Source organism: Williamsia sp. Y853, from assembly GCF_056786495.1.
The window spans coordinates 852068-1078344 of sequence record NZ_JBXCJC010000001.1; the positions used below are offsets into that span (position 1 = coordinate 852068).

At 63.8% G+C, this 226277-nt stretch carries 219 protein-coding genes and 1 pseudogene (1 of these 220 cut by a window edge); 97 read left to right on the plus strand and 123 right to left on the minus strand.

What is annotated here, in order from left to right:
- A protein-coding gene (locus AC1TPF_RS04190; protein WP_482136367.1) for an FUSC family protein crosses the window boundary here: on the minus strand, positions 1–20 show its start. 2152 nt of this gene lie to the left of the window's left edge; only the first 20 of its 2172 coding nucleotides appear in the window; the start codon lies at positions 18–20; its stop codon lies off the left edge, out of view.
- A 159-nt stretch (positions 21–179) separates the two neighbouring features.
- On the opposite strand from AC1TPF_RS04190, the gene AC1TPF_RS04195 reads away from it, so the two are divergent.
- A complete protein-coding gene (locus AC1TPF_RS04195) occupies positions 180–389 on the plus strand; it encodes a dodecin (RefSeq protein WP_482137285.1) in 210 nt (69 codons plus the stop codon).
- Between the two features lie 23 nt (positions 390–412).
- Here AC1TPF_RS04195 and AC1TPF_RS04200 read toward each other — a convergent pair whose 3' ends face one another.
- The 3 genes from AC1TPF_RS04200 to AC1TPF_RS04210 all read right to left on the minus strand — a co-directional run bounded on the left by AC1TPF_RS04200 (position 413) and on the right by AC1TPF_RS04210 (position 4663).
- On the minus strand, positions 413–1933 hold the full coding sequence (locus tag AC1TPF_RS04200; protein ID WP_482142760.1) for a SulP family inorganic anion transporter: 1521 nt from the start codon (positions 1931–1933) through the stop codon (positions 413–415).
- Between the two features lie 181 nt (positions 1934–2114).
- Positions 2115–3635, minus strand: a complete 1521-nt coding sequence (locus AC1TPF_RS04205) for an amidohydrolase (protein ID WP_482142762.1) — start codon at positions 3633–3635, stop codon at positions 2115–2117.
- A gap of 59 nt (positions 3636–3694) precedes the next feature.
- Positions 3695–4663 carry a helix-turn-helix transcriptional regulator gene (locus AC1TPF_RS04210; RefSeq protein WP_482142764.1) on the minus strand — a complete coding sequence of 323 codons (969 nt, stop codon included), beginning with the start codon at positions 4661–4663 and terminating at the stop codon, positions 3695–3697.
- 97 nt (positions 4664–4760) lie between these two features.
- On the opposite strand from AC1TPF_RS04210, the gene AC1TPF_RS04215 reads away from it, so the two are divergent.
- The 3 genes from AC1TPF_RS04215 to AC1TPF_RS04225 all read left to right on the plus strand — a co-directional run bounded on the left by AC1TPF_RS04215 (position 4761) and on the right by AC1TPF_RS04225 (position 7361).
- Positions 4761–5189 (plus strand): VOC family protein, encoded by a 429-nt coding sequence (locus AC1TPF_RS04215; protein WP_482142765.1) that lies wholly within the window; start codon positions 4761–4763, stop codon positions 5187–5189.
- Positions 5190–5231: 42 nt separating this feature from the next.
- The gene (locus tag AC1TPF_RS04220) at positions 5232–6755 is read left to right on the plus strand and encodes an acyl-CoA synthetase (RefSeq protein ID WP_482142766.1); all 1524 of its coding nucleotides are present in this window, start codon (positions 5232–5234) and stop codon (positions 6753–6755) included.
- 120 nt (positions 6756–6875) lie between these two features.
- Positions 6876–7361 (plus strand): PPOX class F420-dependent oxidoreductase, encoded by a 486-nt coding sequence (locus tag AC1TPF_RS04225; protein ID WP_482136361.1) that lies wholly within the window; start codon positions 6876–6878, stop codon positions 7359–7361.
- On the opposite strand, the gene AC1TPF_RS04230 is transcribed toward AC1TPF_RS04225, so the two are convergent.
- The 3 genes from AC1TPF_RS04230 to AC1TPF_RS04240 all read right to left on the minus strand — a co-directional run bounded on the left by AC1TPF_RS04230 (position 7349) and on the right by AC1TPF_RS04240 (position 9817).
- Complete coding sequence (locus tag AC1TPF_RS04230) at positions 7349–8101, minus strand: DUF429 domain-containing protein (protein ID WP_482142768.1); 753 nt, start codon at positions 8099–8101, stop codon at positions 7349–7351. The genes AC1TPF_RS04225 and AC1TPF_RS04230 overlap by 13 nt on opposite strands.
- Positions 8102–8108: 7 nt before the next feature.
- Positions 8109–8498, minus strand: a complete 390-nt coding sequence (locus AC1TPF_RS04235; RefSeq protein ID WP_482136359.1) for a carboxymuconolactone decarboxylase family protein — start codon at positions 8496–8498, stop codon at positions 8109–8111.
- Positions 8499–8572: 74 nt separating this feature from the next.
- Positions 8573–9817: a citrate synthase gene (locus AC1TPF_RS04240; protein WP_482142769.1), complete on the minus strand. Its 1245-nt coding sequence runs from the start codon at positions 9815–9817 to the stop codon at positions 8573–8575.
- Between the two features lie 100 nt (positions 9818–9917).
- On the opposite strand from AC1TPF_RS04240, the gene AC1TPF_RS04245 reads away from it, so the two are divergent.
- A complete protein-coding gene (locus AC1TPF_RS04245) occupies positions 9918–11042 on the plus strand; it encodes a citrate/2-methylcitrate synthase (RefSeq protein ID WP_482142770.1) in 1125 nt (374 codons plus the stop codon).
- Here the strand turns inward: AC1TPF_RS04245 and AC1TPF_RS04250 are convergent.
- Together AC1TPF_RS04250 and AC1TPF_RS04255 are read right to left on the minus strand one after the other, a co-directional pair.
- A complete protein-coding gene (locus tag AC1TPF_RS04250; RefSeq protein WP_482142771.1) occupies positions 10999–11475 on the minus strand; it encodes a DoxX family protein in 477 nt (158 codons plus the stop codon). The two genes, AC1TPF_RS04245 and AC1TPF_RS04250, sit on opposite strands and share 44 nt — an antisense overlap.
- A gap of 110 nt (positions 11476–11585) precedes the next feature.
- Entirely contained in the window at positions 11586–12545 is a 960-nt protein-coding gene (locus AC1TPF_RS04255; protein ID WP_482142773.1) for an esterase/lipase family protein, read from the minus strand.
- A gap of 182 nt (positions 12546–12727) precedes the next feature.
- On the opposite strand from AC1TPF_RS04255, the gene AC1TPF_RS04260 reads away from it, so the two are divergent.
- Together AC1TPF_RS04260 and AC1TPF_RS04265 are read left to right on the plus strand one after the other, a co-directional pair.
- Positions 12728–13588, plus strand: a complete 861-nt coding sequence (locus AC1TPF_RS04260) for an SDR family oxidoreductase (RefSeq protein ID WP_482142774.1) — start codon at positions 12728–12730, stop codon at positions 13586–13588.
- An 82-nt stretch (positions 13589–13670) separates the two neighbouring features.
- Positions 13671–14318: a dihydrofolate reductase family protein gene (locus AC1TPF_RS04265; RefSeq protein ID WP_482142775.1), complete on the plus strand. Its 648-nt coding sequence runs from the start codon at positions 13671–13673 to the stop codon at positions 14316–14318.
- 28 nt (positions 14319–14346) lie between these two features.
- Here AC1TPF_RS04265 and AC1TPF_RS04270 read toward each other — a convergent pair whose 3' ends face one another.
- Genes AC1TPF_RS04270 through AC1TPF_RS04280 form a run of 3 tightly spaced genes read right to left on the minus strand, consistent with a single transcriptional unit; the run spans position 14347 to position 18425 of the window.
- Positions 14347–15093 (minus strand): SWIM zinc finger family protein, encoded by a 747-nt coding sequence (locus tag AC1TPF_RS04270; RefSeq protein ID WP_482142776.1) that lies wholly within the window; start codon positions 15091–15093, stop codon positions 14347–14349.
- The gene (locus AC1TPF_RS04275) at positions 15090–17990 is read right to left on the minus strand and encodes a DEAD/DEAH box helicase (protein ID WP_482142777.1); all 2901 of its coding nucleotides are present in this window, start codon (positions 17988–17990) and stop codon (positions 15090–15092) included. The genes AC1TPF_RS04270 and AC1TPF_RS04275 overlap by 4 nt, the downstream gene beginning before the upstream one ends.
- 57 nt (positions 17991–18047) lie before the next feature.
- Positions 18048–18425, minus strand: a complete 378-nt coding sequence (locus AC1TPF_RS04280; RefSeq protein ID WP_482142778.1) for a VOC family protein — start codon at positions 18423–18425, stop codon at positions 18048–18050.
- A 96-nt stretch (positions 18426–18521) separates the two neighbouring features.
- On the opposite strand from AC1TPF_RS04280, the gene AC1TPF_RS04285 reads away from it, so the two are divergent.
- Positions 18522–19274 (plus strand): isocitrate lyase/PEP mutase family protein, encoded by a 753-nt coding sequence (locus AC1TPF_RS04285; RefSeq protein WP_482136350.1) that lies wholly within the window; start codon positions 18522–18524, stop codon positions 19272–19274.
- Between the two features lie 106 nt (positions 19275–19380).
- On the plus strand, positions 19381–21099 hold the full coding sequence (locus tag AC1TPF_RS04290; protein ID WP_482136349.1) for a cation:proton antiporter: 1719 nt from the start codon (positions 19381–19383) through the stop codon (positions 21097–21099).
- A gap of 21 nt (positions 21100–21120) precedes the next feature.
- On the opposite strand, the gene AC1TPF_RS04295 is transcribed toward AC1TPF_RS04290, so the two are convergent.
- The 3 genes from AC1TPF_RS04295 to rnhA are packed head-to-tail and all read right to left on the minus strand — an operon-like array spanning position 21121 to position 23602.
- Positions 21121–22194 carry a PQQ-dependent sugar dehydrogenase gene (locus AC1TPF_RS04295; protein WP_482144024.1) on the minus strand — a complete coding sequence of 358 codons (1074 nt, stop codon included), beginning with the start codon at positions 22192–22194 and terminating at the stop codon, positions 21121–21123.
- A 41-nt stretch (positions 22195–22235) separates the two neighbouring features.
- Complete coding sequence (locus AC1TPF_RS04300) at positions 22236–23159, minus strand: D-isomer specific 2-hydroxyacid dehydrogenase family protein (RefSeq protein ID WP_482142779.1); 924 nt, start codon at positions 23157–23159, stop codon at positions 22236–22238.
- Positions 23159–23602 (minus strand): ribonuclease HI, encoded by a 444-nt coding sequence (gene rnhA, locus AC1TPF_RS04305; RefSeq protein ID WP_482136346.1) that lies wholly within the window; start codon positions 23600–23602, stop codon positions 23159–23161. Before rnhA ends, AC1TPF_RS04300 begins: the two co-directional genes overlap by 1 nt.
- Positions 23603–23672: 70 nt before the next feature.
- On the opposite strand from rnhA, the gene AC1TPF_RS04310 reads away from it, so the two are divergent.
- A complete protein-coding gene (locus tag AC1TPF_RS04310) occupies positions 23673–24692 on the plus strand; it encodes a nitronate monooxygenase (RefSeq protein WP_482142780.1) in 1020 nt (339 codons plus the stop codon).
- On the opposite strand, the gene AC1TPF_RS04315 is transcribed toward AC1TPF_RS04310, so the two are convergent.
- From AC1TPF_RS04315 to AC1TPF_RS04335, 5 genes are all read right to left on the minus strand, one after another.
- Positions 24693–24842 carry a hypothetical protein gene (locus AC1TPF_RS04315; RefSeq protein ID WP_482136344.1) on the minus strand — a complete coding sequence of 50 codons (150 nt, stop codon included), beginning with the start codon at positions 24840–24842 and terminating at the stop codon, positions 24693–24695.
- A 103-nt stretch (positions 24843–24945) separates the two neighbouring features.
- Positions 24946–25371, minus strand: a complete 426-nt coding sequence (locus tag AC1TPF_RS04320; RefSeq protein WP_482142781.1) for a hypothetical protein — start codon at positions 25369–25371, stop codon at positions 24946–24948.
- Positions 25372–25512: 141 nt separating this feature from the next.
- Entirely contained in the window at positions 25513–26226 is a 714-nt protein-coding gene (locus AC1TPF_RS04325) for a YwaF family protein (RefSeq protein WP_482142782.1), read from the minus strand.
- Between the two features lie 54 nt (positions 26227–26280).
- Complete coding sequence (locus AC1TPF_RS04330; protein ID WP_482142784.1) at positions 26281–26823, minus strand: HutD family protein; 543 nt, start codon at positions 26821–26823, stop codon at positions 26281–26283.
- A gap of 71 nt (positions 26824–26894) precedes the next feature.
- Complete coding sequence (locus tag AC1TPF_RS04335; protein WP_482136340.1) at positions 26895–27605, minus strand: NUDIX hydrolase; 711 nt, start codon at positions 27603–27605, stop codon at positions 26895–26897.
- A gap of 105 nt (positions 27606–27710) precedes the next feature.
- On the opposite strand from AC1TPF_RS04335, the gene AC1TPF_RS04340 reads away from it, so the two are divergent.
- Together AC1TPF_RS04340 and AC1TPF_RS04345 are read left to right on the plus strand one after the other, a co-directional pair.
- Positions 27711–28712, plus strand: a complete 1002-nt coding sequence (locus AC1TPF_RS04340) for an SPFH domain-containing protein (RefSeq protein WP_482142785.1) — start codon at positions 27711–27713, stop codon at positions 28710–28712.
- Between the two features lie 30 nt (positions 28713–28742).
- Positions 28743–29627: a diacylglycerol kinase catalytic domain-containing protein gene (locus tag AC1TPF_RS04345; protein WP_482142787.1), complete on the plus strand. Its 885-nt coding sequence runs from the start codon at positions 28743–28745 to the stop codon at positions 29625–29627.
- Positions 29628–29726: 99 nt separating this feature from the next.
- On the opposite strand, the gene AC1TPF_RS04350 is transcribed toward AC1TPF_RS04345, so the two are convergent.
- From AC1TPF_RS04350 to AC1TPF_RS04370, 5 genes are all read right to left on the minus strand, one after another.
- Positions 29727–30095 carry a DUF1622 domain-containing protein gene (locus AC1TPF_RS04350; RefSeq protein ID WP_482142788.1) on the minus strand — a complete coding sequence of 123 codons (369 nt, stop codon included), beginning with the start codon at positions 30093–30095 and terminating at the stop codon, positions 29727–29729.
- A 55-nt stretch (positions 30096–30150) separates the two neighbouring features.
- Positions 30151–30405 (minus strand): hexameric tyrosine-coordinated heme protein, encoded by a 255-nt coding sequence (locus AC1TPF_RS04355; protein WP_482142790.1) that lies wholly within the window; start codon positions 30403–30405, stop codon positions 30151–30153.
- 288 nt (positions 30406–30693) lie between these two features.
- Positions 30694–31503 carry an alpha/beta hydrolase gene (locus AC1TPF_RS04360; protein WP_482142791.1) on the minus strand — a complete coding sequence of 270 codons (810 nt, stop codon included), beginning with the start codon at positions 31501–31503 and terminating at the stop codon, positions 30694–30696.
- A 150-nt stretch (positions 31504–31653) separates the two neighbouring features.
- Positions 31654–32586 (minus strand): NADP-dependent oxidoreductase, encoded by a 933-nt coding sequence (locus tag AC1TPF_RS04365; RefSeq protein ID WP_482144026.1) that lies wholly within the window; start codon positions 32584–32586, stop codon positions 31654–31656.
- A 19-nt stretch (positions 32587–32605) separates the two neighbouring features.
- On the minus strand, positions 32606–33424 hold the full coding sequence (locus AC1TPF_RS04370; protein WP_482142793.1) for an alpha/beta hydrolase: 819 nt from the start codon (positions 33422–33424) through the stop codon (positions 32606–32608).
- Between the two features lie 225 nt (positions 33425–33649).
- Here AC1TPF_RS04370 and AC1TPF_RS04375 point away from each other — a divergent pair, with 225 nt between their 5' ends.
- On the plus strand, positions 33650–36322 hold the full coding sequence (locus AC1TPF_RS04375; RefSeq protein ID WP_482142794.1) for a helix-turn-helix transcriptional regulator: 2673 nt from the start codon (positions 33650–33652) through the stop codon (positions 36320–36322).
- 85 nt (positions 36323–36407) lie between these two features.
- Here AC1TPF_RS04375 and AC1TPF_RS04380 read toward each other — a convergent pair whose 3' ends face one another.
- The gene (locus AC1TPF_RS04380; RefSeq protein ID WP_482142795.1) at positions 36408–39314 is read right to left on the minus strand and encodes an ATP-binding protein; all 2907 of its coding nucleotides are present in this window, start codon (positions 39312–39314) and stop codon (positions 36408–36410) included.
- A 373-nt stretch (positions 39315–39687) separates the two neighbouring features.
- Entirely contained in the window at positions 39688–40668 is a 981-nt protein-coding gene (locus AC1TPF_RS04385) for a bile acid:sodium symporter (protein ID WP_482142796.1), read from the minus strand.
- Between the two features lie 230 nt (positions 40669–40898).
- Here AC1TPF_RS04385 and AC1TPF_RS04390 point away from each other — a divergent pair, with 230 nt between their 5' ends.
- A complete protein-coding gene (locus AC1TPF_RS04390) occupies positions 40899–41141 on the plus strand; it encodes a DUF3263 domain-containing protein (protein ID WP_482142797.1) in 243 nt (80 codons plus the stop codon).
- A gap of 34 nt (positions 41142–41175) precedes the next feature.
- Here the strand turns inward: AC1TPF_RS04390 and AC1TPF_RS04395 are convergent, their stop codons facing one another.
- A complete protein-coding gene (locus tag AC1TPF_RS04395; RefSeq protein WP_482136335.1) occupies positions 41176–42324 on the minus strand; it encodes an acyl-CoA dehydrogenase family protein in 1149 nt (382 codons plus the stop codon).
- A 192-nt stretch (positions 42325–42516) separates the two neighbouring features.
- On the opposite strand from AC1TPF_RS04395, the gene AC1TPF_RS04400 reads away from it, so the two are divergent.
- A complete protein-coding gene (locus AC1TPF_RS04400; RefSeq protein WP_482142798.1) occupies positions 42517–43398 on the plus strand; it encodes a sulfurtransferase in 882 nt (293 codons plus the stop codon).
- Positions 43399–43430: 32 nt separating this feature from the next.
- Here AC1TPF_RS04400 and AC1TPF_RS04405 read toward each other — a convergent pair whose 3' ends face one another.
- The gene (locus AC1TPF_RS04405) at positions 43431–44327 is read right to left on the minus strand and encodes a universal stress protein (RefSeq protein WP_482142800.1); all 897 of its coding nucleotides are present in this window, start codon (positions 44325–44327) and stop codon (positions 43431–43433) included.
- Positions 44328–44513: 186 nt separating this feature from the next.
- Here AC1TPF_RS04405 and AC1TPF_RS04410 point away from each other — a divergent pair, with 186 nt between their 5' ends.
- The 3 genes from AC1TPF_RS04410 (at position 44514) to AC1TPF_RS04420 (ending at position 47955) form a co-directional block, all read left to right on the plus strand.
- Positions 44514–45368, plus strand: coding sequence for a helix-turn-helix transcriptional regulator (locus AC1TPF_RS04410; protein ID WP_482142801.1), 855 nt, complete (start codon positions 44514–44516; stop codon positions 45366–45368).
- A 126-nt stretch (positions 45369–45494) separates the two neighbouring features.
- Positions 45495–46217, plus strand: a complete 723-nt coding sequence (locus AC1TPF_RS04415; protein ID WP_482142803.1) for an SDR family oxidoreductase — start codon at positions 45495–45497, stop codon at positions 46215–46217.
- A 166-nt stretch (positions 46218–46383) separates the two neighbouring features.
- Positions 46384–47955: an HNH endonuclease signature motif containing protein gene (locus AC1TPF_RS04420; protein WP_482142805.1), complete on the plus strand. Its 1572-nt coding sequence runs from the start codon at positions 46384–46386 to the stop codon at positions 47953–47955.
- Positions 47956–48038: 83 nt separating this feature from the next.
- Here AC1TPF_RS04420 and AC1TPF_RS04425 read toward each other — a convergent pair whose 3' ends face one another.
- The 5 genes from AC1TPF_RS04425 to AC1TPF_RS04445 form a co-directional block, all read right to left on the minus strand.
- Positions 48039–49631 (minus strand): SulP family inorganic anion transporter, encoded by a 1593-nt coding sequence (locus AC1TPF_RS04425; RefSeq protein ID WP_482142806.1) that lies wholly within the window; start codon positions 49629–49631, stop codon positions 48039–48041.
- A 14-nt stretch (positions 49632–49645) separates the two neighbouring features.
- Positions 49646–50359: a cysteine hydrolase family protein gene (locus AC1TPF_RS04430; protein WP_482142808.1), complete on the minus strand. Its 714-nt coding sequence runs from the start codon at positions 50357–50359 to the stop codon at positions 49646–49648.
- Positions 50356–51789 carry an allophanate hydrolase gene (locus tag AC1TPF_RS04435; protein ID WP_482142809.1) on the minus strand — a complete coding sequence of 478 codons (1434 nt, stop codon included), beginning with the start codon at positions 51787–51789 and terminating at the stop codon, positions 50356–50358. Before AC1TPF_RS04435 ends, AC1TPF_RS04430 begins: the two co-directional genes overlap by 4 nt.
- A gap of 56 nt (positions 51790–51845) precedes the next feature.
- Entirely contained in the window at positions 51846–52526 is a 681-nt protein-coding gene (locus AC1TPF_RS04440; RefSeq protein WP_482142810.1) for a GntR family transcriptional regulator, read from the minus strand.
- Positions 52527–52633: 107 nt separating this feature from the next.
- Positions 52634–52783 (minus strand): hypothetical protein, encoded by a 150-nt coding sequence (locus tag AC1TPF_RS04445; protein WP_482142812.1) that lies wholly within the window; start codon positions 52781–52783, stop codon positions 52634–52636.
- A gap of 135 nt (positions 52784–52918) precedes the next feature.
- Here AC1TPF_RS04445 and AC1TPF_RS04450 point away from each other — a divergent pair, with 135 nt between their 5' ends.
- Entirely contained in the window at positions 52919–53317 is a 399-nt protein-coding gene (locus AC1TPF_RS04450; protein ID WP_482142814.1) for a nuclear transport factor 2 family protein, read from the plus strand.
- Positions 53318–53322: 5 nt separating this feature from the next.
- On the opposite strand, the gene AC1TPF_RS04455 is transcribed toward AC1TPF_RS04450, so the two are convergent.
- Positions 53323–54084: an SDR family NAD(P)-dependent oxidoreductase gene (locus AC1TPF_RS04455; RefSeq protein WP_482142816.1), complete on the minus strand. Its 762-nt coding sequence runs from the start codon at positions 54082–54084 to the stop codon at positions 53323–53325.
- A 103-nt stretch (positions 54085–54187) separates the two neighbouring features.
- Here AC1TPF_RS04455 and AC1TPF_RS04460 point away from each other — a divergent pair, with 103 nt between their 5' ends.
- Positions 54188–54973 carry a helix-turn-helix domain-containing protein gene (locus AC1TPF_RS04460; RefSeq protein ID WP_482142818.1) on the plus strand — a complete coding sequence of 262 codons (786 nt, stop codon included), beginning with the start codon at positions 54188–54190 and terminating at the stop codon, positions 54971–54973.
- Positions 54974–55051: 78 nt separating this feature from the next.
- Complete coding sequence (locus AC1TPF_RS04465) at positions 55052–55420, plus strand: DUF427 domain-containing protein (RefSeq protein WP_482136320.1); 369 nt, start codon at positions 55052–55054, stop codon at positions 55418–55420.
- A 99-nt stretch (positions 55421–55519) separates the two neighbouring features.
- Here the strand turns inward: AC1TPF_RS04465 and AC1TPF_RS04470 are convergent, their stop codons facing one another.
- The 9 genes from AC1TPF_RS04470 to AC1TPF_RS04510 all read right to left on the minus strand — a co-directional run bounded on the left by AC1TPF_RS04470 (position 55520) and on the right by AC1TPF_RS04510 (position 65219).
- Entirely contained in the window at positions 55520–56479 is a 960-nt protein-coding gene (locus AC1TPF_RS04470; protein WP_482142819.1) for an alpha/beta hydrolase, read from the minus strand.
- Positions 56480–56674: 195 nt separating this feature from the next.
- Positions 56675–57766, minus strand: coding sequence for a DNA alkylation repair protein (locus tag AC1TPF_RS04475; protein ID WP_482142821.1), 1092 nt, complete (start codon positions 57764–57766; stop codon positions 56675–56677).
- 90 nt (positions 57767–57856) lie between these two features.
- Complete coding sequence (locus AC1TPF_RS04480; protein ID WP_482142822.1) at positions 57857–59455, minus strand: MDR family MFS transporter; 1599 nt, start codon at positions 59453–59455, stop codon at positions 57857–57859.
- A complete protein-coding gene (locus tag AC1TPF_RS04485) occupies positions 59456–60094 on the minus strand; it encodes a TetR/AcrR family transcriptional regulator (RefSeq protein ID WP_482136316.1) in 639 nt (212 codons plus the stop codon).
- A 127-nt stretch (positions 60095–60221) separates the two neighbouring features.
- Positions 60222–62099, minus strand: coding sequence for a propionyl-CoA synthetase (locus tag AC1TPF_RS04490; RefSeq protein ID WP_482142824.1), 1878 nt, complete (start codon positions 62097–62099; stop codon positions 60222–60224).
- Between the two features lie 20 nt (positions 62100–62119).
- Entirely contained in the window at positions 62120–62998 is an 879-nt protein-coding gene (locus AC1TPF_RS04495) for a metal ABC transporter permease (protein ID WP_482136314.1), read from the minus strand.
- Positions 62995–63804 (minus strand): metal ABC transporter ATP-binding protein, encoded by an 810-nt coding sequence (locus tag AC1TPF_RS04500; protein ID WP_482142826.1) that lies wholly within the window; start codon positions 63802–63804, stop codon positions 62995–62997. Before AC1TPF_RS04500 ends, AC1TPF_RS04495 begins: the two co-directional genes overlap by 4 nt.
- Entirely contained in the window at positions 63801–64730 is a 930-nt protein-coding gene (locus tag AC1TPF_RS04505; protein ID WP_482142827.1) for a metal ABC transporter substrate-binding protein, read from the minus strand. The genes AC1TPF_RS04500 and AC1TPF_RS04505 overlap by 4 nt, the downstream gene beginning before the upstream one ends.
- Before the next feature lie 72 nt (positions 64731–64802).
- Positions 64803–65219, minus strand: coding sequence for a hypothetical protein (locus AC1TPF_RS04510; RefSeq protein WP_482142828.1), 417 nt, complete (start codon positions 65217–65219; stop codon positions 64803–64805).
- A 91-nt stretch (positions 65220–65310) separates the two neighbouring features.
- Between AC1TPF_RS04510 and AC1TPF_RS04515 the strand changes: the two genes are divergently transcribed.
- On the plus strand, positions 65311–65736 hold the full coding sequence (locus AC1TPF_RS04515; protein ID WP_482142830.1) for a MarR family winged helix-turn-helix transcriptional regulator: 426 nt from the start codon (positions 65311–65313) through the stop codon (positions 65734–65736).
- A gap of 59 nt (positions 65737–65795) precedes the next feature.
- Here the strand turns inward: AC1TPF_RS04515 and AC1TPF_RS04520 are convergent, their stop codons facing one another.
- Both AC1TPF_RS04520 and AC1TPF_RS04525 read right to left on the minus strand, forming a co-directional pair.
- On the minus strand, positions 65796–66593 hold the full coding sequence (locus tag AC1TPF_RS04520; RefSeq protein WP_482142831.1) for an alpha/beta fold hydrolase: 798 nt from the start codon (positions 66591–66593) through the stop codon (positions 65796–65798).
- Positions 66583–67518, minus strand: coding sequence for a LysR family transcriptional regulator (locus AC1TPF_RS04525; RefSeq protein WP_482142833.1), 936 nt, complete (start codon positions 67516–67518; stop codon positions 66583–66585). Before AC1TPF_RS04525 ends, AC1TPF_RS04520 begins: the two co-directional genes overlap by 11 nt.
- A gap of 83 nt (positions 67519–67601) precedes the next feature.
- Here AC1TPF_RS04525 and AC1TPF_RS04530 point away from each other — a divergent pair, with 83 nt between their 5' ends.
- On the plus strand, positions 67602–68717 hold the full coding sequence (locus tag AC1TPF_RS04530) for a TDT family transporter (protein WP_482142834.1): 1116 nt from the start codon (positions 67602–67604) through the stop codon (positions 68715–68717).
- Here AC1TPF_RS04530 and nadB read toward each other — a convergent pair.
- From nadB to AC1TPF_RS04545, 3 genes are all read right to left on the minus strand, one after another.
- Positions 68690–70207 carry an L-aspartate oxidase gene (gene nadB, locus AC1TPF_RS04535; protein WP_482142836.1) on the minus strand — a complete coding sequence of 506 codons (1518 nt, stop codon included), beginning with the start codon at positions 70205–70207 and terminating at the stop codon, positions 68690–68692. The two genes, AC1TPF_RS04530 and nadB, sit on opposite strands and share 28 nt — an antisense overlap.
- 38 nt (positions 70208–70245) lie before the next feature.
- Positions 70246–70722: a winged helix-turn-helix transcriptional regulator gene (locus AC1TPF_RS04540; RefSeq protein WP_482136305.1), complete on the minus strand. Its 477-nt coding sequence runs from the start codon at positions 70720–70722 to the stop codon at positions 70246–70248.
- A 65-nt stretch (positions 70723–70787) separates the two neighbouring features.
- Positions 70788–71147, minus strand: a complete 360-nt coding sequence (locus tag AC1TPF_RS04545; protein ID WP_482142837.1) for a VOC family protein — start codon at positions 71145–71147, stop codon at positions 70788–70790.
- A gap of 61 nt (positions 71148–71208) precedes the next feature.
- Between AC1TPF_RS04545 and AC1TPF_RS04550 the strand changes: the two genes are divergently transcribed.
- The 4 genes from AC1TPF_RS04550 (at position 71209) to AC1TPF_RS04565 (ending at position 74764) form a co-directional block, all read left to right on the plus strand.
- A complete protein-coding gene (locus AC1TPF_RS04550; protein ID WP_482142838.1) occupies positions 71209–71922 on the plus strand; it encodes a hypothetical protein in 714 nt (237 codons plus the stop codon).
- Positions 71923–72019: 97 nt separating this feature from the next.
- On the plus strand, positions 72020–72316 hold the full coding sequence (locus tag AC1TPF_RS04555; protein ID WP_482136302.1) for a metal-sensitive transcriptional regulator: 297 nt from the start codon (positions 72020–72022) through the stop codon (positions 72314–72316).
- 14 nt (positions 72317–72330) lie between these two features.
- Complete coding sequence (locus AC1TPF_RS04560; protein WP_482142839.1) at positions 72331–72534, plus strand: heavy-metal-associated domain-containing protein; 204 nt, start codon at positions 72331–72333, stop codon at positions 72532–72534.
- Positions 72535–72538: 4 nt separating this feature from the next.
- A complete protein-coding gene (locus AC1TPF_RS04565) occupies positions 72539–74764 on the plus strand; it encodes a heavy metal translocating P-type ATPase (RefSeq protein WP_482142840.1) in 2226 nt (741 codons plus the stop codon).
- Between the two features lie 39 nt (positions 74765–74803).
- Here the strand turns inward: AC1TPF_RS04565 and aqpZ are convergent, their stop codons facing one another.
- Positions 74804–75586: an aquaporin Z gene (gene aqpZ, locus AC1TPF_RS04570; protein ID WP_482136299.1), complete on the minus strand. Its 783-nt coding sequence runs from the start codon at positions 75584–75586 to the stop codon at positions 74804–74806.
- A 212-nt stretch (positions 75587–75798) separates the two neighbouring features.
- Here aqpZ and AC1TPF_RS04575 point away from each other — a divergent pair, with 212 nt between their 5' ends.
- Entirely contained in the window at positions 75799–76773 is a 975-nt protein-coding gene (locus tag AC1TPF_RS04575; RefSeq protein ID WP_482136298.1) for a pirin family protein, read from the plus strand.
- 38 nt (positions 76774–76811) lie between these two features.
- Positions 76812–77180 (plus strand): GNAT family N-acetyltransferase, encoded by a 369-nt coding sequence (locus AC1TPF_RS04580; RefSeq protein ID WP_482136297.1) that lies wholly within the window; start codon positions 76812–76814, stop codon positions 77178–77180.
- Positions 77181–77186: 6 nt separating this feature from the next.
- Here the strand turns inward: AC1TPF_RS04580 and AC1TPF_RS04585 are convergent, their stop codons facing one another.
- Positions 77187–77513: an AzlD domain-containing protein gene (locus AC1TPF_RS04585; protein WP_482142842.1), complete on the minus strand. Its 327-nt coding sequence runs from the start codon at positions 77511–77513 to the stop codon at positions 77187–77189.
- Positions 77510–78202 (minus strand): AzlC family ABC transporter permease, encoded by a 693-nt coding sequence (locus tag AC1TPF_RS04590; RefSeq protein WP_482142844.1) that lies wholly within the window; start codon positions 78200–78202, stop codon positions 77510–77512. The genes AC1TPF_RS04585 and AC1TPF_RS04590 overlap by 4 nt, the downstream gene beginning before the upstream one ends.
- 108 nt (positions 78203–78310) lie before the next feature.
- Here AC1TPF_RS04590 and AC1TPF_RS04595 point away from each other — a divergent pair, with 108 nt between their 5' ends.
- Both AC1TPF_RS04595 and AC1TPF_RS04600 read left to right on the plus strand, forming a co-directional pair.
- Positions 78311–78862, plus strand: coding sequence for a helix-turn-helix domain-containing protein (locus AC1TPF_RS04595; protein WP_482136294.1), 552 nt, complete (start codon positions 78311–78313; stop codon positions 78860–78862).
- A gap of 120 nt (positions 78863–78982) precedes the next feature.
- Positions 78983–80434: an FAD-binding protein gene (locus AC1TPF_RS04600; RefSeq protein WP_482142846.1), complete on the plus strand. Its 1452-nt coding sequence runs from the start codon at positions 78983–78985 to the stop codon at positions 80432–80434.
- Positions 80435–80510: 76 nt separating this feature from the next.
- Here the strand turns inward: AC1TPF_RS04600 and AC1TPF_RS04605 are convergent, their stop codons facing one another.
- The gene (locus tag AC1TPF_RS04605; protein WP_482136292.1) at positions 80511–81023 is read right to left on the minus strand and encodes a GtrA family protein; all 513 of its coding nucleotides are present in this window, start codon (positions 81021–81023) and stop codon (positions 80511–80513) included.
- Between the two features lie 180 nt (positions 81024–81203).
- Entirely contained in the window at positions 81204–81887 is a 684-nt protein-coding gene (locus AC1TPF_RS04610; RefSeq protein WP_482136291.1) for a fasciclin domain-containing protein, read from the minus strand.
- A gap of 242 nt (positions 81888–82129) precedes the next feature.
- On the opposite strand from AC1TPF_RS04610, the gene AC1TPF_RS04615 reads away from it, so the two are divergent.
- The 6 genes from AC1TPF_RS04615 (at position 82130) to AC1TPF_RS04640 (ending at position 88216) form a co-directional block, all read left to right on the plus strand.
- Positions 82130–83704, plus strand: coding sequence for a molybdopterin-dependent oxidoreductase (locus AC1TPF_RS04615; protein WP_482142848.1), 1575 nt, complete (start codon positions 82130–82132; stop codon positions 83702–83704).
- Between the two features lie 26 nt (positions 83705–83730).
- Positions 83731–84312 (plus strand): ECF RNA polymerase sigma factor SigK, encoded by a 582-nt coding sequence (gene sigK, locus AC1TPF_RS04620; RefSeq protein WP_482137284.1) that lies wholly within the window; start codon positions 83731–83733, stop codon positions 84310–84312.
- Positions 84305–85087, plus strand: a complete 783-nt coding sequence (locus tag AC1TPF_RS04625) for an anti-sigma factor (RefSeq protein WP_482142849.1) — start codon at positions 84305–84307, stop codon at positions 85085–85087. Before sigK ends, AC1TPF_RS04625 begins: the two co-directional genes overlap by 8 nt.
- Before the next feature lie 255 nt (positions 85088–85342).
- Positions 85343–86431: a Re/Si-specific NAD(P)(+) transhydrogenase subunit alpha gene (locus AC1TPF_RS04630; protein WP_482142851.1), complete on the plus strand. Its 1089-nt coding sequence runs from the start codon at positions 85343–85345 to the stop codon at positions 86429–86431.
- Position 86432: 1 nt separating this feature from the next.
- Positions 86433–86777, plus strand: a complete 345-nt coding sequence (locus AC1TPF_RS04635) for an NAD(P) transhydrogenase subunit alpha part 2 (RefSeq protein WP_482136287.1) — start codon at positions 86433–86435, stop codon at positions 86775–86777.
- Positions 86774–88216, plus strand: a complete 1443-nt coding sequence (locus AC1TPF_RS04640) for an NAD(P)(+) transhydrogenase (Re/Si-specific) subunit beta (protein ID WP_482136286.1) — start codon at positions 86774–86776, stop codon at positions 88214–88216. The genes AC1TPF_RS04635 and AC1TPF_RS04640 overlap by 4 nt, the downstream gene beginning before the upstream one ends.
- A gap of 104 nt (positions 88217–88320) precedes the next feature.
- On the opposite strand, the gene AC1TPF_RS04645 is transcribed toward AC1TPF_RS04640, so the two are convergent.
- Genes AC1TPF_RS04645 through AC1TPF_RS04660 form a run of 4 tightly spaced genes read right to left on the minus strand, consistent with a single transcriptional unit; the run spans position 88321 to position 91571 of the window.
- Positions 88321–90096: an acyl-CoA dehydrogenase gene (locus AC1TPF_RS04645; RefSeq protein WP_482142853.1), complete on the minus strand. Its 1776-nt coding sequence runs from the start codon at positions 90094–90096 to the stop codon at positions 88321–88323.
- A gap of 37 nt (positions 90097–90133) precedes the next feature.
- On the minus strand, positions 90134–90691 hold the full coding sequence (locus AC1TPF_RS04650) for a hypothetical protein (protein ID WP_482136284.1): 558 nt from the start codon (positions 90689–90691) through the stop codon (positions 90134–90136).
- 49 nt (positions 90692–90740) lie between these two features.
- Positions 90741–91226: a GreA/GreB family elongation factor gene (locus AC1TPF_RS04655; protein WP_482136283.1), complete on the minus strand. Its 486-nt coding sequence runs from the start codon at positions 91224–91226 to the stop codon at positions 90741–90743.
- 12 nt (positions 91227–91238) lie between these two features.
- Positions 91239–91571 (minus strand): hypothetical protein, encoded by a 333-nt coding sequence (locus AC1TPF_RS04660; protein ID WP_482142855.1) that lies wholly within the window; start codon positions 91569–91571, stop codon positions 91239–91241.
- A 528-nt stretch (positions 91572–92099) separates the two neighbouring features.
- Here AC1TPF_RS04660 and AC1TPF_RS04665 point away from each other — a divergent pair.
- The gene (locus AC1TPF_RS04665) at positions 92100–92480 is read left to right on the plus strand and encodes a hypothetical protein (protein WP_482142857.1); all 381 of its coding nucleotides are present in this window, start codon (positions 92100–92102) and stop codon (positions 92478–92480) included.
- A 4-nt stretch (positions 92481–92484) separates the two neighbouring features.
- Here AC1TPF_RS04665 and AC1TPF_RS04670 read toward each other — a convergent pair whose 3' ends face one another.
- On the minus strand, positions 92485–92997 hold the full coding sequence (locus AC1TPF_RS04670; protein ID WP_482142858.1) for an LURP-one-related/scramblase family protein: 513 nt from the start codon (positions 92995–92997) through the stop codon (positions 92485–92487).
- 155 nt (positions 92998–93152) lie between these two features.
- On the opposite strand from AC1TPF_RS04670, the gene AC1TPF_RS04675 reads away from it, so the two are divergent.
- Entirely contained in the window at positions 93153–94079 is a 927-nt protein-coding gene (locus AC1TPF_RS04675; protein WP_482142859.1) for a YdcF family protein, read from the plus strand.
- 10 nt (positions 94080–94089) lie between these two features.
- Here the strand turns inward: AC1TPF_RS04675 and AC1TPF_RS04680 are convergent, their stop codons facing one another.
- Together AC1TPF_RS04680 and AC1TPF_RS04685 are read right to left on the minus strand one after the other, a co-directional pair.
- Positions 94090–94848, minus strand: a complete 759-nt coding sequence (locus AC1TPF_RS04680; RefSeq protein WP_482142861.1) for a metallophosphoesterase — start codon at positions 94846–94848, stop codon at positions 94090–94092.
- Positions 94849–94968: 120 nt separating this feature from the next.
- The gene (locus AC1TPF_RS04685; protein WP_482142862.1) at positions 94969–97317 is read right to left on the minus strand and encodes an ATP-dependent DNA ligase; all 2349 of its coding nucleotides are present in this window, start codon (positions 97315–97317) and stop codon (positions 94969–94971) included.
- 62 nt (positions 97318–97379) lie between these two features.
- Here AC1TPF_RS04685 and ku point away from each other — a divergent pair, with 62 nt between their 5' ends.
- The 4 genes from ku to AC1TPF_RS04705 all read left to right on the plus strand — a co-directional run bounded on the left by ku (position 97380) and on the right by AC1TPF_RS04705 (position 104448).
- Complete coding sequence (gene ku / locus AC1TPF_RS04690) at positions 97380–98309, plus strand: non-homologous end joining protein Ku (RefSeq protein ID WP_482136276.1); 930 nt, start codon at positions 97380–97382, stop codon at positions 98307–98309.
- An 88-nt stretch (positions 98310–98397) separates the two neighbouring features.
- The gene (locus AC1TPF_RS04695; protein WP_482142863.1) at positions 98398–101196 is read left to right on the plus strand and encodes a DUF2232 domain-containing protein; all 2799 of its coding nucleotides are present in this window, start codon (positions 98398–98400) and stop codon (positions 101194–101196) included.
- Between the two features lie 62 nt (positions 101197–101258).
- On the plus strand, positions 101259–102764 hold the full coding sequence (locus AC1TPF_RS04700) for a flavin-containing monooxygenase (protein WP_482142865.1): 1506 nt from the start codon (positions 101259–101261) through the stop codon (positions 102762–102764).
- A 76-nt stretch (positions 102765–102840) separates the two neighbouring features.
- Positions 102841–104448, plus strand: coding sequence for an FMN-binding glutamate synthase family protein (locus tag AC1TPF_RS04705; RefSeq protein WP_482142866.1), 1608 nt, complete (start codon positions 102841–102843; stop codon positions 104446–104448).
- A gap of 27 nt (positions 104449–104475) precedes the next feature.
- Here AC1TPF_RS04705 and AC1TPF_RS04710 read toward each other — a convergent pair whose 3' ends face one another.
- Positions 104476–105477, minus strand: coding sequence for an enoyl-CoA hydratase/isomerase family protein (locus AC1TPF_RS04710; protein WP_482142868.1), 1002 nt, complete (start codon positions 105475–105477; stop codon positions 104476–104478).
- Between the two features lie 159 nt (positions 105478–105636).
- Here AC1TPF_RS04710 and AC1TPF_RS04715 point away from each other — a divergent pair, with 159 nt between their 5' ends.
- Complete coding sequence (locus tag AC1TPF_RS04715) at positions 105637–106716, plus strand: ferritin-like domain-containing protein (RefSeq protein WP_482136272.1); 1080 nt, start codon at positions 105637–105639, stop codon at positions 106714–106716.
- A 125-nt stretch (positions 106717–106841) separates the two neighbouring features.
- Positions 106842–108218, plus strand: a complete 1377-nt coding sequence (locus AC1TPF_RS04720) for an MFS transporter (protein WP_482142870.1) — start codon at positions 106842–106844, stop codon at positions 108216–108218.
- On the opposite strand, the gene AC1TPF_RS04725 is transcribed toward AC1TPF_RS04720, so the two are convergent.
- Positions 108156–109064: a LysR family transcriptional regulator ArgP gene (locus tag AC1TPF_RS04725; protein WP_482142871.1), complete on the minus strand. Its 909-nt coding sequence runs from the start codon at positions 109062–109064 to the stop codon at positions 108156–108158. The two genes, AC1TPF_RS04720 and AC1TPF_RS04725, sit on opposite strands and share 63 nt — an antisense overlap.
- 68 nt (positions 109065–109132) lie before the next feature.
- On the opposite strand from AC1TPF_RS04725, the gene AC1TPF_RS04730 reads away from it, so the two are divergent.
- The 3 genes from AC1TPF_RS04730 to AC1TPF_RS04740 all read left to right on the plus strand — a co-directional run bounded on the left by AC1TPF_RS04730 (position 109133) and on the right by AC1TPF_RS04740 (position 111428).
- The gene (locus AC1TPF_RS04730; RefSeq protein ID WP_482144028.1) at positions 109133–109756 is read left to right on the plus strand and encodes a LysE/ArgO family amino acid transporter; all 624 of its coding nucleotides are present in this window, start codon (positions 109133–109135) and stop codon (positions 109754–109756) included.
- Between the two features lie 104 nt (positions 109757–109860).
- Positions 109861–110328 carry a DUF4334 domain-containing protein gene (locus tag AC1TPF_RS04735; RefSeq protein WP_482137281.1) on the plus strand — a complete coding sequence of 156 codons (468 nt, stop codon included), beginning with the start codon at positions 109861–109863 and terminating at the stop codon, positions 110326–110328.
- Entirely contained in the window at positions 110325–111428 is a 1104-nt protein-coding gene (locus AC1TPF_RS04740; protein WP_482142873.1) for an NAD(P)-dependent alcohol dehydrogenase, read from the plus strand. Before AC1TPF_RS04735 ends, AC1TPF_RS04740 begins: the two co-directional genes overlap by 4 nt.
- Before the next feature lie 116 nt (positions 111429–111544).
- Here AC1TPF_RS04740 and AC1TPF_RS04745 read toward each other — a convergent pair whose 3' ends face one another.
- On the minus strand, positions 111545–112402 hold the full coding sequence (locus AC1TPF_RS04745) for a helix-turn-helix transcriptional regulator (RefSeq protein ID WP_482136268.1): 858 nt from the start codon (positions 112400–112402) through the stop codon (positions 111545–111547).
- A 115-nt stretch (positions 112403–112517) separates the two neighbouring features.
- Between AC1TPF_RS04745 and AC1TPF_RS04750 the strand changes: the two genes are divergently transcribed.
- Genes AC1TPF_RS04750 through AC1TPF_RS04770 form a run of 5 tightly spaced genes read left to right on the plus strand, consistent with a single transcriptional unit; the run spans position 112518 to position 117326 of the window.
- On the plus strand, positions 112518–113543 hold the full coding sequence (locus AC1TPF_RS04750) for an ABC transporter substrate-binding protein (protein WP_482136267.1): 1026 nt from the start codon (positions 112518–112520) through the stop codon (positions 113541–113543).
- Positions 113540–114424 carry a siderophore-interacting protein gene (locus AC1TPF_RS04755; RefSeq protein WP_482136266.1) on the plus strand — a complete coding sequence of 295 codons (885 nt, stop codon included), beginning with the start codon at positions 113540–113542 and terminating at the stop codon, positions 114422–114424. Before AC1TPF_RS04750 ends, AC1TPF_RS04755 begins: the two co-directional genes overlap by 4 nt.
- Positions 114425–114457: 33 nt before the next feature.
- Positions 114458–115474: a FecCD family ABC transporter permease gene (locus tag AC1TPF_RS04760; protein WP_482142874.1), complete on the plus strand. Its 1017-nt coding sequence runs from the start codon at positions 114458–114460 to the stop codon at positions 115472–115474.
- Complete coding sequence (locus tag AC1TPF_RS04765; protein WP_482142875.1) at positions 115471–116508, plus strand: FecCD family ABC transporter permease; 1038 nt, start codon at positions 115471–115473, stop codon at positions 116506–116508. Before AC1TPF_RS04760 ends, AC1TPF_RS04765 begins: the two co-directional genes overlap by 4 nt.
- Positions 116505–117326 (plus strand): ABC transporter ATP-binding protein, encoded by an 822-nt coding sequence (locus AC1TPF_RS04770; RefSeq protein WP_482136263.1) that lies wholly within the window; start codon positions 116505–116507, stop codon positions 117324–117326. Before AC1TPF_RS04765 ends, AC1TPF_RS04770 begins: the two co-directional genes overlap by 4 nt.
- A 129-nt stretch (positions 117327–117455) precedes the next feature.
- Here the strand turns inward: AC1TPF_RS04770 and AC1TPF_RS04775 are convergent, their stop codons facing one another.
- Positions 117456–118475, minus strand: coding sequence for an NADP-dependent oxidoreductase (locus AC1TPF_RS04775; protein ID WP_482136262.1), 1020 nt, complete (start codon positions 118473–118475; stop codon positions 117456–117458).
- Between the two features lie 116 nt (positions 118476–118591).
- On the opposite strand from AC1TPF_RS04775, the gene AC1TPF_RS04780 reads away from it, so the two are divergent.
- Together AC1TPF_RS04780 and AC1TPF_RS04785 are read left to right on the plus strand one after the other, a co-directional pair.
- The gene (locus tag AC1TPF_RS04780; protein WP_482136261.1) at positions 118592–119908 is read left to right on the plus strand and encodes an alpha-hydroxy-acid oxidizing protein; all 1317 of its coding nucleotides are present in this window, start codon (positions 118592–118594) and stop codon (positions 119906–119908) included.
- Positions 119909–119996: 88 nt separating this feature from the next.
- Positions 119997–120695: an SDR family oxidoreductase gene (locus AC1TPF_RS04785; protein ID WP_482136260.1), complete on the plus strand. Its 699-nt coding sequence runs from the start codon at positions 119997–119999 to the stop codon at positions 120693–120695.
- Positions 120696–120705: 10 nt separating this feature from the next.
- Here the strand turns inward: AC1TPF_RS04785 and AC1TPF_RS04790 are convergent, their stop codons facing one another.
- Positions 120706–121587 carry an oxygenase MpaB family protein gene (locus AC1TPF_RS04790; RefSeq protein ID WP_482136259.1) on the minus strand — a complete coding sequence of 294 codons (882 nt, stop codon included), beginning with the start codon at positions 121585–121587 and terminating at the stop codon, positions 120706–120708.
- Positions 121588–121698: 111 nt separating this feature from the next.
- On the opposite strand from AC1TPF_RS04790, the gene AC1TPF_RS04795 reads away from it, so the two are divergent.
- A complete protein-coding gene (locus AC1TPF_RS04795) occupies positions 121699–122331 on the plus strand; it encodes a TetR/AcrR family transcriptional regulator (protein WP_482142877.1) in 633 nt (210 codons plus the stop codon).
- On the opposite strand, the gene AC1TPF_RS04800 is transcribed toward AC1TPF_RS04795, so the two are convergent.
- Complete coding sequence (locus tag AC1TPF_RS04800) at positions 122270–123541, minus strand: MFS transporter (protein WP_482142879.1); 1272 nt, start codon at positions 123539–123541, stop codon at positions 122270–122272. The genes AC1TPF_RS04795 and AC1TPF_RS04800 overlap by 62 nt on opposite strands.
- Positions 123542–123640: 99 nt before the next feature.
- Here AC1TPF_RS04800 and AC1TPF_RS04805 point away from each other — a divergent pair, with 99 nt between their 5' ends.
- The 4 genes from AC1TPF_RS04805 (at position 123641) to AC1TPF_RS04820 (ending at position 127403) form a co-directional block, all read left to right on the plus strand.
- The gene (locus AC1TPF_RS04805) at positions 123641–124303 is read left to right on the plus strand and encodes a TetR/AcrR family transcriptional regulator (RefSeq protein ID WP_482142880.1); all 663 of its coding nucleotides are present in this window, start codon (positions 123641–123643) and stop codon (positions 124301–124303) included.
- A 115-nt stretch (positions 124304–124418) separates the two neighbouring features.
- Complete coding sequence (locus AC1TPF_RS04810) at positions 124419–125633, plus strand: acyl-CoA dehydrogenase family protein (protein WP_482142881.1); 1215 nt, start codon at positions 124419–124421, stop codon at positions 125631–125633.
- The gene (locus AC1TPF_RS04815) at positions 125630–126652 is read left to right on the plus strand and encodes a phosphotransferase family protein (protein WP_482136254.1); all 1023 of its coding nucleotides are present in this window, start codon (positions 125630–125632) and stop codon (positions 126650–126652) included. Before AC1TPF_RS04810 ends, AC1TPF_RS04815 begins: the two co-directional genes overlap by 4 nt.
- 7 nt (positions 126653–126659) lie before the next feature.
- Complete coding sequence (locus AC1TPF_RS04820; protein WP_482136253.1) at positions 126660–127403, plus strand: SDR family NAD(P)-dependent oxidoreductase; 744 nt, start codon at positions 126660–126662, stop codon at positions 127401–127403.
- A gap of 19 nt (positions 127404–127422) precedes the next feature.
- Here the strand turns inward: AC1TPF_RS04820 and AC1TPF_RS04825 are convergent, their stop codons facing one another.
- The 6 genes from AC1TPF_RS04825 to AC1TPF_RS04850 form a co-directional block, all read right to left on the minus strand.
- Complete coding sequence (locus AC1TPF_RS04825; RefSeq protein WP_482136252.1) at positions 127423–128535, minus strand: FAD-dependent monooxygenase; 1113 nt, start codon at positions 128533–128535, stop codon at positions 127423–127425.
- A gap of 44 nt (positions 128536–128579) precedes the next feature.
- Positions 128580–129758, minus strand: a complete 1179-nt coding sequence (locus AC1TPF_RS04830) for an acyl-CoA dehydrogenase family protein (RefSeq protein WP_482142882.1) — start codon at positions 129756–129758, stop codon at positions 128580–128582.
- A complete protein-coding gene (locus tag AC1TPF_RS04835) occupies positions 129758–130189 on the minus strand; it encodes an ester cyclase (RefSeq protein ID WP_482142884.1) in 432 nt (143 codons plus the stop codon). The genes AC1TPF_RS04830 and AC1TPF_RS04835 overlap by 1 nt, the downstream gene beginning before the upstream one ends.
- A gap of 138 nt (positions 130190–130327) precedes the next feature.
- Positions 130328–131950, minus strand: coding sequence for a LuxR C-terminal-related transcriptional regulator (locus AC1TPF_RS04840; protein ID WP_482142885.1), 1623 nt, complete (start codon positions 131948–131950; stop codon positions 130328–130330).
- Between the two features lie 56 nt (positions 131951–132006).
- A complete protein-coding gene (locus AC1TPF_RS04845; RefSeq protein ID WP_482142886.1) occupies positions 132007–133392 on the minus strand; it encodes a DUF2867 domain-containing protein in 1386 nt (461 codons plus the stop codon).
- A gap of 61 nt (positions 133393–133453) precedes the next feature.
- Complete coding sequence (locus AC1TPF_RS04850; RefSeq protein WP_482136247.1) at positions 133454–134131, minus strand: histidine phosphatase family protein; 678 nt, start codon at positions 134129–134131, stop codon at positions 133454–133456.
- A gap of 222 nt (positions 134132–134353) precedes the next feature.
- On the opposite strand from AC1TPF_RS04850, the gene AC1TPF_RS04855 reads away from it, so the two are divergent.
- Both AC1TPF_RS04855 and AC1TPF_RS04860 read left to right on the plus strand, forming a co-directional pair.
- Positions 134354–137038, plus strand: coding sequence for an HAD family hydrolase (locus AC1TPF_RS04855; protein ID WP_482142888.1), 2685 nt, complete (start codon positions 134354–134356; stop codon positions 137036–137038).
- The gene (locus tag AC1TPF_RS04860; RefSeq protein ID WP_482142890.1) at positions 137025–138080 is read left to right on the plus strand and encodes a class I SAM-dependent methyltransferase; all 1056 of its coding nucleotides are present in this window, start codon (positions 137025–137027) and stop codon (positions 138078–138080) included. The genes AC1TPF_RS04855 and AC1TPF_RS04860 overlap by 14 nt, the downstream gene beginning before the upstream one ends.
- A gap of 265 nt (positions 138081–138345) precedes the next feature.
- Here AC1TPF_RS04860 and AC1TPF_RS04865 read toward each other — a convergent pair whose 3' ends face one another.
- Entirely contained in the window at positions 138346–139626 is a 1281-nt protein-coding gene (locus tag AC1TPF_RS04865) for an HNH endonuclease signature motif containing protein (RefSeq protein WP_482142892.1), read from the minus strand.
- Positions 139627–139753: 127 nt separating this feature from the next.
- A complete protein-coding gene (locus AC1TPF_RS04870; protein WP_482144029.1) occupies positions 139754–140470 on the minus strand; it encodes a phosphotransferase in 717 nt (238 codons plus the stop codon).
- A 138-nt stretch (positions 140471–140608) separates the two neighbouring features.
- Between AC1TPF_RS04870 and AC1TPF_RS04875 the strand changes: the two genes are divergently transcribed.
- Positions 140609–141463, plus strand: a complete 855-nt coding sequence (locus AC1TPF_RS04875; protein ID WP_482142894.1) for a TIGR03621 family F420-dependent LLM class oxidoreductase — start codon at positions 140609–140611, stop codon at positions 141461–141463.
- A 10-nt stretch (positions 141464–141473) separates the two neighbouring features.
- Here AC1TPF_RS04875 and atzF read toward each other — a convergent pair whose 3' ends face one another.
- Genes atzF through AC1TPF_RS04900 form a run of 5 tightly spaced genes read right to left on the minus strand, consistent with a single transcriptional unit; the run spans position 141474 to position 148291 of the window.
- Complete coding sequence (gene atzF, locus AC1TPF_RS04880) at positions 141474–143135, minus strand: allophanate hydrolase (protein WP_482142896.1); 1662 nt, start codon at positions 143133–143135, stop codon at positions 141474–141476.
- A complete protein-coding gene (locus AC1TPF_RS04885) occupies positions 143132–145135 on the minus strand; it encodes a 5-oxoprolinase/urea amidolyase family protein (protein WP_482142898.1) in 2004 nt (667 codons plus the stop codon). Before AC1TPF_RS04885 ends, atzF begins: the two co-directional genes overlap by 4 nt.
- A 4-nt stretch (positions 145136–145139) precedes the next feature.
- Positions 145140–145829, minus strand: a complete 690-nt coding sequence (locus AC1TPF_RS04890; protein ID WP_482142899.1) for an urea amidolyase associated protein UAAP2 — start codon at positions 145827–145829, stop codon at positions 145140–145142.
- Positions 145829–146689: an urea amidolyase associated protein UAAP1 gene (locus AC1TPF_RS04895; RefSeq protein ID WP_482142901.1), complete on the minus strand. Its 861-nt coding sequence runs from the start codon at positions 146687–146689 to the stop codon at positions 145829–145831. The genes AC1TPF_RS04890 and AC1TPF_RS04895 overlap by 1 nt, the downstream gene beginning before the upstream one ends.
- Before the next feature lie 39 nt (positions 146690–146728).
- Positions 146729–148291, minus strand: coding sequence for an amino acid permease (locus AC1TPF_RS04900; RefSeq protein ID WP_482136238.1), 1563 nt, complete (start codon positions 148289–148291; stop codon positions 146729–146731).
- 214 nt (positions 148292–148505) lie between these two features.
- Here AC1TPF_RS04900 and AC1TPF_RS04905 point away from each other — a divergent pair, with 214 nt between their 5' ends.
- Positions 148506–149120, plus strand: coding sequence for a TetR/AcrR family transcriptional regulator (locus AC1TPF_RS04905; RefSeq protein ID WP_482136237.1), 615 nt, complete (start codon positions 148506–148508; stop codon positions 149118–149120).
- 86 nt (positions 149121–149206) lie between these two features.
- Here AC1TPF_RS04905 and AC1TPF_RS04910 read toward each other — a convergent pair whose 3' ends face one another.
- The 3 genes from AC1TPF_RS04910 to AC1TPF_RS04920 all read right to left on the minus strand — a co-directional run bounded on the left by AC1TPF_RS04910 (position 149207) and on the right by AC1TPF_RS04920 (position 151877).
- A complete protein-coding gene (locus AC1TPF_RS04910; RefSeq protein ID WP_482136236.1) occupies positions 149207–149866 on the minus strand; it encodes an NADPH-dependent F420 reductase in 660 nt (219 codons plus the stop codon).
- An 80-nt stretch (positions 149867–149946) separates the two neighbouring features.
- Positions 149947–150621 (minus strand): response regulator, encoded by a 675-nt coding sequence (locus AC1TPF_RS04915; RefSeq protein ID WP_482136235.1) that lies wholly within the window; start codon positions 150619–150621, stop codon positions 149947–149949.
- The gene (locus tag AC1TPF_RS04920; protein ID WP_482142903.1) at positions 150618–151877 is read right to left on the minus strand and encodes a sensor histidine kinase; all 1260 of its coding nucleotides are present in this window, start codon (positions 151875–151877) and stop codon (positions 150618–150620) included. The genes AC1TPF_RS04915 and AC1TPF_RS04920 overlap by 4 nt, the downstream gene beginning before the upstream one ends.
- A gap of 149 nt (positions 151878–152026) precedes the next feature.
- Between AC1TPF_RS04920 and AC1TPF_RS04925 the strand changes: the two genes are divergently transcribed.
- The gene (locus AC1TPF_RS04925) at positions 152027–152431 is read left to right on the plus strand and encodes a VOC family protein (protein WP_482136233.1); all 405 of its coding nucleotides are present in this window, start codon (positions 152027–152029) and stop codon (positions 152429–152431) included.
- Here the strand turns inward: AC1TPF_RS04925 and AC1TPF_RS04930 are convergent.
- On the minus strand, positions 152410–153447 hold the full coding sequence (locus AC1TPF_RS04930) for a sigma-70 family RNA polymerase sigma factor (protein WP_482136232.1): 1038 nt from the start codon (positions 153445–153447) through the stop codon (positions 152410–152412). The genes AC1TPF_RS04925 and AC1TPF_RS04930 overlap by 22 nt on opposite strands.
- 56 nt (positions 153448–153503) lie before the next feature.
- The gene (locus AC1TPF_RS04935; protein WP_482142905.1) at positions 153504–153980 is read right to left on the minus strand and encodes a nucleoside deaminase; all 477 of its coding nucleotides are present in this window, start codon (positions 153978–153980) and stop codon (positions 153504–153506) included.
- A 45-nt stretch (positions 153981–154025) separates the two neighbouring features.
- On the opposite strand from AC1TPF_RS04935, the gene AC1TPF_RS04940 reads away from it, so the two are divergent.
- From AC1TPF_RS04940 to AC1TPF_RS04950, 3 genes are all read left to right on the plus strand, one after another.
- On the plus strand, positions 154026–154829 hold the full coding sequence (locus AC1TPF_RS04940; RefSeq protein ID WP_482142907.1) for a DUF72 domain-containing protein: 804 nt from the start codon (positions 154026–154028) through the stop codon (positions 154827–154829).
- Between the two features lie 88 nt (positions 154830–154917).
- A complete protein-coding gene (locus AC1TPF_RS04945) occupies positions 154918–155901 on the plus strand; it encodes a YihY/virulence factor BrkB family protein (protein WP_482136229.1) in 984 nt (327 codons plus the stop codon).
- 98 nt (positions 155902–155999) lie between these two features.
- Positions 156000–156701: a hypothetical protein gene (locus AC1TPF_RS04950; protein WP_482142909.1), complete on the plus strand. Its 702-nt coding sequence runs from the start codon at positions 156000–156002 to the stop codon at positions 156699–156701.
- Between the two features lie 82 nt (positions 156702–156783).
- Here the strand turns inward: AC1TPF_RS04950 and AC1TPF_RS04955 are convergent, their stop codons facing one another.
- The 3 genes from AC1TPF_RS04955 to AC1TPF_RS04965 are packed head-to-tail and all read right to left on the minus strand — an operon-like array spanning position 156784 to position 160336.
- Positions 156784–158010, minus strand: coding sequence for an SfnB family sulfur acquisition oxidoreductase (locus AC1TPF_RS04955; RefSeq protein WP_482136227.1), 1227 nt, complete (start codon positions 158008–158010; stop codon positions 156784–156786).
- The gene (gene sfnG / locus AC1TPF_RS04960) at positions 158007–159125 is read right to left on the minus strand and encodes a dimethylsulfone monooxygenase SfnG (protein WP_482142911.1); all 1119 of its coding nucleotides are present in this window, start codon (positions 159123–159125) and stop codon (positions 158007–158009) included. The genes AC1TPF_RS04955 and sfnG overlap by 4 nt, the downstream gene beginning before the upstream one ends.
- A gap of 32 nt (positions 159126–159157) precedes the next feature.
- Entirely contained in the window at positions 159158–160336 is a 1179-nt protein-coding gene (locus tag AC1TPF_RS04965) for an LLM class flavin-dependent oxidoreductase (RefSeq protein ID WP_482136225.1), read from the minus strand.
- A gap of 442 nt (positions 160337–160778) precedes the next feature.
- On the opposite strand from AC1TPF_RS04965, the gene AC1TPF_RS04970 reads away from it, so the two are divergent.
- Positions 160779–162137: an ROK family protein gene (locus tag AC1TPF_RS04970; protein ID WP_482136224.1), complete on the plus strand. Its 1359-nt coding sequence runs from the start codon at positions 160779–160781 to the stop codon at positions 162135–162137.
- Between the two features lie 99 nt (positions 162138–162236).
- Here AC1TPF_RS04970 and AC1TPF_RS04975 read toward each other — a convergent pair whose 3' ends face one another.
- The 3 genes from AC1TPF_RS04975 to AC1TPF_RS04985 form a co-directional block, all read right to left on the minus strand.
- On the minus strand, positions 162237–163091 hold the full coding sequence (locus AC1TPF_RS04975; protein WP_482136223.1) for an ABC transporter permease: 855 nt from the start codon (positions 163089–163091) through the stop codon (positions 162237–162239).
- On the minus strand, positions 163091–164071 hold the full coding sequence (locus tag AC1TPF_RS04980) for an ATP-binding cassette domain-containing protein (protein WP_482136222.1): 981 nt from the start codon (positions 164069–164071) through the stop codon (positions 163091–163093). The genes AC1TPF_RS04975 and AC1TPF_RS04980 overlap by 1 nt, the downstream gene beginning before the upstream one ends.
- A gap of 218 nt (positions 164072–164289) precedes the next feature.
- Entirely contained in the window at positions 164290–165111 is an 822-nt protein-coding gene (locus tag AC1TPF_RS04985; RefSeq protein WP_482142913.1) for a VOC family protein, read from the minus strand.
- A 145-nt stretch (positions 165112–165256) separates the two neighbouring features.
- On the opposite strand from AC1TPF_RS04985, the gene AC1TPF_RS04990 reads away from it, so the two are divergent.
- From AC1TPF_RS04990 to AC1TPF_RS05010, 5 genes are all read left to right on the plus strand, one after another.
- Entirely contained in the window at positions 165257–165661 is a 405-nt protein-coding gene (locus tag AC1TPF_RS04990) for a TOBE domain-containing protein (protein WP_482136220.1), read from the plus strand.
- Positions 165658–166446, plus strand: coding sequence for a molybdate ABC transporter substrate-binding protein (gene modA / locus AC1TPF_RS04995; protein ID WP_482142914.1), 789 nt, complete (start codon positions 165658–165660; stop codon positions 166444–166446). Before AC1TPF_RS04990 ends, modA begins: the two co-directional genes overlap by 4 nt.
- A complete protein-coding gene (locus AC1TPF_RS05000) occupies positions 166443–167243 on the plus strand; it encodes an ABC transporter permease (protein WP_482136218.1) in 801 nt (266 codons plus the stop codon). The genes modA and AC1TPF_RS05000 overlap by 4 nt, the downstream gene beginning before the upstream one ends.
- The gene (locus AC1TPF_RS05005) at positions 167240–168301 is read left to right on the plus strand and encodes a sulfate/molybdate ABC transporter ATP-binding protein (RefSeq protein WP_482142916.1); all 1062 of its coding nucleotides are present in this window, start codon (positions 167240–167242) and stop codon (positions 168299–168301) included. Before AC1TPF_RS05000 ends, AC1TPF_RS05005 begins: the two co-directional genes overlap by 4 nt.
- Positions 168302–168478: 177 nt before the next feature.
- Positions 168479–169519 carry an ABC transporter substrate-binding protein gene (locus AC1TPF_RS05010; RefSeq protein WP_482144031.1) on the plus strand — a complete coding sequence of 347 codons (1041 nt, stop codon included), beginning with the start codon at positions 168479–168481 and terminating at the stop codon, positions 169517–169519.
- Positions 169520–169544: 25 nt separating this feature from the next.
- On the opposite strand, the gene AC1TPF_RS05015 is transcribed toward AC1TPF_RS05010, so the two are convergent.
- On the minus strand, positions 169545–170672 hold the full coding sequence (locus AC1TPF_RS05015; RefSeq protein ID WP_482142917.1) for an NADP-dependent oxidoreductase: 1128 nt from the start codon (positions 170670–170672) through the stop codon (positions 169545–169547).
- A 41-nt stretch (positions 170673–170713) separates the two neighbouring features.
- Here AC1TPF_RS05015 and AC1TPF_RS05020 point away from each other — a divergent pair, with 41 nt between their 5' ends.
- Positions 170714–172297, plus strand: coding sequence for an MFS transporter (locus AC1TPF_RS05020; RefSeq protein ID WP_482142919.1), 1584 nt, complete (start codon positions 170714–170716; stop codon positions 172295–172297).
- Between the two features lie 33 nt (positions 172298–172330).
- Here the strand turns inward: AC1TPF_RS05020 and AC1TPF_RS05025 are convergent, their stop codons facing one another.
- The gene (locus tag AC1TPF_RS05025; RefSeq protein WP_482136215.1) at positions 172331–173119 is read right to left on the minus strand and encodes an SDR family NAD(P)-dependent oxidoreductase; all 789 of its coding nucleotides are present in this window, start codon (positions 173117–173119) and stop codon (positions 172331–172333) included.
- A gap of 99 nt (positions 173120–173218) precedes the next feature.
- Positions 173219–174253 (minus strand): ABC transporter substrate-binding protein, encoded by a 1035-nt coding sequence (locus AC1TPF_RS05030; protein WP_482136214.1) that lies wholly within the window; start codon positions 174251–174253, stop codon positions 173219–173221.
- Between the two features lie 251 nt (positions 174254–174504).
- On the opposite strand from AC1TPF_RS05030, the gene AC1TPF_RS05035 reads away from it, so the two are divergent.
- From AC1TPF_RS05035 to AC1TPF_RS05060, 6 genes are all read left to right on the plus strand, one after another.
- Positions 174505–175830, plus strand: coding sequence for an FAD-dependent oxidoreductase (locus tag AC1TPF_RS05035; protein ID WP_482136213.1), 1326 nt, complete (start codon positions 174505–174507; stop codon positions 175828–175830).
- A gap of 222 nt (positions 175831–176052) precedes the next feature.
- Positions 176053–177093, plus strand: a complete 1041-nt coding sequence (locus AC1TPF_RS05040) for an ABC transporter substrate-binding protein (RefSeq protein ID WP_482142921.1) — start codon at positions 176053–176055, stop codon at positions 177091–177093.
- A 35-nt stretch (positions 177094–177128) separates the two neighbouring features.
- Positions 177129–177917, plus strand: a complete 789-nt coding sequence (locus AC1TPF_RS05045; RefSeq protein WP_482142923.1) for an SDR family NAD(P)-dependent oxidoreductase — start codon at positions 177129–177131, stop codon at positions 177915–177917.
- Positions 177914–179080 (plus strand): ABC transporter ATP-binding protein, encoded by a 1167-nt coding sequence (locus tag AC1TPF_RS05050; protein ID WP_482142924.1) that lies wholly within the window; start codon positions 177914–177916, stop codon positions 179078–179080. The genes AC1TPF_RS05045 and AC1TPF_RS05050 overlap by 4 nt, the downstream gene beginning before the upstream one ends.
- Positions 179077–180777, plus strand: a complete 1701-nt coding sequence (locus tag AC1TPF_RS05055) for an ABC transporter permease (protein WP_482142926.1) — start codon at positions 179077–179079, stop codon at positions 180775–180777. Before AC1TPF_RS05050 ends, AC1TPF_RS05055 begins: the two co-directional genes overlap by 4 nt.
- Positions 180778–180825: 48 nt before the next feature.
- Positions 180826–181581 carry an SDR family NAD(P)-dependent oxidoreductase gene (locus AC1TPF_RS05060; protein ID WP_482142927.1) on the plus strand — a complete coding sequence of 252 codons (756 nt, stop codon included), beginning with the start codon at positions 180826–180828 and terminating at the stop codon, positions 181579–181581.
- Positions 181582–181590: 9 nt separating this feature from the next.
- On the opposite strand, the gene AC1TPF_RS05065 is transcribed toward AC1TPF_RS05060, so the two are convergent.
- From AC1TPF_RS05065 to AC1TPF_RS05150, 18 genes and pseudogenes are all read right to left on the minus strand, one after another.
- A complete protein-coding gene (locus tag AC1TPF_RS05065; RefSeq protein WP_482144099.1) occupies positions 181591–181737 on the minus strand; it encodes a hypothetical protein in 147 nt (48 codons plus the stop codon).
- Between the two features lie 134 nt (positions 181738–181871).
- A pseudogene (locus tag AC1TPF_RS05070) lies at positions 181872–182263 on the minus strand (DUF222 domain-containing protein); the annotation flags it as partial.
- 7 nt (positions 182264–182270) lie between these two features.
- Entirely contained in the window at positions 182271–182513 is a 243-nt protein-coding gene (locus AC1TPF_RS05075) for a DUF222 domain-containing protein (RefSeq protein WP_482142929.1), read from the minus strand.
- Positions 182446–182613 (minus strand): hypothetical protein, encoded by a 168-nt coding sequence (locus AC1TPF_RS05080; protein WP_482144101.1) that lies wholly within the window; start codon positions 182611–182613, stop codon positions 182446–182448. The genes AC1TPF_RS05075 and AC1TPF_RS05080 overlap by 68 nt, the downstream gene beginning before the upstream one ends.
- A 97-nt stretch (positions 182614–182710) precedes the next feature.
- Positions 182711–183727 (minus strand): MBL fold metallo-hydrolase, encoded by a 1017-nt coding sequence (locus AC1TPF_RS05085; RefSeq protein WP_482142931.1) that lies wholly within the window; start codon positions 183725–183727, stop codon positions 182711–182713.
- Positions 183728–183737: 10 nt separating this feature from the next.
- Positions 183738–184073 carry an EthD family reductase gene (locus tag AC1TPF_RS05090; RefSeq protein WP_482142932.1) on the minus strand — a complete coding sequence of 112 codons (336 nt, stop codon included), beginning with the start codon at positions 184071–184073 and terminating at the stop codon, positions 183738–183740.
- 72 nt (positions 184074–184145) lie between these two features.
- Entirely contained in the window at positions 184146–184769 is a 624-nt protein-coding gene (locus AC1TPF_RS05095) for a TetR/AcrR family transcriptional regulator (RefSeq protein WP_482136205.1), read from the minus strand.
- Positions 184770–184817: 48 nt separating this feature from the next.
- The gene (locus AC1TPF_RS05100; protein ID WP_482142933.1) at positions 184818–186329 is read right to left on the minus strand and encodes a class I adenylate-forming enzyme family protein; all 1512 of its coding nucleotides are present in this window, start codon (positions 186327–186329) and stop codon (positions 184818–184820) included.
- A gap of 47 nt (positions 186330–186376) precedes the next feature.
- Positions 186377–187426, minus strand: a complete 1050-nt coding sequence (locus AC1TPF_RS05105; protein WP_482142934.1) for an alcohol dehydrogenase catalytic domain-containing protein — start codon at positions 187424–187426, stop codon at positions 186377–186379.
- Entirely contained in the window at positions 187426–188214 is a 789-nt protein-coding gene (locus tag AC1TPF_RS05110) for an SDR family NAD(P)-dependent oxidoreductase (protein WP_482142935.1), read from the minus strand. Before AC1TPF_RS05110 ends, AC1TPF_RS05105 begins: the two co-directional genes overlap by 1 nt.
- 34 nt (positions 188215–188248) lie before the next feature.
- A complete protein-coding gene (locus AC1TPF_RS05115; RefSeq protein WP_482142936.1) occupies positions 188249–189007 on the minus strand; it encodes an SDR family NAD(P)-dependent oxidoreductase in 759 nt (252 codons plus the stop codon).
- Complete coding sequence (locus AC1TPF_RS05120; RefSeq protein WP_482136200.1) at positions 189004–190206, minus strand: acyl-CoA dehydrogenase family protein; 1203 nt, start codon at positions 190204–190206, stop codon at positions 189004–189006. The genes AC1TPF_RS05115 and AC1TPF_RS05120 overlap by 4 nt, the downstream gene beginning before the upstream one ends.
- A gap of 29 nt (positions 190207–190235) precedes the next feature.
- Positions 190236–191195, minus strand: coding sequence for a phosphotransferase family protein (locus tag AC1TPF_RS05125; protein WP_482142937.1), 960 nt, complete (start codon positions 191193–191195; stop codon positions 190236–190238).
- Positions 191192–192400 (minus strand): acyl-CoA dehydrogenase family protein, encoded by a 1209-nt coding sequence (locus AC1TPF_RS05130; RefSeq protein WP_482136198.1) that lies wholly within the window; start codon positions 192398–192400, stop codon positions 191192–191194. The genes AC1TPF_RS05125 and AC1TPF_RS05130 overlap by 4 nt, the downstream gene beginning before the upstream one ends.
- A 28-nt stretch (positions 192401–192428) precedes the next feature.
- Positions 192429–193580, minus strand: coding sequence for a thiolase family protein (locus AC1TPF_RS05135; protein WP_482136197.1), 1152 nt, complete (start codon positions 193578–193580; stop codon positions 192429–192431).
- Complete coding sequence (locus AC1TPF_RS05140; protein WP_482136196.1) at positions 193577–193981, minus strand: Zn-ribbon domain-containing OB-fold protein; 405 nt, start codon at positions 193979–193981, stop codon at positions 193577–193579. The genes AC1TPF_RS05135 and AC1TPF_RS05140 overlap by 4 nt, the downstream gene beginning before the upstream one ends.
- A gap of 28 nt (positions 193982–194009) precedes the next feature.
- Positions 194010–194798, minus strand: a complete 789-nt coding sequence (locus AC1TPF_RS05145; protein WP_482136195.1) for an enoyl-CoA hydratase/isomerase family protein — start codon at positions 194796–194798, stop codon at positions 194010–194012.
- A 94-nt stretch (positions 194799–194892) separates the two neighbouring features.
- Positions 194893–196035 carry an acyl-CoA dehydrogenase family protein gene (locus AC1TPF_RS05150; RefSeq protein ID WP_482142938.1) on the minus strand — a complete coding sequence of 381 codons (1143 nt, stop codon included), beginning with the start codon at positions 196033–196035 and terminating at the stop codon, positions 194893–194895.
- Between the two features lie 94 nt (positions 196036–196129).
- Between AC1TPF_RS05150 and AC1TPF_RS05155 the strand changes: the two genes are divergently transcribed.
- Genes AC1TPF_RS05155 through AC1TPF_RS05165 form a run of 3 tightly spaced genes read left to right on the plus strand, consistent with a single transcriptional unit; the run spans position 196130 to position 198881 of the window.
- Positions 196130–196507 (plus strand): nuclear transport factor 2 family protein, encoded by a 378-nt coding sequence (locus tag AC1TPF_RS05155; protein WP_482142939.1) that lies wholly within the window; start codon positions 196130–196132, stop codon positions 196505–196507.
- Between the two features lie 3 nt (positions 196508–196510).
- Positions 196511–196888: a hypothetical protein gene (locus AC1TPF_RS05160; protein WP_482136192.1), complete on the plus strand. Its 378-nt coding sequence runs from the start codon at positions 196511–196513 to the stop codon at positions 196886–196888.
- Positions 196889–196946: 58 nt separating this feature from the next.
- Entirely contained in the window at positions 196947–198881 is a 1935-nt protein-coding gene (locus AC1TPF_RS05165) for an oxidoreductase (RefSeq protein WP_482142940.1), read from the plus strand.
- A 50-nt stretch (positions 198882–198931) separates the two neighbouring features.
- Here the strand turns inward: AC1TPF_RS05165 and AC1TPF_RS05170 are convergent, their stop codons facing one another.
- Both AC1TPF_RS05170 and AC1TPF_RS05175 read right to left on the minus strand, forming a co-directional pair.
- Positions 198932–199912 carry an adenylate/guanylate cyclase domain-containing protein gene (locus AC1TPF_RS05170; protein WP_482136190.1) on the minus strand — a complete coding sequence of 327 codons (981 nt, stop codon included), beginning with the start codon at positions 199910–199912 and terminating at the stop codon, positions 198932–198934.
- Entirely contained in the window at positions 199909–201147 is a 1239-nt protein-coding gene (locus AC1TPF_RS05175; RefSeq protein ID WP_482136189.1) for a TetR/AcrR family transcriptional regulator, read from the minus strand. The genes AC1TPF_RS05170 and AC1TPF_RS05175 overlap by 4 nt, the downstream gene beginning before the upstream one ends.
- A 142-nt stretch (positions 201148–201289) precedes the next feature.
- Here AC1TPF_RS05175 and AC1TPF_RS05180 point away from each other — a divergent pair, with 142 nt between their 5' ends.
- Together AC1TPF_RS05180 and AC1TPF_RS05185 are read left to right on the plus strand one after the other, a co-directional pair.
- Positions 201290–202498, plus strand: coding sequence for an acetyl-CoA C-acetyltransferase (locus AC1TPF_RS05180; protein ID WP_482142942.1), 1209 nt, complete (start codon positions 201290–201292; stop codon positions 202496–202498).
- A gap of 58 nt (positions 202499–202556) precedes the next feature.
- Positions 202557–204734, plus strand: coding sequence for a 3-hydroxyacyl-CoA dehydrogenase NAD-binding domain-containing protein (locus tag AC1TPF_RS05185; RefSeq protein WP_482142943.1), 2178 nt, complete (start codon positions 202557–202559; stop codon positions 204732–204734).
- A 78-nt stretch (positions 204735–204812) separates the two neighbouring features.
- On the opposite strand, the gene AC1TPF_RS05190 is transcribed toward AC1TPF_RS05185, so the two are convergent.
- A complete protein-coding gene (locus AC1TPF_RS05190; RefSeq protein WP_482142945.1) occupies positions 204813–205589 on the minus strand; it encodes an SGNH/GDSL hydrolase family protein in 777 nt (258 codons plus the stop codon).
- Positions 205590–205723: 134 nt separating this feature from the next.
- On the opposite strand from AC1TPF_RS05190, the gene AC1TPF_RS05195 reads away from it, so the two are divergent.
- The 4 genes from AC1TPF_RS05195 (at position 205724) to AC1TPF_RS05210 (ending at position 209836) form a co-directional block, all read left to right on the plus strand.
- Positions 205724–206863, plus strand: coding sequence for an acid phosphatase (locus AC1TPF_RS05195; protein WP_482142947.1), 1140 nt, complete (start codon positions 205724–205726; stop codon positions 206861–206863).
- A 55-nt stretch (positions 206864–206918) separates the two neighbouring features.
- Entirely contained in the window at positions 206919–208130 is a 1212-nt protein-coding gene (locus AC1TPF_RS05200; protein WP_482142949.1) for a sensor histidine kinase, read from the plus strand.
- A complete protein-coding gene (locus AC1TPF_RS05205) occupies positions 208130–208789 on the plus strand; it encodes a response regulator (RefSeq protein ID WP_482142951.1) in 660 nt (219 codons plus the stop codon). Before AC1TPF_RS05200 ends, AC1TPF_RS05205 begins: the two co-directional genes overlap by 1 nt.
- A gap of 156 nt (positions 208790–208945) precedes the next feature.
- Positions 208946–209836, plus strand: coding sequence for a CPBP family intramembrane glutamic endopeptidase (locus AC1TPF_RS05210; protein ID WP_482142953.1), 891 nt, complete (start codon positions 208946–208948; stop codon positions 209834–209836).
- 82 nt (positions 209837–209918) lie between these two features.
- Here the strand turns inward: AC1TPF_RS05210 and AC1TPF_RS05215 are convergent, their stop codons facing one another.
- From AC1TPF_RS05215 to AC1TPF_RS05225, 3 genes are read right to left on the minus strand one after another with little or no spacing between them, the layout of a single operon-like run.
- Positions 209919–210971: a hypothetical protein gene (locus AC1TPF_RS05215; RefSeq protein ID WP_482142955.1), complete on the minus strand. Its 1053-nt coding sequence runs from the start codon at positions 210969–210971 to the stop codon at positions 209919–209921.
- Complete coding sequence (locus tag AC1TPF_RS05220; protein ID WP_482136180.1) at positions 210968–212170, minus strand: sensor histidine kinase; 1203 nt, start codon at positions 212168–212170, stop codon at positions 210968–210970. Before AC1TPF_RS05220 ends, AC1TPF_RS05215 begins: the two co-directional genes overlap by 4 nt.
- Positions 212167–212811, minus strand: a complete 645-nt coding sequence (locus tag AC1TPF_RS05225) for a helix-turn-helix transcriptional regulator (protein WP_482136179.1) — start codon at positions 212809–212811, stop codon at positions 212167–212169. Before AC1TPF_RS05225 ends, AC1TPF_RS05220 begins: the two co-directional genes overlap by 4 nt.
- Before the next feature lie 561 nt (positions 212812–213372).
- Between AC1TPF_RS05225 and AC1TPF_RS05230 the strand changes: the two genes are divergently transcribed.
- The 5 genes from AC1TPF_RS05230 to AC1TPF_RS05250 all read left to right on the plus strand — a co-directional run bounded on the left by AC1TPF_RS05230 (position 213373) and on the right by AC1TPF_RS05250 (position 219125).
- Positions 213373–214635, plus strand: a complete 1263-nt coding sequence (locus tag AC1TPF_RS05230; RefSeq protein ID WP_482136178.1) for an ABC transporter substrate-binding protein — start codon at positions 213373–213375, stop codon at positions 214633–214635.
- A gap of 190 nt (positions 214636–214825) precedes the next feature.
- Positions 214826–216844: an ABC transporter permease gene (locus tag AC1TPF_RS05235; protein WP_482142956.1), complete on the plus strand. Its 2019-nt coding sequence runs from the start codon at positions 214826–214828 to the stop codon at positions 216842–216844.
- Positions 216834–217658, plus strand: coding sequence for an ABC transporter ATP-binding protein (locus AC1TPF_RS05240; RefSeq protein ID WP_482136176.1), 825 nt, complete (start codon positions 216834–216836; stop codon positions 217656–217658). Before AC1TPF_RS05235 ends, AC1TPF_RS05240 begins: the two co-directional genes overlap by 11 nt.
- The gene (locus AC1TPF_RS05245; protein WP_482142958.1) at positions 217655–218410 is read left to right on the plus strand and encodes an ABC transporter ATP-binding protein; all 756 of its coding nucleotides are present in this window, start codon (positions 217655–217657) and stop codon (positions 218408–218410) included. The genes AC1TPF_RS05240 and AC1TPF_RS05245 overlap by 4 nt, the downstream gene beginning before the upstream one ends.
- Before the next feature lie 34 nt (positions 218411–218444).
- Positions 218445–219125 (plus strand): TetR/AcrR family transcriptional regulator, encoded by a 681-nt coding sequence (locus tag AC1TPF_RS05250; protein ID WP_482136174.1) that lies wholly within the window; start codon positions 218445–218447, stop codon positions 219123–219125.
- A gap of 116 nt (positions 219126–219241) precedes the next feature.
- Here the strand turns inward: AC1TPF_RS05250 and AC1TPF_RS05255 are convergent, their stop codons facing one another.
- Genes AC1TPF_RS05255 through AC1TPF_RS05270 form a run of 4 tightly spaced genes read right to left on the minus strand, consistent with a single transcriptional unit; the run spans position 219242 to position 223240 of the window.
- Positions 219242–219982 (minus strand): glycerophosphodiester phosphodiesterase, encoded by a 741-nt coding sequence (locus tag AC1TPF_RS05255; protein ID WP_482142960.1) that lies wholly within the window; start codon positions 219980–219982, stop codon positions 219242–219244.
- Positions 219979–221355 (minus strand): ABC transporter substrate-binding protein, encoded by a 1377-nt coding sequence (locus tag AC1TPF_RS05260; protein WP_482136172.1) that lies wholly within the window; start codon positions 221353–221355, stop codon positions 219979–219981. The genes AC1TPF_RS05255 and AC1TPF_RS05260 overlap by 4 nt, the downstream gene beginning before the upstream one ends.
- Before the next feature lie 47 nt (positions 221356–221402).
- The gene (locus tag AC1TPF_RS05265; protein WP_482142962.1) at positions 221403–222284 is read right to left on the minus strand and encodes a carbohydrate ABC transporter permease; all 882 of its coding nucleotides are present in this window, start codon (positions 222282–222284) and stop codon (positions 221403–221405) included.
- Positions 222284–223240, minus strand: coding sequence for a carbohydrate ABC transporter permease (locus AC1TPF_RS05270; protein WP_482136170.1), 957 nt, complete (start codon positions 223238–223240; stop codon positions 222284–222286). Before AC1TPF_RS05270 ends, AC1TPF_RS05265 begins: the two co-directional genes overlap by 1 nt.
- A gap of 323 nt (positions 223241–223563) precedes the next feature.
- On the opposite strand from AC1TPF_RS05270, the gene AC1TPF_RS05275 reads away from it, so the two are divergent.
- Together AC1TPF_RS05275 and AC1TPF_RS05280 are read left to right on the plus strand one after the other, a co-directional pair.
- Positions 223564–224373, plus strand: a complete 810-nt coding sequence (locus AC1TPF_RS05275; protein ID WP_482142963.1) for a DeoR/GlpR family DNA-binding transcription regulator — start codon at positions 223564–223566, stop codon at positions 224371–224373.
- Entirely contained in the window at positions 224373–225056 is a 684-nt protein-coding gene (locus AC1TPF_RS05280) for an HAD family hydrolase (protein ID WP_482142964.1), read from the plus strand. Before AC1TPF_RS05275 ends, AC1TPF_RS05280 begins: the two co-directional genes overlap by 1 nt.
- A gap of 68 nt (positions 225057–225124) precedes the next feature.
- Here AC1TPF_RS05280 and AC1TPF_RS05285 read toward each other — a convergent pair whose 3' ends face one another.
- A complete protein-coding gene (locus AC1TPF_RS05285; protein ID WP_482136167.1) occupies positions 225125–226246 on the minus strand; it encodes an ABC transporter ATP-binding protein in 1122 nt (373 codons plus the stop codon).
- Positions 226247–226277 lie beyond the last annotated feature (31 nt).

Here is a 226277-nt window from a genome sequence, read left to right on the forward strand (position 1 = left end):
TGGCGGACGGGCATGCCCATTTTTGAATCCTAGTCGGATGCACCGGCCCCCGCGGGGAACTGATTGTGGCCGATGTTTTCGTGAACGCCTCCACGGCTGCACCTGATCAGTACCGTTGGCAGTGCGAGGGATTGACGCCATCGAACGATTTCCGTTCAACGAAGAATCGAGGATCGCCAATGAGCGAGAACGTCTATCGAGTCACAGAGATCGTGGGAACATCACTGTCGAGTTCCGACGACGCGATCAAAAAAGCCATCGCGAGGGCAAATAAATCGCTGCGCAATATTGATTGGTTCGAGGTGATCGAGACCCGTGGGCACGTCGAGAACGGTGAGGTCGCCCATTTTCAAGTGACTTTGAAGGTCGGGTTCAAGATCGAGGACTGATCCTGGGTCGAGATCGCCAGACGTCAGTGTCCGGCTCCGAGGTTTCCGGAGAGACGTTCGAGTCGCTCCAGACTCGGACCGGTGAGTCCGACGATGGTGGCTTCCTTGCCGCGATCACGGTACTTCCGCAAGATGGCATCGAGGGCGGCGACCGTCGAGGCGTCCCAGATGTCGGCTGCGGTGAGATCGATGACGACGGAGTCGGGATCGCCTGCGTAATCGAACCGGTAGACAAGATCGTTGCTCGACGCGAAGAACAGCTGCCCGGTGACGCGATAGCGCCGGACCTCCACGCCGTCGGTGGTCTCCGTCGTCGCCTCGACGCCGGTCAGGTGGGCCACCCGGCGGGCGAACAGAACCATCGCCGTCAGCACTCCCAGGACCACGCCGATCGCCAGGTTGCTTGTCGCCACGGTGGCCACCACCGTCACCAGCATCACGAGCGTTTCCGGGAACGGCATCAACCGCAATGTGCGGGGGCGGACGCTGTGCCAGTCGAACGTGCCGACCGACACCATGATCATCACGGCCACCAGGGCGGCCATCGGGATGACACCGACGATGTCGCCGAGCACCACCACCAGGATCAACAGGAAGATTCCGGCCAAGAACGTCGACAGCCGCGTGCGGGCGCCCGACTGTTTGACGTTGATCATCGTCTGGCCGATCATCGCGCAACCACCCATGCCGCCGAAGAATCCGGTGACGATGTTCGCCACACCCTGACCCCAGCTCTCACGGGTCTTGTTCGAGTGGGTGTCGGTGATGTCGTCGACGAGTTTGGCGGTCATCAACGACTCCATCAACCCGACCAGGGCCATGGCCAGCGCGTACGGCGCGATGACCGACAACGTATGCCAGGTCCACGGCACGTCGGGCAGAAGGAGTGACGGCAACGAATCGGGCAGGGCGCCTTCGTCTTCGACAGTCGGGACGTCCCAGCCGACTGACGTCACGAGCACCGTGAGCACCACGATCGCAACGAGGGGTGACGGGACAACCGAGGTCAGGCGCGGCAGGAAGACGATGATCGCCAGACCCGCCGCCACCAGTGGATAGACGAGCCAGGGGATGTCGTCGCCGAACAACTGTGGCAGCTGCGCACTGAAGATCAGGATGGCCAGCGCGTTGACGAAGCCGGTCATCACGCTGCGCGGGATGAACCGCATCAATTTGGCGATGCCGGCCAGGCTGAGCACGATCTGCAGCAGCCCGGCGAGAAGGACCGTTGCCAGGAGGTAGTCGAGACCGTATTCCTCGACGACTGGTGCCACCACCAACGCCACTGCGCCGGTCGCCGCCGAGATCATCGCCGGACGTCCACCGACGATCGAGATGGTGACGGCCATCGTGAACGAGGCGAAGAGGCCAACCCGCGGATCGACCCCGGCGATGATCGAGAACGAGATCGCCTCGGGGATCAACGCGAGTGCGACCACCAGACCGGCCAGGATTTCTTTGCGCAGCTGCACCGGATTGCGGAGCAGCGAGCGGACCGTTGCCGGTGGCGTCTGCGAATGGGCGGTCTTCACTGCGCTGGGCACGGGGAGTTCACTTTCTGGTCTTACGGCCTGGTCTTACGGGCTGGTCTTACGGCGGGGGGGATTGCACGGCGCGACTGGTCGACCCCGCGATTGTTACCCGAGGTCAGCGCCGTCGGACTGTAGGAACCTACCGATCTGACCGCTTTGCTGCCAACTCAGACAACGCTTGACCTGACGTACGTCACATTGCCAGATGGGTGATGCGGCCTGCGGTGACCGTTGCCGCGACGCCGAGGTTACGCAACACCTGCGCCGCCTGCGCGGTGGTCTCGGCCGGTTGCAGCGGGTCCTCGTCGAGCAGCACCACATCACCCCGGTTGCCTGCGGTGATGGTCGGCTGCCCGCCGGTACTGGCCGCCAAGGCCTCTGCGGGTGTCAGTGATTCGGCCGGATTCCACGGGTCGTCGCCGTCGCGGCCGCGATGTACAGCCGCCGCCATCGCCAACCGGGGATCGAGGATCGAGACCGGGGCGTCGGATCCCAGGACGAGCCGAACACCACCGTCGAGCATCGACCGCAGGGCAAAGCAGCGCTCGCCGCGGTCGGGCCAGCATCGGAAGGCGACATCGCGGTCGTCGAGAAGGTGTGCCGGCTGCACACTCGCCCGGATGCCCAGCGCCTTCATCCTGGGGATGTCGGCGAAGCGGATCAGCTGCGCGTGCTCGATGCCGCCGCGAGCGCCGGTGGCCTCAAAAGCGCTCAGCGCCTGATCCACTGCGGCGTCGCCGATGGCGTGCAACGCGATGTGGAGTCCACCGGCAGTGCCGCGGGCCAACAGCTCGATCATCGTCTCGCGATCGTAGATCTGTTGTCCTCGTGGATATTCGAGCTCGTCGGCGTCGGCGTAGGGCTGGCAGCAGTGCGCGGTCCTGGTGTTGAGGGAACCGTCGGAGAAGATCTTCAGCGGGCCCATGGTCAGCAGGTCCGAGCTCTCCATCAGCCGATCTCCGGTCCGTAGCCCGGCGGCGAGCACCTCGTCGAGCGTGGTGGCGTACGTGACGGGCGCGACCCGTAGCTGATCGATCCCGGCCGCGAAACGCTCCGGCCATTCACGATGTCCAGCCGCCATCTCGAAGTCGACGATGCCCACCACGCCGCGTCCCGCAGCCTCGTCGACCGCTGCGCGGACAAGCGAATCGACATCGTTCGAGGCCGCCGACAACTGCGCGAGTGCCGGTTGCACGTCGAACCACTCGGATTCAACCAGCTGTGTATCGCGTGGTGGAATACCCAGTAGTGCAAGCGCTTTGCTGTTGAGCCAGCCGGTGTGCACGTCGCCACTGGACAGGATGACCGGGTGATGTCCGCTCACGGCGTCGAGCTCGGCGACGGTGGGCTGGGTGGGCCACAGTGCGGTCCGGAAGCCGAAGCCGAGGAGAGCGCGGCCCTGCCACGGCCGCGGTAGTGCCGCGACATGGTCAGCGATGATCCGGGTTACGTCGGCAGCGCAGGTGGCAGCGGAGACGTCGATTCGCGCCCTGGTCTGAGCCCACATCGACATGTGCACGTGCTGATCCCACAGTCCCGGAATCGCCCATCGGCCGTCGGCGTCGAGCACCACGTCGTCGGATCCGGGGCGCAATTCGGGTGCGACCTCGGTGACCACCCCATCGGTGATCCGGATGTCCACGGGTGAGGCGGTCGCCGCAGGCGTGCGGACCGGCACCAATCGTGCGCGCCGGATGAAAGTCGAAGAGGCCACGAGACATCACTTTCCAGTAGGGGGATCCGCGGCGCAATGTGGGGTGGGACTCCGTGCCGTCATTCTGCGGCGTCTGCGTACCGGCGTGCCAGGCGCACGCAGGCTTCCGCGAGCTCGGGCGGGCCGACAACCTCGAAATCGGCGTCGAACCGACCGATCCCGGCAGCCAATGCGGTCCACGACCACGAGCCGATCAAGAGGCGACAACGAGCTGAGCCGAGATCTTCGACGGTCCCGTCCTCCACAAACGGCGACACCGTTCTTGCCGGGAGATCGAGGAGTACCTCGCCTTGGCATGGCCAGGAATTCGCACCGCGCGAACCCTTGAAACGGGCAGCCACGAACGCGCCCACATCGCCTCCGGGAATCTCCCGTCGGCCAAACCGCGGGCCGGTCGGAATCCGTGGTGTCATCCGGTCGATGCGGAAGGTCCGCCAGGCCTCACGGTCGAGATCCCACGCGACGAGATACCACCGGCCGTCGTGGCTGACGACGTGATGGGGCTCGGCTCGTCGCGGTGGCACGACGTCGACGTCCGGCCTCTGATCGGTTCGGTAGTCGAATCGCAGGACCTCGCAGGCACTCACCGCGGCGCTGACCGCAAGAAGGATGTCTGTATCGAGCGGTGCGGCCGGACCGGTGGTCGTGCGCGGGACGGCGGTCACCTGGAGCGTGTCGATACGCCCGCGTAGGCGTGCCGGCATGACCTGTCGGACGGTGGCGAGGGCCCGCGCTGCCGCTTTCTCGATGCCAGGCGTGGTGGCGGACTGCAGCGTGACGGCGATGGCCACGGCCTGCTCGTCGTCGAACAGCAGCGGCGGGAGTTCGGATCCGGCGCCCAGTTGATAACCGCCTGCGGGACCTTTGATCGCGTCGATGCGGTAGCCCATCTCCCGCAGGTTCTCGATGTCTCGGCGCATCGTACGACTGCTGACCTGCAGTCGTTCGGTGAGCTGCGGGCCCGCCCACACCCGCCGGGTCTGGAGCAGCGACAGCAACGCCAGGAGTCGAGCCGAGGTTTCAGCCATGGCGTCATCTTGCCGGAAGTAGTGGCCATCATGTGTCCACTACTGGTGTGACCCTGGTGTTTGTCAATCACAGAGCGCACCAATCAAGGAGCAAACAATGTCGATCACGGTCACCAACCATCTGAACTTCCGCGGCGATGCCAAGGCGGCACTGGAGTTCTATCAAGGCGCATTCGGCGGAGAACTCACCGCAATCAGCTACTCGGATGCCCACAACGTCCAGGAACCGGCTGAGGCCGACCAGATCATGTGGGGTCAGGTCCAGGCGCCGAACGGTTTTCATGTCATGGCCTACGACGTGCCGTCCGCCATGCCCTACGCCGCCGGGCGCAACGCGCACTTCGTATCGGTGCGCGGCCGGGACGCCGAGGAGGTCACCGCCTACTGGAAGGAACTCTCCGCGGGGGCGCACACTGTCGTCGATCTCGGTCCGGCCGCCTGGGCTCCGCTGTACGGGATGCTCGTGGACAAGTTCGGTGTCACCTGGGTTCTCGACGTCGAGATCGACTATCCGGCAGGGCAGTGAATCTGCTGCCGTCAATACTTGGACGTCCTATAAAGTCGGGGCATGATCGCCAACCCCCGTTTCAGTACCGTTGATGGAGTTCTGCGCCGGACCGCAGCGCGGTTTCCCGACCGGACCGCGCTGCGATTCGCCGACCGCGCCTGGACCTATGCCGAGCTTGACGGTGCGGTGACCAGGGCTGCGGGTTACCTGCGGTCACTCGGCCTGAACTCCGGCGATCGGGTGGCGGCCTACGGCACCAACTCAGACGCCTACGTCATCGCCTTCCTGGCCTGCGCCCGCGGCGGACTGGTCCACGTGCCGGTGAACTACGCGCTCAAAGAAGGCGAGTTGTCGTACCTGATCGGCCAATCGGGCAGCCGCGCAGTCCTGGTGGACCCGGCGTTGCGTCAGAACCTGACGCCTGTCGCCGATGCCCTCGACATCGGGCAGGTCATCACCCTGCGCGACGAGGATGGATCACTCCTCGACCGCAGCGCGGCCGGGGATGTCCCGGCGATCGACTGGGACGTGGCCGACACCGACCTCGTGCAGCTTCTCTACACCTCGGGCACGACGTCAAAGCCCAAGGGCGCGATGATGACCCACGGCGCGATGGTCCACGAGTACGTGTCATCGGTGATCGCACTCGAGTTCGATCAGGATGACAATCCGCTGATCGCGATGCCGCTGTACCACTCGGCGGGTATGCACGTCTTCATGATCCCGTCGCTGTCGGTCGGTGCGACGGTGAGTCTCATGGAGACACCGGACATTCCGGAGATCCTGCGCCGCGTCGAAGCGGAGAAGATCGGATCGCTGTTCCTCGCGCCCACCGTATGGGTACCGCTTGCCGGTCATCCCGATCTCGACACCCGCGACCTCTCGTCCCTGCGCAAGGCCCAGTACGGGGCGTCGATCATGCCGGTCACCGTGCTGAACCGTTTGCGTGGGCGATACCCGGACATCAAGTTTTACAACTGCTTTGGGCAGTCCGAGATCGGTCCGCTGGCTGCTGTCCTCGGACCGGACGACCATGCTGACCGGCCCGCGTCCTGCGGCAAGGCGGTCTTCTTCGTGGAGACGCGCGTTGTCGACGCCGAGGGCAACGATGTTCCCGACGGTACGGCAGGTGAGGTCCTCTACCGTTCACCTCAACTGTGCCAAGGCTATTGGGAGAACCCCGAAGCCACCGAAGAGGCATTCCGCGGCGGCTGGTTCCACTCCGGCGACCTCGTCACCCGTGACGAACAGGGTTTCCTCACCGTGGTCGACCGCATCAAGGACGTCATCAACACCGGCGGGATCCTGGTGGCCTCACGGGAAGTCGAAGACGTCATCTACACACATCCCGGCGTCGCCGAGGTCGCCGTGATCGGCACCCCCGACGAGAAGTGGATCGAGGCGATCACCGCGGTGGTCGTGCTGCGGCCCGATGCCGGCGACGTTGCACCGGAGGTCCTGATCGCTCATGTGAAGGAACGGATCGCGCCATTCAAGGTTCCGAAACGTGTTGTCATCGTCGAAGAATTGCCACGTAACCAAAGTGGCAAACTCCTCAAACGCGAATTGCGGGCGGGCCTGTAGGTCGGCCGCGACACACATCGAACAGATGCACACGCTTCAGTCATAAGCACACGTTGCAACGTGTGCTCATGACTGAAGCGTGTGCTTTTCTCGTCAGACCGTAGTCCGTAGGCTGGATGCATGGCCAGAACCATTGCAACAAACAATCATGTGGAACTTGCTGAACTGCTCGACTTCGTTCGTCCGAGACACAAGATGCTGCTCAGCGCGGTCCGGGCCGACGGAACGCCGCAGTTGTCACCGGTCAGTGGTGGTGTCGATCCGCAGGGTCGCATCGTGATCGCCACCTATCCGGGACGGGCGAAGACGATCAACATCAAGCGGAATCCTGCTGTCAGCGTCTGTGTGTTGTCGGATGAATGGAACGCGGCGTGGGTTCAGGTGGACGGCACGGCCGAGGTGTTGGACATGCCGGAGGCCGAGGACGCGCTGGTCGACTACTTCCGCAGTATCGCCGGTGAACACTCGGACTGGGATGAGTATCGCGCAGCGATGAGGCTCCAGAACAAGTCGCTCATCCGCATCACGCCAACCCGTTGGGGTCCCTTGGCCACCGGCGGATTCCCCGCTGACGTCGCCGAGAAGCTGGACGCTCAGGACAGCTGAGGGGCCAGAGCGTCGAGAGGCGCGCTCGGGACGTGGATCCAACCCTCACGCTGGGCGATGGCTGCGTGCTCGGCATCGGGCAATACGGTCAGACCGAGGGCGGCGGCCCGCGCGATGAGAGCGGTGATCACTGCGTCAAAAGCATCATCGCTGGTCGTGCACAGCGTTCGGTGGGGTCCGAGGTTCAGCCATGGAGCCTGGACCTCTAGTTCGTCGACCAGGGCGGCCAGCGACACCAGATGCGGTCCGCCCTTGTATCGGTTGTGACGAAGTTGCCAGGTCTTCAATGCTGCAGCGGGGTAGGCCTCGACCGCGGTTCCGTTGATCCGGCTCGCATCGAAGTCTGGGCTTTCGAGATGTGCCAGCAACCGAACCGCGCGCAATGCCACGTAGGCAATGCGATCGGCGGAGACGCTCAGTGGGATCAAACCTGTTGTCGCGCGTACCCATTCATCGGTACGGCGGGCCACAAACCGGGTCACACCGGGATCTGCGAACAGCGCTTGTTGTCGAGGGACATCACCGACGTGCTGGGCGAACACCACATCGACAAACGCATCGGGCCAGCCGAACGGAGCATCGATACCGACCTTGTCGGCCCCGGGTACGGCCGCCAGGATGTCCGCGTCGGTGACAATCGTCTGCACGGCAGTAACTGACGCACCGGCACCGGACCACTCGATCGTCGCCATCGCCGTCCGATTCGGTTGGGACGCAAGGTCGATCCCGAGAGTCCGCATCGCCGGGTCAGTCGGTCGGGGTGGCGTCGAAAACTTCTTGGACCACCGCCATGGCCGACAATGCGGCGGGTGCGCCGCAGTATCCGCTGCAATGGATGACGGCCTCGGTGATCTCAGTGCGGGACAGGCCGTTCTTCAATGCGCCGCGGACGTGGCCGGCAAGCTCGCCGTGGGCTCGCAATGCGGTGAGCAGTCCGATGTTCAGGAGGCTGCGGTCGCGGCGCTCGAGTCCTGGCCGCGACCAGATACCGCCCCAGACGAGGTCGGTGACCGCGCTCTGGATGGCCTCGGACTCGGTGCCCTCGGTACGGGCCAGGGCGCGGTCGACGAACTCGTCACCCATCACTTCCCGGCGGATCTGCATACCTGGTTCGAATCGGGAGTTCTCGGTGGTCATGGGTGCTCCTTGCCGGGTCGAACGTTCAGGGGTCGAACGGGATGTCGCGCAGCCAATCCTGCCATGCGGACCCGTCATGGCCGGATGCCCACGTACACACCTTCCGGGCGGAATCGAAGTCGCGGCTCGTTGTACTCCTCGATGGCGTGCGCCACCCACCCGGCGATCCGCGACAGGGCAAAGATGGTCTCGGCGGCGTCCGGGGCCATGTCGTAACGCAGGGCCAACGCGGCAAGTGCCATGTCGGAGTTCATGAATCCGGCGCCCGACTCGGCGAGCAACGGTCGAAGATCGGCAATGGTCGGCATGACCTTGCGGTTGCCACCGGAGGCGGACGCGAGCGCGGTCAACAGGGTCTCGGCGCGTGGATCCTGGTGGCTGTAGACCACGTGGCCGCAGCCGGGAACACCGCCCGATGCCTTGAGTTCCGTCGCCAAGGCAGCTGCCGGGTCTGACGTGGCCTCACGCAGGAACCGGTAGGCGAGGGTGGCGGCACCGCCGTGCAGCGATCCGTCGAGTGCTCCGAGACCGGAGGTGATCACCGAATAGATGCTGCCACGGGAACTGGCCGCAACCCGGGCGGCCACGGTGCCCGCGGAGAGGTCGTGATCGGCGAGCAACACCATCGCCATGTTCAGTAGCCGGATCCGCTGCCGGGTGGCCGTGACGGTGCTCAGTCGAGGCCAGAGCCGCGCTGCCAGGGAGTTGTCGAGGGGAGGCTTGTCGGTCAGTGGCGGGAGGACGGCGACACTGTTGGCCAGTATGCCTGCGGCCCGTGCGCAGACCGCGGCAGGGGAGATCTGATGGCGCAGCGCATCCCGTGATCCCAGGACGTCGACGACCATCTTGATACTGTCCACACCGCGGCCGGTGGTCGGCTGCAATGCGGAGATCTGACGGAAGACTTTGGCAGGCAATAGGTTCACATCCCAGTCCGTGGTGTGGTCCCAGAGCAATTCGGCGACGGTTTCGAATCGGGTGGCATCTGCCAGGACAGCCGCGTCGCGGCCCCGGTAGTACAGCCGATCGTTGTCGAGAAGGGTTATCTGCGTGCGTATTCGCTCGACGACCCCGGCGGGTGGACGGGTTGACGATCGTCGGGCGACCGCGTCCACCTCGTCAACGGCGAACACGCTCCCACCGACACCGTCGATGCGGGCGCTGGTCAATGTGCCACGACTGGCGTAGGCATAGACCGTCTGCGTCTTGACTCCGAGGATGCGGGCGACCTGCGCGGTGGTCAGGTAGTCCCGGCCGTCGTGACGCAATGGGGTGGGCCAGCGTCGTCGATGTCCGGTGCGCCGGGATTCAACTGTCATCGTCGGGACCTCCATGTTGATTCGATCAACATTGACACAGATCAATATCGAGCCGAATGTTGCTGTACCAGAAGAACACAAAACAAGATCGGAGGCATCAATGTCCGTCATTGTTGCGCCACCCGGATTGAGCAACGTCGTCGTGACCGATACCCGCGTCGGTGACGTCCGCGGTGACGAGGGCTTCTACCAGTATCGGCAATACTCGGCCATCGAGCTCGCTCGCACGAAATCGTTCGAGGAGGTCTGGTACCTGTTCGTATACGGTCGGCTTCCAGATTCTTCCGAACTCGCGGAGTTCGTGACCCTCACCCGATCACTTCGGGCGATACCGGACGAGTTGGGATCGCTGCTGCGGACCGTTGCCCTTGCCGGCACCGAGCGGCAACTGCTGGCCGGACTCCGGACGGTCCTCTCGGCGTTTGCGGCGACACACCAGATCGCGCCGATGTGGGATAGCAGTCCGGAGCAGCGCATCGCCGATTCGCTGGTGGTCACGTCGATCACTCCGACGATTCTGGCTGCCCTCTACCGGATTCGCGCCGGTGAGGACCCGGTCGAACCCCGTGATGACCTCTCGGTGGCGCAGAACTGGTTGTACAGCCTGACCGGCGTCGATCCGACGCCCGGTGCTGCCCGGGCGGTGGAGCAGTACATGATCGCGACCATCGATCACGGCTTCAATGCGTCGACCTTCACCGGCCGGGTGATCGCCTCCACCGGCGCAGATGTGGTCTCGGCCGTGTGCGGCGCGATCGGTGCGTTCTCCGGCCCGCTCCACGGTGGGGCACCTGACCGTGCACTTGATGCGCTGGACGAGATCCGCGGGATGGGGGACGCAACCGCCTGGGCCCGAGAGCAACTCGCGCACCGCAGTCGCATCATGGGCTTCGGGCACGCCGTCTATCGGACGGTCGACCCGCGGTCAGAGATGTTGCGCGACATCGCATTGTCGCTTGGTGGTCCGCTGGTCGACTTCGCGGTCCAGGTCGAGAAGGACGTGGTTGCGGTTCTGGCCGATGCCTACCCCGACCGCAACCTCTACGCCAACGTGGAGTTCTATGCCGGGGTGGTGATGGACCGCTGCGGTGTGCCGCGGGAGATGTTCACCCCCACCTTTGCTGTCAGCCGGGTGGTCGGCTGGTGCGCGAATATCCTTGAGCAGGCCGAGGATCGAAAGATCATCCGTCCCATCGCCCGCTACGTCGGACCGCCCGTGGTGTGATTAATCGTGGGCTCAACGGCATGATCGAACGCACGGTGGTGCTGCGCAACCAGAGGCCTGCCCAGATGATCACTCCGACAACAATGGGAAAGAAGGCCCCTGCGGCAAACCCTTCCTCGGACACCATCAATGCGGTGACAGCACCACCGAGGTAGCCGGTCAGGAGTACTGCACCGAGGATCGAGGTTCGTGGAAAAAGGTATAGCGCCACGCATCCGAGTAAGACGAGACCCATGGCGGTGGCGTCTCCATCGGTGAAACCGAGATCGTACGTCGCATCCTTGACGCTCTGGGGCATTGCCAGGTGCGACACGGCGTCCACGAGTAGGAGAGCGGAGACAATTCCGGTGATCACCCAACCGGCGATCCGAGCCGGGCGGCCGAGCGAGGGGGTGTTGGACGCTGGGGAACTGGGACGTGTGGTGGTGGTCATCGGTACTCCTGGCTTGGTGGGATGTTGTGTAGTGAGACCACCTACGTCGGAGAAAGTAATCGAAAGACAGGGAATTGCCTGCTCAGCGGGCAGATTCGGTGCGGTGGGCGCTAGGAGGCGCCGGTGAACGGTGCGGCGAACCAGCAGCCGACGGGTTGCTGGTTCGCCGGGTCGAGCGCGTTGAGGACAAAGGTTGCCGCACGACGTGATCCGGCGATTCCGGTGTGTTCGGAGAAGTCCTGCGAGCAACCGTCCTGGACAACGATGTTGGTCGAGTTGGCGGCAACCAGACTGCCGCTTGTGTACGGCACGACCAGTTCGTCGTAGCGGGTCATGATGTTGGTATAGGTCACGTCGGGGTCGAGGATGCCGCCGGCCTGGAGTGTGCGCAGCAGGTCTGAGCCGGTGACCATCTGCAGGCAGGCGCCGCACAGCGCGCCGACGGTGATCTCCTGAAACCATCCGAGCCCAAGCATTTCGGTGTACATGTTCAATTCACGCGCGGCCGCGACGGTGGTTCCGTTCCAGAGCGGGGCCAACGACACATACTTGTCGACCTTGCCGGCTCCGCCGAGGAACTTGATCCAGTACGTCGGCATCAGGGTGCCCTGAGAGTGCCCGACGATGTCGATCTTCTCGGCACCGGTCGCCGACAGCACGCGATCGACAAAGGTGGCCAGCTCGGCGGCGCTGTCCTGGATCCGGTCCAACCCGCCGATCGCGCTGAGCGGCCACGGCACCACCGGTAGGTTTCCGTAGGTCAGCGCGAAGACGCAGTAGCCGTTGTTGGCGAGCAGCGGTGCGTACGTGCCCCAGTTCGTCTGGGCTCCGCCGCCGGTGCCGTGGACCAGCACAACCGGCCGGGGATGTTCGGGCGAGGGTTTGCAGTTCCAGTCGTTACTGCCGGGCAGCGATCCCCCGGGGTTTGCGAACTCGTTGGGGATACCGGAGAAGAAGTTGTATGTGACCGGAAGCGGATCCTGTGCGCCGGCCGGCCCCGCTCCCAGTCCGGTGAACAGGGCGAGTATCGCAGCGAAGAGAACCACTCCGACCTTGCGTACGTTCTGCATCCCGACCCCCGCCGGTCATCGCAACCGAACCAGTTGTTGGATGAAAAAATAGTCGTCGGTCGAGCATCGGGGAGGCGTTTTCAACTCTGATCACAAGCCGTGACCAGATCGAATCAATTCAGTCCGGGTCGGCCGTCCCTACTGTGGGGAGAGTACGGAATCGCCGACGAGATGGAGCAGATATGACCACAGCAGTGACCGGAGCAACGGGGCATCTGGGAGCCCACGTCATCGCCGAACTCCTCGGGCGCGGTGTCGCACCGGCCGAGATCGTGGCTGTTGTCCGCAACGCGGACAAGGCGGCAGACCTGCAGGCCAAGGGCGTGCAGGTACGGGTTGCTGATTACTCCGACCTGGCCGCACTTCGGGCCGCGCTGGAAGGCGTGGACAAGCTGCTGCTGATTTCCGGGTCAGAGATCGGACAGCGGATCGCGCAGCACACCAACGTGATCGAGGCGGCCGAACTCACCGGCGTACAGCTGATCGCCTATACGAGCATCCTCAAGGCCGATACCAGCGGAACCGCGATGGCACCCGAACACCTGGCCACCGAACAGCGGTTGACCGCATCGTCGGTGCCGTCTGTCTTCCTGCGTAACGGCTGGTACTGGGAGAATTACTTTGCCGCGATTCCACAGGCCATCGAGTTCGGCAAGCTCTTCGGTGCAGCAGGAGAAGGCCGGGTCGCAGCCGCCACGCGCGCCGACTACGCCGCCGCCGCCGCTGCGGTGCTGACCTCAGACGATGATCAGGGTGCCAAGATCTACGAATTGGGCGGCAACGACCGCCTCACCTACGCAGAGTTCGCCGAGGTGATCAGCGATGTGTCGGGTAGGCCCGTCGAATACCAGGACCTTCCTGAGGCCGATTACGCCGCCCTGCTGGCCGGTGCCGGTATGCCCGAGCAGTACGCAGCAATGCTCGCCGGCTCGGACGCGGCCATCGCACGCGGTGAACTCGACACCGATTCCGGTGATCTGCAGTCGCTGATCGGTCGTCCGTCCACTCCGGTCGCGGACGCGATCAGGCCTGTCCTCGGTTAGGCTCCCGGGACCGATGAGTTCGGTCTCCGTTCGCAGTCTGTCTTGCAAGCGGTACTCACAGACAGACGAAAGGTCGACGAAAATGTCGCAGCTGGTCCGGGTTCAGAATTTTGGTGTGTCTTTGGACGGCGTCGGCGCAGGTGAGAACCAAAGCATCGATCAGCCGTTCGGAGACGGTGTCGATCCTCGGGATCTGCACGCGTGGGGCATGGCCACCGCCGGTTTTCCGGGTCGCACCGGCCCCGGGGGTACTCGTGGCCTCGACGACTACCTGATCCGTGACTTCGAACGCAATATTGGCGCCGAGATCATGGGGCGCAACAAGTTCGGGCCGGAGCGTGGGCCGTGGCAGAACCACGAATGGCAAGGATGGTGGGGCGATACGCCGCCCTTTCACACCCCGGTATTCGTTCTGACCCACCACGAGCGTCCGTCGTTCACGCTGGCCGACACCACCTTTCACTTCATCGATGCGTCGCCGGCCGAAGCGCTGGCTGAGGCCAAGGCGGCTGCGGACGGCAAGGACGTCCGTATCGGGGGCGGGGTGAGCACCGTCCGTGAGTTCCTCGACGCAGATCTCATCGACTCGATGCACGTCGCGGTCGCACCGATCACGCTGGGGAATGGCCTGCGTCTGTGGGACACCCCGCAAGAGCTCGAAGACCGGTTCTTCCTCGAAACCGTACCCAGCGCAAGCGGAGTGACCCATCATCTGTTCTGGCGCCGATAGTCCCATCTGTTCTGGCGCCGCTCGGCGATCAGCGCACGATGCGTGCGTACAACTCGGCGAGTTCGTCGACGGCCTGGGCCACATCCATTGCTGCGGCACCTGACCGGCGCAGTGCAGCCGACAACTCGGTGGTGTCGAGTTCGGACATCACATCGAGCTGGGGTGGATGGGGTAACGCGGGCATCTGCCTGCCGTCGCCGTAGAAGTCGACCTCGGTCATGACCGCCGGCGGGGGCGCTGTCTCGGTCTCCGCGTCGGCGGGAGCATCACGCAAGTGTGCGAGCAGAAGGGCCAGGTCGGTGCCCATCACGGTGAGCAGCGTGGATGGTTCCTTGTCGATGGCGGCGGCCAGTTCGTAGCTGACGGCGAGCAAGTGGATGCAGCGGTCGGCTGTATCCGGGCAATTGCAGTCGACGCGAATGTCGGATGCCTCGGTGGGGATCACCAGCGATCCGAGGGTTTCGGGTTGCCGACCACGCGTGACCGCGACCAGGTCATCGGTCTTGCCCTGTTGGCGTAGCAGCGACAGGACGGTGGCGGGATCTGCCGGGCCGGTGGTGATCGTCACCTCGAACGGATCGAGCTGGCTACCCTGGACCAATGCCTTCACCTGGCCGGACCGCACCACCAGATCGATGACCACGCGGTCACGAAAGTAGGTGCGGGCCTTGGTGATCTTGCGTGCCTCGGCAGTTGATTCGACGGCCAGTAGGAAGGCCTTGGACCACGGTGTCAGACCATAGCCGCGCTGAGGCGCCTTGGGTGTGCGGCTCATTCGCCCACCGCCTCGTCGCTCAGGCGCATCAGGTCGTAGAGTTCGTCGTCCGCGGTGTTCGCGAGCCAACTCTCGCCAGTGGAGACGGTCAGCTCGGACAACTCCCGCTTGTCGGCGATGAGCTGGTCGATGCGTTCTTCCAGGGTGCCCACACACACGAACTTGCGCACCTCCACCCGACGCTGTTGCCCGATCCGGTAGACGCGATCGGTGGCCTGGTTCTCGACGGCGGGGTTCCACCAACGATCCAGATGCACAACATGATTGGCCGAGGTGAGATTCAGTCCGGTGCCGCCTGCCTTCAACGACGCCAGCATGATCGCGGGCCCATCGGGGTCGGAGAACTCCGCGACCATGGTGTCACGCGCGGTGCGGCTCAAGCCGCCGTGCAGGAACGAGAACTCTTGGCCGATCCGATCGGAGAGCCACGGCTGCAACATCGTCCCGAATGCGGTGAATTGCGTGAACACCAGCGCTCGCTCGCCGTCGGCGACGATGTTCTCGAGGATGTCCGCCAGCAATTCGATCTTGCCGGAACGATGTTCGTTGCGCCGCATGATCGGCGAACCGTCGCCGAGATAGTGGGCCGGATGATTGCAGATCTGCTTGAGTCGCGTCAGCGCCGCGAAAACTGTTCTGCGACGCTCACTCCCGGCCTCCTTGGTCTCACCCCTGCCCAGGGCCTCCATCAGATCATCGATGACCGCGCGATACAGGCCCGCCTGCTCGATGGTGAGGTTGGCGCGGACCGTCAGTTCTGCCTTCTCGGGCAGGTCGGAGATCACTGTCGGATCTGATTTGACCCGTCGCAGGATGAACGGGGAGGTGACCGCGTTCAGGCGCTGTACCGCTCGCGGATCACGCTCTCGTTCAATGGCTTCGGCGTACCGAGACTTGAAGGTCGAGGCCGTGCCGAGGAGGCCGGGATTAACCAGATCGATTACCGACCGCAGATCCTCGAGACGATTCTCGACGGGGGTGCCGGTCATCGCGATGCGGTGTCGGGCCTGAATCGATCGGACCGCCTTTGATTGTGCGGTGGCGACATTCTTGATGTGCTGCGCCTCGTCGACCACCAGTCGGTCCCAGGTGTTGGCACTCAACAACTTCCGATCGCGGGACGCGATGGCGAACGTGGTGATCACGATGTCGACGCCCGCTGCGGCAGTGGTGAACGGTTGCCCGGCCAGCCGTCCAGGGCCGTGATGGATCAGCACCGACAACTGCGGGGCGAACCGGGCTATCTCCCGCTCCCAGTTGCCGACCACCGACATCGGGCAGATCAGCAGCGTTGTAGTCGGTTGATCTGGCTGGGCGTCAGGGGTTTCACGCTCGCCACAGATCAACGCCAGGACCTGAATTGTCTTGCCCAGACCCATGTCATCGGCGAGCACCGCACCGATACCCAATGAGCTCAGATGCCGTAGCCACTCCATGCCGCGCTGTTGATAGGGCCGCAGTTCGGCACGCAATGATTCCGGCGCTGCGAGGACGGGTGGTGCCATGCGCCCACGGCGTTTGATCTCGTCGAGCCACGACAGACCCTCGACGCGGCTGACCGGGACCGGAAGCTTGTCATCACCGTCGGTCACCAGGGCGAACAGTTCGCCCATGTCGGCGGGCTGACCGGATTCGGCCAGCGCTTTCTGTGCCTGGATGAACGCCGCCGTGCGAGACAATGCGGCGTTGTCGGCCCGCACCCATTTGCCCCGGACCTTCACCAGGTCGCCCTTCTGGCGGGCCAGCGCGTCCAACTCGGCGGCGTTGAGAACGTCCTCGCCGAGCGCCAATTGCCATTGGAAGTTGCGGATCTCGTCGAATCCGACCACCACCGACCGCTGCGGTGTGCCGCCCTCCTGCTTGCCACGCAACGTCAGCGTCGGGCGGACATGTGCGATCGAGCGAGGCAGCAGCACTTCGTATCCGGCCTCGGCAAGTGCCGCGACCCCGGTGTCGAGAAGTTCGAGCACGACGTCGGTGGTGAGCAGAAAATCGAGCGAATAGTGGTCGTGGCGAGCGGCTTTGAGTGTGGGAAAGGCCCGGACCGCGCCCGCGACCTCGGTGGTGACCTGATCGATCTCGTGGGCGTCGAGTCGCCGTAGCTCCACGGGTTCGTCGGGGCGATCGACGGTCCGGCGGCAGACCTGTAGGCGCCACCTGGTCGGATCGCCTTCGGTGTCCTCATCGCCCTCGTCTGGTTCGTTCAGACGCAACACCAGAGCGGATTCACCGAGCCGCAGACCGTCGGCCCACTGAGACCAGGCCGACGCGGCGGACGTCGCCTTGTCCGCGGACATCGGTGGTGCATCGACGTCGGGAAGCAGAGTCCGGACAAATGCGGATCGGACGGCATCGGGTTTGATGTCGCGGCAACTGGTTCGGCAGAGATGGTCGGTCATCTCACCGCAGAAGTCCATGATCGCGTCGGTGTCGCCGTTGGCGAGGACCACGGGCGGGGCCGCCGCAATCGCCGTCGACAACCAGGTGCGCCAGGTGGTGGTGGCCAAGGGTGCCCATCGGACAGCCCACTCGCCTGCGACCCGGTTGACAGCGGGTGTGACTGAACCTGATCGGACGAATCGCTCGGTCGAATCCAGCAGATAGCGGTAGTAGCGCAGTTCGCCGCCGACGACGTCGTCGGGTTTGATGGCCTCGAGAAGTTCACATGCTGCCGCCGGTCCGAGCGTCACCGAGGCGATGTCGCGCCGGTCATCGGCGCCGGGCCCGGAGACCGTGATGGTGCGCCGCAGCGACCGACCACCGACAACGGTGTCCAGTGCCGGCGGCAAGCCGTCGGGTACGTGCTCGGTGCACGGCTGCCCATCGGCGTCGGTGAACCACAGGGACAGACCGACCCCACCGCGCCATAACGCGTGGGCCGCCGCTGTCTGAGTCACCCGTTCATGGTGGCACGCGGATCTGACAGCCCCGGCATCGCGCGACGCCGGACCGGGCTACTGCCGGGGACAACTGACACAGAACAGATTGCCTTCGGGATCGGACATCGTTGTCCATTCCACCCAGGGGACCTCGTCGAGTACGTCCCACTGGCGAGTGGCGCCCAGACCGAGAAGCCGGTTTACCTCTTCTTCACGGTGCCCGGGGGCGGTGCTGAGGTCGAGATGGATACGGCCCTGCGCCGGCGGGAGATCGTCGACCTTGTGGAAGAACAGCGGAACTCCACCCGTGGGTGCCGAGACGTAGACGTAGTCGGGGGTTTCACCGGCGATCTCGCCACCCATCACCGCGATCCAGAACGCGGCGAGAGCCGCAGGGTCGGTGGCGGCGAAATTGACGCTGCCGATGGTCAGGGTGGTGGATTCGTCGGACATGGGGCGAGCGTACGACAGGCCTGTGACATCGACTGACGCGTACATATCTGCGGACTTCGCGGAATGTTGACGACAACCGGCGTAGTTGTAGAGGGCATGACGGGACTCTCAAGCAAGGCCGCAACTCTGCTCGAACTCCATCAGCCCGGAAACCCGGTGATCCTGCCGACTGTGTGGGACGCGTGGTCGGCCAACCTGGCCGTCTCCGCGGGATTCACCGCACTGACCGTGGGCAGTCATCCGGTGTCGGATTCGATCGGCAAATCCGACAACGAGGGCATCACCTTCACCGAACTGACCACCCGCATCAAACAGATCACCGACGCGGTCGACGTGCCGATCTCCGTCGACATCGAAGCCGGATATGGCGAAGACCCCAAACGGCTGATCGACGGACTGATCGCTGCAGGCGCGGTGGGACTCAACATCGAGGACACCGTCCACAGCGAGGGCGGCCGTCTGCGGGAAGCGCAGGAACACGCCGACTTCGTGGGTGCCCTGCGCGCGGCGTCCGACGCCACCGACGTACATGTGGTGATCAACGCCCGGACCGACCTGTTCGTCAAACAGGTCGGCGACGAGGGCGACCGGGTCGATCGGGCCATTGCCCGCCTGAAACTGGCTGCGCAGGCCGGTGCCGACGTGCTCTACCCGGTGGGCTTCCACGAGGATGCGGTACAGAAACGGCTCGTTGAGGAGTTGCCACTGCCGGTCAACGCCATCGGGCATCCGGTGAACAACAACAAGGCCGCCTTCGCTGCGCTCGGGGTCGCCCGCGTCAGTTTCGGTCCGCTGTTCCAGATGGTCCTGGCCGTGCGGGCCGACGAAGTCCTCGCGCCCTGGAAGTAGGGCCACTCCGTTGACCGCGCCGAACCAACCGTCGACCGGGCCGAAGTTGCACAACCAAGGCAGCTCGGCTGCCGGTGATTCGTGACAGCGGTGGCAAGGTGTGGGTGTGGAACTGACACTGGTCTTCGTCCTGGCAGTCATCGCAATCGTGGGCGTAGCGGTGTTTTCGGGCCGGCTGGGTGTCGCGGCACCGTTGTTGCTGGTGATCGTCGGGGTCGGCCTGAGTTTTCTGCCCGGGGTTCCGGACGTCGAGATTTCACCAGAACTCATTTTGGCGGGTGTGCTGCCGCCGTTGCTGTACGCGGCAGCGGTCAACATGCCTGCCCAGGATTTCCGGCGCAACTTCAAACCGATCACGGCGCTCGCGGTCCTGCTGGTCGTCGTCACCACGCTGGGGACGGGTTGGTTTTTCCACGCCCTGATCCCTGACCTGGGATGGCCCGCGGCCTTTGCTCTTGGCGCGGTGATCAGCCCGACCGACGCGGTCGCGGCAACCTCGATCGGTAAGAAGTTGGGGCTGCCCTCGCGAGTGGTGGCGGTCCTCGAAGGTGAGGGATTGGTCAACGACGCCTCGGCGCTGGTGTTGCTGCGATCCGCGGTGGCAGCGCTCGGCGGCACGGTGACGCTCTGGGGTGTGGCCGGCGATTTCGTGTTGGCCGTGGTGATCGCCGTGGCGATCGGGGTGGTTGTCGGCTACGTCAATGTCCGCGTCCGCGGTCTGCTCGACGACCCGATCCTGACCACCGCCATCTCGTTGGTCGTGCCGTTCATCGCCTACCTACCCGCCGAAGAGGCCGGGGCCTCGGGCGTGTTGGCCGTCGTAGTCGCAGGTTTGGTCACGGGCCATCAGGCATCGCAGCATCTGGGTGCACAGGACCGGCTCACGGAGGCGGTCAACTGGCGCACGCTCGCCTTCCTGCTGGAGGGCGCGGTGTTCCTGCTGATGGGGCTCGAGCTCAAGAAATCGATCGAAGATGTCCAGGAGAGCTCGTTCAGCACCTGGCACGCGGTCGGCCTCGGCCTGCTCGCCGCGGTCATCGTGATCCTGCTGCGGATCGCCTTCGTGGCACCGATGGTCGCGCTGTTGCGCCGCGACACCAAGCGCGCTCACGAGTCGATCCCGCGCCTGGATAAAATGCAGGCCAGGCTCGACGCCCGCGAACCCGACGACGTGCTCACCGAACGACGGCTGCGCCACATGCAGACCCGGATGACGCGGGTCTCGGCCGATGTCGCCTTCAAACTCAACGAGACACTCGGCTGGCGCGGCGGTGTGGTGCTCGGCTGGGCGGGGATGCGCGGCGCCATCACCGTTGCCGCCGCACAGACGCTGCCGTCGGACACCCCGCACCGGCCGCAGCTGATCCTGATCGCGTTTGTGGTTGCCGGGACAACGCTTCTGCTGCAAGGCTTCACACTGCCGACGGTGATCCGGATGGCGCAGGTCGCACCCGACGATCAGGACCGGCTGCGCGGTGAATACGAGCAGCTGGTCGGCGAGCTGAGGGAGGCCGCCGCCGATGCACTGCGTGATCCGGCAGTGATCGGCACCGGTGAAGACAGGGTGTCAGACGCAGTCATCGACATGGTTCGCAACGACAGCATCATCGGTCGGGGGCGCGTCCAGAGTGACACCGAGGTCGAACAACGCGGCCGTGACGAGTACTTTCGGGTTCGCATGGCGGTGCTCGTCGCCGAACGAAAGACGCTGCTCCGCGTCCGCAAATTGGGGTTGTGCAGCTCGCAGGCACTGTCCCACGCGCAGCATCTGCTCGACCTCGAAGAAGCACGGCTCGAACAACTGAACATCGATGAGTCCGACTGACCTCGGCCAATCGCGGTCAGCTCAACCGATCACGACACGTTTGATCCGATCATCGCCCGGTTGCGGGTTGCCGCGGCCGTCGGTGTTGTTGGTGAGAAACCATAGGGAACCATCGGGCGCCACGGTCACATCGCGGAGCCGGCCGAACTCGTCGACGTACAACTCTTCGGCGGTGGACGGATCTGCAACCGGAATCGCGCGCAGCCGTTCACCTTTCAAATTGGCGACGTAGATTGTGTCGTCGGCGATGGTCATGCCACTGGGGCTGGCCTCGTCGGGGCGCCACTGTTGAACAGGATCGATGTAGGCGCTGTCGCCGACCGCCTCTCCGATGCCCTCGACCTGCGGCCAGCCGTAGTTGCCGCCGGGCCGGATGATGTTGAGTTCGTCCCAGGCGTCTTGGCCGTACTCGACCGAGAACATGGTGCCATCGTCAGACCAGGCCAGCCCCTGCACATTTCGATGTCCGAGTGACCAGACCGGACTCCCTGCGGTCGGGTTGTCAGCAGGCACCGTGCCCTCGGGTGTCAAGCGCAGGATCTTGCCCGCCAAGCTCGATGGAACCTGCGCACTGGACCGTTCCTGCGCATCGCCGGTGGTGATGTAGAGCATGCCGTCCGGGCCGAACGCGATGCGTCCGCCGTTGTGGGTACGTCCACCCGGGATCCCGACCAGGATGTCCTTGGGTTCACCGAGCCCGAGACCGCCTGCGGATCCGGTCAGGGAGTACTTCACCACGCGGTTGTCGCCGTCGCTGCCGGTGAAATAGACGTACAGGTCGCCGTCGTGGGCCGCCAGCCCGAGCAGACCGCCTTCACCGGCAGGTGCGACATCGCGGACGGTCCCGACCACGCGGGTGCCGTCGCCGACGATCTCGAGGATGTCGCCGGTGTCGCGTTCGCTGATCAGGGCAGCACCCTGGGTGAACACGATCGACCACGGTGCATCGAGGTCGGTCACGACGTCTGCCGGCGTACTCGGGTATTGGATCTGGGTTGACGTCTGGGCCGACGTCGGCGGCGATGGATTCGTGGGCGCGGTGTTTCCGCTCTCGCCGCTGCACGACGCGATCACACTCGCCCCGGCGAGGGACATGAGTACTCGGACGCTCGTGCGCACGACGACCTCCCGGAAGATCAGTAGCTGGCGTTCGGATCGACCAGCGCGAGCATGTCGTCGCCCCCGGCAGCGAACCGGCGCAGGTTTTCTGCCACCCAGGGTGCCAGGGTTCGGGTCAGGCCCGACGACGGGTTCGCCACGTGCGGCGTGATGATCACATTCGGTAGATCCCACAGCGGATGGTCGACGGCGGGCGGTTCCGGATCGGTGACGTCCAGGGCCGCGCCTGCGATCTCGCCGGTGGTCAAAGCGGTGTACAGCGCAGTCTCGTCGACGAGAGGTCCGCGCGCGACGTTGACGATCCAGGCGTGTGACGGCAACGCGGCGAGGGTGGTCGCGTTGATCATGTGCCGGGTCTCGTCGGTCGATGGCGCGGCCAGGACCACGTGATCGCACCGCGACCACACCTCGTCGAGTCGGCTCGACGGCAGCGTGTCGATCGCCCCGTCGACCGGTCGGCCGGAGTGGTTGACGGCCAGCACATCTGCGCCGCAGGCCCGCAGGCGCGGGATCAGCGAGCGGGCGATCCCACCGGCACCGACGATGGCCACGGTGGAACCGTGCAGCGAACGGACCGCGGTGTCGATCGCGTCTTTGTCCCAATGTCGCTGCACCGCAACATTGATCTGCCGGAGCCCGGCCAACAGCAATGCCAGGGCGTGTTCGGCGACGTTCTCGGCATAAAAGCCCGAGGCATTGGTCCAGATGCGCTTGTCGTCGAGAAGGCCTGCGTTCAGGAATGATTCGATCCCCGCAAGTCGCAGTTGCACCCATTCGATGTGGTCGGGCAGGGGTGAGGGAAAGCCATCGACATTGCCGGTCCACACCAGAGCGCGGGCATCGGCGAGGTCGACGAGCTCACCGCCTGCCGACGTGATCGCCTGCGCCAGATACCGATCGTCGTCGGGGATCAGGGCAACCGGAACAGGTACGGTACTCATCATCCTTCTTTCAGTTTGCGGGCAGCGCTGGTGGCGAGTTCATCGGCGATCTCGTTGTAGTGGTCGCCGGAATGGCCTTTGACCCACCTCCACTCGACCTCGTGCCTGTCACATTGTGCGATCAGTTCACGCCACAATTCACTGTTCTTCACCGGCTTCTTGTCTTTGGTCAGCCAGCCGTTGGACTGCCATCCCGACGCCCACTTCATGATTCCGTTGCGGACGTAAGTGCTGTCGGTATACAGAATCACCGTCGACGGCTTCTTCACAGCCTCGAGCCCCTTGATGGCTGCGGTCAGCTCCATCTTGTTGTTGGTGGTGTCGGGCTCGGAGCCGGAGATCTGCTTCTCGTGTTCCTTGTAGCGCAGGACGGCACCCCATCCGCCCGGTCCCGGATTGCCCAGGCAGGCGCCGTCAGTCGAGATCTCGACGGGAGTTGTCATTGTGTGATCGTCTCCGACATGGCAGAAAGGCTACCGTCGGCGTAGCACTACTCAACGCAGGAGGTTGGCCGTGGCAGTGTTCGACGTTCGTGCTCTCGAGGTACCCATCGTGGGGGCTCCGATGGCAGGTGGCCCCAGTACTCCGCAGCTGGCGGCAGCGGTCACCGAGGCCGGTGGGCTCGGCTTTCTCGCCGGAGCGTTGCTGACAGCGGACAAGCTCGCCGACGACATCGCAGTGGCGCGCTCGCTGACATCCGGACCTCTCGCGGTGAACCTCTTCGTGCCACAGCCGGACGTCGGGAAGCCCGCGGACATCGCTGCCTACGCGGAGGAACTCGGGGCGTTGGCCCGGCACTTCGGCGTCGACCTCGGGGAGCCCAAATACACCGATGACGACTACGCACAGAAGGTCGAGGTGCTCCTCGACCTGCGTCCCGAGGTGGTGTCATTCACGTTCGGATGTGCCGACGCCGACGACATCAAACGATTTGCGGACGCCGGGGTGGCCACCCTCGGGACGGTGACAACGCAGGCCGAGGCGCAAGAGGCCGTCGCCCGAGGTGTCGACGGTCTGGTGGCGCAAGGTCCGGGGGCAGGCGGTCATCGCGGCACCTTTGATCCGTTGGCGCGGCCGTCAACCGATTCGCTGGAAACATTGGTGGTCGCGGCCGGTGCGATCAGCGATGTGGTGGTCGCGGCCGGTGGTATCAGCACGCCGGAGGCCGCCGCGGTGATGCTCGGGCTCGGTGCGGTCGCGTCGCAGGTGGGCACGGCATTGCTGCTCAGCGATGAAGCCGGGACCAACCCGGTTTCACGGGCCGCGCTCACCGATCCGCAGTTCACCGCAACCGCCGTGACCCGCGCATTCTCTGGGCGATACGCGCGCGGACTACGCAACCGGTTCATGCAGAATCACGATCAGACCGCGCCCCTGGCGTATCCCCAGATCCATTACCTGACCGGACCTCTGCGTAAGGCGGCGGTGGCGGCCGGCGATCCGCACGCGACAAATCATTGGGCGGGTACCGGTTTTCGGGACACCCGCCCGGGTTCGGCCGCCGACATCGTTGCAGCTTTTGCTGGTCGTTGACTATTGCCCGTCGATCGAGCCCGCGGTTCCGCCGAGGGCATGACCACGGTTGATCTCGTGGCCGTGCTCGCCGGCTTCGTAGACCGCGGCCTGTTTACGCAGTTCCTCGGTCTCGCCGATGGGTTCTGCGTCTTCGAAGGGGAACGTCATCAAGACCTCGCTACGATTGGAGTGCTGCCTCCACGCTAGTCGCGGAACCGTTTGATCGCATGGAGGTACCGGATTGCCCGTCGGTGTGCCGATACCGCGCAGGTCAACGCTCTTGAACAGCTTGCCGTCGCATTCCCACCCCGCGCGACACCGCAAACGACGCGCACAGGATCAGGACCACCTCGACCACTACGACGATCCACGTCGAGGTGACGGTGGAGAAACCCAACCACCACGCGCTGAACACCCCGGCCGCTGTCGCGAGAATCGCACCGACAGGGAGCACGACTGCCGTCGCGTGCGTCGTCGGCTTCGTACCCGGAGCACCGACAGCCCCTAACGAGAAGTGCACGGCAGCGAGCGCGAGGGCATACGCGAACATTCCGGTGACCGCGTAGAGCTCTAGGGGTGAGAGACCACCGGGTGGGTCAGTTCCGGTCGTCAAAGGGATGAGCGCGGGCAGTAGGCCGACGGTGCATCCGAATAGCCCCGCCGCCACGGTGAGGCCGACGCGAGTACCCGCTACCACCGCCCGGACTCGACAACCCCTGGTACAGCGCCGCCCCCAGTAACGCGACCAGACCACCCACGACCGTCAGTGCAAAACACAGTCTCCCCATGGGCCATATCCTGTCACTGGTCATTCGAACCAACGCTGCACAGTGAGCGATCAGGTCCGGGAAGGACTTTCGTCCTGGACGCGGTGGGTCCGCACCCACGGATAGGTCATCAGGGCCCACACGATGAGGATCAGGATGGTCGCGGTCAGCACATACAGCGGCCATGGCCCCAGCACGTCCAGCAGGGTCGCCGTGTCGGGTTTCCGGTTGAGGAATCCGTAGTTGGTGCCTGCGATGCGGTTGAAGGTGAACGTGGTCACCGCCCAGATCGCTGTGACCAGGACCGCGATCCGGTAGCTGCGCCACTGCGGCCGCATCCGCCGACCCCAGGTGAGGTAGATCGCGGCCCAGACGACGAGCAGGTGGATCCCCCAGAACGTGAGGAACTCGTAGCTGGGGAAGTCCGGGCCGGTCAGGACCGGTGAGATCAACGCCTGCGCACTCAGCACCAAACCCCAGTAGTAGGTGAGCGCGAAAGCCCAATGTGCCTGCGACCACAGGGCGTACGCCGCCGCCGCCGTCGCGAGATCGGTCAGACGCAGCGGCACAGACCCGTCGATGCTGGGCGGGAACAGCGAATAGATCAGTGCTGCACCGTAGATCGCGGCGGTCGTAACGGCCAGGGTGCGGCTCAGGCGCCGCGCCTGAGTCTCGCTCTGCCGTCGCCCGAGCCAGACCAGCAGCGCGGCGACCGTGACGAACAGCAAGATGACCGCCCAGTACGACGGCCCGTACGCCGTGAACTCCCTTTGTGCGGTGAACATCTATCACCTCCGCCGTTGCCGTCCTCCGACCCCGCACCGGCTTCCGCCACCCATTCAGTGCGGAGTGATCTCGATCAGTATCGCGGTACCGTCCGCAGATAGTGTCTGTTCACTGTGATGGATGAGGAGGCAGTCGTCCGGGTGTGCGACGAGATCGCCCGCCGAGATGCTTCCGGAGATCACGAACATTCCGGTGATCACGGCGGGATCGGTGGTGAAAGGCCGGCGACCGTGACCGGGCAGTGGCGACACGGCGATGTCGGTGGAGTCATGTTGCGCCATCACGTTGAGTGCCCGGGTGTGTCCACGCGGATGGCACTGAGGCGCACTGTCGTCGGCGAACCGATAGGGGGTGAGCGGATCGACCGGGACGGCCGACCCCGAAAAGTCCAGCACCACACCGTGGTCGCCGATGACGGTGAAGATGCGGTCGAATCCTTCGAACTCCGAGAACGTGGACGCCGCGCCGGGCAGATCGGCGACGCTGATGCGCCAGATCGGTGTACCCGAGGCATCGGCCAGAAGCGCGATCTCCTCTGTGATTCCGGCCCCGTTCTTCCAGGGCACCTGGACGCGATCGGTTGATTGAACGAGCATGATTGCCATTGGGTCACACCGGCTTTCTGATTCTCGAGTTGTTGGCGTGCATGAGTGTCGGACTCGCCGCGTCAGGTGGGACGCAGCAGTGGCGGGTGAAGCAAGGCGGCGCCGCCGACGGTGTAGAGCGCGGCGGGGCGACCGCCGTCACGGCCGGTCATGGCTCCGGTCGGCCGGACGAAATCCGGGGCGCCGGTTACCTTGCGATGGAAATTGCGGGGATCGAGCGTTCGACCCCAGACGGTCTCGTACACCCGGCGCAGTTCGGCGACGGTGAACTCGGGCTCGCAGAATGTCGTGGCCAGCGGCGTGTACTCCAGCTTCGACCGGGCGCGTTCGACACCGTCGGCCAGGATCTCGTTGTGGTCGAAGGCCAATGATGTTGTGCTGCCGGATGGTGTGTCACCGAGAATTGTCTCGACCGGATGCAGGGCTGCGGTGGCAGCGTCGGATCCGGCCACCGGTGCCGGGGCCTGCGGCGTCAGCGCCAGGTATGCGGTGCTGATGACCCGGCCCCGGGGGTCACGGCCCGGGCGACCGTAAGTGGCAAGTTGTTCGAGGTGGACGCTGTCGCGGCCCACTCCGGTTTCTTCGCCGAGTTCCCGGTAGGCGGCGTCGCGCAGGTCTTCGTCGTCGTGGATGAATCCGCCGGGCAACGCCCACTCTCCGATGTGCGGCTCGATGCCGCGGCGGACCAGCAACGCGCACAGCCGGCCATCGTGGATGGTCAGGACCACAAGGTCGACGCTGGCCGCAGCGTTGAACCAGAACTCGGAAGCCATGCGCTCATACTAATCGTCATCTTGACGATTAGCGACGATTGTGGTTATCGTCAATCTGACGACAACAACGGATCGTCGAGACGGGCAACAGAGGAAGGCCGGGTCATGGCTGACATCAAACGAGCAATGTTCCTGCGTCACATGCGGTGCGCGCCGAACATGTACATCGAGCACACGGCAAAGGCGAAGCTGGTGCACTCGGGGCTGGCCCAGGCGTTCTGGTTCCGGCCACTGAATGCGTCGGTCAGTGAGGTCCCGGTCGATGACCAGCAACTCCCGCTGTTGTTCCACGCCCGCACAGTGGACTTCCAGGACCTGACCGTCCAGGCCACCGTCACCTATCGGATCGTGGACCCGCACACCGCTGCCGGTCGTATCGACTTCGGTATCGATCCCGACGAGGGGGTGTGGCGGGCCAGGCCACTGGACCAGCTGGCCGGCCTGCTCACCGAATCGGCCCAACAGCACGCACTGGACCTGCTGGCAGGCACTCCGCTGCGACAGGCCCTGGCCGACGGTGTGGCGCCGGTGCGCGAACGCGTCGCGGCCGGGTTGCTGGCCGACCGGAGACTGGCCGAGACCGGTCTGGAGGTCGTCGATGTCCGGGTGGTCGCCCTGCGGTCGGAGGCGGAGATGGAACGGGCGCTGCAGACTCCGCTGCGGGAACAGGTGCAGCAGGAAGCCGACCGGGCCACCTATGAACGACGTGCGGTGGCGGTGGAACGGGAGCGGACGATCACGGAGAACGAGCTGCAGAGCCAGATCGAACTCGCTCGCCGCGAGGAACAGTTGGTGGACCAACAGGGACGCAATGCGCGGAAGCGGTCAACGGAAGAGGTTGCCGCAGAGAAGATCCGCACGGAGGCCGATGCGCAACGTCAGGAGTTGCTGGCGCAGACCCAAGCGGAGGCCACCCGCGTGGTCGGCATGGCGCAGGCCGAGGTGGATGCGGCAGCGCTGATGCCGTATCGCGATCTGGATCAAGCCATCGTCCTGGGGCTGGCGCTGAAGGAACTGGCTGCCAACCTGCCGGAGATCGGGACGTTGAACCTGACGCCCGATGTGCTGACACAGATCCTCGGTCGGTTTGCCGCCGAACGCAATTGACAACGCACCTACCCGCGGAAGGGGAGAATCATGGCACTGGCACCACGGGCGGTGGTTGTATATCGCCGCACCGAACTCGACGAACTGCTCGCCAAGCACGGCACCCGTGGCCAGGCCGCGTTCTTCCTGAAGTCCCGCGGACGCAACATCACCGGAGTGCAGGCTCGCCACGATGCGGTCCAACTGGCCCGCACCCGGGTCGACGCGGCGATACCGGTGGACTGGCGCCGCGGGATGGTCGAACGAACCGACCTGAGCCGCTTCGTCTTCGGTGAAGAAGATGTTGTTGTGGTGGTCGGTCAGGACGGGCTGGTGGCCAACGTTGCGAAGTACCTAGACGGTCAGCCGGTGATCGGGGTGAATGCCGAACCGGCCATGAATCCCGGTGTGCTGGTGAATCATCGGAGTCAGGATGTCGCGGAATTGCTGCGCCGGCCGGAGGCGCTCGAGCGCGTTACGCGGTGCACCATGGTCGAGGCCGAACTCGACGATGGTCAGGTGTTGCGGGCGCTGAACGAGATCTACATCGGACACCCGTCCCACCAATCGGCCCGCTACCGCATCGAACTCGGCACGGCGCGCGAACGGCAGTCATCTTCCGGGGTGCTGGTGGGCACCGGGACCGGGGCCACGGGGTGGTGCCAATCGGTGTGGCTCGAACGTCGCAGCAGGTTGGTTCTGCCGACACGGCCTGCGCTGGACCTGTGCTGGTTCGTCCGCGAGGCCTGGCCGTCACCGGCCACCGGCACCGACCTCACCCAGGGGTTGCTCGACGACGGTGAGGAACTCGGGATCGTTGCCGAATCCGATCTGGTGGTGTTCGGCGACGGCATCGAATCCGATGCTCTGACGGTCTCTTGGGGCCAGCGGGTCACCGTGCGTCGGGCGCGGACGTCGCTGCGACTGGTGAATTGATCGGTGACGTCGCGTGCGATCTACGGACAGCGAAGCCAAGGATGCGCACGGCGACTCTTAACATCGTGGGTGGGCAGCAGTGTCCACTTCTGTTGTGTTCTAACTTCTGCGTACTTGCGGGGTGCCTTGAGTTTCTTGTTTCTGCCAGGGCCAGCGGCCGGTGATCTCCAGTTCCAGAGAGAAACTCAAGAATGTCCGTATCAGCACGATGCCGGCGAGGACGGCAACGCTTCCCATCGTCGGTTTAGTCGCTACGGTGCGGATGATGTCCGCTGCAACGAGGAACTCGAGGCCGAGCAGGATTGATCGTCCTAGCCATTGTCGGAACACGGTGTAGACGTTGGTCTCATGGTGTCGAAATCGGTTTGCTGCGACCGCAAGGGCGACGAGTGCGCCTATGACGATCGCAGCGACACCGATCCCGTCGATAGCTTGGCCTGTGCGGGTGACGAACTCATCAAAGTTCATGTCGTCTACCTAGGGGCTGGGACGGTTCGGGATCAGATGGTGATGAGCTTTTGGTTCACGGCCGCCAATAGTTGTTGGCCGCAGCGATGATCTGGAATTCGAGGGCAACGACCTGGCCGGCGGCGATGAGGCTGTCCGGGGATGTGGAGTAGACAGGGCGTCCGGCGACAAGGACATCGAGGTCGGGCTGGATGTTGTGGATGGTGTGTCGGGCGATGGCGAACGCTAACGCCCGTCCGGCCTCGGGTGTGTCCGTGATGAGGGTGCCACCCGGGATCATGGTCAATTCGGAGTCTGGAACTCGGTTCATTTTTTCTTCTCCTGGTACGGGGCCTGTGGTGCTGATGGGCTGTGCTGGTGGGCTTTGTTTTCGGTCACATCTCGAAATCTATGATCTGTCCAGGTGTGTGGACTAGAGCCATGCGACTGCTTTCCGTTTCTTGGTCAATCCTCCTGTCTGTCCGAGTTTTTGGATGGGTACCGCTGGGCTGCCGGATGTTTTCTGGGTTGCCGGCGCGGTGTCCTCATCCACCGCCGTGGAAGCGGTCCTCAACCCCGGCTGTATCGGTGGCGGTTGTTCGGTCAATCGGCCCCTCGGTCAGCTTCCTGCGGCGGCTGCGGCTATCAGGTCTGCCACTGCGTGCGGTTGCGACACGAGGACTGCGTGCGAGCCGGGAACCGAGGTGATGTGTGCCGAGGCCCGTTGTGCCATGGCGAGTTCCGATGATCGGGGGATCACCCTGTCGTTATAGGGAACCAGCGCCCAGCTCGGTGTTGTCTTCCACAGGGGGACGCCGGTGGGCTCGAGGTTGGCGCTCAGTGCTTGCGACTTCTGGTGGGCGAACATGGTTGCTGCGGTCGCGTTGGAGACATCCTGGGCGAACACGCTGTGGAAGGATTCGGGGGAGATGTACGCGTCCACGTTCTTGCCGAATGGCCCGGTCGGATCGTCGACGGCCTTGACTTGCAATGCTGGTGGCAGAAGTTGTGATCCGGGGTATTGGATCGGGTTGAGCGCGAGCATCGCGGGTTCACCCTGGGCCGGGATGAACGCTGCGACGTAGACCAGTGCTTCCACGTTGGATGCGTGGACGTTGGTGGCAACTACTCCGCCGTATGAATGGCCCACCAAGATGACGGGTCCAGGAATTGCTGAAATGACCCGGTCGACGCCACGGGCGTCGTAGGACGGTCCGCGCAGGGCGATATCGGGCACTACGACGGTGTATCCGCGGCCCCGTAGATCCCGAGCGACGCCGTCCCAGCTGGTTGCATCAGCGAAGGCGCCGTGTACCAGCACAACCGTCGGTAGCGGGTCAGTAGCTGCTGCCGCGCCTGCCCCGACCGAAAGTGCCGAGATGGTTACCAGGGCGGCGGCCGCGATCGAACGAAAGCGATTCAGCTTCATAGCATTCTCCTTGTGTGAGGACTAGCGGGGCGATGGATGGTGGCGGTTGCCGTCAGTGTTGGCAGTTGCGGAGACGGAGTGTTCGCACCTTCATTCCTTCTCGGTTGTGTGCATGTTGTTTGGGTGTGACCTTTGGAGCATTCGTTGTGATCAGTCCCGGACGATCAGAACGGTCTTGCCCGGTGCGCGTTGCGGGCGCCGGCCGCTCTCGAAGGCGGCTCGGCCGTCGGCCAGGGCAAATGTGGCCGCGATGGTGGCGTGTAGACGGCCGGCATCGACCAGCCCGGCAAGACGCGATAATTGGGCCGGATCCGGCGTCACGATGAAGAACGTCGCGTCCACCTCGTAGGCGTCCGCCATGCCCACCGGCGGGGCAGCGGACAACGTGATCAATCGTCCACCCGGGCGCAGCACCGTGAACGAGCGCTCGAGCGTTTGACCGCCCACCGTGTCGATGACCACGTCATAGGTGGCGTCGACTGTGTCGAACTCGACGGTCCGGGTATCGATGGCGCGTGATGCGCCAAGTCTTTTCGCGAGATCACGTCCCTCATCGCTGCGCACAGTGGCGGTGACATCGGCCCCGAGGCTGCAGGCCAATTCAACTGTGAGGGCACCGACGCCACCGGCACCTCCGTGGACCAGCACCCGCTCCCCTGGCTGTACCCGTGCGTGCTCGACGAGTGCTTGCCAGGCCGTGAGCCCGGCCAAGGGCAACGCCGCCGACTCGACGTGCGAGACCGTGGTGGGCCGGGCCGCCAGGCCTACCGCCGGCACCGTTACGTACTCGGCCGCAGCGCCGTCGCGGTCGAATGCAATTAACCCGTAGACCTCGTCACCGACGGCGAATCCGCTGGACTCTCCCGCGGCGGCTATCACGCCGGACACTTCGTGCGAAGGGATGATGGGTGTGCGATCAACGTTGTCTCGCATCCATGTCTCTGGCCACGTCAGCTCGTCGAACGTGATCGCAGCGGCGTGTACGGAGATCAAGACTTCTCCGGGAGCTGGCGCGGGCATTGGCGCTTGTTCGACGGTCAGGACCTCGGGTCCGCCGCGTCGGTGAGCACGTAGGGCGGTCATGTTGGTCATCGCAGATCTCTCAGAATCCCTTGGTCGCGAGCCAGCCCAGGGTCACGTCGGCGACATCGCGCCATCCGTTGTCCATGGTCAGGGAGTGACCGCGGCCCTCGAATTCGTGGAGAGAGGTATCGGACTGTCCTTTGGCATACATGGCGTACACCTCTTTGGTGACCTTCAGCGGAACGGTGTGGTCTTCTGTGCCTGATGTCAGCAGCAGAGGCCCTCGCTTGGCCAGGTGGGTGTCGACCTGCGCAGGCGAGTGCGTCGAGAAGTTGGCAGCCGCATCCTCGAACAGTGGCCGTCCGGGGCCTGGGATGGTCCAGCGGTCGTGGAGGTTGTCTGATTCTTCGTCGGTCAGGGTGTTACCGAATGCGTAGCGGAATTGCTTGGCATTCAACGACACTGTGCGTTTGCGGTTACCGGGGTTACCGAGTACCGGAAAGGCTGAGCGAAGTTGTGCCAGTGGCAGTGCTTTGACGCCCTTGATGGGCGCGGGGTCGATCGCGACCGCCGCCGCCGCGAGACCGGCCGCGAGAAGTTCCTGCGCGATCAGCCCGCCGAACGAGTGGCCGACGATGATTGGCTTTGCCTCGGTGTTGGCGGCCGCGATGTGCTCGGCGTAGTGGGCAACGATCTGTTCGATGCCCACATCGTTGAGGGCGTCGGCGTTCTCCCTGGTCGCAGCGACGGTGTCGCTATCGCCTGGCCAGCCCGGTGCTGAGACGGCGTAACCATGCTCGGAGAACAACTTGATCCAGGGCTCCCAAGCACTCGAATGGATCCACAGACCGTGGATGAAGATCACGGGGTTGGTCTTGGCGGGCGAGGGTGTGGTCATGTCTCGGTTCCTTTCATAGTGGTGCGTTCCTGGAGAGATCAGATAGTCCAGCTCGCCGTTGGTGTCGATGACGGGTGACCGAGCGAACGACCGCTCCTCTAGGTTGCGCCGCAGGTCATGGCCGAGACATCGGTCAAGTGACTGCACGGCTACTGCAACTGCGTTACGTCACCTACGTGCAGGCGCGCGGTGTTGTACAACATGAGGGTGCGGGCAGGAATCAAAATGGTCGGGCGGGAAGACGAGCTGGGCGAGCTCGACCGATTCTTTTACGGCTCTGGCAGGGCGGCACTGGCGGTCCGCGGTGAAGCGGGCGTCGGCAAGACCGCGTTGACCAGCGATTTGATCGATCGTCTGGCTCTGCGCGAGGACTGGCGGGTGCTGCGCGCGATCGGCGTCGAGAGCGAGCAATCATTCACCCTCGGCGGAGTGAACCAGATGGTGTTCGGCCTGCGTGAGATGGTGGCGGGCCTCGACGCGCATGACCGCGAAGTCCTGGCCCCGGCATTGGGTGCCGAACCGGTGCAGGCGCCGTCGCCGATGCCGTTGGCGATGTCGCTGCTCAACTTGCTCGGAGCGGCCGCCCGCGAGCAACCCGTGCTGTTGGTAGTCGACGACGTCCACTGGCTCGACGAAATGAGTGCAGCCGTTCTGAGCGCGGCCGGCCGGCGCACGTCAGACCCCCGACTGCGTATCGTTGCCGCCCTTCGACCACAGCATGGTGTCGAGTTCTCCACCGCGGGATGGATGGAACTGAACCTCAGGCCCCTCGAAACAGCAGACGCGATCAAGATTGTCGACGGGATGGCATTGTCGCTCAACGCGACCACCCGGGGGACAATCCTCGACTTCGCTGAAGGTAACCCGCTGGCCCTCGAAGAGCTGGCGCGCTGCGCCGACCAGATCGATACCTGGACCGTCTCGCTGCCCTTGACCGACCGGCTCGTCTCCGTATTCGGCGGTCGTCTGCGCCAACTCGACTCGCGGGTGCGCACCGAACTACTCCGAGCGGCCCTGGACGGCGCCCGGGCCAACACATCCGCGGACGCGCGGTCGCGCTACACCATGGTTGACGTCGAGCTCGCCATCGAACAAGACCTATTGATGATCAGCACCGTCGGCGACATCGTTTTCCGGCATCCGCTGGTGCGCGCAGCGGTGATCCATCAAGCAAGTGCGGCCGAACGGCGCGACGCACACGCACATCTGGCGCAGCTGTACGACGACGTTCTCGTTCGTCGCGCCACACACCTCAGTGCGGCCACAGCGGCGCCCGACCAGTCGGTAGCCGACCTCCTGGAACAAGCTGCGCGGCTGTCGATCCGGCGCGGCGGGGCGACAGTCGCAGTCGATTGGCTCAGCCGCGCATCCGAGCTGAGTACCGATCGATCACGACGCGACGCGCTACGCGCTGAGGCCGCATTCGTCGCCTCCCAATCCAGCCGATTCGACGACGCACAAGCGTTGGCCGACAACGACGATTCGATCACCGCTGTGATCACTGGCTCCTATTTGGCGTTATACCGCGACGGCGAGGTGTACAGAACCCACCACCGCCTCCTCAACGCACTCGCGCAAGCCGATCTTCTCGACGACGCGACCACAGTTCGGGTGACCAAGCTTCTGTTGGCTATTTCTTTGTACAGCGGCGACAACGACCTTTGGACACTGACAGACGACAGCGTCGACCGTCTTGCCGAGCGAATGGATGCTGACGCGCTGCTTTTTCGCGACTCGTGGGGCGACGTCGCGCGGCGCGGACACAGCGTGCGGGCCCGGCTGACCGGACTTCACGACGACAGACACAGCACCGGCGAACCCTGGGACGTGACGCGCATAGCCGTCAGCGCCTACTACGTCGACGGGCTCGCAGACTATCGAGCAACGTTGACACGTCTTTTCGAACGCGATCACGACCGGGGCGCGGTGACCAACGCGTTGACGATGTTGCACCTGCTGGTCCTCGATCAGATCAATTCCGGTGAGTGGGCCACAGCCGAGCAGTCTGTCCAGACAGGACTGGAATTGTCGACAGCACACAACGTCGAACTGTTTCGCTATCAGTTCATCGCCTACGACGGCATGCGTGCCGCCTGTGCCGGTGACGTCGACAAGGCACGATGGTGCGCCGCGCAGATCGAAGCATGGGCAGGACAGCGACGATTGGGACTCTTACTCGGTTTCGCGTATCGCATTCCGGTCCTGACCGCGCTCGCCGAAGCCGATCACGAAAGGGCCTACGCCGCGGCGCTGCGGATCTGCGCACCCGGGGAGTTCCCCCGGTATTCGCACCACTCGATCGACGCACTCCTCGACTTCGTGGAGGCCGCTGTCCGTGCCGGTCACCACGACGCTGCGCTCGCACACGTGCGCGAGGCGATACGGCTCCGGCTCGGCGAGATCTCCCCGCGCCTCGACGCACTGACGACTGCCGTCCAGGCCATCACAGCATCTGACGATGACGCAGACGCGCTCTATCGGACCGCCCTTGCGCATCAAGGACTGTTCAATTTCCCCTTCGAACGCAACAGAATTCGTCTCGCTTACGGTATGTGGCTCCGACGGCGCCGGCGAACCTCCGAGTCCCGCGACATGCTGACCCTGGCCACCGACGGTTTCGAGAGACTCGGCGCACCAGCGTGGATTGAGCACGCCCGTACAGAGCTGCGCGCCGCCGGCGCGACAGTCAAACGTTCCGACACCGCGACAGCGCTCACCGCCCAGGAACACAAGATCGCCGCACTGGCAGCAGCCGGTCAAACGAACAAACAAATCGCCGCAGCGCTCTACCTGTCACCCCGCACAGTCGGGGCCCATCTGTACCGAATATTCCCCAAACTAGGGGTAACCAGTCGAGCCGGTCTCGCGCAAGCACTACAAGACTTGCCCACCGAATAACGCTCACGACGACGGCCCACTTCAGCCCAGCGGCCCCGCTGTTGGGTTGCTACCACCTCAGCTCGATCCATTCGCTGGGGCACCCTCAATCGTCGTAGGTCTTTTCCTGCGCCCATCGTGTCCGTTCGAGTGCCGACCGCAATTGGCCACGGGAGGACACCCCCAATTTCGGAAAGAGCCGGTATAGATGCGATCCGACAGTTCGATGAGACAAATACAACTGCTGTCCGATCTGTCGATTGGTCAGGCCGTCGCCCGCTAGTTGCGCGATCTGGAGTTCCTGAGGAGACAAAGCTGCCGTGCTCTCCACTGGCTGCTCGCCGGTAGCCTCGCCGGTCGCACGCAGCTCGTGTCTGGCGCGTTGAGCCCACGGCGCCATGCCGAGTGCATCGAAGGCGTCGCGCGCAGCTCGAAGTGGAGTGCGTGCCTCAGCGGTTCGGTGTTGCCGCCGGAGCCAAGAGCCGTACTCGAGCAGCAGTCGCGCTCGGTACCACGGCCAGTTCGACAGACTCGATGCCAATGCTTCACGAAAGGCGGATTCGGCATGTTCGTCGTCAGCTAGCAAGGGCCGTGCGTATTGCAAGGCGGCCTGGCTCCACGGCGACGCCAGGGATGTTTCCGCTTGCCGATATATGCGCCCGACCACCTCAGCTACTTCGCGACCGTGCCCGCTGCGCAGCCCCGCTTCGACCAGGTCGCCAAACGCCCACACACTCTGCACCTGATGAAAAGCCGGATCGGCCACATCAAACGAACGGACGAGTTGAGAGAAGGCCTCGTCATAGTGACCTTGTCCGATCAACGCGATCCCCCGCATCAATTGCAACCCGCACAGCATCGGGTTCGATCGCAGAGGAAGGACAATCCGCTCCGCCTGCTGCGCCAATTGGTAGGCGCTATCGGCGTCACCATGAAGGGCGTCAATCAATCCTTGGCCCATCATCGCCGAGGCCAGCCACAGCTGTTGACCCGTTTCCGCTGCCAGCCGCTTTGCTTCATCGATGGCAGGTACAGCTATGGCCCAGTCCGCCATGGCAATCGCGGTCCATGCCCGTACCAGCAGCACCCTGGGAAGGCTGGCGAGATGGCCGCGCGCACGCACGTCATCAACCACTCTGCGTTGCAGCGAAGCAATATTCGTGTCGCAACCGATAAGAAATACCGATACAGCCAGCTCCGCGGCATGCGGATCGGCGAGTTCGTGTGGTCTCATCCGTCTGACCCGCTCGACGATCATCGGTCCGTATGTACTGGGGTCGGTATAGCCAATGATCGACAAACGCCGAGGATCATCGGTAGTGACCTGGAGTAGATCTGTTGTCGCGATGATCTGATCCCGGGCGGCCTGTCCTGGATCTCCAGACCAAGCATGAGCGGCCGCTGCCAGTAGGATTTGCACCGCCAATTCAGTGTGCCCACTATCGATTGCCGTGAGCGCCAGGTCTGCAAGGGCTCTGACTCGTCCTCCGTCTCCCGGCGTTGCCGGCTCAACCGCATCGACCACCAGAACCGCACGGATGCGATTGATCAAACCCTCGACGATGGGGGCCGCATTCTGCACGAGCTGAGCCGCGCGCTCGACGTCGCCGATGGCCAGGCGGATCTCGGCGGCCCTCAACAGCCGGGCACCCCGAGAAGGAACACCCGGGCTCAAGGCTGCCGCCCGCTCCCACGCATCCGCGCTCGCTTCGCGTGCACCCCGCTTTTCGGCCTCGATGGCAACGAATTCGACCGCATTCGCCACGTGTTCGTCGGGTTCCTTCGCCGCTGCGGACAGATGCCACGCGTGACGTTCTGGGGTTTCCACAAGCAGGAGGGCGAGCGCTGCGTGCGCACGGGTACGCTCAGGCAGTGTCGCACTCTGATAAATAGCCGAGCGCATGAGCGGATGCCCGAACGCGAGTCGATTCCCCTGTATATCAATAAGTTTGGCGTCTACTGCCTCTGAGAGCGATTCCACCGACAGCGGCCTGCGCGCCGACTGGTGGGCGGCCGCAGCGCGGAGTATCACGGCGAGATCCGCTGAATCGTCTGCTGCAGCAATGATGAGGACCAGACGCGTCGTTGGGTTCAACTCACTGAGCCGAGCGGCGAAACTCCGCTCCAGGCGCTCGGTCAGGGGTGGTTTGTTACCACTCTCGACCGCTTGGGTGCGGTGATACGTTCTCGGCAATTCCACCAGCGCCAGTGGATTACCCTCAGCGACAGTCAAAATCCGCTGCCGGGTTGCCGCGCTCAATAGTGGGTGTTGGGTGCGCAGCATCTCAGCGGCCGCATAACGTTCTAACGGGTCCACTCGGATGATCGGCAGGTCAGCGGCTGCAAGCGGCGATCGGTATCCGTCACGCATCGCAGCAATCAGTACGACCGGATCGGCGGCGACTCGGCGGCCGACAAACGCCAGCACCTGCGATGACGCCGGATCGATCCAGTGAGCATCGTCAACAACGACCAACAACGGCTCCGCCGTCGCCAACTCGGTCAGCATTTCCAATACTGCGAGTGCAACGAGGTAGACATCTGGAGGTGGTCCGTCGATCTGCCCGAATGCGGTCCGCAACGCCTCACGTTGTTTGGGCCATAGTGTCTGAACACGATCGTTGATCGGCCGCAACAATTGGTGCAAAGCCGCATACGGCATCGCCATCTCCGATGGCGAACCACTTGCCTGGAGTACACGCCGACCGCGAGCGCGCGCCCGTTCAATCGTCACCTGCAGCAATGCGGACTTGCCGATTCCCGGCGAACCGACGAGCAGGACCGCGGTCCCACTTCCTTCCGTGCAGGCAGCTTCGAGTACTCCGAGTTCGGCCTCACGCCCCACCATGGCCGGTGCCGCCTGGCCAGCGTTCACCACGACACCCTTCGGCCCGGGGTTACCATGCGCACCACTCAACCACCGTCTTTTACAATGTCCGAATCTTGCTGGCTCAGAACACCGATCACCGATGCGGAAGCATCGATTTGGGGCCGACGTCCGGAAGCCAGTCATCCTGCCCTGGGTCGAACATACGGCACACTCACGGCTTTTGTGGTCCCTACGAGGCGCCTTGAATCGTTACCCAATAGCCAAATACACGGTCGATGTACCCCTGCTGGTCGATCCGATCACCATTCGCCCCACGTGAGAACGCCGCCGCGCTCACGCAATCTGGGGCGCCATCCACAGACGGCCTCAAATCTGCAATCAGAGTCGTCCACCCATTCGCGGACGGGCGATCGCGGCTCCCAGGCGATCTGGCTGGACGCCGTAGTAAGAGGACTACCGCGGTCGAACGATTTGGATACGCATGGGTCTCGCCGCCGAGCAACAAGCTCAGTTGCGAGCGCCGCACTGACGGTTGCGAGGTGTGTGCGCCGGTTCGTCAGGAGGTATGAGCCGGTACGAGTTTCGGGATCACCCGGACGTAGATGACCATCCCGACCACTTCGACGAGGGTCTGGGTGACGACAACAACGGCGGCAACCTCGAATCCGGCGGGTAATGCCAGCGCCAGTGGCATCACCACCAACGAATTGCGGGTGGCCCCGCTGAACACCACCGAACGTCGACCGGCGGTGTCGAGTGAGAACAGCGCGGCCACCAGTGCCCCGGCGCCGGCCATGACGATCAGGAAGACCACGTAAACCGGAACCACCGCAACAACATCGCGGTAGTTTCCGTCGAGTTTGGGCAGCTGAGAGCCGACCACCGCGAACAACACCACCGCCATCAGCGGGACCATGGTGGCGGTGGCCGCGACCTCGAGTTGCCGAATGATCTTTGTGCGCCCCGCGGACCACTGGGTGGTCCAGGCCAGTGCCAGCGGGACGACGATCAGGAACAGGAAGGCCCGGGCAAACGGCCGGAACTCGACCACGTCGGTGAGATCCGATCCCATGAAGAGCCATAGGTAGAGCGGGAGTAGCGCCATCTGGAGCAAAAGCAGGAGCGGTGTGGTCGCTATCAACCGCCGGCGACTGCCGCCTGCGAGACCCGCGAACACGATGACGTAGTCGACACACGGGCACAGCAGGACCAGCAGAACACCCACGCGCACAGCCTGTTCGGAGGGCAAGAAGGTGAACAGTGCGCCGACCACGGCAGGTGCCATCACAAAGTTCACCACCAGCAGCGCGGCGACGAACCGGTGGTCGCGCAGTGCACGTCCGAGGTCGGTGGCCGGGACCTGAAGAAAGGTCACGTACAGCAAGGCGCCCAGGGCCGGGTTGATCACGGTGGCCAGTGCAGAACCGGATCCCGGCGCCGCCCAGGCCACTGCCGCACCGGACGCGATGGCGCCGAGGTAGATGGCGACCTGATGCCGATCCAGCTGGTCGAGAAGTCTCGATGATGACTCGGACAACTCGTCGGCTCCCGTGCTCGGTAGGTGGCGTTACTGCAGTGGACGCGGTACCCCGTGCCATCTTCGCAGACCGGCATGTAGTCGTATGGCGACTGCTGTCTCCGACGCGCACGCTCCGAACATCGCGGCTCGCGGCAGCGTTCACCTGGTGTTAACGCCACCAGCTGTAATCCGCTCGAATGACGTCGCCGGTGTGCGAAATGGGATGCGGCCAAGCGATAATTGGACACATGGCCAAGGCACACGACAACCTCGATGACCAGCCCGCGGACATCCTGGGCTTCGCGCGCCGCTGGTATCTCTTCGGCGGTGGATCAGCCGAGGACATCCTCGTGGAGTTCGGTATCACCGAGCACGAGTACTTCCGTCGGCTCGGCGCGGTGCTCGACACTCAATCGTTCGATCCGGGTGACGACGAAATCAAAGCGATCTGGGTGGTCGTCGCGGCGCGGCAGAACCCCGACATCCGCTAGCGTCGAGTCCCACCGCGCCGGGCGGTCTTCCGGGTCAGAGTGCTCGCGCGATGATCGTCTTCATGATCTCGTTGGTGCCGCCGTAGATCCGCTGCACACGGGCGTCTTCGTACATCCGGCCGATCAGGTACTCGCGCATGTAACCGTAGCCACCGTGGAGCTGTACGCAGCGGTCGACAACCTCGCAATGCCGATCGGTGAGCCAGTACTTGGCCATGGCGGCAGTCGTCGGATCGAGTTCTCCGCGCAGGTGCTGCTCGACGCAGTGGTCGAAGAAGACCTGGCTGGTGAGCGCGATCGTCTGGCATTCCGCCAGTTCGAAGGCGGTGTTCTGGAACTCGAAGATGCTGTGACCGAAGGCTTGTCGTTCCTTGGTGTAGCGGACTGTCTCTTCGATGGCCCGCTTCATCGCTCCGGCCGACTGGGCGGCGATGATGAGCCGTTCCTGTCCGAGCTGGGTCATGAGCTGTGCGAAGCCCTGACCTTCCTTGTCGCCCAGCAGGTTTGCCACCGGCACCCGCACGTCGGTGAACGACAGTTCTGAGGTGTCGGCACCGTGCTGGCCGACCTTGTCCAGGACGCGTCCGACGACGAAGCCGTCGCAGTCGCGGGTGTCGACGAGGACCAGAGACACGCCCTTGGCGCCGGCCTTGGGGTCTGTCTTGACCGCGAGGACGATCACGTCGGCCGTGGAACCGTTGGTGATGAAGGTCTTCGATCCGTTGATCACGTAGCTGTCGCCGTCGCGGATGGCGGTGGTGGTGATCGCCTTGAGATCGGAGCCGGTGCCCGGCTCGGTCATCCCGAGTGCGCCGAGCAGCTCGCCGCGTGCCATCTCGGGCAGCCACGCGCGCTTCTGTTCTTCGCTGCCGTACTCGTTGATGTAGTGGGCGACGATCCCGCTGTGGATGCTCAACCCCATCGCGAAGTCGCCGGCGTAACCCTGGGCCTCGAGGACCGCGAAGTCGTGCGCGAACGTGCCGCCACCGCCGCCGTACTCCTCCGGGATCGAGCACAGCAGCAGGCCGAGTTCGCCGGCCTTGCGCCACACATCGCGATCGACGCGGCGCTGGTTGTCCCAACGTTCCGCGTGGGCCATGACCTCACGCTCGAAGAATCCGCGAGCGAGATCGGAGACGGCCTGGACCTCGTCGTCATACCAGGACGGTGTGTGGTTGATCATCGTTGTTCTTTCTGCGGTGAAATATGCGGGGTATGGCGGCCCCGCGGTCGGCAGCGACGACACTACCCGCCGCGCGCGATGACCCCCGGTTGCGTTCAGTGAGGTCGCCGACCGGCCGTGCACGCGAAGCTTGGTATTAGCCTGGCGGTCAGGGGAGGGGGTTCGAACACATATCAATTGATGGGAGGCCTCATGAGTACCGAGTCAGTCCCAGCCACCGTCGACGTTGCCTGGCTGCGCGCCCATCTCGGCGATCCAGATCTTGTCGTGGTCGATTCCACTACGCATCTGCCGATCCCGAAAGATGGCCCCTACGTACCGGAGTCGGGTCAGCAGACCTACCACGCCGAGCACATCCCAGGAGCGCTGTTCGCTGATCTGCTCACCACGTTTGCCGACACCGCCAGTGACCAGGCGTGGACCGTGCCGAGTTCGGAACAGTTCGCCAAGGTCGCCGGAGCGCTGGGCATCGGTACCGGCGCGACGGTCGTCGTCTACGACCAGTCGCAGGGCTTCTGGGCAACCCGGTTGTGGTGGCATCTGCGCCTCGAGGGCTTTGACAATGTCACCGTGTTGGACGGTGGCCTGTCGGCTTGGAAGGCAGCCGGATACGACACCACCGACGCCTTGTCGGTCCCGACACCGCGCAGCTTTGTCCCGAATCGACGCCCTGAACTGCTTCGTTCCACCGATGACGTGTTCGCGGCGATCGACGACGAGTCGACCATCATCGTCAACGTCCTCGACGAGGCCACCTACCGCGGTGAGACCACGAATTACGCCCGCAACGGGCACATCCCGGGCAGTATCAACCTGCCTGTTTTCAACGTCCTGGACCTGGAGAACGGTGGCTTCAAGCCGGTCGAAGAGTTGAAGGCAATCCTTGACGAAGCGGGTGTGCTCGACGCCGACAAGAAGGTGATCACCTACTGCGGTGGCGGGATCGCGGCCACCGGTGTGGCCCATGCGCTGGCGCAGGCCGGCCGCTCCGACGTCGCAATCTATGACGGATCGATGACCGCGTGGGCCGCCAACCCGGACCTGCCGCTGGTCAAGGGCTCGTCACTGCGCTGATCGAGACGCCTGGGGTCACGGCAACGGGTAAGTCAGCGAACGACCAAGACAGAGCATTCGGCGTGGTGGATGAGGCTCTGGCTGACCGAACCGAGGACAGCGCCGGCCATTTTGCCGTGACCCCGGCTTCCGACCACCACCAACTGGGCCTCCTGCGACATCTTCTTGAGGCCCTTGGCCGGGCCGCTGTCGGTGTAGACCTTGTGGATGTGCGCGCCGGGGAACTCCTTGCGCAGGGGTGCCAGGAGTTCGTCCATCTTCTCTTCCTGATTGGACTTCAACAGGTTCATCAGGTTCCAGTCGACCGGACCCTCGCCGTATCCGAGTCCGATCGCGGGACCGGTTTCCCACATGTGGGCCACCGTCACCGGTGCGCCAAGGGTGTCGGCGACATAGAACGCCGCACGCATGGCACGGAGGGAATTCTCGGATTCGTCGACGCCGACCACCACCGGCAACGGTTTGCCGGTGCGGGTGGCCTCGGATTCGCGCCAGACCAGTACGGGGCACTTCGCCTGATTGACGATCCGGATGACGTGGCCGCCGAGCACCAGATCGCTCGCGGCGTTGTGCCAGTGCGCGCCGACAACGATCAAGCGCGCGGTCTCCGAGCTCTCGGCAAAGACGGTGGGCACGGATTCATTGACGATCCGGCGGCCGATCGTCAATTCGGGGTGGCGTTCGCGGACGACGCTCTCGGCATCGTCGAGCTTCTTGTTGCCGTCGGCGGCGAGTTCTTCGGCCAGCGACTCCGGGCTGAACACCATCGCGTTCGCGAAGTACCACTCGAGCCGGGGGATGGCGTGCAGCAACTGCAGTGGAGATCCGCTACGGGCGGCAAAATCCGCTGCCCACCGTGCGGCACCCAGGGAGCCCTCTGAACCGTCGATCCCGACAACTACCGGTGCGCTGCTTGCCTCGGCGTTCATCCCACGTCCTCGTCTCTCGCATCACCTGCCGGACTGGTCCGATCGAATGTCCGGCGCAGTTCGAACTCTATGCCCGGGTGTGTGTGGTTACAACGAACCAGAGGTCGCCGCGGATGTCGAGGCCGTCATCATCCAGGGAGCGCGGCACCCTGGCTCACCGACGATGTCGCACCTAAGGTGAACGCAGTGAACAAACAGGGAGAACTAGGGGCCTACCTGCAGGCCCGGCGGGCCGCGGTGACGCCCGCAGACGTCGGGATGCCGGGTTCGACCGGTCACCGGCGGGTGGCCGGGCTCCGTCGCGAGGAGATCGCCACGCTCGCCGGGGTGAGTGTGGACTATTACGCGCGTCTGGAACAGGGGCGCGAAAGACATCCGTCGGCGGCCGTGCTGAATGCGTTGGCCAGAGCGCTCCGGCTCGACAGCGGTGGGAGAGAACACCTTTTCCAGCTTGCCGATGTCGCCTTTCGTCCGAGCCCGGTGTCCAGGCGCGCACGTCCGTCACCAAAGCTGCAGATCATGCTCGATGCCTGGACCGATACGCCGGCGATGATCATCAACGACAGACTCGACGTCCTGGCTTCCAATGCCCTTGCCGACGAGCTCTATTCGCCGTTCGAGAGTTTTGACAATGTGGCGTTGATGGTGTTCCTCGATCCGGCGGCACCGACGTTCTTTGCCCGGTGGCATCTTTCGGCCGAGACCTGTGCGGCCAACTTGCGAACGGTGATCGGCCGGGACGGCTCTGACGCCGAGCTTCGGGAGCTGCTGGAGCAACTGCTCGCCAACACCGAGTTCCGCCGGTATTGGAAGCGACATGAGGTCCGAGGAAAGACGTCGGAGTCCAAACACTTCGTACACCCCGATGCCGGCGAATTCACCTTGGACGTCCAGGTGTTCGACATCCGGGAAGCGCCTGGGCAGCAACTGATCGTGTATACCGCGGAACCCGGTACCCCGGCCCGCGACGCTCTTCGCCTTCTCGGTGCCCTGGTCGCGACCCGTTCGCAGGCAGCCGAACCCGGATCCCGTCGCAGCTGACCGAGTCCGACGGCTGTCTGAGGCTGGGTGTGCCACTCCTCGGGTCGATAAGTCCTGGTACGCAAATGATTCCGCGACCATCATGGTAATCGGAATCAAAATCCGTACGAGACAAGGACATAACCGATGGACAAGATCGTTCTCATCACCGGCGCTTCCAGCGGAATCGGCGAGGCAACCGCACTGCACCTGGCCGAACAGGGCTGCACCGTTGTGCTGGGTGCCCGACGGATCGACCGCCTGCACGCACTCGTCGAGCGGATCGAGGCATCCGGCGGCCGAGCCGCCGCGCACACCCTGGATGTGACCGACCGCGGTGACGTTCAGGCTTTCGTGGAGGCAGCCCGCACCGAGCACGGTCGGGTGGACGTGCTGGTCAACAATGCCGGAGTGATGCCGCTGTCTCCCTTGAGCTCCGGCAAGGTCGACGAGTGGGAACGCATGATCGATGTGAACGTGCGCGGGCTGCTGTATGGCATCAACGCGGTCCTACCGGTGTTCACCGAGCAACACGGCGGGCATGTGGTCACTATCGCTTCCGTTGGGGCTCATCAGGTGTCGCCCACCGCGGCGGTCTATTGCGGGACCAAGTATGCCGCCTGGGCCATCACCGAAGGCCTTCGGCAGGAGAGCGAGCCGTGGCTTCGGGTATCCACGATCACCCCGGGCGTGGTCGAATCCGAGCTGGCCTCGACAATCACCGACAAGAGCGCACAAGAGGCGATGGCGGTGTACCGAGCCAACACGATTGCGCCTTCAGCGATTGCCCGCGCGATCGGGTTTGTCATCAACCAACCCGATGATGTCGATGTCAACGAAATTGTGGTGCGTCCGGCCGCGCAGCGGTAGGGCGAATCCCGGTCTGGTTGGTAACCCGCACGAGGTGCGCAACACGTTGTCTCGCAGAGGGTTTGTCTTGCAGGGGCACCAGCTCCATTGCTCGAACAAACATTCGACACATCGGGTATTCCGGGGTATTCTGGTTGAAAGCTTTCGATCAGATGTGCTGGGGGGCATGATGACTGACGATCCGTCTGATGAGGTTCCGGTTGATTCGTCTTCGGTTCCGGTGTTGGTGCGTAAGTACCTCGAGTTGGAGTTGCTGCTTGCCGATATCAATGATTGTTCGTCGTCGGATATGTCGGATGCCGAAGTCAATGAGATTGTGCGGGTGCATGAACGGATCGTCCGCAAGCTCGAGTTCACCGGGTTGCGTCACCTGCTGCGGGTCTCGAACCGGTCATCGTTCACCGATGCCGGCTATTCGTCACTGTTCGGGTTCACCCGCAGCGAGTTGCGGTTGACCAAAGGCCAAACCACCTCCAGGATCCGCGGCCTGGAAGCAGTCGGCCGATTCCACACGATGCAGGGCGACGAGCTGGCACCGAAATGCCCTGCCGCCGAACAGGCCTGGTCCCAAGGACTGATCGGCGCAGCACATATGGATGTGATGCTAGATGTGCGTAAACACATCCCGTCAGCGTCGGATTCGGCAGTGTATGACGTGGTCGATCATTGGATGACCGAAGAAGCCGTCGGCCAGGACCCCACCCAACTGGCGGCGTCGGGCCGGCAAGTGCTGGCCCGGGTCGATCCCGATGGCCGGTTGACTGACGATTCGGATCGGGCCCGTAAACGTTCGGTGAGTTTGGGTAATCAGGGTGTGGACTTGATGGCCAAAATCTCGGGCACGCTGGATCCGGAAACGTTGGCGTTGTTCACGACGGTGATGGATGTCTGGGCCGCACCTGGCATGAATAATCCGGCCGACCCGAACTCGCCGTCCGGGGCCAGCGATGATCCGAAGCAGGATCCGGAGTTGATGAAGGCTGCCGCCGAGCGTGATACCCGCTCGATGGGCCAGCAGCGCCACGATGCCTTGAAGGCGATCTTGAAAACGATTCTGGAGTGCAACCTGCTCGGCACATCGCATCGGGGGTTGCCGGCGCAGCTGATCATCACGATGACCAAACAACAGCTCGACGACTGTGCCGGCATCGCAAAAACCGCCTCCGGCGTGGACATTCCGGTCAAAGAAGCCCTGCACCTGGCAGCGCGCTCGGACAAATACTTGGCGGTGTTCGCTAGCCACAGCGCCGAGGTGCTGTATTTCGCCCGCGCCAAACGCACCGCGCAGAAGGGTCAGCGGTTGGCGTTGTTTGCCCGCGACCGCGGCTGTTCACACCCGGGTTGCACCAATCCGGCGACCTGGGTCGAGGCCCATCACCTGATTGCCTGGATCAATGGTGGGCTGACCGACATCGATCTGATGGGATCAGCGTGCCCGCCACACCACAAGTTGGTGGGCGACGGCCCTGGTCAGTGGCAGACGGTGATGATCACCGAGGGTCCTGACAAGGGCAGGGTCGGTTGGATACCACCAGCGTCGGTGGATCCAGAACGCAAACCGCGGGTCAACCGTGCCCAGCACGTCAACGAAACCTTCGCAGCGGCCTGGGAAAAGACTCTCGCCGACCGCCGGGCGGTGTTGGCTGAAAAGCTGACGGAACTGACCGTACGCGAATCTAAGGTCCCACCGGAACCGGAACCGGAACCGGACATCGACAATCCCGATCAAATCGAATGACCGCTGGTTCGGGCAGGTTTCGGACTTCACGGCACGGGCAGCGCCCCGACCGCCAGGCCGGGGCGCTGCTGTGTCGACAATCGCTACTCGGCCATCACATCGGACTCGTCGTGGACGACTTCCTCCTTTGCTCCGGGCAGGAATGAGTATGCAAGGCAGACGATTCCGAAGAACAAGTAGCCCAGCACGACTTCAGGGGCGGCATTCCAGGCGATCTCCGGTGCGTGGATGAGACCGATGAACGCCAGCACGGCGCCGACCGCAGAAGCGATGGCGGCGTACAGGAACTTCTTGTCGATGATGAAGGTGACCATGGTGCCCAGCACCAAGCCCACCAGAACCGCACCCTCGCCGAGTACCTTGAGGCCTTCGTAGACCACACCCGCCTCGTTCAATGCGCCCAAGCCGACCTCACCGGCACTGGTACCGGCGGCAGCCAGAGCGTTGTCGATGAGCCCATGGGCCCACTGCGCGAGGTTGGGCAGGATTGCCGCGACCACCGCGATGGCGTGGATCCGTGGAACCGCCTGGAAGGCCTGCGCGCCGATCAACAAACCGATGTACAGCAGAATCGGCACGATCGCCGGAACAGGTAGCAGCGCTTCGAGTATCCCGAACAATCCCAGGAAACAGAGCAGGCCGATCGCCAAACCGCTGGCCAGTGAATAACTTGCCCGGCCACCGGCGTCCTTCCACCCCGGGTGGCCGATGTAGACCGCCGGTGGGAAGGGGGAACCGAACCCGGCACCGATGCAGGCGCCGGCACCGTCGGCGAGGAGCACGCTGCGTAGGTTGTAGTTGTCTCCCGCGGCAGCTGCGCTCTCCACGTTGCTCATCGCTTCGGTGAAGTTGTAGATACCGAGGGGTATTGCGGTGCCGAGAAGTGGTGCGAGGTCGGCCAGACCGTCGAACAGCATGTCGAATCGTTGGTCGGGAATGCCCAGCGCGATGTTCTCGACGGCGTCGCCGACCGCCGGTGCATCCATGAATCCGCCGGCCCAGCCGATGGCGGTACCGACGAGCAGCGCAGCCAAACCGACCGGAACATTGCCCGGCAGGCGAACATTGGTGAAGAAGCCGATCAAGATGATCGCCAGTACCGGCAAGCCGATCCATGCGGCCTCCCACATCTGGGCGGCAGGCCGCATGGAGATGAAGGTGATGGAGATACCGGCCAGGGTGCCGAGCATCGCTGCGCGTGGCGTGATCTTGCGGATGTACGGGCCCACAAAGGCTCCGATCATCACGATCACGCCGATCATGAATGCCCATGCCAGACCCGCTTGCCAGGCTGCGACGGCGTTGTCGGTGCTCAGGTACACCGGCAACATCACCACGAACACGACGATGAACATGTGCGGAACGCTCGGGCCGTAGGGCAAAGCGGTGACGTCGGTGCGATTTTCCTTGCGGCCCAGGCGCCGTGCCAACCACGTGTAGTAGAGATTGCCCAGGATCAGGGCGACGCCGAGGGCGGGGAGCACGGTACCGAAGACGTCGCCTTCGTTGACGCCGACGACGTAGATCAGGAGTCCGGTGAGGGTCAGGACGTTGACGAGGATGTTGAATCCGAGGCCGAAGAAGGCGTTGGTGTCACCTCGGGTCCACCAGGGGATGGTCACGGGTCCGTCCGGCGCGGCAGGGACAGGGGTCTTTTCGTTGACTTCAGTGGTCATGACTTCTGGTTCCTTCAGCCTCGGGAGGCAGGTGCGGGTTCCGACTTGACGGGTAGATCGGCAATGGCGGGAATGACCGCCGCGGAATCGGCAACCCAGCCGAAGATTCCACCTTGTGCGCAGATCATTTCCAGCCCGATTCGCTGGAAGTCCGGGAAATATGAACCAACACAGTCGGATACGACCAGACACTCGTATCCGCGGTCGTTCGCCTCCCGGGTGGTGGTGTGCACGCACACCTCTGTGGTGACCCCGGTGACCAGCAGTTGGGTGATGCCCGCGTCGGTGAGGATCTGCTGGAGTTCGGTGGCGTAGAAGGCGCCCTTGCCGGGTTTGTCGATGACGATCTCACCGCTGACAGGGGCGAGCTCGTCGATGATGTCGTGGCCGTATTCGCCGCGGATCAGGATCCGCCCGTACTTGCCCGGATCGCCGATCCGCTTGGATGGCGCTCCGCGGTTGAGTTTCGCAGGCGGACAATCGGATAGATCGGGTTCATGGCCCTCGCGGGTGTGGATCACCAACATGCCGGCGGCCCGCGCGGCGGCAATGAGATCGGCCAGGGGCGGGACCACTTTCAGGAGCATGTCCACGTCATTGCCGAGGCTCTCGCCGAAGCCGCCGGGTAGGATGAAGTCGCGCTGCATGTCGATGACGATCAGCGCGGTCTTCTCGGGTATGAGGGTGAACGGCCCGGGTGAGGCCGTCTCGACGGTGGATGCGGTCATGAATTCTCCCTCGTGGATGTGGTTGTTGTGGAGAGGGTTTGCTGCACATCTGTGGGCAGCTCACTGGTGTCGCGCGGCTCGTCGAGAATGCGTGCGGCCAGGGCCAATACGGTGTCGTCGGACAGTGCCGGACCCAAAATCATCACACTCAGCGGACGTCCGTCGGCGGCAATACCCACCGGTACCGCCACTCCGGTGAGGTCGAGCAGATTGCCGAAGTGGGTGTAGTGACCGAGGACGGTGTTGCACTCGATGGGCCGCGCCAGGACTTCCTCGACGGTGAACGTCGTCCCGATGGTGGGCACGATCATCACATCCATGTGCTCCCAGAGGCGGGACACCTGGGCCTTTAGTTCTTGCAACTTCTGCTGCGCGGCGAATGCGTCTACAGCGGTGTACTTCTCACCACCGCGCAGGATGTCGCGGACCACCGGATGGATCGAATCGGGATGCGCGGCCAGGAAATCGGCGAACTCGACCAGTCGCTCGGCGACCCAGGGGCCGGCGTAGAGCAGGGCGCCTGCAGCCAGAAAAGGTGATAGTGGTGCGGCAACCACTGTCTCGCTCAGCGTGATTCGTTCCCGGAATGACAGGTGGGCGTCCTGCATGATGGTGTCGCCGAAGAACTCAAGCTCATCGGTGGTAGGTAGTCCGACCCGGATCGCGCCGTGGTTGTACCGCGGGCCGCGGTCACGGGACCAGGAATCGTTGTTATCGCGTCCGATCACCACATCGAGGACGCGGTCGGTGTCATCGATCGATCCGGCCATGACGGTGATGCAGTCCAACGACTTACAGGCCGGGACCAGGCCGACGGTACTGATCAGCCCGCGCGAGGGCTTGAACCCGACAACACCGTTCAGGGCTGCCGGCACCCGCCCCGAGCCTGCGGTGTCGGTGGCCACGGCAAACGGCACCTGCCCGAGTGCAACCGCGAGCGCCGATCCGGAGCTCGACCCGCCGGAGATCATGTCCCGGCCGTAGACACTGCGTGGCACCGTATGTGGAGTTCGGGTGCCATTGAGTCCGGTGGCGAATTGATCGAGATTGGTTTTGCCCACGTACAGGGCACCGGCATCGAGTAGCCGCTGCACAGCCGGTGCGGTGGCGTCGGCGACGTACGCGTAGTCGGGGCAGGAAAGCGTCGTCGGGACGCCTGCGACATCGATGCTGTCTTTCACACCGAACGGCACCCCGTAGAGCGGAAGCGTGCGGGCGCCGGGGCGCTGTTCGATTTCTTCTGCGGCGGCGAGGAGTTGGGCGCGCGGCACCGTCGACAACCAGGTGCCGTCGTCGCCCCGGGCCGCGATCGCGTCGGCCACTCTCGCGGCGGTTTTGGTGGGTGAGCCGGTGCCACTTGCGTGCGATTGCAGGATCTCCGCCACCGATGGGCCGATGGATGGTCCTGCTGCGGTGAAATCGAAAGTCATAATGTCGATTGTCGACAGAATGGTGCCAACCGCGGAACGGCTGCGTATCGATTGTGTTAGCTGTTGCTCTCCAGGTCCAGATAATCGAGCTGACCGTGGTTCCTGGCGGCCGCGACAGCTATCCGCGGATCGTTGGTCTCCAGAGCGTCGAGCACGTGCTGGTGCCGCCGGATTCCGTCGGCGGGGTCGTGCACGCGGGCTTCGCTGCGCAGGTTGATGGCCATCGGGAGCTGGAGCTTGAGCAGGATCGGCTCCATCGCGATGTCGAGTTGCCGGTTGCCTGCCAGCCCGACAACCGAGGCGTGGAACCGGCAGTGGGCATCGTCTTTCTCGAGGTCATCGTCGCGGTCGGCGGCGATGCGCATGTCCTCGAGCGCCTCACGAACCGGATCGAGGTCCTTTTCGAGGTCGGCCAGCGGGAGTGCGGATTCGATGGCATGCCGCTCCAGGACGTGCCGCAGCTCGAACAGTTGCAGAATGTCCTGCGGTGACCACGCGGTGACCCGGGATCCGCGTCGCGGTAGATGCTCGACCAGCCCCTGCTGTCCGAGTAGTCGCAGTGCCTCGCGCAATGGTGCCCGGCTGATGCCGAGGCTGGCGCACAGTTGTTCTTCGACTATCTTGTCTCCGGGTTTCAACGCCCCGGAGAGGATCGATTCCCGGACACGGCGGCCTGCGACATCCACAAGGCTGACCGGAAGTCCTTGTTCATCGAATGACCTGCTTGGCACAGCCACAAGTGAGCCTCGTCCTTCCGCCACGGGGGAATCCATGGAGATTCTGTCGACAATCCTAAACACCGCGGTGCCGACCACGCATGGTTAGCGGATGTAATGAAGGCGGATCACTGGCCGTCGGTGGTGCCCTCGGTGCCGCCGACCGCGTGATCGCGCTCGTCATCGGCCCCGTGTTGCGCGGCGTTGTATGCCTCTTTTTCTTCGGCTGTCCTCTCGGTCTCGCCGAGGGGCTCTTCGTTCTCATGGGGAAAGGTCATGCCCCGAGCATGCCCGAATCACCTATGTCACAAACGTGGCGAAAATACTTACCTCGGACGTCATCGCCGGGAGGTACCTGCCACGGGCAGCATGGTTTTCACCCACAAAGAACACCTCAGGTGAAGGAGAAACCGATGACCGAAACCATGTTGACCACACACGAGGCCGCAGCGTCTGCGCTGATCGATCAGTATCTTGCCGCGTGGAACGAGACCGATGCCGTCGCCCGGCGGGATCTGATCAGCGCAGTCTGGGCCGACGACGGCGTCTACACAGACCCGCTCGCCTCGGTGAGCGGTGTGGACGCAATCGACGCGGTGATCGCAGGCGCCCAGGAACAATTCGCGGGATTGCAGTTTGTTCCCGGAGACGTGTTCGACACCCACCACAACATCGCCCGTTTCACGTGGGAGCTGGTGCCGGAAGTAGGCGCGGAGCCGCTGGTGGTCGGATTCGACGTTGCCGCCGTCGACAGCAACAACAAGATCACCAGCGTCTACGGATTCATCGACAAGATGCCCGGGGCAAGCTAATGCCCCTATGTGATGCTGACGCCGCCATCGACGACGATGGTCTGGCCGGTGACGTATCCACCTGCCGGTGAGGCCAGCCAGATTGCGGTGGCGGCCAGCTCTTCCGGATGGCCGCTGCGGCCCAGGATCATTCGCGGAGCCATGGACTCGAGGTAGCCGTCCGCGTATGAGTCGGTCATTTCCGACTCGAAGAATCCCGGCGCAATCGCATTGACCCGGATACCTTTTCGGCTACCCCACTGTTGGGCCAGATCACGGGTCAGGCCGGAGATGGCAGCCTTGCTGGCCGAGTACGCAGCCTGCGGGAGACCGGCGGTGGTGATGCCGAGGATGCTCGAGATGTTGATGATCGAGCTTCCCGGCGTCATCACCCGCCCGCAAGCCTGGGCAGCCCAGTACGAACCGTTCAGATTGATGTCGATGACCGACCGGAACTGCTCAGGCGTCTCCCTGGTGGCGGGGAACGCGGTGCCCACTCCGGCATTGTTGACCAGCACGTCGACCTGCCCGAACTCAGCCATCGCGGCGTCGACAAGAGCGCCGGCCTGGTCCGGGTCGGCGATATCGGTGACCACGGTCAAAGCAGTGCCACCTACTGATTCGACGAGTGCGGCGGTCTGCTCGAGTTTGTCGGCTCGGCGCGCCGCGAGGACGACCCGGGCGCCGGCTTCGGCAAACGCCTTGGCGAACGCAACACCCAACCCGGATGATGCGCCGGTGACGATCACGACCTTGTCGTCGATCCGGAAACGGTCGAGCACGCTCATGGTTTCACTCCTGCGGGTCGATGGTCCGGGCCTGATCATAGGTGCCAACAGTGACCGAATGGTCGATAATGCTCCACAGGCGACCATATGAGGGATGTGAACGATGACCGGCGAGCAGCGCTATTTGTTCGGGGACCTGTTGCGGCAGTGGCGAATCAACCGAAAGGTCCCGCAACTGGAACTGGCATCGGTGTCCGAGGTGTCGGCGCGGCATCTGAGCTTTCTGGAAACCGGCCGTTCGGCGCCGAGCCGGACGATGGTGCTGCGGCTTGCCGAACACCTCGATGTGCCGCTGCGGGAGCGGAACCAACTGTTGCTGGCGGCCGGGTATGCACCGACCTATGGGGAGTCGTCGCTCGACGGTGACCGAATGACGATGGTACGCAGCGCTTTGCGCCAAGTCTTGACCGCCACCGAGCCGTATCCGGCCTTGGCCGTCGACCGGCACTGGAACCTGGTGGACGCCAATGCTGCGGTGGCTCTCTTCACCCAGGATGCTCCCGACGACCTGCTCGAACCGCCGTTCAACGTCCTCAAATTCAGTCTCGACCCCCGGGGACTCGGCGACCGGATCGTCAACATCGGCCAGTGGCGGCGCCACCTGTTCGACCGGTTGGATCGCCAGATCAAGGTGACCGGCGACCCGGTTCTGATCGAGCTGCTCGCCGAGTTGCAGGCCTATCCGTTCACCGATGACATCGACGAGGATCCGACGCTCTCCGGTGACGTCGCGGTCTATCTCCGGTTGCGCGTCGACGACAAAGAGCTCTTGTTCTTCAGCACGGTGACGACCTTCGGGACACCGCTCGATGTCACCGTCGACGAACTCAGTGTCGAGAGCTTTTATCCGGCCGACGACAAGACGGCGCAATATCTTCGGCGCCTGTGAATCTCGATCAGCATGGGGTTCGGGAGGAATGCATCCGCGTACGGTGTCGTTGTTGGACAAAGATGAGAGGTGGATCACATGACCAAAACTCGATTGATACCCGACGACACCCATCCGATCACCGTGGAGCCCAGCGCCGGACAGGTCCGGATCCGGGCAGGCGACACCGTCGTCGCCGACACCTCCAGGGCGCTGATACTTCAGGAAGCGGACTATCCGCCGGTCGCATATGTTCCGCTGGATGCCGTTGACCAGTCACTGCTCCGACGTAGTTCGACGAAGACGCACTGCCCCTACAAGGGCGACGCGTCCTATTACGACCTCGTCACCCCGGACGGCGTGATCGAGGATGCTGCTTGGACGTACGAGGAGCCGTACGACGCCGTCTCTGAGATCGCCGGGCATCTCGCGTTCTACCCGGACAAGGTTGTCATCACCGTCTCCTGATGGACCGTGGCGACCAAACAAATCGGCCGCGATTCGGAAAGTTCCGAATCGCGGCCGATTGTTCAGGTACTGATCTGGTGGAGTGTCAGACCCCGAGTGTCAGACCCCGAGTGACGGAGCCAGCGTGCCGTACCAGGATTCCTTGAGGCGGTCCGCCCAGTAGGTCCACCAGTGCACACCCTCAGGGGTGATGTGGGTCTGCGGATTGACGCCCGCTGCCCGCAGGCTGGTGACGTAGAGCGAGCTGCTGATCGAAGCGGCGGTCTCCAGTGGCACCATCTGCGAGAACTTCACCGGATCGAACGCCGCGCTGGTCGGATTGAAGATCGGATCGGTACTCAACGCGCCGGATCCCGAGGAGACGTAGACGCGCTTACCGCGCAGGCTGGCAGGGTTCAGCGACGGATCGTTCTGGGTCCACGCGCCACCGGGCCAGACGCCCCACATGTTGACGGGATTGCCGCCCATCTCGATCACCGAGGCTGCGATGCCCTGGGCAAACCCGGGCAGGCTGACGGTCGGGTAGCCGCTGTACGAGGCGACACCCCGATAGAAGTCCGGGTGCTTGCTGGCCAGGTTGAGCGCCGAGGTACCGCTCATCGACAGGCCGGCGATCGCGTTCCGACGATTGTCGCTGCCGAAGTTCGACGCCATGTACGCGGGCAGTTCCCGCGTCAGGAAGGTCTCCCACTTCTGGCGGCCCAGGGTCGGGTCGTCCTGCTGCCAATCGGTGTAGAAACTTCCGCCGCCACCGAATGGAATCGCGACATTGACGTTCTTGCCGGTGAAGAAGCGCTCGATATCGGTCTCGATGAGCCAGCCGTTGTTGTTGTTCGGCGCGCGCAGGCCGTCGAGGAGGTACAGCGTTGCGTGGCTGCCACCACCGTCCGCCGAGATGACCTTCACGGGGATGGTCTTGTTCATCGAGGCGGAGTAGACCCGAACGGTCTGTGAAGCAGCCGAAGCAGTGCCTGGAGTGGCAACCGCGGAGACAGCCATTCCGGCAACAAGGGCAAGGGAGCCGGCAATGATCTTCCGCCAGGCAGTCTTTGCTCGCATGAGTTTCCTTTTGTACGTCGTTGTTTGAGGCAATCCGAACAGCACAGGATCGACCGCGATCGCCGAGCGGCCAGGCAAGATAACAGCAAGATAACAGGAGAGCGCGTGGTATGCACATCACCCAAAACGGACCCGGGCCCCGCTGATTCTAACCAGCAACGCCCCGATCAATGGCGGGAAATTGAATGTTGAAGATCAAAAATATAGTTCGAATGCAGCGGATGCCATTCGGCGCCCATTGACTTGTAAGGCCAGCTCATGACCGCCGGGGTAGAAGCGGCGCGTGGTGATGGGAGCAAATGAATGTGACTTTGCGACGGCGATTTGTTCGTTTGGCGCGATCGATTTGCCGGACAATTTGAACACCTTGTGGGCGATTGTGCCGTTGGCCTTGCGGAAGCCGATGCTGTAATCGATCACCACATCGACGGGCTCATCGCCGGTGTTGTGGACGATGGCGCGAAGTGTCTGTTTGCCACCGACCCGAACCAGCGGATCGATATCGAACTCGGTCACGGTGATCGTGGCAGGAGCCGCGAAACCGAGCAGCGCAAGGGCATCGGGGTCACCACGTTTGATCAGGGTGCGCAGCGCGTGCCGGACGAGTCGTTCGGTGTTGTCGTCGGGGTCGGCCAGCCATCGACCTGCAGTCTGCACAACCACGTCGGCATGCTGCCTGCTCAGATCGTTGAGGTGGTTGGCGACCGAGCGGCGTACGTAGTCACTCGGATCGCGGTAGAGCGCATCGATGATGGGCGCGGTCGCCTCGGGCCGCTGCATCAGAGCAGGCACCCGCCTGGCCCACGGCAGGTATTGGCGAGTGCCTTCGCTGGCGAGCCGGCGGACGTGTTCGTCTTTTGACGTGGTCCACCGGACTGCAGCGGTCAGCGCGCGGTCGATGTCGGCGATCAGCATCGTCCGCAGCGCGAACTCGGCGGTCAGGCGTGGTGTCAGCTTTCTCAGCAGGACCAGGCCGGTGTCGAAGGCCTTGGCCGTGCCTGCCTCCGTGGACCGGACCGCAACCGCCTCGGTGATCGGCCAGACCATCCAGCCGGTGCAATCGGGTTGCGCGATCAAGGTGTTGATCGCGGCGACGAAATCATCGAAGTCGTCCGGGAGGTCGACGATCAGTGCATCACGCACCAGATCCGACCGGGCCTTGAGCGCCATCCCGTCGAATACTGCCGCGGTTGCTTTTGTCTCGGTGGCGCGATGTCCACCAAGGGTGAGGCATCGCGCCAGCCCGGACACGGCATCGGGTCCGAGTAGTTCATCGGCGAACGGCATCTGCGTCACCTTACCGACGGTGTCGGACAATCCCTTTGCCGGTTGCCGGTTGCCGGTTGCCGGTTGCTGTCGGCGGCGGCGCTGCTCGGGCTACCGGTCGGCTGTTGCTTGCGTGACCGGCGACTGGTCGGCTGTCGACGTCACCGGTTCGTCCTGGGCAACCGTTGTGGCCAAAGGCTTCTCGATCACAAAGCACAGCAGGATCGCTCCCAGCACGCATAGTGGGCTGATGAAAAGGAAGACCGGCATCAGTGCTTCGTTGTACGCGTTGACAATCGGGTCGCGCACCGAGTCCGGAAGGCCGTGGACGATGGCCGGTGTCAGTGACTTCGCACCGTCGCCTGCCGCGGTGACATCGGCGGGAATCCTACTGACCAACAGTTCGGCGAGGCGGGACGCGAAGACACTGCCGACCAATGCGGCTCCGAGGGAGGCTCCGATCTGACGAAAGTAGTTGTTGGCGGCCGTTGCGGTCCCGACGAGGCTGTACGGGAACGTGTTCTGCACGATCAGGATTATGATCTGGAAGCTGATACCCAGTCCGCCTCCGAGGATTCCGAGGCAAACGCAGATCATCCAGGTCGGGGTCGACAACGCCACCTGTGACATCAGGAACAGGCTCAGTGCGATCAGCAGTGAACCGGCAATCGGCATCGCCTTGTACCGGCCGGTGCGTGAGACGAACCGCCCGCAGGCAATGGAACAGACCGTCATAGTTGCCATCATCGGAACCATCAGAAGTCCGGCGTGGGTGGAGCTGACGCCGAGTGCCATCTGCAGGTAGGTCGGCAGGTATGAGATCACGCCGAACATACCGATTCCGCCGAACAAGCCGCCGACCGTGGTGAGGTTGAAGTTGCGCTGCCGGAACAGTGCCATTGGCAATATTGGTTCCGCGACACGGCTTTCGACCAGGATCACGGTGATCCACGCGAGGATGGTGCCGACCACCAGGGCGATGATGGTCGGTGACGTCCATTCGTACTGCGAGCCGCCCCAGCTGGCGATGAGCACGACTCCGGTCGTCGCAAGGGTCAGGACGGCCATCCCGACGATGTCGATCTTGCGTTTGACGCGAGCGATCTTCGGGGGGTGCAAGAAGGCGATCGCCGTGATGATCGCAAGTGCGCCGAGCGGCAGATTGATCCACAGGGTCCAGCGCCAGCCGGGTCCCTCGGTGAGCCATCCACCGAGAAGAGGTCCGGCGACGGAGGAGACCGCGAAGACACCGCCCATGATCCCCGCGTAGCGACCACGATCGCGGGCCGGGACCACGTCGGCGATCGTCGCCTGGGCGAGGACCATCAGACCGCCTGCACCCAGGCCCTGCATGGTGCGGGCGACGATGAGCGTCAACATGTTCGGGGCGAGTGCGCCGACGATCGATGCCGCGGTGAAGATGCTGATCGCGATGATCAGCAACGGCTTTCGACCGAACTGATCGCCGAGCTTGCCGTAGATGGGCATGGCAACCGTCGACGCCAGGATGTACGAGGTGATGACCCACGACATCTGGTTGGTGCCGTGCAATTCACCGACGATGGTCGGCAGCGCCGCGCTCATGACGGTTGTGTTCAACGAAGCGAGCAGCATTGCCACCAACAGCCCGGCGAACATCAGCAGCACAGAGCGGTGCGAGGCCTGCCCTTCGGTGTCCGGCGTGCGAACCGACGGGACATCGACTGCCATTTAGGCCTCCTCGAGAATGGTGGTGAACGATTGCGCGGCCCTGTGCACGAGTTCGTCGGGCGGGATGTCGGCATCGGGCTCATTGAGCAGCCAGTCGATTGCGATGCGGACCACGGATTGACCCGCGGTCACCAGGATCTGCGCGGTCGCTTGGATATCGACCGAATGATTGCGGCGTTGCCACCGACCGGATTCTGCGAGCCGGGTCTCGACAAGTGTTCGGGCGAGGTGGCGGATCTGATCGGTGTGCGCGAGCCGCATCCGGGCGAGGTCGGGGTGGCGGTGCATCAGTTCGACGCGCACCTGGCGGCCGCCGGCACCGCCGGCCGTCTTCTCGAAGACGTCGAAGAGGAGCAGTGCGACCTTCTCGAGCAGGTTGTCGTCGTCGCCGATCACAAAGGCCGCGGCGGTGCCGTCGTCGATGAACGGGGCGCGGAGTCCGAGGATCGCGTCTTCTTTGGTGGGGAAGTAGTTGAAGAACGTGCGCGGCGAGATGTTGGCCTCGGCGGCGATCTCTTCGATGGTCACCTTCGTGAGGTCGGTCTGCGCCATGGCCGCAGCAGCTGCTGCCTGGTGAATGGAGGCCCAGGTGGCAGCACGCTTCCGATCACGCAGCGATTCCTTGTGTGCTGTAACCATCTAAATAACTTAGCCAAAAATTGCAGGACTGCAAAATTGCAGCCCTGCAATTCCGATGATGTGCTGTTCTGGTTGTGCTCACCTGGGCTTATGTTCGCCAGAAGGGCACATCATCGGGGTGTGGGGGTCAGCCGATCTGCTTCTTGAGGGCGTCGAGGACGGCGGTGTCTTCGATGGTGGAGGGGACAATGTAGTCCTGGTGGTCGGCGATCTGGCGCATCGTCTTGCGCAGGATCTTGCCCGACCGGGTCTTGGGCAGACCGTTGACGACGGTGACATCACGGAAGGTGGCCACCGCACCGATCTCGTCGCGCACCATCTTCACGAGCTCGGACCGCAGAGTGGCGTCGTCTATGTCGGCACCTTCTTTGAGGACCACGTATCCGCTGGGACGCTGGCCCTTGAGGTCGTCGTGGATCCCGATCACCGCGCATTCGGCCACCGCGGGATGAGAGGCCACGACGGCCTCGATGCTGCCGGTGGAAAGGCGGTGTCCGGCAACGTTGATCACGTCGTCGGAGCGGCCCAGCACAAAGACGTAGCCGTCGGCGTCGATGTAGCCGGAGTCGCCGGTCAGGTAATAGCCGGGGAAGGTCTTCAGGTACGAATTGTGGTAGCGCGCTTCGTCGTTCCACAGACCTGCGAGGGTCCCGGGCGGCAATGGCAGTGCGATGACGATATTGCCTTCGCCGCCGGCCTCCACATTCTTGCCCTCGGCGTCGACGATCTCCACCCGGAATCCGGGAACCGGCACCGTCGGTGAGCCGGCCTTGATCGGCATCGGTTCGAGGCCACGGAGATTGGCGGCGATGGCCCATCCGGTTTCGGTCTGCCACCAGTGGTCGACAACCGGTACGCCGAGGACCTTGGTGGCCCACTCGTAGGTGTCCGGGTCGAGTCGTTCGCCGGCGGCGAAGAGCGTCTGCAGTGTCGAGATATCGTGATCGGCAAGAAGTTTGGCATCCGGGTCCTGCTTGCGGATGGCCCGGATGGCGGTGGGTGCGGTGAACAGGGCCTTGACCTTGTGGTCGTCGATCACCCGCCAGAAAGCTCCGGCGTCCGGGGTGCCGACGGGTTTGCCCTCGTACATGACGGTGGTCGCGCCGATCAGCAAGGGCGCGTAGACGATATAGGAGTGTCCGACCACCCATCCGACATCGGAGGCGGTCCACCACACGTCGCCGGGCTTGATGTCGTAGATGTTGGCCATCGACCATGTCAATGCGACCGCGTGTCCGCCGTTGTCGCGGACCACGCCCTTGGGCTTCCCGGTGGTGCCGGAGGTGTAGAGGATGTAGAGCGGATCGGTGGCCGCGACGGAAACAGGTTCTGCCGGAGTCGCTTTCTTGGTCAGCTCGTCCCAGTCGTGCCAGCCCTCGTGGTCGGCGGCGCTGCCTTCGATCTGCTTACGATTCTTGACGATGATCGTCGCAGGCGGCTCCGCGGACAGCTCGAGGGCCTTGGCGACCATCGGCAGGTACTCGATGGTGCGACCGGGTTCCAGACCGCCGGAGCTGGTGATCAGTGCAACGGGCCGCGCGTCGTCGATCCGGGTCGCGAGTTCGGGACCGGCGAAGCCGCCGAATACCACCGAATGCACGGCGCCGATGCGGGCGCAGGCCAGCATCGCGATGGCTGCCTCCGGGATCATGGGCATGTACACGATGACCCGGTCGCCGGCCTTCACACCTCGTTCGGTGAGCACGCCTGCGAAGGTCGCGACCTCGTCGCGCAGTTCGGAGTAGGTGTACGTGCGGGTCTCGCCGACCATGGCGGAATCCCAGATCAGGGCGGTCCGATCACCATTCCCGGCCAGGACGTGCCGGTCGAGGGCGTTGAAGCTGGTGTTGAGGGTGGCGCCGGGAAACCAGCGGTAGGCGCCGCCCGGCAGCGTTTCGAGGGCGGAGGTGGGGGCTTGGTACCAGTCGACTGCTTCGGCAGCCTTGCGCCAGAACCCTTCGGGATCATCCGCACTGCGAGCAAACGTCTCCGCATACGAAACCATCGCCACTCACCTCTCACGCGTCAGGGCGCAACGAGAGCCGAGGAGCGCCGTCGCTGTGCCCGGTTGATCACCTTGACCAACACGCCCTGGCGCGGCGCGAACAGATAGATGACCGCAAACGCCAGGCCCTGAGCCAATACCACCATCGCACCGGGCGCCACGTCCAGGTAGTACGCATAGTAGATCCCGAGCACGGCGCAAACGCAGGCGAGGATCGGGGCGATGACGAGCATCCGGTTGAAGCGGTCGGTGAGCAGATACGCCGACGCCCCGGGGATGATGAGCATCGCGACGACGAGCACCACGCCGACAATCTGCAGTGCAACAACACAAGTCAGTGCCAGCAGTCCGAGCAGCAGGGCGCCGAGGCGGCGGGGCGAGAGGCCGATGGCGTGGGCGTGGGTGGGGTCGAAGGCGAACAGCGTCAGGTCGCGACGTTTGAGGGTCAGGATTATGACAGTCACGATGGCCAGGCCGATGATCTGCCAGAGATCGGACTGTGACACCCCGAGCACGTTGCCGAACAGAATGTGGTTGAGATCGGTCTGACTCGGGGTGATGGAGATCAGCACCAGGCCGAACGCGAAGAGCGTCGTGAAGACGATGCCGATCGCCGCGTCCTCTTTGACCCGGCTGGTGTCGCGCACCACCCCGATCAGCAGCACCGCTGCCAGTCCGAAGATCAACGCGCCCACCGCGAACGGGGCGCCGACGATGTACGCGAGCACCACTCCGGGCAACACCGCGTGCGATACCGCATCACCCATCAGGGACCAGCCGATCAGCACGATCCAGCAGCTGATCATCGCGCAGACGGCGGCCGCAACCGTGGTCGCCAACAGCATGTTGACCATGAAGTCCTCGGCGAGGGGATCGAGCCACCAGTCGACGATCATCATGGCGCGACCTTTCCGTCGACGATGTCCATCCCGAATGCCCGGGCGAGAACGCGGGGCCGCAGGACCACGTCGGGTGAATCGTGCACGAGAACGGTTTTGTTGAGCAGGACGGCTTCGTCGCAGAACATCCCGAGTGAACCGAGGTCGTGGGTCGAGACAAGGATCGTCTTGCCCTCGGCCGCCAGTTTGGTGAGCAAGGTGATGATCGTGGCCTCGGACTTCTTGTCGACGCCGGCGAACGGCTCGTCGAGGAGCAGAATATCGGCTTCCTGTGCGATGCCGCGGGCCACGAACGCACGCTTGCGCTGTCCGCCGGAGAGTCGCCCGATCTGTCGATCGGCCAGCTCGGTCAACTCCACTTGTTCGAGCGCGTGTGCCACCGCTTCCTTGTCGGCCCTGCTCGCGCGACGGATGAAGTTCTGATGGCCGTAGCGGCCGGTCATGGCGACGTCACGGACGGAGACGGGGAAGGACCAGTCGACGTCCTCGGACTGCGGGACGTAGGAGACCAGGCCTTTGCGTCGAGCCTGCGCTGGTGTCCCGCCGGAGATCGACACGGTGCCCGAATCCGGTTTGACCAGGCCCATGATCGATTTGAACAGGGTCGACTTGCCCGACCCGTTCATGCCGATCAGACCGCAGATGCGTCCTGGGGCGATGGTGATGTTCACGTCCTCGAGGGCGTGAACCTCGCCGTAATAGACGCTGACGCCGGAGATGACCAGTGCCGGTGGACCGGTGACGGCCGCCGGGGGCAGGTCTTCGTCAGCTGACCGTGGCAAAGATTCTTCGGCTGCTGCCGTCATTGGTTTCCACCTTGGGTGAGGGCGCCCAGAATGACGCCTGCGTCATGCCGGATTAGGTCCAGGTACGTGGGCACGGGTCCATCGGATTCTGAGAGCGAGTCGACGTACAGAGTCCCGCCGTATCGGGCGTCGGTGGCCCGTTCGACCTGCCGCATCACGGCGTCGCTGACGGTCGACTCACAGAAGACCGCCCCGATGTTGTTGTCGCGGACGAACTCGAGCGTCGACTGCAGCTGTTTGGACGTGCCCTGCTGCTCGGCGTTGACCGGCCAGATGAACTTCTCGCGCAAACCGGTGTCCCGGGTCAGGTAAGAAAAGGCGCCCTCGCAGGTGACCAGGGCGCGGCTCGCCGCAGGGACGTCATCGAGGCGATCGACCATCTCGTCGTGGATCTGCTGCAGCTGCGCCTGGTAGCGGTCGGCATTGGCCCGGTATTCGGCGGCGTTGTCGGGGTCGAGATCGACGAGGGCATCGGCGATGTTGTCGACGTAGATCTGCACGTTCAGCGGCGACATCCACGCGTGCGGGTTCGGTTTGCCCGCGCCGGCGTCGGCGGAGATGGGAATGTCGGTGACACCTTCGCTGGCGACGACATGGGGTGCGTCGAGCCGATCGACAAACCGCTCGAACCAGGCCTCGAGGTGCAGCCCGTTGTCGATGATGAGGTCGGCCCTGGCGGCGCGGCGCATGTCGCCGGGCGTCGGTTCGTAGCCGTGGATCTCGGTACCGGCTTTGGTGACCGACTCGACGCGGATGTTGTCACCGGCAACGTTGGCCACGATGTCCTGGAGCACGGTGAAGGTGGTCAACACGGTCAATCGGTCATCGAGACGGTCGACTTTGCCCACGCAGGCGCTCAGCGTGACCACGGCTGCCGCTGCCACCAGCAGGCCGGTTGCGCGGGCGAACCCTGCGTGAATTCGCATCTTCACATCGTAGAGTTCGGGTACCCGAACTTTCAAGTTCAGGTCAACGAATAGGGCAGGCTAACCAGTCGATCAGGTGGGGATTGCAAGCATCGCCTGTGCCCGCTGGTGGACGATGTTCAGGGTGCGTTCGGCCGCGGCAATGTCGTCGGGGTCGAGTGATGTCCACAATGGTGCGGTCAGATCGGCGATCTCCCGTTTGATTGCCGAAACCGTGGCGTGACCCGCCTCGGTGAGCAGGTTGCCTGCGACGAGTCCGCGCTGTGTCAGACCCGACAGCAATGCTCGGGGGTTCGCGAAATGGGCCCTGTTCCCGATGAAATCCGCCAAGGATTCGGTGTCCGGGGTTTCGGTTGTGCCGAACTGTTCGACGAGTCGAAGGGTGACCCACTCGGGCTCGGTCAGTTTGTGCGAGGTCAGGGCAAGGCCGAGCAGGGCACCGAGGGCCTTTTCGGTCTGACCGATGAGCTGGGGTCCGAAAGCGATCATCACCACTCCTTAAGTGTTGGTACGGTAATCGTTGGTGCGACCAACGATAGCAATCCGTTGGTCCAACCAACAAGTTGATACGGTGGTTGCCATGGTGAAACGACTTGATGAGCGAGCGACATGGCTGGTGAGTCGGGCACAGCTGCGGGGGCACACACTGCTGCGGGATGCTTTTGAACAGGCCGGAGCGAGGCCCTACCACTATCGAATACTCGCCGCACTCGATGAAGCCGGTTCCTCCAGCCAGGCTGATCTCTGCCGGATGACCGGTCTTGATCGCAGTGACGTGTCCGGGGCGATCGAGTTCCTGTCGGAGGCCGGGCTGGTCCTTCGTGAACCCGATCCGTCGGACCGGCGTCGCAACGTCGTGTCCGCGACGAAACCCGGACGGACTGAATTGCGGCGACTCGACGCGGTGCTCGACGGCGTCCAGGACGAATTCCTCAGTCCCCTCACAACCGCGGAACGTCAGGTCTTCATCGACCTGACCAACCGGCTGGTGGATGGATCGACCTAGGCCGGGTTCGACCTACACCGGGTTCGACCTACACCGGGTTCGGCGCAGCAACTTGGGGCTCAACGAAGAAACGCGGCCGCGACCTCCGGCCATCGCCGCAACTGCATGGGCGTATCGGCGATGACCAACTCGGCGCCGGGAATCACCTCGGCCAGGTGCTGTGCGGTCGACAGTGGATGGCCGGCATCGCCTGACCAGGCCAGAATCAGTGCCGGTGGTTCCAAGGCGGCCAGGGCGTCGCTGTCGGGTAGGTCGGAGAGCGCGGCGCCGCGCAGGATCGACGGGAGCAGAGACTCCGCCACCTCCAGTGCGGGTGGCGTCTCGACCAGACCGGAGTAGATGTGCGGCGGTGGCCCTGCCGCACTTGCCTTTTCGTATGCGGCAAGACCGGAACGTTCGATCAACGCGGCGCCGTCGAGGTATCCGCGCACATGCGCTGCCCGCACCGAGCCCATCGTGGGTGGTGTGGTGAGCACCAGGCGCCGGAATCGCCGCGGATTCATCGTCGCGGCGTAGAGCAGTGTGGCGGTGCCCATCGACGATCCGAGTCCGTCGACCTGCTCGCCACCGGCAACCTGGTCCAGCAATCCCAACAGATCCAGGCCCAGGTTCGGCCAGGTGTAGTGCCCGGGCACGGGTTCCCCGGTCGAGCTGCCATGACCACGGGCGTCGTATCGGATCAGCCGATGTTCATCGCTCAGGGGCGTCCAGTCGAACATCCCGGACCGTTCCTGTCCGGAGCCGCTCGAGGTGAGGCCGTGTGCCCAGATGACGGCTGGACCGTCTCCGGACTCGGACCAGGCGATCTCGGCTTCGCGGACATCGGCGTGGTGGCTGGTGCCTGATTCAAATGTCATGGCCGCCTCGATGTTCGAATGCTGTGGTCTGCTGGTCTTGGGCCGCCAGGGACACCAGATCGCGGGCGGGTCCCCGGAGGCCGGATCCTCGGGGCCAGACCGCGCGCAGGTCCCGCGGCATCGACACGTCCTCGACCTCGATCCGGGTCAGCCTGCCGTCGATGAGTTCTTGTGCGACAGACAAACTCGACAACACGGCCGGGGCGTCCGAGCCGAGTACCGCGGCCTTGACGGCGGCGACGGAGTTCAGCTCCAGCAACGGGTCGGTGACGTCGCCAAGGGCCGACTCGAAGGTCACGCGGGTACCCGATCCTGGTTCACGTTGCACCAGTGGGGTTTTGCGCAGCTCGGCTGGCGAGATGGGTCGCCCGCGCTGCGCCCACGGGTGATCGGGACGCGTGATGACCACCAGTTCGTCGCGGGTGACGGTCAGCGCCTCGAGTCGGCTGTCGGTCTCCGGGCCCTCGATGAATCCGACATCCACCGAGCCGGACAAGACCTCGCGCGTGACATCGGCAGAGTTCATGGGTTGCACCCGAATCCGGGTGTTCGGATGCGTTCGGCGCAACGTGAGAGCCCAGCGTGGGATGAGGTACTCGGCAACGGTCATGGATGCGGCGACGGTCAACGATGCACGCTTGCTCCCGAGCAGTGAATCGACGCCTGCCGAGAAGCGTTCTGCCGCATCCAACAGCCCCGAAGCCCACTCCAGGACGGCAACACCCTCGGCGGTGAGCTCGGTTCCGCTGGGGGAGCGACGGAACAGCACGATCCCCAGTTCGCGCTCCACCGAGTGCACTCGGGCGCTGATCGCCTGCTGGCTCAGATTCTGTTCTCGCGCCGCCGCGCTCATGCTGCCCCCGCGGGCCACCGAGACAACAACATCCAACGCGGACAGGTCGGGGACTCGCGCGGGCAACACCATCGGTCGAGGGTACAAGCACAGCTTGTATCGGGACAAGGGCAAGCCGACTACCGCACAGGTGTCGCTCGCCGCAGGCTTGTTCCATGACACCCAACTGGTTCGCCGCAATCATGGGCACAGGCATCGTCGCGACCTCCGGCGTTGCACTGCACTCGAGCGTCCCCGGATTCAATGCGCTGACCACGGCGTTCTGGTTGCTGGCTGCGGTCGGACTGGTGGTCGCCTCGATCCTGTTCCTGCGGGGTGGCCCGGCGCGGCATGCCGCCGATCCGGTGATGGCCCACTTCTACGGGGCGCCCGCGATGGCGCTGCTGACCGTGGGTGCCGGCACCATCGAACTCGGACCGCAGTTCATCGGCGAAGGTGTGGCCGTCTGGATCGGTGGACTGCTGTGGTTGGCGGGCACGGCCGCAGGCATCTTCACCGCCGTCTGGATCCCGTTCCGGATGATCATCGGAACCCAGAGCGCACAGTCAGGAGCGATGCCCAGTTGGTTGCTGCCGGTCGTGCCCCCGATGGTGTCGGCGGCCGTCGGATCGCTACTGATCCAGCATATTTCGGCCGGCCAGCTGCGGATGAGTGTGATCGCCATCTGTTACGGCATGTTCGGCCTGAGCCTGCTCGTCGGACTGCTGACCATCGGCATGGTGTACTCGCGACTGATCCACCGTGGACTTCCCTCGGCGCAGGTCGCCCCGACGATGTGGATCATGCTCGGCCTGATCGGACAGTCCGTCACTGCCGCAGTACTTTTGGGCGAGCGGGCATCGCTGGTTTTCGTCGGCGATCAGACCTCGATCGCCGCCGGACTCCGAATCCTCGGAATCGGCTACGGGCTGGTGATGGGCGGGTTTGCGGTCTTCGTCTTCATACTGGCGGTGTCAGTCACGGTCCACAACGCACGGCAGGGAATGAGCTTCACCCCGGCCTGGTGGAGCTTCACCTTCCCGGTCGGAACCTGCGTCACCGGTGCGGCCGCCCTTGGATTCGCCACCGGTTCGGCTCTGCTCCAGGTCATTTCGGTGTGCCTGTACGTACTCCTACTGGCGGCCTGGGGCACCGTCGCCTTCCGGAGCGTTGCGTTGGTCGCCGGTGCTCGGCAGGCAGGGACGACTGGTCCGCACGCTTTGTCGAAGGTGGCGGTTCAGTGCACTGCGCGTGCCGGCGCCCGTCAGATGGCCGGATCGTCCGTCCGGTGATGGCATCCGCGAGACTCTTTGCGCGCCAATGCCGAAGCGATCACGAGCTGCGCGGTCAGGGTGAGTGCGGCGTCCTCGTGGTCGGTGACGTCGCGGGGGTGGCGTACCGGCGCTGATTCGAGCCGGTCGGCCAGTGCGCTCAGGCCGCTCTGGTCGCGGCTCAGGGCGGCGTGTGCCGACATCTGGTCCTGGAGTTCTTGGCGTGTTGCGATCGGAACCGGGGAAGTAGGCCTCGAATCCGGTTCCGCCACCGTGGTGCCCACGCGCCCGGCGGCAGCCTGTGCCACCCGCCGGCCCATTACCAGTCCCTCGAGTAAACTGTTGGACGCCAACCGATTTGCGCCATGCAGGCCGGTGCGTGCAACTTCGCCTGCGGCATACAGGCCGGGCACTGTGGTGGCCCCTACGGTGTCGGTGACCACGCCACCGCACAGGTAGTGAGCGCCGGGCACCACCGGGATCAGGTCGGCCGCGGGATTGATGCCGATCTCGGCGATCCCGGCGGTGACGGTCGGGAACCGCGCAGCGACACCGGCGATGTGCCGGGCATCGAGATAGACGTGTTCGGCGCCGGTGCGGGTCATCGCCGCGCTCACCGCGTCTGCCACCACGTCGCGTGGTGCGAGGTCGCCGAGTGGATGAACGCCTGCGGTCACCGAATTGCCCTCGACATCAACGAGTATCGCGCCCTCGCCGCGCAAGGCCTCACTGATCAGGGTGCGGCGTCCCCGGACTCCCGGCCGGTAGAGCATCGTCGGATGGAATTGGATGAACTCCATGTCGGCCACCGCCGCGCCTGCCGCATGGGCCAGCGCGATGCCGTCGCCGGTCGCGCCGAGTGGATTGGTGGTGGCTCGGTACATGTGGCCGACGCCGCCGGTGGCCAGCACAACGGTCGGTGAGTACACCTCGGTGCGGACTCCGTCGCCCGAACCGATGCTCAGGCCGACGGCCGTTCCGTCAGCGCTGATCAGGATCTGCCGGGCGTGCGTGTCGTCGAGCACCCTGATCTTCGGGTGCGACAGTGCCTTCTGCGTCAGTGCCCGCTGCACCTGGGCGCCGGTGGCGTCACCGCCTGCGTGGATGATGCGGCGAACGCTGTGGCCACCTTCGCGGGTCCGCAGAAAGCGGCCATCGGAGCCGACATCGAACTCTGCGCCCCAGCCGACCAGTGCGGTGACCGCCGCGAATCCCTCGCTCACGATCGATTCGGTGGCGGCCGGATCGGTGAGTCCGGCTCCGGCCACGACGGTGTCGCGGGTGTGGAGCGCGATCGAGTCCTCGGTGTTGTGGGGCTCGACCACGGCGATGCCGCCCTGGGCGAAATAGGTGGCGGTACCGGGTTCGCGGTCGCCCGGATGCCAGCCGCGCCCCTTGTTGATGACCAGGACATCCAGGCCGGATTCGGCTGCGCTCACCGCTGCGGTGAGGCCGGCGACACCGGCCCCGACCACGACCAGATCAGTGCGCAGCGCCGCGTCGGAAACCATGAGTGAAAAGTCTATCCGTCGAGGTCATGACCAACAGATCAGGGCTTGACCAGCGATATCCGTAGCTCGTCGAGCGGCACCTCGGTGCCGTCCGGTGTGGTCAGTCCGGCTTTCACGGGTTCACCGGTGACGTCGGAGATCAGGTCGAGGGGGTGGCCCTCGGGCTGGAGGTACTTGTCGCCCCACTGCATCAGCCCGAAGACGACGGGCATCAGGTCGGTGCCCATCTCGGTGAGGTGGTACTCGTACCGGGTGCGCTGCCCCGGCTCTTGATAGGGGGCCTTCTCCAGGAGTCCGGCATCGACGAGTCCCTTGAGGCGTGCAGAGGCCACGGCATCACTGACCCCGACCCGGCGCGCGAACCCGTCGAACCTGGTGGTGCCGTACATCGCCTCTCGCAGGATCAACATCGCTGTCTTGGTGCCGACCACATCGAGGGCGCGCGTGATCGAGCACCGATTGCCGGGAACCCAGCGATCGAGGTCGGCCAACTTGTCATCCAGAACGGCTACCATGACGCCAAATATACGCCACCTGACTAGGGGTTATCACAGTCAGGCGATTCTGGTCCGGACGCAGGTCAGTTCAGCACCAAGCAGAACGGGTGGCCGACGGGGTCCAGATAGACCCGGAACGTTTCGAACTCCTGCCCCTCGACCTTGGTTGCGCCCGCTTCGAGAATCTGGGGTTCGGCCGCGGCGAGATCGGAAACCTGGACGTCGATATGGATCTGCTGACTTCCGTTCGGGTCGGGAAATGTCGGCGGGACGTAACTCGTCGACCGTTGAAACGTCAGCTTTGCCTTACCAAGGCCGCAGTCCAATTCGACCCATTCGGAGTCACTGGTGTCGAGGTCTCCGCCGAGCACTCTCTGGTAAAAACTGGCCAGTTCCACCGGATTCGGACCGTCAAGTGCAATTGCTTTCACGAAACCGATCATCAGTACTCCCAACTCGTGTGTCGAACTCGCGACCACTACCACTTGAGGACAAGATGGACCCGTGGCGGGAGAATTCGATGTGTGTTGGTCAACGGTAATTGCTGCCACCGACACGCATGCCGCCTTCGATGACGCTCCGGACAATGGATGGGTCCAGCGATGCCGCCTGGGTTCGGGACATCCCGGAATCCACGCGTCCGATGCGGGCGCGGGCCCACGCGACGGCTTTCGGCTGTGGCTGCAGTGGTCGGATGACGATGACGCCCATCGGCTGACCGAACTCGAACCCTGCCCGGTCCTCGACAGCATGGATCTGGCGTGTGTCTTCTTCGCAGGCCACGGCGGACCGCACCGTTACGTCCCGACGACGTCAACGCCACGGTTCGGCTCGCACTACCGGTCCGACACCACCGTGAGTGTGAATGGTGTGAGCCGATCAGGTTCGGTGGCGACCGCGGAAGAAGCGACCCCGAGCACGCCCGACGCTCCAGAGCCCCCGAGTGCGCCTGAACCCGTCCCGGCCCCGGAAGCGCTTCCCGAGGCAGAAACGCACAGTCCACGGCATGAATCGGCCGATCCGGCACCCGAACCGGTCGATGTCCGGGCCGGAACCGGTCGCCGTTCCCGGCACTCCGATGAGCCTGCGGGCGAGGTGCCGGAATGGATGGCAGACCACGTCGCAGGCAGGGTGCGCTCGGTCGACGAGGTGCTGGTCGATCTGGTCGGCCTCCTGTCGGAGTTGGCAACGGTCATCAAGGCGCAACGCGAGTCCTGACCGACCCCGGTCTGCTGTTCGATCGACAGGTGGATCTGGTCGATGGGAATACCATAGGGGGGTATGGTAGTTCTGTTGACAGGCGACAGGAGCAACCATGACCGAAGAGCATCAGCACGGCTACATTCACCGCAAAGACGACTACCTCAAGCGACTGAAGCGGATCGAAGGCCAAGCGCGTGGACTGCAGCGGATGGTCGAGGAAGAGAAGTACTGCATCGACATCCTGACCCAGGTGTCCGCGATGACCAAGGCGCTGCAGGCAGTGAGCCTCGGTCTGCTCGAAGAGCACATGTCGCACTGCGTCGTCGATGCCGCCCGTGAAAGCAACGAGCAGGGGCAGGCAAAAGTCAAAGAGGCCACCGAGGCGATCGCCCGGCTGGTCCGTTCATAGAGGGGAAGTATGAGATGAGTGTCGAGACCTACCAGGTGGTCGGAATGACCTGCCAGCACTGCGTCGCGTCGGTCACCGAAGAAGTCGGCGAGATCCCCGGGGTGGACCGCGTTGAAGTCGATCTGGGCACCGGCGCATTGAATGTCCATGTCACACAGCCTGTTGCGCGCGAGCTGATCGAAGAGGCGGTTGTCGATGCCGGATACCGGTTGGGCTGAACGCATGACCACCACAGCACCCGCGCAGATCGATCTCGAGATCGGCGGCATGACGTGCGCGTCGTGCGCCAATCGGATCGAGCGCAAACTCAACAAACTCGACGGTGTGGCGGCCACGGTCAACTACGCCACCGAAAAGGCAAGCGTCAGTTACCCCGAGACGGTGGACACCGCGGACCTCATCGCGGCTGTCGAGGCGGCCGGCTATCACGCCAAGGTGCCGGAACCGGCAGGCGTTGACCACACCGACGACGACAAGTCCGATCCTGAACTACACACACTCCGGCACAAGACACTGGTCAGTGCGGCCCTGTCGATTCCTGTCATCGCGATGGCGATGATCCCGCAGCTGCAGTTCGACAACTGGATGTGGCTGTCGCTGACATTGGCTGCGCCCGTGGTTATCTGGGGTGGCTGGCAATTCCACCGGGCGGCCGCGATCAACGCGCGCCACGGCGCCGCCACGATGGACACGCTGGTCTCCGTCGGAACGCTGGCGGCCCTGGGATGGTCGCTGTACGCACTGTTCTTCGGTGCGGCCGGTGATCCCGGGATCGCGCACGGGGGCATGGATATGGCCTCGTCCGATGGCACGGCAAACATCTACCTCGAAGCCGCGGCCGGTGTCACCACCTTCATCCTCGCGGGACGCTATTTCGAGATGCGGTCGAAGCGGCGGGCGGGCAGTGCGCTGCGGAGTCTGCTCGAACTCGGCGCGAAGAGCGTCACCGTCCTCGTCGGAGGACGCGAAAAGCTGATCCCCATCGAGCAACTCGCGGTCGGAGACCTGTTCGTGGTGCGACCGGGCGAACGCATCGCCACCGATGGCGAGGTCGAAAGTGGTTCGTCCGCAATCGATGCCTCGATGCTCACCGGCGAATCGGTGCCGGTGGAAGTCGAACCCGGTGACTCGGTTGTCGGCGCTACGGTCAATGCCGGCGGCCGGCTGATTGTGCGGGCCAAGCGCATTGGGAGCGATACCCAGCTCGCTCAGATGGCACGGTTGGTAGAGCAGGCGCAGACCGGAAAGGCGCAGGTCCAGCGTCTGGCTGACCGGATCTCGGGCGTATTCGTCCCGATTGTGATCGTTCTGGCGCTGGGTACCCTTGCGGTCTGGCTCGGCTTGGGCTACAACGCCACCGACGCGTTCACCGCTGCGGTCGCGGTACTCATCATTGCCTGCCCGTGTGCCCTCGGTCTTGCGACTCCCACGGCACTGATGGTCGGCACCGGACGTGGTGCCTCGATGGGCATTTTGATCAAGGGCCCGCAGATCCTCGAATCGACCAGGCAGGTCGACACGATCGTGCTCGACAAGACGGGCACCGTCACCACTGGCCAGATGACGCTGACCGAGGTGGTGGTGGCCGACGGAGAAGACATCCACCAGGTGATACTCCGGGCCGGCTCGGTCGAGAATGCCTCGGAGCACCCGATTGCGAGGGCGGTTGCCGTCGGCGCCGAGGAGCGGGTCGGTGACCTGGCCTCTGTGTCGGACTTCGTCAACACCGCCGGGCTCGGCGTCACCGGCATCGTCGAAGAGGTGTCGGTGTCGGTCGGACGGCCGCAGTGGCTGATCGATGCAGGCCTCGACCTTCCCGATGAGCTCGCGTCCGCAATCGACTCGGCGGCCCGATCCGGCCACACGGCGATCGCGATCGGATGGGACGGCCGTATCCGCGGTGTGCTGGTGGTGTCCGATGTGCTCAAACCGACGTCGGCGCAAGCGGTTGCCGAACTCGTCGATCTGGGCCTGACCCCGGTCTTGCTGACCGGCGATCACGAGGCAGTGGCGAAAACCGTTGCTGCGCAGGTGGGCATCAAAACGGTTATCGCCGGTGTGTTGCCCGAGGCGAAGGTCGACGCGATCAAAGACCTGCAGGGACAGGGAAAGACTGTCGCGATGGTCGGTGACGGTGTCAACGATGCTGCGGCCCTGGCACAGTCCGATCTCGGGCTCGCGATGGGGACCGGAACCGATGCCGCGATCGAGGCAAGCGACATCACCTTGGTACGCGGTGATCTGAGAGCGGCCGCGGATGCGATCCGGTTGTCGCGGGCCACCCTGCGCACGATCAAGGGAAACCTCTTCTGGGCCTTCGGCTACAACGTCGCCGCGATACCGCTCGCCGCTGTCGGGTTGCTCAATCCGATGATCGCGGGTGCGGCGATGGCCCTGTCGTCGGTGTTCGTGGTGGGCAACAGCCTGCGGCTGCGCCGATTCCGGTAACCACGGTCGGTTTTACACGGCCTTGTCGTTTGGCGAATGTCAGCGGCCTTGAGCCGGATTGGGAATCCGGTCGAGCTCTGGTTCTTCTGCACCCTTGTCGAAGACCAACGGATAGAGAACGCCCGCGATGACCGCGCCCACGATCGGTGCCACCCAGAACAGCCACAACTGACCCGGCGCACCGTTCCCGTTGAAGAACGCCACCGCGGTGGATCGGGCCGGGTTCACCGACGTGTTCGTGATCGGGATGCTGATCAGGTGGATCAGGGTCAGGGTCAGGCCGATCGCGACACCGGCCAAACCCGCCGGTGCCCGCGTGTCGGTGGCGCCCAGGATGACGATGACAAATATTGCGGTCAACACAACCTCGGCGATCAGGGCGGCCCACAATGCGTACCCGCCCGGGGAGTGGTCCCCGAATCCATTGGCGGCCATATTTCCTTTGGCCTCGAAACCATCTCGCCCGCTGGCTATCGCCAGAATGATCGCGCCTCCGGCGATACCTCCGATCACCTGGACGATGATGTACCCCGGAACGTCTTTCCATTCGAAGCGTTTGGCCAGGGCCGCACCAATGGTCACCGCCGGGTTGAAGTGGCCACCCGAGATGTGGCCGAGAGCGTAGACGCCGGTCAGGACGGTGAGACCGAAGGCGATCGAGACACCGAGGAAACCGACGCCCACTTGGTACATCGTTCCGGTGTCGTCGTCCTGGGCGATGGATTTGGCGGCGAACACTGCGGTACCGCAGCCGCCGAGTACGAGCCAAAAGGTGCCAAGCGCCTCGGCGGCGAGTTTCTGAACTGTGGTCGGAGTGGCCATTGGATCAAACCTCCAGGTGTGGTGATGATCTTGGGGTAACTCGCACGATGCAACGGGCCAAGCGTCCACAATGGGCTTTACGGGCGTACATCGCCGTTACTATCGGTAATTATCACCACTGCGGCATGACCTGTCTGCTCGGTTGAATATTCGATGTGGCTCGGACTGGGAAATGCCTGCAGGATCATGACGCGAACCGGGAGAAGTGGCTGATGAGCAACCTTGTCGAGGGTCCGGAGATCGACTGCGCATCAGCACCGTCAACCGATCTCCATGTGCAGATTCTGACCTCGCGTGACGTCCCGTTGGGTGGACCACGGGCGATGCTGGTTCATCGGACACTCCCGCAACGGGCTCGATCCCTCATCGGCGCGTGGTGTTTTGCCGACCACTATGGTCCGGCGAACGTGCAGGACACCGGTGGCATGAACGTGCCGCCGCATCCACACACCGGGCTACAGACCGTCAGCTGGTTGTTCTCCGGCGAGATCGAGCACCGTGACAGTCACGGCATTCACGCGATGGTCCGTCCGGGTGAGGTCAATTTGATGACCGCCGGACACGGGATCTGTCATTCGGAGGTGTCGACGCCGGAAACCACCGAACTCCATGGCGTCCAGCTGTGGGTGGCGCTGCCTGCCGACGCTCGGGATACCGGCCGGGGGTTTGACCATTACGTGCCTGAACCGCTGTATGTCGACGTCGGGCGGATCAATGTGTTCATCGGAACGCTGATGGGCAGTACGTCGCCGGTGAAGACGTTCAGTCCGCTGCTCGGTGCTCAGATCGACCTGGATACCGGTGCGATGCTGACGATCCCGGTCGATCCGGACTTCGAACACGGTGTGCTCGTCGATCAGGGCGCGGTCAGTGTCGACGGCGCCGAGGTGGCGCGAACGGAGATGGCTTACATCGGAACCGGGCAGACCCAGTTGACGTTGCAGAGCTCTGATGACCAGCCTTCTCGGGTGATACTTCTCGGTGGCACGCCGTTCAACGAAGATCTGGTGATGTGGTGGAACTTCGTCGGCCGCAGCCATGAAGACATCGTGACCTACCGGGAGCAGTGGGAGCAGCAGTCCGGTCGATTCGGTGAAGTGGCCGGGTATGAGGGACCGGTCATCCGCCTGCCTGCGCCTGCGTTGCCCAACGCGAGGATCAAACCACGTCAGGAGCCGTCGCGATGAGCTGGAATATTCGAGCAGCACAGGCAGTTTCAGCTGTCATGACCAACAACAGTGGGGCAATCGCGGACAAAACCGGCGCACCGGTCACGGTGGCCGACGACCCGGCTGAACATCGGTACATCGTCACGGTCGGCGGAGAGCGTGCCGGTCTGGCGGCCTACGCGGACCGGACCGATGATCACGGTGTGGCGCAACGGGTTTTCTATCACACCGAGGTGAAAGAAGCCTTCGGTGGCCGCGGGCTTGCGACCATCCTGGTCAAAGAAGCGCTCGATGATGCTCGCGCGCAAGGTAAAAAGATCGTCGGTGTGTGCCCGCTGGTTGCGGCATTCTTGAAGAAGCATCCCGAATACTCGGATGCGACGAACAAGGTGACCAAGGAGATCTTGGATTGGCTGGGCGCCTGACGAAGGTCAGGACATCCCGAGCAATCGCAGCAGCGCCGTCGATCCGGCGGCAGCCACCACCACAGCCACAAATGGCACCCTTCGCCAGGCCAGTACGCCGCCGACGGCCACTCCGAGAATTCGGGCCGGGCTGGATATTTCGTGGTCCTCGATGAATGTGGCTGTGGCGACCAGTGCGGTCAGCAGGACCACGGTACCGATTGCGGTGAGCTGTTCGAATCGCTCGGGTATGGTCCATCGTCCGGCCAGGACGGGCCCGGCAAAGCGAAACGCGAAGGTGCCCAGTGCCAGTGCGGCGATCCCGAGAAGCAGCGCGGGTGTGCTCACGCTCATTTCGCCACCGCCTGCTGCGGTCGGCGGATCGGAACCGCAAGGACAACTGCGGAGAGCGCCAACAGGATTGGGGTCCCGGCCGGGGTGAACGGCGCTGCAGCCACCGCGATGACGGCGCCGACGCAGGCTGCCTTACGTGTGGTGTGGTCCCGAAGGCTGGGCAGGATCAATGCCAGCAGCACAGCGGGAAATGCGGCGTCGAGCCCGAAAGCGTTGGTATCGCTGAGCATGCTGCCGCCAATCGCACCCAACACAGCGCCGAGGTTCCAGGAGACGAACAGGCCTGCGCCGCAGGCCCAATAGACCGCTCGTCGCCTCTCCGGGTCACGTTGCGCGATGGTGAACGCCACGGATTCGTCGATCATGAGGTGGGCGCCGACCAGACGTGAGGCGATCGACTTACCGAATACGTCGCCGAAGGAGAATCCGAACAGGATGTGCCGCGCGTTGGTCAGGAGTCCGGCGGCGACCCCGGCGAAGATGGTCCCGCCGGCAGCGATGATGGCCACGAAGGCGAACTGGGCGGCGCCCGCGAACACCACCACCGACATCAGCATCGGTACCCAGATCGGGAAGCCGCTGCCGACCGTGATCGCGCCGAAGGACAACCCCACCAACGAGATCGCAGCACAGACGAGTGCCACCTCGCGGGCCAGTGTGGGGTCAAGTGTTCGCCATATCGAACGCATGGCTTTTATAGTGGACCTTTGACCGGGTGTTCGTCAACCCGAACGAACGGTAGTGTCAGTCGAACGAAGTCGTTGGTATGTAATACCGAACAGTTCGAGGAGAACCACATGACCGGCGCACCACTGCAGGCCATCGCCACCGCACTGCAGCGCGAACGCAAACGGACGGGACTATCGCTGGCCGAGGTCGCCCGACGGGCGGGTGTCGCGAAGTCGACGCTGTCGCAGCTGGAGGCGGGTAACGGTAACCCCAGTGTGGAAACGCTGTGGGCACTGAGCACCGCCCTCGAGGTGCCGTTTGCGCTGCTGGTGCAGCCGCCGGCCCCGCGCGTCCAGGTGATCCGATCCGGCGAAGGCCCGGCCCTGTCGTCCGAGCGGTCGGATTATGTGGCGACGCTGCTGTCGGCCTGTCCCACCTACGCCCGCAGGGATCTCTATCTCGTCACCGCGCAGCCGGGCGAACCCCGCGATTCCGACCCGCACATGTCAGGCGTCGTCGAGCACGTGGTGCTCGTGTCCGGCCGAGCGCTGGTCGGTCTGATCGATGAACCGGTTGAACTCGGGCCTGGCGACTACATCCACTATCCAGGCGATGTTCGGCACACCTTTTCGGCGCTGGAGCCGAACACGGTCGCAGCGCTCATTTCCGAACACGTCTGAAGCTGTGTCCCCAGTCGCCTCATTGACCTAAAGTAGAACGAGTTCTAGTTTAGGTCGGAGGGTCGAATCGCGGGGGTGCTCACCTCGGCGTCGCCCGCGGGAAGAGTGAGGATTGCGCTGATGAAGGCTGAATTGCCCGAGGTGGTGGCCGTATCGACGGTTGACGAGTGGTCCGATGAGGTCGACGTGCTCGTCGTCGGATGCGGAGTCTCTGGCGGCAGTGCTGCGGTCGAGGCGGCAACCGCCGGAGCCCGGGTGCTGGTCCTCGAGCGCGCGGCCGTTGCAGGCGGAACCTCGGCGATGGCCGGTGGACACTTCTATCTCGGTGGCGGCACCGCGGTGCAGACGGCGACCGGGCACGAGGATTCGGCCGAAGAGATGGAGAAATACCTGCTCGCTGTTTCACGTGAACCCGAACCGGACAAGATCCGCGCCTACTGCCAGGGAAGTGTCGAGCACTTCGACTGGCTCGAGTCGCTCGGCTTCGAATTCGAGCGCAGCTACTACCCGGAGAAGGCCGTGATCCAGCCCGGAACCCAGGGCTTGATGTACACCGGCAACGAGAAGGTCTGGCCCTTTTGCGAGCAGGCCGTTCCGGCGCCGCGCGGTCACAAGGTTCCGGTCGAAGGCGACCTGGGAGGTGCGGGCATGGTCACGGACCTGCTGGTGAAACGGTTGGCCGAGATCGGCGCGGAGATCCGGTACGAGACCGGTGCCCGCAACCTCGTTGTCGACGAGAGCGGTGAAGTCGTCGGAGTGCGGTGGAAGCGTCTACAGGCCACGGGGTTCATCAAGGCCAAGGCGGTGATCATCGCGGCCGGTGGTTTCGTGATGAACGAGTCGATGGTCGCGGAGTTCGTCCCGCAGATGTCCGAGAAGCCCTACACGCTGGGCAGCACCTACGACGACGGGTTGGGTATCCGGCTCGGGGCGTCTGTCGGTGGCGGACTCAAACACATGGATCAACCGTTTGTGACCGCCCCGGTCTACCCGCCGTCGATCCTGTTGACGGGCCTCGCGGTCAACAAAGACGGCCAAAGGTTTGTGTGCGAGGACTCCTATCACTCGCGGACGTCGGCATTTGTGATGGAGCAGCCGGACGCGGTGGCCTATCTCATCGTCGACGAGGCACACATGGAACGTCCGGAGTTTCCGCTGGTGCCGTTCATCGACGGGTGGGAGACCATCGCGGAGATGGAATCGGCGCTCGGGATCCCCGAAGGAAATCTGCAGACATCGATGGCCCGGTACAACGAATATGCCGCACGCGGGGAAGATCCCGATTTCGGCAAACGTCCCGAGTGGCTGGCGCCGCAGGACCAGGGCCCGTGGGCGGCGTTCGACATGTCGCTTGGCAAGGCGATGTATGCCGGGTTCACCATGGGTGGCCTGGCAACCTCGGTCGACGGTGAGGTGCTCACCGAATCGGGTGCGACGATTCCCGGTCTCTACGCGGCCGGAGCCGGGGCCGCCAACCTCGCGCAGGACGGTAAGGGCTACGCCAGCGGGACTCAGCTGGGTGAGGGATCGTTCTTCGGCCGTCGGGCCGGTCGGCACGCCGCATCCCGCTGAACGCTCCACAGAAACGAAGACGCTCCACATGCAGTTCTCTGCACGTGGAGCGTTTTTGTGTGTACCAAGGGCGGCGTCAGGCGGAGGCAGCGGCGAGCTGCTTCCGCAGCGCACGAGCGAACATCTGCCGGAAGGTCACGAACCGGACACCGGTCGCGATCAGATTCACTGTCATCAGGATGACCAGTTCGAGCTGGCTCGACGGGTGCTCTGAGATCTGGTGCAGAACGAACAGCGAGAACGCGGTCAGCGCCCAGCCGAAGCCGAAGACGGCCACACCCTGGATGTGATGGGTGAGCAGCTGTGAAGAGCCCCGCAGCCGGAACGTGAAGGCGCGATTGGCGGCGGTGTTGAGGACGGCCGCGACAAGCATGGAGATGAAATTGGCGGCCTGCGCGCCGACCAGCCCGTGCAGCGTGAGGTACATCAGGGCGTATGCGGTGGTGCACATGATCCCGACCGCAGAAAAGCGCAGGACCTGCATGGGCAGGGGCCTGCGCATGAACTCGACAAGAGTTCCTCGCTGGGGAGGATCGGTTTCCGCCGCAGCGGTTTCGATCTGATCTCCAGGGACCGGGCCTACCGTCACAACGAACACGATATGGGAGGACATCGGAATTCGTGGTATCGGCGGGCGAAGTTGTCGGGCGAACTGTGGAAACTTGATGTATTGGAGACGCAAGGCCCGGGCCGGAGCGGCCGGTCGGGGGTGTAGCCGCCCCGGCCCGAGTTCTTGATCTACCTCAGTTGGTGAATGCCTGGTCGCAGGTTATGCGGCCGGGGGCATCAGCACCGTGTCGATGAGGTAGACGGTTGCGTTGGCGGTTTTCACACCGCCGCAGACCACAGTGGCGTCCTGGACCTTGAGGGTGTCGACGGGACCGGTCACGGTGACCGTTTGGCCTTCGACGGTCTCGTGGTCGCCGATGACCTCATCGGGCGACAACTGTCCGGGCACGACGTGGTAGGTCAGGATCTTGGTCAGGGTGTCGCTGTCGGTCTTGAGCGTTTCGATGGTCGCCGGATCGATCTTGGCGAAGGCATCATCGGTGGGTGCGAAGACGGTGAACTCTCCACTGTTGAGGGTGTCCACCAGGTTGACGTCGGGGTTGAGCCCACCGGAGACCGCTGCGGTCAGGGTGGTGAGCAACGGGTTGTTGGCGGCTGCGGTGGCGACCGGTTCGGCGGCCATGCCGTCAACCGATCCTGCACCGGTCGGGTTGGCTTCGGCGTATGCCGCGCAGCCCGGGCCGACCAGGGTGGCGGCTTCTGCCGAAGTGCCTGATTCGCTGGTCATCGGCGCTGAGGTCATCGGTGCCGAGGTCATCGCCGAGTTCGTGGCGCTGTCCGACGAGGAGTCGGAACTGTCGTCCGAACAACCTGCCACGAGGCCGATTGCCAAGCCAACGCTCGCCACGGTTACTGCCAGTCGCTGAATTCGTTTGAGAGCCATCTTCGCTGTCCTTATCCATAACGTCGGTCATGTATGCGCGGCGCCGGCCACCTGCGGCATCTGTGGCGCCGATCATTTGTCGGTCACGGCAGGTTCGGAGCTGCTCGGTGGGCGGATGGGTGCGGATGAAGGAAACTTCTGATCCGCCCCTCAGCCATCCGAAACGTCGATGGATACGAATCACCTCCCGACAAAGGAAGATTGAAAACTCCTGAGAGGCTGAGGAATTGCACATAGCAGCGGTGGCACGCCACGGGCTCGCCGGCCTGGTGGCCGCGGGTGCCGGACTCGCTGTCGGGGAGTTGACGGCAGCATTCGTGTCCTCCTACGCCTCGCCCTTCTATGCAGTGGGATCGTTCCTCGTCGATCGCGCCCCCGCATCGATGCGTGAGTTCGCCATCGAGACGTTCGGAACCAATGACAAGCCGGTGTTGTTGTGGGGCATCGGGATTGCCGTGGCACTCCTGTCGGTGGTGGCCGGTATCGTCGAACGACGTTCTGTCCCTGTGGGTTCGGTGTTGATCGCGGCCTTCGGAATCTTCGGTGTCATCGCGGCACTGCACCGGCCCACCTCGGACAACTGGTACGCGCTGCCCTCCCTGATTGCGATTGTGGTTGGTGTCCTGGTGCTGCGTTACCTGCGGGGGTTTCTCTTCAGCGGGTCGCGTCAGGGTGAGATCGCGCAGGGTCGCGCGGATCAGGATGACGTGAACGCGGTGGCGTCCGATGAGCCCGCACCGACGCGGGAGGGCCTGTCGCGTAGGAGTTTTGCGATCTCAGCCGGCCTGATCGTGGTGATCTCCGGAGCCGCCGCTTTCATCGGCAGGCAGATCTCGACGATGGGTGACGTCATCGCCGATCGCAAACGCGTGCAGCTCCCACGGCCGGCCAGTGCGGCCACCCCGATTCCGGCAGGTGCGAATGTCGAGGTCGAGGGCGTGACCCCATTTGTCACCGCCAACAACGACTTCTACCGCATCGACACCGCCCTGCAGGTCCCGGCGCTGACCACCGGCGATTGGCAACTACGGGTGCACGGGATGGTCGAGCGTGAGTTCACCCTCACCTGGGATGACCTGATGGACATGCAGGCAACCGAACGGATCGTGACGCTGACGTGCGTCTCCAACGAAGTCGGCGGCGAGCTGGCCGGTACGGCCGACTGGGTCGGCTATCCGATGAAGGCGATTCTGGAGCGGGCGGGTGTACGCGACGACGCCGACATGTTGTTTTCGACGAGCGTCGACGGATGGACGTCGGGCACACCTCTCGAGGCGGTGATGGACGGCCGCGACGCGATGCTGGCAATCGGTATGAACGGCGAGCCGTTGCCGCTCGAACACGGATACCCGGTTCGGCAGGTGATCCCCGGACTGTACGGCTTCGTCTCGGCATGCAAGTGGGTCGTCGACTGGGAGATCACCAGGTTCGACAAGGCCCAGGCGTACTGGACCAAGCGTGACTGGGGTGAGAAGGCTCCGATCAAGACCGCCTCGCGCATCGACCGGCCTGCCGGATTGTCGCGGCATCCGGTTGGCGATGTGGTGATCGCCGGGACCGCGTGGGCGCAGCATCGCGGGGTTGCCAAAGTCGAGGTCCGGGTCGATGACGGTCCGTGGAACACCGCGACGCTGGCGACGGAGTATTCCGATGACACCTGGCGGCAGTGGTATTGGACCTGGCAGGCCACCGCGGGACAACACACCATCTACTGTCGCGCGACCGACAAGACCGGACAGGTCCAACCCGAGGAACGGGTTGCGCCGATACCTGATGGCGCCACCGGTTGGCACAACCGAGTGCTGCGGATTGAGTAGGTGTTCTGATGACTATCGCTACTGTCATGGATGTGACCGACCGAATTCCCGAAGCGCGGGTAGACCTCGCCGATCTGTTGATCCGGACGGCCGGCCACGATCGAGCGGCTTTTGCCGACCTGTACGACGCGACGAGCGCCCGGGTGTTCGGGTTGATCCTTCGAGTTCTACGAGATCGTGGTTATGCCGAAGAAACGCTGCAGGAGGTGTACCTGCAGGTGTGGCAGAAGGCCGAAGGGTTCGATCCCGCATCCGGCTCTGCGCTGAGCTGGATGATGACCATTGCGCACCGGCGGGCAGTCGACCGCGTTCGCAGCGAGGAAGCAGCCAGCAGGCGATCCACCGACTACTCGGTGTCGAATCTGGAACTGCCCAGCGACAGCGTGGCCGAGTCCGTCGTGTCCCGTGAAGAACGTGACGACGTCGTGTTCTGCCTGGGCAGCCTGACTTCGACGCAACGTCAGAGTATTGAGCTGTCCTACTATGGGGGCCTGACATATCGGCAGGTAGCAGAGCGGCTCGATGCAGCTCTCCCAACCGTCAAATCACGTATCCGCGACGGCCTCCGTCGCCTGAAGCAGTGTCTGGAGGCGAACCCCCATGGCTGAGCACAGTTGGCTCGACGAGCACATCGAGCTCTTTGCCCTCGGGGCACTGGAAGCGGACGAGGTCGCCCGCGTCGAGCGTGAGATCGCCGAAGCGCCGCTCGCCGAGCGGCAGCGGTACCGCGGGGAGATCACCCGCACCCACGAGGCGCTGGCTTCGCTGTCGGCCGAGTACGCCACCGCGCCGCCACCGCGAATCCGCGGACTGTTGCTGGCCGAGTTGCCGCAGCGCGAGGCGGCACCGGAGTCCGGCGAGCCGAAACAGGCGCCCGACACCGAGTCACGATCGAATGTGGTTGACATCACATCGCGCCGTCGTCGGGCGAGTATCGCCGTCGGTGCGGTCGCGGCGGCTCTGATTTTGATCATCGGCGGAGTGATGGTGGGCCGGGTCACTGCCCCGGACGCCGAGGGACCAGTCGCGCAGGGTGACCTGGACAAGCAGATCAGTCAGGTGCTGGCGGCGCCGGACATGCAGATGAAGCAGGCCGACATCGGCGATGGCGCGAGCGTCACCGTCGTGGCTTCGCGCGACGAGAACAAAGCGGTTGTCCTTGCCGATGGGTTGCCCCCGGTCCCCGCAGGCCAGACGTATCAGATGTGGCTGATGGGGGACGATCATGAGCCCTTGTCTGTCGGACTGATGCAGGGTTCACCGGGCCGTCAAGCCGTTGCCGTCGACGGGGTGACCGGGTCGGACGAGTTCGGTGTCACGGTCGAACCCGAGGGCGGGTCCTCGCAGCCGACAGGCGACCCGGTCGTCGCAGTCGCTTTCTGACGACGTCGCGCCCCGGACACACCACGCCACCTCGGTTACTCGCAGATAACTGGGCAACCGGATAAGAGCCTTTAATGGCACGGTTGTGTAACTGAACTGTGTTCAGTTACACACTGCCCCTGCCCATTTGATCATGCTATGTTCCAACGCAGTGATGTGGCGCACGTGAGTCGTGTGCCACATCGGCCATTTGTGGGCAGGCGTCGGACGAAGGTGTCACCGACGAACCGCCAACCCCATGACAAGGGAGCTTCTATGAGTGTGGGTGTCGTGCGCGAAACGACGGAGGGGGAACGCCGGGTCGCGCTGGTTCCGAAGGTTGCCGCCACTTTGGTGAGCAAGGGTGTATCGGTGGTCGTGGAGTCGGGCGCAGGTCTGGGCGCGTTGATCCCGGACGCGTTGTATGTGGCCGCCGGTGCCTCGATCGGCGATCCGTGGTCGGCAGATGTGGTGGTCAAGGTTGCGCCGCCTACTGATGTCGAGATCGCAAAGTTGTCGTCGGGTTCGTCGTTGATCGGTTTTCTGAATCCGCGTAATGCCGAGAATCAGATCGGCGGGTTGAAGTCGGCGGGTGTGCAGGCCTTCGCTGTCGAGGCGATTCCGCGTATTTCGCGGGCGCAGTCGATGGATGCGTTGTCCTCGCAGGCCAACGTCGCCGGCTACAAGGCTGTGATCTTGGCGGCTGAGCGTTCGACCCGGTTCTTCCCGATGTTGACCACCGCCGCCGGAACGGTGAAGCCGGCCACGGTACTGGTGCTCGGTGTGGGTGTGGCCGGGTTGCAGGCGCTCGCGACCGCAAAGCGGTTGGGTGCTCGGACAACCGGCTATGACGTGCGTCCCGAGGTTGCCGAGCAGGTGAAGTCCGTTGGCGGGCAGTGGCTCGATCTCGGGATCGACGCGGCCGGTGAAGGCGGATATGCCCGCGAGCTGACCGATGACGAACGCGCACAGCAACAGCAGGCTCTGGAGAACGCGATCAAGGGTTTCGATGTGGTCATCACGACCGCGTTGGTGCCGGGTCGTCCGGCGCCGCGCCTGGTGACGGCCGGCGCGGTGGAGGGTATGAAGCCGGGCAGCGTTGTGATCGACCTGGCCGGTGAGACCGGCGGCAACTGTGAGTTGACCGAACCGGGCCAAGAGGTGATCCGCCATGACGTGATGATCTGCTCACCGCTCAATCTTCCGGCGGGTATGCCCGAGCACGCGTCCGAGCTGTATTCGAAAAACATTCTTGCGCTGATCGAGTTGATGCTCGGCGAGGACGGCAAGATCATTCCCGATTTCGACGACGAAATCCTCGCCGCGGCCTGTGTCACGCGCGAAACACAGAAGGCAGGTGCCTGATATGTATTCGGGACTTCTCGCGAATATCGCGATTCTCGTGCTGGCCGGGTTTGTTGGCTTCGCGGTCATCTCCAAGGTGCCCAACACCCTGCACACGCCATTGATGTCCGGCACCAACGCCATTCACGGTGTCGTTGTCCTCGGTGCCCTGATCGTGTTGGGCCGCTTGCCCGATGATGCTCCGTGGGGTGTGCGGATCATCGCTTTCATCGCGTTGATCTTCGGAACCCTGAATGTGGTGGGCGGCTTCTTGGTCACCGACCGCATGTTGGGAATGTTCAAGAGCAAGAAGGCTCCGCTGAACGAAAAAGATGCAGCCGGGTCGTCTGAGGGAGTCCAGAAGTGAACAATCTGGTCAATATTCTTTATATTGTTGCGTTTTCGCTGTTCATTTTGGGTTTGTCGGGCCTGACCGGGCCCAAGACCGCGGTCCGCGGTAACTGGATCGCTGCTGCCGGCATGGGGTTGGCGGTGATCGCGACGTTGATCGAGATCCGCGATACCTACGCCATCAACTGGATTCTGATCGTGGCCGGTCTTGCGATCGGTGTGATCCTGGGTGTGCCGCCTGCCAAGCGCACCAAGATGACCGCGATGCCACAGCTGGTTGCTTTGTTCAACGGTGTCGGCGGCGGCACGGTCGCGTTGATCGCTTGGGCCGAGTTCATCGAGACCGCAGGGTTTTCCGAGTTCAAGCATGGCGAATCACCGACCATTCACATCGTGATCGGATCGCTGTTCGCGGCGATCATCGGTTCGGTGTCGTTCTGGGGTTCGTTGGTCGCCTTCCTCAAGTTGCAAGAGTTGATGAACAAGAAGGTTGAGAAGGCATTCGTCAAGAACGCCCAGATCTTCCAGGTTGCGAACATCGTCCTGTTGTTGGTGGCGCTCGCGGCGTGCGTGTTCATCGGCATCAACGCCAGCCCGGGCGAGGGTAGCTCGCAGTGGTGGATCGTGCTGGTGCTGGTTGCTGCCGGTGTGATGGGTCTGTTCGTGGTGTTGCCGATCGGCGGCGCCGATATGCCGGTGGTCATCTCGCTGTTGAACGCGATGACCGGGTTGTCCGCTGCGGCAGCGGGTCTGGCGTTGAACAACACGGCAATGATCGTGGCAGGCATGATCGTCGGTGCGTCGGGTTCGATCTTGACGAACCTGATGGCCACGGCGATGAACCGGTCGATCCCGGCCATCGTGTTCGGTTCGTTCGGTGGCGGCGGAGCGGCCGGTGTTGCCGGTCCGGCCGGTGAGCAGGGCACGGTCAAGGCCACCTCTGCCGCTGATGCGGCCATCCAGATGGCGTACGCCAACCAGGTGATCGTGGTCCCCGGTTACGGACTCGCGGTGGCGCAGGCTCAGCACGCGGTCAAGGACATGGCGGCGATCCTGGAGGGGAAGGGCGTCGAGGTGAAGTACGCCATTCACCCGGTCGCCGGTCGTATGCCCGGACACATGAATGTCCTTCTCGCCGAAGCTGGTGTCGAGTACGACGCGATGAAGGAAATGGACGACATCAACGGCGAGTTCGCCCGTACCGATGTCACCTTGGTCATCGGCGCCAACGACGTGACCAACCCCGCGGCGCGCAACGATCCGAGCTCGCCGATTCACGGGATGCCGATCCTCAACGTCGATCAGTCCCGTTCGGTGATCGTCCTCAAACGCGGTATGGCATCGGGTTACGCCGGTATCGATAACCCGCTGTTCACGCTGCCGGGTACGTCGATGTTGTTCGGGGACGCCAAGAAATCGGTCGGCCTGATCATCGAGGAACTCAAAGCGCTGTAACAAATGGGCTGCAGTGACAACAAAGCTGCGGCCCACAGCTCCACCCGAATTCACACCGCCCACCTGAAACCTCAGGTGGGCGGCGTGAATTCACGTGGGTGCGGTCAGAACCAGCCGGGATCGGTGTCGAGGGTGGTGCGGTCCAGTGCTGCCAGCAGATCGAATTGCGGGTTGGTCTTCGGTAGTTCGTAGCGGCAGAAGTACTGGGCAGCAGCGCGTTTGCCGTCGTAGAAAGCTCCCTGCTGGTCGCCGATGGCCAGGAGTTGCTCCAGCCACATCCAGGCGATGACGACATGTCCGGCAGCCTCGAGGTAGATGGTGGCGTTGGCGAGACTGACTTCGGGGTCACCCGCCGACCACACCTGCGTGGTCACGGTGATGAGCCGCTCGAGCGCCGTCCGCAGAGCGCCGGCGAGTTCGGCCTCACGCTCTCCGGCGCGATCGATCGTGGCGGTGATGGTCTGTGCCAGCAGCACCAGGCCGGTGCCGCCGCCCATGACGACCTTGCGGCCCAGGAGATCCATACCGTGGATGCCGTGTGCGCCTTCGTGAATGGGATTGAGCCGGTTGTCGCGGTAGAGCTGTTCGACGTCGAACTCCTTGGTGTACCCGTATCCGCCGTGCACCTGGATGGCCAGACTGTTGGCCTCCAGGCACCACTGCGACGGCCAGCTCTTGGCGATGGGTGTCAGCACGTCGAGCAGCAACTCGATGCGGTCTGCCGATTCGGGATCGGGATCGGTGCGCTGCTCGTCGACGAGCTTGGAACAGTAGAGGCCGAGCGCCAATGCGCCCTCGACATAGGACTTTTGGGCCAGAAGCATCCGTTTGACATCGGCGTGTTCGATGATCGGCACCGGCGACGAACTCGGATCCTTGGACGCGACCGGGCGGCCCTGGGTGCGGACCTTGGCGTACTCGACGGATTGCAGGTATCCGGCGTAACCGAGTGAGGTGGCAAGGAATCCGACGCCGATCCGGGCCTCGTTCATCATGTGGAACATGTATGAGAGCCCTCGGTGCGGCTCGCCGATGAGGTAGCCGACGGCGCCGGCCTGATCGGACGGGCTGTGGGTGCCGTCGCCGAAGTTGAGCAGGGCATTGGTGGTGCCGCGATTGCCCATCTTGTGGTTGAGGCTCACCAGCGCCACATCGTTGCGGGTGCCGTCGGCGAGATACTTCGGCACGACGAACAGGGAGATGCCCTTGACCCCGGGGCTGCCACCGGGAAGTTTGGCGAGCACCAGATGCACGATGTTCTCGGACAGTTCGTGGTCGCCACCGGAGATCCACATCTTGGTACCGGTGATGCGGTAGCTGCCGTCGTCTGCGGGCTGGGCCTTGGTGGTGATGTCGGCAAGCGACGATCCGGCCTGCGGCTCTGACAGGCACATGGTGCCGAAGAATCGACCCTCGAGCATCGGGCGCACCCAGGTGTCGATCTGCTCGGGCGTGCCGTATTCGACCAAGAGTCCGGCGTTCGCCATCGTGAGGAAGGCGTACGACGACGTGGCGGCGTTGGCGCCCTGAAGCCAGGCTCCGGCGGCGCGGGTGATGATGGTCGGCAGTTGCATGCCGCCCAGTTGCTCGTTGAACGGAGCGGCGATGATGCCGGCCTTGCCCACCTCGGCGAGCGCGGCACGGACCTCGTCGATCATGACAACTTTGCCGTCAGGGCCGACTTGCGGCTCGTTCTGATCGGACTTCTTGTTATGCGGGGCAAAGCATTTGGCGGCGATATCGGCACACAGGTCGAGCATTCCGTCGAATGTCTCCCTGGAGTGCTCGGCGAACCTTTCCCGCGTCGTCAGTTCCGTGACGTCGAGCCACTCGTAGAGGAGGAAATCGAGGTCGCGGCGCGAGATCGGGGAAATGGTCATGGCGGTCCTTCCAGGGTTACCCGTGGCTTGAGTCCGCTCAGTATGGTCGATCCTCGATCGCCGGCGTCTGGTGGGTGAAGTACCAGGTCACAGCTGCGTTGATGGCGGTGATGGAAGGTGTTGCATCGTCGATCACCACGTAGGTCGTGGAACTGATCGGTGCACCGTTCAATGCACACTCGTACGCCATACGTTGGCCCAGTTGCCTGGTTGCCCGAATCGCAGCTCGTGACGACGCTGCGTCGGACGTATCGCAGAGTAGGAGAACGCGCGCCCCTGATACCGTGCTCGCCGCGTCGACCACGACCTCGGTGAGACGGTCTTCGGCGGCCTGGCGGACCACGTATTCACGCCACCTGCCGAACCCTCGGCGCCGGGGCGTGGCCGGGGTGTTGGTGGTGACGATGACAAGTGCTTCGCCCGCCTCGGGTGTCAGCAAATCGCGGGGATCATCGGTGGCGGTCACGCCGTGATCGGCGAGCGCGCGCCGGACAGCCGCGTTCAGTCCGCCGGTGGGTCCCAACAACAACACCGGATCGTGGTGTGGTCGCTGCAACGGTCCACCAGGTATACGGGGAGAGGCTGCAATCTGCATGATTCCCCCTTCGGGGATAGGGGCCGAATTCCGTGGCGTTCGAGATTGCCTAGGCGGTATAGGGCGTGTTTGCGAGAATTGTTGCGGTGCAATGTTTTCCGGTTGGCAGAAGAAACCGGCAGTCGTCACCGAGTCGGGCTCCTCGAATCGCCCGCCCGAGTGGCGATTCGGGTGAGCACACCTGCATCCTCCCGGTCTCGTGTTCCTCGGGCATTCCGAGCAGGAATGTGTCGGTGTCGGAATGATCGTGATCGAACCGGACTGTCACGATCGAGCCCGGCTGTACGGTGCCGTCGTCTGTGGTGGTCGTTGTTGCGGTGGCCAGGACGGCATGAGTCCGCGCGATTCGGGTATTGACGTGATCGAGCGCCCCGACCGCTCGGTGGTATGTGTCATTGTTGTCCAGATCGCCCATGTTCCGATGCTTGATCAGGTCAGCCGACGCCGCATCGCGTTCTCGATAGAGTTGTGCCACTTCATTTTCGAGACGCTCGCGCGTGGCAGCGCTGATCCAGGACGGATCGGTGGTGGTCATGATGGATGTTCCTTAGTGGTTTGTCTTGTGGCGCCCGGAGATCGCGATTCTCGGATGTGTTCTGCGCAGCGGCCCGACGTCCAACGGCGGATATTGCTCCGTGATCGCATCGTGGGAGGCGCGGTCGGTCGCGGCGTTCAAGGTCAGGATCCACGGCACGCATTCTTGTGCCCTGTCGCCGGGTGATTGCTGCGACGCGAGGTCGGCGAGCGCGTCGTTGGCGATGCTCTCGACCTTTTGCGCCGTCAGGCGTCCGGTCGGATCGTGGAGTCCGTACCCGATCTCTTGCGTCTGGGGTGGGGCGAGGGCCAAAGTGCCGTTGAGGCGTTCCCATTGGCGCCGCAAGAGTACAGAATCTGTTTGCTGCACTAATTGGTAGCGCTGTACTCGTTCGGGAAGCGTAGAAGAAACGACGTCGGCGACGTGGTCAAAAAAGCGTTGGGCCCGCCGGGGTGTGGCACACACCCGAAAGCGAACCTCCATCAGTACCGTTTTCACGGCGCATCCTCACTCCTTCTCCGATCGCACTCGGTCCAATGGACTCTAGCCCATAAAAAAATAAAAGCCAGTCCGGTCAATCTGCCCCGGATGAGATCCTGAAATCTACTGTGTTGCAGTCCCACAGGACAGTATGGACAACTTGACCTTCCTGTGGGCTTGGCTATGGTCTTGGAGGTGAGCGGCCTGAGGGTCGCTGATGTGCTACGGACCACAAGGAGATGTCGATGGCGACTGAAAAGAAGACAACGGCGAAGAAAAAGCGAATTGCAATGAAAGCGCAGCGCGAAAATAAAAGGGTGGCGGAAAGTGGATCTATTATGCGGAAGCGCAAAAATGCCTGACGCGCCCAGTCGTGAGAGAACGCTTACGGAAATGCTGACCTCATTGCATGAACACTTTTCGGCCACTGCTTGCGGGAGGGATCAGCCGGATGAATATCGGCGTGGGCATGGCGCGGGTATGGGCTTTGCGCGCCTGTGCGTCCTCGACCAGCTCGCCGGGGCTCCGACAACACCACTCGTCGAACAGAACCCGGCCAGACGTCACCGCTGGGAGCTCGCGGCATTGCAGATCATCGAGGGTCGCCTCGATCAGGAACGAGGCAGCGGTGTCCCGCCCGGTGTCGCTGAGTACAGCGAGGGTTACCAGGCCGGGATATCGACGGCCCATACGTATATCGGCCTGGCGCACGACGCGCTCGAGCTACGCGGCCGATCATTAGAGGGCGGCAAGCTGAGATCAAGCACCTGCTGAACGCTCAGCCGCGGGACAACTCGTCGATGCACACGGTGATGGCGAGGATGAATGGCTGGTCTTCGTTCGCGGCGATCTCCACACCATAGGTTTCCCGGAGCCGGAACCACTTCTTGGAGATCGTGGCGATGGTGTCGCCGTCGCGCTCGATCTCGTACTCGTGGTCGACGAAGTTGCCCTTGGCTTTGAGGTCCGGCCCGGAATCCGGGTTGATCGTGTACCGATCCCGGATCCCGAGCATGGCCTTGTGCACGGTGGCCTCTGAGTCCCCGCGTTGGATATGCATCTTGTCCCGGACGCTGAACTTGCGTTCTTGAATCTTCGCGAGCTCGGAGCCCCGGCTGTCTTCGAGGATGAACGTCTGCCGGAAGCGAACCGCCTTCCCGTTCACCTTGAAGACCTTCTCTCCGGCGCTGTTCTCGATCCAGTAGTCGTCGCCGATGGAGAGTAGTTTCTCGCGCATCTGATAGCGGATCGCGGCAGGTTTGTCTTCGTGTGAACGGTTGAACAGGTCCATGAGAGCCGATGGTGCCTGCACGGGGTGTTTCCGGCATCACCCGGTGTGGATGATGTCCAGGGGGCGGCCGGTAGGTGTTATCGAGCTGAGACCGCTTGAATGTGGTCCCGTGGCATTGACCGCCTATGGTGGCCAGTGTGACGAGTGGTGCGCGTGTGGCGCGAGTGAATAGAGCGCTGGTGGCCGCGGCCGCCGCCATCGGGATGTCGACCGGAGCGGTCGCACTGATCCCGACTGTCATGAACACGCCGACCGCGGTGTCGCCGGTGATGTCCGGAACGGACACGGCGAACCTGTACAACTCTGCCCAGCTCCAGTTCCGCCGTGGCGAGGTGCCGCTGGGGCTCAACGCACTCCGTCAGCTTCTGGTGGCAGGCCCCGCCGACACCGATGCGCTTGCGTTGCAAGCGATCTGGTCGGACTACAGCGGTGACGCCCGGACGAATCAGGCGGCACTGGCCGCCCTGGGGACCTATGATCGCGCACTGCAGGGACGTGTTCGCGAGGCGCTCTCCGGAATCAGCCGCGGAGTGGTCGTCGGCCCGAATCCGGTACCGGGCCTGCACGGGAAGACGACCGGGATCGTGGTGCTCGGAGCCGGCCTGAACTCTGACGGAACACCCACCGCCGAGACGGCCAGCAGGTTGTTCGCCGCCTGGACCCAGGCAATCGTCGCCCACGAATCTCCGGTCATCATCTCCGGGGGTGCCGAAGCCCGCGGACAACGCGAGGCCGACGTGATGCGCACCTGGCTGGTCGACCACGGTATCGCCGCCACCCGTCTGCACGCCGACTCCGCAGCCCGCTCGCCTGCGCAGGGTGCGGTGGCCTGCGCTGCGATCGCCAGGCAGTTGGGCCTGGCGAACGTGGTGGTGGTGACCTCTCCGGATCAGGTTCGGCGCGCTGCGGCCGACCTGGTTGTCGCCGGGATACCGGTGGTGTCGGCGACCACATCGACCCGGGAACTGATCGGCAACCTGTCGGTGCCCGCCAAGGTCGATCAGCGGGACATCTACGTGGACGCGACCGACATCCTCGGCCTGCCGTCAGACCGCATCAAGGCGGACCGAACCGCCGCGTGATCGCGGCGGTTCAGCACTGAACAGACCGGAAGTGGCTGATCACACGGCCATCGGCGTATGTGTGGAACGCCAACCCGGCAGGCTGTGTCTCGTTGACCACATCGGTCCCTTCGAAGGGCAGGTTGAGGGTCGAGGCCACGCCGGGGGCCAGGCACAGCGGCCGTCCGGCAAAGGTGGTCACAGCGCCGGTGTGGGCGTGTCCACACATGAACATGGTGATGTTCGGATGCCGCTCGACCAGTGCGGCCAACCGCTCTTCCCCGGTCTGCCGGATGGTGTCCATCATCGGCATCTGCAGCACAACCGGGGGATGGTGGAACGCAACGAACACCGGAACCTGCGGTCCGGCGGCGGATATCTGCTCGTCCATCCAGGCGAGGGTCTCGTCGGTCAGGTAGCCCCCGTTCTCGCCGGGGATGGAGCTGTCGCAGATCAGGAACAATGTGCCCGCGATCGTCCGCGAGAAATTGAGCGGAGCGGTGTGGTCGGTACTGCGCAGGGAGGGCTCGCCGGCCAGGAAGGTCTGGTTGAACTCGTCGCGGGAGTCGTGATTTCCCGGGCAGATCAGGGTCGGCAGCGGACTGTGCAGTGTTTCGCCGGCTTCTTTGTACTCGGATGCCAGACCGTTGTCGGTGATGTCGCCCGTCACCAGTAGCGCGTCGATGCCGTCGGCTCTGGAATTGATGTAATCGAGCACAGCTTGGATCCGGTCGCGCTTTGCGGCGGTTCCGTTGAAGTGAAGATCGCTGATGTGCGCGACTACGAGCACGTGGACTCCTTTTGGTGCGGCTGTGGGTTCCCGCGGGGCGCAGGGCGGCCATCAGAACCCGTAAATACCGTAGCTCGCTCGCAGATTCTGGGCACGTGCAGCCGTGCTACTTCCCTGCTCTCAGAGGTCGCCGGGTAGCTTGTCCCGGCGGATCCCGCGCCAGGAGGGGTGACGTAGGTGACCCGTGCTTGTCCAGTCCATGAACCTCACATCGGCGACGAGTTTGGGCAGAACCCACACCGCGTCCATCTCGACGGGGCGATCGAGGTGGCCAAGGAACGGTGAAGTCTTGCGGCGCAAGGGCTCCAGTTCGGCGAGCAGGGCGTCGAGTTGGGCATCTGTGAATCCGGTCCCGACCCGGCCGACATAGCGCAGCCCGGTCTCCTCTGGCAGGCCCATCAACAGTGAGCCGATCCGGTTGCTGCGACCACCTTTGCCGGGTCGCCAGCCACCGATCACCACCTCGATGTCGCTCCAGTTCTTCTGCTTGAGCCACGTCTTGGAGCGCCGGCCTTGCTGGTAGGTCGAGTCTCGCCGCTTGGCGACAACACCTTCCCAGCCGCGTTCACGACTGTGGGCGATGGCTGCCGAACCCGGTCCGGGCAGAAGCGGTGGAACCTGCACGGGCGCATCGGACGAGAACGCCTTGCCGATCTCCTCGAGCAGTTCGCGCCGATCCTGCCAGGTGTGTCGGAGCAGCGACGAGCCGTTGAGATACAGGATGTCGAACAGGAGCAGTTTGACGTCGAGGTCTTCGGAGTTGTTGCGGCCGGCGAGCTGCGTGAAATTGGTGCGTCCCTGCTCGTCGAATACCACCATCTCACCGTCGAGCACCACATCGAGCAGTCCCAGATCATCGGTGACCGTGTGGATCTGAGGGAAGTCCGCAGTCATGTCGATGCCTGAACGCGACGTCAATCGGAGCTTTCCATCGATGTAGCGCAACAGGATTCGGTAACCGTCCCATTTGCCCTCGAAGGCCCATTTGTCGTCGGTGAGATGCTCGATGGTCTCGTCGGTGGCAAGCATCGGCCGCGGATCGCGCAGGCTGTCGGGCACGATCGGCCGTGCTTCGTCGGACATCAAGTGCGCCAACCAGTTCTTGTCACCGGTCTTGATCAGCGCATAACGGCCCTGGATGCGTTCGCCGTGTAGGCGAACGATGATCTCGTTGTCCCGCCACTTCTCGGTCTCGTATGTACCCCGGTCCCAGATCTCCACATGACCGCCACCGTATTCGCCGGACGGGATGTCGCCCGAGAAGTCGGCGTAATCAATTGGGTGATCCTCGGTCTGGACCGCGAGCCGATTCTTGTCGCCTTCCAGCGGAAGGTTTTTGGGGACCGCCCAAGACACCAGGACGCCGTCACGCTCGAGGCGGAAGTCGTAGTGCAGACGGCGGGCATGATGTTCCTGGATCACGAACATGGGTTCGGTACTGCGATCAGCATCGGATCGACTGTCCCCGAACGGCTCCGGGGTCTTGCGCTCGTCCCGCTTGCGGCGGTAGTCGCCGAGGTCGACGACCGGTGTCGTCGGTGAGGTGGGTGATGTCGGCAGCGGTTGCGCTGCCGACGTGTTCTCGAGATCAGCCAGCAGATCACCGTACGTGTCGATCCGGTCGGCCATCTCGTCAAACAAGATATGCCGGATGTCTTTGTCTTCCAGCTCTTCCCAGAGTCGCGGTGCGGCCACCCAGGGCTGCTCGCGGCCGCGCATCGAGTAAGGCGCCAGGGTGGTCTTCGACGCGCTGTTCTGACTCCAATCCACGAATACCCGGCCGCCACGCACCGATTTGGTCATCTGCGCGGTCACCAGATCGGGGCTCTCCGACTGCAGTCCGGTGGCTATCTGTTTGGCGACCTTGCGCGCGGAATCCGATGAGATGGCCGATTCCAGCGTGAAATACACATGGATGCCCTTGGATCCGCTTGTCACCGGGAAACATGGCAGGCCGATGGCGTCGAGCATGTCCTTGACCCGCAACGCCACCTGCGCGCAGTCGAACAGGGTGACGTCGGGGCCCGGATCCAGATCGAGCACAACTCGATCGGTGAGCCGGTCCGCCTTGTACGACGCGTCGTCCCGCCCGGTCGAGTGGGCGAGGGTCCATTGCGGGACATGCAATTCGAGGGCGGCCTGTTGAGCCAGCCAGACCAACTCGGCCCGAGAGGACAGCACCGGATACACCACGTCTCGATCACTGTGCCCGAGCCGCGCCCGGCCAATCCATTTCGGAGCATGGTCGGGCAGGTTCTTTTCGAAGAACGGGGTGGATTCGACGCCGTCGGGCCATCGTTTTCGGGTCACCGGCCGGTCTCGGATGTGCGGCAACATCACGTCGGCGATCGCGCTGTAGTACTCGATGACCTGGGCCTTGATCGTGCCGGTCGCGGGATAGATCACCTTGTCGAGGTGGGTGACCGCAATGCTGTGTCCGTCGACCTCGAGTGTGTCGCGCCTGGGCATGCCACGACTTTTCATCGCCGCAGGGGGCTGCGTCAAATGCTCAATACCTGCACAATGGCGATATGCGTTCGATTTGGAAGGGCGATCTCAGCTTTGGCCTGGTGAATGTGCCGGTCAAGGTGTACTCCGCGACGGAGAGCCATGACCGTACGTCCCACCAGGTCGACTCGAAGGACGGCACCCGCATCCGATACCGCAAGGTTCGTGAGGGCACCGATGATGAGGTCGAGTTCTCGCGGATAGCCAATGCGTACGAGAGTGACACCGGGCAGACGGTGGTTCTCACCAAGGATGATCTGTCCGAACTCCCGGTGCAGCGCAGCCCCGAGATCGCGATCACCGACTTCGTGCCGATCGATCAGGTCGACCCGATCTATTTCGACAAGCCCTATTACCTGGAGCCTGCGAGTAAGTCGCCGAAGGCATACGCGCTCATGCGCGAGGCCCTGAAGAAGACGGACCGTCTGGCAATCGCCACGTTCACGCTCCGGAACCGTACGCGGTTGGCGGCGCTCCGAGTGGTCGGCGATGTCCTGACGTTGCAGACGCTGCTGTGGCCCGACGAAGTACGTGAGGCCGCGTTCCCGTCTCTTGACGAATCGCCCGACCTCAAGCCACAAGAACTCCAGATGGCCGCCTCGCTCATCGAGTCGATGTCAGGCGACTTCGACCCCACCCAATACGAGGACACCTATCAAGAAGAGCTGAGCAAGCTCATCGAGGCGAAGGCCGAGGGGACCGAGGCGTTCACCGGACCCGAGACCAAGGACGATGAGGAGGAGGGCGACGACTCGGAGGTCGCCGACCTGCTCGCGGCGCTGCGGGCGTCGGTGAAAGACCGCGGTGGTTCTGCGTCCGGTGACGCCGACAGCGACACGGCGGCCAAAAAAGCTCCGGCGAAAAAGGCCGCGGCCAAGAAGGCTCCGGCGAAGAAGGCCGCCGCCAAGAAGACCCCGGCCAAGAAAGCGCCTGCGAAGCGCAAGGCCGGCTGAACCTCGCCGCCCCGCGCCCCCGATCGGGGTTGTCTGGCAATCTGGACAGATCGAACAACACGAACCGATCCCTGAACGCGGCGACACCGTGCGTGCGCGCAAGAACACCCGAACCGGGCGCCGGGTCACCGCGGTGGAAATCGCGGAGGCCGCTGCCCTGGCCGACGTCGCTGCGGCGATCTGTGTGCTGAGCCGGGTGCTGCCCATCGGCGGCGCTGCGGTCCTGGTCGCGTCGGTACCGTTTGCCATCCTCGCCGGCCGCAGGCGGCTGCGGGTGAGCCTGCTCGGCGCGATGACGGGCTGGATCGTCGCGTTCCTCTTCGGTGGGGTGACGGCGGCGAACCTCGTCGGCTCGGCAGCGGTTTTCGGCATCCTGTCCGGGACAGCGCTGCGCCGCGGTTGGAAGTCGCCTCAGGTCGCCCTGAACACGTTTGTCTTCATCGCGATCCCGTCCGCGGCGATCGCCACCGGGATGATCGCCGCACTGAGCGACTACCGCGAGTTCATGTTCACCCAGATCCGCAACGGCTGGCGCGGCGCCGAACGGGTCATGAACAACGCCGGGCTCGAAGGACTGACCGGTGTCATCGGCCCGGTGATCAACTGGTGCATCGACTACTGGTGGATCGCCATACCGGCTGTCGGGGTTGTCGGGGTGACGGTGTCCGGGCTGGCGGTCTACGTCGTGCACCGGCAGCCGTTGCCGCCCATGATCGCCAGACTCGGTGTCCCGCATGTCGAGGAGAAACTCGACGAGTCCGGACCTGTTGCGCCGCTGCCGATGCGGTTGAACAGGGTCGGGGTGCAATATCCGGGAGCCCCGGTCCCGGCGATCTGGGATGTCTCGTTGCAACTCGACGCCGGTGAGGTCGTCGCGGTGACCGGACCCAACGGGGTCGGCAAGTCGACGCTGGCGAAAGTGGTGGCCGGCCGGGCACCGACAACCGGAACCGTCAGTCGCCCCGGTGCGGTCGGTCTCGGCAAGCCCGGTGGCACGGCTGTCATCAGCCAGCGTCCCGAAACCCAGGTGCTGGGCATGGTTGTCGCAGACGACTTGGCATGGGGTAATCACGATCTCACCGAGGCCCAGATGAACAAGTTGCTCGACCGGGTCGGTCTGAGCGGGATGCTCTACCGCGAGACCGGCACCCTGTCGGGCGGACAGTTGCAACGTCTGGCCATCGCCGCCGCGCTGTCGCGGGAACCGGCGGTCCTCATCAGCGACGAGTCGACGGCAATGATCGACCAGGAAGGCCGGACGTCGGTGATCGAGGTCTTCCGCGAACTGGCCGACGGCGGGGACACCGCCGTCCTGCAGATCACGCACGACGTCGACGAGGCAGCGCTGGCCGATCGGGAGATCGTGCTCGACTCGTCCCACCGTGAGGTCTCCACCGAACTGCTCAATCCCAGCCGGTCGGTGGGGCACATCAACGGCGCACACGTTGCCCTCTACGACGTCGGGTTCGCCCATGACGCGGGGACCCCGTGGCACAACCAGATCTTCAGCGGCCTGAACCTGCGGATCGAGGCGGGGTCGGCCGTGTTGATCACCGGACCCAACGGTGCCGGGAAGTCCACGTTGGCAAGGGTTCTCACCGGATTGCAGAAACCGACGTCAGGGCAGGTGATGGTCGACGGGGAACCGGTCCGCAACGGCCGTGAGCATGCCCTGCTCGGATTCCAGTACTCTAGACTGCAACTGGTGCGCTCGCGGGTGCGCGCCGACATCAAGGATGCCGCAGGCGTCGACGACCTGGCGGTGAACGTCGCACTGATCGAGCTCGGACTCAATCCGGCGGTGCTCGGTGACGCGCTCGTGGATCAGCTCTCGGTCGGGCAACAACGCCGCGTTGCACTGGCCGGTCTGTTGGCCTGCAAGCCGCGGTTGCTCGTGCTCGACGAACCACTGGCCGGGCTCGACACCCCGGCCCGAGCCGCGATGGTCCGGGCACTGCGCCGGGTGAAGGCCTCGGGCACCACGTTGGTCGTCATCTCTCACGACATCGGTGAACTCGCCGGCCTCGTCGACCGCACCGTGGTTGTCGACGAGGGCACGATCGACGGAGCGCCGGTCAAGCCGGCACCCGATCCGTCGGAGGTGAAGTCCACCGCCAACCTGGCCAATGTTGTTCGTGCGCTGCCACATTCCTCGCCCGCCCGGAGACTGTGGGTTGGGACCAAGTTGCTGACGCTGGCTGCGGTTGCGGTGATGTTCATGCTCGAGCCGACCTGGCTCAGTGTCGGGGTCGCGGCCGGAATCGCACTCGGCTGGACCCTGCTAGGCAAGGTTCCGCGCGCCGCGCTGCCCCGGGTGCCGAAGTGGCTGATCGGCATCACCCTGTTCGGCGGATTGATCACGGCGCTGGGCGGCGACGAACCGTACGTCACGGTTGCCGGGGTGGAACTCGGACTCGGTGGGGCGATCTACTGGGGAATCCTCATCTGCATGACGGTGCTGTCGCTCTACTGCGCATTGCTGTTCTGCTGGACGACACCGATGGTCGAAATACCTTCGTTTGCGCAACGATTGGTCGGTTGGGCCGCGCGCATCGGTATTCCGGCCCAGTCCGCCGCCATGTCGGTGGCCCTCGCGCTGCGACTGTGTCCGTTCATGATCAGCGACTTCCGGACTCTGTTGCAGACGATGTCGCAACGCAAACCCGACCATCGCCCATCGATGGGCGAGCAGATCAACGGCTGGATCTCCTGCCTGACAGTCGTCTGTTCGCTGGCGGTGCAGAACGGCAGGGAGCTCGCGGCGGCCGTCGAAGCCCGTGGCGGAATCGGATCGGTGGCCCGATCTGATCGGACTCCAAGACTTATCGACCTCCTGGTGCTTATCGTGGTGTTCGGATCGGTTGGCATGGTCATCGCACTGGGTTGACCCCCGGGTGAGCGGTGAAGCGCGAATCGATCCGAAGTCGACGACGACTGGGAGATTTCCGTATGACCGCACAGTCAGCATCAGGTATCCCCGATGAGGATGCCTTGTTCACCGACGTCCTGATCATCGGAGCGGGTTTGTCGGGTATCGGCGCCGCGTACCGCATCAAGGAACGAAACCCGGGACTGAGCTACGCAATCCTGGAACGACGCGGCCGGATCGGCGGCACCTGGGACCTCTTCCGGTACCCGGGGATCCGTTCGGACAGCGACATCTTCACCCTCAGCTATCCGTTTGAACCCTGGACGCGGCCGGAGGCGATCGCGGACGGTGATCACATCCGCGAATACCTCACCGACACCGCGCGGCGGCATCAGATCGATCAGCACATCACGTTCGACACCCGGGTCCGATCAGCCGACTGGGATTCGCGCTCCGACACCTGGACCGTGCACGCAGAGCAGGATGGCACCGACGTGACGTACAGCTGCCGGTTCCTGTTCTTCGGGACCGGCTACTACAACTACGACGAGGGTTACCGGCCGGTGTTTCCCGGTGAGGACGAGTTCACGGGGCGGATAATCCACCCGCAGTTCTGGCCCGAGGATCTTGACTACGAGGGCAAGAATGTGGTCGTGATCGGTAGTGGGGCCACGGCGATGACACTGGTTCCGGCGCTGGCGCAGCAGGCTGGGTCAGTGACGATGCTGCAGCGTTCACCTACCTATGTCCTCTCCGGACCCAGGGTGAATCGATATGCCAATGTTGTTCGTAAGGTGTTGCCGCGCAAGGCCTCACACGCAATCATCCGATACTATTATGCACTGTTCGCCTGGTTGCTCTTTCGATTCTCGCGCCTGGCACCTGGCGCGATGACCAAGATCCTGCACATCGTGGCCGTCCGCAATCTGCCGGACGGCTACGACGTCGACACCCATTTCAAGCCCAGCTACAACCCGTGGGATCAACGACTGTGTCTGTCACCCGAGGCGGATCTCTTCACGATGATCACCGATCAACGGGCAACGGTGGTCACCGACCACATCGCATCGTTTGATGCCGACGGTATTGCACTTGTCTCGGGTGGACACCTCGATGCCGACATCATCATCATGGCCACCGGACTCCAATTACAAGCGCTCGGCGGTGTAGTCGTCAGTGTCGACGGAGCAGAGGTCAAACTCAACGACAGATTCGTCTACAAGGGCCACCTACTCGAAGACGTACCCAACCTGGGCTGGAGCGTCGGCTACACCAACGCTTCGTGGACGCTGCGATCCGACATGACCGCACAGTCGGTGGCAAAACTGTTGGCACATATGGGTGCGAACGGATACACGCACGCCTATCCCCATCGCGGAGATGAGGCGCTCACCGAGATTCCCGCGTTCGATCTGCACGCCGGATATATTCTGCGATCGCCCCACGTGCTGCCCAAATCGGGAACCCGCCGACCCTGGCATGTGCGCCACAACTACGTCCTGGATGCGATCGATCATCGTTTCGACCGGATCGAGGAAGCGATGGTCTTCGGCAGCGTCGGCGCAGAAGAGACGATCGAGGCCTGACCGGGCGACTACTGCGTTCGTCGTAGCGAAGGTGCGTTGGCGAAACCTGCTGGCGCGCCGCGGCTAAGCTCCATCCATGGTGAAGTTCAATGTGCTCCTGGGGTTGGTGGCTGCGGCCGGTGTGCTAACGCTCGCGGCTGCGGTCAACCGGCACACCGTGTGGTGGTTTGCGGTTGCGATCGTGGTCATCGTTTTGCTGGTTGCCATCTATGACGTTCTTCAGAAGCAGCATTCGATACTCCGGAACTATCCCGTGATCGGGCACATGCGATTCATACTCGAATCGATCCGGCCCGAGTTGCAGCAGTATTTCATCGAACGAAACTACGATGGCCGTCCATACGACCGCAATGTTCGATCGTTGATCTATCAGCGGGCCAAGGGATTACATGCCGAGGCGGCATTCGGGACCGAACGTGAGATCACCGAACCGGGATATGACTACCTGCTGCACTCGATGGCGCCGGTTCCGATGGCGCAGACCGTCCCGACCGTACGCCTCGGCGGACCCCAGTGCACCCAGCCGTATGACGCGCCCCTGTTCAACATCTCGTCGATGAGTTTCGGTGCGCTGTCGGCAAATGCGGTGCGTGCGATGAACAAAGGTGCAGCTCTCGGTGGATTTCTTCACGAGACCGGCGAGGGCGGACTGACCGCGCACCATCTCGAATATGGTGCACCGCTGGTGTGGGAGATCGGCTCGGGGTACTTCGGTTGTCGAACCGTCGATGGGAGATTCGACCCGCAGCGCTTTGCCGAGAAGGCGAATCTGCCCAACGTCAAGGCGATTCTGATCAAACTGAGTCAGGGGGCCAAACCCGGGCTCGGTGGCGTGCTGCCGGGCTCCAAGGTCACTGCGGCGATTGCGCAGGCCCGTGGTGTGCAGCAGGGTGTCACCGTGATCAGTCCACCGGCGCACAGCGAGTTCACCAGCCCGATCGAACTGATGCACTTCGTGGCCGAGCTTCGTCGCCTGTCCGGGGGAAAGCCGGTGGGCTTCAAGCTGTGCGTTGGCACTCGCACGGATGTGTTGGCGCTGTGCAAGGCGATGCTGCGCACCGAGATAGCGCCCGACTTCATCACCATTGACGGGGCCGAGGGTGGTACCGGTGCGGCGCCGCCGGAGTTCGCTGATCATGTTGGTACACCGTTGAACCTGGGTCTGATGATGATGCACAACGCGTTGGTTGGCACCGGCTTGCGGGGCCGGGTCAAGATCGGTGCCGCGGGCAAGATCGCAGGCGGCACCGACATCGTGAAGGCTCTGGCGCTCGGTGCCGATTTCACCAACGCTGCACGCGCCATGATGATGGCGGTCGGTTGTATCCAGGCGCAGGCGTGCCACACCAACAATTGTCCGGTGGGTGTGGCCACGCAGGATGCCCGCCGGGCACGGGCGCTCGATGTCGAGGACAAAGGTGATCGGGTCTTCAATTACCAACGCGCAACGGTGGAGTCGGCGAAGCAGGTGTTGGCCGCGATGGGATTGACCAGCTTCGACGACCTCGGGCCCGCGGTGGTGATGCGGCGGGTTGGTCACTCGTCGGCGGAGTCGTTCGAGGATCTGTTCGAGTGGCTTGATGAAGGTGAACTGATCCGTGGCACCGAACGCGGCGAATGGGAACGTGACTGGCAGCGGGCCGACCCGGAATCCTTTGCGGTACCGAAGATCAGGACCGCGTAGACATCGGTTCGCTCGAGTCCTCGGCGGTCAGGTGCTGATCTCGTCGATCAGGCCCCAGTCCAAAGCTGTTGTGGCATCGATGGTGTCGCCGCTCAGCACCAGATATGCGGTGCGCCAGCGGCCGATTCGTCGGGGGATGCTGACGGTACCGCCTGCGCCGGGTATCAACCCGAGGGTGAGTTCGGGGAGTCCGAAGACCGTGGCGGGATGCGCGGTGACGTGCCCGCAGACCGCTGCCATCTCCAGCCCACTGCCCATCGTGGCGCCGTGGGTGTAGGCCCGCAGGTTTTCGCCGAGTCGATCGCGCAACGTGTTGAGAAGCAGCGCCGGGCTGAAACGGGTGCGGGCCAGATGGGCGGCCGCCGGATCGGAGAAGGTGCCGAACTCGGTGAGATCTCCTCCGCTGCAAAATGATGTGCCGTTTCCCCGGAACTCCACCCCGGTCACCGTCGGGTCGCTCAGGGCAACGGTGAGGCCGTCGATCAGGCCGGCGCGCAGGGTGTTGCTGAAAGCGTTGTGCCGCTTGGGCTGATTGAGCGTGACGACAACAACATCGCCGGCCCGTTCGAGGACAACGGGCTGTGGCGGATCGGCCAGACCGCGTGGTCCCTGCTCGGCCAGCCAGTCTCCGAACTCGCGGCCGGCCTGCAGCGTCGAATAGGCCAGCGACTCGGTCATCAGCCCGCTGAAGGTCTCGGTGTTCGATTCGCCTGCCCGCAGCACGTCGTCGCAGACCGCCGCCGAGACCGGCCGGTCGGCCAGTCGTTGCGTCAGTGTGGCGATCGCCGCCGGTATCGAGTCGACGGTGATGAAACGGCGATCGTGCGCAGGCGCCTCCGTGAGGGCAAAGGTGGAACGGCCGACGAGACGTTCAGCCTCATCGGAGATCGGGCCGCCGCCCGAATCGACGGCGATCAGGCATCCGGGGACCAATTCCTCGGTCGATCTCCGCGGATCGGCCAGATCGACGAAGGCCGGACCCCAGTGGTCCGGCGTCGTGTGCCCTCGTACGCCGTGCAGTTGGGACACTCGATCTCCTTTGTCGTCGGCCACCTGATCGGTCTCACCGTACTGCGACACGCGAAACGATATGTGATCTGGCTCTCTCCATCGTTTATCTGACGGGCTGACGGGTACGCCTCCTGAGGACGCTCAATATCGATGCCCACCAATCCTGAGGAGACTGATATGAGCCTTTCCACCAGCACTCTGCGCAACCAACTGCGGACGTTGTTGACCCTGACAAATACCGAGATCCAGGTGGCAGAGACCCGAACCGCCCAGGCGCGCACCGAAGCGGTGCGCCGGGAACTGTCCCAGAACGCCGCGAACGGTCGTATCCGTGCCGTCGCGATCGAAAAAGCCATCCGTGAACTTGGCGGACTGCCCGATGTGCTGCGCCCCGTCTTCGGTCGGCTGGCAGCAACCGCGAAGGCCGTTGCCGAACAGGTCCAGCCCCTTGATGAGGCGTTGCTCGGCGACCTCGCCCTCGAGCATCAGCTGCTCGACCGGGCGAAGTACGTGAAGGCGCTGGCCACCTCCGAGGGTGAACCCGAGATCGTTGCACTTGCCGAGCGGCTGATCGTCGCCCACGAGGCAACCGTCGACTGGATCACCACGCTCTTGGCCGAAGAGGCCATCGGTGGCCCGGTGGCCTTGCGACGCGGTCCCTTGCAGGCCGCGAGCGGCACCGCCTTGCGCGTTGCCGGTATCCCCGCGACGCTGACCGCGCGTGGTGCCGAACGTGTTGTCGACGCGCTCCGCACTGCGCCCGCCCGGTTCGGTGGATTCGTCGACAAGACGCAGGAGACCGGCGAGGCCGTATTCAAACTGGCCACCGATGCCGGTCACGACGCCGTCGGACGGTTGAGCTCGACCGGTGATGCGGCTGCGAAACAGGTGGCCGAGGCCGCCGAGCGTGCCGCCGACATCGGAAAGACCGCCCGCAAGACCGCTCGGGCAACCCGGGATGCGGCGCTCGACGCCGCCGAGGACACTGCTCGGGCACAGGGTGCCGTCGGCGCTGCGGATGCGGTGCACGCCGTTCGCGAGGCCGCCGGGGTGGTCGATCCCGCCGACCTGCCGATCGACGACTACGACTCACTGAACGTCAACGCGGTGATCGTCCAACTCCGGGAACTCACCAAGCCGGCTGACATCCGGTCCGTCCTCGCCTACGAAGAGGCACACAAGAACCGGCAGGGCGTGGTGTCCGCTGCCCAGACCCGGCTTGCTGCCATCGCGCAGGAAGTCATCGGTGTGAACTGATCTGATCGGTCGCTCACACAAGGCCAACTCGCCGTCACCGAAATCCCAGGTGGCGGCGAGTTCGTCTGTCAGGTCCAGGCGAAAATCGCTGGCGTACGGCGTACCCAATCGGGCACAGTTGGTGGGTGACCGCACCATCTGGCCTGCCCCGGGCGCTGAAGCCCTTCGCGCATCAGCAGTATCGACTGCTGTGTACGGGCCTGGTGCTGGCGATGTTCGCCGACGGGATCTGGACGGTCGGTGTTGTCTGGCAGGTCATCGGGATGGGTGGCGGGCCGGGGCAGTTGTCGATCGTCACCGCGGTTGCCGCCGTCGGCATGGTCGCCTCGACACTGCTCGGCGGTGTGCTCGCGGACCGGATGTCGAAGCGCACCATCCTCATCGCGCTGGAGGCGGTCAAGCTCGTCGCGATCGGCGGTGTCGGTGTGCTCGCACTGACCGGGACCATCACGCTGTGGCATCTGGTTTTGGTGTCGTTGATCGGTGGCGTCACGACCGGTATCTATTACCCGACGTACTCGGCGATGATCCCGTCGTTGGTTCCGCGGGAAGAGTTGATGGCGGCCAATGGCATCGAAGGTGTATTGCGGCCCACCATTTTTCAGGCTGCCGGACCGGCTCTTGCCGGCGGACTCATCGCGATGTCCTCACCTGGGGTTGCCATAGTCGGGTCGGCGGTGGCCTCGGCGCTGTCCGGGGCCTTCTACCTCCTGATGCGTCCGACGCCGCCGAGTCACGAGCCCCGCGCGAAAGCCGACCTGGTGCGCGGTACCGTCACCGACATCGCCGAGGGGTTCGCCTACATGTGGCGCACCCCCTGGCTGCTGGCGACGCTTTTGTACTCACTGGTCCTGGTGTTGATGGTGATGGGGCCGATCGAGGTACTCGTGCCGTTCGCCATCAAGGAGCGTGCAGGCGGTGACGCGGGCGACCACGCGATCGTGTTGGCGGCCTTCGGATTCGGTGCCGGACTGGGTGCGATCATCCTGGCCTCCATGCCGATGCCCCGCCGCTACCTGTCGGTGATGTTTGCGATCTGGGGTCTGTGTTCGGTGCCGTTGGTGGCGGTCGGGCTCGCCACGGAGCTCTGGGCTTTTGTTGTCGCAGCGTTTGTTCTCGGAATGGCATTCGACGGTCCGATGGTCCTGTGGGGCACGCTGTTACAGCGGCGGGTACCTCCACACATGCTCGGCCGGATCTCCAGCCTCGACTTCTTCGTCTCGATAGCGTTGATGCCGGTGTCGATGGCCATCGCTGCCCCGGTCAGTGAGCTGATCGGGCTGACCGCAACATTTGTCATCGCCGGATTGGTGCCGGTTCCGTTGGCCGTGGTCGCGTTCTTTGCATTCCGTCTGCGCGACGACGAGATCGCCAACCCACTACGTGATACCCCGAGCGTCGAAGAACTCGTGCCTGCGGGCGGAGGGAAGGAAGCGGCGTCAGATCAGGAACTTCTGGGCACTGGCCTTGATCAGCCGGGTGAGGTCGTTGATGATCGGTGACCCCAATTTCCAGTACTGCCAGAACAACTGGATGTCGACGTGGTGATTGCCGAGCTTCTTGACGGTCCCGGCGGCGAGCGCGGGTTCGATCTGGGCGGCGGGCACCGCACCCCAGCCGGCGCCCAACTCGACGGCGCGGTGGTACTCGACCGACGCGGGCACGTAGGTCGCAGGCGGGTCGACGTGCTTGCGGGTGAGTCGATTGAGGAGATCGAGTTGGATCGTGTCCTTGCGGTCGAAGGAGACCATCGGGGCCCGGGCGAGATCGGCGGCCCGTAGTCCGTTCGGAAGCCAGGTCTCGATGAACTCGGTGGTCGCGACCGGTAGATAGCGCATGGCGCCAAGTGGGAGCACCGTACAACCGCGGACCGGCCGCGGATCGGACGTGATCGCTCCGACCGCCTGCCCGGCGCGCAGGAAGCCGGTGGAGTGGCTCTCGTCGTCGTGCAACACCTCGACAGCCACCGGATGCAGCTGCTGGATCTGGGCGACCACCGGCAGCAGCCAGATGGAGATCGAGTCGGCGTTGGCGGCGATGGGTAGATGTATTCGCGGCACATCGCGCCAGTCTTCATGTCCCTCTTCGGGTTTACCCGCCAGCGCTGCGACTGCCTCCAGTCGGAGCAGATCCCATTGCGCGGCCAGGCGCAGCAGGATTTCGCCGTCCGGCGTTGCCCGGGCAGGTTTGGTGCGTTGCACCAGGACCACACCCACGGCGGTCTCGAGTGCCTTCATGCGCTGGCTCACCGCTGAGGGTGTGAGGTGCAAGACTGCCGCGGCGGCGTCGAAGGTTCCCTCGCGGACCACCGCGGCCAGTGTCTGGAGGCCCTCGCTGCTGATGTCCATCATCAGTCACTCTAATGGTTCTTTAAAAACAATCGCTGGATTCAATCAGGTCAGAGACTTAGCGTGGTCTGGTGAGCTTTCTGGTTCCCGCAGTGGCGGGTCTGTTGACCGGCGCCGGCCTCATCATCGCGATCGGTGCGCAGAACGTTTTTGTGCTGCGCCAAGGGATCAGGCGTGAGCACGTGATGTCGGTGGTGGCGATCTGCACCGTGTCGGATGTGGTGCTGATCGTGGCGGGTGTCGCCGGACTCGGTGCCGTGGTCGCGGCATATCCGCAGGTGGTCGACGTGGCCACGGTGGCAGGAGGTATCTATCTGCTGGTGCTCGCGGCGATGGCTGCACGGCGGGCGATGAGACCCGGTGCGATGGAGGTCGCAGATGGAACCGCGGCGGCGGGGCGTTGGGCCGCGGTGGGGACCGCGATCGCGTTGACCTGGCTCAACCCCCACGTATACCTCGATACCGTCATCACGTTGGGCGCCATTGCCAATAGTCATGGTCCGCAGAGCAAGTGGGTGTTCGCTGCCGGCGCATGCGTGGCGTCGTTGCTCTGGTTCGCGGGGTTGGGCTTCGGGTCGTCGCGTCTGGCCCCGTTGTTTGCCAGACCCCGTGCCTGGCAGTTGTTGGATGTCGTGGTCGCGGCGGTGATGGGGACGTTGGGGACCGTGTTGATACTCGGTGCGGCATTCTGATGATCACGGATTTCGGTCATACATTTCGCGGGCGACGAGTTTCTGACTACTGTCGTTCTCAGAGTCCGTCCGATTGGGATCGTCGAAGGTGTATTGAGGTGGAGATGAACAACGACAAAGCTGTTGCCACGTTCTTTGAACTCAAGGAAAGCCAGGCCGTCAGCGATCCCGCGCTGCTCGACGAGCTGTGGGCCGGTCTCGAGCCGATCGGCCGAGACTTCATGCTCGGTGCCTGGTCGGGTGGTGAATTGCCCAGTGGCCATGCCATGGACGGCCAGCTCGAGCTGGTCAACTGGCATGGAAAGACCTTCGACAGCTACCACGACGTCAAGCCGCTCGTCTGCCGCGACGACGACGGCAACCTGTACTCGAACAAGGAGCTCGGCAAGGGTGAGGCCAGCCTGTGGGCGGTGGAGTTCCGCGGCGAGACCACGGCGGCGATGGTCTATGACGGACAACCCGTGATCGATCACTTCAAGAAGGTCGACGACACCCACGTCATGGGCATCATGAATGGCAAGACCAGCCTGGTACGTGACAAGCATTTCTACTTCTACCTCGTCCGCGAGTGACGTCCGTCGGCAGGAAGGGCGCGGTCGCCGCGGTCCTCACCGCCGTGGGTGGATCGCCGCAATTGCAGGAGATTGCGCTCAGGGAGCCGGTCGGCGCCGAGGTGCTGGTGCGGATCGATGCGGTGGGGATCTGCCATACCGACATCTCCCTGGCGGCCCGGTGGCCTGCCAAACGCCTGCCGATGGTGTTCGGCCATGAGGGCACGGGTGTCGTCGAGGCTGTCGGGCCGGACTGCACAATTTCGGTGGGCAGCCGGGTTGTGTTGACGTTCAACAGCTGTGGGCGCTGCCGCAGCTGTATGGCAGGTTCCCCGGCCTACTGTGAGCGGTCGACAGCACTGAACATGCGTGGCAATGGTGGCGATGCCCTGAGCCATTCGGGCGGCCCGATCATCGGCGATTTCTTTGGTCAGTCCAGCTTCTCCACCCACGCACTTACGCATCAGCGCAACACAATTCGAATCGGCGATGAGATCAGCCCCTCGCTGGCGGCACCGTTGGGGTGCAGTGTGCAAACCGGTGTCGGGGCGGTGCTCAATGCGTTGACCCCCGCGGCCGGCCAGTCGCTGGTGGTGTTCGGCGCGGGCGCAGTCGGACTCTCCGCGGTGATGGGTGCCCGGATCGCCGGCTGCGACATCATCGTCGCGGTGGATCCGAAACCGGAACGGCGCGCGCTGGCAACCGATCTCGGCGCCACCCACGTGCTGGATCCGGCGGCGTCGGAGGTTGTTGCCGAACTTGTCGAGATCACCGGTGGCGGCGCCGACCATGCGCTGGACACCACAGCACTGCCGTCGGTGCTGTCGGACGCACTCACCGCGCTACGTCCACGTGGACAACTGGGCATCGTGGGACTCGGTGTCCCCACCGCAGATCTGCCGGTCGGGCTGATCATGGGTAGGGGATTGCGGCTTCGTGGTGTCGTGGAAGGTGACAGTGTGCCTGAGCAGTTCATCCCGGAACTGATCGGACATCACATGCGAGGTGATCTCCCGCTCGAAAAGCTGGTCACCACATACGAATTCGATGACTTCGGGACCGCGTGGAAAGCGGCCTGTACCGGCTCGACCATCAAGCCGGTGCTGACGATGCCTGCCTGACAGCTCCCGATCTGAGCCCGACTTCCACAAACGCTCCGGAAATACGAAGTCGATCCACATATATGTGGATCGTCTTCGTATACCTGGAGCGTTTGGGGGTGGGGGATTGGCGGAGGTCAGGCGGTGTCGGTCATCTGGGTGACGAACCGTCCCGGTGTGTGTCCGTACTCGCGGGCGAACGCGGACACAAACGCCGGGACACTCGCATAGCCGACCAGATGGGCGACCTCGGTCACCGAACTCGTCTCGAGCAGAACGACCGCGGCCTCGAGTCGGATCTTGGTGCGCCACTGTGAGAATGGCACCCCGAACTCGCGGACGAAGTCGCGCTGCAGGGTCTTGGTGCTGGTGTGCAGTCGGGTGGCCCACTCGTCGAGCCTGGTCTGGTCGGACGGATCGTGCAGCAACGTGCTGGCGATGGTGTCGGCAAAACCTGCACTGCGGCTGACCGGCGCGCCAATCGGGTGTCGGCCCGCAAGGTCGCGATGGGTGTCGCCGAGGCCGGTCATGATCAGAGCCCGTGCGGCCAGCGCCTCGCCTTCGTCCTGCCCGGGCCTGGCGATCTGCTCGATCAGGCGACGGGCCTGAAGGTTCGTCGACACCGCAGCCACCCGCAGGTCTTTCAGATTCGCCGGCGTCTCGCGCAGGCACACGCGGTAGACGATCTGCTTGCGGGAGGCGAACACCTCGTGGGTGACGCCGCGCCGTGCCCATAACGCTTCTTTGTTGCCGATGAACTCTGTCCGGTTGCCGTGGCGGACCGACAGCATTCCGTCCGGTGTCCAGTACAGCTGGTGGACGAAGTCGCTGCGAGATCTCGCGATCTCGAGGGCGCCGCCCGATGCGTACTTCAAGATCCGGATCCCGGTGGTGGGTCCCAAACCGTACCCGTATTCCTCAACCCACAACGGGTCGGCAGCGGCCCCGAAAACGCCGGGTGTCGCGGAGCGATCGAACTGTCCTCCGAGCGTCACGAAGTGTCCTCTCAAAGTAGCCGTGAGGTAGCCATGTAAGGCTAACCTCAGCTGGTGTTCGGATGCGGCCGTGGGGTACGCATCACGATTTTCCGTGTAGTAGAAGGAAGTGCAGATGTTCGCTCACAAGAATTGGCAGAGCCTGGGCGTAGTCGCCATCTCGGCCGGCCTGGTCCTGGGCGCCGCCGCATGTGGCAGCGACGATTCCAGCTCCGATAGCGCCGAGACCAGGGTCTTTGTCGCCGACAACGGGGACATCACGATCCCGGTCAACCCCGAGCGCATCGTTGCGACCGGCTACGCGGTCCCGGCACTGGTCGAGTCGGACGCATCGCTGGTGGGCATCTCGACCTGGGAGCGCGGCACCGACCTGATGTCTGAAGAGGATCTGGCCGAGTACAACGAGCTGGAGAAGGTGGCAGGCGAATCGGCAGCCGAGACCAACTACGAGGCGATCGCCAATGCGCGACCGGACCTCATCGTGATCGGCGTACCGAAGCCCGCACTCGGCGACATCGACATTGCGCGACTCGAATCGATCGCCCCGGTGGTCGCCATCACCCCCGGCGTGCCGTCGGCGTGGCGAGAGATGACCGCCCGTCAGCTCGACGCCGCAGGCGAAAGCGAGACCTATGCGGCCGACAAGGCGGCCTACGAAGAGAAGGCCGCTGCCCTCAAAGAGAAGTACGCGGGTGTGCTCGGATCGCTGCAGTTCGGGCATGTCGGAGCATATGGAGACTCCGCTGCCGGTGACTTCATGCGCGAGTTCGGCGGATCGTGGGGCACGAATGTCGCCCAGGACCTCGGCGTGACCTACTACGGAGAGGTCAAGGAGAAGGGCAACGGCGCAGCTGCCGTCTCGGAGTACCCGTCGATCGAGGAGATTCCGGCCAGTCTCGGTGACGCCCAGGTGATCACCTACACCCTCGGGGATGACGGTAAGCCGAATGCAGAGGTCCAGTACGTCCTCGATTCGCCGCTGTTCAAGAATCTGCCTGCAGTTCAAGCCGGTCAGGTCTACGGCTTGCAGTACACCGAGGCGGCGACCTACGCATCTGCGATGCAGACCCTCGACGCGATCGACGCGGCGTTGGCGCCACTGCTGGAGCCGGCACCGTCGGCGGCCCCTGCTGCGTCGTGAGGACAAGCCGCGTCGATCCGGCCGAGCGCGTTGCCACCCATCATCGATCCGGTGATCGCTTGGCACGCATCGGATACCCGATCGGTATTCGCACGGTCACCGTCAAGCGCCGAACAATGGTGTCACCGGGCATGCTTCGCCTGACGCTTCAGGGTGAGGCACTGGCCGGCTTCCACACCTATCAGGCCGATGACCATGTGAAGGTCATCTTCGCGGACGCCGATGGCACGGTTCGGATCCCGACCCGGAACGCGAAACAGGAACTGGACTGGCCGCTGCCGTATCCGACGACCAGGAAGTACACGATTCGCCGGTTCGACCCGCAGTTGCTCGAACTCGACCTCGACTTCGTGGTGCATGAAGGCGGTCTGGCATCGGATTGGGCGACGGGCACCACGCCGGGTGATCCGGTGGTGGTGGCCGGACCACCTGGCGCCCAGACTTTTCCGCACAACTATGACCACTACGTCTTTGCTGTCGACGCCACCGCCCTGCCTGCTGTGGCTCGGTGGCTCGACGAGTCACCGCAGGATGTATCGGCCGATGTGGTCGTCGAGGTGACGAACCCCGAGCACCAGCAGTACCCGTTGGCGACGCGAAGCGATGTTCGGGTCCGGTGGCTGATCCGTCCGGCGGGCTCATCGTTGCTGGCCGACACGGTCAACGCGCTGGATCTGCCGCCCGGTCGGGTGTTCCTCTTTGCCGCAGGCGAAGCCGGGGACATCAAGCCGCTGCGCAGTCGTCGGGATCTCGACAAGCTGATCACCGGCTACTGGAAACGCGGCGTCTCAGAGGACGAGGTGGACCTCGACGAAGAAGACGACGACCACGATCACGACCACGACGATCACGACCACCACGACCATGATCACGACCACTAGTTCGGTTCGGACCGTTCGAGCGCGGGCGCGAGTGTGACAACCACGGTTGCCACGGCGCGTCCGCGTCGGCGTCTGAGTAACACCGCGATCACCGGAACTCTGCTGCTGGCGTTGCTTCTGCTGATGGTGTTGAGCCTGTGCGTGGGGGCGCGCACCACTGCGCCGGGCGAGGTCTGGGCGGCATTCACCGACTATGCCGGTACCGACGACAGCCACATCGTCGTTCGGGACGTGCGATTGCCGCGGACGCTACTCGGCTTCGTGGTCGGGGCAGCGCTCGGTACATCCGGCGCCTTGATCCAGACGATGACGCGAAATCCATTGGCAGAACCAGGGATTCTCGGTGTCACGGCAGGCGCCGGATTTGCGTTGACCGTCGGTGTTGCCCTGTGGGATGTCCAGGGCCAGATCCCGATCGTGTTGCTCTCGTTCGTCGGTGCGCTGATCGCGTCCGTTGCCGTCTATGCCGTTGGGCGCACCTCTCCGTTGCACCTGATCCTGGCAGGCGTGGCGCTGACCGCGGTGCTGTCGGGCATTTCGTTGGGCCTGCGTCTGATGAAGCCGGACGTGTTCGACCGCTACCGATTCTGGTCGGTGGGCTCGCTGGCGGGCCGTGAGCAGGCCGATTTGATGATCCCGATTCTGATCATCATCGGATGTCTGATTGCGGCGATGATGATGACGCGCTCGCTCGACACCCTCGCGCTGGGTGAGACCGTTGCGCATTCGCTGGGCACCAGGGTTGGCCTGACCCGCACGATCGTGGTGCTCTTGGTGACGATGCTGGCGGCGGTGGCAACCGCGATCGCCGGTCCGATTGTCTTTGTCGGACTCATCGTTCCGCATCTCGCGCGTCAACTGGCTGCCGGGTCGGTGCCCTGGTTGATCGGCTACTCGATGCTGGTGGGACCGATCCTCCTGGTCGCGTCGGACATCATCGCCCGGTTGCTGCTGCCGACCGGTGAGGTTCCGGTCGCGATCGTGACCGCATTCCTGGGTGGGCCGATGTTGATCTGGGTTGTCAGGAAGTTCGGAGCGATGACACTGTGAGCGCGATAGTTCTCCGCACCGGCAAGGTGACGCTACGCGCCGAGCGACGTGGTGTGACTGCTTGTGCGACCATGGCTTTCCTCACCGTCATACTCGCCTTCGTCGGACTGAGCTACGGCAGCGACTGGTCATCGCCGGTTACGGTGTTGCAAGCATTGGTCGGGCGTGGCGACGATTGGTTTGTGATCACCCACTGGCGGATGCCCCGAGTCGTTGCCGCACTGGTCTTCGGCGGCGCACTCGGGTTGGCAGGAGCCATCTTTCAGAATCTGACCAACAATCCACTCGGCAGCCCGGACGTCATCGGCCTCGACGCCGGGGCGTACACCGGTGCGCTGGTTGCGATCACCGTGCTGTCGGGCACCTCTGGTGAGTTGGCAGTGAGTTCTGTGATCGGAGGCCTGGCCACCGCCGCCCTCATCTACGCGTTCTCGCTCGGATCCGGGCGTGGTGGGGTGACCCTCATCGTGGTCGGCATCGCCTTCAATGCCATGCTCACAGCGGTCAATTCGTGGATCATCCTGCGCGCCGAACTCGATGTGGCGATCGCTGCGGCGGGCTGGAATGCCGGCTCGATCAACGGGGTGGACTGGGATGAGCTCGTCCTACCGGCTGCCATCATCGGGGTGATGGTGCTGGCGCTGATGGCGGTCTCGTCACCGATGCATCAGTCGACGTTGGGCAGCGATCTGGCCGTAACCAGTGGTGTGCAGTTGAATCGGTTGCGGCTGTTGCTGGTTGGGGTCGGCGTCATCTTCACTGCGACTGTGACCGCGGTGGCCGGACCGATCGTGTTCATTGCATTGGCAGCGCCGCAGATCGGGCGCCGACTTGCCGGGTCCGCAGGGGTGGCATTGATTCCGGCCGCGTTCACCGGTGCGGTGCTGTTGCTGGCCGCCGACCTCATCGCCCAGTTGTTGTTGGCGCCGGTGTCGTTGCCGGTGGGTGTGGTCACCACCGCCATCGGCGGAACCTACCTACTGTGGCTGCTGGTCAAAGAGGTCAAGAGCGCACGAAAAGGATTGGGACAGTGACAGTTGACAAGGTGGCCGGGTCGACGGCCTGGACCAGACCGTCCCGACTGCGGGTACGTGGCGTGACGCTCGGATACGAGGGGCGAGTCGTGTCGACCGGTCTGGACCTCGACATCCCGGACGGCGCGTTCACCGCGATCGTCGGCCCCAATGCCTGCGGCAAATCGACACTGATGCGAGCGATGGTGCGGCTGCTCAAACCCGTCGACGGCATCATCGAGTTCGATGGGGCGGACGTCAATTCGATCAAACCGAAATCGGTGGCGCGGCAGATCGCTTTTCTGCCACAGGATCTGGTGGCACCGGAGAACATCACGGTCCACGGGTTGGTGCGTCGTGGACGATTCCCGCATCAGTCGGTGTTGTCGATGTGGTCACCCGATGACGAGGAGGCGGTGAACCGCGCCATGGAGCAGGCCGGCGTCACCGACCTCGCCGAGCGTCAGGTGGGACAGCTGTCCGGCGGTCAGCGGCAACGGGTCTGGATCGCGATGGTGCTGGCGCAGGACACGTCCTACCTCCTGCTGGACGAGCCCACGTCGTTCCTGGACATCACCCACCAATATGAGCTGCTCGAGCTCTGTTCGTCCCTGCGGGATGCGGGCCGGACCATCATCGCGGTGCTGCACGACATCAACCAGGCCTGCCGATTCGCCGATCACCTGGTTGCGTTGTCGGGTGGCCGGATCGTTGCACAGGGCCGTCCCGAGAACGTGGTGAACGCCGACCTGATCAGGGAAGTGTTCGGACTCGACGCCGTGGTCGTGCCCGATCCGGTGACCGATCTGCCGATGGTCGTGCCAAAACGCCTGCGCTGACCCGACCGCCCCAACTCACCCCCGCACCCCGAAAGTGTGCCCTTTTGGCGGCGCCCACCTGGGCTTTTGTTCGCCAAAAGGGCACACTTTCGGGTCTGGGGTCTGGGGTCTGGGGTCTGGGGGTCTGGGTCAGCTGGCGACGCGGACCAGGGCCTTGCCGAAGTTGCGTCCTTTGAGCAGTCCGCGGAATGCGTCGAGGACGTTCTCGAAGCCGTCGGTGATGTCTTCCCGGTATTTCAGCGAACCGTCGGCGACCCATCCGGAGGCCTCCTCGAGGAACTTCGGCATCTGTTCGGCGGCGAATTCGGTCTGGATGAATCCGCGGATTGTCAGGCTCTGGGCCAGCACGATTCCCATCAGCTGCCCGGTCCGGTCCGGGCCTTGGGGAAGTGACGTCAGGTTGTAGTTGGCGACAAGTCCGCAGACCGGGATTCGGCCGTAGAGATTCATCCGAGGCAGCACTGCGTCGAACACCGCGCCGCCTACGTTCTCGAAGTACACGTCGATGCCGTCGGGTGTGGCTGCGGCCAACTGCTCGGCGAAGTTGTCGGCGCGATGGTCGACCGCGGCATCGAATCCGAGTTCATCGACCAGATAGGCGACCTTCTCGGGACCACCGGCGATGCCAACGGCGCGCGCTCCCTTGATCTTTGCGATCTGGCCGACGGCTGATCCCACCGGTCCCGCCGCAGCCGCCACCACTACGGTTTCGCCGGGTTTGGGTTTGCCGAGGGTCAGCAGCCCCGAATACGCGGTGAACCCGGGCATGCCGAGGACGCCCAGCGCGGTTGAAGGCGGGTTCGTTTTCGGGTCGAGACGCCGCAGTTGCTTGGCAGGCTCCACCGAATGGGTTTGCCAACCGCCGTAACCGAGCACCACATCGCCCGGTGCAAATCGGTCGACGGTGGACTCGATGACGCGGGACACCGTCGCGCCGACCATGGTGTCGCCGATCTCGACCGGTGGCGCGTACGACTTCGCGGCACTCATCCGGCCGCGCATGTAGGGGTCCAGGGAGAGGTAGAGCGTCTGCAACGAGACCTCGCCGTCCTGTGGCTCACGCAGTGGAAACTCCTCGAAACGGAAATCGGAGTCCTTGGGTTCACCGTGCGGCCGCTCGGCCAGCACGATACGGGTCGCGTTTGTCATATCTCTCCTCATCGAGAATCGATCTCGGGTTCGCGAGTCTGTGCCTCCACCGTGCCCCTGGTGCCGTGTTCCGTCAACCATTGTTCTCCGCAACCCGGTGTCACTACGGTGGAGCGATGAGTAGCGACGCTTCAGATTCGGCAGGCGGGGTGGATTCGGTGGGCCGGGCCCGGCAGAACGCCATCTATTCGGACGGTGTCTTTGGCCGAAAACCTCAGGTGCCAACCAATTTTGAAGCGCTCGAGCGGGCAGCGAAGAAGAAGATGTCACCGAAGGCATGGGCTTACGTGGCCGGTGGCGCCGGTGACGGCGGCACGATGTCGGCCAATCGCAAGGCCTTCGACCGGTGGGCGATCGTGCCCCGCATGCTGCGAGATGTATCGAAGCGGACATTGGCAACTGAACTCTTCGGGCAGCAACTGTCGGCGCCGATCTTGTTCTCTCCCGTGGGAGCCGGTGCTCTGGCGTACCCGCAGGCCGACATTCACATCGGACGTGCCGCTGCAGAGATCGGCGTTCCGTATATCTTCTCCAGCCAGGGCAGTGTGCCGATGGAACAGACCGCGGCTGCGATGGATGAGGTCGCAGCCGGTGCGCCGCGGTGGTATCAGCTGTATTGGTCGACCGACGAGGACCTGGTCGACAGCTTCCTGAATCGGGCCGAAAAATGCGGGGCCGCGGCCATAGTCGTCACTCTCGACACCACGATGCTGGGATGGCGTCCTCAGGATCTCAACCTGGGGTCGTTGCCTTTTGCCCAGGGGCTCGGGATCGACCAGTACACCTCGGACCCACGGTTCATCGACATCGTCCGCGAGCGGATCGCGGCAGCGCTCCCGCGGGAGCGACCGCAGATCACCGTCGGCGCCATCAAGTCCCTGATCTCGATGGCACGCAATACGCCGGGAGGTGCTGTGCGCAACCTGCTTTCACCTGTTCCGCGGGAATCGGTGCAGACATTCCTGGAGATCTATTCGCGCCCCTCGCTGAGTTGGGCAGATATCGCCGGGCTTCGTGAGCGCACATCGCTACCGATCGTGCTCAAGGGCATCCTGCATCCCGACGATGCCCTGCAGGCCGTAGATCTGGGGATCGACGGGATTCTGGTGTCCAACCACGGTGGTCGGCAGGTTGATGGGGCGATCGGATCGGTCGACGCGCTGGTGGACGTTGTGGCCGCGGTGCAGGGGCGCGCAAAAGTGTTGCTCGACTCGGGAATTCGGGGAGGCGCCGATGCTTTCAAGGCGCTGGCACTCGGTGCCGATGCGGTCTGTGTGGGTCGGCCGCACATGTATGGGCTGGCTTTGGCCGGCGCCGATGGTGCCCGCGACGTCGTGGCCAACATCATCGCCGAACTGGATCTGACGCTGGGGCTGTCGGGCCACACGAGCGTCGCTGATCTGACACCGGCTTCGTTGAAGAGGGTGATCTGAGAGGAATTCCTGACTATTGCAAACAATAGTCAGAGGTGTACTGTCTCGACAGAGCGGTCAACCTCTGATCGCGAAGGGAGAAACGCACATGGTCAAACTGAAGGATGCGACCGTGCTGGTCACCGGCGCAAATGGCGGCCTGGGAACGGAATTCGTCAATCAGGCAATCGCGCTGGGAGCAAACAAGGTCTACGCGGCGGCCCGGAATCCACGGGACTGGGATAACAATCGGATCGTGCCGCTACGCCTCGACGTCACCGATGAGGAGTCGATCGCCACGGCGGCACAGCAGGCGCCCGACGTCGACGTCGTGATCAACAACGCCGGAACGATTCTCCCCGGAAGGCTTCTCGATCAGTCGATCTCGGAGATCCGGAGGCTGATGGACACGAATGTGTATGGACCGCTGCTGGTGACCAAGGCGTTCGCGCCCGCACTCGCGTCCCGCGGTGGCGGCGCGGTGCTCAACGTTCATTCGGTGTTGAGCTGGTTGGCGATTGGTGGGTCGTACAGCGTGTCCAAGTCGGCGCTGTGGATGACAACGAATGTGCTGCGATTGGAACTGGCCTCGCAGGGCACGCAGGTGCTGGGATTGCATCTGGGTTACACCGACACCCCGATGATTGCAGGCGTCGACGTCCCGAAGAACGATCCCGCGGACGTGATTCGCGCCGCCTACGCCGGCCTCGAGGCCGGTGCAAGCGAAGTGTTGGCCGACGACGTGAGCATTGCGGTCAAGGCGGGCCTGGCCGGTCCCATCGAGGCGCTCTATCCGCAGGTCGGATAGGCCGGTCCGGTCAGGTCAGGGCGCGGCCCGTCCGGATCCGGCGCCGGACATCCCACAGGTAGGTGTTGAAGGGGAAGGCGCGCAACGGCTTCGGTAGTCGGGTCGCCACGGCCCGGGCGAGCTGGTTGTGGATGTCGAACATCCGCTGGTCCCGATCGGACCAGGCCAAGCCCATCTTGTCGCGGAACTCGGGTGGCAGGAAGCCGGTGGTGACGAACAGACCGTAGCCGCCGATCACGAAGGAGAACGGCCGCGGCAGGAACTCGAACTTGGAGATCGACAGCAGCAACTCGCGGATTGTGTCGTCGATCTCCAGTGCGGCGACGGTGGTGTCCCAGTACTCCTGGAAGTCGGCACGAGTCGCCGGCCACATGTCGCGGGGCATCTGCAGCGTGGTGCCCATGAGAGCGCCCTGCTGGTAGGCCTCCTCGGTGACTGCCTCGGGATCCCCGTAGAGGTATTGCATGTCCTCCCAGCCCTTGTAGAGGCAGGCGGCAACCCACAACTGCAGGTTCGGGTCGAAGGCGTTGTACTTCACCGGGCTGGAGGCGCTCGACTTGACCTGGGCGTGGGCGTGGCCGATCGCCTTGCGGTAGGCCTTGCGGTCCGCAGGGGTCCCGTTGACCGCGACCGCCAAGTACGACAGCGTGGTGCGGGCCCTTTTGAGCGGGTGCTTGAACAGGTTGCCGGAGTCGACCTTGCTCTCGGCGACGCCGTAACCAACCGCAGGCAGCGCAAGTTGCATGATCACATTTGCCGCACCGGCGAGAGCCGAGATGCCGGGCATTTCCAGCAGGTCTCCGGAAGCGCGGTCAGCCTCGTCCCGGGTCCACAGCGGTGTGAGTGTCTCCGCAGAGCGGGCGCTGCTTCCATCGATGATCCCAGACGTCATTGTCTGCCCTTCTCGCCGCGAACATTGTGACTACGTGCGTTGTCGCTTTTATTCAACCGACCCGTTGACCGAAAGTCAATGGTGTAGAACACGAGGTGACAAGATGGGAGGATGGCTGACCCCTTGCGCCCATATGGCGGCGAAAACGGAGCAGACCGGGTGAAACGGCGCCGGGCTGCTTTGGTGGACGCAGCTTTGGACATCCTCGGTTCGCCCGACGGCGGGCTGATCAGCGTGCGCGGGGTCTGTCGGTGGGCCGGTCTGACGGCCAGGTATTTCTACGAGAGTTTCGAGGATGTAGACGCGCTGGTCGCGGCCACGTACGACGAGGTCGTACTCGACATCGCGGCGGCTGCGCAAGAGGCCGTGCTGGCAGGCGGCAGATCGACCCGCGACCAGATCGCGTCGGTCGTGCGGGTCATCGTCGACCGGATCGATGCCGACCGTAGGCGCGGGCGGGTGCTGTTCTCGCAGACCCTGCTGAGCGGCAAACTCGCCAGTAAGCGCATGGACACCATCCTGATGTTCGCGGCGCTGACCATGCAGAATTCGGGCGCCGAGGACAACGGACCCGAGGTGCAGGGCGCCGCCCACTTCTACGTCGGCGGGTTCGGGCAGGTCCTGTCCGCCTGGATCGATGGCAGGATCGACTGCAGCACAGACGAACTCGTCGATCTATGTGTCACGATGATGTACGGCGCGGTGTCGGAGTTGCTTCCGCAGCGGGCTGATCAGAACCACTGAGCCGGCGGTTGTTCCAGCGGTCGAAGCCGACCCACAACAGCAGGCCGAGGGTCGAGACGCCGATCCCGATCAGGCACAACGCGCCCCAGCCGCCACCTGCATAGGCAAATCCCGAGCACACCGAACCGGCAACCGCGCCGGTGAAATACGTGACCATGTAGGCGGTGGTCACGCGGCTGCGGGCCTCGGGCGCCAGTGAATAGATGGCGGTTTGGTTCGACAGCTGTGAAGCCTGCGCTCCGAGGTCGAACACCACGAGCCCGATGATGAAGGCGGCCAGCGGGGTGCCGGGCCACGCCAGCAGCAACCAGCCCGCGATGGTGACAAGCCACGCCGAAGTTGTTGCAAGGCGCAGATGTCCGCGGTCGGCGAGCTTGCCGATCAGCGGTGCGCCCGCGGCGCCGGCGATCCCGGCCAACCCGAAGGCACCGATCGCCGATTCGGAGTAGTCGAAGTGCTCACCGCGGTTGCCGGACAACAGGAATGCCGTCGATGTCCACATCGCGCTGAATCCGAACATCGTCAGAAATCCCAGTGCCATCCGCTGGCGCAGCATCGTCTCGGTGCGGACCATCCGGGCCACCGACAGGAGCAGTTGCCCGTACGGCTGATGCGGCCGGGCGGCGTCGGGAGGCGCCATGAAATACACGACGACCGCAAGGACCGCCATCAGTCCGGCGCAGACGAACATCACCGATCGCCAGCCACCGAACTCGGCGATCAGGCCGCTGACCAGGCGGGCGAGCAGGATGCCCATCAGTAATCCACTCATCACCACACCCACCACGCGGCCGCGGTCGGAGGGCAGTGCCAGAGACGACGACCAGGGGATGACGAGTTGCGCGGTGGCCGCGCTGATCCCGACCAGGACCGATGCCGCGAACAGTGCGATGAATCCGGGAGCCAGTCCACTCAGTAGCAAGGCGCCTGCGGACGCGGCCATCATGCTGGGCGCCAACAGCTTTCGATTCCACAGGTCGCCGAGCGGAACCAAGAGGAGCATGCCGATGACGTAGCCGAGCTGCGCGGCGGTCACCACCAGTGCTGCGGTGGCGGTACTCACGGCGAAGTCCGCGCGGATCGCGTCGAGGACCGGTTGCAGCAGATACAGCGACGAGACCGATAGACCGCAGGTGAGGGCAAACAGGAGCGTCAGTGACGAACTGATACCGACGGAACCAGGCCGGGACGAATGGGGGTCGGCCTGCATCGGTTCAGCTTGCCGGATCATCAGGACGGATCACCAATCGGGCTCGTGAGTCGGTGCGTGCGCATGGGGCCGACGGCGCGACAAGCTAGGTTGAGATCCATGAACTCCGGGGTCGATCCGACGTCGCACGCCAGTGATGATGGTGCGCGGAGCTCCGGTGCGTGGCGACAGTACGGGGATGAGGAAGACCTCCCGGTCCCCCTCGCTGCTGCGCTCTCGGCATTTGCCGAGCACGGCTACCACGGCACGTCGGTACGTGACATCGCTGCTCGCGCCGGTCTGAGCGTGCCGGGCCTCTATCACCACTACCCGTCCAAGCAGTCGCTGTTGCAGGGGCTGCTCGAGCGGACGATGAGCGATCTCCTGGACCGTTCGGAGGCCGCGTTGGCCGAAGCCGGTCCTGCGCCCTTGGAGCAGTTCGACGCGGTGGTCGAATCGCTCCTCCGGTTCCACATGTACCGCCGGGCGCGGGCGTTTGTCGGTTCCACCGAGACCCGGAGCCTCGAACCGGACTTCCGTCTCGAGTACATCGCGCTCCGCGACCGCCAGCAACGGATGGTGGACGACATCGTCGAGGCAGGCGTGGCGACGGGGGACTTCGTGTGCCCGTATCCCAAGGATGCTGCGCGGGCCGTCGCCACCATGTGTGTCGGTGTTTCGACGTGGTACCGGCCACGGGGACGCCTCGGTCCCGACGAGTTGGTGTCTCGATATCTGCTGATCGCACGGCAGATGGTGGGAGTCATGCCCGGGGCGCAGTGAACCGGGCGGCTTGACCACCCCGGTCCCGGCATGGCACGGTGATCCCCAACTACCGAACGATCGCTCGGTCGGGCCGGGTTCCGGATCGCCGAGCACCGCGCACAAGGAGGTGCCCATGGCGATTCAGCTTTCCTACGATCCCCAGGTCGAGGACATCATCAAGAAGACGAACGTCTTCGTTCGCGACTACGTGCTGCCGATCGAGGATGAGTTCGCCGGCGACATCACCGCGGCCGGTGGCGACGAGCGCCGGCTCGAGATGCGCGCTCGTGCCCGTGAGGCAGGTGTCTTCGCACCGCACGCCCCGGTTGAATACGGCGGTCTCGGATTGAACATGTCGGACCGCGCGCCGGTCTTCGAGGCGGCCGGCTACTCGGTCTTCGGGCCCATCGCCCTGCACATCGGTGCCCCCGACGAGGGCAACGTGCACATGCTGGCCCACATCGCCTCCGACGCGCAGAAACAGAAGTACCTCGCGCCGCTGGCCGCCGGTGACCAGCGTTCGGCGTTTGCCATGACCGAACCCGCACCCGGTGCCGGTGCCGATCCGTCAGCTCTGCGCACCGCGGCGACCAAGGTCGACGGCGGCTGGAAGATCAACGGCGACAAGTGGTTCATCACCGGAGCCGACGGCGCCGGATTCTTCATCATCATGGCCCGCACGGCAGGTGCCCCCGGCGATCGCGGCGGAGCAACGATGTTCCTCGCCCCGGCAGGTACTCCGGGCATCACCGTCGGACGCCACATCAACACGATCGACCGGGCGATGATCGGCGGGCATTGCGAGGTCGCATTCCGCGACGTGTTCGTCCCCGACGAGGATGTCCTCGGTGAGGTCGACGAGGGCTACCGCTACGCGCAGGTCCGTCTGGGACCGGCCCGGATGACCCACGTCATGCGCTGGATGGGTAGTGCCAACCGGGCGCACGACGTTGCGCTGAACTACGTCGCACAGCGCGAGGCATTCGGCGGCAAGCTCGGCGACCTCGGCATGATCCAGAAAATGGTGGCCGACAACGAGATCGACCTCGCCGCTGCCCGGGCGTTGCTGGTCAAGGCCTGCTGGGCCCTCGATCAGGGTTCCAATGCCGGCGATGAGACCTCGATTGCGAAAACGTTCGGTGCCGAGGCATTCTCCCGAGTGGTCGACCGTTCGATCCAGATGTGTGGCGGCATGGGCGTTTCCGATGAGCTGCCGCTGGCCCGATTGCAGCGTGAGCTCCGTCCGTTCCAGATCTATGACGGTCCGTCCGAGGTGCACCGCTGGGCCATCGCCAAGCGCGCCGTGGGCAGGACCAAGAAGGCCATGGCCGCCGGGAAGGCGTCATGACCTCGCTGCCCGGGATGGATGTCGCCAAGCTCCGCACGTTCCTGATCGAGCGTGGTGTTCCGGTCTCAGGCGATCTGGTGGTCGAGCTGATCAGCGGCGGGCGGTCGAACCTGACATTCACGGTCCGAGATGACAACTCGCACTGGGTTGTTCGGCGCCCACCGACCGGCGGACTGACGCCATCGGCGCACGACATGAACCGCGAATGGACGGTCACCAACGGATTGCAGGACACCGCGGTCCCGGTGGCGGGCACCGTCGCCTTCGACAAGGAAGGCGAAGTGCTCGGTGCGCCGTTCACCGTTGTCGAGTTCGTCGACGGTGCAGTTGTGCGTAGCGCAGACGACCTCAAGGCGTTCACCGACGACGATGTCGAGCGGAATGTCGACGGCCTGATCCAGGCGCTTGCTGACCTGCACGCGGTGGACTACCAGGCCGTGGGCCTCGGCGAGTTCGGTCGGCCCGACGGGTTTGTGGCCAGGCAGGTCAAGACCTGGGCGCGCCAGTGGGAACACGTGAAGACCCGCGAACTCGACGATGTCGCCAAACTGCATGCGGCACTGAGTGAAGCGATTCCGAAGCAGACGTCCAACTCGATTGTCCACGGTGATTTCCGGGTCGACAACACGATTCTCGACGCCAATGATCCGGGCAAGATCAAGGCCGTGGTCGACTGGGAGATGTCGACGCTTGGCGATCCGCTCACCGACGTGGCCCTGATGTGCGTCTACCGCGCGCCGATCTTCGACGCGGTGCTCGGCATGGACGCGGCATGGACGAGCGACCGCTATCCGTCGCCGGACGACCTCGCCGAGCGGTACGCGAAAGCGTCCGGTCGCGAATTGTCCGACTGGAACTTCTATTTGGCGCTGGCGAACTTCAAGCTCGGTGTGATCGGTGAGGGCATCACCCACCGGGCACGCAGTGGCTCGTCGTCCGGCGACGGTGCCGAAAGTGCCGCCGCCGCAACGGGCGAGTTCATGGCGGCCGGCCTGCGGGCGATCAACAACAAGAGCTGAGGTCTCGGTGGGAGAGCAGGACAAGGGTCGTAAAGTCGCGTTGGTGACCGGTGCCTCACGGGGTATCGGCGCCGAGATCGCGTCGAGGTTCGCGGCCGATGGCTGGGATCTGACGATCAGCGCGCGGAGTCCGGAGCCGCTGCAGGAGCTGGCAACCCGGCTGACCAACACCTTCGGTGGGCGCATCGAAGTGGTGACCGCGGACGCCGCCGACGAAGAGCAGCTGATGCATCTGGCCGCGATGCACGTCACCGAGTACGGTCGCCTCGATGCGCTGGTACTCAATGCCGGTATGGGCCAAAAGGGTCCGATCAGCGACCTGCCCGCCCGCCGTTTCGACAAGTTGTATCAGGTGAACGTGCGGTCGGCGTATGTGTTGCTGCAGATGCTGCTCCCGACGCTGCGCAGCACGGCCGAATTGGCCGGGGCCGCAAAGGTCATCGCCATCGCATCGATCACCGGAGTTCATCCCGAACCGGAACTCGCGGCATACGGCGCGACCAAGGCCGCGCTGATCTCGTTGTGCGAGACCTTCAATCTGGAGGAGTCCGGGCGAGGTGTGTCCGCATCGACCATCTCTCCCGGATATGTGAACACCGATATGTCGTCCTGGACCACGATCCCGCCGGAGGAGATGATCACCGCGGCCGATGTCGCGACGATCGCGATGGCGGTGACGCAGTTGTCCCGCTACGCAGTACTTCCCGGCGTCGTGTTGACTCGACCGGGAACCAGCCTCGGTCGGGCCTGAGGGTCGAAACTGCCGTGGCTCATGGGATGTCGCGCAGAGGCCGGTAGTTCGCGTGGAGGATGCGCTTGCCGGCCCGGCGGAGCACGACGTTGCGGATCATCGGTGGCAGGTTGCGTGCGTGGTCGCGGCGATGGGTCTGCGCGAGGACCCAGTCCGTCCGCGGGCGGCGGCGCTTTTCGAATGCCGCCAGTGCCTCGGTGATATTCGTTGCTGCCGAAAGGGATTCGGTCAGGACGGTGGCGTCTTCGAGGGCCATCGCGACACCTTGAGCCATGTTGGGGGAGGTGGCGTGGGCGGCGTCGCCGATGAGTAGGACGTTTCCGCGCGACCACCGGTCGAGCACGACCTCCTCGACCGGCCCGGCATGCACCGCTTCCGGGCCCCTCTTGTCCAGCGCATCGAGCAGGGTCGGGACCGGTTCAGCGAAGTCCGACAGCACATTTCGCAGCGGAACCACCGGATCGCTGATCGGCCCGTCGCAGTAGCAGTACACCTGACCCTGGCCGATCGGGATCATCAGGAATGCCGAACCCGGCCCGAGCCGCACCGACCACAGCCCGGGCGGGCCGTCCCACTCCGTCAGGAAGCGGTATGCGTACTGGCCGACCGGCGCGGTCGGGTCGACATCGAAGACTTGTCTGCGAACCGTGGAGTGCACACCGTCGGCGCCCACGACGAGGTCGTAGTGGCCGACATGGCCCGCGGTCGTTCGCACCGTGATGTCGGTTCCGTCCGAATCAATGGTCTGTGGTGAGTCACCCCATCGAATCGGCACATCGGCGACCCCGTCGATCAACACTCGGTTCAGGTCGGCACGGGGCATGGCCAGGCACGATCCGATCCCGTCCCAGAGTTCGTCGACGTCGACGTCGAACAGCAGACGACCACGGTGGTCGGCTGTGCGCTGGCGATAAATTCGAACGGCGAGGCCGACCACCGGGCGCGCGAGTCCGATGGCCTCGAGCGCTCGAACAGTGTTGCCCAGCAAGTAGATTCCGGTGCCCCCGGGATCCGGGGTCGGGGCCCGCTCGATGATCTCGACGGCCGCGCCCCAGTCATGCAACAAGCGTGCGGTGGCAGGACCGGCGATACCGGCGCCGACGATCAGGACACGTACTCCGTCACCGTGCATGGTGACCACCTCCGCCACCGCATCAGCGCACCGGACCCGGTGCGTCAGAAGACGGTGAGGTCGACGTCTTGTCCGGCAAGTATCGCACCCGCCGTTGTGAGGCTGTCGAGCTTTACGAGGAAATGCTGGGTGATCGCATGAACGTCGCGCAGCCTGCGCTGGAGTGGGTGATCGGAGTACAGCGAGGTGCCACCCCCGGCCGTGTATGCGGTGTCGACCACCTCGACCGCAGTTGCCACCGCCCACGTACACGCCGCGCGCAGGTGCGCCCGGAACTCCGGTGTGAACTCGTCGCCGGCCCGAGCCCTCGCCGAGGTCGTGGCGGCATCGGCATACAACAGGCTGCGCGCGGCGCGCAGCGTGGCATCGGCGTTACCCAGCTGGTACTGGAACAGCGGGTTCGCGGCCAGCGTTGACGGGCCAAGCAGCGGCACCTTTCGCGTTGCCAGGGTGACGACGTCTGCGAGTGCTCCGGTCGCGATACCGACTGCGACACTGGCGATTTGGAGCGCAATCAAGGCTGGAACCGGGATGCGCAGCAGCGGGTCGTCGAGACACGGTTCGTCGACCATGATGAGGCAGGTCCGTTCCGCGGGGACGAGCACGTCTCGAGCCGAAAAATGGTGGCTGCCCGTGCCGCAGAGCCCCGACACGTCCCAGGTGTCCTCGATCTCGACCTGCTCGGGCGAGAACACAACAAATCGGATCTGCGGTTCCGAACCGTCAGAGCCGTCGCCTTCCATGCAGTTGCCGTACAGCCAGTGCGCGTCCTGGCAGCCACTGGCGAAGGCCCAGCGACCGTTGACCCGGTAGCCGTCACCCTCGCGCACCGCCACCCCGCTCGGGTTGAAAGCGCCGACGATGACCGTCGGCCCGTCGGCGTAGAGGGTGTCGAAGGCTCCGCGTGAGAGGTGGCTCGCGTCGAGCCAGCCGTTTGCGGCGATCCCCACCGTCCAGCTCACCGACCCGTCGGCCTGCGCCAGTGCATCGAGGACTTTCATCGCCGATGGCAACTCGATACCGAGCCCACCGTGGCTGCGTGGCAACAGCATTCGAAAGCATCCCAGAGCGTCGAGCTCCGCACGTAGATCGGCGGGCAGTCGTCGGGCCGCCTCGATCTCGCGGGCGCGATCGGCTATGGACGGTGCCATCGCCGCCACGCCGTCGAGAATCGTGACCGCCTCGCTCGTCGGTGGCCGGTCGGCAGTGTCGACGGCGGACATCACGACGTCGCTCCGGCCGCCGCGGTGGTGGCGCCCAATTGGGCGAGCAGACCAGCGACATCGATCACGCCCCACCGTTCGGTGATCTGACCGGCGGCAACGCGCCAGATCTCGATGCCGCGCACCATGACCTCGTTGCCCGACGCGGGAACACCCAGCATCTCGCCGGTATGGATCGCGCCGAACAGAGCGTTCTGGACGACGGTGTCGCCTGCCGACCGGTACTCGTCGAGCACCATCTTCCGGTCGGACAACCCGTCGTTCAGCATCTGGATCGTCTGCCGCATACCCTCCCGGCCGGTGTCATGCCCGGGCATCGGGTCGTGGTTGACGAAGTCTTCGGTAAAGACCTCGTCGATCACGTCGAGTTTGCCTGCGACGCATCCGTGTGTGGTGAAACGCCGTACAACGGCGATATCTGCGTCACTCATGATGTCTCCCGTGGGTTGGTGGTGTGAAACAACCGTACGAAGCACACAGCTCGACCACATCGGACAAATCACTGATTTTCGACCCCGGCGCGAGTAGGTGATTCTGCGGAGGAACGCAGTCACCGCGTTGGGGGCCGGTCAGATGAGGTCGTGCCGATACGCGTAGGCCGTGGCGGCTGCCCGCGACGACAGGCCCAGTTTGGTGAAGATGCTGCTCACATGGGAGGCCACGGTCTTCTCGCTGATCACGAGGTCGGCGGCGATCGCTCGGTTCGTTGCGCCGGTGGACACGAGCGAGAGCACCTCCAGTTCGCGGGGGCTCAGTCCGCATGCCGACCCCTGCCGCGCAGACGTCGTGGTCACCTCGAGTCGGTGCAGGTCGGTGGTCGCACGAAGCTCGGCGAAGATGGCGTGGGCCGCCGCGAACTCCATCTCGGCGCCATCGGAGTCACCGAGCCGGTGACAGGCACGACCGATCAACACGATGGCCCGGGCCCGTTCGTACGGCACGCCCAAGTCGCGCCACCCCGCGACGGCACGACGCAGGGCGATCAGGGCCTGCGCTGGTGACCCGTCGGCGAGGAGTACGGCGCCGGTCGCGTGGTCGGCGGCGGCGCGCAGGAAGGCTGTGCTCCACATGGTGGCGAGCGACGCCAGTTCGTCGGCCCCGGCCCGAGCGGCGAGCGCATCACCACCGGCGAGGACGATCTCGACGTAGCCGGCCAGCAGGGCCGCCCGTTCGGGCGGACGCGTGGCCTCGGCAAGCGCCCTCCGGATCGCCGCACCTGCCCCGTCCACGTCGCCTTGGGCCAGGCGTAGCAGCGCCAGCCCCGGATGCGGCTGCCGACCCTGGCGGTTCGCCTGTCGGTACGCGACTTCTGCGGATGCCGACTCTCCGCGCAGTCGGTGCAACTCGGCTCGCAGATACAGTGATTCGCCGACGGCCGGGTGGCTGAACAACCGGTCGAATGCCCTCTCGGCCTCGTCGGCGGCATCGGTCCACCGGCCGTGCAGCATCATCATCTCGGCGCGGTGGATGAGGCATTGACCGTGGTAGAGCACAAGCTCGGGCTGGTTCTCGCACCACCGGTTGAACGCCGCTGTCCACTCCTGCACGCGCCGGAGGTCGAAGAGTTCATGGCAACCGTCGATGGCCATGCAGTAGATGTCGCCGATGGCGATCGGTGAAACCTGCTGTGCGGCAATCGCAACGATCACTTCGTCGAGCAATGCCACTCCTTCTGTGACCTCACCCCTTTCGATCAGGCACCGCGCGACGCAGACCCGCGCCAGCGCGACCAGTTCGGGATCGTCGAATTGTTCGCCCGTCGTGCAGGCCTCGACGAAACCTCGATGAGCGCCGTCGGTGTCGCCTTCGAAATGGAGTCTCACCGCGGCGAGATAGCCCAGGAATCCACGCTCCACACCGTGCACACCCGCATCATCGAGCAGTCGCTGCGCGTGCGAGACCCAGCCGCCGCCGCGAGCCAGCTCACCACGGTTGAGTAAGCCGAATGCCAGCCACGCAGCACAGCGCACCGCCCGGACGACATCGCCCGAAGTGATTGCTGCCTGATATGCCCGCTCCCACACGTCGATGCTCTCTTCGTATCGTCCCGTGAGATAGGCGGCGACAGCGAGGCGCTCGAGATCGTCGACGCCCGGCGGTGCGTCATTGGCAGCCGCGGACAGGTACTTGTACGCCGTCTCCCAAGCGAGCCGGCCGAACGCCTCACCACCAGGGTCCGGAACGTTCTCCATCACTTCAGTATGGTCCTCCTGCCTCGATGCAGGGATGAAAATCCTTGTCGCCGGGGTCAGGATCCGGTTTCGGCCCGCTGGATGATGTCGGTTGCCATGGTGTCGAACGTTTTTCGGTGGACGGGTAACGTCGCATACCAGTAACCACGTCCGACCACACCTCGCGGATAGAACACCGTGCGCAGGTCGAGGCGGGATCCGGTGCCGGTGTCAGATACGGCCACATCGAGCCATGCGGACCCCGGGACCTTATGAGTTGATCTGAGCCGCAGCGCCTTTCCGGGCTCGGCCGAAACAATCTGCCACATCCATCGCCGAGGGCCGGAGTACTCGCCGTTGTTGCCGCCGTAGGCTTCGACCGCCTCCCAGAGTCGTGCCGGGTCGACAAGCGAGTTGCCGGAATGGCTGGTGGTGTAGGACTGTTCACCCGCCCACTTCGGATCGGTGGGGATCGGGTCGGCAGGAGGATGGTCGGGTGATGCGTTCTTCCAGGTGCTTTCGACCTCTCCGCGGTCGATCCGCGCCAGTGCCAGCTCGACAGACTTCCGGTACGGTGTCAATCCTGCTGTGGGAGGCGGTATCACGGTGGCGATGTCGTGTTCGGAGACGACCGCATTGTGTTCGAGTGATTCGATCAGCGGGCGGGCCAGCCCGCCGGGAATCGGTGTCACGGTGCCCACCCATCGACTCGCGAGTGTTGGTGTGAGCAGCGGCAATACGAGGATGCGTCGTTTGGAGAGGCCGGCAACCTCGGCGTATACCTGCATCATGTCGCCGTATTCGAGGACATCAGGGCCACCGATGTCCCAGGTCCGGGATTCCGGTACCGGGGCGGTTGCGGCTTCGACCAGGAAATGGAGGACGTCGTTCACCGCGATCGGCTGGATCTTGTTGTGCACCCACCGGGGCGTGGTCATGGCGGGTAGACGCTCGGTCAGGTGCCGGATCATCTCGAACGACGCCGAACCCGAGCCGATCACCACGCCTGCCTGCAGAACGATCGTCTCGATGCCGGAGTCCATCAGGATCTCGCCGACCTCGGAGCGTGAACTGAGGTGCTCCGAGAGCTCGACGCCGGTGGGATGTAATCCACTGAGGTAGACGATGCGACTCACTCCGGCGGCCTCGGCCGCTGCGACCACGTTGCGGGCCGCGCGCTGCTCTTCGGCTTTGAAGTCCTTGGTCCCGCCCATGGAGTGAACCAGGTGATAGATCACGTCGGCGCCGTCGAACGCCTCGGCCAGTGATGCCGGATCCGACAGGTCTCCCTTGATCACCGTTGCGCGCTCGGCCCACGGGGCACCCCGGAGCTTGTCCGGTGTTCGCGCCAGCACCCGGACATCGTGCCCTCGTTCGATCAATCGCGGTGCCAGGCGCCCGCCGATGTATCCGGTGGCGCCGGTGACCAGGATGTTGCGGGCCTGCGTCCGTTGCGGCTGCATATCCGCAGTGTGCCCAGCGCGGCCGTCGGCAAACGTTGATCAGCCCTCGCCCGGGCTGCGGTCAGCGCATGGTCATCATCGGCCGGGTGCCTTCGTTGTCGTCGTCGATGTCGGCGTGGGCGTGATCGTTCACCGACATGACGTTGATGCCCGAGCTGCCAACGAGGAGTTTGGTGATCGACGCGTTCACCATCGTCCGGGAGACCGCGGGCCAGTTCTCCGGGCTGATGCCCCAGAGGTCCGCGATCACCGCGCCGATGGTTCCGGCGGACGACGCCGCGATCGCCACCTGGCCGGGTCCGGCGTGTTCGGCGATCTGGGCCAGGGCTCCTCGAACACCGTCGCGGTATTTCGCATACGAACCGTCAGCCGCATTCGCCCACTCGATCAACGCGCCGTCCAGGTTGCGCTGGAACCCGCGCTGCGCGGAGGCGGCCTCGGGTGCGTTGCCGGTGGGCGGCACGTGGGTCTGGGCGAGGCGCTCGAGGTCGTACTCGTTCCAGCCCGGGTTCACCACCGGTTCCGGCGCTGCACCGCTCGGGAACTGCGCGACGATCTCCTCGATCGTCTCGAGTTGGCGCGCGAGGTTTCCCGACACCGTGAAGTTCACCTTGCCTGCGCGGGCGGCAAGCGTCCTGCCGACGTTGCGAGCCTGCCTGCGGCCCAGTTCCGTCAAACTGCCGTAGCCGTTTTCGTCGACGCCGGCCTGACCGTGCCGAACCAGATAGATGACACCCATGCCACTCATCTTGCAGGTACCGGGTCGGTGATCAACATGCTGGCCCACTTGAGTTCCGGTGAGATATCCGCAGTCCGCGATGTTGGATTGCAAGACTCTGTACCTGGACCGCCATTGTTTCGAGACCGGCAAATCAGTCATTCGCGCCATGAGTGGGTTGCGTCACTAGGATGGGCTGGACCCAGACGAACACGATTGGACAGAGCCCTGATCAACGAAGTGATGGAATCCGACAACCAGGTGGTGCGTCGCGGCCGGACCACCCTCTCAGACGTACAGCAGATGCTGCAGGACGGATCATGTTCTGTCCTATCGCTGGACATCTTCGACACGGTGTTGTGGCGGCGGGTTCCGCGGCCGACCGATCTGTTCGCCGTATTGGGTGAACGGCTGGCGAGAGAGGGCGCCTTACCGTCGTGGGTGGATGCCGCCACCTTCCGCCGGATGCGGATCGTGGCCGAATCGGATTCGCGGGAGCGACGGGGAGCACTCGGCCCCGAGGTGTCGATCTATGACATCTGGCGTGAGATGCCCACCACGATCATGTTGGCAGGCGACATCGACTACTACGTCGATGCCGAGATCGCCGAGGAATACCGGACCCTGGTTCCGGACCTCGACATCGCGTCGGTGATCAACACCGCTCACACGCACTCGATTCCGATCGTTCTGGTGTCCGACACCTACTTCCTCCAGGAACATCTCGACCGCTTTCTCGACCAGCCGGGTCTTGAACCGCTCAAGTCCGCGAGGTTTTTTCGCTCGCATGAGCACGGTGTGGACAAGGCCGAAGGTCTGTGGAAGATCGTGGTCAAGGCGCTGGGCGTGGTGCCAAGCCAGATCGTGCACATCGGCGACAACAAGCGTCCGGATGTGACGGTGCCCGGCAAGTTGGGTGTCCGGACCGTGCACTTCACGCGAATCGGTGAGCGATACGAGCCGATCCTGCGCCGCGAGCGCAGCCCACTCGGACCGTTTGGTCCCAGCGCGCCTCGTCTGGATCTGACGCAGGGCGACTTCGGCATCACGAGCCTGCGCGCCAAGTTGATCGAGGATGCGCAACTCGATGCCGTCGCGCCCGATGTGGCCTGCACGTGGCGTTACGGCGCATCGGTGCTCGGACCGGTGCTCACCGGCTTTGCCGAATGGGCCGCGCGCCGGGCTCACGAAGAGGGCACCTCGATGCTCTGGTGTCCGATGCGGGAAGGGGAGATGCTCTCGACCCTGATCAACAACGCTGCCCGCCAACACGGCTTCGATGTCACCGCGAAGCCGGTGTGGTTGTCCCGGCATCTGACATCGGTTGCGGCACTGGGAGTCGTCGATCAGGACAGCATCCACAAGTTCATGCGGCGCCGTCACGGTATGACCATCGGCGGCTTGCTTGGCATCCTCCAGCTGCGGCCCGGTGACGTCCCGGCGTTGTCGGCGCGGCTCGGCACGGTGCTCGACAACGGGATCATCGCCGACGACGTGGCCACCGCCCTGACCGAGTCTCCGTCGATACGCAACCGGATCGCCACCACGGCAACAGCCACCCGAGAACGGCTCCTCGCGCATCTGCGGTCGGTTGGTGCACTCGACTCGACCGATCTCACGCTGGTGGATCTGGGGTGGGGCGCCACCATCCAGAGCCAGCTGGCAACGGCCTTGGAGCTGGCCGGGATTCCGATCACACCGGCAGGCCTGTACCTCGCGACTGACACACGCAGTACCGCGGTCGCACTGCGTGGTCTGCGTCTGGAAGGATATCTCGGTTCCGCCGGTGAACCCGTCGAGATCGTCGGCCCCCTCATCCGAAGTCCGGAGGTTCTGGAACAGGGGGTGAGCAGCCTCTGCGGATCGCTGCTCGACTTCACCCCTGAGGGCGAACCGGTCCTCGGACCGATAGCGGGTTCGGCAAGCCAGATACACGCGCGCGCAGCGCTGCACGAGGGTGTTCACGCTTTCCAGGGTGAATGGATTCGATATGCCTCGGCGTTGTCGGACTGGCCGGCGTTCAACGGTGGTGAGGTGCCGCTGCTCGGCAATATCCTGGCGTCGTCCATCATCTCGCCCACTGCTGACGAGGCCTCGGTCTTCGGCGCGTGGGAGCACGAGGACAACTTCGGCTCCGATCTGGTGAGTCATGTGGTCCCGGTGGATCTCCTACCCGCCGTCGGGTACATGTCGCCGGGGGATGTCACTGACCTCCTGATGCGGGACTCTTTCTGGCCGCAGGTTCTGGCGGCAACGGATCCGAAGCTGGCCGCAGCTGCCGAGGCCGTGAACTCGGGTGCCGTACCGGCCGAGGTCTTCGAACCGGACGACCCGGGTAGCGAGACTGTGCTGCGTTTCCGGACCGGCGACGGCAAGTGGCATGACGGACCGAAGGTTCCGTTGCGGATCAACCGGAACGGATTGTCGTTCGCGCGCTTGAACTTCGAGGCGTTCGACGCGACCGACATCTCGTTGGCGATCCCAGGGCGTCCGGCGCTGGTGCGGGTGGACTGGATCGAGGCCACCGTCACCGCAGGCGGGCATCGGTTGCCGGAACCGCTGCGCTGGGAGCATCCCGGGGACTTCTCCGGCCTGGTGTACGCGGAATCGACGTGGCTGGGCGGCAATCTGGTCGAGTTCCACGCCCCACATTCGGCCCTGTGGATACCGTTGGCCGCGCGGGCCGGTGCTCCGGTCAGTACCGCTCAGGTCACCATCGCGTTTGCTGTTCTCCCGCAGTCGTTGTCGGGCCTGCAGCATCGACCGCCACCCGGACCGCGACTCGCCAGGTTGACCGCTCGCGCCAAGGAGGAACTGCGGGCGGGTGGGCCGCTGGCATTGGCTGCCGGTGTGGCCCGCATCGTCACTCGCGCCGGGAGTCCGCCACCTCCACCGAAGGAAGAGGACGACGACCGTGACGACACCTGAGTTCGGGGATCGAGGCGATCCACATGCCCAGGCGCGGAATGCGCGCAGGGCTCCACTGCTTCTGCACTCATTGACCCTGTTCTCCGAGGTGATCGGCCGCGTCTTCGCGGCGGCGCGTCCGGCGATCGTGGTGGAGGTGGGCGTCGAATCCGGCGGCGCGAGTTCGATCTACCTCGAGCGCGGTGCAAACGACGTGTACTGCATCGAATCGAGTCCGACCGAGGATATGCGAAAAGCTCTGGCGGATAACCCCAATCTCCACCTGGTGGAGGGGTTCTCGCCGGAGATTCTCGACGGTATACCGAGTGGCGATGTCTACGTACTCGACGGTGACCACAACTACGCCACCGTCCGTGCCGAACTCGACTGGATTCTGGCCAAGGCTCCCGACGCGATCGTCATACTTCATGACGTCTTGTGGCCCTGGGGTCGGCGAGATCTGTATTACGACGCCGACGCTGTCGATACCGAGGCTGTTCACGAGCACGGTGATGACGGGCCCACGGTGTGGCACGACGAGGTCACTCCTGCGGGTTTCGTCGGTCTCGGTCAGTTCACAGTTGCCGTCGAGGCCGGGGGTGAGCGCAACGGCGTGCTGACCGCGGTCGAAGACGCCCTGGCAGCGCAACCGTCGGGTACGCACGAGTTCGCTTTGGTGCCGGCAATTTTTGGACTCGGGATCATCTACCCAACCGGAGACGTGGAGCGCGCGGAGCGCCTCCGTGAAGCGCTCGAACCCTATAACAATTCGCCGTTGCTGGCGGCCATGGAGAACAATCGGATTGCGCTGTACACCCGCGTTCTCGCCATGCAATACGAGATGGCCGAGGCCGCCGTCAATCGCGACGAACTCGTACACCAGCTCGAGCAACAGCGTGCGCAGCACAGTGACGAGATCGCCGACCTCCGGCGCCGACACGACGAAGAACTGGCTGCACTGCGGGCCAACCCACCCATTTCGATCCGCAACGTGACCCGACGTGCGGCGCGGAAAGCAGTGCGTGGGGTCCGTGGTGTCACTTGGGGCAGACCTTCGCGGTAGGACTGTGCCGCGTGGCGGCCGTCTGTGCGGAAGTTCCTCAGCAGCAGGATGGTTCGCTCCCGAAACCGTGGTCGACCACTGCGCTGTCATGCGGAGCTGTACCACCATGTCCCGGCCGGCCTGGTGAGAATCGCGCCAGTGCGCGTTTACCAGGCCGGGCCGGGATCTGATGGCCCCGGGGTTTCACTATTCAGTTCTCAAAGATCTTGCAGTACACAGGGTTCAGCCTGTGTTGCTCGGTCTTGCGGTTTGGTGTCTCGCCGTCTTATGCGGCGGTGAGTTCGGTGGTCAGGGTGCGGCGGGCGTGGGATCGTAGTTCGGTGGTGGTGCCGGGTGCGATGAACCATGGATGGCCGTCGTGGCCCAGGAACACGGTCCAGCCGTGGTGGTGGATGTAGCGGTGGTGTCGGCGGCAGAGTAGGACCATGTTGGTCAGGCTGGTGCTGCCGCCGTTGCGCCAGAAGTCGATGTGGTGGGCGTCGGTGTAGACCGCGGCGCAGCCACATCCAGGGAACGCACACCCCTGATCGCGGGCGATCAACGCTTTGCGGATCGCGGGGGTGACGGTGCGTTGGTCGCGTCCGACATCGAGTGGGACCGACTCACTGTCGAGCAGGATCTTGGTGATCACCGAATCACAGGCCACCATCTGGGCGGTGGGTGCTGAGGCGGGGCCGGTCCATTCGAATTTTGGCGCCATGGCCGGCGGTGTGGGATCCGGGATACCGCGCAGCTGCAGTTGTTGCAGATATTCCGGCGAGACTGTCACCGTCACATGTGGTTTCGCCCCGCCCCGGGTGGGCCGGTCTTCCTGATCGAAATACGAATCCAGCAATCGTTCCAGAGCATCAGCCCGGATTTGGCCTGTGCTCCGCGGATCCGGCGAGCCGTCGGGTTCGGGTACCGGCCTGCACAGTGGATCCAGTGCCACCGCCAGCTTTTCGCCGAGCAGACTATCGAGATCGAGGGTGCCGTGGGTGCGGCCGTCATCGCCGGTTCCGAATGACAACTCGTTCAAATCATGGTTTTCGGCGTCCGGGATCTCTTTGTCCGGCGGCGATAACACCAACGCCATATGCCGTGCCCGTACCGATACTGCCGCCGGCGTCCCCATCAACGCTTCGGTTAGCAGTCCGCGCTCACAATCGGAACGGTCAGTAGCTGGGAGTTCTGGGTTGCGACGCTCAATATGATGGAGCCCCTTCACAATCGCATCCACGTGCTCACCGGATAGTTGTCCGTCGATTCCATAATCGGCAATCGACGGAATGCCGCTGAGTGCCTTACCTACTCGCACATATCGGTGCGCGACGGTCGGCGCGACACCTGCGTCCCGTAATAGTTTGGCTGTGGACCCCACGCCTTTCTTCTGCGCGATCCGACGCTTATCGAGTTCACCGGCCAGACGGAAAAGTATCTGCTCCACAACATGATTGAGTCGAATAACTGCCACCGTTCGTGAAGATACCTGCGCATCATCACCGGCGACCAAAGTCGCATCCCCTGCCAGATCTGACAACCTGGCGAACATCTCCCCGAAGTCCATGGCCCAATTTTACTCGCCCCATCGCATTCGCACAAGTGTTCGGGGTAACTGATCCCGTTGCACTGCAACATCTTTCGCTAAACTCACGTTCGCGGTCCATTAGTGTAACGAGGGGGTCCGACAAGTGTCAGGTGGCGTTCCACAGCCGTTGGTAGTAGTCCAACCGAACGTGATCAACGGGGAGTCCGTACGCGCTGACCAGTTCATGCTCCCAACCAGGTCCGTAGTTCCATTGGGTGCTCATGGCGGCCACTGCGATATCTGCCCAACGATCACCGATACCAAGGGAACCGAAATCGACGTGACCGGAGAGCTCCCCGGCGTCGGTCAGGATGGTGTTGGGGCAGCACGCATCCCCATGGCAGACGACGAGATGATCGACCGTAGGGGGGTCATGAAGAACGCGGTCCACGTGAATGTTTCTGGAGGCGGCGTCGGCGATGCGTGTTGCTGGATCCCATTGCCAGGGGCACTGCTCGACCGGCAAACTGTCATGGAGTTCCCGCAAACCACGCCCGACAGCCCGGACTGCAATATCGGGTCGGGCGAGCCAGCGCGGCGATACAGCACTGCTCCCGGGGAGTGCGCGGGTGAGAAGCCATGCCGCCCGCTCGGACCGACCAGCCGCGATGACGCGAGGCGATGGGGTGTGCGGATTCGTCCAAGACAGCTTGCGCGCTTCACGTTCCAACGACACTTCCGCATGTGGGGGCTGCCATTTGAAATAGCGGGTCGTCGGCCCGGTTCCCAAGCGGTATGTCACTCCGCCGGCGCCGTTCATCCACACGGCTTCGACGGGCTCATCTGCGGTGACAAATCTGGCGAGCAGCTCGGGAATGGGCATTTCGGGAACGGCCGACGTCACCCTATGAGCATATATGTTGGGGTGTTGGGGATCGAGATCCACAGCACCACAAATTGTTCCATTGTCCATGCCGTATCTCCGGCATCGGAGGTGGAATCCTTCGATATGGTGGATTTCATGGGTGCAACGCGTGAATTCCGTTTCGGTGTGAATCTGCTGGGTCGTGGCAGCGCGGATGATTTTCTGGCGGAGGTGCGTGATGCCGAACGATGTGGCGTCGATGTGATCTTGTTGCCAGACCACCTGGAACTCGGGGCGCCCTTCCCCATGCTGGCCGCCGCAGCGGCGGCCGCGCCAACCGTCCGGGTCGGCACGTTTGTGCTCAATGTCGGCTTCTATCGACCGGTACTGTTGGCCCGGGACATCGCCAGCGTCGATCAACTCAGTGGTGGACGGTTCGAGGTCGGTCTTGGCGCCGGCTATGTGGAGAGTGAGTTTGAGGCTGCTGGAATACCTTTCGGGACGCCTGGGCAGCGGGTGCAGCATTTGCGGGAGATGGTGCTGGCACTCAAAGACCTTCTCGGCCGCGACGACCACGAGCCTCCGTCGGTGCAGACTCCGCCGCCGATCATGATCGCCGGTACCGGAGACAAGGTTCTCACCCTCGCGGCGGAGCATGCCGACATCGTTGCCATCGCCGCAGTGGCCGACGACGAGATGCTGGCCGAGCGTGTTGATTTCATCCGATCCAAGGCCGGTGATCGGTTCGATCAACTCGAGATCAATCTGATCATCTTCGATCTCGCCATCGATCGTGACCCCGACCTCGATGTCCTTCGCAGCCATCGGCCGACGGATACCGATGCCGAACTCCTGTCCCTGCCAAACGGATTGCACGGCAGTCACAGTGAGGTCGTTGCGCGCATCCGGGAACTGCGGGACAGGTTCGGGGTCAGCTACATCACGCCGATCGACCCGCCCGCCGCCGATATGCAGGCGTACGGGCGGGTCATCTCGGAACTTCGGGGTTAGTGCGGAGTGTTCAGCGCTCCAACCAGTGTGTCGCGGTGAGTGGTTCGGCATCGGCCACCGAGTCGTGGCTGCATCCGAAGCCGACGGTCCAGCGACCGTCGGACAGTTCTACCGGCCCCAGTGTCATCGGTGCGGGCAGCTCTGCGAGGAATTCGCCGAGGGCTGCCGGTGACAGGGTCCAGAGTTCACCGCGGATGGACTTGCCGTGTTCGCTGTCTCGAACCAGTCCTGGCTTGGCGGGTTGAGTGTCGAGTGCGACCAGGCGATAGTCCGGTGCGGTCGCGGCCTCACCCGACCAGCGGGCGCCACGACTGGTCAGCTGGCGGTCCAGTGGCTGTCCACGAAGATGGGCCCCGACAACAAACACCTCGGTGACGTCGGCGCCGGCCCGCTCCGGCCAGGATGGACCGGTGGCAGGCAGGCTGCTGCCGATGCGCCCGGCGATGTCGAGGGCGACGGCGTCGTCGTATGCACGTCCGATCACGGTGATCCCGAACTGCGCTGTGCTGCCGTCCGATTCGATCACTTCTCCGGCCGGGACTGCCACGGCGCACATATCGAACAAGTTGCAGAAGTTGGTGTACGTGCCCATCGTCGCGTTGACACCAACCGGATCGGCAGCCACCTGCGCCAGTGTCGGATGCATCGGGGCAGTCGGAACCAAGAGTGCCGACGCGTCGCCGAGCGTCTCCAGTGCGCGGACGCGAAGCTCCTCGACGCGTCGACGGTCGGCCAACAGATCAGTTGCCCGGAAGCGATCGGCATCACCGATGATGCCGGCCACGGTCGGATCGAGGCCGTCCGAATCCTTGGCGGCCGAGATGAACTCGCCGACAGCGTCATAACGCTCTGCCACCAACGCTCCCTCGTACAAGAGTTTGGCGGCGGCGAGGAAGTCGTCGAGTTTGATGCGCTTGACCGCGATGCCCGCCGACACGGCCTGGCCGACGGCCGCTTCGAATGCGGCCTGCCAGTGTTCATCCAATGCGGGCAATGTGTCCGGGACCGCAACCACGGGCTGCTCGCCGGCCGCAAAATATGTTTTGGCGGGCCATGTTCCGACGTCGGACATGACACCCATCGCACGATTGGCGAGATCGAGGTCGGCGGCGAGGATTGTGACACAGTCATAGCTCGCACACGCGGGCACGACGCCGGCGGTGCTGACCACGCCCAGTGTCGGTTTGATGCCCACGATGCCCTGCAATCCGGCAGGCACGCGGCCGGATCCGGCTGTGTCGGTGCCGATCGCGATGTCGGCGAAACCCAGTGCGACGGCGACTGAGGATCCGGAACTGGAACCGCCCGAGATCCGGTCGTCACGGCGGGAATCACGCACCGCTCCATAGGGACTGCGGGTACCGACAAGGCCGGTCGCGAACTGGTCCAGGTTGGTCTTGCCGATGACGACCGCGCCCGCTGCCCGGAGTGCGGCGACCGCAGCGGCATCGACGTCGGGCAGGTACTCGTATCCGGGGCAGGCGGCGGTGGTCGGGAGTCCGGCCACATCAACGTTGTCTTTCACTGCCAGGACAACACCGGCAAGCGGACCTCCGGCGGCCAAAGATGCAGTGTGTTCCCGGGTTACGTCGGCTTCATCGCGCAGTGTGATGAAGACTTCGGGGCGATCGGCCGCGGCGATGGCGGCGTAGATCTCGGTGATGCGGCTCATGCCACCCTTCCTGTTTTGATGGCGAACTCGCCACTGTCGGACCAGCGTCGACGTTCTTCGTTTCGGGCGATCTCCATCGACGTTCGCTCGGTCGCGATGTCGGCGGCATTCTCCTCGAGATACTTCTGATGTTCGGCGAGTGAGAACGTTCCGTGCTCGATCTCCACCCGGCCGCGTCCGGCGGCCGTGTCGGCCCGAAGGTCGAGCAGTTCGTCTGCGCTCACCGGGTACCACCTGATCTTATCGAAGAAGCGCAGCAACCACGGGTGCTCGGGGTCGAACCCTGCCGCCTCCAGAGGGTGTCGATGATTCCACACTTGCGTCGTGCGCCCGACGAACTGGTAGCCGCCGGGGCCTTCCATGCCGTAGATGCACATGTAGGCGCCGCCGATCCCGACCGCGTTCTCCGGTGTCCACGTGCGTGCCGGGTTGTATTTGGTGGTCACCAGTCGGTGGCGAGGATCCAGTGGCACCGCAACCGGGGCACCGAGATACACATCGCCGAGGCCGAGCACGAGGTACTCGGCGTCGAAGACGATGCGATGCACGTCGTCGACCGAACCGAGTCCGTTCATACGTCGGATGAACTCGATGTTCCACGGGCACCACGGGGCATCCGAACGGACTCCGAGCATGTAGCGCTCGATGGCTTCCCGCGTCGCCGGGTCGTCCCACGAAAGGGGCAGGTGGACGGTGCGGCTCGGGACCACCAACTCGGATGCGGCCGGAAGTTGGGCCTCGCATTCGATCAGCCAGTCCAGCAGAACCGACTGCCGCAACTTGGTCGGATCGACCTTGACCTGCAGTGATCGGATGCCCGGGGTGAGGTCGATGAGTCCGGCCGGGCGGTCCGCGTCGATCCGTTGGGCGAGCGCATGAACCCGCGCCCGCAATGCCAGGTCGAGGGTCATCTCGCCGTACTCGACCAGGATGTTGTCGTCGCCGCTGCGTCGGTAGGTGACCACGGTGCTGCCGTCGGCGGTCATGGTCGATCCCAGGACACCGTTGTCGAGATCGCCGCCGGATGACAAGACGACGCTGATGTCGGAGCGGCGGGCCGAACCGAGGTCGGCCGGGCTGGCGGTCTCGGCGGAACGGACGGGGACGAAGCGCACGGTGTTACCCGGCTTGAGTTGGCCCATCTTCCAGCGATCGGCGGTGGTGATGGTGACCGGGCAGACGAATCCGCCGAGGCTCGGGCCGTCGGGGCCGAGCAGGATCGGGGTGTCGCCGGTGAAATCGAGTGCACCGACGGAGTAGGCGTTGTCGTGGATGTTCGATGGATGCAGCCCGGCTTCGCCGCCGTCGGTCCGGGCCCAACGGGGCTGTGGCCCGACGAGTCGGACGCCGGTCCGATCGGAGTTGAAATGGACTTCGTAGGGCGTGTTGTAGAGGTCTTCGATGTCTTCGAAGGTGAAGAACTCGGGCGCGCTGTGCGGGCCGACGGTCACCGCGAGATGCCAGTTGTCGGTGAGGGCCGGCTTCTCCTCGTTCAGGATGCGCCGGGGTGCACTGACCAGATCGGCACCGGCGCAGGTGAGCGTGTCGCCCTCGATCAGTGGACGGCCGTCCTTTCCACCGAACTTGCCGAGTGTGAACGTGGAACGGCTACCCAGATACTCCTGCGCGTCCACACCGCCTGCGACGGCCACGTAGACCCTCATCCCGACCGGTCCGGCAGCGCCGACGTCGAGGACCTCGCCGGCCTTCACCGGGATTGGGACCCACTGCGGCATCGGGGTCGAACCCACGGTGACAATCACCGGTGCACCGGTCACCGCCACGACGGTGTCTTCGGCAAAGGTCAGCCGCGGGCCCATCAGGGTGCACTCGAGTCCTGCTGCGCCCTCGGGATTTCCGACCGCGACGTTGGCCAACCGGAAGGACAGGTCGTCCATCGGTCCCGACGGGGGGACACCGACCTGCCAGTGCCGGATGCGTCCGGGCCAATCCTGGATGGTGGTCTGCGGACCTGCGCGCAGCACCGAGATCGTCGACATTGCTTCAGACGCCTTTCGAAACTGCAGCCGGCCGGGTCACGATCACCCGGACGGCGGTGGGGTCGAATCCGTTGCAGGGGTTGTTGATCTGCGGGCAGTTGGAGATCAGCACCAGGGTGTCGATCTCGGCGCGCAGGGCCAGTCGCCGCCCCGGCGCAGACAATCCGTCGACGATGCCGAGCGAACCGTCGGCGTCGACCGGCACATTCATGAAGAAGTTGATGTTGCCGACCAGGTCGGACTTGCCCAAACCGTGTGGCGCACCGCCGATGAGGAAGTTCTCGACGCAGGCGTGTTGATGCTTGGTGTGGTGCCCGTATCGCAGCGTGTTCGATTCCTGTGAACAGGCGCCGCCGACCGTGTCGTGATTGCCGACCTCGTCGGCCACGATGGTCATCATCGGGGCCCCTTCGTGATCCCGGATGACGCTGCCGGTGGTCAGGAAAATGTTGCCCTGCGCGGCGATCGTCGCCTGGGCGGAGTATCTGACCCGATGATCGTCGGCGCCGAAGAAGAGGGTGTCAACGGCCTGATTGCCATGTAGGTCGACCATGGTCAACACGTCGCCGGCAGCCACGACACCCGACCATGGTGCGCGATCTCCGATCACGTGGTCGGCGATCACCTCACCGGCGACCAGGGCCAGCTCTGCGGCCGATGTCGTGGCGGCGGATGCTGTTGCGGTGGTGGACATCAGATGGTCCTTTCGAAATGTGCAGCGTTCCAGGCGTCTTCGGAGTTGAGAACCGCACGCTGGTATTCGGGGGCGGTGTCATCGAGCCCGGCAACAGCGGCGTCGAGGTCGGCGGGTGCCTTCCATGCCAGCACCTCCACCGGCCCGACATCGAATGTCGGGGAGGGGTCGAGGGGATGGGCGGTGTTGACGATGGCAACGGTGCAGGGCAGGTGGAGCACCAGATCGACGTACTTGTCCTGTCCGGCAGACCCTTTGGAGGTGAGCGAGCCGTCCGCTTCGACCACGACACTGTGGAAGAAGGAGATCGACGGCACCACGTCGGTGGGGGTGAGTCCTTGTTTGGCCGCGGCCAGTGTGAACAGCTCCCGGCCGGCCGGGGAGTGCGAATGGACCTCTCCGGCACCATATTTCTCGGTATTGGTCGTCAGTGTGGTGGTGCCACACAGGGCATCGTGGTGGCCGGAGGTGTCCTCGACGATGGTGGCCAGCGCCCGGCCCTGATCACTGAGCAGGGGATGGCCGGCGCCGAGGTACGCCTGCCACGGCACCTTCACCGTGTCGGCGACATTGAGTCTCTCCCAGGGGGCATCGGAACGCCAGAGCAATAGATGCGCACATCCGGTGCCGGTCACGTCGCGGAGTCGTAGCCGCGTACCCCGTGCCAGTACCTTGACGCTGTAGCGCCCGCCGGGAATGGTCTCGGCCCACGTCATGTCCTGCGGCGGGACCTGTTCCGGGATCGCCGGCCAGGCCGAGGCGGGAACAACCGGCATGGAGTCGGTGATGGCCTGGGCCTGAGCGCGGGCATGCTCGCGGGCGCCCGCTGTGGTTCCGGTGGTGGCTCCGGTTGTGGTCATGGTGAATATCCTTGTGCAGTAGGTAGATTGAACGTTCTGCTACTTGGAAGCTGCAGCTGACGGCGCCGGGACCGGCATCGGATGCTTCTTGCCGTGCGGGAAGCAGGCGATACCGACGATGATCGCGGCCACGATGCAGATCGGGCCTGCCCACTTGAGGATCGGCATGTCACCGGCCGGATCGAAGATCTCTTCGCGCGGCCAGGCGAGGTTGATCACCATCAGGAATCCATAGACGACGGCAAAGATATTGATCGGAATCCCGAAGCGTCCCAGGTTGAACAGCTTCTTACCCTCGTTGTCAACGGGGACGTCTTCACCGGGCCAGCCCTTGATCCGGCGCCAGAGCATCGGACCGGTGACGGACAGATAGGCGAGGTAGATCAGGATGATGCAGACGCTGGCCAGGGTCGCGAAGATCGCGGAGTTGCCGACGTTGACCACCAGCACGGCGATGCACAGGACTCCGATCAGGATCGACGGGGCGATTGGGGTGCCGGTCTTCGGGTTGACGTGCGCCAGGATCTTGGAGGCGGGCAGCCGGTCGTCACGTGCCATCGAGAACATCAGTCGTGAGCATGCGGTCTGAATTGCCAAGGTGCAGATGAAGATCGCGATCACCACGTCACAGAGCAGGACCTTGCCCCAGAACGACCCGAGGACCGAGTCGAGGACGTAGGGGAGACCGCCGACGGCGAGTTCTTCACCCAGGCTGGGTGCGGCCATCAGCGCGCCGAGCAGCATCAGGCCGCCGCCGATCGCAGACACCGTCAGTGCCAGGCGGATGGTGCGTGGAGCAACGCGGCGTGGGTTCTTGGTCTCTTCGGCGAGTTCGCCTGCAGAGCCGAATCCGACCATCACGTAAGCGGCCATCAGACCGGAGACGATGAATGCCCAAATGTAGCCGGGCTGTTCGCCGGGGATGCCGGTGTCGAAGACGACGTCGGGTCCACGCTCGGCGTGGGTGAACAACGCCAGGATCACCGCGATCACACCGACGATCTCGCAGGTGACGCCGATGTTGTTGATCCGGCTCATCCAGTTGACGCCGATGCAGTTGATGAAGGTCGTGATGACGAGCAGGATCGAGCCGAGCAGGACCGCGTTGGATGCTCCGCTGGTGCTGGTCAGAGCGGCGTCGTCGCCGATGATCTGGAAGCCTTCCCAGATCGACGGCATGACCACCTGCAACGCGATTGCCGCGGCAGACGCGGTGACGATCTGCGCGAGCATCATGAACCAGCCACCGAACCATCCGATGACCTCACCGCCCATGCGCCGCGCCCACTGGTAGATGGCGCCGGAAATCGGGTATCTGGCAGCGATTTCGGCAAAACAGAGCGCGACGAGGAACTGGCCGACGTAGACGATGGGCCATGTCCAGAAAAATGCCGGCCCGCCGAAGGAGAAGCCGAGACCGAAGAGCTGGAAAATCGTGGTCAGGATCGATACGAACGAGAATCCTGCCGCGAAGGATGCGAAGGTCCCCAATGACCGGTGCAACTGTTGGGTGTAACCGAAGGCAGAGAGATCGTCGGAGTCGCCGATCTGCGAGGCACTCCCGGCGCTCGGCGCCGAGGGTGGTTGCGCTGTTGCGGTCATGGCGGGTCTTCCTGGTCGTGGGCGCTCCGGCCCGATGAACCTGTCGAGTGATAGATAATCGTGCAGCGATTTCTATCGGGTGACAGGTTTGTTACCGGGGTGCTACCACGTGAAACAATTAGGTTTCGCAAACCACACTGCGCCGCAGGTGGGGGGCTTACGCTGGTGATTCGTTCCGCCCGAAAGAGTTCGGGCGACAGTAGGGTAAGTGCTTGTGAGTCAGATTGCGGCAGGGCCGGGGCGCCCGAGGTTGGTGGAACAGCGCCGCCGTGGGGCAACCGCGCGCGACGAGATCCTCGACGCTGCAGCTGAGTTCTTCACGACGCGCGGGTACTCGGGTACGTCCACCCGGATGATCGCGGAGGCCGTCGGAATCCGGCAGGCCTCGCTCTACCACCACTTCAAGACCAAAGACGACATCCTCGAGGCGCTCCTGCAGGACACCGTGATCGCGCCGCTCGAGCAGGCGACCGCGTTACTCGATGCCGACGGATCAGCGCTGGATCGGCTGCAGCAGTTGGCGCGCTTCGATGCCGGACAACTTGCCCGCTCTCGCTGGAACCTCGGTGCGCTGTATCTGTTGCCAGAGTTGCGGACCGAGCGGTTCGCCGAGTTTCGTAGTGCCCGAAGCGACTTGGCGCGGATCTACGCACAGCTGGCCGGCGAGGTGCTTGGTAACCAGACCGATCCCCGCAGGCACTTGCCGTTCCGGCTCGTCGAATCGGTAATCAGCATGCGGTCCGACGAGATGGTCGGCGCGCTGGGGGCGGATTCACTCGAGGACTTGGTGTCGGTGCTCGTCGAGAGCGTCGAGCCGGTGCTCACCTAGGACCGCGAGTCGACAAAAGCACACAGTTCAGTCAAAAGCACACGTTCGAACGTGTGCCTTTGACCGAACGGTGTGCTTTTGTGGGATCAGGCGCGCCAGTCGGCAGTGCGTTCCGGGGTTGCCTGCGCGAGTGCGTCTTTGGTGGCTTCGGCGTCGAAATCTTTGCCGTACACCGGGGTTCCGGGCTGTTGGCGCCACGACTGCGCCAAGGATCCGGCGTCGACAGGATCGAAGCCGAGTTCGTCGATGAGGACCGACACGATCTTCTTGCCCTCGGCGTCATCACCGGCGATGGGTAATGCGATCCGGCCGGCGGTTCCGGGCGGGGTTCCCTTCTGCAGCAGATGCTTCCAGTAGATGCCGTTGAAGACCTTGATGACGGGCTCGTTCAGAACCTCTGAGACCCACACGCTTTCAGGGGTTCCGTCTTCGATGGCAGCGATCTTCCCGTCGCGTTGCTGCGGGTAGTAGTTGTTGGTCTCGATCACCGGTGCCCCGGGCTTGCGATTTGACACGATTCCCGGTGCAAGGTCAGGTGCGTTCTTTTGGGGAATACTCACGATCACCAGATCTGCATCCCGGGCGGCGTCCTTCGCCCATACTGCTTCAGCGCCGGTTTCGGTGGCCAGTTCGGCAAGGGTCTGCGGATCCCGCGAATTGGCGACGCGCACGTCGTGACCCAACTGCGTCAGGCGACGCGTCAGCGTTCCGCCGATGAAACCTGCTCCGATGATCCCGATTCTCACTGCTGACCCCTTGCGTTGATGGACGACTTGTGTGGGGTTCAACCTGCATGGTCACCGGATCATTCCGCTGCTTTTCGGCACTACAGCACCTGGTCGGGCAGTGCATCGTGCACGAGAAGAGCGATCTGAACTCGATTGTTGAGTCCGAGTTTCTCGAGAATGTGGGAGATGTGTGTCTTGACGGTGGCGACGGAAACATGGAGGCCGGCTGCGATCTCGGCGTTGGACATACCGCGGGCCACAGCGACCGCCACCCGTTGTTCTCCGGCCGTCAACTGTTCGAATTGTTGTGTGCCCCGGCTGTTCCGAGCGTCGTGCTGGGTGTAGCGCTGGATCAGTTTGCGGGTGATGGCGGGTGAGAGAATCGGCTCGCCTGCGGCCACTTTGCGCAGTGCCGCGATCAGATCGGGTGGTGGCGTGTCCTTCAACAGGAATCCACTGGCGCCCGCCCGCAGCGACCGCAGCACCAGATCGTCGGTGCTGAAGGTGGTCAGCATGATGACGTGCGGAGGGTGGGGCAGGGCACGCAACACTGCGGTCGCATCCAGCCCGTTGAGCTTCGGCATCCGGATGTCCATCAGGACCACGGTCGCGTCGGTCTCGCGGACGAGTTCGGCCACGCCGGCTCCGGTTGCGGCCTCACCGACGATGGTGATGTCTGGCTGACCGGTCAGCATCGTTCGCAATCCGGCACGAATCAGCCACTCGTCGTCGATCAACAAGAGCCGGATGTCCGTATCCAACCCGTCGCTCACCTCGGGCATTCTTTCTCCCACGGCAGCCGTGCGGTCAGCACGAAGTTCCGGTCGATGATGCCGTGGTCGAGCGTCCCCCCGGCCAGCGTCACGCGTTCGTTCAAGCCGACCAGCCCCGAACCGGTTCCGGGGATCGATGGCTGCGGCAGGTCCGCATTCAGCGGCTGCGAGATGGTGACCGTCAGCCCTAACCCGGGTGACCCGCCGATCCGGACGGTCACCGGCACAGCTCCAGCATGCTTGCGGGCATTCGTCAGACCTTCCTGGACGATGCGGTAGGCCGCGCGACTGACCACGCCGGGCACCTTGTCCACATCCGCGATGTCGATTGTCGCCTTCACCTGACTTCCGGCCAGTTCTGCCTCGTCGAAGAGCTCTCCGATAGTGGCCAGAGCCCTGGTCGGCGCGGCGAGATCGTCGTCGGTCTCCTCGCGGAGCATGCCGATCACGTCCCGCAGATCGACCAGCATCTGATGGACTCCGGCGCGGATGACACCGGCGGCGCGGCTGATCTCCTCCGGTGTGGCGTCTGGTCGGAACTCCAGCGCACCCGCGTGGACCGAGAGCAGACTCATCCGATGCGCGAGTACGTCGTGCATCTCCCTCGCCAGTCGTTCGCGTTCGGCGGCCCTGGCGTGCGCGATCCGCTCGCGTTGCTCGGACTCGATATTGCGTGCGAGTTCGGCCAGCGAGATGAGCAGCTGACGACGATTGCGCACCATCGTCCCCCAGCCGAGCGCCGCGACGGTGAGCAGCACCGAGAACGCCAGGACCACGGGCCAGGAGTCCTGCTCGGCATCGGGGTATAGGAAGTAGTTCGACATCGCCGCGCCGATCCCGAGTGCGCCGACGGACAGGGAATAGCGCAGCGGTCGGTGCACAGCGAGCGAGAACAGCGCCAGGAACGCAGGTCCGGTGATGAACGAGGCAAACCCGGATGCGACGGTGAGGATCAGTGCGATCGCGACGGGCCACCGACGGCGCCACACCAAGGCGATGCAGCCGAGTAGGCCGACAACGATGTCGGCAACGAGGAGCGGACCCCAATTCTCGAGACGACCACCAATCGTGAGACTGCCGATCCCCGCGGCGAGCAACACCATGACCACGTCGATCGTGATGTCGCGGCTGGTGCGTCGACCCATCAGCGGATGAGGGTCGGCCTCGAGGGTTTCGCGCACTGCACCGGGCACCCATGCCGGACGCGCGGGCAGGCTGTCCCAGCCGTTGCTGGGTGGTGCATCGGCGCGGCTCATCCCTCGATGTTCTACGGCCACGATCGGCGACGCATCAGGCGAAAGTCTGAATAGTCGCCGCAAAGCGGTGCCCGCGATTACTTTTCGGATGGGTAAGAGTCTGCACTACTGAATTATCGACCAGAACACCCAGATACGGAGTACCCGCCATGTCCCGCATGATGTTCCTGAACACCACGGCCACCGACATCCCCGCGACCCGAACGTTTTTCGCCGGTCTGGGATTCGAGTTCAACGAGACGTTCAGCGACGAGAACACGCTGTCCCTGATCGTCAACGACCTCGCATTCGTGATGTTCCTGACCCCGGCCCGGTTCGAGGACTTCATCACGGGTGGGATCACCGACACGAGCAAGGACCGGGAGGTCCTCATCGCCGTGTCGGCCGAATCGCGCGAAGCCGTGGACACCTTGGTCGACAAGGCACTGGCAACCGGTGGATCGGCCTGGATGGACCCGCAGGATCACGGCTTCATGTACGGCCGCAGCTTCCTCGATCTAGACGGACACGTCTGGGAGGTCTCCTGGATGGATCAATCGGCGATCGAGGGCTGAGTAGCAGCCGCCCGGGTTGTCGGCGATGCGGTGGCCGGCAACCCGAATCGGGCAAAATCTTCGACCATCGTTTCGGAGAAGAACACCACGACATGCGCGACACCGCCTCGGATGATGTCGAGAACCTGCAGCTGAAAAGGGCGGTGTACGCCATCCTCTGGATCGCGCATGTACAGCCCGAAAGCAGGCTGACCATTGGCGGTGGTGGGAAGCAACACCATGTCGTCGGCCTTCTCTGCCGGACAATTGTGTTCGATGAGACGGCCGATGACAGCCGGGCCCTGGTACCAGCCGGTGAACGGCGGCATCTCCCAGATTGCCTTGTCGGTGAAGAGCGCCACGATGGCGTCGATGTTGTAGGTCTCGAAGGCCTCGACCCACTTTTGCAGCATTTCTCGCTGCGCCCGGTCGTCGGGTTCGGTGACGGAATCGCGTTCGGGTGACACCTCTTTGAGCTGGGCCCGCGCCCGTTGCAGCAGGCTGTTGACCGTTGCGGTGGTCAAGTCGAGGGTTTCGGCGACCTCTGCCGCCCGCCACTGCAGCACATCACGCAGGATCAGCACGGCCCGCTGACGTTCGGGCAGGTGTTGGAGCGCAGCGATGAAAGCGAGTCGAATCGATTCGCGGGCTCCGACGATGGTGGCCGGGTCCGCGGTCTCGGAGAGAGTCTCATCGGAGTCGGCAAACGGCTCGAGCCAGGGGACCTCGTTGTCTTGCAGCAGCGGAGCCTCTGGATCGTACGAATCGCCACCGAGGCCGGAAGGCAATGGTCGACGCTGCTTGGAACCCAGTGCGGTCAGGCAGGTGTTGGTGGCGATCTTGTAGAGCCACGTGCGGACCGAGGCGCGGCCGTCGAAGTTGGAGTACCCACGCCAGGCCCGGATCAAGGTCTCCTGGAGCAGGTCCTCGGCGTCGTGGTGCGAGCCCATCATCCGATAGCAATGCGCCAGCAATTCACGGCGGAACGGTTCGGTGACTTCCAGGAAGTCGGAGTCCGCTGACGTCTCAACAGTCATGTGGCACAGATTACGGGAGCAGTCGGACACCGACCAGCCCAAAAAGGCAGGATCGGTCAGTTGTTCCAGAAACCTTCATGTACCTCGGCGGCCTCGGGCATCGGGACCGGACCATGCACCGCGGTGGGCCGCTGGCCGGCCGCGAAGACCTCGCGACAGGGCAACGCCATGGTCGGATTGAGCTCATCGGCCCCGGTGATGGTGGCCAGGTCGGCCTCAGACAGCGCATATACGACGGTTCCGATACCGGCCCAGTAGACCGCGCCCGAGCACATCGCACAGGGCTCGGCCGAGGTGTACATGGTCATCGTGGCGAGTTCGGCGGGTGTGAACCGGCCCGACGCCATCCGGGCGAGATTGGTCTCCGCATGTCCGGTCGCGTCCCTGCCGGTTTCCACGGTGTTCTGTGCTTCGAAGACAATTTCTCCCGTGCTGGTGGCCAGCAACGCGCCGAAAGGGTGATTTCCGGATTCGCGGGAGAGTCGGGCCACCGCCACGGCTCGGCGCAACAGGTGGTCGTCGATATCGGTCATGGATACAAGTGTGCCGGGTGCGTCCTCTGGTGTAGTGGTTGAGGGGTGATTCGAGTCGGGACTTCCGGGTGGGTGTATCCGCCCTGGCGAGGTGAGTTCTACCCACCTGGTCTGGCGCAGCGTCGCGAGCTCGAGTACCTCTCCCGCACCTTGAATTCGGTTGAGATCAATGGTTCCTTCTACTCGTTGCAACGCCCTACGAGCTATCAGAAATGGGCCCAGCAGGTTCCCGACGACTTCGTGTTCGCGGTGAAGGGGCCGCGGTTCATCACGCATATGAAGCGCCTTGTCGATGTCGATCAACCACTTGCGACGTTCTTGGCCTCGGGCGTGCTGGCGCTGGGGCCCAAGCTCGGACCGGTGCTCTGGCAGCTGCCCCCGAATCTGCCCTTCGACCCGGAAGTGATCGCCGCGTTTGCCGATCTGTTGCCCCGGACCACCGCGGAGGCCGCGACGATGTCGCAGGGCCACAGCGACAAGGTCGACGGACGTGCCTGGACAACAACCGACGCCGATCGCCCGTTGCAGCATGCGATGGAGGTTCGGCACCCGAGCTTCGACACACCTCAGGTTCCAGAACTCTTGCGGGAGAAGAGCATCGCACTGGTCTTGGCGGATTCCGCGGGCAAGTTCCCGGTCATCGACGAGGTGACCGCGGACTTCGTTTACGCCCGGCTGCACGGTGAGCACGAGCTATACACCAGTGGATACACCGACGATGCCCTCGACCGGTGGGCGTCGCGTTTTCGGGAACGCGCGGCCGGCGGCGACGTCTATGTCTATTTCGACAACGACGCCAAGGTGCGTGCGCCCCACGACGCGCGGGCACTGCTCGACCGGCTCGAGTGAGGCACTCGGGTAGCGTTGTCGGTCAGCGCACTCGGTTTGTGAACGGCGCCAATTTTTTCGGGATGTCGGTATGACTTGAGGTGCTCTGATGATCGACCGACTCGACAGGCTGCAACGACGGCATCCGGTCCTGGGCTTCGGCATCGCCGTCATCTATAAGTTCGTCGATGATCAGGGTGGCTATCTCGCGGTCTTGATCACTTATTACGCATTCCTGTCGTTGTTTCCGTTGCTGCTCGTACTCACCACCACGGTCGGCATCGTCTTGGAGGGCAATCCCGAACTCCAACGAACGGTGATCGATTCGGCACTGAGTCAGTTCCCGGTCATCGGTGATCAACTTGGAACACCGCAGGAACTGAGCGGCGGTGTCGCCGGCATCGTCATCGGTCTGATCGGTGCCATCTACGGTGCCTCCGGCATCGGGCAGGCCACCCAGAATGCGATGAACACGGCGTGGCAGGTGCCGCGAAACAGTCGGCCGAATCCGATCCTGTCGCGGGCGCGAAGTCTGCTGTTGCTCACACTCATTGCGCTGGCGCTCGTCGCGACGACGGTCCTTTCGACATTCGGCGGGCTCTCGGGTCCACTGAACATGTGGCAGAGCATCGTGGTGGGTTTGGGTGCGGTGCTGACCAACTCGATGATCTTTGCCGTTGCCTTCCGGCTGAGCACAACATCGGCGAGCGTGAGCTATCGCGATGTGTTACCGGGCGCAATTGTCATGGGCGTGGTGTGGCAGCTGTTGCAGACCTTTGGAGCGGTCTACGTGACGGGCGTGGTCAGGAATGCCAGCACCACGAACAGCGTCTTCGCGGTGGTGTTGGGTCTACTTGCGTACTTCTATCTGGCGGCTATTGCCGTTGTCATATCCGCCGAGATCAACGTGGTGCGCAAACACCGGCTGTATCCCCGGGCATTGCTGACCCCGTTCACCGACAACGTCGATCTGACCCGGGGCGATCGAAAGACCTACACGCGGCAGGCGAAGGCCCAGCGGGCCAAGGGATTCGAGCAGGTCACGGTCACTTTTGAGAAGCGTAATCAGGCGGACGAAACACACGAAGGTTAGCAAAAGCAATAAAGTCCGGTGCAGGAACTTACGCTGCAGTAAGTTCTTATGCACCACGCATCAGCGATAGTGATCAGAAAGGCTCCACGAAAATGGGGATGAAGACCCGTGTTGTTTCTTCGGCCGCAGCGATAGCCGCCACACTCACGCTCGGCGTCGCACTGGCCGGCCCGGCCGCTGCCGACACCATCGATCTCGAGGTCGATTACACCGCCAACACCTCGACCGTCATCAAGAAGCTCAATCAGAAGGTCGACTTCCCGGCGACCCCGCTCGTCACGACGCTGAGCCTGGATTTCCCCAGTCTCGAAAAAGGCACGCTCAGCGGCCAGCTGAATCTCCCCACCACCAGCACCGACCTCAAACTCGGACCACTGAACCTGGCAACGATCACGATGTCGATCGTTGATCCCTCCGAGGTCACCGGCACCGCGGCGATCGACCTGGAGACATTCGACGTGAGCCTGAAGGCTCAGCAGAGTTTCAAGATCAAGATCGACAGCATTCAGCCGCTGGGCATCAGCACCGGTTCGGCAAATCTGAACCTGCTGTCCCCGAAAGCGAACTGTGTGACGTCGGTGACCACGGCCAACCTGAGCGGCACGGCCAACCTCAACGAGGGTCTCGACACCGTCCTCAGTGGCACCTACGAGATCCCGGCGTTCACCGGCTGCGGCAACCTCGTCGGCCCCGTGCTCAACTCGCTGGTCTCGGGACCCGGTAACACCCTGACGGTGGATCTGAACACCAACACAGACGGCGCTGCCACCTCCATGCTCCGGCAGGCAGCGAGCAGCTAGACCGGAACCTTCGGGCGAACCTGCAAACAGCTCATGCCCATGCACACCGCGGTGTGCATGGGCATGAGTGGTCTTCGGACGATCAGATGACGCCGTGTAGCGGCGGTGGTTCGTTGTGGAGCAGCGCCCTTCCGATGTGCTGGTACTTCCAGCGCACCGGGTCGTGCAGGGTGTGGGTCCTGGCGTTGCGCCAGAAGTGGTCGAGTCCGAGATCGGCTGCCGCACTGCGAGTCCCTGACACCTCGAACAGGGCCGACGACACGTTGTTGGCGGCTCGGTCCGCGACGATCTTGGCCGTTGCGACCGCGATCGACGCCTCCGCCGCACGCTCGACCGCATTTTCCGTGGTCGCCGAGAACGTTTCGTCCACGGCGTCCCCGGCCGCAGCCAATGTTGCTTCGGCGGTACGGACTTCGACGGCGAGTTCGCCGAACCGCTGGATCAGCAGCGGATCGTCGATCGCCCGATCAACTCCGGCCTCGAACCACGGCCTGCTCTTTGTCCGTGCGAAATCGGTTGCGGCGCGCAAAGCGCCACGCGCGATACCGGCGTCGATCGCAACGTGGAGCAACTGGGCAAACGCGCCATAGCCGGCCGGGGCATCGATCGCCTTCGCTCGCGCCACCAGCTGCTGCGGTTGTACGGCGACGGCTTCGAAGGAAATCGTGCCGCTGCCCGTGGTGCGCTGTCCGATCCCGTTCCAGTCGTCCACGATGCGGACCCCGGCGATGTCGGCGGGTATGAACGCCACGTATTCGCCGGGCTCCAACCCTGATTCACCGTCCGGATCGTCCAGCCGTGCGAGTACCGCCAGCGTATGGGCGTATAGGGAGCCCGTGCAGTAGAACTTCGAACCATCGAGCTGCAGGCTTCCCGCAACGGGTTTGATCGTTGTCGAGATGTCGGCAATCGTTTTGCCGCCGCGCTCGGACTGGGCGTTGGCGATACGGCCACCGCCGAGGACATCCGAGAAGATATCCCGCTGCTGGGTCGGAGTGCCGGCCAGCCGCAACAGATTCAGATACACGAAATGGCTGTGCGGGATCTGCGCGATGTTCGGATCGGCCGTGGCCAGGATCCGGACGATCTCGGCCACGACGCCGGGCGTCAGGTCGGCCCCACCGAACTGTGCGGGCACGGTGATCGCCAGCAGTCCGCTGGCCGAGAGCTCGTCGATCTCGCGGTGGGGGAGCTTGCGGTCACGGTCGCGGGTGGCGGCCCCGGTCGCAAAATGTGCCGCCAGGGTGCGTGCGGTTGAAAGTGCTTGTTCCGCAGAGTCGATGCGGGTTGCGATTGCGGTGCTGCTCACGACGCGCTGACACCAGCTGCTTCGTCTGCCGCTTCGATTTCACGAACCAGCGGGAGCACCTTGGCGCCGAAGTACTCGATCTCTTCCTGGAAGTGCAGGAAGCCGCCGAGTACCAGGTCGACCCCGAGACGCTTGTAGGCGACGATACGTTCGGCGACCTGCTCGGGGGTGCCGATGAGTTTGGTCTTGAAACCGTCGTTGTACTGCACGAGGTCCTCGAATGAGGAGTTGGCCCACATGCCCTTGTGGTCAGAGGTGGATGCGCCTGCCTGCTGTACCGCGTCGCGGAAACCTTCAACCGCGGGACGATTGGCCTTCGAGATGATCTCGCGGAGAGTGTCGTGTGCTTCGGCTTCGGTATCTCTGGCGATGATGAATCCGTTGAGGCCGAACTTGACCTCGCGGTTGTGCGCCCGTGCCACCGCCCGCAGGTCCTCGACCTGCTCGGTCACGCCGTCGAAGTCCTTGCCGTTGGAGAAGTACCAGTCGGCGTAGCGGCCACCGTTGTTGCGGGCCGCGGTGGAATTACCACCCTGGAACAGTTCGGGATTCGGGCGCTGCGGGGTGTTGAGCGGTTTCGGTTTGAGGGTGAAGTCGCGGATCCGGTAGAAGTCGCCCGCGTATTCCACGTTGTCCTCGGTCCAGATCTTTCGGATCACCTCGAGGAACTCGGCACTACGCCGATAGCGTTCGTCATGCTCGAGCCACGGTTCGCCGAGCGCCTTGAACTCACCGGAGAACCATCCGGACACCACGTTGATCGCAAAGCGGCCATTCGACAGGTGATCGGCGGTGGCACCGAACTTGGCGAGCACTGCGGGATGCCACAGTCCGGGATGGATCGCCGCGATCACCTTCAGCTTCTCGGTCGCACCGAGCAGTGCAAGGCTGAAAGCGGTTGATTCGTGCTGGAACTCGGCACCGTACGAGGCCATGTAGCGCACCTGCGACAGGGCGTACTCGAAACCGTTGTTCTCGGCGGTCTGGGCGAGCTTCTTGTTGTATTCGAAGTCCCAGCCGGTGCGTTGTTCGATGTCGCTGGTGACCAGGCCGCCACTGACGTTGGGCACCCAGTACGCGAACTTGATCTGGTCGGCAATCTTCTCGGTGGTCATGGGTTCTCCAAAAGTTGTGGTGGAGGCGGGCTTTACGAGGCGCTGGCCGGCTCGTACGAGCTCAAGAACGCGCCACGAACCGGTTCGTGTGCGTGGTCGTCGGCGTCGAGCAGTCCACGCCGGACCAGACGCGGACGCACGCCTTCGCCGAAGTGGTAGGCCTCTTCGACATGCGGGTATCCGGAGAGAATGAAGTGGTCGAGGCCGAGTGCGGCATATTCTTCGATCCGGTCGGCAACCTCGTCATGCGATCCGACAAGTGCGGTTCCGGCACCCCCGCGGACCAGGCCAACCCCGGTCCACAGGTTGGGGTAGATCTCCAATGAGCGGGCGTCGGTGGTCGAGTCGAAAGCGGCTCCACCACTGTGGAGTTCGAGCATCCGCTTCTGTCCTTCGGATTCGGACTGTGCGAGGTTCTTCTGGGCGCCGGCCACCACTGCGGGATCGAGGGCTCCGAGGAGTCGATCTGCCTCGGCCCATGCCTGTTCGGAGGTGTCGCGGGAGATGACGTGCAACCGGATCCCGTACGTCAGTTCGCGGCCTTCGGCGGCCGCGAGTCCGCGGATCCAGTCGAGCTTGGCTGCGACGGCCTCGGGCTTTTCGCCCCAGGTCAGGTAGGTGTCGGCGAACTTCGAGGCCACAGCGCCCGCTGCAGGCGAAGATCCGCCGAAGAAGACCGGGGGCACCGGGTCGGGGCGCCTGGCGAGCTGCGCGCCCTGTACCCGGAGGTGCTTGCCGGTGAAGTCGACGGGCGCGTCCTCGGTCCACAGACGCCGGACGATGTCGAGGTACTCGCCGCAACGCTCATAGCGGGCGTCTTTCGAGAGGAAGTCGCCGAAGGCTCGCTGTTCGGACGATTCACCACCGGTCACGACGTTGAGAAGCAGCCGTCCCTTGGATTGCCACTGATAGGTGGCAGCCATCTGCGCCGCCAGGGTCGGGCTGGTCAGCCCGGGACGCATCGCGACCAGGAACTTGAGGGTGTCGGTCGTCTCCAACAGCATCGCCGTCGACAGCCAGGCGTCCTCACACCACAGGCCGGTCGGGGTGAGGACGGCTTCGAAACCGTTGATCTCGGCAGCGCCGGCAAGCTGGTTCAGATAACGCAGGGTTGCCGGGCGATCGCCTGACATGTCCGAACCGTGACCACCTGCCATCAGATTCCGGGAGTCGCCATACGTCGGCAGGAACCAATGGAAATGCAGGGACACGACAGGTGCCTTTCTTTTGGAAACGAGGAACGCAACCCAGTGTGGGCTGTATTCGGGATTCGTTTCCACAATTTCGTTCGTCGTGATTTCAAGTCGACGTAGAGGTCGGCGCCGGGGCTATTGTCGCCGGTGAGGTCCACTCCGGCCGGGGTTCGGCCGACCGCCGCAAACAGTTCGCTTTACCTGGTGGCCATCGGTGGATCGTTTGCAGCCCGGTTATCTCACTGCTATGTTTGCGCCTATGTCGAGCGCAGGTCACTACATCCCGGAGGTCACCTATGTGACCACCGCGCTGGGATGTCGTCTGCCGTTTGCTCGCGTCCTCTGTTGTCGAATGTCCTGATCTGATCTCGCCGCGCTCGCGGCATTTTCGAATCTGACAACTTCCCGCCCTGGCGAACCCATTGGTTCTCCAGGTGCGATCATTCGACGAGGACATTCGATGACTGCAACACTTGATCACCCCATCACTTCTGGCTCCACCACCACTCGCTCCACCGTCACCCGTCCGTCCGAGCGGAGCGGGTCGCGACCTCTGGTCGGTTCCCGCGTCACCGCACCCGGGCGCCCTGCCCGTCCGCTGGGTGTTCCCGGCCCGAAGAAGGCACCCAAGATTTACATCGCGAACCCGCAGCTGCATCTGTCGACCAAGCCGGCAGCGGTTGTGCTGCGGGCAGCGCGCCTTCACGGACCGGTGTTCCGGGATGCCGCATCCAGTGCCTCGGGACTGAGTATCTCGACCGTGAACCGGCAGGTGAGCGCGCTGCTGAAGTCCGGTCTGCTGCGCGAGCGCGCCGATCTGGCCCCGGCAGGCGCCATCGGGCGCCCACGGTTGCCTTTCGAGCTCAACACCGCCGATTTCTTGACCGTGGGCATCCACATCGGCCTCAAGGTCACCTCGATCACCACCCACGACCTCTTTCACCGAGTTGTCGGTGCCATTCAGATCCCGACGCCGGTCGCGGACACACCGGAACAGACTCTGACGTCGATTGGTCTGAGCGCCAAACGTTTCTTGTCTCGCTGGCCGAACAAGAAAATGCTGTGGGCAGGCGTTGCGCTTGCCGGTCGGGTCGACAAGGCCGGCCGCAACACCCACCCACGACTCGCGTGGGAATCCGCCCCAGTCGGCGAGGTGCTCGCATCGGTCATCGGTCTGCCGATCTCGGTGGCCTCACATGTGGAAGCCATGGCCGCCGCTGAACTGCTGCTCAACCCCCAGGCCGAACTGCTGGTGGACCCGGCTGAAGAGGGCGGCAGCTTTGTGTACTTCTACGCCCGTGAATCGGTGGGTATCGCGTTCACCGTCGGCGGCAGCGTCTACACACCGGCAGGCGGACCGCCGGAGATCGGGCACTTCCCGGTCGGGAAGACCGAACTGCTCGATCCCACGGGAACCGGGCAGCTCGAGTCGACGGTCAGCGACACCGGCATCGTCGATGCCGCCATCGCTGCCGGGCTTGCGATCGCCAACGTCGACGAGGTGCACCAGTTGGCGGCCGAGGGACACGAACTCGCCCGGGCGATCCTGGCCGAGCGTGCAACGGTCTTGGGTCGTGCAGTTGGACTGATCGGTGACATCTTCAATCCCGACCACGTTGTCCTCGGCGGCCAGGCATTTACCGATGCGCCTTCGACGCTTCCGATGGTCGCCCAGGCCGTCCGCGAAACCTCCGTCGCCCCGCGACGCGACGTTCGCGTCTCACGTTCCGGGGCAACAGTTCAGCAGCAGGCCGCCGGTGCGGTCTCACTCGATGCGATCTACAGCGATCCCATCGAAGCCCTCGCACGTACCGCGTAACTCTCCGTCGAGCGGGCCGAAATCACCTGCGTAGCCGCATTATTGGCACGGTCAACGGCGATCAGGGCACGCTCCGGTTTGATTCGACGGTTTGGTTGGTCAGTCGGTGGTGCGCTTGTGGTACGCAAACAAGGCGAATGGCGCGAAGATCAGGGTCAATGCCACCGACCACAGGACCGTTGCCAGTTCAGGATTCTGCAGTGGCCAGGGTGCCCCGGGCGGAGCAGTCGGACCATTGCCCCACAGTTCACGCATCGCCTGCACCAGTGCCGAGATGGGGTTCCACTCGGCGATGGTCCGCAACCATGACGGCATCGGGGCGGTCGGCACGAATGCGTTGGACAGGAACGTGATCGGGAACAGCAATGTGAACATGACGCCGTTGACCGCTTCGGGTGACCGCATGATCGAGCCGATGAGGATCCCGAACCAGATCATCGAGAAACCGAACAGCAACACCAGCGCAAATGCCAAGACTGCCTTGAGGAATCCCTCGTTGATACTCCACCCGATCAGCAGTCCGGTGATGGCCATGACCACGATGCCGATCGATGAGTGGATCAGCGCGGCCACCGATCGGCCGACAAGCACCGATGATCGTGACATCGGTAACGACCGGAACCGGTCGATGATGCCCTTGTCCAGATCGTTCGTGAGACCAAGTGCCACAATGAAAGCGGAGAATGCGATCGTCTGGCCCATGATCCCGGGCAGCAACCACTCCTTGTAGTCGAAACCTGAACCGGGATTGATCGATGCCCCGAAGACGTATGCGAACAGCAATACGAACATGATCGGTTGCACCGTCACATCCGACAGCATCTCGGGCTGGCGTTTGGTGTGAATGAGGTTGCGTCGCACCATGACCAATGATTCCCGCAGAAGGTCGGGGCGTCCTACTGTGAAATCGCGGGTGGCCTGCTTGCCGGCGGTGCCTGCGGCGGTGGTGGTCATCAGTTGGTCTCCTCGGTGTCGGCATCTTCTGCGCGATGCCCGGTGAGTGAGAGGAACACGTCATCGAGACTGGGGCGGGTCAGTCCGATGTCGTCGACCTCGATTTCGCTGCGTTCGAAGATTCCGGCGATCTTGGTCAGGTCGGCGATCCCGTTGGCGGCGGCTGTCAGTTGCCTGGCGGATTCGTCCACGAATACTTCTCCGCTGTTCTCGCGGAGAAGGCGTGTCGCCTCGGGCAGGTCGCCGGATCTCGACACGGTCAGCACCAGACTGGCCTTGCCCGCCTGCTCCTTGAGCTGCAACGGTGTGCCTGCCGCGATGATCTTGCCCTTGTCGATGACAACGATGTCGTCGGCGAGTTGGTCGGCCTCTTCGAGGTATTGCGTGGTGAGCAGGAGGGTGGTGCCCTGCTTCACCAGCGACAGCAGAACGTCCCAGAGTTCTTGGCGACTTCTCGGATCGAGGCCGGTGGTCGGTTCGTCGAGGAACAGGACCGGCGGTGACGCCAATAGGCTGACCGCGAGGTCGAGGCGCCTGCGCATGCCGCCGGAGTAGGTCTTGACCACTCGATCTGCGGCGTCACTCAGCGAGAACTGTTCGAGCAACTCATCGCCCGAACGCCGGACCTGTTTACGGGGCAGACCGTAGAGGCTGCCGATCATCCACAGGTTCTCGCGGCCGGTCAGTAACTCGTCGACGGTGGCCGCCTGGCCGGTGAGACCCATCCGGCTACGCACCAGGTCGGGATTCTCGATCACGTCAAAGCCCGCGATTCTCGCGGTGCCCGACGTCGGCTTGCTCAGAGTGGTCATCATGCGCACGATGGTGGTCTTGCCTGCGCCGTTGGGGCCGAGCAGGCCCATGACCGAGCCGGGGGGAACGGTGAAGCTCACCTCGTCGACAGCGCGGACCCCATCGAACTCTTTGACCAGGTCGATGGCTTCGATGGCGTAGTCGGTTGCTATGGCGGTGGAGGTCATGTCCGCAACGGTAGCGACGTGGTCCGACACAGGGCCAGTGGTTTTATTGTCGAGGGCCGTGGTTTTGCTGCCAAGTACTGACACTGGGATTCCCCTTATTGTTTGTTGGCAAGGTGTCGATGCCGATCCTCCGACTTCAAGTGGACATGAAGTCAAGGCCAGAGCGTGATCCCTTACCCGTCATGTCGTGGTGGATGAAGAAAGTCCGACGGGTGCGATCAGGATTCGAGGACTTGATGCAGTTTGATCATTGCGCCCCAGGGATCGCCGATGGCGGCAAGACGTCCGTAGGGAGTGTCATCGGGGGCCTGGACCACGGTGCCGCCGAGTTCAGCGGCCTTGGCCGCGGTTGCGTCCGCATTCTCGACACCGATGTAGATCGACCAGTGTGATGGCACCTCCGGCGGCAGATACTTCGACGCGTCCATGATCCCCGCGTGTCCCTCGCCCGGTCCCTGGTCCGAGAATGCCAGTTGGCTGTAGCGGAACTCGTCGGTGTCACTGACCGTGACCACGGAATTGCCGAGGACATCGTGGTAGAACTCGACGGCCGCTGGAAAGTCGGTTGTCTGGAGTTCGAAGTAGCAGGGGGCGCCGACTTCCATGGAGAGCTGGAAACCTTTGTGGGATTGCGGTTCCCAGAAACCGAATACCGCGCCATGGGGATTGAGTCCGGGCGTCGCCTCCGGGTTGCTGCCGCGGTCGGTGGCGATGGCCATCGTCCCGAGTTCGGGGATCTCCATCGGCTCGACGAGAATGCTCCCACCTGCTTCGGTCACCTTTTTCGCCGAGGCGTTGATGTCGGAGGTCTGGAAGTACATCCCCCAGAAGTCCGGTGTGTCGGGTGCCATCTTCGGACCGATTCCGGCGATGAGTTTGTCCTGGTAGGTGAAGTTCGCGTATCCGCCGAACTGCTCGGCGGGTTCGGTGCAGTCCCAGCCGAACAGTTCTCCGTAGAACTTCGCGGCGGCGACAGGCTCTGAGCTGGACAGGTCGAACCAGACGGGAACGCCGTCGGATTGGGAATCGATGGCAGGCATGGTGTTGGTCTCCTCGTTGGCGGTGGATTCGAAAGCTTCACAGGCATAGACCAGGGTGCGCGCGAAAACTCATCGCGACGAGAGGGTTCCGCATCTGCGGAAGCAGAGGCTTGACAGAACCGCAGCAGCGGATCAATCTCAGTGGGTGACCGAGCTGCGAATCCGCCAAGCCGCCGAACTCCTGGGGATCAGCGACGACACCGTCCGGCGACTGATCGCTTCGGACGAACTGTCCGCACACAGCGATGCAAGTGGTCGCCAGGTGGTCGACGGTGCCGAGTTGGCGAAACTCGCCAGTGAGCGCGCGCCGGTGCTGTCCTCATCCGATGCGCCCGTCGCGCGGTCTGCTCGCAACCGCTTTGTCGGACTGGTCACCGAGGTGAAGTCGGATCCGGTGATGAGTCAGGTGACGATGCAATGCGGTCCGTTCGAGGTCACCTCATTGATGAGTACCGATGCGGTGCGCGAACTCGACCTCAAACCCGGCTCGGTGGCAACCGCCGTCGTCAAGGCCACAAACGTAATCGTCGAAACGAGACCCGCCGAATGAAGTCCAGAGTCATCGCAGCGTTCGCTCTGTTGTTGTCGGTAGCATTGCTTCTGGCGGGGTGTTCGTCGAACGACGATGACAGCTCAACTGGCAGTAGGACTGCATCCGGCACGGAAAAGATCACGCTCACCGTGTTCGCCGCGGCATCACTCAAGAAGAGTTTCACCGACCTCGCGACGCAGTTCTCCGAGGACAACCCGAATATCGAGGTGAAGTTCAACTTCGACGGATCTCAGGCACTTGTGACCCAGATCCAGCAGGGTGCACCAGCGGATGTGATCGCGACCGCCGATGAGAAGAACATGGCGAAACTCGGTGACGCGGTGACTGATCCGCAGATCTTCGCCACCAACATCCTCACCATCATCACCCAACCGGGCAATCCGAAGAACATACAAAGCCTGGGAGATCTCACGAAACCTGATGTCAGCACAGTGATCTGCGCGGTCGACGTGCCGTGTGGCAGCGCCACCGCGAAGGTCGAGGAGAACACCGGTATCGACATCAAACCGGTCAGTGAGGAAACCGCGGTCACCGGCGTGCTCACCAAAGTGCAGACCAAGCAGGCGGATGCGGGACTGGTGTACGTCACCGACGCCACCGGTGCCGGCGATACGGTGACTGCCGTGTCCGATCCCGCCTTTGCCTCGGTGGTCAACGCGTACCCGATCGGTGTCGTCGCTGCGAGCAAGAACAAAGACGCAGCGAAGCGGTTCGTCGACATGGTGCTCGGGACACCGGGTGCGGCGTTGCTGCAGTCGATGGGCTTTGGTCCTGCCAATTGAAAACCAGTGGGCTGAAATCGGTTCCGGCCTGGCTGTACATCCCGGCCGCGATAGGCGTGGCCCTGGTCATGCTGCCGCCGATCGCCCTTGCCGCCAACACGCCGTGGAGTGACTTCTGGGAGAACATCACCTCTGATGTCTCACGGGATGCACTGTTGCTTAGCCTTCGGACCGCGATGATCAGCACCGTGTTGTGCATCGTGCTGGGTGTGCCGATGGCCATCGTTTTCGCCCGGCGTACCGGTGTGGTCATTCGGCTGCTGCGCTCGGTGGTGCTGCTACCACTGGTGCTGCCGCCGGTGGTCGGTGGTATCGGATTGATCTATGCCTTCGGCAAGTTCGGCCTGGTCGGCGAACATCTGGTGGCGATCGGCATCGACATCGCGTTCTCGACAACGGCGGTCATCCTCGCTCAGACCTTCGTGGCGTTGCCGTTTCTGGTGATCAGTCTCGAAGGGGCGTTACGCAGCGTCGGCAACCGGTATGAACAGGTGGCGGCCACATTGGGGGCATCGCCGACGCACACCCTGTGGAAAGTGACCATGCCGTTGGTGTTTCCGGCGTTGCTCTCGGGGATGGTCCTGGCCTTTGCGCGTGCGCTCGGTGAATTCGGCGCCACGATAACCTTCGCGGGCAACTTGCAGGGGGTCACCCAGACCGCGCCGCTGGCGATCTACGTGGAATCGATCAGTGAACCGGAAAAGGCCCTGCCGCTGTCGATGGTGCTGGTACTGGTGGCGCTGTTTGTGGTCATCGCCGTGCACCTGCGCGATTCTCATCGGGCGGTTGCGATATGAGCGGGGATCTTGTTGCCGAATTACGCAGTGACGTCCCGTTTCTGGACCTGCAGCTGACAGTTCCGGCCGGTGCCACGGTGGCTGTCCTGGGCCCGAACGGCGCAGGCAAGAGTACGTTCATGAACTTGCTGGCGGGTCTGCTCAAACCCGCAATGGGGACGATAACCGTCGGCAGGCGTGAACTCGTCGGCCCGAAAGTGTTTGTCCCGCCGCACAAGCGTGGTGTCGCGATGCTCTCGCAGCAGGGCATGCTCTTCCCCCATCTGACCGTTCGGCAAAATGTCGCGTTCGCTCCGGCGGCGGCACGACTGCCCCGCGCCGAGGTGCGCGCGCGAACCCAGCGGTGGCTGGAAGCAGTGGATGCGATCGACCTGGCAGACCGCAAACCGTCACAGTTGTCCGGCGGGCAGGCGCAGCGGGTGTCGCTGGCCCGGGCTCTGGCAGCCGATCCGGCGCTCCTGTTGCTCGACGAGCCGTTCAGTGCGCTCGACATCGATGTGGCCCAGCGTATCCGGGTGCTGATGCGAGGCATCCTCGCGGACCGTGCTCGCACCACAATGCTCGTGACCCATGACATCGCCGATGCGGTCACCCTGGCCGACTCGGCGATCATCTTGGGCGACGGCAAGGTCGTGGACCGTGGTCCGGTGCGTGAACTGCTGACCAGTCCGGCGAATCAGTTTGCCGCGCAATTGGCCGGACTCAATCTTGTTGCCGGGCACTGGGACGGAGATGCCCTCGATGCCGGGGTCTTCGGCATCACCGGGATGGCCGATACCCGGCTGGCCGTCGATGACCCGGTCATGGCCGCGTTTTCGCCGACCGCGGTCGCGATCTACCGGACACCGCCGACGGGAAGTCCTCGAAACGTCGTGAAAGCCGTTGTCACGCGGATCGTTCCGCAAGGTGATCTGGCGCGGGTGGATACCGGTGTGGGCACCCAGGCGGTCGCTGCAGCGATCACGTGGGCGGCTGTCGCCGATCTCGACCTGGTCGCCGACGACGAGGTGTACCTGGTGATCAAGGCCAGCGAGGTCACGTTGTACCACCCTCGCTGAAGCTTCTCGAGACGATCGTCTGTGACGTGATGGCAATCTCACGTGATCTGCATCGTGATTGACATCACGAATTCTAGTCGGCTAAGTTACTTGAACTGATGTCAGTTTGTGTCTCGACTATCCGAGTCTCGTCACGTGGCAGCCATCGGTGTCTGCCACGGTCATCTGGAGGTCACGTTGAAATTGCTTGCCAGAACAACGATTGCGGTCGGCGTCGCCGGTGCGCTGGTCTTCACGGCGGCGTGCGGGGGTGATCCATCGGCCTCCGGTCCCGTGGAAGGGAACTGGGATGACATCGTCGCCGCTGCCAAGGAAGAGGGCAGCGTTCACCTCTACTCCACGCAACATCCGGAGAACCTGGAAGCGTTGAAAGTTGCTTTCATGCAGGAGTATCCAGAAATCAAGCTCGAGTTCACGCGCGGTACTGACGTAGAGACGAACCCGCGGGTGGAGGCGGAAAACCGGACCGGCAAGGGCATCGCTGATGTGCACATGCTGTCCGATCCCGCATGGGCCAAGGCCGCCGCTGATTCCGGTGCGTACTCGGTGGACATCGTCGGCCCCGCGTTCGATGATCCGGCCTATGACCGCGACAGCAGTGTGCTCGGAAACAAACTATTCCTGACCAGCGCTGCGATCATGGCGCTCGGGTGGAACATCAACGAACTTCCGCAAGGCCTACGGGCTCCGGAAGATCTGCTCGATCCGGCTCTGCGTGGGCGGATCGGAGTGGTCAACCCGTCCGGTTTCGCGGCGGTTGTCGATGAATACCAGTTCTTCGAAAAGAACTGGGGCGATGGACAGTTCAACGTAGATCTGGCGGCACTCGAGCCGCGGACCTATCCCGGATCATTGGCTATCGGGCAAGCGCTCGCTTCCGGCGAGATCGTGGCAACACCCATGGTGCAGCCGCTCATCCGCGAGATGGAGGCCGGCGCTCCCGTCGACTGGATTCTGCCGGATCCGGCGTGGGGGACGCCGTGGTACTCCCATGTGCTGACCTCGGCACCGCATCCGAATGCGGCCCAGATCCTGGCAAACTTTCTCGTCTCCACCAATGGCCAGGTGGCTCTGTCGAAGGGGTACGGCAGCGTACTGCCGGATATCCCGGGAGCTGTTGGACGGGCGCAGGATATTGCATTCCCTGACACCGCTTCGCTGACGCCGGAGACGATCTCCCGCTATCAGGAGCAGTGGGAGAAGCTGTTTGTGGGCTGAGCCCACAGCACTGCGCTATGCCGGCTCAATCGAGTCGGCATAGCGTTTTTCCGGTGGTGTGCCCGTTGAGCATCGCGACGAGCGCGGCGGGTGCTTGATCCAATCCGTTGAACACCGACTCCTGGTGACTCATCGTGCCGTCGGTGAGGTGCTGCGCGATCTCTGAGCGCACCTGGTTGTAGAGGTGGTTGTACGAACCAGCGCGAAAACCGCGGAGTAGTAGACTCTTTGCGGTTATCTGGAAGAGGTTCGAAGGGCCCGGAGTGGGTGTGTCGGTGTCGTAGGTGGACACCGCTCCGCAGATGGCAACGCGGCCGTGTTCGCGCAGATTGTCGAGCGCGGCAGCCAGATGATCACCACCGACGTTGTCGAAGTAGGCGTCGATCCCGCCGGGTGCGGCCTCGGCCACGAGCGAGGGAAGATCGCCACTGCGGTAGTCGAATGCGTGGTCAGCGCCGAGTCCGGAGAGCTGGGCGACCTTGCCGGAGCCTCCGGCTGATGCCACAACGGTGGCACCGCGTAGCTTGGCCAACTGCACGGCGATGCTTCCGACCGCGCCGGCGGCAGCGGAAACCCACAGTGTTTCTTCGGGTTTGATGCCGATGATCTCGAACAAACCGACGTACGCGGTCAGTCCTGAGCTGCCAAGCGGGCCGAGGAACCATTGGGGCTCAAGGACTCCGGTATTGATCTTGGTCAGTGCTCCGGCTCCACCCAGCGCACCGGCGGCCCCGGCATCGGCCACGGCGTAATCCCGATAGCCGTGCATGTGGGAGACCAGGTCACCGAGAGCGAAGTCGGGGCTGCGGGACTCGACCACCACTCCCAGTGCCAAACCCGCGAGAGGATCACCTGCTCGTAGCGGAGGTAGGTACCCGGCCGGAGCGTTGGTGCCCAGGCGGATTCGGATCGACGGATCGATCGACAGCCAGGTATTTTGCACCAGCACCTGCCCGGGTGTGAGCTCTGGAACATCTACTTCGACGATCGAGAAGTGTTCAGTGGTGAGGGCTCCGGTGGGGGCCGACGCGAGGCAGACGATCCGGTTTGCAGTGGTGATGGCGAACCTCCGTTGAGTGAGATGCAATACCCGCCGGACAAAAGTGAGTTCAGTTTGGGTATTTGCCCGAAAGTAGCACACACTCGGTGTCACCTGAACTAAGTTCAAACGAGACCGATCAACGGAGTTGGAACATGATGAGCAGCGCTCAGACGATGAGCCTTGTTGCGCCACTGCGTGTGCGGCGGTTGCGCAACATGCTCGGCTTCTCGCTGAGCGCAAGTGTGGCGGTCTGGATTCTCGTGCTTGCCGTCCAATGGACGCTCACCGAAGCCGGCGAATCGGCGGCAACGGTATCGCTGGTTCAGTTTGCTGCCAGCCTCCCGTTCTTTCTGTTGGCCCTGCCACTGGGCGCGATTGCCGAGTTCGTCAGCCATCGGACACTACTTGTCGGGACCTCGCTCGTTCTGTTGGCGGCGTCGATCTTGCTGGCTGTCCTGGAAGAACTCGGCATGGCCACGACACCCGTTCTGATGAGCGCGGTGTTCATCGCAGGCGCCGGGCTGGCCTCGGTTGCCATTGTCTGGCAGGCGTTGTTACCCCACATCGTCACTCGAGACATGTTGATGGTGGTACCGGCCATCGACGGCGCTGTGTTCAACGGAGCCCGGGCAGTCGGACCGGTTGTCGGGGGCGCGGTCCTGGCCGGGTTCGGTGCGACATGGGCATTTGTGCTGATCGCGGTCCTGTTTGCGCTGTGTACGGCGATTTCGGCATGGAATGTTCCCGGCGATATCGGACGAGCCGACCCGCACCGATCGGTGTCTGAAGCAGTCGGTGGAAGCCTGCGGTTCATCCGGCATTCCCGATGGACTCGCCGACTGCTGTTGCGGCTGACGATGTTTGGCATACCGGCAAGTTGCCTGTGGGGCCTGTTGCCGATCGTGGCACACGAGCGGCTACAGGTGACCACATTCGAGTTCGGGGTGCTCTCCGGAGCAATCGGGGTCGGGGCGGTACTCGGTACCGTTGCGCTGATGCCGGTGCGGGCCCGGATGAGCTGGAATCACTTTGTGGCGCTGGGCTCCGGGGCGTATGCGATTGTGCTCGCAGGCCTGGCGTTGGTGCCCTGGTTCAGCGTCATGTTCGCCCTGCTGGTGGTTGTCGGGGCAGCCTGGGTGGGTGTGCAGAGCACGTGGATGATCGCAACTCACGCGGCTGTGCCGCCATGGATCAAGGCGCGGGTGATCGCGTTCATCATGCTGATGTTCCAGGGCAGTCAGGCCGTGGGTGCGGTGCTGTGGGGTGTACTCGCCGACGTGGTCGGTCTGCGTACGGCAATCCTGCTGTCCGCGTTGATGATGGCCATTTCGGCGGTTGAGGTGATCCGGCGCGGGATCATGCCCAGTGATCAGATCGCTCCAGACCTCGCGCAGGCTCCGGCCCCGGTTGCTCCACCGCCCGGGCATGAGGGCAAGTGGGTGATCATCGAGACCACTTATCGGGTGATCCCAGAAGGTGCGAGTGGGTTCGTCGAGGCGATGGATGAGCTCCGACGCTCACGCCTTCGACTCGGTGCCAGGCGATGGACGCTGGCCACGTCTGCGGATTCGTCCGACACCTTCGTCGAGTACTGCATGTTCAAGGATTGGTCGGAGTATCGGTCCCAGGAGACCGAGCGGCTCACCGTGCCGGAGTACCGGCTGCGCACGCTCCTCACGGAGTATTTGGTGACCGAACCGCGGACGCGGGTGCTGGTCGAACCGAAGACCCCGTGAGGGCGCACGGATTCACTTGTGGTGCAGCGGTTCTCAGACCGTGAACCGACCACCGTTGCTGAGCAGGACAACACCCACGAGGTTCACGGCGGCGTCGGATGCCAGATACAGGATGTTGTCGGCCAGCTCTTCGGGCGTGGCATAGCCGCGGGCGCCGCTCGAAGCCATCGCTTCGCGCAAGTGTGCGGGGGTGCGGGCCGCCATGCCGGTGTCCACTGGCCCCGGTGCCACGGTGTTCACGCGAATGCCAAAGGGAGCAACCTCTTTGGCCACGGACTGGCTCAGTGCGTGCACGCCGGCCTTGGACGCACCGTAGTGCGGGTACCCGATGAGGGTGTCGAACCCGGATGACGATCCGATGGTGACGATCGATCCCATCCCGACCGGCTTCATCGCACGCACGGCTTCACGCAGTACGTAGAACGTGCCGTCGAGATTGATGGACATGACGCGCCGCCAGTCGTCGTCCTCGAGATGGGAGAGGATGTCGATCGGTTCGCCCTTTTCGGCGGCGTCGTACATGCGCTGCTTGCTCTTCGGGTCGTCGACACCGGCGGCATGGACAACCACGTCGATGCGTCCCTGTGCGGCGATGATCGCACCGAAGGCATTGGCCACCGCGGCAGAATCGCTGACGTCGAGTCCGATGGCCTGGCCGACCTCGATCTCGGCGGCAACCGCCTCCGCGGCGGCTTTGTTCACATCGCACAGGTAAACGGCCAGGGCGCCGCGATCGGCGAGTGCCTTTGCCGTCGCCGCGCCGATGCCGGATCCGGCGCCGGTCACAACCGCGATCTTGCCGGCGAACTGCTTGTCGGTCATCTTCTGCCTTTCAGTTGATGTCGAACGCCCCGGCACTGCCCGGCCGGGACGACAAAGCCCGCGTGCTGCCGGAACCGGCTGCACGCGGGCGAGGTTGTGTCAGTTGAAGATCTGCTCGAGTTCGTCGCGGTATTTGTCTGCGCCGTCTCCGACGGTCACATCCGTGTTCTGGTCCGGTACCTCTTGGGCCAAAGCGAGCGAACCTTCGATGTCGGGCAGCACCGAGCTGTATCCGACGGACGTGGCTTCTTGCCCCGGTGCCGTGACCATGAAGTCGGCGAGGACCTGTGCGGCGTTCGGATGCGGCGCGGTACCCAGTGCGAGTCCGTACCACTTGGCACCCCAGACATGTTCGCCCGCGGCCCATTCGACCGGTGCGCCGGCTTCCTTGTTGGGCAACATCGGGTCTGCCATCAGCCCGGCGCTGATCTCACCGGACGCAATCGCCTGGGCCAGGGGCTGGTTGCTCGGGTAGATGCGGGGATTCTGGTCTGCGATCTGTTCCAGGATCTCGCGTCCGCCGTAGTACTTCTCGATATGTGAGTAGTAGTCCAGGTACGTGGGCGAGGTCGCCGGATTGACGATGCCGACCTTGCCCTTGAGTGCCGGATCCAGGAAATCCTGAGGCGTGGAGATGCCGGTCGGCAGCAGGCCGGTGTTCCAGCCGAAGCCGAGAAGGACGGCGCCTTCGAGGAAGAAGCGGTCGTTGAGGATGCTCGCGTCGCGGTCATAGTCGGGGTTGTCGAAACTCGGCCCGATCAACGGGACTGCGGCGTCCGAGTCCTCATTGGCCTGCATCCATGAGACGTCGGTGATGACGGCGAGGTCGCCGATGCCCTTGCCGGACTTGCTCTCGGCGTCCATCTTGGACAGCAGATCGGCGTCGACACCTCGGACCACTTCGAGATCGATTTCCGGATAGGCGGATTCGAATGCTGCCTCGAGCGCTGCGAGCCGGGGCGCGGCCTGCGTCGAGTAGATCGTGACCTTGCCTTCTTCGTTGGCCGCGGCGACGACGTCGTCCCACGAGCCGGAGACAGGCTCAGAAGTACCCGACGAGCTGCTACCGCACGCGGTCAGCGTCAGGGCAACGGCGGCGACCGCCACCGCAGCGCGGATGAAGTTGCGATTCATTTCGGGGCGTCCTCTTTCTGGAAGCTGAAGTTAATTCGGTTCAGCTTAGGGTGATCCACCCCACAACGCAAGCGTTGTATGCAGTAGGCCTCGCATCTGGTGGACTGGTGATTGACACCGCTTACGAATCGTGAAAATCTTACTGAACCGAAATCAGTTCTGTTTCCGTGTGGCCTGGTCTACCCGCTTTTGCGTGGCTGCCGACGGGCCATCAGCTGCCGGCCTCTTGGCGGGCGAAAGTAGAGGAGCGTATGTCCAACGAAGCCTTTGACCTTCTGATTGTCGGTGCCGGAATGGCCGGATTGACGGCAGGCGCCAAAGCCGCGTCGTGCGGAAAGAGGGTCTGTCTGCTGGAGGTCGGCGGGGACGTCGGCGGATCGGCGCGGTTTGCCGGCTATGCCTGGACTGCTCCCACCCGTGAGGTGATGGATGCAGAGAATCCGCACGGAGATACGGCGCTCAAGCATGCTCTGGTCGACCGCTTTCCTGGGGGTGTGGAGTGGATCCGCTCGGTCGGGATCGACGTTGACGACGCCCAACGGATCCTGAGCTTCGGGGGACAGGGCCACAAATTCGACACCAACCACTACATCGACACGTGCCGTCGCATTGTCATCGATGCCGGTGGTGAGGTCCTGCTCCGCACCGAGACCGACAGCCTTCTCAGCGTCGACGGAGTCGTGACCGGCGCTCTCGTGCGAACTGGTCTCGGTGAGTCGCGAGAGATCTCGGCCGCGAACACATTGCTCGCGACCGGAGGTTTCCAGGGCGACAAAGAGCTACTCGCCCAACACGTCCATCCTGGTGCCGGGAAGATGCAGCTGCGCTCAAACCCGAATAGCTGTGGTGCAGGCTATCGGCTGGCGATGGCCGTTGGTGCCGCCGCCGGTCCGGACAACGTCGGCTTTTATGGACACCTGATCCCCAGTGGTGTGGAACTCGCGGACCCGGCCGACTTCGTCGACATGTCTCTCTATTACAGCGAGCATGCGTTGCTGTTCAACCTCGATAACAAGCGCTTCGTGGACGAGACACTCGGCGATCATTTGACGACGATGGCTCTTCTCGACCAGCCGGAGGGCCGCGGGCTGCTGATCGCGGATGCGCGCGTGCACCGTGACTGGATGCTCGCGTCCTACGTCGAAGGTGCCGTTGCGCTCGACAAGTTCGAGCTGGCAGGCAAGCGCGGTGGCCGGGTGGGTATGGCCGAAGACCTCGATGAGCTCGAATACCTACCTGAAGAGTGGGGCTACAACGGCGTCGCCATCGGAGCTGCGATCGCCGAATTCAATCGGGCCGCCGATAACGGCGAGGACCTGACGCCCGGACGGCAGCGGGATCGCGAGTCGCTCTCAGAGGGGCCGTACTACGTCATCGAGACGGTCCCGGCCGTCACCTTCCCGTTTCACGGGATCCTGATCGACGACCAGGCGCGAGTCCTCGACGCCGCAGGCGCTCCGATCCCGGGGTTGCTTGCGGCCGGGTCTGATACCGGCGGCCTGTGGCATGGGGCCTACGCCGGTGGTATCGCCTCGGCCCTGGTCTTCGGGCTCACCGCGGCTGCCACGGCGTCCTGATCGCGTGTTGACCCACCGTTCGGTGGGAGATGAATCCGGGGTCCGCGGGGCCGATGCCGCCGCTATAGGGCATCCGAAACAAATTCACTTCAATTTCCGAGAAGTGATTGACACCACAGCGGAGGAACAGTAGCTTTCAAACTGAAATCAGTTCAGGAAGGTGACTCCTGGACTTCCGCTCCACGTCGAAGGCTCATCGTCGAGTCCGAAGGGACCAGGAACATGAAAACCTTTTCCAGGGCATTGGGCGCTGCGGCCACGGCCTTCGCCCTTCTCGCGACCGTCGCCTGCGGTGGTTCTTCGAACTCGTCGAACCAGGCCGTCGACGGGAGTTGGGACGACGTCGTGGCGGCGGCCAACGAGGAGGGCAGCGTGATGCTGTACTCGAGCCAGAAGCCGGCGAACCTGGAGTCTCTCAAGACGGCATTCGAGGCGAAGTATCCAGAGATCACCATGGAGTTCGTTCGTGGCACCGACCCCGAGATCAACCCCCGGGTCGAGACCGAGAGCAAGACCGGCAAAGGCACCGCCGACGTCCACATGCTCACCGACGCGTCGTGGATCAACACGGCCGCCGAATCGGGCGCGTACTCCGCAGAACTCGTCGGACCGGCTCTCGAAGCTCCGGCGTTCGAGCCCGAGAAGAGTGTCATCAACAATCGCTTCTTCCTCACCAGCGCCGCAGTCTTCTCTATGGGGTGGAACACCACCGCTGTCCCGGGTGGGTTGAGCACTCCCGACGACATCATCGATCCCGCCTACAAGGGCAAGATCGGCATCGTAAACCCGACCGGAATCGCCTCGTACGTCGACATGTACCGCTTCTTCTCCGCCAACTACGGCGAGGACTACTGGAAGCAGATCGCTGCCCTGAATCCCCGCGTCTACCCCAGTGCCCTCGGTGTTGCCCAGGCACTGACCTCGGGTGAGGTCGTGGTGAGTCCTTCGGTTCAGCCCCTGGTGACCGAGGTCAGCGCCGGAGCCCCGGTCGACTGGGCGCTGCCGGCCAAGCCGTGGGGAACACCCTGGTACACACAGGTTCTCAAGGGTGCCCCGCATCCGAACGCGGCCCAGGTGCTCGCAGACTTCTTGGTGACCGTAGAAGGACAGACCGCTCTGAACGACGGCTACGCCGCGGTTCTCCCCGACATTCCGGGTGCTGTTGCCCGGGCGCAGGACATTGCATCTCCCGAGACCGACGATCTCACCCCGGAAAAGGTTGATCAGTACTCCCAGGAGTGGTCGAAGCTCTTCCAGAGCTGACGCCCTGCGGACAAGAACCGAAAGGTATTACGAAGATGGATGACACGGCAGCTTCGCTGCGCGGACTCAACGTATTGGTGACCGGTGCGTCCGGCGGAATCGGTGGCGCGAGTGCCGAACTGTTTGCAGCACAGGGCGCGACGGTGTACCTCACCGATGTCGATGACGCTGCGGGGCAGGCCCGGACAGATACGCTCGGGCCGAACGCCTACTACCTCCATCTCGATGTGACCAGTGAAAGTGATTGGGCTGCAGTCACATCGGCCATGGCCGCGAGTGGCCACGTGCTCAACGTCCTGGTCAACAGCGCGGGTGCGGCCATCAAAGCGCCGCTCGAGCGCACGTCGCTGGACGGGTTCCGGAAGATGATCGACCTCAACCTGGTCGGTACCTTCCTCGGCATCAAGGCCGCCGCCGAAGCCATGGTCGGCGGTGGCTCCATCGTGAACCTGGCGTCGCTGCGTGGCGTTCTGGCCACCGCGGAACTGGGCGCTTACGGCGCCGCGAAGATGGGTGTCCGCGCACTGACAAAGGTTGCGGCACTAGAACTCGCAGACCGGGGTATCCGGGTCAACGCGGTCTGCCCGGGCAGCATCGAAACCGAGATCACGTCCGTGCCGGACTTTGCTGCCGATGACACCGTTGCCTACGTGCGGAGCATTCCGATGCAGCGGCGGGGATCGTCAGAAGAAGTGGCCAAGTCGATTCGCTTCCTCGCCACCGACGACAGCGCCTACATCACGGGAACGGACCTGATCATCGACGGTGGTCAGGCGGCCGGAGTCCGGACACCGAAGATCTCGACAGAAAGAGTCGCGAAATGACCTCTCAATTCAAAGTTTCCGGGCTGAACAAGACCTATGGATCGAATGTGGTGGTCGATGGACTCGACCTGGACATCGAGGAGGGCGAGTTCCTGGTACTCCTCGGACCCAGCGGTTGTGGCAAGACCACCACGTTGCGTTGTCTGGCAGGGCTCGAGACCCCGCAGGGCGGTTCGATCGCTTTCGGCGACAAGATGGTCTTCGATTCCGATGCCAAGCTCAATGTGCCTGCACACAAACGCAATATCGGCATGGTGTTCCAGTCGTACGCGCTGTGGCCGCACATGACTGTCCGCGAAAACATCAAGTACCCCCTCAAGGTTCGGAAGCTGAAGCAGGCGATCTCCGACGGCGCCGTCGAGGCCGCAGCCGACATGGTCGATTGCGGTGCCCTCCTGGACCGGTACCCGTCCCAGCTCAGTGGTGGCCAGCAGCAACGCGTTGCGGTGGCCCGCGGACTGGTTGCCCAGCCTGACCTGATGCTGTTCGACGAGCCGCTGAGCAACCTCGATGCGCGGCTGCGCGACCAGGTGCGTTCGCAAATTCACCAACTGCACCAGAAGCTGGGATTCACAGCAGTTTTCGTCACACACGATCAGGCCGAGGCCTTTGCTCTGGGTGACCGGTTGGCGATCATGAAGTCGGGAAAGATCGAACAGTACGACGCCCCGGAACACGTCTTCGAGAAGCCGGCGTCGGAGTACGTTGCCGCCTTCATCGGAATGGGCAACCGGCTCGAACTCAAGCGTGGTCACGAAGGCTGGATCACCAGTGCCGGCGACATCATCGATCTCAGCGGTGCCGTGGTGCGTGATCGGGCCGATGAGGGTGAGAACGCCGTCGCCAGGTTCCGTCCGGACGACGTCTTCCTGCACGAGTCGCTCTCGGATGTGCCTGCAGGCAATGTCGCACTGCATGCCGAGCTGGTGGATCACGAATACGGTGGCCGGTACTTCGACGTGATGGTCAAGACCGGAACCGAGAAGCTGTCGTTGCGCGCCAAGGCTTCTGATCATGGATCGCGGTTGCGTCAGACGTCGACCGGCGCCCCGATGGTCATCAGCTTCTCGCCGGACAGCCTGCGTGTCTACGGAGATCCGACTGGCTCATCGGCGAATGCCTCGGACCTCGTCGCGGCAGGCAGCGGGAGTATTTCGTCATGACTACTGCCGCCGTAGCGACCCCCACGCGGTCGCTGACGATCCCGTCGCACTGGCGCGCCCGGATCGGATACATCGCACTCCTGGCAGTCCTGGGATACCTGGTGGTGCTGCCGATGGTCCGGTTGCAGATGCTGGCGTTCGAAGATGGTGCCGCCGGCTACAAGTCGCAGTACGGTCGTTATGACATCGCCAAGACGTTGTGGACCACATGCGCACTTGCTGTCGGTTCGCTGGTGATCGCTCTGGTGCTGGGCACCCTCCTGGCCTACGCGGCCAGTCGCCTACCGGCGAAACTGGGCTGGCTCAAGATCATTCCGATCCTCCCGATCGTCATGCCCTCGGTGGCCAACATCGTCGGTTGGGCATTCCTGCTCTCCCCGGGACCCGGATACCTCAACGTGCTCCTCCGGAAGCTTCCGTGGTGGAGCGGTCTCGACTCCGGACCCATCGACGTCTACACAGTGCCGTGGATCATCATCCTCACCGGCTTCAGCCTGACGTCCTTTGTCTACCTGTTCGTCAGTTCGGGCATGCAGAACATCAGCTCCGAACATCTCGAGGCCGCGCAGATCAGTGGTTCGTCGACATTCGGGATCTTCTTCAAAGTGGTTCTCCCGCTGCTGCGTCCATCGCTGATCTACGGTGGTGGTATCGCGTTGCTGCTCGGGCTCGGTCAGTTCACCGGACCGTTGATGCTCGGTCAGAACAGCGGCGTCAAAGTTCTCACCACCGAGATGTACCAGCGGGTGTCGCAATCGCCTTCGGATTTCGCCGCCGCAGCGGCCGCAGGCTCGCCGCTGGTGATCTTCGGTCTCGCAGTTGTCCTGATCCAGAAGGGACTGCTCGGAAATCAGTCGCGGTTTGTCACGCACGGCGGCAAGTCGTTTGTGAACCCCGCCGGACGTGGGACCTGGTCGGCGGCGGTCATCGCGATCTTCTCCCTGTTCGCGCTGGTGCTGCCGCTGATCGGCCTGATCATCGTCTCGCTGACGCCGTACTGGTCGGGATCTTTGAGCTGGGATCTGTTCACGCTGGCGAACTACAGAGAACTGTTCGCAACGAATTCGATCGTGGAATCGGTCATCACCAGCGTTGTGACATCCATCGGAGCCGTGGCGATCTGTATTCCGATCGGCTACGTGATAGCGAATCTCCTTGTGCGGGGCCGTCGTTTCAAGATCTTGGGATTGATCGCGGATCTGATCACCGCGCTGCCGATGGGTATTCCGGCTGTCATCTTCGGTGTTGGCTTCTTGATGGTGTACACCGAGCCGCCGTTCATCCTGTACGGCACTCGACTGGTGATCATCCTGGTGTATGTGGTCTTGATGTTGCCGTTCGCGGTCCGCATGCAGATGACTTCGATGCTGTCGCTGGGCAACACCTACACCGAGGCCTCGGCAACCAGTGGTGCCTCACCGATGGTGACGACACTGCGAATCATGTTGCCGCTCATGCGTCCGACGATCTTCAGTGCGATTGCGTTGATCTTCATCCTGCTCACCCACGAGTTCGCGGCATCCCTGCTCGTGCGGGCTTCGACAACGCAGGTGATGGGCACATTGCTCTACGACATGTGGCAGAACGGGTCGTACCCGCTCGTGGCCGCCATGGCACTGTTGATGACAGCGGTGACCACCGTGGGTGTTGCGGTCGCAATGCTCTTCGGCGGACGTAACGTACTGAGCAAGCTGTAGGCGGTCGGGCAGGCTATGACGGAAAAGGATTCAGAGACAGTGACTTCGATGAACACTCGACTCCGCGACAAGGTGGTCCTCGTGACGGGGGCCACCGGCGGGATCGGTATCGAGATCGTTGCTCGTCTCGCCTCGGAAGGCGCTCACGTGGTCGCCACCGATGTGGACGGGCTGACATGCGAGGCACTGGTGGCGTCTCAGGATGTTCCTGAGCGGCACCAGGCAATTGCACTCGACATCACGCAGGAAGCGCAGTGGCAGAGTGTCATCGAGTCGATCTCAGAGCGGTTCGGACATCTTGACGCACTGGTGAACAACGGCGCCATCGGGAGCCTGGAGACCGTGGTCGACGAGGACCTCGAGCGATACAACCGTGTCATCGCGGTCAGCCAGACCGGTACCTGGCTCGGGATGAAGCATGCCGGCCGGGTCATCGAGCAGACCGGCGGCGGCTCGATCGTCAACATCTGTTCGATCCTCGGCAGCGTGGGCGGGCTGGGCAACAGCTTCGCCTACGCTGCCGCAAAGGGCGCCGTGCGGACGATGACGAAGAATGCTGCGCTGCATTGGGCGACGAAGGGTGTGCGGGTGAACTCGCTGCACCCCGGCTTCATCGAGACCCAGCCGCTGCTGGATCGCTACGCGGGCTCCGATCGGTATCGTTCGATGGTTGCCCACACCCCGATGGGACGTCTGGGCCGAGCTTCGGAGGTGGCTGCGATGGTGGCTTTCCTGGCCGGCGACGATTCGACCTTCGTGACGGGTTCGGAAATGTACGTCGACGGCGGCTGGACTGCTGACTGAACAAGGGTTTCAGGCAGCGTAGCGCCAGGAGGTATCGGGCCAGCCGAGATCGACTGCGAACTCTTGCGGCTCGACGGTTTTCTCCTCGAACACTGCCCGCGCACGCTGCATGAACCATTGCGCATCAGCGTCACTGTCCGGGTTCCCTTGGCCCACTCCCGAATGTGATGGACCGCGCATTCCGGGGCCGGGGCATCACACCCCGGGCGTGAGCAGCCCCGCTCCGCGGCAATCAGAGCGAGTCTCTGATCAGCAGTAGCCAACCGTTCCTCACGGCCGAGATGCAGCGGCCGGTGCTTGTCATCCAACAACGCCAGGAACTTGCGGCTCACCCCGGCCAGCTTCAGCGCATCCTTGATGCTCAAGACACCACCAGAGGCGGTGGTCGCCAGCCCGGCTTCCTTTTCGAGTTGCTCCAACGTCATCGTCACGATGACCTGTGCGGGTAGGCCGCGGTGGCCGCCCACTTCGCCGCGACGACATCCCACAGCGCTTTGGTCGCCGGGTCGAGAGTGCCTTTGATCCCGGCCATGTGATCGGCGCCCTGCTTGGAGACCGACAACTCCCGCTTCTGCGCACGGTCGCTGTCGTCGAACTCGCCGTCGGGGTTCAGATGCGCATGTAGGTGCAGACCAACCTTTTTCAGTTCATCGGGGTCCATCGTCCGCGCCGCATCGGCCATCAAACGTTTACCCTCGGACCAAGTTGGTAGATCGCTGGATCGTGCCCGGCAAGGCCATCAACACATCGTGGATCACGTTGTAATGTGCTACCCCGATCGCGCCGTCACGCAATGCTGCAGCAGTATGCGGATAGATCGGTGCAATCACCTCGCTCGAGGGTGTGTGCCAATCGCCGACGCGCTCAGCCCTTTTCGATCGGCCGCTGGCCTGTGCTGCCGAAACCCGCAGATGATGGCGCAGAAATGTCAACGAGCCTGCGGGACAGCACCTCACGGACAGCAACGACCTCCTCCGCATCCAGGGCCATGCCCTCGATGCGGTTGATCAGATCTGCCACCCCCGACGTCATGAAACAGTTCTATCAGCACCCACCGACAAGTGGTGGCGTCGCTGGATTACGCGTCACCAACACCCATTTCAGAGCAACAGATGCACGCGTGAACCACTCAGTGGATGCTGAAGGTATCAACCCCGTCGTTCTTGGTCACCGAGAGCAGATCGCGGTCGACCAGCACGTCGAGGTGGGCGAGTGTTTCGCACGTCGCGACCATCTGATTGAAAGAATCCAGGTCGGCGAAGCGTCGTTCGCGACGTGTCCACGTCAGGGACTGGGCGATCCGGAGGCCTACGCTTGGCCCCAATTCAACGACAGCACTGAGGGTTTGGTCGAGGCGGCGAGCGTGATGGGCCAACAGTTCCAAGCAGCGTGTGTGCACATCGCTGCCGACGGGACCGTGCGCGGGGAGCATGGTGCACTCGGGTTCGTCGAGCAGCATCGTCAACGACTGTAGATACTGGCCCAGGGGTAATTCCCAGTCGCCGAGTTCGAATCCGATGGACGGTGTGATGGTCGGCAGGACGTGGTCACCGGTGTAGCAGACGCCGCGCTCAGTATCGTGAAAGACCATGTGGCCCTTTGTGTGACCGGGTGTGTGTACCGCGGTCATGGAATATCCCGGGATGTCGATCGGCCCGGGGGAGAGCCAGGTGTTCGGCAGCTCCCAGTCGTCGGTGGCGAAGGGCTCGTCGATCGAACTCCGATAGGCCTGCTCGGCGATGGCGGTGTCGCCGGCTCGATGCAACTCGCGGATCGAACTCTCGGGGACGTTGCTGCGTAGTCGCTTGATCGCATCGATCCCAGGGGCCTCGGCGCGACCTAGATGTACCCGAGATCCGTGGCGGCGCCGGAGTTCTATGGCAAATGTGTAGTGATCGCGGTGCACATGGGTGACATAGATGTCGTGGATCTCCGACGGCTTGCGCCCGATCTGGGCGAGTGCTGCGGAGAGCTCATCGTGGGTCGAGGGCCGGTGCCAGCCGCCGTCGATCAGGGCCAGTCCATTGCTGGTCTCCAGCACGTACACATTGATCGCGCGGAGCCCGTCCTGCGGCATCTGCAGCGGAATCCGGTGCACGCCATCGACAATCTGCGTGCACCCGGCCCGCGCCCACTCGACTGTCATGCTGAGGTGGTCATTCTTCGCTGGTGCCGAGTGGAACCATCGTCTTTTCGTCGCCGTACCACATCATCCGACGACCACCCATGGTGCCGACATGGTCGACGGCGGCCTGCCACTGTGGGCTCGCCAGCGCAGTTTCAAGAGCTTCTCGTGACTCAAAGCTCAAGACTGACAGTCCATCCCATCCTTCTGACCGACTGCCGAACGATTCGAGCAGTTCGGTGTGCTGCCAGCGCAGTAGTCCGGGTAGTGGGTAGGTCACGTCGGCATGTTCTCCCCGCCACCACGTCATGAACTGATCATGGGTCCAGTCGGTCGGACGCGCTGCGATGAGGATGAGGTTGTACATCAAAACTCCTAAGTGAATTCAGTTCATTACTCTCGGCCGACGAAAAGGGCAACGTCGATCGAAGGCGGCGATCTATTTGCTGACGACCCGGATGGCGGCGTCGGTGACCAGCGTGGTGATCTCGTCGAGCGTGATCTTGCCGCCGGGCCGGTACCAGCGCCAGATGCTGATGACCAGGGCGAGCACGAGTCGGCCCAGCAGATGTGGATCGGAATCGACGAAGTCGCCGGATTTGATGCCGCGGGCGATCAGGTCGGTCCAGTTCTGCTCGATCTCGCCGACCAGGTCGCGCGACCGGAGACGTTCGGCTTCCTCTTTGACGGACTGGCGCTCGGTGGCCAGCAGATCCATGTGGTTCTGCAGGATTCGCCGCTGCGATGCCTCGGTGGGAGTTGCTTCGAGTGCCGCGGCGACCGCGGCACGCAGGGCGTCCTTGGGATCGGTGATACCGGCCGTGGCAGCGGTGAACCGTTCGGCGGATTCGGCCAATTCGAGGCGCATGATCGTCAAAAGGCAATGCGCTTTGGACTCGAAGTAGTGGTAGAGCGCGGTTTGGCCAATACCTACTTCGTCGGCGATCGACGCCCATTTGGTGTGTTCGTAGCCAACTTTGCCGAACTGGTCGATCGCCACCGATAGGATGAGGGTTCGTTTGGATCGCGGGCTCTCGCGACGAACCTCGGTATCAGTGGTCATTGGGCCCCCTGGGGTCTGGCATGTACACGGCTGTTCCGACTCTACCTCTCACTGAGGTGAATTAGGGTCAGTTTTGGATGCGAGGCCGGTGGCCAGGCTCACCGCGTCCGGTCGCGACAGCTTGCCCACGCGATTCTGTGGCAGATCGTCGACCGTGAAGACGTACTCGGGCCACTTGAACTTGGGGAAGTCGGTTGCGGCGAGCTGGTGCGTCACGCTTTCCAGGGTGAGCTGCTCGCCGCGGGTGACCACCAGTGCCGCAGCGCGTTCGCCGAGCATGTCATCGGGGACCGGGACCACACATACCTGGACAACCTCGGGTAGTCCGGCGATGGCCGACTCCATCTCGTTGATGTCGATGTTGCGGCCACCGCGGATGATGATCTGCTTCTGGCGACCCATCACCGCGATGGTGCCGTCGTCGCCGACCTCGACGAGGTCGCCGGTGGGCAGGAATCCGTCGGGAGACAGCGCGGGCGCAACCGGGCTGCCACCTCTGGCGTAACCGATGAACATGGACGGGCCTTTGACCTGAGCATCACCGATCTCGCCGGTGGGTACCGGGACACCGCTGGTGTCGACGGCCCGCACAGTGGTGCCCGGAAACGGACGACCGTCTCGGCCGAGCCGGATCGCGGGGGGATCGTCGAGCGCAGGTGTGGTGTGGCCGAGGCACTCCGACATTCCGAAGACCCGCAGGAATGTGGTTCCCAATGTCGTCTCGGCGTTTTCGAGTGCGCGCTCGTTCATCGGCCCGCCGCCGACGGTCAGTGCCCGTACGTTCGAGAGTCGGCCCTGGGAACCGTCGGTCACCGACAGCTGCAGTGCCATGGTCGGTACCAGCATCGTCCAGGCGACAGCGTGTTTCGCCATCGCGTCCACCGCTGCTGCGGGCGACCACTTCCCGATGGCGACGAGAGGTCCGCCGAGGTAGGCGGGGAGATACATGCCGAAGCAGAAGGCCGCAACCGATGACAGTGGGACAAACGCGCCGATGGCCTCGCCTGACCGCAGTCCGACGGTGTCGATCGTGCTCTGACAGGCGTAGCGGATGGCATCTTCTGACTGCACAACACATTTGGGTCGCCCGGTCGAACCAGAGGTCATCGCGATTGCGGTGCCTCCCTGCCAACGGTCGATGTCCCCGAATCCTGCTGTGCCCGAACGCAGCAGGCGGGTGTCGAAGGCCTGTACCGAGTTGCCGAACCGCTCGGTGTCCACGCCCCAATGAGCCAGCGATGCCGGGTCGCCGACAACGATGTCGGGTGCGATGTCTTCCAGGGCCAGGTCGAACTCGGATTCGGTTGCGTGCGGGCTGAAGACGGCGACCAGACCGCCGCGCATCCCGACGGCCACCGCGGTGGCCAGGGTCTGCCAGGTGTTGTCGGCCTGGATGAGTGCGGTCGGCGGTGCTTCGTCGATGGCGGCGATGCGGTCGGCGAGTTCGCGAGCAGCGTCGACCACGGTTTTGAGACTGTGGTTGCCCAGTTCGTCGATGACGGCGATGGAATCCGGATCAGTCTGGGCCCTGGCGACCATTTCCTGTGCAAGTTTTTTCACTGCGCTGTCTCTTTCGGTTGCTGTCGATGTCGCGTTCAGATGGGAGCTCAGACCCCGGGGACCAGAACCCCACGGCCGGCGAAAGCGCCGGATCGTAATTGTCGGTATGCCGTGGGGATGTCTGCGAAACCGAATCTCGTGACCTCTGAATGCAGGGTGCCCGCCTGTGCCAACGCGACCACGTCGCGCAGATCTGTGGTGGTTCCCCAGAACGGGGCATTGACCTGCCAACCATTCGGCATACCAAGGTCTTTGCCGACGGTGAGGCGCCCACCTGCGGTGCCGACAACGACGATTCGTCCGCCGGGGGCAAGTAGCGCCGGTGCCGGTTCGACGGTGGCAGGTGCGCCGACGAAGTCGAAGACCACATCGGCGCCGCCGAGTGCGGCGATGTCGGGGGCGGCAGCTTCCAGGCTCAGATGGCTTGTCTGCGCGCCCAACTCGAGCGCCAGGTCGTGGCCCTGCGCGCGGTTGTCGACGGCGATGATGTGCCGCACACCGAACGCCCGCAGGATCTGTACTGCCAGATGGCCGAGTCCACCGATTCCGACAACTAGAGCAACAGTGTCGCTGTCGATCAGGTCTTTGTGGGTTGCAATCGCGTGGTAGGCGGTCAACCCGGCGTCGGCCAGGGGCGCGGCCTGTTCGGCGGGCAGCGATCCGGTGGGGACGAGTACTTCGGCGGACGGGACCAACATCAGCTCGGCGAGCCCACCGTGATGGCCGAGTCCGTTGCCGATCGGAGAAAGCCGCCCATCGGGTCGGGGCACGAGTTCGAGACAGTAGTTCTGCCGTCCACGACGGCAGTTGCGGCAGTTGCGGCAGGACCAGATACCGTGCACCACCACGGATTTGCCGATCAGACTGCGGTCGCCTGCCGGTCCGGCGTCGACAACTGTTCCGGCGACCTCGTGTCCGAGTGTCAGCGGCAGCGGATAGTCGAACCGGTCGGTCGGGGAGTCCATGACGCTGAGGTCGGAGCGGCACAATCCGGCCGCCCCGACCTTGATCAGGAGCTGTTCGCCGCCGGGCACGGGGTCGGGGATCTCCCGGACCACAGGTGAATGGCGCCAGGCGGTGAGCTGAACGGCCAACATCAGCGTGCGGTCCAGCCGCCGTCGACGATCAGGGTCTGCCCGGTCATGTACGACGAGGCATCCGAGGCCAGGAAGAGCACGGCGCCGTTGATCTCGCCTTCGGTGCCACCGCGGCCGAGCATGGTGTTGCGGCGGACCCAGCCGGCGGACTTGTCGTTGCTGAACAGGCCATCGGTCATCTCGGTATCAAACCAGCCGGGGACAACCGCGTTGACGCGGATGCCCCGTCGGCCCCATTGACCGGCGAGTTCGCGGGTGAGTCCAAGGGTGCCGGCCTTGGACGCGGCGTAGCTGGCTCCGCCGATCGGGGCGGTGGACACCAGCCCGATCACCGACGAGATGTTGATGTACGAGGCCGTTTCGCCCTCGGAAAGGCGGGTGGACGCGTACGTCGCCAGATGAAACCCTGCGACGAGGTTGACCTCGAGGATCGAGTTGAACCCGTCGACCGTTTCGTCTTCGGCATTCGGTGGGCCGGGCATGCCTGCATTGTTCACCAGGATGTCGAGGCGACCGGAGGTGTTGTAGACCTCGTCGACCAGGGCCTTGCGCTCGCTGTCGTCGGTGATGTCGCAACGAACCGGGACGACGCCGGGTACCTCGTCGGCCAGTGCATTGAGCCGATCGAGCCGACGGGCGGCGGCATAGACCGTTGCACCGGCAGCTGCCAGCGTGCGGGCAAACCCGAGCCCGAGGCCGGACGAGGCGCCGGTGACGATCGCCGCGCGGTCGGACAGACCGAACATCGAGGTCAGCATCGATCCCGATCCAGGTGTGTTGTCAGTCATCACTTCTCCCGTGCATCACAGTTCGGACTGGTCATCAGTAGACCGCGGTTCGGCCACCATCAACGGGGATGATGGCTCCGGTGGTGTAACCAGCTGCGTCAGAGGCCAGATGGGTCACCATGCCGGCGATCTCCACCGGCAATCCCAGCCGGCCTGCGGGCAGCCGATCGACGATCTTGCCGATGAACTCGTCATCCCAGTTCTCGGCCATGTCGGTGGCGAAACCACCGGGCATCACACAGTTCACCCGGACGGTCGGCCCGTATTCCTGCGCGAAGGCGCGGGTGAGGGCGTTGAGTCCGTTCTTGGCGGCGGCGTACATGGCCTCGGGCGGGCTGGGTCGTTCGGCACCGATGCTCGAGATGTTGATGATCGAACCACCGCCTGCGGAGACCATGCGCTCACCGGCAACGGCCATCAGGCGGAACGGCCCTTTGAGGTTGACCTCGATCGTTTTGTCCCACAGACCTTCCGTCACCGAGATGAGGTTCTCGGCGAGCGGCGCGATGCCGGCGTTGTTGACGACGATGTCCAGGCTTCCGAACTGCTCGATGATCTGATCGACTGCAGGCTCGATGCTCTCCCATTTGCCCACATGCAGGGCAAAGGGGTGTGCGGTGCCCGGTCCGCTGTCGCTGAGTGTGGCAACCGCTGCTTCGCAGGCCTCGATCTTGCGGCTGGACACGATCACGGTCGCGCCCGCCTCGAGGAGACCCTTGGCGATGGCCAGTCCCAGACCGCGGCTCGCGCCGGTGACCAGGGCGACCTTGCCGGTCAGGTCCGATGTGCTCATTTGTGCTTCTTCACTTCCAGGCGTGCGATGGTCCGCAGGTGAACTTCGTTGGGGCCGTCCGCAATCTGCAGTGCACGGGTGATGGCGTGTAGGCGGGCGAGGATGGTGTCATCGCTGACCCCGGCTGCACCGTAGGTCTGCACGGCGCGGTTCACCACGTTGTGCGCGACCTCCATGGCGGACACCTTGATCGCGGCGACCTCCGACCGTGCCGACGCATTGCCCTTGGTGTCCATCAGCCATGCCGATTTCAGGACCAACAACCTGATCTGGTCGATCTCGATGCGGCTGCGGGCAATCCACTCGCGGACGACACCTTGATCGGACAGTGGTCCGCCAAAAGCGATGCGCTCCAACGACCGTTTGCACATCATGTCCAGTGCGCGTTCGGCCATACCGATTGCGCGCATGGCGTAATGCATGCGGCCGGGTCCGAGTCGTCCCTGGGCGATGGCGAATCCGTCACCTTCGGCACCGAGCATGTTGCTCGCCGGTACCCGTACGTCGGTGAACTGGACCTCGCCGTGGCCGAGTCGGTCTTTGAATCCGAACATCGGTAGATCGCGCAGGACCTCGATGCCGGGTGCGTCGGCGGGCACCAGGATCATGCTCTGCTGGCGATAGGTGGGGCCGTCGGGATCGGACTTGCCCATGAAGATGATGAGCTTGCAGTCCGGGTCCATGACGCCCGAGGTGTACCACTTGCGGCCGTTCAGGACGTACTCGTCGCCTTCACGGGTGATGGTCGAGGTGATGTTGGTGGCATCCGAGCTCGCGACAAACGGCTCGGTCATCGCGAATGCGGAACGGATGCTGCAGTCCAGCAACGGCTTCAGCCACTGCTCTTTCTGCTCTTCGGTGCCGAACATGGCGAGGATCTCCATGTTGCCGGTGTCGGGAGCCGAGCAGTTGATGGTCTCGTTGCCGATGATCGATCGGCCGACGATCTCGGCCAGGGGTGCGTATTCGAGGTTGGTGAGTCCGGCGCCCAGATTGTCGTGACACATGAACAGGTTCCACAGTCCCTGTTCGCGGGCGATGGCCTGCAGGTCGCGCATGATCTGCGGCTGCTCGTGCGGGTTCTCGTTGGCCGCGATCTGCTCGTCGTACACCTTCTCGGCGGGGTAGACGTGCTCTGACATGAAGGTTTCGAGCTTGCCGAGCAGTTCCTCGGTGCGGGCGGAATAGGCGAAATCCACGATGACTCCTGTGGTTTGAAGGTGTGCGCCTACCGGCGCAGCAGGGCGGTGCCGGTCTCGATCAGTCTGTTGATCGTGGCCGGAAGCTTTTCTTGATCGGGATCGTGGTGGCGTCCCTCGCGATGGCGGCGCAGGTTGTGGCCCATGATCGCGGCCATCTTCAGGCGGCCCAGAGCGTTGAACCAGTTCTGGTCGGGCAGGTCCGAGGTTCCGCCGGTGTAGAGCGCCATGAGTTCGTCTTCGGTGGGCAGGCCGGGGACCTCGCGTCCCACATCGGGGAAGTTGCTGCCGTCGGCGAAGACCAGGAACCAGCCGAGTTCGACACGCGGATCGCCTGCACTCCAGATCTCCCAATCGATCAGGGCGACCGGTTCGAGACCCTGGGACATGATGTTGCCGAGGCGGTAGTCGCCGTGTACCAGGGTGGGCGTGATGGGTTCGGGGATATCAGCCTCGAGTAGCGCGAGCAGCTCGGCGCCGCCGACCACGAGTTCCGGTGGGACCGCGCCCAATGTCCGTGCCCAGCGAGCCAATTCATCTGCGGGGGTGAGTGGTTCGGCCAGTCCGGGGATCGACGCGAGATCGACCGCGTGCAGGAGAGGGAGTACCTCGGCAGCGCGACGCATGCGCGCGGCGGCGAGTTCGGGCTCCACCGCTGGATCGTCGAGCACCGGTTCGAGTGATTCGCCTGCAACGAACTCCATCGCGAACCAGGCGGGTTCGGTCTCGTCGACGGTGACGATGCGGGGAACGGGTACGTCGGTGTCCTCGAGTGCCTTCAGGATTGTGGCCTGGCGCAACATGTCATGTCGGCCGATCGAGCGCTGACCTTCGGGAACCGCCTTGATCACGACGTCTGAGCCAGAGGTGCTGACGCGATAGGTCAGCCCGGAGTGTCCTCCGGGCAGCACCTGGAAATCGGTCATGGTGAGTCCGCATTCGGACTGTAACCGCTGTGCGACTCTGGTTTTCAGATCCTGCCCGGTCATGGTCGCGGCTCCCTCGGTAGACCGAGCACCCGCTCGGCGATGATGTTGTGCTGGATCTCATCGGTTCCGCCGGCGATCTTGTAGCCGGGGGCGCCGAGAACATGTTCACTCCAGGCGAATGTTCCCCACTGACCGGAGTTGGAGGCGAGGTCGCGGCCGAGCAGCATGCGGGCGACTTCGGAGGTTCGAGCCATCGTGTCGGTGGCCAGTAGCTTGCCGAGCGAGGCCTCGGGGCCCGGGTCGTTGCCTGCGACCACGGCGCCGGCAACGCGCATGTTGCTGACGCGCTGCAGGTAGCTCCGCGTCACCAGATCGGCGACCTTGTCGCGCTCGATCTCGGTCAGTTCGCGTCCGAGGTTCTGGGCAAGTGCCACAGCCTGATCGGCGTTCGCCAGACCGAGATTGCCGCCGTCGAGACGCTCGGCAGCCAGGACGGTCAGGGCGACCTGCCAGCCCTTTCCGACCGGGCCGAGCCGGTAGGTGTCATCGAGAACAACGCCCTCGAGGTAGACCTCGTTGAATGAGCTGCCGCCGGTCATCTGCTGGATGGGGCGAATGGTGACGCCCTCGGCGTCCATCGGGATCAGGAAGACGGTGAGGCCGGCATGTTTGGCGACGGTCGGATCGGTGCGGCAGACCGCAACACCGAAGTCGGACACCGGAGCGCCGGAGGTCCAGACCTTGTGGCCGTCGATCTGCCACGAACCGTTCTCGCTCTGAACGGCTTTGGTCCGGACGGCAGCGAGATCGGAACCGGCCTCGGTCTCGGAGAACAGCTGACACGCGATGAGATCGGTGCGCAGCATCGCCCGGACATAGCGTTCCTTCTGCTCCTCGGTACCCCATTGCGCGATGGTCGGTGCCACCAATTGCTGAGTCACGGAGAACATCTCGGTACGGCGAGGAATGTCGAAAGCCTCTTCGGCGCGACGGAAGGCGAGCACGTACGACAGCGGGAGGTCGCGGCCACCGTATTCGGCAGGCCAGTTCAAGGCACCCCACCCGGCGTCGTACTTGAGCTTCTCGTAACGCGAGATCTCGTCGGTGTGCTCGCGCTCCTGCGCGGCCGTCCAGTTCTCGAAGACGGCCACGGAGTCGGAGCCGGTGCCCCAGACCGATTCGGTGCGGGTCGATGCCACGCTCTGCAGCCACGAGACTGCTTCTTCGGTGAAGGTGGCGAGATCGGGGAGGGTGTGTGCTGTCACTGAATTTACCTTCTGCGCCTGTGTCTCATCAAACGGTCAGAACGGTGCAGGCACTGATGCCCGGTGCGCCGTATACGTGCGTGAATCCGACTCGGGGAGTGCCCTGGACCTGGCGGGCGCCGGCCTCGCCGCGGAGTTGGGTGACGATCTCATGGACCTGTCGCAGGCCCGATGCGCCGATCGGCTCACCGTTGGCGATGCACCCGCCGTCGGTGTTGATCGGAATTCGTCCACCGATCTCGGTTGCGCCACTGGCGATCATCTCTTCCTGCTCACCGGGTTCGCAGAAGCCACATTCGGCCATGTGCATGATCTCGGCGCCGCTTTCGGTGTCTTGCAGCTGTGCGACGTCGACGTCCGACGGGGTCAGACCTGCCTGTTCGAATGCGGCCTTGGCGGCATCGGCACTGACGCTGGTCGGTTCTCCGCTGCCCTGCACGGCAGGACTGAAGACCTCGAAGGAGCCGAATCGCCTGGTGCGGTGCGTGATCGCCCGAAGGTGGACCGGTGTGCGATCGATCCGCTCGAGGGCTTCGGCGCTGGCGACCACGATGGCGGCGGCACCTTCACCGGGAGAGCAGAACATGTAGCGCGTCAACGGATCGTTCACCATGTCGGCATTGGCGATGGTCTCTGCGGACATCGCTTCCTGCCGCCAGGCATTGGGATTGAGAGTGCCGTTGCGATAGGCCTTTTCGGCCACCCGGGCGAGCGTGTCGGCGGAAATGTCGTACTGGCGCATGTAACGCGAGATCTTGGCGCCGAAGAACTGTGTGGTGACCATGAGGCCGGCATCGCCGTAACTCTCTGGTAGACCCCACTCTGCGGGGCGCGGGTCGAATGCGCCACGGGGATGCTTGTCGAAGCCGACCGCGAGTGCGATGTCGGCGGCACCGGCCCGGACGGCGTTGACCGCGGAGAACAGCGCGCTACCGCCGGTGGCGCAGCCGTTCTTGACGTTGGTGAAAGGGATTCCGGTGAAGCCCAATTCGGCGACGAGGGTGTCGGCGAGGCCGGACCCGTCACTGCCGCCGAACGCGACCTGCACATCGGGCCAGGTCAGGCCGGCGTCGGCGAGCGCGCGGTTGATCGCGGTGACGGCCATGTCGCGTCCGGAGATACCGGGCTGCCGTCCGAACTTGGAGAGTCCGGCTCCGACGATCGAAACAGGCTGTGTCACTTGGAGGCTCCTTGCGTGGTGAAGCGTCCGACCGCGAACCGAGGCACCGGTGAGCTTGAGATCAAGCTCACCGGGGCCCGGTCCAGTTCGGTGAAATCATCGCAGTCGAGGATTGCCTCGACCTTGATGCCTTCGGGGAGTTCGACGTAGCCCACCGCATAGGGCGAGAAACCTTCTGCAGGTGGAACATACGGCGGCGATTTCGGAGGAAAGCGTTGGATCGTGTACGCCCACACCACACCCTCGGTGCTCAGATCCAGTGGATCTGCGGTCGGGGTGACGCATTTACTGCACATCGTGCTCGCCGGGAATCCAACGGTGCCACATGTGGAGCATTTACTGCCGCGGAGTACCGCGGCCTGGGAGCTCTGCGACAATGCCAACGCCTCTTCCATGTCCATCCCTTCAGGTTGAAGATCTAACGGGAGATCAGCGACCGACCCACTTCGGCTCACGCTTCTCGAGGAATGCGGTGACGCCTTCCTTGCCGTCTTCGGACTGCAGGGCGTTGCCCACGGCGAGGTGTTCCATGACCATCAGCGACTGGATGTCGGCGTCGAGGCCGCGGTCGATGCACATCTTGGTGAGCTTCATCATGAACGGGCTCTTGTCGGTCAGAGTCGCGATGAAGTCATCGACGCGCTGGTCGAGCTGATCTGCCGGTGCCGAATCGTTGATCAGGTCGAAAGCGGAGGCTTCCTGACCCGACAGCAGCTTTCCGGTGAGCATGAGCTCCTTGGTCTTGCGGATGCCGATCATGCGGGGCAGGCGGTAGATCGGGCCGGCGCCACCGAACAGTGCGCGACGGATGTGGAAGTCGCCGATCTTGGCGTCGTCAGATGCGATCGCGAAGTCACACGAGATCATCAGCTCGAAGCCGCCGGCGGTGACGTAGCCCTCGAGGACTGCGACCGAAGGGGTGTTCATCGAGTAGAGGCGGTCACAGACCTTGGCGGAGAGCACGGCGACGTCCATCGCGGTCGTGCTGCCGATGAAGTCGGACAGCAGATCATCGAGGTCGAAACCCGAGCAGAAGGTGTTGTTGACGCCGCGCAGAACCAGGACCTTGAGGTTCGGATCGTTGTCGACCTCGACGATGATCTCGTCGAGACGGTGTAGCAGCTCTACGGTGACCGCGTTCTTCTTGTGCGGGCGGTTCAGCCACACGCGGGCGACTTCGCCGTCCTTCTCCAACAGGATGTGATCAGTCTCGATCATGATTGAGCCTTTCTGTCGACCTTCAAAGTTGAACTGGATTCACTTCAGTATTGACCACTGGGAGGCATGCGTCAATACCCAACCTGAACTAGGTTCAGATTCCGATGAGAGTGGCGATTCGGGCGCGATGGGCACGCGAATCTCCCTGTAGTGCTTCATTTCCCATGGCGCGCCGGAAATAGGAGTGGGCGGGGTGTTCCCACGTGAATCCGACGCCTCCGTGAAGTTGGACGGCTTCGGCGGCCGCGCCGATGGCGGCATCGGTGCAGACCGACCCGGCCACGGCGATGGCCAGTCGGGCGGTGGCGGGATCTTCGTCGTAGACCGCGGCGGCATAGCGGCAGGCCGAACGGGCGCGTTCGAGTTCGCGCAAGACATCGGCCAATCTGTGTTTGACCGCCTGGAACGACCCGATGGGGCGTCCGAACTGGTGCCGGGTCTGTACGTATTGCACGGTCATCTCCAGCAGCGCGTCGACGATGCCGGTGTTCTCGCAGGCCAGCGCGAGCGTCGCGAGGTCCTGCAGTTGGGTGCAGACCTGGTCGTGGTCGGCGCTGTTGGTCAGCGGGGTCGCCGGGGACTCGCGCAGCGTGAGGTCTGCTTGCCGCCGTGTCGGGTCGATGACGTCGCGGTCGGATGCGGACAGGTGCTCGCCCGCCGTGGTGGCGAACAGGCGGCGTCCGGCGGCGGTCTCGGCGGACAGGATGATCACGTCGGCGCCTGCGCCGCCGAGCACGTGCGTGGCCGTGCCGGACAGTGTCCAGGTGCCGCGGTTCTCGTGCGCCCGGACGTCGTCGGTCTCGGGTGTCAGTGATGAAACGGTGGCGATCGAGGTGCCGGCGAGGACGTTGCCGAGCAGCTCGGCGAGATCGTCGTCGGTGGTGGCCGACAAAAGAGCCGAAACCCCCACGGCCGCCGACGTGTAGACCGGCTCGCAGACCAGGCTACGGCCGCATTCTTCGAGGATGATCCCGAGTTCGACCATGCCGTAGCCCAGTCCGTCGCGCTCCTCGGGGACCGCGAGCGCGGTCACCGACATGTCGTCGACCAGGTGTCGCCAGAGCTCGGGTGAATAGCCGGTCGGGGAGTCGGCCGCGGCGCGAACCTGTTCGATGCTGCTGTGTTTGCCGAACAGGCCGCGGACCGCACTCCGCAGTTCTGCCTGTTCGGTCCCTGGGGTCAGGGTGGAGGGCTCGGATCGGGGCCAAGGCGCCTCGACGGCCGTGGATGAGGACATATCGCTCCAATTGACGTGAGTTCAGTTCGATTTATTTCCACAGTAACCCGGTACGCTCTCGACAAGAAAGGGTTTCCCGAACTAAGTTCATTTCATGAGATCCGAGATCGAGAAGTATTACGCCACCGTCGACAGTGGTCGCCTCGAGGACGCGGTTGCGATGCTGACCGCCGACGTCGAGTTCGCCATGGTGCTGCCCACCGGCATCAAGCACGACCGGGGCCGCGAGGTCATGCTCGGCTACCTGCAGGGGCGTCCGCCCGTGGACCGCAGACACGTGGTCCAGCGGGTTGCCGTCACCGACGATCTGCAGTTCGCCCACGGCGCGGTGACCGACGACGGCGTCACCACCGGATACTTCGTCGGCGTGATGCATGTCGGCGCCGACGGACTCGTCGACCGCTACCAGGTGTCGTTCGACGCCGAGTTCTCATTGCTGCCCACCGCAGCCCTGGCCCCTGAAGGAGTCTGACCCATGACCGATACCGCCATCTCGACACCGGTTCTCGCGCAGTGGTTCGAATACATGGATTCCGATGATCCAGACCGGGTTCTGACCATGGTCACCGACGACTTCGAGATGTCGGTGCAGTTCTCCAAGGGTGGCGGACAGGCCGCGGAATTCGTGGGCGACCACGCCGGTCTCATCGCCTACCTGGCGCAACGGGAGAAGAGCGTCCTGGTCCATCACATCGATGCCGGATCCCTTGTGGGCCAAGTGGAACTGGTCTTGGGGCGCACGACCCGTCACGGATCCTTCGAGGCGTCGTTCAACGCCACGGCCCAGGTGAACGGCGCAGGCAAGGTTCGGCGACTACTCATCGCGCGGACACCTGAAATCGCATTTTCCTGAGTTCACCCATCGACGTCCGTGATGACAAGTCACGGTGACCAATAGAAGAGGGCGACGCATGGGAACTCAATTTCCCCATCTGTTTTCGGCGTATGACCTTGGCGGAATCACGCTCAAAAATCGATTGGTGGCGTTGCCGGCTGGGACGAGTATGGCATTGCAAGGTGTTCCGACACATGGGGATACGGAACACTTCGAGCGAATCGCGGCTGGGGGCGTCGGCCTGGTGATCGGTGGTGCCACGGTGGTCCACCCGACGACAACGCTTCGCTCACGAAAGCTCATTGAGGCCTATATCGACGAATTCGTGCCCGCCACAGCCGAAAAGGTGAAGGTCATTCATCGGCATGGAGCACGATTCGTGGTTCAGCTGTGTCACCTCGGCCGAGAGTTCATCGGCGGAGAATCGGATGCCCCGCCCTCGGCTCCATCTGCGATCAAGACCGTGCGAGATGCGTATCCACCGCACGAGTTGTCCGTGGCCGAGATCGACGACATCGTGGAGGGCTGGCGGATCTCGACGGAGAATCTGGTCAAGGCCGGGGTAGACGGAGTCGAACTCCATGCGGCACATGGTTATCTACCGGCGCAGTTCATGTCGCCTCTGTCGAATCAGCGAACAGATGATTTCGGCGGTTCCTTTGCAAACCGAATGCGATTCTCGCGCTTGGTGATCGAGGCGATGCAATCCGTGATTCCGCCCGGCTTCCTTCTTGGCGTGCGGCTCAGTGGCGAAGAAGAGATCGCTGGTGGGATGAACATCGAGGACTGTGTGCGGGTCGCCGAGAATCTGACCGAGCTGGGCATCGACTACTTCAGCATCACCCACGGAACCCGTGGCAAGTATGTGAAGGATTCGACCAATCCGGATGCCGTGGCGATACCGTCGGCATCGCGGGTGCGCGCTGCAACGGGCGTTCCCACCCTTGTCGGCCAACGGATCCGCGATGCGGCCACCGCCGACCATGCGATCAAATCAGGTCACGTCGATATGGTGGGAATGGCGCGGGCGCTCATTGCCGATCCCGATCTGCCCATCAAGTCCCAAACAGGCCGGCTGGACGAGATCCGCGGCTGCCTGGGTATCAATCAAGACTGCCGGGCATTCGATCCGCACCTGCACTGTGCGGTCAACGCTGAAGTCGGTCGCGGCAGGCATCCCGGGGTGGGCGCAACGGCGCCGAGAACCAAAGAGATTTATGTCATCGGAGGAGGTCCCGGTGGCCTCGAAGCCGCACGCGTCGCCGCAGGCCGCGGGCATCGGGTGACCCTGTTCGAGAGGGACACGTTGCTCGGAGGCGCGCTCGGAGTGGCTGCGGCGGCACCCCACCGAGCTACCTTGATCGACGTCATCGACTACCTGCAGCGCGAACTCAGGCGTCTCAAGGTCGACGTGAACCTCTCTGCCGGAATCGATGTCGACGATGTTGCCGCCATTCTCGATGCAGCCGATCACGTGATCGTGGCCACCGGCTCCCGGTCCGCGGACCTACCGGCAGGTCTGGACGGGCGGCCCGCGGCGACTGTGGATGATGTCCTGCTGGGTCGGGTGCCCGAGGTCGAGAGTCGTCGGGCCGTGGTCTTCGACGAAGGTGACGGCTTCTGGCCCGCTTACAGTGCGGCCGAGGCACTGACCCAGCGTGGCTGGCAGGTCACGTTCGCCACCCCGCTCACCGCGTTGGCCTCCAGGATCCCGGCTGAAAGTGCGGCACCGCTCCTCGGGCGTCTCGGTGCCGCAGGTGTTGAGTTCAGGGTGGGTAGCTCGCTGGTGGTCTCCGAGGAACCCTCGGCCCCGTTATACCTGCGGCCGGTCTTCGGAGGTGGCGATGTTGTGTTGGATGACGTGCTCACGGTCTGGCATCAGCCGCGTGTTCCGGTCTCATCCCTGGGACTGGCACCAGGTCCCACGGTGAGCGTGATCGGTGACGCAGTCACCCCTCGTCGCCTGAGTCATGCCATCGCGGAGGGCTATCGGACCGGCGCCGAATTGTGACGGCTGACGTGGCGACCGAGGTCTGCTCCGGGTAAGTGCCTCGACGGCAGTCAGTCGGTCGAGGCAGCTTTCTTGTTCAATTCCAGGGTGCGGGCCCGAAGTCGTTTGTAGCCACGAACATTGAGTGGACCGATTGATTTGAAGTAGTAGCGGTCGTGCTGGGCGGCCGATGCCAGGGTGGTGTCGACGAGAATGGTGCCGGGGCGAGCTGAACTGGCCAGCCGGGAGGCGATGTTGACGGGTTCGCCGAAGATGTCGCCGAGCCGGGTCAGCACGGTGCCCAGCGCCATCCCGACCCGAAGCGGTGGCAGATCGTGCGTGGCGGAGAGCTGTTGCAACGCAAGTGCGATCTCGGCGGCGGCGATCGGGTCCTCGACCTCGAACATGACCGCGTCGCCGATGGTCTTCACCACGTGACCACCGCGCAGGGTGATCGTTTCGTAGGCGTTGGTCTCGAAGCGGTCGAGCAGATTGTCGAGTTCGTTCATGTCGAGCTGGCGCGACAGGCTGGTATATCCGACGATGTCGACGAATCCGATTGTGAGGGTTCGGTTCACGCCGTCGGTGGTGGCCAGTGCATTCTGCAGCGCAGAGGCCAGATGTCGTCGCCAGACGAGCGTTTGCACCCGCTGCACGGCCTTGACCATGGTGGCCAGGTCGAGGCTCTCCCTGCCGGCCTCGGCGTCGGACCGGATGCGGTCGGCGATGTTGTGTGCCTCCCAATCGGTCAGGCGCGAAATCGTCTGGCCGAGGGTGCGGGCCATCGCCACCTCGAACTCGAGTGGTCGATCCGCGTCGACGGCGTGGACCAGTTGCAGGGCCTGCACGTCATCGGCGGTGAACAGTTTGTCGTCGCTGTTGTCCATGGTGAACCCGAACGCCGTCCACACCCGGCGGGCGTGTTCTTCCGAGATGTTCAGGGCCGCGGACATGTCCTCGAGTGTGAAGAGTCGCTCACCGCCGAGGAGTTCTGTTTCGATCGATTCGGCGGTGATCCCGGCGCGGCCTGCGACGTCCGGCGGTTTGGTCATGACGCGGATCGAACCGCGACCGCCGGGACCTGGGGCAGTCCGAGGACGCCTTTCATCAGGTAGGCCAGCAAAGCAGGCACCTCTGGACGATTCCAGTTGCGCCGCAATCGCATGGCGTCGTTCGCGATTGTCAGTGCTGCGTGCACGGTCACTGCGGCCTCCGGGGTGGGAAGGTCGGTCTCGATCTGTTCGACCAGGTTGACCCAGCGTGCCACGTACCGGCGCTGATAAGTGATGAGATCGCCATTATCGAAGCTCTCGAGCACGCTGCGACTGTTGAAGGAAACGGAGAGATCCGGTGTTGCGGTGAGCACCTGGACGTAGGAATCGATCAGGAGGCCGAGCAGTGCCGTCGGGTCATGGGCCACCGAATAGGCGGCGATCGCGCTGGCCTCGAGTCGGTTTGCACTGCGCTGGCTGATGCCGATGAGGATGGCCTGTTTGCTCGGAAAGTGGTTGTACACGCTGGGTCCGGAGATCCCGACCGCTTCACCGATCTCGTCGACCCCGACAGTGGCGAAGCCGCGCTGGGCGAACAGTGCCGCAGCGGCGTCCAGGATTTCGTCGCGTCGTCCGGAGGGCTCGGCCAGCGCCCTCGGCAAGGGATCGATGGGCCCGGCCAGGCCGGGACTCAGTTCGACAACGCGGTCGACCAGAACAACCAGCCGCGCCACCGCGCGGGAGGTGGAGATGCGTGTCCGGTGAACCGAAACGCTGCCGTTCACGCTGAGGATGGTCCACGCGAGCTGGTCGATGTCGCGGGATGACAGGCCGATTCGATGCGAGAACACGGCACCGGACCACCGGTGCAGGACCTTCTGGGTTCGCCGGGCCACCTCGTCGTTCTGCTCCGGTGACAGATGGGCCGACGACCAGCGCCACAGCGCCGCCGCATTCGGGTTGGTGACGCCGAGGGCGCACAGCTTCTCGATGGCCTTGCCGATGGGGACCTCGCCGTCGGCGGCGGGGGACAGGGCGGTGTCGGTACAGGTCTCGATTTCTTCGACCCCGGCCATCACCGCTGCGAAGAGGATGGCCTGCTTGTCCGAGAAATGCCGGTAGATCGACGGGCCGGTCACGCCGGCCGCCTTGGCGATGTCGGTCACCGAGACATGGTCGTATCCGCGCGCGAGGAACAGCTCGGCGGCGCGGTCGACCAACTGGCGTTTGCGGTCGGCAGGGCGGCGAGTGCGACTCGCGGCCCGGCCGGATCCGACATCTGGATGTGACGACATTGTGAATCAACCCTAGCGCATGGCTGCACCCTTGAATGCATGTCTGTACTCGGGGTATGGTCAAATAAGTTACAGCGCGTTAGCCGTGCCGTAGTTTCGGCGGGCGCGAAGGACAGCGCAGTTCATCTGAAAGGAACCCAGCGTGACTGATGCATTTATCTACGAGGCCATTCGTACGCCTCGTGGCAAGCAGCGGAAGGGCTCGTTGCACACCGTCAAGCCCGTCGACCTCGTGGTCGGCCTGATCAACGAACTCAGGGTTCGCTTCCCCGACATGGATCCCGCCGACATCAACGATGTCGTCCTGGGCATCGTGTCGCCGGTCGGCGAGCAGGGAGCAGTGCTGCCGCGGACCGCCGCACTGGTCGCCGGACTTCCCGAGACCGTCCCCGGAACCCAGGTCAACCGCTTCTGCGCCTCCGGCCTGGAAGCCACCAACCTCGCCGCACAGAAGGTCGCGTCGGGCTGGGATGACCTGGTCATCGCCGGTGGCGTCGAATCGATGTCCCGTATTCCGATGGGCAGTGACGGCGGTGCAATGTTCACCGACCCCACCACCGTGTTCGACCTCTACATCGCCCCGCAGGGCATCGGCGCCGATCTGATCGCCACCATCGAAGGCTTCTCACGTGAAGACGTCGACGCCTACGCCGCCGAGTCGCAGCGTCGCGCCGAGGCTGCCTGGTCGGCCGGCTACTTCGCGAAGTCTGTTGTCCCGGTGAAAGACATCAACGGCATCACCCTGCTCGATCACGACGAGCACCGTCGTCCGGGCAGCACCGTCGAAAGCCTCGGCCAGCTGAAGTCCGCATTCGCGGGCCTGGCTGCCATGGGCGGCTTCGACGACGTCGCACGTCAGAAGTACGTCAACGTCGAAAAGATCAATCACGTTCACACCGGTGGCAACTCGTCGGGCATCGTCGACGGATCGGCACTGGTCCTGGTCGGCAGTGAGGCCGCAGGCAAGAAGGCCGGAATGGTTCCTCGCGCCCGTGTCGTCGCCACCGCGCAGACCGGCAGCGACCCCACGATCATGCTCACCGGCCCGACCCCGGCCACCGAGCTCGTGCTCAAGAAGGCCGGACTGACCGTCGACGACATCGACGTCTTCGAGCTCAACGAAGCGTTCGCGTCGGTCGTCATGAAGTGGATGAAGGACCTGAAGATCCCGCACGAGAAGGTCAACGTCAACGGCGGCGCGATCGCCATGGGTCACCCCCTCGGTGCCACCGGCGCGATGATCCTCGGCACCTGCCTCGACGAGCTGGAGCGTACCGGTGGCCGCTACGGCCTGGTCACCCTCTGCATCGGCGGCGGCATGGGTGTCGCAACCATCATCGAGCGCATCTGAGTCAGCTGACGCTCACTGACAGGCTTCTTCCAACCTTCACGAAAGAACTTCAAAAGTTATGACTGACAACATGATCCGCTGGGAGCAAGACGGCGACGGCGTCGTTGTTCTCACCATGGACGACCCCAACCAGGGCGCCAACACCATGAATGACCTCTACGTCTCGTCGATGGCTGCCACCGTCGAGCGGCTCGAGGCCGAAAAAGACAACATCACCGGTGTCGTCATCACCTCGGCGAAGAAGACCTTCTTCGCCGGTGGCGACCTAAAGGACATGACTGCTGACAAGGGTGGTGTCGACAAGGTCGAGCTGGCCAAGCAGGTCACCGCGCAGGCCGACGGCATCAAAGCCGTTCTGCGCCGGCTGGAGACCCTTGGCAAGCCGGTTGTCGCGGCCATCAACGGTGCCGCGCTCGGTGGCGGTCTCGAGATCGCACTGCACGCGCACCATCGCATCGCGGCAGACGTCAAGGGTACCCAGATCGGCCTGCCCGAGGTCACTCTCGGCCTGCTGCCCGGTGGCGGTGGCGTCACCCGGACCGTGCGTCTGCTCGGCATCCAGAGCGCGCTGATGAATGTGCTGTTGCAGGGCAACCGTTTCAGCCCGACCAAGGCCAAGGACACCGGCCTTGTCGACGAGGTCGTCTCCTCCATCGACGAGCTGATCCCGGCCGCCAAGGCCTGGATCGCCGCGAATCCTGAAGCCGCACAACCGTGGGACAAGAAGGGCTTCAAGATCCCCGGTGGCGCACCGACGAGTCCGGCTCTGGCGCAGCTGTTGCCTGCCATCCCGTCGCTGCTCCGTCAGCAGCTCAAGGGCGCACCGATGCCCGCACCACGCGCCATCATGGCCGCAGCCATCGAAGGTGCGTACGTCGATGTCGATTCCGCGGATCTGATCGAGACCCGCTACTTCGTGTCCCTGGTCACCGGTCAGGTGGCACAGAACATGATCAAGGCGTTCTTCTTCGACCTGAATTACATCAACGGCGGCGGATCGCGCCCCGACGGGTACGAGAAGTTCACCGCCAAGAAGGTCGGTGTCATCGGCGCCGGCATGATGGGCGCGGCCATCGCGTACGTGTCTGCCAAGGCAGGCATCGAGGTCGTCCTCAAGGACATCAGCATCGAAGCCGCCGAAAAGGGCAAGGCCTACTCGGTCAAGCTCGAGGAGAAGGCGCTCTCGCGTGGCAAGACCACCAAGGAGAAGTCCGACGCCCTGCTGGCGCGGATCACCCCGACCGTCGATGCGGCCGATTTCAAGGGTGTCGACCTGGTGATCGAGGCGGCTTTCGAGTCGGTCGAGGTCAAGAAGCAGGTGTTCGGCGAGATCGAGGACATCGTCGAACCCGACGCGGTGCTCGGCTCGAACACCTCGACGCTGCCGATCACCATCTTGGCCGAGGGTGTGAAGCGGTCCGAGGACTTCATCGGCATCCACTTCTTCTCACCCGTCGACAAGATGCCGCTGGTGGAGATCATCAAGGGCGCCAAGACCTCTAACGCGGTCCTGGCCAAGGTCATCGACTACACCCTGCAGATCCGCAAGACCCCGATCGTGGTCAACGACAGCCGCGGCTTCTTCACCTCGCGGGTCATCGGCACCTTCATCAACGAGGCCATCGCGGCCGTCGGAGAGGGTATCGAGCCGGCGTTCATCGAGCAGGCGGGCGCACAGGCCGGTTACCCGGCACCGCCGCTGCAGCTGATGGACGAGCTCACGCTCACGCTGCCGCAGAAGATCCGCCGCGAGACCGAGAAGGCACTCGAGGCCGAGGGCAAGCCGGTTGTGCAGCACGGTTCGTCCGACGTGGTCGACAAGATGGTCGACGAGCTCAGCCGCCCGGGCCGTTCCGGTGGTGCAGGTTTCTACGACTACGACGAGGCAGGCAAGCGCTCGCAGATCTGGCCGGGCCTGCGTGATGCTTTCAAGTCGGGTAGCACCGAGATCCCGTTCGAGGACATGAAAGAGCGCATGCTCTTCGCCGAGGCCATCGAGACGGTCAAGTGCTTCGACGAAGGCGTTCTGACTTCCGTGCCCGACGCCAACATCGGCTCGATCTTCGGCATCGGCTTCCCCGCGTGGACCGGTGGCGTGATCCAGTACATCAACCAGTACGAAGGCGGCCTGCAGGGCTTTGTCGATCGCGCCCGCGATCTGGCGAGCAAGTACGGCAGCCACTTCGAGCCGCCGCAGTCGCTGGTCGACAAGGCCGCAAAAGGCGAGAAGTACTGAGCAGTACGCTGATTCAGTGAACTGATCCAAGGCCGCGGCCCGATTCTCCGAAAGGGGAACCGGGCCGCGGTCGTTTCTCTAGATCGGGGGCGGTGGTATCACCGGCGTCAGCTCCGGGCGTTTGGCACTCATCCCATCGCCCGTCGAAACCCCGCGTAGCCGGCGGATCATCCACGGCAGGAGGAACGCGCGAGCCCACTGGGCCTCGCGGATCGACTTCTGCACCAATGACATCGGGTCGGCAGGCGCGATCGAGATGCCCCAATCCGGATCGCTTTCCGGCAAGCCGAGTGCGTGGGCCGCGCCGGCTGCAAACCGCTCGTGACCGAACGGGGAAGCGTGCAGCCGATCGATCGACCAGGAACGGGTGTCGACCAATACCGGCGCGGCATGGAGATCGACGAGGATGAAGTCGTACGTGGTGGCGAACTCACGCATCATCTCGTTCAACGCGAGCAGGCGCGGCTCGAGGCGTTTGGCGATCGGCACGGTCTTGGCCATGTTCGGATAGGTCGAGATGATCACCGTCGCCGACGTTGCGGCCAGCCGCGAGTAGATGTGGTCGAGATCGTGATGAACGTCGTCGAGCGTCGAACTCGCCAACACATCGTTCATCCCGAGCGGGGCGGCGATCAGGTCAGGGGACAACGCGATCGCGGGTTCGAGCTGGGTATCTCGGATCTGCCGGGTCCGGCGTCCCCGTACCGCGAGGTTCGCGTAGTGGAGGTCTGGGTTGACCAGCGACAGCTGTTCGGCGAGGCGATCAGCCCACCCACGGTGGCCGATGAGGTCATCGCCGTCACCGATGCCTTCGGTCTGACTGTCGCCGATGGCAACAAAACGGGAGAAATGCACCAAGGAAGTCTAGGTGAGCGCCAAATGAATGCGGCGGCAACTCGAGATGACCGTTCGGAGTTCTCCTTGGACGCCTCGCGATGAGAGGTTCACCGAACTTGTGGATGCTGCCTGGTTGCGGAAACATGCTGGTCATGTCGTTGTCTCGTTCACGCCGCACCGTCTTGACGTTGCTGGCGGCCGTCGCTCTCGTTCTTCCGGTCAGTGGGGTCGCCACCGCCGACACCGCGCCGGCAGATTTCACGCTCGCTCAGCTGATCGGTCCTTACCCGTCCGATCTCCCACCAGGCGGGTCGTATCTGCCGGTCCTCGACGGATTCACCGCGCTGCGCGACAACAACCCCGCGCTCATCGCGCAGAATCTGCAGACCGTCGTGCGCATCAACAACGAGGCCACCCCGGAAGCGCAGGCGGACGCGATCGAGGTCAACTACGACGACCGTTTGGTCTCGCTCTCGGTGGCACTCGGCGAGAAGCTTGGCCCGGTGTTCCTGAAGCTTCTGGAAGACGGCCGGCTACCGAAGGTTGCGGCACTTGCCGAGGGAGACCTCGCCCGCGCCGGACTGCCCTCGGGAACGACGTTGCCCGAGAAGACCTTCTTCAACAATCCACGCCCGTTCGTTGTGGCCCCGGACAGCATCAAGCGCTACGACCGGCCCGGCGGCGACCTCTACGCAGAGGTCGAGACCAACGGGTCGTACCCGTCCGGTCACACCAACATGGGCTACTGGAAGGGCGCGCTGCTGGCGTCGTGGCTGCCGGAGCTCGGCCCGCAGATCATTGCCCGCGCCGGAGAGATCGGGCTCAGCCGGGTCATCCTCGGAGTCCACTACCCGCTCGATGTGATGGGCGGTCGACTCATGGCAATGGACCTCAGCGCGGCCCGCCTGTCCGACCCCGGGTTCGATCGGCTCATCGACGAAGCCGGCGCCCAGTTGCGTGAACAACTCGAGAAGGTCACCGGCGTGCCGCTGGCAGACTTCATCGCCACCGACTCGCAGTACCTGAGCACGCAGGAGGCCGTGGACGAGCACCGGGCTCTGATGACGTATGGACTCCCTCTCATCAACCCCGGCCAGCAGAACCAGATTCCGGCACAAGCGGCTGCTCTGCTGGAGACCAGGTTCCCGCATCTGACCGATGCGCAACGACTCGAGATTCTCGAGCAGACGGCCATTCCGTCCGGCTACCCCCTCGACAAGTCCGGTCCTGACGGAGGCTGGCTGCGCATCGACCTTGCGGCGGCGTACGCGGCGACACCCGAAATGGCGTAGGCGCGATTCGACACAACTCGGTCGAACTCGAGGGCCTCCGCGTAGCATCCGCGAGATGAAGCAGCCCGCCCCGGTGATGCAGCACGACAGCAGCATCTGGGCGGGCGCGGCCCGCAGGTTGTCGCCGTTTCTCGACATCGCCATCGCGGTGCTCGCGACCGCATTCGCTCTCGGCGCCCTCTTCAAGACCGACATCGAAAGCATCGATCCGCGATTGCGGGAACCCGACGTCGTCGCGGTTGTCGGCACCGTGGTCGCGACGGCTTCGCTGTACTGGCGACGCGTCTACCCGACGACGTCGTACTGCATATTCGCGGCCGGATGCCTGGTCGTCACGCTCACCGACCATTACATCGGGTCGCTATCGGCCATCCTGCTCCTGAGCCTGTACTCGCTGGCAGCGCATGGACGCCGGCGCAACGCAGCGATCGCACTCGTCGCGACCATGGCCACATTCGGGGCACTCGCCGCTGCCGACATTCCCGACCTGCGCACCTCAGACCTCCTGCAGGCCTGGGCCCTGTTGATCACCGCCTGGGCCGTGGGCGACGCCATCCGCGCCCGCCGAGGCCAACAGCGCGGAGAGATCCACGCCGCCGAACACGATGCCGCTCTGGCGCGCGAACAGGCCACGCGAGCGGTCGCCGAGGAGCGCCTGCGCATCGCGCGCGAACTGCACGATGTGGTGGCGCACAGCATGTCGCTCATCGCGGTCCAGGCGGGCGTCGGCGCCCACGTCATCCGCACCGACGTCGATGCCGCCGAACACGCGCTGCAGGTCGTCGCCGACACGAGCCGGGAGGCGCTGGCCCAAACGCGGTCGATGCTCGGGGTCCTTCGCGAACAAGACGATCCCGTCGGCGGCCCGGTACCCCAGGGGGTCGATGACCTGCCTGCATTGGTGGCGGTGGTCGGCTCTGCGGGACTCGATGTCACCCTCGAGATCACCGGCACCTCAGCGAAGTTGGATGCGGCCGTCGAGTTGGCGACCTATCGCATCGTCCAAGAGTCGTTGACCAACGTGCTCAAACACGGTGGACCGTCAGCGCGCATTCGTCTGGACTATCGCGACGACCACCTCGATATCGGGGTCACCGACCCGGGCGGACGCTCAGTCGTACCCGGCTCCGAAGACACTGGCGGCCACGGCTTGATCGGGCTGCGCGAGCGCGCCCACCTGGTCGGCGGCTCCCTGACGTCCGGCCCGACTCCCGACGGCGGATTCGGTGTCCACGCGAGGCTTCCCATCCAGCAGAACGGCACCTGATGATCACGGTGGCAGTTGTCGACGATCAGGCCCTGGTCCGATCCGGATTCGTCGTGCTACTGAATTCTGAGCCCGAGGTCGAGATCGTCGGCGAGGCCGGCAACGGGCAACAAGCCTGGGACCTGTGCCTGCGCACCACTCCCGACGTCGTCCTCATGGATGTCCGGATGCCAGACATGGATGGCATCGAAGCCACCAGGCGGATCGTGGCGGACCCCGGCTGCTCGGGCACAAAAGTGTTGATACTGACCACTTTCGACGAGGATGAACTCGTCGTGGCGGCGCTCCGTGCGGGCGCGAGCGGTTTCCTCCTCAAAGACACGAGGCCCGACCTGCTGCTCGACGCCATCAACGTCATCGCGGCCGGCGAGTCTCTCCTGTCCCCCAGTGTCACCCGACGGATGATCGAACGCTTTGCCGCCCTGCCGGATTCGACTCCACGCTCACACCCGGACGACGGACTGACCGACCGCGAACGCGAAGTGCTACTCGCGGTCGCACAAGGACTGTCCAACAACGAGATCGCGTCCGCGTTGCACATGGGATACGGAACCGTGAAGACCCACGTGAGCCACCTGCTGACCAAATTGGACAGCCGCGACCGCGCACAATTGGTCATGTACGCCTACGAATCAGGTCTCGCCGTCCCCGGCGCCTGACTGATGCCTCTATCCGGGGATAGAGACACGGCGGACAAAGCCAGGTCTCGCGCCAGATGTCCCACCACCCCCTCCTGGAGCAGATTGATGGGACACGGCCGAACCGGCCGCACCACCTCCAGTGGCCACCGGCCACCGTCAACCAGGAGTCCCCCGATGTTCCGCTCCCCAGTCATTCGCGAGATCACCGCCTTTGTGGCGGTGGCATTCTCGCTGGCCGTCGCCATCGCCGTCGCACTGCCCGATGCCGAGATCAACGTCGTACTCAGTGTGTTCGTGCCCGTGATCTCGGTCGCCATCGTGACGTTCACCGTCATCCCGCGAGGGAAACGCAAAGAGCTCTGGAAGAGCTTCGGTCTGAATAACTCCGGCGGTTCGGCACTGCGTCCGGCGCTGCTCATCCCGGTAGTGCTGGTGTTCCTTGCGTACGGCGCCGCGGTCCTTACCGGTGTTGCCGACTTCGTCTCCATCCACGCCACGCCACTCGGCACCGCGAGCTGGGTCGCCGACCTCGCCATCGAACTCACCATCGGCACCCTCTTCATCCTCGGTGAGGAAATCGGCTGGCGCGGATTCCTGTTGCCGCGTATTCAGCAGCTGACCGGGCAGCGCCGCGCGGCACTGCTGACCGGGTTCATCCACGGTCTCTTTCACATGCCACTGGTCCTGATTGCCACCACCTACGATGCTGACGGTGTCCGCTGGATCGTGGCCCCGGCCGTGGTCGCCACCCTCACCCTGGCCGGTGTGTTCTACGCCTACCTCTGGGATCGTTCGCATACCGTGTGGCCGGTTGCCGTGGCGCACAACGCCGCCAATACCGCATTCACTCTGGGCGCCACCGCGGTCATCGCCTCGTCACCGGACGACTTGGCCTACGTTGCCGGAGAGAGCGGACTTGCGACGTTCGGCGCAGTCGCTCTGGTCGCCGGCATTTATCTGTTGCGGGCCAAGGTGTGGCGAGACGGCGACAATGTCGTCGCACACAACAGGCTGAGCGTCGCCGACGAGGTGTTCGAGCCCAATCCTGTGGTTACGGTGCGATAGACGAGCTATCGGCTCTCCACGCGCTGCGCTGCCCGCGCCACACCGTTCACCCCTCCCTGGTCATACAGCTAGGGCGGGTGACTCACAGGCGTGGTGCCAGCGCTTGCCCGTTGTGGCCGTATTCCACCCGGGTGGTGTCGTCGGGTGTGCTGTGCAAGATCGTGACCAGGGCATCTCGGTGCGGCGGGAGGATCCGGATGGTGAGGGTTCCGGCATCTGCGCGCATGAGGGCGTCGGTGACGGCGCGATGGATCTCGGCGCAGACCTCCGGGGGCGTGGTGTCGAGGCCGTGGTCGTCGAGCAACACCACATCGACCCCGCGGGAGCGGGCAGCCCGGGCGGCGTCCGCGATCCGGGGCAGGTCGAGCGCGGGTGCCCGCAGCGAGTCACGGAGCCGGGCTTCGACGAGTTTTGCCGCGAGCCGTTCATCTTCGGTGAGCGGCCGGGGTTCTGCCATCTGTTCGAGGAGTGGCCGGGCCAGTTCGTCGAGTTCGGCGAGCCTGGCATCGCGCTCCTCGAGAATGGCTTTTCCGGCGGCCTCGGCTGCCACGCGCAAGGTCCCCTCACGGCGGAGTTCGAAGATGCTGCGGGCCGCCGGACGGATGGTCCACGCGAAGAATGTGGCCATCAGCAGCGGCGCCAGATTGACGACAGAAATAGAGAGCCCGTATAGCGCACCTTCTCCGGCCTTCGCCGCCCACACCATGCAACTGACCAGAGTCGCCGCCATCCCGATCCACGCCAACAGAGGGCGCCCACGAACAGCCATGTACGCGTAAATGGCCGTTGACGCGCCCAGCGTCCACAGCTGCAGGTGACCTTCGAGGGGTAGTGCTGTTTTCACGAAATTGAGGTTGACGGCAATCGGACCGACAACGGTGAGACAGTGTGCTGCCGGTTTCGGTAGGGGGTCGCCAGGGATGGAGATCAGACTGATCGCACCGATACTGACCACAATCCATGCGGCGAACTCGTACCACAAGCCGCCTGCCGGTGGATCCGTCCAACTGACCACCGCGAACGTGACAACGTATGCCGCCACGAGAATTCGCGCGGCGGGCGTGTGGAGTCCCAGGAGTGAACCCGCGTCACCGACCGACTTCGGGTCGTCGATTGTGGTCCGGGACAGTGTCATCGACTCTCCCATCCCAGATACACCCGCGTGCCGGTGCCAGGCCGGGTATCGAGGTGCGCAGTGCCGCCAGGAAGGTTGCGCATTCGGCCCAGGATGCTGACCGCGATACCGAGGCGATGCGGGGCAACAGCAGCCGGATCGAAACCGGTGCCGTCGTCGGCCACCACCACACCCAGTCCGGTGTCGGCGATCTTGACATCCACGGTGCGGGTGGTTTCAGCGCCGGCATGGAGCCGGCTGTTGCGCAACGCTTCTGACAATGCTGATCCCATCGTGCGGACCACATCGGCGGGCAGAGCTGCCACTTTCTGATCTGGTTCCTCGGAGACGCGGAACAAGACCTGGTGGTCGGCGTCCACACAGGCCGCGCGTAGATGAGTTGTCGCCTGTTCTGGCGAGAAGTATTGGTCTGGGCAGGATTCGGCGCTGATGTTGTCGAGTTCTTCGAGTGTGGTTGCCGCCATCGCACTGATGATCTCCGGGGGTTGGCCTCGGGAGGCGACCAGGAACGTCGACATCACACTGTCATGGATCAAAGCGTCGAACCGCTCGCGTTCGACCGTGCGAGCATGACCGGCCGCCGCCATCGCAGCAGCGGTATATGTTGTCTCGGTAGTGGAATCGAGTAGGCGACCGGTCTGCATCGCCATTGCACCGCCGCCCACGAACAGGGTGCAGAACATGATCGCGAACATGATCTCCGGAACCAGCACCCAGGCCGAGGTGTCACTTCTGGCATAGAAGTTGATCACCTGGACAGCGGTACACCCGATCACCAGATGCGAGAACACCAATAGCGGCGGCCATACGATGACGGCGGCCAGGCTCGCGACGCCCGGGAAGAAGGCGAGCCAGACACCGTCGCCGTCTTCGATGTGAGGGCCGTTCCACGCCAGCGGCCAGGTTGCCGCCGCGACCAGAAACGCCACTGCTGCAATGCCACTGCTGATCCGCATGGGCCTCGGATCGGACCGAAACGACAGTGCCCCGGGCAGCATCCCCGACCCGAAGACCAGCACCACGGTGACCGGGGTCCACCAGGAGTCCATCCGTGGGGCCAACATGCCGATGGCGGGAAGCAGGATTGCGAGATAGGCGACATACCCAACGCTGATGAAGCGCGCGAACATTCGGACGAGACGAAGGGTGTTCTCCCCGCCACCGAGATTGCCGGGGTGAATCAGTGTCTGGCAGCTCATGGCTCCGGTGCCTCTGGCATCGGAAGTAGGCCGTCCTCGACGGCACGCTTGTACAGCTCGATCTTGGTTCCGGCCGGGCGGCCGGCGTCGGCATACTTGGCCCGGATGCGGGCCAGGTAATCGTTCACGGTGTGCGGCGTCAGCCCGGTCAGCCGGGCGACACGATCTGCCTTCTCTCCCGAGGCATACAGGCTCAGGACGTCGCGCTGGCGAGGACTCAGGCCGACATCGTGGAGCCCGGGGTCGCCGTCGATCGCCGCGGCCCACTCGGTGGTCACGACCTGGCGTCCCTCCGCGGCAGCAGCAATCGCCGCGACCACCACCTCGGTTGACTCGGTCTTCCGAACCACACCCAGCACACCGGCTTTCGCGGCCAGGCGCACGAGATAAGGGTTCTCGGCCCCGGTGAACACCAGCGCCTGCAGGCCGGCGCCACGCAGTTCGTCGACATTGGCTGTCGGAGAGGAACCGTCGGACAGTCGTAGATCCAGCAGAACCAAATCCAATTCGGCACGTAGAGCAAGAAGTTCGGTGACGGTCGGGGTGGCCGCGGCCACGACCAATCCCGGATGGTCGGCCAACATGGCCTTGAGTCCCAGCACCACCGATGAGTGGTCCTCCACCACGCCTATTCGCTTCACGTCACGCAGCTCCACTGTTCTTCGTCAACCGCTGTCCCTTCATGTCCAGGGATCTGGATGAAGGGTCATCTCTACGACACCGATCGGCTCGGCCTCGACCGAGGTCGCCAGGCACCGAACCGATCTCGACAGAATATAGACGCTAAAACGGCCATCAGTATCATTCGTGGGCTTTGTGCGGCCGTTTGGCGCGCGAGACCAGGGCCTTGAGCCCCCGACATTTAGTACGCAAAGCGAATGGGCCGGATAGGTCATCTCTCCTGCCTGAGCTCGGCATTCTATGCACGCGCTCAGTGGTTTCGGGTCAAAACGCATTGGCTGATCCGACGCCGAATTGCACCTTGACACGGCTGTAAGGCAAGGGCTACTTTTCGAGTGGCCCAGATCACACCCGGACTGGGCACGACGGATGGCACAGACGCTATTCGGTTGCAACCCCGTGTAACTCGGAGGATCTGGCCGGGATCAACAATGTGCCCGAACATCGAATTTCGCCGCGTGCGGATCGATGTCGTCAGCGCATATCCATCGCGACCACATGCCGCCGGGAAAGGCATTGAAATGCGCAAGAGAACCGGCCGAATAGCGGCAGCATTTGTCGCAGCGGTGTGTGTCTTCTCCGTCGTCTCCTGTAGCGACGACAGTGATTCCGATGGTGACAGCAGTGCGTCTCCGTCCGAGAGCGGTATCAAGGCGGTAGGCGAGTCGATCAAGGTCGGCTTCTTGAACCCGTCCAACGGGCCGATCACCCAGCCGGGTGTCGAGACCGGACAGAAGGCGGCAGTCAACTACATCAACAACGAGCTGGGCGGCATCGCCGGGCGGCCGATCGAGGTCGTGAATTGCGCCGTCGACGTCACGTCCCCGGAATCGACCATCGGTTGTGCCAATCAACTCGCGCAGGCCGGCGTGGTCGCGGTGATAGACGGCTACGACGCGGCATCGAGTGCAGCCCTGCCCATCCTGCAATCGGCCAACATCCCGTTGGTCGGCCAGATTCCGTTCGACTCGGTCACCGGCTCCTCGCCCGACAATCGGGTCTACTTCGGGCCACCGCAGGCATCGTTCCTGATCGGTGTCATGCAGTCGCTGAAGCAGCAGGGAAAGAACTCTCTGACGCTGGCCAACGTCGATGTCGCTGCTGCGCACCAGACATTTGACCGCATTCTCAAACCCCTTGGCGCACAGCTCGGGCTCGAGGTGAACAGCGTCTACTATTCGGCGACCAACCCGAACTACACCGCACTGGCCTCGACCATCAATTCGAGTAACCCTGATGTCGGCGGCCTGATGACGTCGCAGACCGATGCCAACTGCACCAAGCTGGCGCAGTCGCTGCGCAGCGTCGGGTTCCAGAACACGATGTTCCTGGCGGCCTGCACCGAGTTCATCGACACGATGGGTGCGCAGGCGGTCGGCGCGCAGACGTACTCGCCGATCTGGCTCGAGCCTGCCAAGGATTCGGCGCCGGCGCCGATGCAGGAAAACATCGACATCACAGCCAAATACGTCGATGAAGAGGGTGGCAACGGAGGCTTCTATGCCTATGGCACCTTCTCCACCTTTGTCGACTTCGCGAGGACGCTGGGTGCGGCCGCACCGACCGAGGTCACCGGACCGACCGTTCTGGCCGCGCTGAAGGCGGTCGATGGCTACCAGAGCTGGCTGGGACCGGTGCTCAGTTGTGGCAAGGCGACAAGCCCCAACTGCACCACGGAGATGTTCGTCTTCGAGGTGACCGGTGACAAGAAGACCGAACCCATCGGTGGTGGCCTGATTCAGCCGAACCCGCAGGCGCTCGCAATGATCCCGGGCGCCAGCTAGTAGCGGGATTGACGCACAACAGATTCGGGGGTGTGCTGCGCGGCGGTCGCCGCGCGGTGCATCCCCGAATCAACCCCCAACGCGTCGTGCGGGAAGAGCTTTGGGAGCAACACCTTGCCGGTTCGGTGCAGACTCTGCATCGGTGCCCACACACGAAGTCCACAAGCGGGAATGAGGTGGCCACGGTCTCATGAGTCAATTTCTTCAGTTCGTTTTCCTCGGCCTGTCAGTCGGCGCGATCTATTCCGTGTTCGCGACGTCCCTGGTCGGGATCTACGCCGCAACCGGGGTCATCAACTTCGCGCAGGGGTCCATAGCCCTGTGGGCGGTGTATGTTGTTGCCGCACTGCGTACTGATGGCACCTTTGTGTTACCGATCGGCAGTATCTCGCTGGGCAGCGAGGATGATCCGACGGCGATGGTCCCGGCGATCATCATCGGTGTGGCCACCGCGGCACTCTGGGGACTGTTGGCCCACCTCCTGATCTTCCGGCCGTTGCGGCGGGCCCCGGTCCTGGCACAGGTGGTTGCCTCGGTGGGATTGATGCTCTTCATCCAGGCCCTGGTGACCCTTCGCTTCGAAACCGATTCGCTGATGGCGCTACCGGTACTGCCCGAGAAGACATTTGAACTCGCCGGTGCGGTCATCAATGTCAGTGACCTGTTGCTGGCCGGCACTGCAATTGTCATCGCCGGATTGTTCTGGGCGTACTTCCAGCTGACCACACTTGGTGTGGCCACGCGGGCGGGCGCCGAGGATGAACTCGCCGCCCGGCTCGCCGGATACTCGCCGGATCGACTTGCCGCCATCGTCTGGGTCATCACCGGTGCGGCATCCGGGTTGATAGTTGTCCTGGGTGCGTACACGATCGGTTTGGACTCGGCGAGCTACACGTTCTACATCATCCCGGCGTTGGCGGTTGCCCTCGTCGGTCGCCTGACGTCGTTTGGGATCGCGTGTGCTGCAGGCCTTGTGCTGGGTTCATTCCAGGCGGTCATCCTCTGGGCAGGCACACTCGACTGGTGGCCGAGCTGGGCGCAGACCGGACTCGGTGACGCCGTCCCGTTTGTCATCGTGGTGGTGGCCCTGTTCCTGCTCGGTGGCAAGATCCCTTCCCGTGGCTCCCTCGGGGAGGCGAAGATGCCGGCTGTGACGATTCCCCGGCTTCGCCCGATCCCGGTTGTCGCGGTGATCGTCGCAGTGGTGATCGCGGTCCTGTTGACTTCGGGCAGTTGGCGTTTCGGAATAGTGACCTCGATGATCCTGTCACTCATCGCACTGTCGCTCGTGTTGCTCACGGGCTATCTGGGGCAGATCTCACTGGCCAGCATGGCCTTTGCCGGCACCGCCGGGTTTGCGTTGTCGAAGGTGACCACCAACTGGGGTGTGCCCTTTCCCTTCAGCATCCTGATCTCGGCGTTGCTGGCCACCGCACTCGGTGTGATCGTGGGAGTTCCGGCCCTGCGAATCCGGGGTGCTCAACTCGCCGTGGTGACTTTGGCTGCTGCCCTGGCGATTCAGAGTTTCGTCTTCAACAATCCATCGATCACGCCGTTCGAGGGCAACCTGATCGAGGACCCGAAGCTGTTCGGCTGGGACCTGTCGGTGCGGCAGGGGTCCGAGCTGACGACGGTCGAGTTCTCGATGATGGTGCTGGTGGTTGTCGGGGTGCTGACCCTGATCGTCATGCGGTTCATGGCCGGTTCCACCGGGCGAGCATTTCTGGCGGTCCGCTCCAACGAACGTGCGGCAGCGTCGGTGGGGATCAACGTCGCGGCAACCAAGCTGCTCGGGTTCGCCCTGTCGGCCTTCCTGGCCGGCGTCGGTGGTTGCCTGATCGGCTACAGCCGTGGACAACTGTCGGCGGCATCGTTCACGGTGATCGTCGGACTGGTCCTGCTGGCGATGACATACGTCGGCGGCATCACCTCGGTCTGGGGTGCGTTCATCGCAGGCATCATCGGTCCTCTCGGAGTCGGATACGTATTCCTCACCCAGACACTCGATCTCGGACAGTATTACCAACTCATCGCCGCCGGTGGCCTGCTGCTGATGGCCGTGCTCAATCCGGTCGGGGTCGTCGGTGCCGTGCAGGAGGCGGTGGCCCACGTCAAGGCCAGGTTCGGTCGGTCATCACCGGCAGAACCGTCACCACCGCCGCCACCGAACGACAACTCCGAACCGAAAGCGAGTTCTCATGTCGGCTGAAACCACCACCTCGCTGTTGCAGGCTCGCGATCTCTCGGTGCGATATGGCGGTGTGGTCGCCAACGACAACATCGCCCTGTCGGTCGAGGCCGGTGAGATCGTCGGTCTGATCGGCCCCAACGGGGCAGGCAAGACAACGTTTGTCGATGCCGTCACCGGGTTCACCAGATCGACCGGTGAGGTCTCGCTGGCCGGGACCCGCATCGAGAAGCAGAGTCCGCATCGCAGGCGCAGCGCCGGAATGGCGCGCACGTGGCAGGCAGGCGAACTGTTCGTCGACCTGACAGTCGCGGAAAACCTTGCCGTCGCCGTGCAACGTCCAGGGTTGCGAGCTCTGATCGCCGACGTCTTCACCGGATCGAAACCGCCTGCGGCCACCATCGGTGAGGCGCTGGCAATGGTCGGGCTCACCGATGTCGCCGATCGCAGGCCGGGCGAACTGACCCTGGGCCAGCAGAAGATGGTGGGTGTCGCCCGGGCGCTCGTCGGCGGCACCCGGTTGGTGCTGCTCGACGAACCGGCGGCCGGACTCGACACGCACGAGAGCAAGGCATTCGGCGCAGAACTGCGGCGGATCGCCGACACCGGGATCGGCATCCTGCTGATCGATCACGACATGTCGTTGGTCCTGGAAGTGTGTGATCGCCTGTATGTCCTGGACTTCGGGCGTGTCATCGCTTCTGGTGCGCCGCAGGATATCCGGGACAACCCGGAGGTCATCGCGGCCTACCTCGGCAGCCCCGAGGTCAGCAACGCCGACATCGACATCGACGTCCCGCCGGGCGCCGGGCTGCAGAAGGGGAATGCCGGATGAGCACAGCTGTTGTCACGCAACCGGTCCTGACGATCGAGGGACTCACCGTCGGATATGGCGGCGTGCCCGCGGTCCGGGATCTCGACGCGACCATCCACGCAGGGGAGATCCTGGCACTGCTCGGTCCGAACGGGGCAGGCAAAACCACCACCCTGCTGGCCGCGGTCGGTGCCTTGCCGCTGATGTCGGGGACCGTCACAGCGCTCGGAGAACCGTTGGACAAGCGGGTCGAACGCAATGCCCGACGCGGCATCACACTGGTGCCGGACAACCGCGGGGTGTTCCACAAACTGTCGGTCTCAGACAACCTTCGACTGGCACACCGCAAAGGCGGTGCGGATATCGATGTCGTCTTCGAGTACTTCCCGAAGCTCGCCGGCCTGCGGGGGCGCAAGTGCGGCAACCTCTCTGGCGGCGAGCAGCAGATGTTGGCGCTGGCCAAGGCGTTGCTGCCAGGGCCCAAGATCCTGCTCATCGATGAACTGAGTCTGGGACTGTCACCCATCGCGGTGAAGGATCTGCTGCCCCGGCTGCGCACCATCGCCGACGAACAACAGATGGCGATCGTGTTGGTGGAGCAGCACATCGACCTTGCGCTTGCGATCGCCGACTCGGCGATCGTGCTGCATCATGGTCGGGTGGCATTGGCCGGACCGGCCGCAGAACTCAGCGCCCAGCGTGAGACGGTTGAGGCTGCATACTTCGGCAGAGTCGATGGCTCTGACGATGAGGCGACAGTGTCCACCGATTGAGACCGCACCGCTACCAGGGCTGGAGGAGCCGATTGTGTCGAACACGCCGCGGTCATCCGCACCTGGGCCCAAAACCGCTCGGAGTACCCGGAATCGGCCGACCGACAGCGAGCTGATGGATGCTGCGCTGGCGGTGATCGCAGATGTGGGTGCCGGGCGGGCGACCATGGACATGATCGCCGATCGGGCGGGCACATCGCGGGTCACGCTGTACGCGCACTTCGGTTCTCGGGATTCGCTGGTCGATGCGGTGCTGGATCGGGAGATGACCACCCTGACCAGCTGGAAGCTTGCCGCCTACGACCAGGGCGATGAGATGACATACGGCGATCACACCCGGTATTCGGTCGAGGTGCTGTTCGAATACGCACGTCGCAATCCGGAAGGGTTCCGGGTGCTGCTGACCAACAGGGAAGAACACCGCGAATCCGCGCGGCAACTGTCCTCTGCGCTGGAACCCAGACTCGCACAACGTCTCCGCGCCGCCTTCTCCAACCGGGGGCACACCGTCGGCGTGGGTGTCGACGTCCTGGCCTCGATGCTGATCGGGATGACCCTCGATGTCGCCCACCGCGCGGTGATCGTCGCAGGCGCGAGTGTCGACGCCGCCTGTGAACTGGCCGTTTCGTCGGCTCTTTCGGTGCTGCGCTCGGTAGAAGTGAAGCAATTGCAGGCGATTGACCAATCACTCGGGTTTGACCGCAAGGGCACTTGAGCGGGGCGAGCACCCACGGCCTTCGGCCCCGTCATCAATCGGGAATCGGCATTGCACCGACAAAGCCGACGCCGAGGTCGCCACATAGGGGTGACCTCGGCGCCGGTTGAGTGCTGTCAGCTTCGTGCTGCGTCCAACCATTGGCGGGCATTCCTGGGATCGTCGGCAGTGCTGCCGTCCAGACCCAATTCGACAGCGCGCGCGGCGTCCGCAGGCGAGCGCATGGGCCACCCGTGCACGTCATACCCTTCCTCGTGCATCTGGTCGACGAGTTCGGCGGTCAGACCCTCCCAGCCGCAATAGAAGGAACTCGATCCGGTGGCCACGAGGACCGCCTCGATGCCATCCGGATGACGCTCGAGGCTCGGGTACCCCATCACGATCAGACCGCGGGGAACCGAGGGGGCGTGCTGGGCCGCCGCATGCAGGGCTGCAGGCAGGAAGCTGGTGATCTGCACACGCTCGGCGTCTCGCGGTCGTTCGCGCAGGATCCGGGCGATTTCTGGAACTACCTCGGTTGCCTTGATCTCCACCTGCAAGGACACTGTCGTCGCATCCAGTGCCTCATCGAATGTCAGCGTCGGAAAACCAGATTCGGTGATCACCGTCTTGATCTGTTCCAAGGTCAGGTCCGCGACCGGTCCGAGGTTCTTCCCCGAGGCATCTGTGGCCGTCCGGTCGAGGGTCGCGTCGTGCAGCACGATCGCGGCACCGTCTGCCGTGAGTCGTACATCGAGCTCGATCTCGTCGGCACCGTGTTCTTCGGCGAGGAGAAAAGACTCGACACTGTTCTCCGGAGCGTGCGCCATGGCACCCCGATGACCGACCACTTTGAACGTCTTCGTCTGCATGATCATGCCACCAACTTGTCGTATTGGGTCTTGACCGACTCGGTGTCGGCGCGGAGTTTCGAAGCCGTCGCTTTCAGCGTCTCCGCCGGATCGGCGTTCTCGGCGTACAGCTTCTGGATCGCGGTGCGCATCTCGATGATGGTGCTCTGCACATAGCGACGCACGGCATCGGGCTGACGGGCGATTGCGAGCTGGTCGACGGCCAGCTTGTAGCTGGGATTCTCGGCAATCACCTTGTTCACCTTCGCGGAGTTCGCGGCTGAAATGGTGGCGGGGAGATATCCGGTGCCCACGGTCCATGTCGATGACGCGTCTTCCTGCGACAGGTACCGCAGCACCTCGACTGCCGCTTCCTTGCGTTCAGCGGACGCACCCTTCATGATTCCGAGTCCGGCGCCACCGGTCGGAACGCCGGAGGCAACTCCCTGGGGCAAGAAGCCCGCGCCCACCTCGAACTCGGCACCCTTGATGAGCCCGGTCAAGGAGCCGGTGGAGTTGGTGATGGTGGCGACGAGGCCATTGGTGAAGTCAGTGTTCAAATCCTGTGCCAAATAACCGGATTTGTCGTCGTTGACGATGGCGCGATCGAACTCTGCGGCACTGATTGCCTCCGGGGAATCGAGTGTGACGTCCAGGCCATTGCTGATCGAAGCGCCGTAGTTCCACAGCAGACCCTGCATGTACCAGTCGTCGGCGCCGGTGTAGGCGCGCATGTGCAGGGTGTTGCCCTTGTACTTCTGGCCGGTGATCTGTTTGCCCCAGGAGCGGAACTCGTCCCACGTCGCAGGCGCGCGATCGGGAAGTCCGGCGGCAGAGAAGATCTCCTTGTTGTAGTAGAACAGGGGGGTCGACCGGCCGAACGGGATCCAGAAGCTCTCGCCGCGCACGACACCCTCGTTGAAGAGCCGCTCGTTGAACGTTGCCGGACCGAAACTCGAATCGAAATATCCATCGAGTGGTTCCAGTGTTCCATTCATGAAGAACTTGTTCCACGACACATCGGAGAACACGCCGATGTCGGGGACCTGACGGGCCTGCAGGCCGGCGGCGATCTTCTCGGTCACACCGTCGTAGCCGTCGAACTGCTGGACCTCGGCGTAGATGTCGGTTTGCGACTCATTGAACTTCTGCAGGACCCCGGTGAACACCTCGTGATTGTTCCCGGCCCATGGACTCCAGATGACGGTGTTGATCCGTCCGGCGAACTGGCTGGGAGCCTTGACGTCTGGTTGTCCGAGCGACGATCCGGACGAGGCTCCGCCGCCGCAGGCGGAGAGGATGGGGACTGCCACCGCCACTGCGCCCGCGGCTTTGAGGAATCCGCGGCGACTGACGTTGGACGCGAGTGGTGTACTCGCCGAACGAGAGAACAAGGACATGGAACTGACTCCTCGGTGACTGACTTGACTGGCGGGATGGACGTACTTCAACGCTTCATCGAGGCGCCGGCCAGACCGGCGATGATGAATCGTTGAGCGAAAAGGAAGATCAGAAGCATGGGCATGACCACAAAGGTGGTACCGGCCATGATGGTTCCCCACTGATCGACGCCCTCGGATTCCTTGAGCGACATCAAACCGATGGGCAGTGTGCGCATCTGAACTGTGTTGGTCACCAACAACGGCCAGATGAAGTCGTTCCATTCGTCGATCACCGCGATCAACGCAACAGTAATGACGGCGGGAAGTGACATGGGAAGTGCGAAGAAGAACAGGCGGCGCATGTGCCCGGCGCCATCGAGTTCTGCGGCTTCCATCACCTCCTCGGGCAGTGACAGGAAGTGCTGGCGCAGAAGGAAGGTGCCGAAAGCACTGCCCATCCCGGGCAGGATGATGCCGGCATACGTATTGATCAGTCCGAGATTGCCGATGGTGATGTAGTTGATCAGCAACGTGACGTGACCTGGCACCATCAGGGCGCCGAGAACCGCGAGGAAGATCCACTTCTTGCCCGGAAAGTCCAGGAACGCAAAGGCATAGGCGCTGAAGAGGGCGAGCACCACTTTTCCGGTCGCGCCGATCGACGTCACGATGAGCGAGTTGACGAAGAAATCGCCGAACGGCACCGCGTTCCAGGCGCGCGAGAAATTGTCCCAGACGATCTCGCTCGGAATCCACTGCAGGGGCCACTGATAGATCTCGTTTTCCGGCTTGATCGCCGACGTGATCATCCAGAAGAACGGAATGAAGAAGATCAACCCGACGATGGCCAACAACGGCCAGGCCCACCAGTCTTTGCGCCGAACCTTCTGACGCGTTGTGGGTTTGTCGGTATCGAGGTCAACGGTAGGAGCGGGTAGCAGTGCCATCAGTAGTGAACCTTCCGCTCGATGAAGCGCATCTGAAAGCCGGTGACGAACATGAGGATCACGAACATCACCATCGACCCGGCCGCGGCCGTACCCGCGCTGAATGATTTGAAGCCTTCTTGGTAGATGAACCAGCTCAACGTCGTGGTCGCTTCGGCGGGTCCACCCCCGGTCATCATCGCGATGATGTCGAACGACTGGAACGCACTGATCACCTGCGTCACCACCAGGAAGAACGTGGTAGGCGACAACAGCGGGAAGGTGATGTGCCGGAACGTCTGCCACTGACTTGCGCCGTCGAGTCGGGCTGCCTCCCGAACGTCCTCCGGCACATTCTGCAGGGCGGCGAGGTACACGATGGAGACGAATCCGACGCCCTTCCAGATCGAGACGATGATCAGCGCGGGGAGGGCCCAGTCACTCGTCGTCGTCCAATGTGGAGACGTGGCGCCAAATGCACCGAACACGGCGCGGGACAGCCCGTAGTTGGGGTCGAAGATGAACAACCAGATCGCTGCCACGGCAGCACCCGACAGGATGTGCGGAGAAAACGCCAGAGCCGTCACGGCGCCCCGCCCGGGGATATTTCGGTTGAACAGGCAGGCCAGCGCGAGTCCGAGGACCAGGCTGACAACAACGATGGCAACCACCCAGATCAGGGTGAGGCGCAATACCGATATGAATGCGGGGTCGTTGAACAGCTGTGTGTAGTTGTCGAGCCCGACGAAGAGTGGTTCGGGTGCGATCATGTCCCACTCGGTCAGGCTGAGATAGACGTTTCCGATCACCGGCCAGTATGCGAATACTGCGATCAGGGCGAGGTTGGGCAGCGCGAACAGTACGAAAAGTCGGTAGCTCTTGCGCTTTCGTCTCTTTCGCGACCGCAGCGGAGTCTCACCCCGGTCCGCGGGCGCTTGTGAAGCACGCGCGGGTGAGCGCTGAGCTGTCAGCGACATGTCGGGACCATTCTCTTAGATAACAGTTGAAGTGATACGAGTAGCTAGCCGCGAATCATGTTGCACGGTGGCCAGGGTGGGGTCAAATGGGGCGCTCGGCGGTGCTCAAGCACTTTCCTCGGCGGCATCGGTTCTCGAAATCTATAGGGGCACAACGGAATAATGTAATCTTTGGATCGGCCGGAATGCGCGGCGGCACCGAACGGGGTGGTCTTGGTCGGAAAGTCTTCCGACGTCGTTCATGGTCTATTCATATCGGTCAAAGTGATATAACTGTCATCGACAAAGTTGTGTCAGCGTGAAGGGGTTTCATGACGCGTCGGATGATCAGCTCTAATCGACAGGAACGGTTGGACGGGATTCTCGAGTGCCTGATGGAGGATGACACCGCATCGGCTCAGAGTCTTGCCATCCAGTTCGGTGTCTCACTGATGACCGTTCACCGTGATCTGGACGAGTTGCAGCGTCGAGGTGTTGTACGCAAGTTCCGTGGTGGTGTGAACATCGATCGCACCAGCAACTTCGAGATCGCGGCCGCACTGCGGCGTCGTCTCGCGTTACCTGAAAAACAGGCACTCGCCGCGGCGGCAGCCGAGGCGGTGCAACCGGGCCAGGTGGTGATGCTCGACGACTCGACCACAGTGGCGCAGATGCTTCCGCATCTGGTGGCCATCGAAGCACTGCGTGTGGTCACGAACTTCCTGCCGACCCTGAACGAACTGGCGGTCGACGGAAATCTCGCCGTCACCGCGTTGGGCGGGGACTACGACCACAGTCATGAGTCGTACCTCGGTGAAGGTGCGGTGCGGGCGGTGCGAGCAATGCGGGTCGACACGCTGTTCTTCTCGACGTCGAGCGCCGATGCCGACGGCATCTACCACCAAGAGGAAAAAATAGTGGCCATCAAATCCGCGATGATCTCGTGTGCGCGTCGCCGGGTCATGCTGATGGACAGTTCCAAGCTCGAGCAGACGTCGTTGCACCACATCGGTGGTTGGGACCATATCGACGAATTGATCACCGATTCCGCTGCACCCGAACGGATTATCGTCGCGATTCGCGATGCAGGTGTCCATGTACGCGTCGTCCCGATCCCTACTCCGGACGATTTCACAATTGAGAGGAACATCTGATGCTTCAAGCGGTCTTCTGGGATATGGATGGAACGATCGTGGACACCGAGCCCTGCTGGTTCGCTGCAGAGATCGCTCTGTTGAGCCGCTTCGGTGTCGAATGGACCGAGGAGCAGGCCGTCGGCCTCGTCGGGAACGCACTGCCTGATTCGGCCGCGATCCTGCAAGCTGCGGGCGCCGACCTTCCGATTCGCGACATCGTGGACGAATTGCTGCAATCAGTGATCGGTGAGGTGTCCCAGTCGATCGTCTGGCGACCGGGAGCGCGTGAACTGCTGGAAGAACTTCGGGCAGCAGACATCCCGTGTGTCATGGTGACGATGAGCGAAGCGCCCCTGGCTGAGGTGATAGCTCGGGAACTGCCCGAGGGCACGTTCGCGTTCCTGGTCACGGGCGACATGGTGAACAACGGCAAACCACACCCTGAGCCGTATCTGCGGGCCGCCGAGGAACTGGCACGGCGGATGGGTTCGATATCGATGGATCATATAGTTGCCATTGAGGACTCATTGCCGGGCGTGGAATCAGCACGGGCATCGGGTGCAATCACCGTGGGAGTCCCGAACATGGTGGTCCTACCCGACCACCCGCACACCACGACGTGGTTGTCTTTGCAGGGCAAGACCATTGACGATCTGAACGACCTGGTCGCTACGCGAGTAGGTGCCGTCGAGTCTGCTTGAACCGCGGTCTTCCGCGTCTGCCTGTCCGTCACCTGATTCGCGGGTGACGGACAGGCAGAGTGTGCCGACTACCGGCCGATGGCGGAAACCAGGCGAGATGCCGGATCGGATTGCGTCAACCGCAGGCCCGTCACCGAGTCGAACAGATGGAAGGCCCCATCTTTCGGTCGCACCCAGACGGTGGAACCGATCGCCGACATGTTCTGGCCCTCCGCCCGGACGACGATGTCACGGCGGATGGCCCCGTCGTCGATGTGTCCGTAGAGGAAGGCGTCGGCTCCGAGTTCTTCCACCACATCAACGGTGACGGCGAGACCCTCTGTCTCGGGCGCCCTTTCGAAGGCTTCCGGCCGGATCCCGACGGTGACGGTCGCGGAGAGCGCCGAATCGAGTACCTCCCGTTCGATCGGATGGATCGAATCACCGAGACGAACCCCACCGTCGACCACTGGCAGTTCCAGGAGATTCATCGCCGGCGATCCGATGAATCCGGCGACGAACACATTTGCCGGCTTCGCATACAGGGTGCGAGGTGTGTCGACCTGTTGCAGCACTCCGTCTTTCAGGACGGCGACGCGATCGCCCATTGTCATGGCCTCGACTTGATCGTGGGTGACGTACACGGTGGTCACCCCCAGGCGCCGGGTCAGTGAGGCGATCTGTGCGCGCGTCTGCACCCGCAACTTCGCGTCGAGATTCGACAGCGGCTCGTCCATCAGGAACACCTGAGGGTTACGAACAATGGCTCGTCCCATGGCAACTCGCTGACGTTGACCTCCTGACAGCGCTTTGGGTTTGCGATCGAGATACTGCTCGAGGTCGAGCAGTATGGCAGCTTCGAGTACTCGCGCCTTGCGTTCTGATTTCGGCACCCCCGCGATCTTGAGTGCAAACCCCATGTTCTCGGCAACGGTCATGTGGGGGTACAACGCGTAATTCTGGAACACCATGGCGATGTCTCGATCCTGCGGATCGACGTCGGTGACGTCACGGCTGCCGATGAGGATGCGGCCGGAGTCCACATCCTCGAGACCGGCGAGCATGCGGAGTGACGTTGATTTACCGCAGCCCGATGGACCCACCATCACCAGGAACTCGCCGTCGGCGATCTCGAGGTCGAGGTGGTCCACCGCTGGTCTGTCGGTCGAGGAGTATGTACGGGTGGCGCGGTCGAAAGTAACACTGGCCATGGGAAATCCCTTCACGGGCAGGAACGTGCCC

Bases quoted from the DNA above. Each gene is read 5' to 3' on its own strand.
- AC1TPF_RS04195 (WP_482137285.1), top strand. From the start codon at position 180: ATGAGCGAGAACGTCTATCGAGTCACAGAGATCGTGGGAACATCACTG.
- AC1TPF_RS04210 (WP_482142764.1), bottom strand. From the start codon at position 4,663: ATGGCTGAAACCTCGGCTCGACTCCTGGCGTTGCTGTCGCTGCTCCAG.
- AC1TPF_RS04215 (WP_482142765.1), top strand. From the start codon at position 4,761: ATGTCGATCACGGTCACCAACCATCTGAACTTCCGCGGCGATGCCAAG.
- AC1TPF_RS04220 (WP_482142766.1), top strand. From the start codon at position 5,232: ATGATCGCCAACCCCCGTTTCAGTACCGTTGATGGAGTTCTGCGCCGG.
- AC1TPF_RS04225 (WP_482136361.1), top strand. From the start codon at position 6,876: ATGGCCAGAACCATTGCAACAAACAATCATGTGGAACTTGCTGAACTG.
- AC1TPF_RS04230 (WP_482142768.1), bottom strand. From the start codon at position 8,101: ATGCGGACTCTCGGGATCGACCTTGCGTCCCAACCGAATCGGACGGCG.
- AC1TPF_RS04235 (WP_482136359.1), bottom strand. From the start codon at position 8,498: ATGACCACCGAGAACTCCCGATTCGAACCAGGTATGCAGATCCGCCGG.
- AC1TPF_RS04240 (WP_482142769.1), bottom strand. From the start codon at position 9,817: ATGACAGTTGAATCCCGGCGCACCGGACATCGACGACGCTGGCCCACC.
- AC1TPF_RS04245 (WP_482142770.1), top strand. From the start codon at position 9,918: ATGTCCGTCATTGTTGCGCCACCCGGATTGAGCAACGTCGTCGTGACC.
- AC1TPF_RS04250 (WP_482142771.1), bottom strand. From the start codon at position 11,475: ATGACCACCACCACACGTCCCAGTTCCCCAGCGTCCAACACCCCCTCG.
- AC1TPF_RS04255 (WP_482142773.1), bottom strand. From the start codon at position 12,545: ATGCAGAACGTACGCAAGGTCGGAGTGGTTCTCTTCGCTGCGATACTC.
- AC1TPF_RS04260 (WP_482142774.1), top strand. From the start codon at position 12,728: ATGACCACAGCAGTGACCGGAGCAACGGGGCATCTGGGAGCCCACGTC.
- AC1TPF_RS04265 (WP_482142775.1), top strand. From the start codon at position 13,671: ATGTCGCAGCTGGTCCGGGTTCAGAATTTTGGTGTGTCTTTGGACGGC.
- AC1TPF_RS04270 (WP_482142776.1), bottom strand. From the start codon at position 15,093: ATGAGCCGCACACCCAAGGCGCCTCAGCGCGGCTATGGTCTGACACCG.
- AC1TPF_RS04280 (WP_482142778.1), bottom strand. From the start codon at position 18,425: ATGTCCGACGAATCCACCACCCTGACCATCGGCAGCGTCAATTTCGCC.
- AC1TPF_RS04285 (WP_482136350.1), top strand. From the start codon at position 18,522: ATGACGGGACTCTCAAGCAAGGCCGCAACTCTGCTCGAACTCCATCAG.
- AC1TPF_RS04295 (WP_482144024.1), bottom strand. From the start codon at position 22,194: ATGTCCCTCGCCGGGGCGAGTGTGATCGCGTCGTGCAGCGGCGAGAGC.
- AC1TPF_RS04300 (WP_482142779.1), bottom strand. From the start codon at position 23,159: ATGAGTACCGTACCTGTTCCGGTTGCCCTGATCCCCGACGACGATCGG.
- rnhA (WP_482136346.1), bottom strand. From the start codon at position 23,602: ATGACAACTCCCGTCGAGATCTCGACTGACGGCGCCTGCCTGGGCAAT.
- AC1TPF_RS04315 (WP_482136344.1), bottom strand. From the start codon at position 24,842: ATGACGTTCCCCTTCGAAGACGCAGAACCCATCGGCGAGACCGAGGAA.
- AC1TPF_RS04325 (WP_482142782.1), bottom strand. From the start codon at position 26,226: ATGTTCACCGCACAAAGGGAGTTCACGGCGTACGGGCCGTCGTACTGG.
- AC1TPF_RS04330 (WP_482142784.1), bottom strand. From the start codon at position 26,823: ATGCTCGTTCAATCAACCGATCGCGTCCAGGTGCCCTGGAAGAACGGG.
- AC1TPF_RS04335 (WP_482136340.1), bottom strand. From the start codon at position 27,605: ATGGCTTCCGAGTTCTGGTTCAACGCTGCGGCCAGCGTCGACCTTGTG.
- AC1TPF_RS04340 (WP_482142785.1), top strand. From the start codon at position 27,711: ATGGCTGACATCAAACGAGCAATGTTCCTGCGTCACATGCGGTGCGCG.
- AC1TPF_RS04345 (WP_482142787.1), top strand. From the start codon at position 28,743: ATGGCACTGGCACCACGGGCGGTGGTTGTATATCGCCGCACCGAACTC.
- AC1TPF_RS04350 (WP_482142788.1), bottom strand. From the start codon at position 30,095: ATGAACTTTGATGAGTTCGTCACCCGCACAGGCCAAGCTATCGACGGG.
- AC1TPF_RS04355 (WP_482142790.1), bottom strand. From the start codon at position 30,405: ATGAACCGAGTTCCAGACTCCGAATTGACCATGATCCCGGGTGGCACC.
- AC1TPF_RS04360 (WP_482142791.1), bottom strand. From the start codon at position 31,503: ATGAAGCTGAATCGCTTTCGTTCGATCGCGGCCGCCGCCCTGGTAACC.
- AC1TPF_RS04365 (WP_482144026.1), bottom strand. From the start codon at position 32,586: ATGACCGCCCTACGTGCTCACCGACGCGGCGGACCCGAGGTCCTGACC.
- AC1TPF_RS04370 (WP_482142793.1), bottom strand. From the start codon at position 33,424: ATGACCACACCCTCGCCCGCCAAGACCAACCCCGTGATCTTCATCCAC.
- AC1TPF_RS04375 (WP_482142794.1), top strand. From the start codon at position 33,650: ATGGTCGGGCGGGAAGACGAGCTGGGCGAGCTCGACCGATTCTTTTAC.
- AC1TPF_RS04380 (WP_482142795.1), bottom strand. From the start codon at position 39,314: ATGACTGGCTTCCGGACGTCGGCCCCAAATCGATGCTTCCGCATCGGT.
- AC1TPF_RS04390 (WP_482142797.1), top strand. From the start codon at position 40,899: ATGGCCAAGGCACACGACAACCTCGATGACCAGCCCGCGGACATCCTG.
- AC1TPF_RS04395 (WP_482136335.1), bottom strand. From the start codon at position 42,324: ATGATCAACCACACACCGTCCTGGTATGACGACGAGGTCCAGGCCGTC.
- AC1TPF_RS04400 (WP_482142798.1), top strand. From the start codon at position 42,517: ATGAGTACCGAGTCAGTCCCAGCCACCGTCGACGTTGCCTGGCTGCGC.
- AC1TPF_RS04405 (WP_482142800.1), bottom strand. From the start codon at position 44,327: ATGAACGCCGAGGCAAGCAGCGCACCGGTAGTTGTCGGGATCGACGGT.
- AC1TPF_RS04415 (WP_482142803.1), top strand. From the start codon at position 45,495: ATGGACAAGATCGTTCTCATCACCGGCGCTTCCAGCGGAATCGGCGAG.
- AC1TPF_RS04420 (WP_482142805.1), top strand. From the start codon at position 46,384: ATGATGACTGACGATCCGTCTGATGAGGTTCCGGTTGATTCGTCTTCG.
- AC1TPF_RS04425 (WP_482142806.1), bottom strand. From the start codon at position 49,631: ATGACCACTGAAGTCAACGAAAAGACCCCTGTCCCTGCCGCGCCGGAC.
- AC1TPF_RS04430 (WP_482142808.1), bottom strand. From the start codon at position 50,359: ATGACCGCATCCACCGTCGAGACGGCCTCACCCGGGCCGTTCACCCTC.
- AC1TPF_RS04435 (WP_482142809.1), bottom strand. From the start codon at position 51,789: ATGACTTTCGATTTCACCGCAGCAGGACCATCCATCGGCCCATCGGTG.
- AC1TPF_RS04445 (WP_482142812.1), bottom strand. From the start codon at position 52,783: ATGACCTTTCCCCATGAGAACGAAGAGCCCCTCGGCGAGACCGAGAGG.
- AC1TPF_RS04450 (WP_482142814.1), top strand. From the start codon at position 52,919: ATGACCGAAACCATGTTGACCACACACGAGGCCGCAGCGTCTGCGCTG.
- AC1TPF_RS04455 (WP_482142816.1), bottom strand. From the start codon at position 54,084: ATGAGCGTGCTCGACCGTTTCCGGATCGACGACAAGGTCGTGATCGTC.
- AC1TPF_RS04460 (WP_482142818.1), top strand. From the start codon at position 54,188: ATGACCGGCGAGCAGCGCTATTTGTTCGGGGACCTGTTGCGGCAGTGG.
- AC1TPF_RS04465 (WP_482136320.1), top strand. From the start codon at position 55,052: ATGACCAAAACTCGATTGATACCCGACGACACCCATCCGATCACCGTG.
- AC1TPF_RS04470 (WP_482142819.1), bottom strand. From the start codon at position 56,479: ATGCGAGCAAAGACTGCCTGGCGGAAGATCATTGCCGGCTCCCTTGCC.
- AC1TPF_RS04475 (WP_482142821.1), bottom strand. From the start codon at position 57,766: ATGCCGTTCGCCGATGAACTACTCGGACCCGATGCCGTGTCCGGGCTG.
- AC1TPF_RS04480 (WP_482142822.1), bottom strand. From the start codon at position 59,455: ATGGCAGTCGATGTCCCGTCGGTTCGCACGCCGGACACCGAAGGGCAG.
- AC1TPF_RS04485 (WP_482136316.1), bottom strand. From the start codon at position 60,094: ATGGTTACAGCACACAAGGAATCGCTGCGTGATCGGAAGCGTGCTGCC.
- AC1TPF_RS04490 (WP_482142824.1), bottom strand. From the start codon at position 62,099: ATGGTTTCGTATGCGGAGACGTTTGCTCGCAGTGCGGATGATCCCGAA.
- AC1TPF_RS04495 (WP_482136314.1), bottom strand. From the start codon at position 62,998: ATGATGATCGTCGACTGGTGGCTCGATCCCCTCGCCGAGGACTTCATG.
- AC1TPF_RS04500 (WP_482142826.1), bottom strand. From the start codon at position 63,804: ATGACGGCAGCAGCCGAAGAATCTTTGCCACGGTCAGCTGACGAAGAC.
- AC1TPF_RS04505 (WP_482142827.1), bottom strand. From the start codon at position 64,730: ATGCGAATTCACGCAGGGTTCGCCCGCGCAACCGGCCTGCTGGTGGCA.
- AC1TPF_RS04510 (WP_482142828.1), bottom strand. From the start codon at position 65,219: ATGATCGCTTTCGGACCCCAGCTCATCGGTCAGACCGAAAAGGCCCTC.
- AC1TPF_RS04515 (WP_482142830.1), top strand. From the start codon at position 65,311: ATGGTGAAACGACTTGATGAGCGAGCGACATGGCTGGTGAGTCGGGCA.
- AC1TPF_RS04520 (WP_482142831.1), bottom strand. From the start codon at position 66,593: ATGACATTTGAATCAGGCACCAGCCACCACGCCGATGTCCGCGAAGCC.
- AC1TPF_RS04525 (WP_482142833.1), bottom strand. From the start codon at position 67,518: ATGGTGTTGCCCGCGCGAGTCCCCGACCTGTCCGCGTTGGATGTTGTT.
- AC1TPF_RS04530 (WP_482142834.1), top strand. From the start codon at position 67,602: ATGACACCCAACTGGTTCGCCGCAATCATGGGCACAGGCATCGTCGCG.
- nadB (WP_482142836.1), bottom strand. From the start codon at position 70,207: ATGGTTTCCGACGCGGCGCTGCGCACTGATCTGGTCGTGGTCGGGGCC.
- AC1TPF_RS04540 (WP_482136305.1), bottom strand. From the start codon at position 70,722: ATGGTAGCCGTTCTGGATGACAAGTTGGCCGACCTCGATCGCTGGGTT.
- AC1TPF_RS04545 (WP_482142837.1), bottom strand. From the start codon at position 71,147: ATGATCGGTTTCGTGAAAGCAATTGCACTTGACGGTCCGAATCCGGTG.
- AC1TPF_RS04555 (WP_482136302.1), top strand. From the start codon at position 72,020: ATGACCGAAGAGCATCAGCACGGCTACATTCACCGCAAAGACGACTAC.
- AC1TPF_RS04560 (WP_482142839.1), top strand. From the start codon at position 72,331: ATGAGTGTCGAGACCTACCAGGTGGTCGGAATGACCTGCCAGCACTGC.
- AC1TPF_RS04565 (WP_482142840.1), top strand. From the start codon at position 72,539: ATGACCACCACAGCACCCGCGCAGATCGATCTCGAGATCGGCGGCATG.
- aqpZ (WP_482136299.1), bottom strand. From the start codon at position 75,586: ATGGCCACTCCGACCACAGTTCAGAAACTCGCCGCCGAGGCGCTTGGC.
- AC1TPF_RS04575 (WP_482136298.1), top strand. From the start codon at position 75,799: ATGAGCAACCTTGTCGAGGGTCCGGAGATCGACTGCGCATCAGCACCG.
- AC1TPF_RS04580 (WP_482136297.1), top strand. From the start codon at position 76,812: ATGACCAACAACAGTGGGGCAATCGCGGACAAAACCGGCGCACCGGTC.
- AC1TPF_RS04585 (WP_482142842.1), bottom strand. From the start codon at position 77,513: ATGAGCGTGAGCACACCCGCGCTGCTTCTCGGGATCGCCGCACTGGCA.
- AC1TPF_RS04590 (WP_482142844.1), bottom strand. From the start codon at position 78,202: ATGCGTTCGATATGGCGAACACTTGACCCCACACTGGCCCGCGAGGTG.
- AC1TPF_RS04595 (WP_482136294.1), top strand. From the start codon at position 78,311: ATGACCGGCGCACCACTGCAGGCCATCGCCACCGCACTGCAGCGCGAA.
- AC1TPF_RS04600 (WP_482142846.1), top strand. From the start codon at position 78,983: ATGAAGGCTGAATTGCCCGAGGTGGTGGCCGTATCGACGGTTGACGAG.
- AC1TPF_RS04610 (WP_482136291.1), bottom strand. From the start codon at position 81,887: ATGGCTCTCAAACGAATTCAGCGACTGGCAGTAACCGTGGCGAGCGTT.
- sigK (WP_482137284.1), top strand. From the start codon at position 83,731: ATGGATGTGACCGACCGAATTCCCGAAGCGCGGGTAGACCTCGCCGAT.
- AC1TPF_RS04625 (WP_482142849.1), top strand. From the start codon at position 84,305: ATGGCTGAGCACAGTTGGCTCGACGAGCACATCGAGCTCTTTGCCCTC.
- AC1TPF_RS04630 (WP_482142851.1), top strand. From the start codon at position 85,343: ATGAGTGTGGGTGTCGTGCGCGAAACGACGGAGGGGGAACGCCGGGTC.
- AC1TPF_RS04635 (WP_482136287.1), top strand. From the start codon at position 86,433: ATGTATTCGGGACTTCTCGCGAATATCGCGATTCTCGTGCTGGCCGGG.
- AC1TPF_RS04645 (WP_482142853.1), bottom strand. From the start codon at position 90,096: ATGACCATTTCCCCGATCTCGCGCCGCGACCTCGATTTCCTCCTCTAC.
- AC1TPF_RS04650 (WP_482136284.1), bottom strand. From the start codon at position 90,691: ATGCAGATTGCAGCCTCTCCCCGTATACCTGGTGGACCGTTGCAGCGA.
- AC1TPF_RS04655 (WP_482136283.1), bottom strand. From the start codon at position 91,226: ATGACCACCACCGATCCGTCCTGGATCAGCGCTGCCACGCGCGAGCGT.
- AC1TPF_RS04665 (WP_482142857.1), top strand. From the start codon at position 92,100: ATGCTGACCTCATTGCATGAACACTTTTCGGCCACTGCTTGCGGGAGG.
- AC1TPF_RS04670 (WP_482142858.1), bottom strand. From the start codon at position 92,997: ATGGACCTGTTCAACCGTTCACACGAAGACAAACCTGCCGCGATCCGC.
- AC1TPF_RS04685 (WP_482142862.1), bottom strand. From the start codon at position 97,317: ATGCCCAGGCGCGACACACTCGAGGTCGACGGACACAGCATTGCGGTC.
- ku (WP_482136276.1), top strand. From the start codon at position 97,380: ATGCGTTCGATTTGGAAGGGCGATCTCAGCTTTGGCCTGGTGAATGTG.
- AC1TPF_RS04700 (WP_482142865.1), top strand. From the start codon at position 101,259: ATGACCGCACAGTCAGCATCAGGTATCCCCGATGAGGATGCCTTGTTC.
- AC1TPF_RS04705 (WP_482142866.1), top strand. From the start codon at position 102,841: ATGGTGAAGTTCAATGTGCTCCTGGGGTTGGTGGCTGCGGCCGGTGTG.
- AC1TPF_RS04715 (WP_482136272.1), top strand. From the start codon at position 105,637: ATGAGCCTTTCCACCAGCACTCTGCGCAACCAACTGCGGACGTTGTTG.
- AC1TPF_RS04725 (WP_482142871.1), bottom strand. From the start codon at position 109,064: ATGGACATCAGCAGCGAGGGCCTCCAGACACTGGCCGCGGTGGTCCGC.
- AC1TPF_RS04735 (WP_482137281.1), top strand. From the start codon at position 109,861: ATGAACAACGACAAAGCTGTTGCCACGTTCTTTGAACTCAAGGAAAGC.
- AC1TPF_RS04750 (WP_482136267.1), top strand. From the start codon at position 112,518: ATGTTCGCTCACAAGAATTGGCAGAGCCTGGGCGTAGTCGCCATCTCG.
- AC1TPF_RS04775 (WP_482136262.1), bottom strand. From the start codon at position 118,475: ATGACAAACGCGACCCGTATCGTGCTGGCCGAGCGGCCGCACGGTGAA.
- AC1TPF_RS04780 (WP_482136261.1), top strand. From the start codon at position 118,592: ATGAGTAGCGACGCTTCAGATTCGGCAGGCGGGGTGGATTCGGTGGGC.
- AC1TPF_RS04785 (WP_482136260.1), top strand. From the start codon at position 119,997: ATGGTCAAACTGAAGGATGCGACCGTGCTGGTCACCGGCGCAAATGGC.
- AC1TPF_RS04790 (WP_482136259.1), bottom strand. From the start codon at position 121,587: ATGACGTCTGGGATCATCGATGGAAGCAGCGCCCGCTCTGCGGAGACA.
- AC1TPF_RS04795 (WP_482142877.1), top strand. From the start codon at position 121,699: ATGGCTGACCCCTTGCGCCCATATGGCGGCGAAAACGGAGCAGACCGG.
- AC1TPF_RS04800 (WP_482142879.1), bottom strand. From the start codon at position 123,541: ATGCAGGCCGACCCCCATTCGTCCCGGCCTGGTTCCGTCGGTATCAGT.
- AC1TPF_RS04805 (WP_482142880.1), top strand. From the start codon at position 123,641: ATGAACTCCGGGGTCGATCCGACGTCGCACGCCAGTGATGATGGTGCG.
- AC1TPF_RS04810 (WP_482142881.1), top strand. From the start codon at position 124,419: ATGGCGATTCAGCTTTCCTACGATCCCCAGGTCGAGGACATCATCAAG.
- AC1TPF_RS04815 (WP_482136254.1), top strand. From the start codon at position 125,630: ATGACCTCGCTGCCCGGGATGGATGTCGCCAAGCTCCGCACGTTCCTG.
- AC1TPF_RS04825 (WP_482136252.1), bottom strand. From the start codon at position 128,535: ATGCACGGTGACGGAGTACGTGTCCTGATCGTCGGCGCCGGTATCGCC.
- AC1TPF_RS04830 (WP_482142882.1), bottom strand. From the start codon at position 129,758: ATGTCCGCCGTCGACACTGCCGACCGGCCACCGACGAGCGAGGCGGTC.
- AC1TPF_RS04835 (WP_482142884.1), bottom strand. From the start codon at position 130,189: ATGAGTGACGCAGATATCGCCGTTGTACGGCGTTTCACCACACACGGA.
- AC1TPF_RS04840 (WP_482142885.1), bottom strand. From the start codon at position 131,950: ATGGAGAACGTTCCGGACCCTGGTGGTGAGGCGTTCGGCCGGCTCGCT.
- AC1TPF_RS04845 (WP_482142886.1), bottom strand. From the start codon at position 133,392: ATGCAGCCGCAACGGACGCAGGCCCGCAACATCCTGGTCACCGGCGCC.
- AC1TPF_RS04850 (WP_482136247.1), bottom strand. From the start codon at position 134,131: ATGGGTGTCATCTATCTGGTTCGGCACGGTCAGGCCGGCGTCGACGAA.
- AC1TPF_RS04855 (WP_482142888.1), top strand. From the start codon at position 134,354: ATGGAATCCGACAACCAGGTGGTGCGTCGCGGCCGGACCACCCTCTCA.
- AC1TPF_RS04865 (WP_482142892.1), bottom strand. From the start codon at position 139,626: ATGGACTTCGGGGAGATGTTCGCCAGGTTGTCAGATCTGGCAGGGGAT.
- AC1TPF_RS04870 (WP_482144029.1), bottom strand. From the start codon at position 140,470: ATGCCCATTCCCGAGCTGCTCGCCAGATTTGTCACCGCAGATGAGCCC.
- AC1TPF_RS04875 (WP_482142894.1), top strand. From the start codon at position 140,609: ATGGGTGCAACGCGTGAATTCCGTTTCGGTGTGAATCTGCTGGGTCGT.
- atzF (WP_482142896.1), bottom strand. From the start codon at position 143,135: ATGAGCCGCATCACCGAGATCTACGCCGCCATCGCCGCGGCCGATCGC.
- AC1TPF_RS04885 (WP_482142898.1), bottom strand. From the start codon at position 145,135: ATGTCGACGATCTCGGTGCTGCGCGCAGGTCCGCAGACCACCATCCAG.
- AC1TPF_RS04890 (WP_482142899.1), bottom strand. From the start codon at position 145,829: ATGTCCACCACCGCAACAGCATCCGCCGCCACGACATCGGCCGCAGAG.
- AC1TPF_RS04895 (WP_482142901.1), bottom strand. From the start codon at position 146,689: ATGACCACAACCGGAGCCACCACCGGAACCACAGCGGGCGCCCGCGAG.
- AC1TPF_RS04900 (WP_482136238.1), bottom strand. From the start codon at position 148,291: ATGACCGCAACAGCGCAACCACCCTCGGCGCCGAGCGCCGGGAGTGCC.
- AC1TPF_RS04920 (WP_482142903.1), bottom strand. From the start codon at position 151,877: ATGAGCCGCGCCGATGCACCACCCAGCAACGGCTGGGACAGCCTGCCC.
- AC1TPF_RS04925 (WP_482136233.1), top strand. From the start codon at position 152,027: ATGTCCCGCATGATGTTCCTGAACACCACGGCCACCGACATCCCCGCG.
- AC1TPF_RS04930 (WP_482136232.1), bottom strand. From the start codon at position 153,447: ATGACTGTTGAGACGTCAGCGGACTCCGACTTCCTGGAAGTCACCGAA.
- AC1TPF_RS04935 (WP_482142905.1), bottom strand. From the start codon at position 153,980: ATGACCGATATCGACGACCACCTGTTGCGCCGAGCCGTGGCGGTGGCC.
- AC1TPF_RS04945 (WP_482136229.1), top strand. From the start codon at position 154,918: ATGATCGACCGACTCGACAGGCTGCAACGACGGCATCCGGTCCTGGGC.
- AC1TPF_RS04950 (WP_482142909.1), top strand. From the start codon at position 156,000: ATGAAGACCCGTGTTGTTTCTTCGGCCGCAGCGATAGCCGCCACACTC.
- sfnG (WP_482142911.1), bottom strand. From the start codon at position 159,125: ATGACCACCGAGAAGATTGCCGACCAGATCAAGTTCGCGTACTGGGTG.
- AC1TPF_RS04970 (WP_482136224.1), top strand. From the start codon at position 160,779: ATGACTGCAACACTTGATCACCCCATCACTTCTGGCTCCACCACCACT.
- AC1TPF_RS04975 (WP_482136223.1), bottom strand. From the start codon at position 163,091: ATGACCACCACCGCCGCAGGCACCGCCGGCAAGCAGGCCACCCGCGAT.
- AC1TPF_RS04980 (WP_482136222.1), bottom strand. From the start codon at position 164,071: ATGACCTCCACCGCCATAGCAACCGACTACGCCATCGAAGCCATCGAC.
- AC1TPF_RS04985 (WP_482142913.1), bottom strand. From the start codon at position 165,111: ATGCCTGCCATCGATTCCCAATCCGACGGCGTTCCCGTCTGGTTCGAC.
- modA (WP_482142914.1), top strand. From the start codon at position 165,658: ATGAAGTCCAGAGTCATCGCAGCGTTCGCTCTGTTGTTGTCGGTAGCA.
- AC1TPF_RS05005 (WP_482142916.1), top strand. From the start codon at position 167,240: ATGAGCGGGGATCTTGTTGCCGAATTACGCAGTGACGTCCCGTTTCTG.
- AC1TPF_RS05020 (WP_482142919.1), top strand. From the start codon at position 170,714: ATGATGAGCAGCGCTCAGACGATGAGCCTTGTTGCGCCACTGCGTGTG.
- AC1TPF_RS05025 (WP_482136215.1), bottom strand. From the start codon at position 173,119: ATGACCGACAAGCAGTTCGCCGGCAAGATCGCGGTTGTGACCGGCGCC.
- AC1TPF_RS05030 (WP_482136214.1), bottom strand. From the start codon at position 174,253: ATGAATCGCAACTTCATCCGCGCTGCGGTGGCGGTCGCCGCCGTTGCC.
- AC1TPF_RS05035 (WP_482136213.1), top strand. From the start codon at position 174,505: ATGTCCAACGAAGCCTTTGACCTTCTGATTGTCGGTGCCGGAATGGCC.
- AC1TPF_RS05040 (WP_482142921.1), top strand. From the start codon at position 176,053: ATGAAAACCTTTTCCAGGGCATTGGGCGCTGCGGCCACGGCCTTCGCC.
- AC1TPF_RS05045 (WP_482142923.1), top strand. From the start codon at position 177,129: ATGGATGACACGGCAGCTTCGCTGCGCGGACTCAACGTATTGGTGACC.
- AC1TPF_RS05050 (WP_482142924.1), top strand. From the start codon at position 177,914: ATGACCTCTCAATTCAAAGTTTCCGGGCTGAACAAGACCTATGGATCG.
- AC1TPF_RS05055 (WP_482142926.1), top strand. From the start codon at position 179,077: ATGACTACTGCCGCCGTAGCGACCCCCACGCGGTCGCTGACGATCCCG.
- AC1TPF_RS05060 (WP_482142927.1), top strand. From the start codon at position 180,826: ATGAACACTCGACTCCGCGACAAGGTGGTCCTCGTGACGGGGGCCACC.
- AC1TPF_RS05080 (WP_482144101.1), bottom strand. From the start codon at position 182,613: ATGACGTCGGGGGTGGCAGATCTGATCAACCGCATCGAGGGCATGGCC.
- AC1TPF_RS05085 (WP_482142931.1), bottom strand. From the start codon at position 183,727: ATGACAGTCGAGTGGGCGCGGGCCGGGTGCACGCAGATTGTCGATGGC.
- AC1TPF_RS05090 (WP_482142932.1), bottom strand. From the start codon at position 184,073: ATGTACAACCTCATCCTCATCGCAGCGCGTCCGACCGACTGGACCCAT.
- AC1TPF_RS05095 (WP_482136205.1), bottom strand. From the start codon at position 184,769: ATGACCACTGATACCGAGGTTCGTCGCGAGAGCCCGCGATCCAAACGA.
- AC1TPF_RS05105 (WP_482142934.1), bottom strand. From the start codon at position 187,426: ATGTTGGCCGTTCAGCTCACCGCCTGGCGCCATTCACCTGTGGTCCGG.
- AC1TPF_RS05110 (WP_482142935.1), bottom strand. From the start codon at position 188,214: ATGACTGACAACACACCTGGATCGGGATCGATGCTGACCTCGATGTTC.
- AC1TPF_RS05115 (WP_482142936.1), bottom strand. From the start codon at position 189,007: ATGAGCACATCGGACCTGACCGGCAAGGTCGCCCTGGTCACCGGCGCG.
- AC1TPF_RS05125 (WP_482142937.1), bottom strand. From the start codon at position 191,195: ATGACCGGGCAGGATCTGAAAACCAGAGTCGCACAGCGGTTACAGTCC.
- AC1TPF_RS05140 (WP_482136196.1), bottom strand. From the start codon at position 193,981: ATGGACATGGAAGAGGCGTTGGCATTGTCGCAGAGCTCCCAGGCCGCG.
- AC1TPF_RS05145 (WP_482136195.1), bottom strand. From the start codon at position 194,798: ATGATCGAGACTGATCACATCCTGTTGGAGAAGGACGGCGAAGTCGCC.
- AC1TPF_RS05150 (WP_482142938.1), bottom strand. From the start codon at position 196,035: ATGTCCTCATCCACGGCCGTCGAGGCGCCTTGGCCCCGATCCGAGCCC.
- AC1TPF_RS05155 (WP_482142939.1), top strand. From the start codon at position 196,130: ATGAGATCCGAGATCGAGAAGTATTACGCCACCGTCGACAGTGGTCGC.
- AC1TPF_RS05160 (WP_482136192.1), top strand. From the start codon at position 196,511: ATGACCGATACCGCCATCTCGACACCGGTTCTCGCGCAGTGGTTCGAA.
- AC1TPF_RS05165 (WP_482142940.1), top strand. From the start codon at position 196,947: ATGGGAACTCAATTTCCCCATCTGTTTTCGGCGTATGACCTTGGCGGA.
- AC1TPF_RS05170 (WP_482136190.1), bottom strand. From the start codon at position 199,912: ATGACCAAACCGCCGGACGTCGCAGGCCGCGCCGGGATCACCGCCGAA.
- AC1TPF_RS05175 (WP_482136189.1), bottom strand. From the start codon at position 201,147: ATGTCGTCACATCCAGATGTCGGATCCGGCCGGGCCGCGAGTCGCACT.
- AC1TPF_RS05185 (WP_482142943.1), top strand. From the start codon at position 202,557: ATGACTGACAACATGATCCGCTGGGAGCAAGACGGCGACGGCGTCGTT.
- AC1TPF_RS05195 (WP_482142947.1), top strand. From the start codon at position 205,724: ATGTCGTTGTCTCGTTCACGCCGCACCGTCTTGACGTTGCTGGCGGCC.
- AC1TPF_RS05200 (WP_482142949.1), top strand. From the start codon at position 206,919: ATGAAGCAGCCCGCCCCGGTGATGCAGCACGACAGCAGCATCTGGGCG.
- AC1TPF_RS05205 (WP_482142951.1), top strand. From the start codon at position 208,130: ATGATCACGGTGGCAGTTGTCGACGATCAGGCCCTGGTCCGATCCGGA.
- AC1TPF_RS05210 (WP_482142953.1), top strand. From the start codon at position 208,946: ATGTTCCGCTCCCCAGTCATTCGCGAGATCACCGCCTTTGTGGCGGTG.
- AC1TPF_RS05215 (WP_482142955.1), bottom strand. From the start codon at position 210,971: ATGACACTGTCCCGGACCACAATCGACGACCCGAAGTCGGTCGGTGAC.
- AC1TPF_RS05220 (WP_482136180.1), bottom strand. From the start codon at position 212,170: ATGAGCTGCCAGACACTGATTCACCCCGGCAATCTCGGTGGCGGGGAG.
- AC1TPF_RS05230 (WP_482136178.1), top strand. From the start codon at position 213,373: ATGCGCAAGAGAACCGGCCGAATAGCGGCAGCATTTGTCGCAGCGGTG.
- AC1TPF_RS05235 (WP_482142956.1), top strand. From the start codon at position 214,826: ATGAGTCAATTTCTTCAGTTCGTTTTCCTCGGCCTGTCAGTCGGCGCG.
- AC1TPF_RS05240 (WP_482136176.1), top strand. From the start codon at position 216,834: ATGTCGGCTGAAACCACCACCTCGCTGTTGCAGGCTCGCGATCTCTCG.
- AC1TPF_RS05245 (WP_482142958.1), top strand. From the start codon at position 217,655: ATGAGCACAGCTGTTGTCACGCAACCGGTCCTGACGATCGAGGGACTC.
- AC1TPF_RS05255 (WP_482142960.1), bottom strand. From the start codon at position 219,982: ATGATCATGCAGACGAAGACGTTCAAAGTGGTCGGTCATCGGGGTGCC.
- AC1TPF_RS05260 (WP_482136172.1), bottom strand. From the start codon at position 221,355: ATGTCCTTGTTCTCTCGTTCGGCGAGTACACCACTCGCGTCCAACGTC.
- AC1TPF_RS05265 (WP_482142962.1), bottom strand. From the start codon at position 222,284: ATGGCACTGCTACCCGCTCCTACCGTTGACCTCGATACCGACAAACCC.
- AC1TPF_RS05270 (WP_482136170.1), bottom strand. From the start codon at position 223,240: ATGTCGCTGACAGCTCAGCGCTCACCCGCGCGTGCTTCACAAGCGCCC.
- AC1TPF_RS05275 (WP_482142963.1), top strand. From the start codon at position 223,564: ATGATCAGCTCTAATCGACAGGAACGGTTGGACGGGATTCTCGAGTGC.
- AC1TPF_RS05280 (WP_482142964.1), top strand. From the start codon at position 224,373: ATGCTTCAAGCGGTCTTCTGGGATATGGATGGAACGATCGTGGACACC.
- AC1TPF_RS05285 (WP_482136167.1), bottom strand. From the start codon at position 226,246: ATGGCCAGTGTTACTTTCGACCGCGCCACCCGTACATACTCCTCGACC.